At 70.5% G+C, this 230,686-nt stretch carries 202 protein-coding genes, 1 tRNA gene, 3 pseudogenes and 1 riboswitch (2 of these 207 only partly in view); of the genes and pseudogenes, 107 read left to right on the top strand and 99 right to left on the bottom strand.

Annotated elements, in window-relative coordinates; genetic code table 11:
• Nucleotides 1-499: the 3' portion of a hypothetical protein gene (locus E7742_RS16200; protein ID WP_137799870.1), read on the top strand. The gene continues 113 nt to the left of window position 1, outside the view; the window shows 499 of its 612 coding nt (coding positions 114-612); its start codon lies off the left edge, out of view; its stop codon occupies nt 497-499.
• A gap of 272 nt (nt 500-771) precedes the next feature.
• On the opposite strand, the gene E7742_RS16195 is transcribed toward E7742_RS16200, so the two are convergent.
• From E7742_RS16195 to E7742_RS16180, 4 genes are all read right to left on the bottom strand, one after another.
• Entirely contained in the window at nt 772-1,731 is a 960-nt protein-coding gene (locus tag E7742_RS16195) for a cation diffusion facilitator family transporter (protein WP_137799869.1), read from the bottom strand.
• A 129-nt stretch (nt 1,732-1,860) separates the two neighbouring features.
• Nucleotides 1,861-3,309, bottom strand: a complete 1,449-nt coding sequence (locus E7742_RS16190) for an aldehyde dehydrogenase (protein WP_137799868.1) — start codon at nt 3,307-3,309, stop codon at nt 1,861-1,863.
• Between the two features lie 86 nt (nt 3,310-3,395).
• Nucleotides 3,396-4,280, bottom strand: a complete 885-nt coding sequence (locus E7742_RS16185; RefSeq protein ID WP_137799867.1) for an ROK family protein — start codon at nt 4,278-4,280, stop codon at nt 3,396-3,398.
• A gap of 45 nt (nt 4,281-4,325) precedes the next feature.
• Nucleotides 4,326-5,129 carry a class I SAM-dependent methyltransferase gene (locus E7742_RS16180; protein ID WP_254699032.1) on the bottom strand — a complete coding sequence of 268 codons (804 nt, stop codon included), beginning with the start codon at nt 5,127-5,129 and terminating at the stop codon, nt 4,326-4,328.
• A gap of 132 nt (nt 5,130-5,261) precedes the next feature.
• On the opposite strand from E7742_RS16180, the gene E7742_RS16175 reads away from it, so the two are divergent.
• Nucleotides 5,262-6,500, top strand: coding sequence for a glycosyltransferase family 4 protein (locus tag E7742_RS16175; protein WP_137799866.1), 1,239 nt, complete (start codon nt 5,262-5,264; stop codon nt 6,498-6,500).
• Here the strand turns inward: E7742_RS16175 and E7742_RS16170 are convergent.
• The gene (locus E7742_RS16170; RefSeq protein ID WP_137799865.1) at nt 6,417-8,192 is read right to left on the bottom strand and encodes a hypothetical protein; all 1,776 of its coding nucleotides are present in this window, start codon (nt 8,190-8,192) and stop codon (nt 6,417-6,419) included. The two genes, E7742_RS16175 and E7742_RS16170, sit on opposite strands and share 84 nt — an antisense overlap.
• Before the next feature lie 32 nt (nt 8,193-8,224).
• Between E7742_RS16170 and E7742_RS16165 the strand changes: the two genes are divergently transcribed.
• Genes E7742_RS16165 through E7742_RS16150 form a run of 4 tightly spaced genes read left to right on the top strand, consistent with a single transcriptional unit; the run spans nt 8,225 to nt 11,334 of the window.
• On the top strand, nt 8,225-9,433 hold the full coding sequence (locus E7742_RS16165; RefSeq protein ID WP_137799864.1) for a polysaccharide biosynthesis protein: 1,209 nt from the start codon (nt 8,225-8,227) through the stop codon (nt 9,431-9,433).
• A gap of 45 nt (nt 9,434-9,478) precedes the next feature.
• Nucleotides 9,479-9,940: a DUF2243 domain-containing protein gene (locus E7742_RS16160; protein ID WP_254699031.1), complete on the top strand. Its 462-nt coding sequence runs from the start codon at nt 9,479-9,481 to the stop codon at nt 9,938-9,940.
• 8 nt (nt 9,941-9,948) lie between these two features.
• Nucleotides 9,949-10,791, top strand: a complete 843-nt coding sequence (locus E7742_RS16155) for a cytochrome c oxidase assembly protein (protein ID WP_137799863.1) — start codon at nt 9,949-9,951, stop codon at nt 10,789-10,791.
• Between the two features lie 9 nt (nt 10,792-10,800).
• A complete protein-coding gene (locus E7742_RS16150; RefSeq protein WP_137799862.1) occupies nt 10,801-11,334 on the top strand; it encodes a hypothetical protein in 534 nt (177 codons plus the stop codon).
• Between the two features lie 90 nt (nt 11,335-11,424).
• Here the strand turns inward: E7742_RS16150 and E7742_RS16145 are convergent, their stop codons facing one another.
• On the bottom strand, nt 11,425-12,315 hold the full coding sequence (locus tag E7742_RS16145) for a manganese catalase family protein (protein ID WP_137799861.1): 891 nt from the start codon (nt 12,313-12,315) through the stop codon (nt 11,425-11,427).
• 129 nt (nt 12,316-12,444) lie between these two features.
• Between E7742_RS16145 and E7742_RS16140 the strand changes: the two genes are divergently transcribed.
• Entirely contained in the window at nt 12,445-12,900 is a 456-nt protein-coding gene (locus E7742_RS16140; RefSeq protein ID WP_254699030.1) for a DUF1360 domain-containing protein, read from the top strand.
• Nucleotides 12,901-13,001: 101 nt separating this feature from the next.
• Here the strand turns inward: E7742_RS16140 and E7742_RS16135 are convergent, their stop codons facing one another.
• Nucleotides 13,002-14,141, bottom strand: a complete 1,140-nt coding sequence (locus tag E7742_RS16135; protein WP_137799859.1) for a DUF3068 domain-containing protein — start codon at nt 14,139-14,141, stop codon at nt 13,002-13,004.
• Nucleotides 14,142-14,288: 147 nt separating this feature from the next.
• Here E7742_RS16135 and E7742_RS16130 point away from each other — a divergent pair.
• Nucleotides 14,289-15,335, top strand: a pseudogene (locus E7742_RS16130) (acyltransferase family protein); the annotation flags it as partial.
• A 23-nt stretch (nt 15,336-15,358) separates the two neighbouring features.
• Here E7742_RS16130 and E7742_RS16125 read toward each other — a convergent pair.
• From E7742_RS16125 to E7742_RS16110, 4 genes are all read right to left on the bottom strand, one after another.
• Nucleotides 15,359-19,639 carry a DUF3367 domain-containing protein gene (locus E7742_RS16125; protein WP_217497556.1) on the bottom strand — a complete coding sequence of 1,427 codons (4,281 nt, stop codon included), beginning with the start codon at nt 19,637-19,639 and terminating at the stop codon, nt 15,359-15,361.
• Between the two features lie 82 nt (nt 19,640-19,721).
• On the bottom strand, nt 19,722-19,895 hold the full coding sequence (locus tag E7742_RS16120) for a DUF2613 domain-containing protein (protein WP_137799858.1): 174 nt from the start codon (nt 19,893-19,895) through the stop codon (nt 19,722-19,724).
• A 37-nt stretch (nt 19,896-19,932) separates the two neighbouring features.
• The gene (locus E7742_RS16115) at nt 19,933-21,072 is read right to left on the bottom strand and encodes an isochorismate synthase (protein WP_137799857.1); all 1,140 of its coding nucleotides are present in this window, start codon (nt 21,070-21,072) and stop codon (nt 19,933-19,935) included.
• Between the two features lie 57 nt (nt 21,073-21,129).
• Nucleotides 21,130-21,597: a universal stress protein gene (locus E7742_RS16110; protein ID WP_137799856.1), complete on the bottom strand. Its 468-nt coding sequence runs from the start codon at nt 21,595-21,597 to the stop codon at nt 21,130-21,132.
• A gap of 129 nt (nt 21,598-21,726) precedes the next feature.
• Here E7742_RS16110 and E7742_RS16105 point away from each other — a divergent pair, with 129 nt between their 5' ends.
• Nucleotides 21,727-22,908 carry a glycoside hydrolase family 3 N-terminal domain-containing protein gene (locus E7742_RS16105; protein ID WP_137799855.1) on the top strand — a complete coding sequence of 394 codons (1,182 nt, stop codon included), beginning with the start codon at nt 21,727-21,729 and terminating at the stop codon, nt 22,906-22,908.
• Nucleotides 22,909-22,994: 86 nt separating this feature from the next.
• Nucleotides 22,995-23,588: a TetR/AcrR family transcriptional regulator gene (locus tag E7742_RS16100; RefSeq protein ID WP_137799854.1), complete on the top strand. Its 594-nt coding sequence runs from the start codon at nt 22,995-22,997 to the stop codon at nt 23,586-23,588.
• Nucleotides 23,589-23,713: 125 nt separating this feature from the next.
• Here the strand turns inward: E7742_RS16100 and E7742_RS23285 are convergent, their stop codons facing one another.
• The 3 genes from E7742_RS23285 to E7742_RS16090 form a co-directional block, all read right to left on the bottom strand.
• The gene (locus tag E7742_RS23285) at nt 23,714-23,869 is read right to left on the bottom strand and encodes a DUF6131 family protein (RefSeq protein ID WP_175420511.1); all 156 of its coding nucleotides are present in this window, start codon (nt 23,867-23,869) and stop codon (nt 23,714-23,716) included.
• 74 nt (nt 23,870-23,943) lie between these two features.
• Nucleotides 23,944-24,243 carry a WhiB family transcriptional regulator gene (locus E7742_RS16095; RefSeq protein ID WP_137799853.1) on the bottom strand — a complete coding sequence of 100 codons (300 nt, stop codon included), beginning with the start codon at nt 24,241-24,243 and terminating at the stop codon, nt 23,944-23,946.
• 69 nt (nt 24,244-24,312) lie between these two features.
• Complete coding sequence (locus tag E7742_RS16090; RefSeq protein ID WP_137799852.1) at nt 24,313-24,606, bottom strand: hypothetical protein; 294 nt, start codon at nt 24,604-24,606, stop codon at nt 24,313-24,315.
• Nucleotides 24,607-24,885: 279 nt separating this feature from the next.
• Between E7742_RS16090 and E7742_RS16085 the strand changes: the two genes are divergently transcribed.
• Nucleotides 24,886-25,260 carry a hypothetical protein gene (locus E7742_RS16085; RefSeq protein ID WP_137799851.1) on the top strand — a complete coding sequence of 125 codons (375 nt, stop codon included), beginning with the start codon at nt 24,886-24,888 and terminating at the stop codon, nt 25,258-25,260.
• A 188-nt stretch (nt 25,261-25,448) separates the two neighbouring features.
• The gene (locus E7742_RS16080; RefSeq protein WP_368076925.1) at nt 25,449-25,772 is read left to right on the top strand and encodes a helix-turn-helix transcriptional regulator; all 324 of its coding nucleotides are present in this window, start codon (nt 25,449-25,451) and stop codon (nt 25,770-25,772) included.
• Nucleotides 25,773-25,849: 77 nt separating this feature from the next.
• Here the strand turns inward: E7742_RS16080 and E7742_RS16075 are convergent, their stop codons facing one another.
• A complete protein-coding gene (locus E7742_RS16075; RefSeq protein ID WP_137799849.1) occupies nt 25,850-26,722 on the bottom strand; it encodes a MaoC/PaaZ C-terminal domain-containing protein in 873 nt (290 codons plus the stop codon).
• Nucleotides 26,722-28,068 (bottom strand): 3-oxoacyl-ACP reductase, encoded by a 1,347-nt coding sequence (locus tag E7742_RS16070; protein WP_137799848.1) that lies wholly within the window; start codon nt 28,066-28,068, stop codon nt 26,722-26,724. The genes E7742_RS16075 and E7742_RS16070 overlap by 1 nt, the downstream gene beginning before the upstream one ends.
• Before the next feature lie 252 nt (nt 28,069-28,320).
• Here E7742_RS16070 and E7742_RS16065 point away from each other — a divergent pair, with 252 nt between their 5' ends.
• Both E7742_RS16065 and E7742_RS16060 read left to right on the top strand, forming a co-directional pair.
• Complete coding sequence (locus tag E7742_RS16065; RefSeq protein ID WP_441346924.1) at nt 28,321-29,577, top strand: acetyl-CoA C-acetyltransferase; 1,257 nt, start codon at nt 28,321-28,323, stop codon at nt 29,575-29,577.
• A gap of 231 nt (nt 29,578-29,808) precedes the next feature.
• Complete coding sequence (locus E7742_RS16060; protein WP_137799846.1) at nt 29,809-31,776, top strand: VanW family protein; 1,968 nt, start codon at nt 29,809-29,811, stop codon at nt 31,774-31,776.
• Between the two features lie 110 nt (nt 31,777-31,886).
• Here E7742_RS16060 and E7742_RS16055 read toward each other — a convergent pair whose 3' ends face one another.
• The 8 genes from E7742_RS16055 to E7742_RS16020 form a co-directional block, all read right to left on the bottom strand.
• Nucleotides 31,887-33,779 carry a YhgE/Pip domain-containing protein gene (locus tag E7742_RS16055; protein ID WP_137799845.1) on the bottom strand — a complete coding sequence of 631 codons (1,893 nt, stop codon included), beginning with the start codon at nt 33,777-33,779 and terminating at the stop codon, nt 31,887-31,889.
• 3 nt (nt 33,780-33,782) lie between these two features.
• Nucleotides 33,783-34,487, bottom strand: a complete 705-nt coding sequence (locus E7742_RS16050) for a hypothetical protein (protein WP_137801254.1) — start codon at nt 34,485-34,487, stop codon at nt 33,783-33,785.
• Between the two features lie 131 nt (nt 34,488-34,618).
• Nucleotides 34,619-35,827: an oxygenase MpaB family protein gene (locus E7742_RS16045; RefSeq protein ID WP_137799844.1), complete on the bottom strand. Its 1,209-nt coding sequence runs from the start codon at nt 35,825-35,827 to the stop codon at nt 34,619-34,621.
• A gap of 126 nt (nt 35,828-35,953) precedes the next feature.
• The gene (locus E7742_RS16040; RefSeq protein ID WP_137799843.1) at nt 35,954-37,789 is read right to left on the bottom strand and encodes an acyl-CoA dehydrogenase; all 1,836 of its coding nucleotides are present in this window, start codon (nt 37,787-37,789) and stop codon (nt 35,954-35,956) included.
• Nucleotides 37,790-37,893: 104 nt separating this feature from the next.
• The gene (locus E7742_RS16035; protein WP_137799842.1) at nt 37,894-38,511 is read right to left on the bottom strand and encodes a class I SAM-dependent methyltransferase; all 618 of its coding nucleotides are present in this window, start codon (nt 38,509-38,511) and stop codon (nt 37,894-37,896) included.
• A 159-nt stretch (nt 38,512-38,670) separates the two neighbouring features.
• Complete coding sequence (locus E7742_RS16030) at nt 38,671-39,105, bottom strand: nuclear transport factor 2 family protein (RefSeq protein ID WP_137799841.1); 435 nt, start codon at nt 39,103-39,105, stop codon at nt 38,671-38,673.
• A 59-nt stretch (nt 39,106-39,164) separates the two neighbouring features.
• Nucleotides 39,165-40,613, bottom strand: coding sequence for a hypothetical protein (locus E7742_RS16025; RefSeq protein WP_137799840.1), 1,449 nt, complete (start codon nt 40,611-40,613; stop codon nt 39,165-39,167).
• A gap of 51 nt (nt 40,614-40,664) precedes the next feature.
• Complete coding sequence (locus E7742_RS16020; RefSeq protein ID WP_137799839.1) at nt 40,665-41,792, bottom strand: DUF4185 domain-containing protein; 1,128 nt, start codon at nt 41,790-41,792, stop codon at nt 40,665-40,667.
• A gap of 326 nt (nt 41,793-42,118) precedes the next feature.
• On the opposite strand from E7742_RS16020, the gene E7742_RS16015 reads away from it, so the two are divergent.
• The gene (locus E7742_RS16015) at nt 42,119-43,132 is read left to right on the top strand and encodes a beta-ketoacyl-ACP synthase III (protein WP_137799838.1); all 1,014 of its coding nucleotides are present in this window, start codon (nt 42,119-42,121) and stop codon (nt 43,130-43,132) included.
• Between the two features lie 67 nt (nt 43,133-43,199).
• Here the strand turns inward: E7742_RS16015 and E7742_RS16010 are convergent, their stop codons facing one another.
• Nucleotides 43,200-44,144, bottom strand: a complete 945-nt coding sequence (locus E7742_RS16010) for an aldo/keto reductase (RefSeq protein WP_137799837.1) — start codon at nt 44,142-44,144, stop codon at nt 43,200-43,202.
• Nucleotides 44,145-44,321: 177 nt separating this feature from the next.
• On the opposite strand from E7742_RS16010, the gene E7742_RS16005 reads away from it, so the two are divergent.
• A complete protein-coding gene (locus E7742_RS16005; RefSeq protein WP_254699029.1) occupies nt 44,322-45,077 on the top strand; it encodes an HNH endonuclease family protein in 756 nt (251 codons plus the stop codon).
• A 35-nt stretch (nt 45,078-45,112) separates the two neighbouring features.
• A complete protein-coding gene (locus E7742_RS16000) occupies nt 45,113-45,337 on the top strand; it encodes a hypothetical protein (RefSeq protein WP_137799836.1) in 225 nt (74 codons plus the stop codon).
• A gap of 19 nt (nt 45,338-45,356) precedes the next feature.
• Here the strand turns inward: E7742_RS16000 and E7742_RS15995 are convergent, their stop codons facing one another.
• On the bottom strand, nt 45,357-45,569 hold the full coding sequence (locus E7742_RS15995; protein ID WP_137799835.1) for a hypothetical protein: 213 nt from the start codon (nt 45,567-45,569) through the stop codon (nt 45,357-45,359).
• Between the two features lie 114 nt (nt 45,570-45,683).
• Nucleotides 45,684-45,845 (bottom strand): hypothetical protein, encoded by a 162-nt coding sequence (locus E7742_RS23280; RefSeq protein ID WP_175420510.1) that lies wholly within the window; start codon nt 45,843-45,845, stop codon nt 45,684-45,686.
• A gap of 1,472 nt (nt 45,846-47,317) precedes the next feature.
• On the opposite strand from E7742_RS23280, the gene E7742_RS15990 reads away from it, so the two are divergent.
• The gene (locus tag E7742_RS15990; protein WP_137799834.1) at nt 47,318-47,629 is read left to right on the top strand and encodes a hypothetical protein; all 312 of its coding nucleotides are present in this window, start codon (nt 47,318-47,320) and stop codon (nt 47,627-47,629) included.
• Here the strand turns inward: E7742_RS15990 and E7742_RS23275 are convergent.
• From E7742_RS23275 to E7742_RS23780, 10 genes are all read right to left on the bottom strand, one after another.
• Nucleotides 47,605-47,751 carry a hypothetical protein gene (locus E7742_RS23275; protein ID WP_175420509.1) on the bottom strand — a complete coding sequence of 49 codons (147 nt, stop codon included), beginning with the start codon at nt 47,749-47,751 and terminating at the stop codon, nt 47,605-47,607. The two genes, E7742_RS15990 and E7742_RS23275, sit on opposite strands and share 25 nt — an antisense overlap.
• A gap of 137 nt (nt 47,752-47,888) precedes the next feature.
• Nucleotides 47,889-48,017, bottom strand: coding sequence for a hypothetical protein (locus E7742_RS23655; protein WP_302660014.1), 129 nt, complete (start codon nt 48,015-48,017; stop codon nt 47,889-47,891).
• Between the two features lie 109 nt (nt 48,018-48,126).
• Nucleotides 48,127-48,303 carry a hypothetical protein gene (locus tag E7742_RS23270; RefSeq protein ID WP_175420508.1) on the bottom strand — a complete coding sequence of 59 codons (177 nt, stop codon included), beginning with the start codon at nt 48,301-48,303 and terminating at the stop codon, nt 48,127-48,129.
• 57 nt (nt 48,304-48,360) lie between these two features.
• On the bottom strand, nt 48,361-48,663 hold the full coding sequence (locus E7742_RS15985) for a hypothetical protein (RefSeq protein ID WP_137799833.1): 303 nt from the start codon (nt 48,661-48,663) through the stop codon (nt 48,361-48,363).
• A gap of 154 nt (nt 48,664-48,817) precedes the next feature.
• Complete coding sequence (locus E7742_RS15980) at nt 48,818-49,636, bottom strand: ABC transporter permease (RefSeq protein WP_137799832.1); 819 nt, start codon at nt 49,634-49,636, stop codon at nt 48,818-48,820.
• Nucleotides 49,633-50,802 carry an ABC transporter substrate-binding protein gene (locus E7742_RS15975; protein ID WP_175420507.1) on the bottom strand — a complete coding sequence of 390 codons (1,170 nt, stop codon included), beginning with the start codon at nt 50,800-50,802 and terminating at the stop codon, nt 49,633-49,635. Before E7742_RS15975 ends, E7742_RS15980 begins: the two co-directional genes overlap by 4 nt.
• Nucleotides 50,799-51,542, bottom strand: coding sequence for an ABC transporter ATP-binding protein (locus E7742_RS15970; RefSeq protein WP_137799830.1), 744 nt, complete (start codon nt 51,540-51,542; stop codon nt 50,799-50,801). The genes E7742_RS15975 and E7742_RS15970 overlap by 4 nt, the downstream gene beginning before the upstream one ends.
• Complete coding sequence (locus tag E7742_RS15965) at nt 51,518-52,567, bottom strand: acyl-CoA dehydrogenase family protein (RefSeq protein WP_137799829.1); 1,050 nt, start codon at nt 52,565-52,567, stop codon at nt 51,518-51,520. The genes E7742_RS15970 and E7742_RS15965 overlap by 25 nt, the downstream gene beginning before the upstream one ends.
• A gap of 7 nt (nt 52,568-52,574) precedes the next feature.
• On the bottom strand, nt 52,575-53,114 hold the full coding sequence (locus E7742_RS15960) for a DUF4242 domain-containing protein (RefSeq protein ID WP_137799828.1): 540 nt from the start codon (nt 53,112-53,114) through the stop codon (nt 52,575-52,577).
• A gap of 149 nt (nt 53,115-53,263) precedes the next feature.
• A complete protein-coding gene (locus E7742_RS23780) occupies nt 53,264-53,368 on the bottom strand; it encodes a putative leader peptide (protein WP_368076924.1) in 105 nt (34 codons plus the stop codon).
• A gap of 61 nt (nt 53,369-53,429) precedes the next feature.
• Here E7742_RS23780 and E7742_RS15955 point away from each other — a divergent pair, with 61 nt between their 5' ends.
• Nucleotides 53,430-54,032: a TetR/AcrR family transcriptional regulator gene (locus tag E7742_RS15955; RefSeq protein ID WP_137799827.1), complete on the top strand. Its 603-nt coding sequence runs from the start codon at nt 53,430-53,432 to the stop codon at nt 54,030-54,032.
• A gap of 652 nt (nt 54,033-54,684) precedes the next feature.
• Here E7742_RS15955 and E7742_RS23650 read toward each other — a convergent pair.
• Both E7742_RS23650 and E7742_RS15945 read right to left on the bottom strand, forming a co-directional pair.
• The gene (locus E7742_RS23650) at nt 54,685-54,810 is read right to left on the bottom strand and encodes a hypothetical protein (RefSeq protein WP_302660013.1); all 126 of its coding nucleotides are present in this window, start codon (nt 54,808-54,810) and stop codon (nt 54,685-54,687) included.
• A 608-nt stretch (nt 54,811-55,418) separates the two neighbouring features.
• Nucleotides 55,419-55,492 (bottom strand) — tRNA-Gly (locus tag E7742_RS15945).
• A gap of 168 nt (nt 55,493-55,660) precedes the next feature.
• On the opposite strand from E7742_RS15945, the gene dcd reads away from it, so the two are divergent.
• The 8 genes and pseudogenes from dcd to E7742_RS23645 all read left to right on the top strand — a co-directional run bounded on the left by dcd (nt 55,661) and on the right by E7742_RS23645 (nt 63,703).
• Complete coding sequence (gene dcd, locus E7742_RS15940; RefSeq protein WP_137799826.1) at nt 55,661-56,248, top strand: dCTP deaminase; 588 nt, start codon at nt 55,661-55,663, stop codon at nt 56,246-56,248.
• An 823-nt stretch (nt 56,249-57,071) separates the two neighbouring features.
• Nucleotides 57,072-58,538, top strand: coding sequence for a sugar transferase (locus E7742_RS15935; protein WP_137801252.1), 1,467 nt, complete (start codon nt 57,072-57,074; stop codon nt 58,536-58,538).
• Nucleotides 58,421-59,038, top strand: a pseudogene (locus E7742_RS23775) (glycosyltransferase); the annotation flags it as partial. The gene E7742_RS15935 and the pseudogene E7742_RS23775, both read left to right, overlap by 118 nt.
• A gap of 63 nt (nt 59,039-59,101) precedes the next feature.
• Entirely contained in the window at nt 59,102-59,659 is a 558-nt protein-coding gene (locus tag E7742_RS23265; protein ID WP_175420506.1) for a glycosyltransferase, read from the top strand.
• Between the two features lie 131 nt (nt 59,660-59,790).
• Nucleotides 59,791-60,687 (top strand): glycosyltransferase family 4 protein, encoded by an 897-nt coding sequence (locus tag E7742_RS15925; RefSeq protein ID WP_368076969.1) that lies wholly within the window; start codon nt 59,791-59,793, stop codon nt 60,685-60,687.
• The gene (locus E7742_RS15920) at nt 60,684-61,733 is read left to right on the top strand and encodes a polysaccharide pyruvyl transferase family protein (RefSeq protein ID WP_137799824.1); all 1,050 of its coding nucleotides are present in this window, start codon (nt 60,684-60,686) and stop codon (nt 61,731-61,733) included. The genes E7742_RS15925 and E7742_RS15920 overlap by 4 nt, the downstream gene beginning before the upstream one ends.
• Before the next feature lie 171 nt (nt 61,734-61,904).
• Nucleotides 61,905-63,086 carry a hypothetical protein gene (locus E7742_RS15915; RefSeq protein ID WP_137799823.1) on the top strand — a complete coding sequence of 394 codons (1,182 nt, stop codon included), beginning with the start codon at nt 61,905-61,907 and terminating at the stop codon, nt 63,084-63,086.
• 107 nt (nt 63,087-63,193) lie between these two features.
• Nucleotides 63,194-63,703 (top strand): CatB-related O-acetyltransferase, encoded by a 510-nt coding sequence (locus E7742_RS23645; protein ID WP_302660012.1) that lies wholly within the window; start codon nt 63,194-63,196, stop codon nt 63,701-63,703.
• Between the two features lie 109 nt (nt 63,704-63,812).
• On the opposite strand, the gene E7742_RS15905 is transcribed toward E7742_RS23645, so the two are convergent.
• Nucleotides 63,813-64,085 (bottom strand): hypothetical protein, encoded by a 273-nt coding sequence (locus E7742_RS15905; protein ID WP_137799821.1) that lies wholly within the window; start codon nt 64,083-64,085, stop codon nt 63,813-63,815.
• A 930-nt stretch (nt 64,086-65,015) separates the two neighbouring features.
• On the opposite strand from E7742_RS15905, the gene E7742_RS15900 reads away from it, so the two are divergent.
• The 4 genes from E7742_RS15900 to rfbA all read left to right on the top strand — a co-directional run bounded on the left by E7742_RS15900 (nt 65,016) and on the right by rfbA (nt 68,537).
• Complete coding sequence (locus E7742_RS15900; protein ID WP_137799820.1) at nt 65,016-65,924, top strand: glycosyltransferase; 909 nt, start codon at nt 65,016-65,018, stop codon at nt 65,922-65,924.
• A 79-nt stretch (nt 65,925-66,003) separates the two neighbouring features.
• Entirely contained in the window at nt 66,004-66,999 is a 996-nt protein-coding gene (gene rfbB, locus E7742_RS15895; protein ID WP_137799819.1) for a dTDP-glucose 4,6-dehydratase, read from the top strand.
• Nucleotides 67,000-67,001: 2 nt separating this feature from the next.
• The gene (locus E7742_RS15890; protein ID WP_137801250.1) at nt 67,002-67,625 is read left to right on the top strand and encodes a dTDP-4-dehydrorhamnose 3,5-epimerase family protein; all 624 of its coding nucleotides are present in this window, start codon (nt 67,002-67,004) and stop codon (nt 67,623-67,625) included.
• A gap of 33 nt (nt 67,626-67,658) precedes the next feature.
• A complete protein-coding gene (gene rfbA / locus E7742_RS15885; RefSeq protein ID WP_137799818.1) occupies nt 67,659-68,537 on the top strand; it encodes a glucose-1-phosphate thymidylyltransferase RfbA in 879 nt (292 codons plus the stop codon).
• A gap of 109 nt (nt 68,538-68,646) precedes the next feature.
• On the opposite strand, the gene E7742_RS15880 is transcribed toward rfbA, so the two are convergent.
• The gene (locus E7742_RS15880; protein WP_137799817.1) at nt 68,647-70,554 is read right to left on the bottom strand and encodes a DUF4012 domain-containing protein; all 1,908 of its coding nucleotides are present in this window, start codon (nt 70,552-70,554) and stop codon (nt 68,647-68,649) included.
• A 156-nt stretch (nt 70,555-70,710) separates the two neighbouring features.
• On the opposite strand from E7742_RS15880, the gene E7742_RS15875 reads away from it, so the two are divergent.
• Nucleotides 70,711-89,493, top strand: a complete 18,783-nt coding sequence (locus E7742_RS15875) for a non-ribosomal peptide synthetase (RefSeq protein ID WP_137799816.1) — start codon at nt 70,711-70,713, stop codon at nt 89,491-89,493.
• 55 nt (nt 89,494-89,548) lie between these two features.
• Nucleotides 89,549-91,009, top strand: a complete 1,461-nt coding sequence (locus tag E7742_RS15870) for a polysaccharide biosynthesis tyrosine autokinase (protein ID WP_137799815.1) — start codon at nt 89,549-89,551, stop codon at nt 91,007-91,009.
• Nucleotides 91,010-91,125: 116 nt separating this feature from the next.
• Here E7742_RS15870 and E7742_RS15865 read toward each other — a convergent pair whose 3' ends face one another.
• Nucleotides 91,126-91,650 carry an arsenate reductase/protein-tyrosine-phosphatase family protein gene (locus E7742_RS15865; protein WP_137799814.1) on the bottom strand — a complete coding sequence of 175 codons (525 nt, stop codon included), beginning with the start codon at nt 91,648-91,650 and terminating at the stop codon, nt 91,126-91,128.
• Nucleotides 91,651-91,746: 96 nt separating this feature from the next.
• On the opposite strand from E7742_RS15865, the gene E7742_RS15860 reads away from it, so the two are divergent.
• Nucleotides 91,747-92,709 (top strand): hypothetical protein, encoded by a 963-nt coding sequence (locus E7742_RS15860; protein ID WP_137799813.1) that lies wholly within the window; start codon nt 91,747-91,749, stop codon nt 92,707-92,709.
• Between the two features lie 4 nt (nt 92,710-92,713).
• On the opposite strand, the gene E7742_RS15855 is transcribed toward E7742_RS15860, so the two are convergent.
• The 4 genes from E7742_RS15855 to E7742_RS15845 form a co-directional block, all read right to left on the bottom strand.
• Nucleotides 92,714-94,003, bottom strand: coding sequence for a YibE/F family protein (locus E7742_RS15855; protein ID WP_137799812.1), 1,290 nt, complete (start codon nt 94,001-94,003; stop codon nt 92,714-92,716).
• A gap of 269 nt (nt 94,004-94,272) precedes the next feature.
• Nucleotides 94,273-95,535, bottom strand: a complete 1,263-nt coding sequence (locus E7742_RS15850; RefSeq protein ID WP_137799811.1) for a pyridoxal phosphate-dependent aminotransferase — start codon at nt 95,533-95,535, stop codon at nt 94,273-94,275.
• Between the two features lie 132 nt (nt 95,536-95,667).
• Nucleotides 95,668-95,844, bottom strand: coding sequence for a hypothetical protein (locus tag E7742_RS23260; protein WP_175420505.1), 177 nt, complete (start codon nt 95,842-95,844; stop codon nt 95,668-95,670).
• Between the two features lie 142 nt (nt 95,845-95,986).
• The gene (locus E7742_RS15845) at nt 95,987-96,397 is read right to left on the bottom strand and encodes a TIGR03668 family PPOX class F420-dependent oxidoreductase (protein ID WP_137799810.1); all 411 of its coding nucleotides are present in this window, start codon (nt 96,395-96,397) and stop codon (nt 95,987-95,989) included.
• 38 nt (nt 96,398-96,435) lie between these two features.
• On the opposite strand from E7742_RS15845, the gene E7742_RS15840 reads away from it, so the two are divergent.
• Complete coding sequence (locus E7742_RS15840) at nt 96,436-98,400, top strand: prolyl oligopeptidase family serine peptidase (RefSeq protein WP_137799809.1); 1,965 nt, start codon at nt 96,436-96,438, stop codon at nt 98,398-98,400.
• Nucleotides 98,401-98,488: 88 nt separating this feature from the next.
• On the opposite strand, the gene E7742_RS15835 is transcribed toward E7742_RS15840, so the two are convergent.
• Together E7742_RS15835 and E7742_RS15830 are read right to left on the bottom strand one after the other, a co-directional pair.
• On the bottom strand, nt 98,489-99,430 hold the full coding sequence (locus tag E7742_RS15835) for a hypothetical protein (protein ID WP_137799808.1): 942 nt from the start codon (nt 99,428-99,430) through the stop codon (nt 98,489-98,491).
• Nucleotides 99,431-99,676: 246 nt separating this feature from the next.
• A complete protein-coding gene (locus tag E7742_RS15830; protein WP_137799807.1) occupies nt 99,677-102,970 on the bottom strand; it encodes a (Fe-S)-binding protein in 3,294 nt (1,097 codons plus the stop codon).
• A gap of 499 nt (nt 102,971-103,469) precedes the next feature.
• On the opposite strand from E7742_RS15830, the gene E7742_RS15825 reads away from it, so the two are divergent.
• On the top strand, nt 103,470-104,147 hold the full coding sequence (locus tag E7742_RS15825; RefSeq protein ID WP_137799806.1) for a hypothetical protein: 678 nt from the start codon (nt 103,470-103,472) through the stop codon (nt 104,145-104,147).
• A 71-nt stretch (nt 104,148-104,218) separates the two neighbouring features.
• Here E7742_RS15825 and E7742_RS15820 read toward each other — a convergent pair whose 3' ends face one another.
• The 4 genes from E7742_RS15820 to E7742_RS15805 form a co-directional block, all read right to left on the bottom strand.
• Complete coding sequence (locus tag E7742_RS15820; RefSeq protein ID WP_137799805.1) at nt 104,219-105,553, bottom strand: S1 family peptidase; 1,335 nt, start codon at nt 105,551-105,553, stop codon at nt 104,219-104,221.
• A gap of 153 nt (nt 105,554-105,706) precedes the next feature.
• The gene (locus E7742_RS15815) at nt 105,707-107,095 is read right to left on the bottom strand and encodes a S1 family peptidase (protein WP_137799804.1); all 1,389 of its coding nucleotides are present in this window, start codon (nt 107,093-107,095) and stop codon (nt 105,707-105,709) included.
• Nucleotides 107,096-107,208: 113 nt separating this feature from the next.
• Nucleotides 107,209-109,737: a LuxR C-terminal-related transcriptional regulator gene (locus E7742_RS15810; protein ID WP_137799803.1), complete on the bottom strand. Its 2,529-nt coding sequence runs from the start codon at nt 109,735-109,737 to the stop codon at nt 107,209-107,211.
• Nucleotides 109,738-109,739: 2 nt separating this feature from the next.
• Nucleotides 109,740-111,530, bottom strand: coding sequence for an Hsp70 family protein (locus E7742_RS15805; RefSeq protein ID WP_137799802.1), 1,791 nt, complete (start codon nt 111,528-111,530; stop codon nt 109,740-109,742).
• Between the two features lie 286 nt (nt 111,531-111,816).
• Between E7742_RS15805 and E7742_RS23640 the strand changes: the two genes are divergently transcribed.
• The 3 genes from E7742_RS23640 (at nt 111,817) to E7742_RS15790 (ending at nt 117,805) form a co-directional block, all read left to right on the top strand.
• Nucleotides 111,817-114,360: an IniB N-terminal domain-containing protein gene (locus E7742_RS23640; protein ID WP_137799801.1), complete on the top strand. Its 2,544-nt coding sequence runs from the start codon at nt 111,817-111,819 to the stop codon at nt 114,358-114,360.
• A 149-nt stretch (nt 114,361-114,509) separates the two neighbouring features.
• Entirely contained in the window at nt 114,510-116,330 is a 1,821-nt protein-coding gene (locus E7742_RS15795) for a dynamin family protein (protein ID WP_137799800.1), read from the top strand.
• Nucleotides 116,327-117,805: a dynamin family protein gene (locus tag E7742_RS15790; RefSeq protein WP_137799799.1), complete on the top strand. Its 1,479-nt coding sequence runs from the start codon at nt 116,327-116,329 to the stop codon at nt 117,803-117,805. The genes E7742_RS15795 and E7742_RS15790 overlap by 4 nt, the downstream gene beginning before the upstream one ends.
• A 15-nt stretch (nt 117,806-117,820) precedes the next feature.
• Here the strand turns inward: E7742_RS15790 and E7742_RS15785 are convergent, their stop codons facing one another.
• Entirely contained in the window at nt 117,821-119,590 is a 1,770-nt protein-coding gene (locus tag E7742_RS15785) for a penicillin-binding transpeptidase domain-containing protein (RefSeq protein ID WP_137799798.1), read from the bottom strand.
• 123 nt (nt 119,591-119,713) lie between these two features.
• On the opposite strand from E7742_RS15785, the gene E7742_RS15780 reads away from it, so the two are divergent.
• From E7742_RS15780 to E7742_RS15770, 3 genes are all read left to right on the top strand, one after another.
• A complete protein-coding gene (locus tag E7742_RS15780) occupies nt 119,714-120,610 on the top strand; it encodes a LysR family transcriptional regulator (RefSeq protein ID WP_137799797.1) in 897 nt (298 codons plus the stop codon).
• Nucleotides 120,607-121,488 (top strand): serine hydrolase, encoded by an 882-nt coding sequence (locus E7742_RS15775; RefSeq protein WP_137799796.1) that lies wholly within the window; start codon nt 120,607-120,609, stop codon nt 121,486-121,488. The genes E7742_RS15780 and E7742_RS15775 overlap by 4 nt, the downstream gene beginning before the upstream one ends.
• A gap of 170 nt (nt 121,489-121,658) precedes the next feature.
• Nucleotides 121,659-121,907 carry a modification methylase HgiDII gene (locus tag E7742_RS15770; protein WP_137799795.1) on the top strand — a complete coding sequence of 83 codons (249 nt, stop codon included), beginning with the start codon at nt 121,659-121,661 and terminating at the stop codon, nt 121,905-121,907.
• A 19-nt stretch (nt 121,908-121,926) separates the two neighbouring features.
• Here E7742_RS15770 and E7742_RS15765 read toward each other — a convergent pair whose 3' ends face one another.
• Both E7742_RS15765 and E7742_RS15760 read right to left on the bottom strand, forming a co-directional pair.
• Nucleotides 121,927-123,345: a phytoene desaturase family protein gene (locus E7742_RS15765; RefSeq protein ID WP_137799794.1), complete on the bottom strand. Its 1,419-nt coding sequence runs from the start codon at nt 123,343-123,345 to the stop codon at nt 121,927-121,929.
• Nucleotides 123,342-123,953, bottom strand: a complete 612-nt coding sequence (locus E7742_RS15760; protein ID WP_254699028.1) for a hypothetical protein — start codon at nt 123,951-123,953, stop codon at nt 123,342-123,344. The genes E7742_RS15765 and E7742_RS15760 overlap by 4 nt, the downstream gene beginning before the upstream one ends.
• Nucleotides 123,954-124,205: 252 nt before the next feature.
• Here E7742_RS15760 and dnaK point away from each other — a divergent pair, with 252 nt between their 5' ends.
• The 4 genes from dnaK to E7742_RS15740 are packed head-to-tail and all read left to right on the top strand — an operon-like array spanning nt 124,206 to nt 128,263.
• Nucleotides 124,206-126,047, top strand: coding sequence for a molecular chaperone DnaK (gene dnaK, locus E7742_RS15755; protein ID WP_137799793.1), 1,842 nt, complete (start codon nt 124,206-124,208; stop codon nt 126,045-126,047).
• Nucleotides 126,044-126,622 carry a nucleotide exchange factor GrpE gene (grpE, locus tag E7742_RS15750; protein WP_137799792.1) on the top strand — a complete coding sequence of 193 codons (579 nt, stop codon included), beginning with the start codon at nt 126,044-126,046 and terminating at the stop codon, nt 126,620-126,622. Before dnaK ends, grpE begins: the two co-directional genes overlap by 4 nt.
• A 34-nt stretch (nt 126,623-126,656) precedes the next feature.
• Nucleotides 126,657-127,823, top strand: coding sequence for a molecular chaperone DnaJ (gene dnaJ / locus E7742_RS15745; protein WP_137799791.1), 1,167 nt, complete (start codon nt 126,657-126,659; stop codon nt 127,821-127,823).
• Between the two features lie 32 nt (nt 127,824-127,855).
• Entirely contained in the window at nt 127,856-128,263 is a 408-nt protein-coding gene (locus E7742_RS15740; protein ID WP_137799790.1) for a heat shock protein transcriptional repressor HspR, read from the top strand.
• A gap of 73 nt (nt 128,264-128,336) precedes the next feature.
• On the opposite strand, the gene E7742_RS15735 is transcribed toward E7742_RS15740, so the two are convergent.
• Nucleotides 128,337-129,200 (bottom strand): endonuclease domain-containing protein, encoded by an 864-nt coding sequence (locus tag E7742_RS15735; RefSeq protein ID WP_137799789.1) that lies wholly within the window; start codon nt 129,198-129,200, stop codon nt 128,337-128,339.
• A 440-nt stretch (nt 129,201-129,640) separates the two neighbouring features.
• On the opposite strand from E7742_RS15735, the gene E7742_RS15730 reads away from it, so the two are divergent.
• The 4 genes from E7742_RS15730 to E7742_RS15715 are packed head-to-tail and all read left to right on the top strand — an operon-like array spanning nt 129,641 to nt 134,301.
• Nucleotides 129,641-130,855, top strand: a complete 1,215-nt coding sequence (locus E7742_RS15730; RefSeq protein WP_137799788.1) for an ABC transporter substrate-binding protein — start codon at nt 129,641-129,643, stop codon at nt 130,853-130,855.
• Between the two features lie 43 nt (nt 130,856-130,898).
• Nucleotides 130,899-131,756 carry a branched-chain amino acid ABC transporter permease gene (locus tag E7742_RS15725; RefSeq protein ID WP_137799787.1) on the top strand — a complete coding sequence of 286 codons (858 nt, stop codon included), beginning with the start codon at nt 130,899-130,901 and terminating at the stop codon, nt 131,754-131,756.
• A gap of 2 nt (nt 131,757-131,758) precedes the next feature.
• The gene (locus E7742_RS15720; RefSeq protein WP_137799786.1) at nt 131,759-133,582 is read left to right on the top strand and encodes a branched-chain amino acid ABC transporter ATP-binding protein/permease; all 1,824 of its coding nucleotides are present in this window, start codon (nt 131,759-131,761) and stop codon (nt 133,580-133,582) included.
• Nucleotides 133,582-134,301: an ABC transporter ATP-binding protein gene (locus tag E7742_RS15715; protein ID WP_137799785.1), complete on the top strand. Its 720-nt coding sequence runs from the start codon at nt 133,582-133,584 to the stop codon at nt 134,299-134,301. Before E7742_RS15720 ends, E7742_RS15715 begins: the two co-directional genes overlap by 1 nt.
• 86 nt (nt 134,302-134,387) lie before the next feature.
• Here E7742_RS15715 and E7742_RS15710 read toward each other — a convergent pair whose 3' ends face one another.
• On the bottom strand, nt 134,388-135,260 hold the full coding sequence (locus E7742_RS15710; RefSeq protein ID WP_137799784.1) for a TIGR03619 family F420-dependent LLM class oxidoreductase: 873 nt from the start codon (nt 135,258-135,260) through the stop codon (nt 134,388-134,390).
• A 69-nt stretch (nt 135,261-135,329) separates the two neighbouring features.
• On the bottom strand, nt 135,330-135,584 hold the full coding sequence (locus E7742_RS15705) for a hypothetical protein (RefSeq protein WP_137799783.1): 255 nt from the start codon (nt 135,582-135,584) through the stop codon (nt 135,330-135,332).
• 151 nt (nt 135,585-135,735) lie between these two features.
• On the opposite strand from E7742_RS15705, the gene E7742_RS15700 reads away from it, so the two are divergent.
• On the top strand, nt 135,736-136,440 hold the full coding sequence (locus E7742_RS15700) for a PadR family transcriptional regulator (RefSeq protein ID WP_137799782.1): 705 nt from the start codon (nt 135,736-135,738) through the stop codon (nt 136,438-136,440).
• A gap of 48 nt (nt 136,441-136,488) precedes the next feature.
• Here the strand turns inward: E7742_RS15700 and E7742_RS23635 are convergent, their stop codons facing one another.
• The 5 genes from E7742_RS23635 to E7742_RS15680 form a co-directional block, all read right to left on the bottom strand.
• On the bottom strand, nt 136,489-136,623 hold the full coding sequence (locus tag E7742_RS23635; RefSeq protein ID WP_302660011.1) for a hypothetical protein: 135 nt from the start codon (nt 136,621-136,623) through the stop codon (nt 136,489-136,491).
• 11 nt (nt 136,624-136,634) lie between these two features.
• Nucleotides 136,635-137,423: an IclR family transcriptional regulator gene (locus tag E7742_RS15695; RefSeq protein WP_137799781.1), complete on the bottom strand. Its 789-nt coding sequence runs from the start codon at nt 137,421-137,423 to the stop codon at nt 136,635-136,637.
• 265 nt (nt 137,424-137,688) lie between these two features.
• Nucleotides 137,689-138,621: a biphenyl-2,3-diol 1,2-dioxygenase gene (gene bphC, locus E7742_RS15690; RefSeq protein WP_137799780.1), complete on the bottom strand. Its 933-nt coding sequence runs from the start codon at nt 138,619-138,621 to the stop codon at nt 137,689-137,691.
• Nucleotides 138,622-138,663: 42 nt separating this feature from the next.
• Nucleotides 138,664-139,845, bottom strand: coding sequence for an acyl-CoA dehydrogenase family protein (locus E7742_RS15685; RefSeq protein WP_137799779.1), 1,182 nt, complete (start codon nt 139,843-139,845; stop codon nt 138,664-138,666).
• Nucleotides 139,846-139,887: 42 nt separating this feature from the next.
• Nucleotides 139,888-141,060, bottom strand: a complete 1,173-nt coding sequence (locus tag E7742_RS15680; protein WP_137799778.1) for a Rieske 2Fe-2S domain-containing protein — start codon at nt 141,058-141,060, stop codon at nt 139,888-139,890.
• A 292-nt stretch (nt 141,061-141,352) separates the two neighbouring features.
• Between E7742_RS15680 and E7742_RS15675 the strand changes: the two genes are divergently transcribed.
• From E7742_RS15675 to E7742_RS15660, 4 genes are all read left to right on the top strand, one after another.
• Complete coding sequence (locus tag E7742_RS15675; RefSeq protein ID WP_137801248.1) at nt 141,353-142,153, top strand: mycofactocin-coupled SDR family oxidoreductase; 801 nt, start codon at nt 141,353-141,355, stop codon at nt 142,151-142,153.
• A complete protein-coding gene (locus E7742_RS15670) occupies nt 142,153-142,986 on the top strand; it encodes a mycofactocin-coupled SDR family oxidoreductase (protein ID WP_137799777.1) in 834 nt (277 codons plus the stop codon). Before E7742_RS15675 ends, E7742_RS15670 begins: the two co-directional genes overlap by 1 nt.
• Nucleotides 142,987-143,014: 28 nt before the next feature.
• Nucleotides 143,015-143,839 carry an SDR family NAD(P)-dependent oxidoreductase gene (locus tag E7742_RS15665; protein ID WP_137799776.1) on the top strand — a complete coding sequence of 275 codons (825 nt, stop codon included), beginning with the start codon at nt 143,015-143,017 and terminating at the stop codon, nt 143,837-143,839.
• 147 nt (nt 143,840-143,986) lie between these two features.
• Nucleotides 143,987-145,564 carry an AMP-binding protein gene (locus E7742_RS15660; RefSeq protein WP_137799775.1) on the top strand — a complete coding sequence of 526 codons (1,578 nt, stop codon included), beginning with the start codon at nt 143,987-143,989 and terminating at the stop codon, nt 145,562-145,564.
• Between the two features lie 24 nt (nt 145,565-145,588).
• Here E7742_RS15660 and E7742_RS15655 read toward each other — a convergent pair whose 3' ends face one another.
• The 4 genes from E7742_RS15655 to E7742_RS15640 all read right to left on the bottom strand — a co-directional run bounded on the left by E7742_RS15655 (nt 145,589) and on the right by E7742_RS15640 (nt 148,955).
• Nucleotides 145,589-146,344, bottom strand: coding sequence for an FAD-binding oxidoreductase (locus tag E7742_RS15655; RefSeq protein ID WP_137799774.1), 756 nt, complete (start codon nt 146,342-146,344; stop codon nt 145,589-145,591).
• Between the two features lie 44 nt (nt 146,345-146,388).
• Nucleotides 146,389-146,838, bottom strand: a complete 450-nt coding sequence (locus tag E7742_RS15650; RefSeq protein ID WP_137799773.1) for a hypothetical protein — start codon at nt 146,836-146,838, stop codon at nt 146,389-146,391.
• Between the two features lie 4 nt (nt 146,839-146,842).
• Nucleotides 146,843-147,700, bottom strand: coding sequence for an NmrA/HSCARG family protein (locus E7742_RS15645; RefSeq protein ID WP_137799772.1), 858 nt, complete (start codon nt 147,698-147,700; stop codon nt 146,843-146,845).
• A gap of 91 nt (nt 147,701-147,791) precedes the next feature.
• Entirely contained in the window at nt 147,792-148,955 is a 1,164-nt protein-coding gene (locus tag E7742_RS15640) for an FAD-binding oxidoreductase (protein ID WP_137799771.1), read from the bottom strand.
• Between the two features lie 269 nt (nt 148,956-149,224).
• Here E7742_RS15640 and clpB point away from each other — a divergent pair, with 269 nt between their 5' ends.
• On the top strand, nt 149,225-151,777 hold the full coding sequence (gene clpB / locus E7742_RS15635) for an ATP-dependent chaperone ClpB (protein ID WP_137799770.1): 2,553 nt from the start codon (nt 149,225-149,227) through the stop codon (nt 151,775-151,777).
• Nucleotides 151,778-151,848: 71 nt separating this feature from the next.
• Here clpB and E7742_RS15630 read toward each other — a convergent pair whose 3' ends face one another.
• Nucleotides 151,849-152,793, bottom strand: coding sequence for an esterase/lipase family protein (locus E7742_RS15630; protein WP_137799769.1), 945 nt, complete (start codon nt 152,791-152,793; stop codon nt 151,849-151,851).
• 144 nt (nt 152,794-152,937) lie between these two features.
• Here E7742_RS15630 and E7742_RS23255 point away from each other — a divergent pair, with 144 nt between their 5' ends.
• Both E7742_RS23255 and E7742_RS15625 read left to right on the top strand, forming a co-directional pair.
• A complete protein-coding gene (locus E7742_RS23255) occupies nt 152,938-153,081 on the top strand; it encodes a hypothetical protein (protein WP_175420504.1) in 144 nt (47 codons plus the stop codon).
• Between the two features lie 102 nt (nt 153,082-153,183).
• Nucleotides 153,184-153,579, top strand: a complete 396-nt coding sequence (locus E7742_RS15625) for a DUF1801 domain-containing protein (RefSeq protein WP_137799768.1) — start codon at nt 153,184-153,186, stop codon at nt 153,577-153,579.
• Between the two features lie 58 nt (nt 153,580-153,637).
• On the opposite strand, the gene E7742_RS15620 is transcribed toward E7742_RS15625, so the two are convergent.
• Nucleotides 153,638-155,263 carry a flavin-containing monooxygenase gene (locus E7742_RS15620; protein WP_137799767.1) on the bottom strand — a complete coding sequence of 542 codons (1,626 nt, stop codon included), beginning with the start codon at nt 155,261-155,263 and terminating at the stop codon, nt 153,638-153,640.
• 266 nt (nt 155,264-155,529) lie between these two features.
• Between E7742_RS15620 and E7742_RS15615 the strand changes: the two genes are divergently transcribed.
• The 5 genes from E7742_RS15615 to pyrE all read left to right on the top strand — a co-directional run bounded on the left by E7742_RS15615 (nt 155,530) and on the right by pyrE (nt 158,904).
• The gene (locus tag E7742_RS15615) at nt 155,530-155,907 is read left to right on the top strand and encodes an RNA-binding S4 domain-containing protein (RefSeq protein ID WP_302660010.1); all 378 of its coding nucleotides are present in this window, start codon (nt 155,530-155,532) and stop codon (nt 155,905-155,907) included.
• A 117-nt stretch (nt 155,908-156,024) separates the two neighbouring features.
• Nucleotides 156,025-156,879: a DUF5666 domain-containing protein gene (locus E7742_RS15610; RefSeq protein WP_137799766.1), complete on the top strand. Its 855-nt coding sequence runs from the start codon at nt 156,025-156,027 to the stop codon at nt 156,877-156,879.
• Nucleotides 156,880-156,941: 62 nt separating this feature from the next.
• Entirely contained in the window at nt 156,942-157,637 is a 696-nt protein-coding gene (locus E7742_RS15605) for a hypothetical protein (protein ID WP_137801246.1), read from the top strand.
• Between the two features lie 155 nt (nt 157,638-157,792).
• Nucleotides 157,793-158,287, top strand: a complete 495-nt coding sequence (locus E7742_RS15600; RefSeq protein WP_254699027.1) for a LemA family protein — start codon at nt 157,793-157,795, stop codon at nt 158,285-158,287.
• Nucleotides 158,288-158,370: 83 nt separating this feature from the next.
• On the top strand, nt 158,371-158,904 hold the full coding sequence (pyrE, locus tag E7742_RS15595) for an orotate phosphoribosyltransferase (RefSeq protein WP_137799765.1): 534 nt from the start codon (nt 158,371-158,373) through the stop codon (nt 158,902-158,904).
• Nucleotides 158,905-158,990: 86 nt separating this feature from the next.
• Here pyrE and E7742_RS15590 read toward each other — a convergent pair whose 3' ends face one another.
• Nucleotides 158,991-159,506: a hypothetical protein gene (locus tag E7742_RS15590; protein ID WP_137799764.1), complete on the bottom strand. Its 516-nt coding sequence runs from the start codon at nt 159,504-159,506 to the stop codon at nt 158,991-158,993.
• Nucleotides 159,507-159,660: 154 nt separating this feature from the next.
• On the opposite strand from E7742_RS15590, the gene galT reads away from it, so the two are divergent.
• The 4 genes from galT to E7742_RS15570 all read left to right on the top strand — a co-directional run bounded on the left by galT (nt 159,661) and on the right by E7742_RS15570 (nt 163,887).
• Nucleotides 159,661-160,776, top strand: coding sequence for a galactose-1-phosphate uridylyltransferase (galT, locus tag E7742_RS15585; protein ID WP_175420503.1), 1,116 nt, complete (start codon nt 159,661-159,663; stop codon nt 160,774-160,776).
• Nucleotides 160,773-161,957 (top strand): galactokinase, encoded by a 1,185-nt coding sequence (gene galK, locus E7742_RS15580; RefSeq protein ID WP_137799763.1) that lies wholly within the window; start codon nt 160,773-160,775, stop codon nt 161,955-161,957. Before galT ends, galK begins: the two co-directional genes overlap by 4 nt.
• A 137-nt stretch (nt 161,958-162,094) precedes the next feature.
• The gene (locus tag E7742_RS15575) at nt 162,095-163,213 is read left to right on the top strand and encodes a PucR family transcriptional regulator (RefSeq protein WP_175420629.1); all 1,119 of its coding nucleotides are present in this window, start codon (nt 162,095-162,097) and stop codon (nt 163,211-163,213) included.
• Between the two features lie 119 nt (nt 163,214-163,332).
• A complete protein-coding gene (locus E7742_RS15570; RefSeq protein WP_137799761.1) occupies nt 163,333-163,887 on the top strand; it encodes a nuclear transport factor 2 family protein in 555 nt (184 codons plus the stop codon).
• A 100-nt stretch (nt 163,888-163,987) separates the two neighbouring features.
• Here E7742_RS15570 and E7742_RS15565 read toward each other — a convergent pair whose 3' ends face one another.
• Together E7742_RS15565 and E7742_RS15560 are read right to left on the bottom strand one after the other, a co-directional pair.
• Nucleotides 163,988-165,235: an MFS transporter gene (locus tag E7742_RS15565; RefSeq protein ID WP_137799760.1), complete on the bottom strand. Its 1,248-nt coding sequence runs from the start codon at nt 165,233-165,235 to the stop codon at nt 163,988-163,990.
• A 28-nt stretch (nt 165,236-165,263) separates the two neighbouring features.
• The gene (locus tag E7742_RS15560; protein ID WP_137799759.1) at nt 165,264-165,710 is read right to left on the bottom strand and encodes a MarR family winged helix-turn-helix transcriptional regulator; all 447 of its coding nucleotides are present in this window, start codon (nt 165,708-165,710) and stop codon (nt 165,264-165,266) included.
• 158 nt (nt 165,711-165,868) lie between these two features.
• Here E7742_RS15560 and E7742_RS15555 point away from each other — a divergent pair, with 158 nt between their 5' ends.
• Nucleotides 165,869-166,591, top strand: coding sequence for a lysoplasmalogenase family protein (locus E7742_RS15555; protein ID WP_137799758.1), 723 nt, complete (start codon nt 165,869-165,871; stop codon nt 166,589-166,591).
• A gap of 13 nt (nt 166,592-166,604) precedes the next feature.
• On the opposite strand, the gene E7742_RS15550 is transcribed toward E7742_RS15555, so the two are convergent.
• Nucleotides 166,605-167,051: a hypothetical protein gene (locus E7742_RS15550; protein WP_137799757.1), complete on the bottom strand. Its 447-nt coding sequence runs from the start codon at nt 167,049-167,051 to the stop codon at nt 166,605-166,607.
• A gap of 54 nt (nt 167,052-167,105) precedes the next feature.
• Between E7742_RS15550 and E7742_RS15545 the strand changes: the two genes are divergently transcribed.
• From E7742_RS15545 to E7742_RS15535, 3 genes are all read left to right on the top strand, one after another.
• The gene (locus E7742_RS15545) at nt 167,106-167,903 is read left to right on the top strand and encodes an SDR family oxidoreductase (protein WP_137799756.1); all 798 of its coding nucleotides are present in this window, start codon (nt 167,106-167,108) and stop codon (nt 167,901-167,903) included.
• Between the two features lie 83 nt (nt 167,904-167,986).
• On the top strand, nt 167,987-168,667 hold the full coding sequence (locus E7742_RS15540) for a TrmH family RNA methyltransferase (RefSeq protein WP_137801243.1): 681 nt from the start codon (nt 167,987-167,989) through the stop codon (nt 168,665-168,667).
• A 67-nt stretch (nt 168,668-168,734) separates the two neighbouring features.
• Complete coding sequence (locus E7742_RS15535; RefSeq protein ID WP_137799755.1) at nt 168,735-169,856, top strand: glycoside hydrolase family 76 protein; 1,122 nt, start codon at nt 168,735-168,737, stop codon at nt 169,854-169,856.
• Nucleotides 169,857-169,862: 6 nt separating this feature from the next.
• Here E7742_RS15535 and E7742_RS15530 read toward each other — a convergent pair whose 3' ends face one another.
• Both E7742_RS15530 and E7742_RS15525 read right to left on the bottom strand, forming a co-directional pair.
• Nucleotides 169,863-170,525 (bottom strand): DedA family protein, encoded by a 663-nt coding sequence (locus E7742_RS15530; RefSeq protein WP_137801242.1) that lies wholly within the window; start codon nt 170,523-170,525, stop codon nt 169,863-169,865.
• Between the two features lie 2 nt (nt 170,526-170,527).
• Nucleotides 170,528-171,301, bottom strand: a complete 774-nt coding sequence (locus E7742_RS15525) for a VTT domain-containing protein (RefSeq protein ID WP_441346857.1) — start codon at nt 171,299-171,301, stop codon at nt 170,528-170,530.
• A gap of 172 nt (nt 171,302-171,473) precedes the next feature.
• Here E7742_RS15525 and fbaA point away from each other — a divergent pair, with 172 nt between their 5' ends.
• Nucleotides 171,474-172,511 (top strand): class II fructose-bisphosphate aldolase, encoded by a 1,038-nt coding sequence (gene fbaA / locus E7742_RS15520; RefSeq protein ID WP_137799753.1) that lies wholly within the window; start codon nt 171,474-171,476, stop codon nt 172,509-172,511.
• 125 nt (nt 172,512-172,636) lie between these two features.
• Here the strand turns inward: fbaA and E7742_RS15515 are convergent, their stop codons facing one another.
• On the bottom strand, nt 172,637-173,173 hold the full coding sequence (locus E7742_RS15515) for an Rv0361 family membrane protein (protein ID WP_137799752.1): 537 nt from the start codon (nt 173,171-173,173) through the stop codon (nt 172,637-172,639).
• Nucleotides 173,174-173,253: 80 nt separating this feature from the next.
• Here E7742_RS15515 and E7742_RS15510 point away from each other — a divergent pair, with 80 nt between their 5' ends.
• From E7742_RS15510 to E7742_RS15500, 3 genes are all read left to right on the top strand, one after another.
• Nucleotides 173,254-173,670, top strand: a complete 417-nt coding sequence (locus E7742_RS15510; RefSeq protein WP_137799751.1) for a DUF3151 domain-containing protein — start codon at nt 173,254-173,256, stop codon at nt 173,668-173,670.
• Between the two features lie 37 nt (nt 173,671-173,707).
• Nucleotides 173,708-174,802, top strand: coding sequence for an FUSC family protein (locus E7742_RS15505; protein ID WP_137799750.1), 1,095 nt, complete (start codon nt 173,708-173,710; stop codon nt 174,800-174,802).
• A 61-nt stretch (nt 174,803-174,863) separates the two neighbouring features.
• Nucleotides 174,864-175,787 (top strand): cation diffusion facilitator family transporter, encoded by a 924-nt coding sequence (locus tag E7742_RS15500; RefSeq protein ID WP_137799749.1) that lies wholly within the window; start codon nt 174,864-174,866, stop codon nt 175,785-175,787.
• 16 nt (nt 175,788-175,803) lie between these two features.
• Here E7742_RS15500 and E7742_RS15495 read toward each other — a convergent pair whose 3' ends face one another.
• Entirely contained in the window at nt 175,804-176,727 is a 924-nt protein-coding gene (locus E7742_RS15495; protein WP_137799748.1) for an SDR family oxidoreductase, read from the bottom strand.
• Nucleotides 176,724-177,188, bottom strand: a complete 465-nt coding sequence (locus tag E7742_RS15490; RefSeq protein WP_137799747.1) for a pyridoxamine 5'-phosphate oxidase family protein — start codon at nt 177,186-177,188, stop codon at nt 176,724-176,726. The genes E7742_RS15495 and E7742_RS15490 overlap by 4 nt, the downstream gene beginning before the upstream one ends.
• Before the next feature lie 61 nt (nt 177,189-177,249).
• On the opposite strand from E7742_RS15490, the gene E7742_RS15485 reads away from it, so the two are divergent.
• From E7742_RS15485 to E7742_RS15475, 3 genes are all read left to right on the top strand, one after another.
• Complete coding sequence (locus E7742_RS15485; protein WP_137799746.1) at nt 177,250-178,206, top strand: helix-turn-helix transcriptional regulator; 957 nt, start codon at nt 177,250-177,252, stop codon at nt 178,204-178,206.
• A 51-nt stretch (nt 178,207-178,257) separates the two neighbouring features.
• Complete coding sequence (locus E7742_RS15480; protein ID WP_137799745.1) at nt 178,258-179,172, top strand: aminotransferase class IV; 915 nt, start codon at nt 178,258-178,260, stop codon at nt 179,170-179,172.
• 123 nt (nt 179,173-179,295) lie between these two features.
• Nucleotides 179,296-179,577, top strand: coding sequence for a chorismate mutase (locus tag E7742_RS15475; RefSeq protein ID WP_254699334.1), 282 nt, complete (start codon nt 179,296-179,298; stop codon nt 179,575-179,577).
• Between the two features lie 93 nt (nt 179,578-179,670).
• Here E7742_RS15475 and E7742_RS15470 read toward each other — a convergent pair whose 3' ends face one another.
• Both E7742_RS15470 and E7742_RS15465 read right to left on the bottom strand, forming a co-directional pair.
• Entirely contained in the window at nt 179,671-180,456 is a 786-nt protein-coding gene (locus E7742_RS15470; RefSeq protein WP_137799743.1) for a site-2 protease family protein, read from the bottom strand.
• Between the two features lie 26 nt (nt 180,457-180,482).
• On the bottom strand, nt 180,483-181,157 hold the full coding sequence (locus E7742_RS15465; protein WP_137799742.1) for a hypothetical protein: 675 nt from the start codon (nt 181,155-181,157) through the stop codon (nt 180,483-180,485).
• A 312-nt stretch (nt 181,158-181,469) separates the two neighbouring features.
• Here E7742_RS15465 and E7742_RS15460 point away from each other — a divergent pair, with 312 nt between their 5' ends.
• The 3 genes from E7742_RS15460 (at nt 181,470) to E7742_RS15450 (ending at nt 184,135) form a co-directional block, all read left to right on the top strand.
• Nucleotides 181,470-182,759: an adenylosuccinate synthase gene (locus tag E7742_RS15460; RefSeq protein ID WP_137799741.1), complete on the top strand. Its 1,290-nt coding sequence runs from the start codon at nt 181,470-181,472 to the stop codon at nt 182,757-182,759.
• 108 nt (nt 182,760-182,867) lie between these two features.
• Nucleotides 182,868-183,482: a CG0192-related protein gene (locus tag E7742_RS15455; RefSeq protein ID WP_137799740.1), complete on the top strand. Its 615-nt coding sequence runs from the start codon at nt 182,868-182,870 to the stop codon at nt 183,480-183,482.
• A 122-nt stretch (nt 183,483-183,604) separates the two neighbouring features.
• Nucleotides 183,605-184,135 carry a GbsR/MarR family transcriptional regulator gene (locus tag E7742_RS15450; RefSeq protein ID WP_137799739.1) on the top strand — a complete coding sequence of 177 codons (531 nt, stop codon included), beginning with the start codon at nt 183,605-183,607 and terminating at the stop codon, nt 184,133-184,135.
• Here the strand turns inward: E7742_RS15450 and E7742_RS15445 are convergent, their stop codons facing one another.
• The 3 genes from E7742_RS15445 to E7742_RS15435 all read right to left on the bottom strand — a co-directional run bounded on the left by E7742_RS15445 (nt 184,136) and on the right by E7742_RS15435 (nt 188,746).
• A complete protein-coding gene (locus E7742_RS15445) occupies nt 184,136-185,176 on the bottom strand; it encodes an iron-siderophore ABC transporter substrate-binding protein (RefSeq protein WP_137799738.1) in 1,041 nt (346 codons plus the stop codon).
• Between the two features lie 540 nt (nt 185,177-185,716).
• Nucleotides 185,717-187,237 (bottom strand): amidohydrolase family protein, encoded by a 1,521-nt coding sequence (locus E7742_RS15440; RefSeq protein WP_137799737.1) that lies wholly within the window; start codon nt 187,235-187,237, stop codon nt 185,717-185,719.
• Between the two features lie 33 nt (nt 187,238-187,270).
• Entirely contained in the window at nt 187,271-188,746 is a 1,476-nt protein-coding gene (locus E7742_RS15435) for a purine-cytosine permease family protein (protein WP_254699026.1), read from the bottom strand.
• Nucleotides 188,747-188,888: 142 nt separating this feature from the next.
• On the opposite strand from E7742_RS15435, the gene E7742_RS15430 reads away from it, so the two are divergent.
• Nucleotides 188,889-190,418, top strand: a complete 1,530-nt coding sequence (locus tag E7742_RS15430; protein ID WP_137799735.1) for a PucR family transcriptional regulator ligand-binding domain-containing protein — start codon at nt 188,889-188,891, stop codon at nt 190,416-190,418.
• A gap of 5 nt (nt 190,419-190,423) precedes the next feature.
• Here E7742_RS15430 and E7742_RS15425 read toward each other — a convergent pair whose 3' ends face one another.
• The 4 genes from E7742_RS15425 to E7742_RS15410 all read right to left on the bottom strand — a co-directional run bounded on the left by E7742_RS15425 (nt 190,424) and on the right by E7742_RS15410 (nt 193,809).
• Nucleotides 190,424-191,056, bottom strand: a complete 633-nt coding sequence (locus tag E7742_RS15425) for an MBL fold metallo-hydrolase (RefSeq protein WP_137799734.1) — start codon at nt 191,054-191,056, stop codon at nt 190,424-190,426.
• A complete protein-coding gene (locus E7742_RS15420; RefSeq protein WP_137799733.1) occupies nt 191,053-192,141 on the bottom strand; it encodes an S-(hydroxymethyl)mycothiol dehydrogenase in 1,089 nt (362 codons plus the stop codon). The genes E7742_RS15425 and E7742_RS15420 overlap by 4 nt, the downstream gene beginning before the upstream one ends.
• Nucleotides 192,142-192,275: 134 nt before the next feature.
• A complete protein-coding gene (locus E7742_RS15415; protein ID WP_137799732.1) occupies nt 192,276-193,541 on the bottom strand; it encodes a LuxR C-terminal-related transcriptional regulator in 1,266 nt (421 codons plus the stop codon).
• 46 nt (nt 193,542-193,587) lie between these two features.
• A complete protein-coding gene (locus tag E7742_RS15410; protein ID WP_175420501.1) occupies nt 193,588-193,809 on the bottom strand; it encodes a hypothetical protein in 222 nt (73 codons plus the stop codon).
• 63 nt (nt 193,810-193,872) lie between these two features.
• Between E7742_RS15410 and yczR the strand changes: the two genes are divergently transcribed.
• On the top strand, nt 193,873-195,336 hold the full coding sequence (gene yczR, locus E7742_RS15405; RefSeq protein ID WP_137799731.1) for a MocR-like transcription factor YczR: 1,464 nt from the start codon (nt 193,873-193,875) through the stop codon (nt 195,334-195,336).
• 114 nt (nt 195,337-195,450) lie between these two features.
• On the opposite strand, the gene E7742_RS15400 is transcribed toward yczR, so the two are convergent.
• Entirely contained in the window at nt 195,451-196,551 is a 1,101-nt protein-coding gene (locus E7742_RS15400) for a CaiB/BaiF CoA transferase family protein (protein ID WP_137799730.1), read from the bottom strand.
• Nucleotides 196,552-196,689: 138 nt separating this feature from the next.
• Here E7742_RS15400 and E7742_RS15395 point away from each other — a divergent pair, with 138 nt between their 5' ends.
• A complete protein-coding gene (locus E7742_RS15395; protein WP_137799729.1) occupies nt 196,690-197,067 on the top strand; it encodes a VOC family protein in 378 nt (125 codons plus the stop codon).
• Nucleotides 197,068-197,071: 4 nt separating this feature from the next.
• Complete coding sequence (locus tag E7742_RS15390; RefSeq protein ID WP_137799728.1) at nt 197,072-197,788, top strand: alpha/beta fold hydrolase; 717 nt, start codon at nt 197,072-197,074, stop codon at nt 197,786-197,788.
• Here E7742_RS15390 and E7742_RS15385 read toward each other — a convergent pair.
• Nucleotides 197,785-198,210, bottom strand: a complete 426-nt coding sequence (locus tag E7742_RS15385; protein WP_137799727.1) for a hypothetical protein — start codon at nt 198,208-198,210, stop codon at nt 197,785-197,787. The two genes, E7742_RS15390 and E7742_RS15385, sit on opposite strands and share 4 nt — an antisense overlap.
• 41 nt (nt 198,211-198,251) lie before the next feature.
• Here E7742_RS15385 and purT point away from each other — a divergent pair, with 41 nt between their 5' ends.
• Nucleotides 198,252-199,466: a formate-dependent phosphoribosylglycinamide formyltransferase gene (purT, locus tag E7742_RS15380; RefSeq protein ID WP_137799726.1), complete on the top strand. Its 1,215-nt coding sequence runs from the start codon at nt 198,252-198,254 to the stop codon at nt 199,464-199,466.
• A gap of 1 nt (nt 199,467) precedes the next feature.
• Nucleotides 199,468-199,950 (top strand): DUF456 domain-containing protein, encoded by a 483-nt coding sequence (locus E7742_RS15375; RefSeq protein ID WP_137799725.1) that lies wholly within the window; start codon nt 199,468-199,470, stop codon nt 199,948-199,950.
• A gap of 4 nt (nt 199,951-199,954) precedes the next feature.
• On the opposite strand, the gene E7742_RS15370 is transcribed toward E7742_RS15375, so the two are convergent.
• Together E7742_RS15370 and E7742_RS15365 are read right to left on the bottom strand one after the other, a co-directional pair.
• Entirely contained in the window at nt 199,955-200,698 is a 744-nt protein-coding gene (locus E7742_RS15370; protein ID WP_137799724.1) for an amidohydrolase family protein, read from the bottom strand.
• Between the two features lie 86 nt (nt 200,699-200,784).
• Entirely contained in the window at nt 200,785-202,149 is a 1,365-nt protein-coding gene (locus tag E7742_RS15365; RefSeq protein WP_137799723.1) for an FAD-dependent oxidoreductase, read from the bottom strand.
• Nucleotides 202,150-202,449: 300 nt separating this feature from the next.
• Between E7742_RS15365 and E7742_RS15360 the strand changes: the two genes are divergently transcribed.
• The 5 genes and pseudogenes from E7742_RS15360 to E7742_RS15340 all read left to right on the top strand — a co-directional run bounded on the left by E7742_RS15360 (nt 202,450) and on the right by E7742_RS15340 (nt 206,782).
• On the top strand, nt 202,450-202,872 hold the full coding sequence (locus tag E7742_RS15360) for an Rv0361 family membrane protein (protein WP_137799722.1): 423 nt from the start codon (nt 202,450-202,452) through the stop codon (nt 202,870-202,872).
• A gap of 98 nt (nt 202,873-202,970) precedes the next feature.
• Nucleotides 202,971-203,405, top strand: coding sequence for a rhodanese-like domain-containing protein (locus tag E7742_RS15355; RefSeq protein WP_137799721.1), 435 nt, complete (start codon nt 202,971-202,973; stop codon nt 203,403-203,405).
• Nucleotides 203,402-204,637, top strand: a complete 1,236-nt coding sequence (locus E7742_RS15350) for an O-succinylhomoserine sulfhydrylase (RefSeq protein ID WP_137799720.1) — start codon at nt 203,402-203,404, stop codon at nt 204,635-204,637. Before E7742_RS15355 ends, E7742_RS15350 begins: the two co-directional genes overlap by 4 nt.
• An 85-nt stretch (nt 204,638-204,722) precedes the next feature.
• Nucleotides 204,723-205,544, top strand: a pseudogene (locus E7742_RS15345) (MBL fold metallo-hydrolase); the annotation flags it as partial.
• Between the two features lie 95 nt (nt 205,545-205,639).
• Nucleotides 205,640-206,782 carry a serine hydrolase domain-containing protein gene (locus tag E7742_RS15340; protein ID WP_254699025.1) on the top strand — a complete coding sequence of 381 codons (1,143 nt, stop codon included), beginning with the start codon at nt 205,640-205,642 and terminating at the stop codon, nt 206,780-206,782.
• Nucleotides 206,783-206,793: 11 nt separating this feature from the next.
• Here E7742_RS15340 and E7742_RS15335 read toward each other — a convergent pair whose 3' ends face one another.
• Together E7742_RS15335 and E7742_RS15330 are read right to left on the bottom strand one after the other, a co-directional pair.
• Nucleotides 206,794-207,552, bottom strand: a complete 759-nt coding sequence (locus E7742_RS15335) for an HAD-IIA family hydrolase (RefSeq protein WP_137801241.1) — start codon at nt 207,550-207,552, stop codon at nt 206,794-206,796.
• Between the two features lie 54 nt (nt 207,553-207,606).
• Nucleotides 207,607-208,605 carry an alpha/beta hydrolase gene (locus tag E7742_RS15330; RefSeq protein ID WP_137799717.1) on the bottom strand — a complete coding sequence of 333 codons (999 nt, stop codon included), beginning with the start codon at nt 208,603-208,605 and terminating at the stop codon, nt 207,607-207,609.
• 250 nt (nt 208,606-208,855) lie between these two features.
• Between E7742_RS15330 and fgd the strand changes: the two genes are divergently transcribed.
• From fgd to ctaD, 5 genes are all read left to right on the top strand, one after another.
• Entirely contained in the window at nt 208,856-209,869 is a 1,014-nt protein-coding gene (gene fgd, locus E7742_RS15325; protein ID WP_137799716.1) for a glucose-6-phosphate dehydrogenase (coenzyme-F420), read from the top strand.
• Nucleotides 209,870-209,917: 48 nt separating this feature from the next.
• Nucleotides 209,918-210,520: a suppressor of fused domain protein gene (locus E7742_RS15320; RefSeq protein WP_137799715.1), complete on the top strand. Its 603-nt coding sequence runs from the start codon at nt 209,918-209,920 to the stop codon at nt 210,518-210,520.
• A gap of 63 nt (nt 210,521-210,583) precedes the next feature.
• A complete protein-coding gene (gene pta / locus E7742_RS15315; RefSeq protein WP_137799714.1) occupies nt 210,584-212,665 on the top strand; it encodes a phosphate acetyltransferase in 2,082 nt (693 codons plus the stop codon).
• Complete coding sequence (locus tag E7742_RS15310; protein ID WP_137799713.1) at nt 212,662-213,852, top strand: acetate/propionate family kinase; 1,191 nt, start codon at nt 212,662-212,664, stop codon at nt 213,850-213,852. Before pta ends, E7742_RS15310 begins: the two co-directional genes overlap by 4 nt.
• Nucleotides 213,853-213,937: 85 nt before the next feature.
• Nucleotides 213,938-215,686, top strand: coding sequence for an aa3-type cytochrome oxidase subunit I (gene ctaD / locus E7742_RS15305; RefSeq protein WP_137799712.1), 1,749 nt, complete (start codon nt 213,938-213,940; stop codon nt 215,684-215,686).
• 42 nt (nt 215,687-215,728) lie between these two features.
• Here ctaD and E7742_RS15300 read toward each other — a convergent pair whose 3' ends face one another.
• The 3 genes from E7742_RS15300 to E7742_RS15290 are packed head-to-tail and all read right to left on the bottom strand — an operon-like array spanning nt 215,729 to nt 220,341.
• On the bottom strand, nt 215,729-217,954 hold the full coding sequence (locus E7742_RS15300; protein ID WP_254699024.1) for a serine/threonine-protein kinase: 2,226 nt from the start codon (nt 217,952-217,954) through the stop codon (nt 215,729-215,731).
• Between the two features lie 39 nt (nt 217,955-217,993).
• On the bottom strand, nt 217,994-218,932 hold the full coding sequence (locus E7742_RS15295) for a glutamate ABC transporter substrate-binding protein (protein ID WP_137801239.1): 939 nt from the start codon (nt 218,930-218,932) through the stop codon (nt 217,994-217,996).
• A 41-nt stretch (nt 218,933-218,973) separates the two neighbouring features.
• Nucleotides 218,974-220,341 (bottom strand): hypothetical protein, encoded by a 1,368-nt coding sequence (locus tag E7742_RS15290; protein WP_254699023.1) that lies wholly within the window; start codon nt 220,339-220,341, stop codon nt 218,974-218,976.
• A gap of 165 nt (nt 220,342-220,506) precedes the next feature.
• On the opposite strand from E7742_RS15290, the gene E7742_RS15285 reads away from it, so the two are divergent.
• The gene (locus E7742_RS15285; RefSeq protein ID WP_137799711.1) at nt 220,507-221,346 is read left to right on the top strand and encodes an NUDIX hydrolase; all 840 of its coding nucleotides are present in this window, start codon (nt 220,507-220,509) and stop codon (nt 221,344-221,346) included.
• A 13-nt stretch (nt 221,347-221,359) separates the two neighbouring features.
• On the opposite strand, the gene E7742_RS15280 is transcribed toward E7742_RS15285, so the two are convergent.
• Complete coding sequence (locus tag E7742_RS15280) at nt 221,360-221,770, bottom strand: pyridoxamine 5'-phosphate oxidase family protein (RefSeq protein ID WP_137801238.1); 411 nt, start codon at nt 221,768-221,770, stop codon at nt 221,360-221,362.
• A 128-nt stretch (nt 221,771-221,898) separates the two neighbouring features.
• Nucleotides 221,899-223,290: an MFS transporter gene (locus tag E7742_RS15275; RefSeq protein ID WP_137799710.1), complete on the bottom strand. Its 1,392-nt coding sequence runs from the start codon at nt 223,288-223,290 to the stop codon at nt 221,899-221,901.
• A gap of 57 nt (nt 223,291-223,347) precedes the next feature.
• On the opposite strand from E7742_RS15275, the gene E7742_RS15270 reads away from it, so the two are divergent.
• The 3 genes from E7742_RS15270 (at nt 223,348) to E7742_RS15260 (ending at nt 225,725) form a co-directional block, all read left to right on the top strand.
• Nucleotides 223,348-223,860 carry a winged helix-turn-helix transcriptional regulator gene (locus E7742_RS15270; protein WP_137799709.1) on the top strand — a complete coding sequence of 171 codons (513 nt, stop codon included), beginning with the start codon at nt 223,348-223,350 and terminating at the stop codon, nt 223,858-223,860.
• 174 nt (nt 223,861-224,034) lie between these two features.
• A complete protein-coding gene (locus tag E7742_RS15265) occupies nt 224,035-225,309 on the top strand; it encodes a glycosyltransferase 87 family protein (protein ID WP_254699022.1) in 1,275 nt (424 codons plus the stop codon).
• Complete coding sequence (locus E7742_RS15260) at nt 225,306-225,725, top strand: hypothetical protein (protein WP_137799708.1); 420 nt, start codon at nt 225,306-225,308, stop codon at nt 225,723-225,725. Before E7742_RS15265 ends, E7742_RS15260 begins: the two co-directional genes overlap by 4 nt.
• Before the next feature lie 7 nt (nt 225,726-225,732).
• Here E7742_RS15260 and thiE read toward each other — a convergent pair whose 3' ends face one another.
• Nucleotides 225,733-226,425 carry a thiamine phosphate synthase gene (gene thiE / locus E7742_RS15255; RefSeq protein ID WP_137799707.1) on the bottom strand — a complete coding sequence of 231 codons (693 nt, stop codon included), beginning with the start codon at nt 226,423-226,425 and terminating at the stop codon, nt 225,733-225,735.
• A 26-nt stretch (nt 226,426-226,451) separates the two neighbouring features.
• Nucleotides 226,452-226,563, top strand: a riboswitch (TPP riboswitch).
• Here thiE and thiO point away from each other — a divergent pair.
• The 6 genes from thiO to E7742_RS15225 all read left to right on the top strand — a co-directional run.
• Nucleotides 226,561-227,628: a glycine oxidase ThiO gene (thiO, locus tag E7742_RS15250; RefSeq protein ID WP_137799706.1), complete on the top strand. Its 1,068-nt coding sequence runs from the start codon at nt 226,561-226,563 to the stop codon at nt 227,626-227,628. Its footprint overlaps the riboswitch before it by 3 nt.
• 11 nt (nt 227,629-227,639) lie before the next feature.
• Entirely contained in the window at nt 227,640-227,849 is a 210-nt protein-coding gene (gene thiS, locus E7742_RS15245; protein ID WP_137799705.1) for a sulfur carrier protein ThiS, read from the top strand.
• Between the two features lies 1 nt (nt 227,850).
• Nucleotides 227,851-228,600: a thiazole synthase gene (locus tag E7742_RS15240; RefSeq protein WP_302660008.1), complete on the top strand. Its 750-nt coding sequence runs from the start codon at nt 227,851-227,853 to the stop codon at nt 228,598-228,600.
• Between the two features lie 158 nt (nt 228,601-228,758).
• On the top strand, nt 228,759-229,298 hold the full coding sequence (locus E7742_RS15235; protein ID WP_137799703.1) for a pentapeptide repeat-containing protein: 540 nt from the start codon (nt 228,759-228,761) through the stop codon (nt 229,296-229,298).
• 110 nt (nt 229,299-229,408) lie between these two features.
• The gene (locus tag E7742_RS15230) at nt 229,409-230,377 is read left to right on the top strand and encodes an ABC transporter ATP-binding protein (RefSeq protein ID WP_137799702.1); all 969 of its coding nucleotides are present in this window, start codon (nt 229,409-229,411) and stop codon (nt 230,375-230,377) included.
• Nucleotides 230,374-230,686, top strand: partial view of an ABC transporter permease gene (locus tag E7742_RS15225; protein WP_137799701.1) — the 5' end (the start) only. Its footprint extends 440 nt past the window's final position; only the first 313 of its 753 coding nucleotides appear in the window; the start codon lies at nt 230,374-230,376; the stop codon falls past the right edge of the window. The genes E7742_RS15230 and E7742_RS15225 overlap by 4 nt, the downstream gene beginning before the upstream one ends.

The raw sequence follows: 230,686 nt of genomic DNA, 5'->3' as shown, positions 1-230,686 counted from the left end.
GACGCTCGAGACCACGCAGGGCGATTTCGGCGGGAAGAACCTCGAGCTGAAGCTCACCAACCCGAAGAAGGCCGAGGGGTTTTTCAGTGAGTCCATGTGCACCTCGGCGCTGCTCGACGGGCAGCAGGGGCTCGACGCGTTCGTCGCGTTCAACGCCAAGGACTACGGCAAGCTCATCTCGATCATGGCGTCGCCCGGGCTGCGGGTCGGCCCGGCGGCCGGCAACAACTTCACGCGCCCCGGACCGAACAGCGACACCAGGACCGTCCAGGTGAACGAGGGTGTCTACATCTTCCTCGGCACCTGCGGCGGCTGGGAGTCGGTGCTGGACCCGAGCAACGTCGGGGTGTCGATGCAGCTGGTGATCGTCCCGGACGGCATCGGTAGCGTGTCCCCGGCGCTGGCGTTCGGCAGCACCGCGCTCGACGCCGGCGTCGACCTGGCGAGTCTGCTGCCCATGCTCGGATCGCTCGCCGGTGCGGCCGGCGGGGGAAGCTGACGCGGCCCACACCGTGAACCCCTGAAGGGACCGTTCGTGCGCCGCCGGCGTATGAACGGTCCCTTCAGCTGTCACCGGTACTCACCTGCAGACAGCGGCGTTGGGGGTGACGCTCACGGCGATCGCCGTCCTTGATGTCGGTGTCCGCGGTCGGAGTCGGTCTGTCGATGATCGCCTGACCGTGGGCCTGGGCGTTGTCACGCTCTGCTCCTCTGCCCTGCGGGCGCGAGGACTGACAAGACCGGCGCACCAGCTATCGCGCTGTCGACTCCTCACGCGGCGAGACTGGGCTCCTCGGACGTCGACAGCGTCAGCACCGTCTTCCGGACGGCGGGCGTCTGCCCGGTGATCCGGTCCTCGAGGTCGCGCAGGGTGTGCGCGACGCGGGACTCGGCGTAGTCGCCCACCAGATCGACGCTCGCCACCAGGTACACCTGGTGCGGGCCCAGGAACTCCAGGCGCAGGTACGTGACCCGCTCGATCTCGTCGTAGGTCAGCAGCTTCGCGATCGTCTGCGAGCGCAGCTCGGGGGTGCCGGGTTCGCCGACGAGGAACCGGCGGTTGCGGTCGAGCAGGATGATCGCGATGACGCCGAGCAGGACGCCGACCGCGATGGAGCCGATCGCGTCGGGCACCGGGGAGCCGGTGAGCTGGTGCGCGAGCACGCCCCCGAACGCGATGACCAGACCGATCAACGCCGCGGCGTCCTCGGCGAACACGGCCCGGACCGTCGGATCGGACGTGAGCAGCGCGTGTTCGAGGACGTCGCGGTGCACGGCGTTCGCCTCCCCGCGCAGTTGCCGGAACGCCTGCCGGAACGAGATGGCCTCGAGCACGAACGCGATGCCGAGCACCGTGTACGCCACCCCGAAGTCGCTGGCCGGCTGCGGGTGCGCCAACTCCTGGATGCCGTGCGTGATCGACACCCCGGCGCCCACCGCGAACAGCCCCAGCGCCGCGAACAGCGACCAGATGTAGGCCTCGCGACCGAACCCGAGCGGATGGTCGCGGTCGGGTTCCTTGCGGGAACGGCGGTCCGCGACCAGCAGCAGGATCTCGTTGCCGGTGTCGGCCCACGAGTGTGTCGCCTCCGCGACCATCGACGCCGACCCGGTGACCACCGCGGCCACCGACTTCGCCAGAGCGATCAGGGCATTCGCCACGAAGGCCACGACGACGGTGAGCGTGCTCTCGCCGCCGGCCTCCGCGCGAGGGGTCGCAGACGTCGCCATCGCCTCAGGCTAGGCCCGCGCGGCGACACCTGCCCGACAACGCCGACCCGCCTACGTCGGGCGCGGCCCCACGCTCGGGGACCGCGCCCGACGGCGAGCGGTGACGACTAGCCGGTGTAGCGGTGACGACTATCCGGTGTAACCGGGCGGCATCAGCACGGACTTGAGCTCGCAGTACGCCTCGAGGCCCTCGGGGCCGCTCTCCCGTCCGATGCCGGAGTTCTTGTAGCCGCCGAACGGCGAGCCCGGATCGAACGCGTACCAGTTGATCGCGTAGGTGCCGGTGCGGATCCGCTTGGCGATCTCGAGCCCCTTGTCGATGTCGGTGGTGTACACCGAACCGGCGAGCCCGTAGTCGGAGTCGTTGGCGATCTTGACGGCGTCGTCGACGGTGTCGTATGGAATCACCGACAGCACCGGGCCGAAGATTTCCTCACGGGCGATCGTCATCGAGTTGTCGACGTCGGCGAAGATGGTCGGCTCGACGAACCAGCCCTTGTCCAGGCCGGCCGGGGTGCCGCCGCCGAGCACCAGCCGGGCGCCCTCGGCCTTGCCCTTCTCGATGTAACCGAGGACCTTGTCTCGCTGCTTCTCGGTGATCATGGGACCGAGCTGGGCGGCCGGATCGTCGGGCAGCCCGACCGGCATGTAGCCGGCGGCCTGGACCATGGCTTCGAGGATCTCGTCGTAGCGCGAGCGCGGCGCCAGGATGCGGGTCTGGCCCACGCACGCCTGGCCGGAGTTCATCAGGCCCGACATCACCAGCATCGGCATGGTGGCCGCGACGTCCATGTCCTCGAGCAGGATCGCCGCGGACTTGCCGCCGAGCTCGAGCGAGCAGCGCTTGAGCTGCTCGGCCGCGATGGCACCGATCTTGCGGCCCACGGCGGTGCTGCCGGTGAAGGTGACCTTGTCGACGTCGGGGTGCGACACCAGGTACTCGCCGGTCTCGGCGCCGCCCGGCACGATCGACAGCACGCCCTCGGGCAGCCCGGCCTCGGCGAAGATGTCGGCGAGCATGTTTGCGCTCAGCGGGGTCTCCGGCGCCGGCTTGAGCACCACGGTGCAGCCCGCCAGCAGGGCCGGTGCCAGCTTGTTCACGGCGAGGAACAGCGGCACGTTCCAGGCGACGACGGCGCCGACGACGCCGACCGGCTCGCGGTAGACCCGGGTCTGCCCGAACGCCCCGGTGCGCGTCTCCTCCCACGCGAACTCGCTCGCCAGGCCCGCGTAGTAGTTGAGCGTCGCGAGCGACATGATCTTCTGCATCGTCTCGACACCCGACGCGGGGGCCCCCATCTCGTCCGAGATGGTGGAGATCAGCTCGGCGCTGCGCTCCTCGATGAGCTTGGCGACCTTGGCGAGGATTTCCGCGCGCTGAGCGGGGGCGGTCTCGGCCCAGGCGCCGGTCTCGAGGGCCGCGCGCGCCGCGGCGACGGCGGCGTCGATGTCCGCCGGCGCGGCGACGGGGACACTGCCGACGCGCTCCTCGGTCGCGGGGGAGAACACCTCCAACCGCTGATCGGTGGCCGGCGTCACCCAACGTCCGCCGATGAAGAGTTTGTCGTAGTCGGTCATCAGTTCATCCTTGCTGTCGTGGAGTGCCCTGGGTCACACTAGAACACGTTACAGCCAGTGGGAATAGCCCAGGCGCGATCGAGCCGTCAGAGTTCGTCGGTGGCGAGCAGTCCGGCGCCGGTGAGCGTGCCGAGCACGCCCAGTTCCGCCGGGGTCAGCCGCAGTTCCCGCAGGTACGCCAGCCGTGCGTGCTCGCGGGCCGCCGCGGTCATCGGCTCCCACAACGGGGGGCCGGCCTGCGCGAAGCCGCCGCCGACCACCACGAGGTCGACGTCGAGCAGGGCGGCCGCCGACGCGAACGCCCGCCCGAGCGCCGTCCCGGCCCGCTGCAGCGCGGCGACCGCGACGGGTTCCCCGAGTGCGGCGTCCACGGCCAGGTCGGCGCCCGTGGCCCCGGTCCAGCCCTCGGCGCGCGCCCAGCGCAGTGTCGCCGGCCCGCTCGCGACGGTCTCGAGACAGCCGACCGCACCGCAGCCGCAGCGGCCGTCGCCGCCCACGAAGACGTGCCCGATGTGCCCGGCGTTGCCGGTACGGCCGCCCATGATGCGGCCGCCGTGGATCAGTCCGCCGCCGACGCCGGTGGAGACCACGACCCCGAGCAGGTCGTCGGCGCCGCGGCCCGCGCCCCGGCGGTGTTCGGCCAGTGCGGCCGCCGCCCCGTCCAGCGCGAGGCGGACGGTGGCGGCGGGGAACAGCGCACGGGCCGCGTCGACGATCGGAAAACCGGTCCGCCACTCCGGGACGTTGACGGGTGCGGCGGTGCCGGCAACGGTGTCGACCGGTCCGGCCGACGCGATCCCGACCGCCGTCACCGGCCCGTCGCCCGCGACCTCGCGCAGCAGCGCCGCGCACGCGTCCCACACCCCGGACTCGGGCGTCGGGACGGTCGTCGGATCCTGCGGACGGCCGTCCGGGCCGACGGGCGCTGCCGCGATCTTGGTACCGCCGACGTCGAGCGCGAGTGCGGGCATGGTTCGACACTAGGCCGTCGACGCGTGCGCACACCCGCGAGCGGGTCAGTGCTTGCGCACCACCAGCACGAGGTTGCTGACCAGCACCTCGCGCAGCACCGGGATCCGCACCATCCACCACGCCCACCGCGGGTGGTAGCGCGGGAACGCGGCCAGGACCTCGCCGCCGGTCTGCGTCGCCGCCCAGCGCAGCCCGTCGCGCGCGCCGATGTCGAACAGCGAGACCCCGAACCGGTTCTTCGGTTCCTTGCCCTGGGTGCGCGCGTACCGGCGGGCCGCGTACTCGCCGCCCAGGTAGTGCCACGGCCCGGTCTCGTGCCCACCGAACGGCCCCCACCACAGCGTGTACGAGAGCACCGTCAGCCCACCGGGTTTCGTCACCCGCAGCATCTCGTCGGCCATCACCCACGGCTGCGCGACGTGTTCGGCGACGTTCGACGAGAAGCACACGTCCACGGCGCCGGTGCGGATGGGCAGCGCCAGCCCGGAGCCGCGGATCGAGTCGCCCACGGTCAGGCCGGCCGCGTGCATCTCCGACGGATCGGGTTCCACGGGCACGTACCGGGCGCCCGCGCGGCCGAACGCGTCGGCGAAGTAGCCGGGTCCGCCGCCGACGTCGAGCACGGTGGTGCCGGCCAGGTCCCGGTCGGTGAGCCCACGGTGCAGGTCCCCGATCAGCTCGACCGAGTCACGGGCCAGCGCGCCGTAGAACAGGTCGGGGTCGGTCTGCTCGTACCGGAAGTCGCTGAGCAGTCCGACGGAGCGTTTCAGGGTCGCGCGGCGGGCGAAGTGCCGGGTGACCCGCGGTGTGCGGGTGGGCAGGAGACGGCGGATGCGGGCGGCGATCACGGGAGGAACCTTAGCGATGGGACATATCGCGGCCCGGTTCGCCGGTTTCCGTTACTTGACGGTAGGGCCCGCTGCGTCCAGCCGATAAGGTGTGTCGCAGGCGACCGTCCGAGCCGGTGAGGGGGCACGCACGTGCGAGAGGTTCTCCTGCTGTGCTGGCGCGACACGGGACATCCCCAGGGCGGCGGCAGCGAGCGGTACCTCGAGGAGGTCGGGGCCGGGCTCGCCCGCCGCGGCATCAAGGTCACCCTCCGGACCGCCAGGTACCCGGGCGCGGCGCGTGAGGAGATCGTGGACGGCGTCCGGATCAGCCGCGGCGGCGGCCGGCTCACGGTGTACCCCCGCGCCCTCGGCGCGATCGTCGCCGGGCGGCTGGGTCTCGGCCCGCTCGCCGGTCTGCGGCCCGACGCCGTCGTCGACACCCAGAACGGCATCCCGTTCTTCTCGCGGACCGTGGCCGGGGCACCGGTGACGGTGCTGGTCCACCACTGTCACCGCGAGCAGTGGCCGGTCGCCGGCCGGCTCATGGGCCGGGTCGGGTGGTGGATCGAATCGTGGCTGTCGCCGCGCGTGCACCGCGACAGCCAGTACCTGACGGTGTCGCTGCCGTCGGCCGACGAGCTGCACGACCTCGGCGTCGAACGCGACCGGATCGCCGTCGTCCGCAACGGCGCCGACGCCGTTCCGCTCGGGGTCGCGCCCGGCAGCGACCGCACCCGCACCGCCCATCCGAGCGTGTGCGTGCTGTCGCGGCTGGTGCCGCACAAGCAGATCGAGGACGCGCTGGCGGCGGTCGCGCAGCTGCGCCGCACCATCCCGGAGCTGCACCTCGACGTCGTCGGCGGCGGCTGGTGGGAGCCGAACCTGCGCGAGCGAGCCGCCGCGCTCGGCATCGGAGACGCGGTCACCTTCCACGGCCACGTCCCGGAGAGCCGCAAGCACGAGCTGCTGGCCCGGTCGTGGGTGCACGTGATGCCGTCCCGCAAGGAGGGGTGGGGCCTCGCGGTGATCGAGGCCGCGCAGCACGGCGTCCCCACGGTCGGCTACCGCAGCTCCAAGGGCCTGACCGACTCGATCATCGACGGCGTCACGGGCCTGCTGGTCGGCGGCGACTCCGACGACGCCTCGGCCGACCGGGCGGTGGCGGTGCCGGCGCTCGCGTCCGCCGTCGAGACGCTGCTGCTCGACGCCGACCTGCGCGCCGACCTCGGCCGTAAGGCGCGGCTGCGGGCCCACGAGTTCTCGTGGGAGCAGACCGCGGCCGGGGTGCACGCGGTGCTCGCGTCGTCAGCTGCGGGACGGCACGTGGCGGGGCTCATCGCCGGTGTCGGCGCCGCGCCGGTGACGGCGCCGGGCCTGCAGGACGCCTAGCCCGCCGGCGACCAGTAGCGCGGCCCAGACCAGGTGCGCGGCGAGGGCCTCGCCCCGGCCCTCCCGCATGTCCGGGGGAATGTCGCCCGGCACCCGGTACAGCGCCAGCTCGTCGTCCGCGAACACCGGCTCGAGCCGGTCCAGGGTGCGCTGCGAGTCGCCGCGGGGGCCGGGGGTGGTGCGCTCGACCAGGACCCAGCGGACGTGTTCGGCGGCGAGCTCGCCCGGTCCGGCGCCCGCGAGCAGCAGCTGTTCGACGCGGGCGGCGCGGGCGCCCTCGCCCGCGACGGTCGCCGCCTGCCCCACCACCAACTGCCCGGTCTGCAGCACGTCCCGCGGGAGCATCCGCGGCGCCGGGTCGAGGACGGGCGCGTCGCCGCTGTAGGGGAACTTGCGGAACATCCCGGCCGGCAGCGCCGCGACGTCCCCCGCCTCCTTCGACAGCTCCAGCTGGTGCGCGACTCGCTGCCACCCCGCCGGGTAGTGCACCGGTCTCAGGGCGCCGCCGACGCCCCACACCAGGTCGGGCAGCGCCAGCACGACGGCCGCGATCGCGGCGACCGGCACCGCGTTCGGCAGCGCCACGCGCGCCGACAGTGCCCGTGCCCCGGCCGCCGCGGCGAGCGCGTAGAACGGGGCGGCGAGCGCCACCCACTTCTGGCTGTCGCGCAGCAGCCCGGCGCCGGGCACGTGGACCACGGCCCACTCGCCGACCGTCAGACCCCACCCCGTCGCACCCAGCGCGGGCAGCAGCACCGCGAGAGCGGTGAGGATCGCCAGCGCGGCGATCAGCGGGTGCCGGCGTCGGCGCCGGAGTGCGGGCAGCCCGCACGCGACGACGGCGAGCAGCACCGCGGTGCCGACGAGTGCCCACAGCGTCGTCCGCGATCCGGGAACCGCCGTCGAGTTCCAGACCCCGCCCAGGCCGGCGAGGCTGCCGATGGTTCCGAGTCCCGGTTCCGCGCGGGCCGCGAACGCCGCGACCCCCGCGGGATCCGACGTCCCGCCGCCCCCGGACAGCACCGTCGCCGTCAGCCACGGTGCCGAGGTGAGCAGGAACAGCACGAGGAGGCGGCTCGCCGCCCGTGCGCAGCTCCGGTGGTCCCAGCTACGGGAAGGACACACGAGCAGCGCAGCGGCCAGGACCACCGCCAGGATCGCACCGGTCGGGGTCAGTCCCGCGGCCGCGAGGCACAGCGTCAGCGCCCACCATCCGCCGCCGCGCCCGCGCCGGACCGCGACCGCCGCGCACACCACCCAGGGCAGAGCCGCGTACCCGCTCAGCAGACTCCAGTGCCCCTGCAGCAGCCGTTCGCCGACGTACGGGTTCCACAGCAGCACCGTCGCCGCCACCAGCTGCGGGCCGAGCCCGACACCGGGCAGCAGCACCGCGACCATGCGGGCCGCGCCCCACCCGGCCGACCACAGCGCCGCGAACAGGATCAGCTCGACCGCCACCCCGCCGTCGACGACCGTGCTCGCGGCCGCGATCAGCCAGTCCTGCGGGACCGCGCGGGCCGCCGCGTCGGTCAGTCCCAACGCCGAGTCGGTGACGTACGAGCGGGGAGTGCTCACCGCGTCGCGGAGCAGCAGATAGCCGGGCCCGAGCACCGGTCCGAGGATCAGCGCCGTCAGCGCCAGGCTGTACAGCGACGGCACGGCACGCACGAGAAACCGGTGCCGTGACGTCATGAGCGGCACTGTACGTGGTGCATCATGAGCCCATGGCCCGCCAATCGCTCACCGGCTCCACCGTCGCCGGGATGACGATGGTGACGGTCGGCTCGATGACGGCGAACATCGCCGCCTACCTGCTGGCGTTGCTCGCGGCCCGATGGCTCGGGCCCACCGGGTACGGCGAGTTCGCGAGCCTGTCGGCTGCCCAGTTGGTCCTGGCGGTGCCGGCGCTGGCGTTGCAGACCGTCGTGGCGCGGGAGGTGGTGCACGGCAAGCCCGCGGCGATGCTGCGCGCGCTGGGTCACCGGTGCGCCGCGATCGTCGGCGTCGTCGCGCTCGCGCTGGTCCCGATCCTGTCGTGGGCGCTGGACACGAGCCTGGCCGCGACGGCGTCGGCGCTGGTTGCGGCTCCGCTGCTGGTGCTGCTCGGCACCGAGCAGGGGCTGCTGCAGGGCTCCGGGCGGTTCGCGGAACTGAGCGTCGTGCTCGGCGGCGCCGGGATCGCGCGCGTGGTCCCGGCCGTCGCGGTGCTCGCCGTCGGCGGCGGGCCGGGCCCGGCCCTGCTCGCGGGCGCCGCGGGCACCGGCGTCATGGCGTTCGCCGCGCACCTGATCGTGCGGCGACGACCGGGTACCGACGAGCGGGACGACGCGACGACGGTGGGGGTCGCCGCGGTGCTGCGGGCCTCGCAGGTCCAGCTCGCGCTCATCGCGCTCACGTCGCTGGACCTGGTGATCGCCCGGATGGTGCTCGACTCCCACGACGCCGGCCTGTACGCGGCCGGTGCCGTCGCGACCAAGGCCGCGTTCTGGCTGCCGCAGGCGATCGGCGTCGTGCTGTACCCGCGGATGGCGAACCCGGAGCACTCGACGGCGGCCGTCCGGTCCGCGCTGGGCGTGCTGGTCGCGCTGGGCGCGGTGCTCGTGGCAGGCGCGGCGGTGGCGGCCCCGCTGGCTCCGCTGCTGTTCGGTTCCGACTACACGCCGGTCGAGGGCATCCTGTGGATGTTCGCGTGGAACGGCGCCGCACTGGCGGTGCTGCAGGGCGCACTGTTGTCGGCGATCGCGGGGGAGCGCACCCAGCTGGCGATCGTCGCGTGGCTCGGTCTCGCGCTCGAGGCGGTGCTGTTCTTCACCGTCGCCGACTCGGTGCGCCAGTTCGTCACCGTCGCGATGTGCGTGGCCACCGCGACGGCCGCCGTCGCCGCGCTGCTGGCGGTGCGCAGCGCGCGGCCCGGCGGGGTGGTCGCGGCCTAGCCGGGCCCGAGTTTCTCGACGCGTCCGGTCGGGTATCCGGGGCACGTGCCCACCGGATCGCTGCGAGTTCGCCGCTCGGTACTCGGCGGTCTGATGATCGGGGTGGGGCTGATGGCGGGAATCGACGAGATCGTCTTCCACCAGCTGCTGGACTGGCACCACTTCTTCGACCGGTCCACCCCCACGGTCGGGCTGGTGTCCGACGGGCTGCTGCACACCGCGGAACTGTTGCTGCTCGTCGGCGGTTTCGCGCTGGTGTTCGACGTGTGCCGGGAACAGTCGTTCGCGCGCCGCGAGTTCTGGGCCGCCGTGCTGCTGGGCCTGGGCGCCTTCCAGCTCTTCGACGGGGTGGTCGACCACAAGATCCTGCGAACCCACCAGATCCGCTACCACGTGGAGCTGCTGCCGTACGACCTGGTGTGGAACGCCGCCGGCGTACTGCTGCTCGCGGCGGGTGGCCTGTTGCTGTGGCGGGCGGCGCGGATCCGGCAGCGGCAGACCGGATAGCGGCCGGTATGCACGACCATTCCGCGGCATCGGGCAGTGTCCTCGGGCCCGCCGCCGTCGTCGTGGCGGTGACGGCACTCGTCGCCGCCGCGGCGTACGTGCTGGCCGCTCGCCGGTTGCGCCGCCGTGGGGACGGCTGGTCGTGGTGGCCGCAGCTGTCGTGGCTGGCCGGCCTCACCGCAGCAGTCGTCGCGGTGGCGTACCCGCTGCCCGGCGCGATGTTCACCGCCCACATGGGCACGCACCTGCTGCTCGGGATGGTCGCGCCGCTGCTGCTGGTGCTGGCCCGGCCGGTCACGCTCCTCCTGCGGGCGGCGCGGCCCGGGCGGGCGCGGCGCACGGTGGTCGCGGTGGCGCACTCGCGTGCCGCGGGCGTGCTGGTCCACCCGCCGGTGGCCGCCGTACTCGACGTCGGGGGCCTGTGGCTGCTGTACCGGACGCCGCTGTTCGCGGAGATGACGAACCGTCCGTGGCTGGCGCTGGCGGTGCACGTCCACGTCTTCGCCGCCGGCGTGCTCTACAGCTTCGCGCTCTGCCAACTCGACCCGGTCCGCCGCCGGTACGGCTTCGGTCTGCGCGCGGCGACGCTGTTGGTGGCGGGCAGCGCGCACGCGGTACTCGCGAAGAGCCTGTACGTCTACCCGCCACCCGGGACGACGTTCGCCGATACCGACCTCCAGCACGGCGCGGTGCTCATGTACTACGGCGGTGACGCCGTGGAGGTGGCGCTCGCGGTGGTGTTGGCCGCCCAGTGGTATGTCCGCGTCGGCCGCGATCGTCGGCGCGCCCACCGGCGGTCCGCGCTCGCGACTTCGGACGGCCGGGTGTTTGGCCGCGGCCGCGTCGGGTAAGTCCCCGTCATGTTGCGAAACGCGTTGTGGGAAGGGCTGGTAGCCGGGATTGCCGGGGTGGCCGTGATGACCGTCGCCGAGAAGCTCGAGCAGTCGATCACGGGAAGGCCCAATTCGTATGTGCCGGCACGGGTGCTCGAACGGTTGACGGGGATGCCCGATGCCGAACCCGAATCCCGCTGGCGCAATTGGGCGATGCACTACGGGCAGGGAGCACTACTGGGTGTGCTGCGGTCGGTGATGGCCGAGGTGGGTCTGCGGGGGCCGGTCGCGTCGGCCAAGTTCACGGTGGTGCGGCTGACCAACGACCAGATTCTCGAGAACGCCACCGGTGTGGGCGCGCCGCCGCAGACGTGGCCGCGTAAGGAGTTGGTCGTCGACGTGCTGCACAAGGCGGTGTACGCGTTCGCGACCGGCGTGGTGGCCGACCGGCTGGCGGGCCGGCGCGGGCCCGGTCCCGGCGGGCGGCACGCCGAGCTGCGACCCGGGCGCCAGGCCGACGTGGGACCGCTGCCGCGCAGCGAGGCGTACGCGCGCGGCTGACCCGATCGGCGAAACCCCTTCTGCCGGAATTCAAGTCGAGACGCCGACGCGGTCCCCGGCCGCCGCGAGCCGGGGACCGCGCGGTTCCGTCTAGTCGGTGCCCACGTGCTGTTCGTGCGTGTACGGCTTGGTGCCGTCGACGGCGGGGCTGCCCTGCGGGTTGTCCTCCACCCCGCGGTTGACCCGCTGCTCGCTGCCGAGCCACTCGCTCGTCGGGTTCTCCACGTACTTCCACTCGGTGCCCTCCGGCCACGGGCCCTGACCCTCGTTCCACGGGCCGCGCACCGACTCGCCGTCGGACATGTTGAACGCGACGTTCTGGAAGCGGTCGTCACCCGCGAGCTGGCCCGGCGGGAAGTTGACGGGCAGTGCGTTGAGGGCGGCGGTGAACTGCTGGTAGTGCGCCACCTCGCGGGTCATCAGGAACGTCAACGTGTCCTGGACACCCGGGTCGTCGGTGAACTGCTTGAGGTACTCGTACACGATCTTGGCGCGCGACTCCGCCGCCAGGTTGCTGCGCAGATCCACGGTGGGATCGCCGTTGGCGTTGACGAACGTGCCCGACCACGGCACGCCGGCGGAGTTCGTCAGGTCCGGTCCGCCGCCGCGCAGGGTGAGGAACGTGGGGTTGACGGCCACCTGGTGGATGAGCTCGTCCCGGCCGTCCGGGCTGCCGACCACCGGCATCCAGTCGCAGTGCTCGTTCGCCTGCTTCAGATCGTCGTTCAGACCGTCCAGCAGCATGGTGATCATCGACCCGACCATCTCGAGGTGGCTGAACTCCTCGGTGGCGATGTCCATGAACAGGTCGTACAGCTGCGGGTTCTTGCGGCGCAGCACGAAGGCCTGACTGAAGTACTGCATCGCGGCCTTCAGCTCACCGTTGGCGCCGCCGAACTGCTCCAGCAACATCGTCGCAAAGCGCGGGTCCGGCTTCTCTACCCGTACTTCGAACTGGAGTTCCTTGTTGTGGATGAACATTGCGCTCCTGTCGTCGAGGGGTGCTGACCGTCGGTTCCTACCCTCGGTGGCCGGTCGGTAACCCTGGAGCGGACCACGCATGGTTCGCCGAGCCGTCCGAGGGGTATGCGTCGGTCCATGGTGAAAGACATGGAGGCGTCGCACGCCGGGCATCTGTCGACGTTGGCGCTGTACGGGCTCTCGGTCGCGGCCACGGTCGGGGTGGCCGCCGTGACGAAGCGTCCGCTGCCCGGCCGGATGCGGGTGCGGGATCTGGTGGTGAGCGCCGCGGCGGCGCAGAAGCTCTCGCGCACCGTGACCAAGAGTTCGGTGACGCGGCCGCTGCGCGCCCCGTTCGCCGAGCCGGTGGACGGTGGCGGGCCCGGCGAGGTCGCCGACCGGCCCGTGGGGAAGGGCCTGCGCTCGAGTATCGGAGAGCTGCTCACCTGCCCGTTCTGTCTCGACGTGTGGGTGATCTCCGGACTCACCGCGGGGCGGGTGTTCGCGCCGGCGGCCACCGGGGTGGTGACGGATGCGCTCGCGACGCTGGCGGGCGCGGACTTCCTGCAACTCGCCTACGCACGGGCGCAGCAGGCGGCGGAGTGAGCCGTCGCCGCCTGGCGCGCCGATGTCGCGACAAGCGCGCGAAACGCGGAAGCCCCCGCGCGGTGATCCGCGCGGGGGCTTCCTGGTCGATCGGGTGCCGGCTACTGCTGGCGCGGCGGTTCGGTGAAACCGCCCTGGTCGCGGCTCATGTCGACCGTGGGGAACTCTTCGGTCTGGTCCGTGCCCCAGTCGTTGCTGCCGGATCCGGCGGGCGGGGTGGTGGTGCCGTCGGCGGCGGCGCCGCGGCGGCCGCGACCCCCGCGGATACCGAGGATGATGCCGGCGATCAGGGCGATCGCGCCGACGATGCCGGCGATGATCGGCAGCGTGCGGCCGAACAGCGACAGCTTGTCCTGCCCGTCCTTGGCCTGGCCGATCTGGTACTCGATGGTGTTCTCGTCGAACGGCAGGGTCGCCTTGAGGACGGTCACCTCGGGCTTGGCCTTGTCGCGGGCATAGAACTGGTACAGCTTCTCCTGGCCCTTGACGACGACGCCGGTGATCGGGTCGACCCACACGTCGCGCTCGTTCTGGTACCAGCGGGTCATGGTGACGGGCTGGTCGTCACCGGGCACACCCCACGTCTTGGCGGGCAGCGTCAGCTTGTTGGTCGGCTCGGGAACCACCTTCGACAGATCGGTCGGCTCGATCGTCTGGTTGTAGTGGTAGACCTTCATGCCGTTGATCTCGGTCTCTTCGACGAAGTTGATGTCCTGGCTCTTGCGGACGTTCAGGTCGAAGTAGGGGTAGCTCTTCTTCTCGGCGTCGAACGGCCACTTGTACTGCAGGCCCGTGTGGTGGACCTCCTCGGCCGGCTTGTCCGCCGACGTCTGGATGGTGCCCACCGGCGGTTCGACCGGCATGGAGCTGACGCGGTCGGCAGTGACGCGGTCCACGGTCGCGGTCAGCAGGCCGGTGTCGCCCTGTTTGTCGGTGCGGATCAGCGTCTGGCCGGCCTGGATCGAGATGACGTCCGCGTCCGACGGCTGCTCGGTGATGACGTAGCGCTGCGCGACGATCGGGACGTTGGTGTTGACCTCCGCCTTGCCGGCGAGCAGGGCCTTGGAGTCCAGCACGTCGCCGGTGCCCGGCGCGACCGTGGTCACCTCGAGGTCGAGCGGGGTCTTCTTCAGCTTGTCCACGGTGTACGCGGGAACGAGAATCGCGACGGCCAGCAGGAAGGTCCCGAGGCCTACCAGGACGCACGCAAGTATCCGGCTCGGGCCTGAGCGCTCGGCCATGCTGTCTCCTAACTCAATGTCTCGAATCGACACCACGTGAGCCCAGACACTAACAGTCCCGGTGTCCTATTTGCGTCAGCGCACCACAATCCGTCGGGTTCGGGCGGCCCTTCCGGTCGCATCGGGGTCGGGGCACACTGAACGGCGATGAACAGCACGCACCTGCGCGACGCAGCCCCGGTCGGCAACCCCCGCGCCTTCGTGCCCGCGCTCGAGGGGATGCGTGGGTTCGCCGCGTTCGGCGTGCTCGTCACCCACGTGGCGTTCCAGACCGCGGCGACGGGTGATCCGGTGATCGGCCGGATCTGGGGTCGCTTCGACATGGCGGTGGCCGTCTTCTTCGCGTTGTCGGGGTTCCTGCTGTGGCGGCCGCACGCTGCGGCCGCCCGCGGGTCGGGCGCCGCGCCGACGGTCTTGCGGTACTGGCTCAACCGCGCCGCCCGCATCCTGCCCGCGTACTGGGTGCTGGTGGTGCTGGTGCTGGCGTTCCTGCCCGCGGCCGGCGGCGGCTGGAAGGTGTGGACGGCGAACCTGGCCTTGGTCCAGGTGTTCGTGCCGCTCACGCTCACCGAGGGGCTGACGCAGATGTGGTCGCTGTCGGTGGAGGTGGCGTTCTATCTGGTGCTGCCGCTGCTGGCGCTGGCGCTGGTGCGGCTGCGGGGGTCGGCGGCCCGGTTCCGGGTGCCGGTGCTGCTGGCGTTGGCGGTGGCGAGCCTGTCGTGGGCGTTCCTGCCGGTCCCGGCGCCGGACGGCATCCACCACGACAACTGGCTGCCCGGGTACGTCCCGTGGTTCGCGGCCGGCATGCTGCTGGCCGAGCTGGCGATGGTGGGCGGGACGTGGGTGCACCGGCTGGCGGAGCACCGGGTGGTGATGGCGACCGTCGCGGTGGTGGCGTTCGGGCTGTCGACGACGTGGCTGGCCGGCCCGGAGGGGCTGGTCCGCGCCGCGCCGTGGCAGTACGCCACCAAGATCGCCCTCGGCGCAGTGATGAGCTTCGCGCTGCTGGCGCCGCTGGTGCTGGCCGGGCACCGGCACCGCATCCTCGCGAGCCCGGTGGCGCTGGCGGTGGGCCGGTGGTCGTACGGGCTGTTCATCTGGCATCTCGCGGTGCTGACCATCGTGTTCCCGATGTTCGGCCTCAACCCGTTCGGCGGCCACTTCTGGTTCGTGCTGGCGGTCACGACGGTACTGAGCGTCGCGGTGGCGTCGGCCAGCTACGCCCTGGTCGAGGAGCCCGCCCGCCGCGCGGTCAAGCGCTGGGAGAAGCGCCGCCACATTGGGGAGCGGCGCAGCGGCAGCGCGGCCAGCCCCACGCAGACCACGCCGATCAGCGCGAACAGCTGAATCAGCAGCGAATGCCCCACGTAGCCGTCGGCGGCCCGCCACGGCCCCGTCGACAGCAGCACCGACGCGATCACCAGTGAGACGCCGGCGGTCCCGACGAGGAAGCGGGCCGCGAAAGCCTCTCCACGCCACCACGACAACCCCACCGCCGCGGCCCCGGCCAGCACGGTGACGGCCGTGCCCACCGGCCCGGCGACCACCGTCGCGACAGCGACCACGCCGACGGCGGCGGCCACCACGCTGTGCCATGGGCGCGGCGGTACCGCCTTCGGCTCCGACGCTCCGGCAGCGCTGCGGCGCCGCACGAACGCCAGCAGCGCCAGCGGGATCAACAGCAGCAGCCCGAACGCGATCCCGGCCCGGTACCAGCGATCCGACGGGAACTCGAGCGTGACGGTGCCGCTGGTCCCGGCCGGCACGATCCAGCCCTGCTGCCAGCCGCCCACGACGATCGGTTGCAGCTCGGTGCCGTCCGGGGCGGTCGCCGTCCAGCCCACGTTGGTGCTCTCCGGGACCACCAGCAGCTGGTCGGCGCCCGTCGCGGCGACGTCGAGTTCGCGCACGTTCTCGGTCCAGCGGCCGATCCCGGGAGACGCGACGGCGGGCGGTGACGGCGGCGGGGCCGCGTCCAGTTGCAGCCTGTCGACGGTGAACGCGGCGCCCGGTGCGACCACCACGTCCTGCCGGCCCTGCGGGAGCGGCACCGGGCCGGGCGTGCACGCGGTCGCGGTCACCGGCTGCCCGGTCGCCAACTGCCGCGCGGTCGCCGTCACCGACATCGGCACCGTGGTCCCGTCCACAGTCAGTGTCGGGCCGGCGTCACAGCCCACGGTGACGGGCCGCTCGGACGGGGTGGTCGCGGTGCCGGGCACCGGCTCGCCGTCCGCGCCGAGGGCCACCACCTCGGCCAGGCCCGCGGGCTGCAGCTGCAGGAACCCGAGCCCGGTGCGGTCGAGGACGCGGTCCCACCGCACCAGCGACAGCGTGATCGTGTCGGTGACGTGCGGTTCGAGCGCGACGGACTGCGGAGCGTCGTCGTCGGCGTCGAGATCGCGGGTCTGCGGGCCGGTGCCCAGGTCGACGGCGACGCGGGTGGGGGCGGCCGGCAGATTGCCGGGACTCGCGGTGAGCTGCAGTCCCGCGACGAGCGTGGGCCGTGGCAGCCGGATCGTCAGCGTCGGCAGCCCGCCCTTGCCCTGCGCGGTCTCGGCGGACGCCGTCCACGACGTCGCGACGTCCCCGTCGACGGCGGCGGCCGCGGTGCCCCGCAGCTCCACGCCGTCGGCCCCGCCGGTCGCGGTGACCGCCGCGGGGTCGGTGACCAGCGCGTCGAGTGCGGCACCGGGCCGCGGCCGCAGCGTCAGCGTGGGGGTGACCGTGGTGGCGTCCGGGACCGTCAGCGTCCGGGTGAAGGTGCCCGGCTCCTCGGGCGGCAGGATCAGCGCGCTGCTGCAGTGCACGCGGTCGGGGCCGTCGGCGCACCCGGCCCGCCCGGGCAGTTCCTGGCCCAGATCCCAGCCGCGGACCTGCGCGCCCTGCGGCGGCGCGGGCAGCACGGTGCGGTGGACGATCGGGACCGGGACCGGGCTGCCGGACGCGTAGTCGTCGAGCGAGAGCTCGCTGATCCCGAACTGGTAGCCCGGTGAGCCGTCCTCGGTGTGGGTGGCGAGGATCCGCAGCCACGGCGTGGTGCCCGACGGCAGTGACACGTCGACCGGCTCGCCGGGCTTGTCGATCCGCACCGACGTCGACCCGTTGGGCGTCTCGATCCGCAGCCACTTCACGGGCGGGCCGAACGCGGCGGGGCTGGTGGTCACGTGCAGCATGCCGCGGGTCAGCGGCTGGTCCAGGTCGACGCGCAGCCACTGTCCGCGCGCGCTCTCGAGCCCGTTGCTCAGCCACGCGGTGGCGGGGTCGCCGTCGACGGTCGCGGCCGGACCGCTGCCCGGGGCGGTGCCGCCCAGCTGTGTGGCGTCGGCGGCGGAGCTGGACACGCTGAGCGACGCGCCCGACCATTCGCCCTGCACCAGCGGCGCACCGGGCACCGGGTAGTCGGGTACCGCGTTGTAGGTGCGGCGCGGGTCGTCGGGGCTGCGCAGCGCGGAGCTGTGGTTGTCGACCTGGCCGAAGTCGGTCTCCCGGTCGGTGGGGGTGTCGGTGACGGTCACGGTGCCGACGTCGCGTCCGGCCCGGGCGGCGTCGGTGGCCAGCAGCGCCGGTCCGGTGACGGTGCCGTCCGCGGCCAGCCGCAGCAGCGATTCGGGGCCGCCCTGGACCACCGGGACCGCGTCGAGGTCGACGGCGTACGGCCCGGCCGGCGGGGTGGGGCCGCTCGGCGAGCTCACCCGGTAGATCTCGATCGCCGGGTAGGCGGGCCGCAGGTCGCCGTCCTCGACGACGTCGTCGTCGGTAGGCGGTGCGACGTCCGCGCCGAACTGCGCGACCTTGTCGAGGCCGGGGGAGCCGTCGACGGTCTGGTGCACCACCAGCGGGCGCGCCGATCGGGACGTCTCGGGATCGAGGTCGTTGCGGACCACGACGTAGCGGATGCCCTGCCCGAGCAGTGCGTCGGCCAGGCCGGGCGACGGGCGACCGTCGGCGATGAGCCGCTGCACCGAGTCCAGCGCCCGGATCGCGCCGGGCGGCACCAGCGGGACGGCGTCGCGCACCGCCCACGGGGTGGTGGCCAGCGCCTGCAGCGGCTCGTCGCGGGTCAGCCCCCAGACCTGCGCGCCGAACGGGGCGCCGGGCACCACGAGGGCGCGTTCGGCGTCGGCGCCCGAGCCCGACCCGGCGGCGTGGTCGCCCAGCCACTGCGCCGCGTCGTGCCAGTACGACGGCACCTCGTCGTACGCGCCGCGCGGGGCCAGCCGGCCCGACCACGCGAGCGACGTGGTGAGCGTGAGCGCCACCAGCAGCAGGCTGGTGACCGCGACCAGCGGCTGCCGTTCGGGGTGCGCGAACGCGCTCCGCCAGCGGCGCAGCGGCACCGACCCGGGCAACGGCACCTGCGCGAGCAGGTGCGCGAGCCCCAGCACCAGCGGCAGCCGGACCAGCGGCTCGAGCTTGTGCACGTTGCGCAGCGGCGCGCCGGTGCCGTCGAGGAACATCCGGACCTGTTCGGCGATCGGGGACCCCAGGTCGCCGACGTAGCCGGCGCCCAGTCCGGCGATGCCGACCAGCAGGATCAGCGTCAGCCGCCCCTTGGCGGGCATGCGCCGCATGCACAGTCCGGCCAGGCCCGCGGCCGCGATCAGGCCGGTCGCGACCACCGCGACGGGCTGGGTGACCAGCACGGCGCCGGCGACGCGTTCGGGGGAGACGAACGGCGTCCAACTGTCGGTGCCGCGCAGCACCTCCGTCAGCGACGTCCACTGCGTCGTCACGCCCGCCGATTCGATGTAGTCCAGGAACGGGGGGCTCACCCGGCCGAGCAGCAGCAGCGGGACGATCCACCACACGGTCGCCAGCAGCAGGCACGGGATCCACCAGGCGGTGAACACCCACCAGCGGCGGTTGGGCCGGTGCGCGATCCACCACAGGCCCGCGACCAGGCAGGCGGCGGCGGTCGCGACGGCGTTGACGGCGCCCATGAGCGCGACCGCGAGCGCCGACTGGGCGGCCAGCGCCCGTGCGCTCCTCCGGTAGCCGGTCCCACCGGACAGGCGCGCGGGCGACGACGTCGCCACGATCACCGGCAGCAGCACCCACGGTGCCAGCATCATCGGCAGCGACTCCGACGAGATGGAGCCGATCGTGGTGAGCACCCGCGGCGACAGCGCGAACGCGACGGCCGCGATGATCCGGGAGCTGCGGCTGCCGATGCCGAGGGCCTCGGCGACGCGGATGACGCCCCAGAATCCGGCGACGATCAGCAGCGCCCACCACACGCGCTGCGTGATCCACGGCGGGACGTGCAGGAACTGGCCCAGCGCGAAGAATGCGCCGTGCGGGAAGAAGTAGCCGTAGGCCTGGTTCTGCACCTGGCCGAGCGGGGCGATGCTGCTCCACTGGTGGGCAGCGCGGGAGAGGAACCCGATGGGGTTCTCGGTGAGGTCGTACTTGGTGTCGGCGACGGTGCGGCCCGGCGACTGCAGCAGGCACAGCACCAGCGCGACCAGCCCCGCGCCGATCAGCCAGCGGCGCGACAGGGGTGCGGTCGAGGGTTCGCCGGACGCCCCCTCACCGGCGGAGCCGCCGGGAGAGGTGCGGGAACGCGCGGTTGAAGCGGGCTCAGCGGCTGCCGTACTCAACCTGGTTCAGGATCGAGGAGGGAGCGTTTCCGGACCGGTCGACGTCGGGAAGTGTGTTGTCCTGCGCGGCCGCGGTGACGCCGAGGACGGCTCCGGCGCCGACGACCGCACCGATCACAGCGCTGGCAACGCCGGGGACAAGGAACTTCGCCATCTCGGATCTCCCATGGTCGAGCCGCCGGTACGCGGTGCTACTCGTGCGTACGTGATATCCGGGTCAAGGTATCACCTGCGGGGTCGGCGGCGTGGGCGTCCACGCCGAGCGCCCCGAGCAGCGTGCCCAGTTTGGTGGTGGTCTCGTCCAGTTCCTCGGCGGGGTCGGAGGCCGACACGATGCCGCCGCCCGCCCATGCGATCGCACCGGTGCCGGCCGCGTCGATCTCGGCGCACCGGATCGCGACCACCCAGTCACCGTCGCCGCGCGCGTCGCACCAGCCGACCGCGCCGCCGTAGAAGCGTCGGTCCCCCTCGAGCTCGCGGATGGTCGCGAGCGCCCGGTCGGTCGGCGTGCCGCACACGGCCGGGGTGGGATGCACCCGCGTCGCCAGTTCGAGGGAGCTGACGGCCGCATCCCGCAGTCGGCCGCGGATGGGCGACGCCAGGTGCCACAGTTCGCCGGTGCGGGTCAGTTCGGGCGACGACGGGACCTCGAGGTCGGTGCACAGCGGCGCCAGCACGCCGCGGATCCAGTCGACGACGAACGCGTGCTCGGCGAGGTTCTTCGACGACGCCAGCAGGCGCTCGCCCTCGGCGCGGTCGGCGTCCGGATCGGTTCGGCGCGGCGCCGACCCGGCCAGCGGACGGCACGTGACGACGTCGCCGCGGCGGCTCAGCAGGATTTCCGGGCTGGCCCCGACGAGCGTGTGCCCGGCGTAGTCCGGACCGGCCGGGGAGAGGTCGACGGCGAACCCGTTGGCGCTCTCGTGCCGGACCACCATCCGCGCGGCCAGCGCCTCGGGGGAGATCGGGGCGTCGGCGACCAGGTGCACGGCGCGCGCCGCGACCACCTTCCGGACGTCCCCGCGCCGCAGCCGCCCGACCAGTTCCCGCACCCGCTCGACATGTGCTGCGGCACTGGGAATCTCGCGGTCGACGCGAACGGTCGGGAGCGCGGCGACGGTGGCCGGCCGCCACGGTCCGGGGGTCCACGACACCGTCTCGGGGGCGGTGAGCGCGGTCGGCGCCGCGGGGTCGAACGGCAACGCGCCCACGATCAGCTCGTGGCGGCCGTCCGCAAGCGCGCGGTCGGCGCCCGCCGCGGTGTCGAATCGGTCCCGGGTCCCGGTGGTGCGGAGTGTCCGATCGGGGCGCGAGAGCAGGAAGCCGTCCATGGTGCAGCCGACGATAGTCGCGGTGGCCGGTCCGGCGGCCGCGAGGTGGGCGCCCGGCTACTGACCGGGCGGAACGATCAACACCGGCCGGTGACTGTGCCGCAGCACGTGGTCGGCGACGCTGCTCTGCAGCAGCGAACGCAGGCCCGTGGTGCCGCGGGTGCCGGTGACGATGATGTCGGCGTCCAGCTCGTCGGCGCACTCGACGATGGTGGCCCAGATGGCGGTCGACGTCTCGCAGCACCGGCCCTCGGCGTTGAGGCCGGCGACCAGCGCGAGGTCGACACCCTCGGCATTGGTGTTCTTGGCGTCGGTGAGCGCGATGTCCTCGGACTTCTCGTCCGGGACCCACTCGGGCTGCATCACTCCGGAGAGCCCGGACATGCGTGCCGCCTGCCGCACCATCGGCTCCCACGCGGTGACGACCATCGCGCGGTTCGCGGCCAGGAACCGGCCGGCGTACTCGATCGCTCGTTTGGCGTTGTCGGAGCCGTCGTAGGCGATGAGCATGAGATCTGCAGGCACTTCGACCTCCTGAATCCGGGCCGACCGGCGATGCGGTCCGCGGCTTCCGTTCTTCGAGATTACCCTGCCATTACCTCGGGCGCGCGGCTGGAAAAACAGCGCGATCGGATGTCCGCTACGGTCGAAATCATGCGGATTCGACATGTGCTCGCCGTCGCGCTGTGCGCCGGGTTGGCGGCCGGATGCTCGTCCGGCTCCGACACCGAGACCGCGACGAGTGCGCAGTCCACCTCCCCGTCGACCACCCGGTCGGCCACCGAGACGTCGAGCGCGCCCCGGGCGCCGTCGCCGTTCGGGTCGGCGGTGTGCGGTCCGGCGTTCCTGTCCTCGCTCAGCGGGCGGCAGAAGTTGGCGCAGCTGCTCACCGTCGGCGTGACCGGGACTGCGGACGCCCGCGCCGTCGTGGAGTCCGAGCAGATCGGCGGCATCTTCATCGGCAGCTGGACGGACGAGGCGATGCTGGCCAACCGCGAGGTGGTCCAGGTCGCGGACGCGAGTTCGGTACCGCTCATGGTCACCATCGACGAGGAGGGCGGCCGGGTCTCCCGCATCGACGAGCTGTTCGGCCCGGATCCGTCCGCCCGCGAGGTGGCCCGCACCAAGACGCCCGAGCAGACCTACCAGATGGCGCTCGACCGGGGCCGTCGACTGAACGAGCTGGGCATCACCGTCAACTTCGCGCCCGACGTCGACGTCAGCAGCCAGCCGGACGACGCGGTGATCGGCGACCGCTCGTGGTCCGACGACCCGCAGGTGGTCACCGAGTACGCGGACGCGTACGCGCGCGGCATGCGCGACGCCGGCATCCTGCCGGTGCTCAAGCACTTCCCGGGTCACGGGTCGGCGTCCGGCGACTCGCACACCGGGGCGGTGACGACGCCGCCGCTGGACCAGTTGCAGAAGTCGGATCTGGTGCCGTACCGGGAACTGGTCGACACCGGGGTCGGCGTCATGCTCGGACACCTGAGCGTGCCGGGGCTGACGAAGGACGGGCTGCCGGCGAGCCTGAGCCCGGAGCCGGTCGCGCTGCTGCGCGAGGGCACCGGCTACGGCGCGCCGCCGTTCACCGGGCCGATCTTCACCGACGACCTGAGCGGGATGAAGGCGATCACCGACCGGTTCGACATCGCGGAGGCGGTGGAGCAGGCGCTGGCCTCCGGGGTCACGGTGGCGCTGTGGCTCACCACCGACGACGTGCCGCGGGTGCTCGATCATCTCGAGGAGGCGGTCGCGTCCGGCCGGCTGCCCGCGGATCAGGTCGACCGGTCGGTGCTGACGGCGGCGCGGGCCAAGGGCGCGGTCACGTGCTGAGTGCCCGGGTGCGCGACAATGTGGCGGAACGCTGATCTTCTTACTATCGAGTAAGATGACGAGTCTTACCTGTGGTTGGAGGAAAAATGGCGGGTGGCACGAAGCGGCTGCCGCGGGCCGTGCGTGAGCAGCAGATGCTCGACGCGGCGATCGAGGTGTTCTCCGACAACGGGTTCCACGACGCCTCGATGGACGCGATCGCCGCGCGGGCCGCCATCTCCAAGCCGATGCTCTATCTCTACTACGGGTCCAAGGACGAACTGTTCGCCGCCTGCATTCACCGCGAGGGGCTGCGATTCGTCGAGGCCATCTCCCCGGCCGGCGATCCCACGCTGCCGCCGCGCGAACAGTTGCGCAGCGCGCTCACCGGGTTCCTCGGTTTCGTCGACGAGAACCGCAGGTCGTGGATGGTGTTGTACCGGCAGGCCATCGGCCAGCAGGCGTTCGCGTCGCAGGTGAGCAGCAGCCGGGACCGGCTGATCGAACTCACCGCCAAACTGCTCGAGTCCAGCACCAAGGAGCCGGAGGGCAGGGATTTCTCGATCATGGCGGTCGCGCTCGTCGGCGCTGGCGAGGCCGTCGCCGACCGGGTCGCGGGTGGGGAGATCGCCGTCGAGGCCGCCGTCGAACTGCTCGACGAGCTCGCCTGGCGCGGCTTGGCGGGCGGCAAGAAGAAGTAGGACGGGCACGTCGCCCGAGCACACACCTCGGCGCGCCCACCTGCGCCGGCACGCACACAGACGAGGAGGGTGGGACGGCCTCGGCCGTCCCACCCTCCTCGTCTTACGTCGCGCTCAGGACGCGATCAGTACCAGTGTTTGCGGCCGCCCACCGCACGCCCGGCAGCGCCCATGAGGAGCAGGATCGCGCCGACGACGAGTGCGATGATGCCGAGCGTCCACAGGATCGGGATCTTGATCAGCAGACCGATGACGAGCAGGATGATTCCCAGCGTGATCATGTTGCACTCCTTGTCATTTCGAGGTCGGCTTTCGTGGGCCGACCGGTCTCGGTAGGGGAGAGTGGGGCTTTTCGTTACGCCGCGCGGCTCTTACGAACGCGGCGACCGCGGAGCATGATGGCGCGCTCGGACTCGCCGACCCCGCCCCAGACACCGAACGGCTCCGGGACACTCAGCGAGTGCTCGAGGCACATGTCCTTGACCGGGCACGACGCGCAGATCGCCTTGGCGCGGCGCTCGCGCATCATGCGGGCGTTACCGCGCTCGCCGGTGGGCGGGAAGAAGACCGCTTCGTTCATTCCCTGGCAGCGACCGTGCTGCTGCCATTCCCAGGTGTCGGCCAGCGGGGCGAGGTTCGGTCGGTTGGCGGTCATCGAATGCTCCTCGTGGAAAAAGTGGGGACGGTCGGTCTGGTGGGGCCGGTCACGGCACCCGGCGACGGGTCAGGCGGCGTCGAGTTCTGCGTCAGCCATCCGGGTTTCCGGGTAGCCGGCGAACATCTGGTCGAGCCGGCTCTTCAGTTCCTCGGTGCTGAGCGACCATGTGGCCGATGTGCGGCCTGCGGCGGCCGAACGGTGCGCGATCACCTGGGGCAATCCTTTCTTCTCTGGCACGGCCACCCGCAGTCGGCGAGTGATCCACCGCTCGAGCTTTGGAAGACCGGGTGCTGTGGGGGAATCGGGCGGCACCGTCACCGGTTGGCCTGATTCCTCCGTCTCACTCTTCTTCGCTTGCATCTGGAAGCTTTGACTTCTGAACCGTACTACAAAATCTATGCCCACGGAAGCAGATAAGTTGAAATCGTGTCGCCAGTAGATCTTCTCTGCAGGTGGGAGGGGATTTGTCCGCGACACCCGGATCTCCACGCACCGGCGTGCCTCTGCTCCGGCGGCCGATGACGGACGCGTAACGTTTCGCGCGGGAACGCAGCCTCGGACGCCCCGGACTGGGGGCGGGCGCAGGCCGTCCCGCTGCCGCAAACCGTGCGGCGGCCACTCCGACAGAGGTGACCACCAGTGCCACGTACGCGCGAACACACCGACCACTACGCGGACGCCCTCACGGCGCTCGCGACGGCGACGCACCGTCCCGCCAACGTGGTGAACACGGGGTCGGGATACGCCATCCGGGTGGACTTCGAATACAACCGCTACCTGCTGGCCACGAACCACGTGGTCGAGGGGCTGTCCGGGTACGACGACACGTCGGACCGCTGGATGGTGCGCTTCTTCCAGGCCTCCGAGGCGGCCGAACCGGAGTTGCTGGTGACGACCGAGCACCAGTGGCTGGTGGACGCGTTCGATCTCGCGCTGGTCGAACTGGGTCGCAGCGGCAGGCGGATCGTGGCGGATCTCGAGCTCGGAGAGCTCGGTTCGGCAAGCGAGATGTAGGAGTTTCCCGTGCTGTGGTTCGCCAAGGCAGGGAATCTACGTCTGCCGCCACACATTCGGTATGGGGTCGGTGCTACGGTGGGTCATCGGCACCTGCCAATGGACGTCGCCCCGAATGTGAGGCGCGAGGCGCGAACTGCCGACGAAGATTTCCCCGCGACCGCCCTCGACGCGATATGAAGGCCACGATGACGCAACAGTCTCCGCCCCGCTCCACTCGCGGAGTCTATGGAATCTCGGTCACCTCCGAGCTGACCGGAATCGGTCCGCAGACCCTCCGCCTGTACGAGCGTCGTGGCTTGATCGCGCCCTCCCGCACCGGCGGCGGCACTCGCCGCTACAGCGAGGAGGACATCTACCGGCTGAACCGGGTCTCCGAACTGGTGGAGGCCGGCGTCAACCTCACCGGCATCCGGCAGATCCTCGATCTGGAGGCGGCCAACACCGAACTGCGCGCCGAGAACGTCCGGCTGCAGCAGGAGGTGGCGGCGCTCGAGACCACCGAGGGCTGATTCTCACCGGCCGTAGCGACCCGAAGGGCCTCCCGGGGCGCGCATCCGCGCCCCCCGGGAGGCCCTCGTCGTTGTCGCTAGCGCACCGTCGCGGTGAGGTGCGGGTAGCCCTTCTTCGGATGCTTGAGCGCCAGGTCCCAGCCGTCCGGCGTCCGGTCGGCGTACAGGTTCACCGCGGCCGGCAGCACGATCGGCTTGCCGAAGCGGACGGCGTAGGTGACCGCGGCGGGGATCCGGCCCTCGAGCGGCGCCAGCGCCGCCGCGGCACTCCACATGCCGTGCGCGATGGTGCCGGGGAAACCGAACGCCTTCGCCCCGAGCGACGAGACGTGGATCGGGTTGCGATCGCCCGACACCGCCGCGTACCGGCCGATGATCTTCTGGTCCACCCGCAGTGTGCGGGTCGGGGGCGGCGGCACCTCGTCCCGGCGTTCGGCCTTGGGTTCCTTCGGTGCCCCCGTCGGGTGCATCTTCAGGAACGTGCTGACCTGCCGCCACACCAGCTCGCGGCCCACCGAGACCTCACTGACCAGGTCCACCTGCGTGCCCTTGGCGTGCGGGCGCAGATTCTCGGCGTGGACCTGCAGATCCAGCGGTTCGCTCACCGAGATGGGGCGCCGCTGCTCGATGACGTTCTCGGTGTGCACCGAACCGATTGCCGGAAAAGGGAACTCGCGGGCGGTGAGCAGACGCATCACCGTCGGGAACACCAGCGTGAACGGGTACGTGATCGGCAGGGTGTCGCCGAACCGCAGCCCGCACACGTTCGCGTAGGCGGCCAGGTTGTCGTGGTCGACCCGCAGACCCGACAGCGCAAGCGTCTCCGCCGGAAGGCTGCGTCGGCCGGACGGCTTGACGAACGGCAGCGCGCCCCACGCGGCCCGCGCGTAGTTGTCGAGCGTGCCCGGCTGCTCGTGGAGCTGCACCAGGGTGCTCTTGCGGCCCGACATCACGCACCCAGCAGGGACTGGCCGCACACCCGGACGACCTGGCCGGTGACGGCGTTGGAGGCGGGGTTCGCGAAGTACGCCACGGTCTCGGCGACGTCCACGGTCTGCCCGCCCTGCAGCAGCGAGCTCATCCGGCGGCCGGCCTCGCGGGTGGCGAACGGGATGGCCGCGGTCATCGCGGTCTCGATGAAGCCCGGCGCGACGGCGTTGATGGTGATCTTCTTCTCCGCCAGCACCGGCGCGGTGGCCTGGACCAAGCCGATGACGCCGGCCTTGGAGGTGCCGTAGTTGGTCTGGCCGCGGTTGCCGGCGATGCCCGCGATGGACGACACGTCGATCACGCGGCCGCCCTCGCGCAGCACACCCTTGGCGACCAGGGCCTCGGTGATCTTCTGCGGGGCCAGCAGATTGACGCCCAGAACGGTGTTCCAGCGGGCCTCGTCCATGTTGGCGAGCGTCTTGTCGCGGGTGATGCCGGCGTTGTGGACGATGATGTCGGCGCCGCCGTGCCGCTCGGTGAGGTGTTCGGCGAGCTTGTCGGCCGCGTCGGCGGCGGTGACGTCGAGTGCGAGCGACGTGCCGCCGACCTTGTTCGCGGTCTCCGAGAGCGCCTGCCCGGCGGCCGGGATGTCGGCGCACACGACGTGTGCGCCGTCGCGGGCGAGCACCTCGGCGATGGTGGCGCCGATGCCGCGGGCGGCGCCGGTGACGACCGCGACCTTGCCCTCGAGCGGGCGCTCCCAGCTGGCGGGGGCCTCGGAGTCGTCGGCGCCCACCCGGATGACCTGGCCGTCGACGAACGCGGACTTGGCCGAGAGCAGGAAGCGCAGCGTCGACTCGAGCCCGGACAGTCCTGTCGCGGCGTCGGGGGAGACGTACACCAGCTGCGCCGTCGAGCCGCGCTTGATCTCCTTGCCCACGCTGCGGGTGAAGCCCTCGAGCGCGCGCTGCGCGATCTGCTCGTCCACACCGGACGCGAGTTCGGGGGTGGTGCCGAGCACGACGACGCGCGCGCAGGAGGCGAGGTTGCGGATGACGGGCTGGAAGAACTCGAACAGCTGCACCAGCTCGGTGACCTGGCCGATGCCGGTCGCGTCGAACACCAGCGCGCCGTACCGCTCGTCGTGCGGCTGAGCGGCCGGGTAGTCCGACAACAGTTCGCGGACCGGCTCCACCAGCCGGCCCTTGCCGCCGATCAGGACCGGGCCGGCGAGCGGCGGCTGACCGGGCTCGTAGCGGCGCAGCTTCTCCGGCTGCGGCAGTCCGGCCTGCTTGGCGATGAATGCGCCCGGCGCGGACGAGAGGAACTGGGAGTAGAGGTCGGGAGCGCCCTTGCTGGCTGCCACGGTCCACCTTCCTTTGGCGTTGTGTGTGTGCCCGGTGCGTGTTGCCCGGTATGTGTTGCGCTGTCGCTGATCGGGTATCCGCTGTTCCAGGTGCGGTATCGACATTGAACTTACTCTGGAGTAAGTTCAATGTCGAGTGTGTAGCATCCCCGCCACTTATATGGAGACGACGTGACCAGCACAGCCAGCAACAGCAGTCAGCAGTCGGCAGCGACGCCCCGGTCCGGTGGCCGGCAGCTCCGCCCCGTCGCCATCGTCGGCGGCAACCGCATCCCGTTCGCCCGCTCGGACCGCGCGTATGCGCGCGCGTCCAACCAGGACATGTTCACCGCGACGCTCGACGGGCTGGTCAGCCGCTACGGACTGCAGGGCGAGCGGCTCGGGCTGGTGGTCGGTGGCGCGGTGCTCAAGCACAGCCGCGACTTCAACCTCATGCGCGAGTGCGTGCTCGGCAGCGCGCTCAGCCCCTACACCCCGGCGTACGACCTGCAGCAGGCGTGCGGCACCGGCCTGCAGTCGATCATCGCGGTGGGTGACGCGATCGCGGCCGGCCGCATCGAGGCGGGTGTCGGCGGCGGTGTGGACACCACGTCCGACGCTCCGATCGGCGTGAACAACGAGCTGCGCGAGTTCCTGCTGTCGATGAACCGCGCGCGCTCCACCGCGGACCGCGTCAAGCTGCTGGGGCAGGTGCGCCCGTCGATGCTGGGCATCGAGATCCCGCGCAACGGCGAGCCGCGGACGGGGCTGTCGATGGGTGAGCACGCGGCCATCACCGCCAAGGAGTTCGGGGTGCGCCGCGAGGACCAGGACGCGCTGGCCGCCGCGAGCCACCAGAACATGGCGGCCGCGTACGACCGGGGGTTCTTCGACGATCTGGTGACGCCGTTCCTGGGCCTGACCCGCGACGACAACATGCGTCCGGACTCGTCGGTCGAGAAGCTGGCCAAGCTGAAGCCGGTGTTCGGCACCAAGCTCGGCGACGCCACCATGACCGCCGGCAACTCCACCCCGCTCACCGACGGCGCGTCCGCGGTGCTGCTGGCGAGCGACGAGTGGGCCGCCGAGCGGAACCTGCCGGTGCTCGCGCACCTGGTGGACTCCGAGACCGCGGCCGTCGACTACATCCACGGCGGCGACGGGCTGCTCATGGCGCCCACGTACGCGGTGCCGCGGCTGCTGGCCCGCAACGGTCTCACTCTGCAGGACTTCGATTTCTACGAGATCCACGAGGCTTTCGCCTCCGTGGTGCTGGCGACGCTGCAGGCGTGGGAGTCCGACGAGTACTGCAAGGAACGGCTGGGCCTCGACGGTGCGCTCGGCAGCATCGACCGGTCCAAGCTCAACGTCAACGGATCGTCGCTGGCGGCCGGGCACCCGTTCGCGGCCACCGGCGGCCGCATCGTGGCCTCGCTCGCGAAGATGCTGGCCGAGAAGGGCTCGGGTCGCGGTCTGATCTCCATCTGCGCGGCCGGTGGCCAGGGCGTCACCGCGATCGTCGAGGTCTGATCGAGACGGTGGTGTAACGCCCCCGACGGAGACCCGATATCCCAGTCGGCCCCGTGTTGTTGCCTGACCCCCGACCTGGTAACGACACGGGGCCGCTCTGTATCCGGCGGCGGTTCGCCCCGGCGATCGGGAATCCCGAGTGGTCGTTTCGGCGGCCCCTACTACGCTGAACGCGTACATGTACGCAACGCAACGGCCCCGCACGGTGTCGATTCGGCAGGAGCCCACTTCATGAGCGACGAGCGCGACGGCGCCCAGGACCCGGAAAACCGCACGGACGGTCCCGAGCCGGACGAGAATCCGACCGAGATCATGCCCGCGGTGCCGGCCCAGCCCGCCGCCGAGTCCGAGCCCGCCGGGCCGTCCGGACCGGACGAGTCTGCCGCGTCCGCCGCTCCCGCGGACACTCCGCCGACCGACACCGCGGTCGCCGACCCCGCCGGCAGCGACGAGGCGCCGGCGTCGAACCGTCGCTGGGTCAAGTACGCGGCCGTGGTCGCCGGGGTGATCGCGCTCGGTGCCATCGCGTACGCGGTCGACTGGGTGGTCTCCGCCGATCGGGTGCCCCGCGGCGTCACGGTCGCCGGCGTCGCGATCGGCGGCGAGAGCACGTCGGCCGCCGAGCAGACGCTGCGCGCCCAGCTGGGGCCGCGGGCCGACCGCGCCGTCCCGGTGCGCGCCGGCACCACCGACAGCGAGGTCGTCCCGGCGCAGGCCGGTGTCGGCATCGACTGGTCGGCCACTGTGGCGCGCGCCGGTGCGCAGCCGATCAACCCGGTCACGCGGTTGACGTCGCTGTTCACCAGTCGGGAGATCGGTGTGGTCTCCACGGTGGACGACGCCGCGCTCACCCAGGCGATGGTCGGCGTGCAGCAGCAGACCGACCGGGCCCCGCGCGAGGGCAACGTCGTGTTCGAAGGCGCCCAGGTGGTGCCGGTGGCGCCGCTGGCCGGCCAGAACCTCCAGGTGGACGCGGCCAAGGACACGTTCGCCGACGACTGGGCGTTCGGCACCACCGTCGAGCTGCCCGTCGACGTCGTCGACGTGTCGGTCACGCAGGCCGGTGTGGACGCCGCGTTGCGCGACGTCGCGACGCCGGCCGTGGCGGCGGACGTCGTGGTGACCGGCAAGGACGGGGCCACGGCGACACTGCCGCGCGACCAGGTCGGCACGGTGCTCGCGTTCACCCCGGACGGTGACGGCGGGCTCGCGCCGCAGTACAACGTCGAGGCCGCGACGGGGATCCTGGCGCCGCAGCTCGCGGGCACCGAGATCAAGCCGAAGGACGCGGAGATCTCGCTGGCCGGCGGTAGCCCCAAGGTGGTGCCGTCGGTGACGGGCGAGATGGTGCAGTGGCCCAAGACGCTCGAACCGCTACCGGCACTGCTGACGGCGCCCGCCCCGCGCGCCACCCCCGCGGTGTACGAGCCGGCGCAGCCCGCGCTCACCACCGAAGGCGCCGAGGCGCTGGGCATCCGCGAGGTGATCGGTGAATACACCACCGGCGGCTTCGAGTACGCGTCCGGCGTCAACATCCGCCTCGCCGCGAGCGAGATCAACGGCGCCATCGTCAAGCCCGGAGAGACGTTCTCGCTCAACGGTTACACGGGCCCGCGCGGGTACGCGCAGGGCTACATCGACTCGGGCATCATCAACAACGGCCGGCCCGACAAGGCCGTCGGCGGCGGCATCAGCCAGCTCGCGACCACCCTCTACAACGCGTCGTACTTCGCGGGCATGGAGGACGTGGACCACACCGAGCACAGCTACTACATCTCCCGGTATCCCGCGGCGCGCGAGGCGACGGTGTACGAGGGCGCGATCGACCTGAAGTTCCGGAATCCGGCCAAGACCGGCGTGATGATCCAGACCATCGGCACCGGCTCGAACATCACCGTGCGGATCTGGGGCACCAAGACCGTCGACGTCGAGTCGGTGACAGGCAACCGGACCAACCAGACCTCGCCGGACACGATCACGCTGCCCGCCGGCCCGCACTGCGTCGCATCCAGCGGTGCACCGGGATTCACCGTGAGCGACACCCGGATCATCACCGACGCCAACACCGGCGCCGAGATCTCCCGCAACACCCGGACCGTCCGCTACGACCCGGTGCCGGTCGTCAAGTGCGTGTCCAACGAGCCGGCGCCCGAACCCTCCGAGGACAGCGCCCCGTCCGAGGCCTCTCCGGGCCGGTAGTTCTACAGTTCTACAGCTGAAGGGACCCTTCGGACGCTCCCAGCGCACGAAGGGTCCCTTCGGCTTCCGGCAGGGGGAACACTCAGGGGAACACCTAGGGCCCCGGAGGGTCACACCTCGATCGGCGGGTGCAACCGCATCAGCGTCCAGGCCCGGTCCCGGCGCACCGCGAGGGCGCTGGCGCCCAGCGACGCGAGCAGCAGCCCCAGCAGCACCGCGATCGACACCCACAGCCGCGAGTCGATGCCGCCGACGGTGAGCTGGCGCAGCCCGTTGACGGCGTACGTCATGGGGTCGAAGGGGTGCAGGATCTGGAACGGTTTGGCGGTGGTCTCCACGGGATAGATGCCGCCCGCCGACACCAGCTGCAGCATGAGGAACGCGAGCGTGACGACGCGGCCCACCGCGGGCCCGAAGATGGCGTTGAACGCCTGGATCAGCGCCATGTAGGTCAGCCCCACCAGGCCCAGGAACGCGATGGTGCCCACCACGTACACCGGCACCAGCCCCACCCCGAAGTGCACCACCAGGTACATCACCAGCACCTGGGAGATCGCGATCAGCGCGGCCGGCCAGTACGACGCCAGCACCACCCGTAGCGCGCCCAGGCCTGTCGAGATGGGCCGGGTCTGGATGGGCCGCAGCAACATCCAGGTGATGATGCCGCCGACGAAGAGGGCGAGCGGCAGGAAGAACGGCGCGAATCCGGTGCCGAAGGTCTTGGCGCGGTTGTCGTGGTGCTGGTCCAGCTCCACCGGCGCCGACAGCGTCTGCGCGACGGCGGTGCGCTGCTGGTCGTCCCACTGCGGCACCTGCTCGCTGCCCTCCTTCAGCTGCGACGCCAGTTCCCCGGAGCCGTCCTTGAGTTGGGTGGTGCCGTCCGCGAGCTGCCCGGCGCCCTGCGCCAGCGTCTCGCCGCCGGTGGACAGCTGGGTGAGCCCGTCGTCGAGGGCGCGGGCCCCGGACGCGGCCTGCTGGCCGCCGCTCTGCAGCTGGGTCAGTCCGTCGCGCAGCTGCCCGGCGCCGCCGACGGCCTGCGACATCCCGGCCCGGTAGGGGCTCGACGGGTCGCCCAGCTGGAACGCGAGTTGCTGTGCGCCGTCGCGGAGTTGGTCGAGCTGGGCGCGGGTGCCGGCGTCGAGGACGGGCCCGAGGGCGCCGGTGACGCGGTCGACCAGCTGGTTCACACCGGCGCTCAATTGTCCTGCGCCGTCACCCAGCTGGGTGGTGGCCCCGGACAGCTGGTCCAGCCCGCCGGCGAGCGCGGACGCGCCCCCGGTGGCGGTGTCGATGCCGGCGGACAGCTGCGCGGTGCCGTCGGCCAGTGCGGTCGAGCCCGCCTTGGCGGTGCCCAGTCCGTCTGCGAGCGTGCGCGATCCGGTCGCCAGCTGCTGCGCGCCGGCGTCGGCGGTCTGCGTGCCGGTGGCCAGCTGCTGCGCGCCGTCGGCGGCGCGGCGGAGTCCGGCACCGGCGTCGCCGAGGCCGACGAGCACCTTGTCGACGGACTGTTCCCCGATCTGCGCGCTCACCGCGTTGAGGATCTGCTGGGCCGCGTTCTGCCCGATCACGGTGCCCAGGTAGTTGTTGGCGTCGTTGAACGTGAAGATGAGCCGGGCCTTCTCCGGGTCCGGTCCGGTGGGGGAGGCCACCGACCGGCTGAAGTCGCCGGGCAGCGTCACCGAGAAGTAGTAGCGCCCGTCCGCGACACCGGTGGACGCCTCGTACGCGGTCACCTGGTGGAACTCGAGTTCGCCGGAGTCCACCAGCCCCTGCGTCACCTGGTCGCCGGCGTTGAGGGGTTGGCCGTCGACGACGGTGCCCTGGTCCCTGTTGACGAGCGCGACGGGGATCTTGCCGGCCTGGCTGAACGGATCCCAGAACGCCCACAGGTACAGCGCACCGTAGAGCAGTGGCATGAGCACGATCGTCACCAGCGCGACACGCGGCATGAGACCGCGGGAGAACCGTTTGAGTTCGGTGCCGAGCGACATCCCTGCGAGCATGGGTTACTCCTCGCCTTCCGGTGCGATGTCCGAGAGCGGGTGGAATTCGTGGGCGGGCGAGCCGGGCGGCAGCGGGTTGACGGCGGACGCGATCACCGTCTGCCGCGCCCCCAGCATCGCCAGGTGCTCCACCAGGCGGGCCCGATCGTCCTCGGCGCGTACCTGTTCCAGGTCGTCGATGAGCAGCAGCGGCGGCACCCGGGTGTTGGCGACCGCGATCCGCAGCAGCAGGTTGTCGAGTTCGCCCAGGTCGCTGACGTAGTCGGTGAGCGCGGGCAGCGGACGGTTGCCGAACACCGGACCGCACACCTGCTCGAGCTCCCGCTGACCGGCCCGGCGGATCAACCGGTACCACGTTGCGTCCCAACGGATCTGCTCGGTGATGAGATCACGCACCGTCACCGACTCGGAGATGTTGTCGATGCCCTCGAAACCCGCGATCGCCGACACGGCGCGGATCCCGCCCGGTTTGCTGCGGCCCAGCACCCGCAGCGTGCCGGACGACGGTTTCATCCGCCCGCTCAGCGTCAACAGCAGTGAGGTGCGGCCGGATCCGGCGAAGCCCTGGATCACCGCCAGCCCGCCGAACGGGATGTGCAGGTCCACCGGACCGAACACCGGTCCCAGCGAGCCGCTGCGCGTGAGCCGCTCCGCGCGGACGGCGAGGACCGGGCCGGTGGGCTCGGAGTACTCGGTGTGTTCGTCCATGCTGGTCACAGCGGCTCACCAACCTCGTTTCGGCGTCGGAATCGACATCGACCAGCCAAACACAACCGAGTGGTCTGCGCCGGGTATGGCGCGAATCGGTGCACACCCGTCCCGATCCCCGTCCGGGCGGGTCAGTCCGGCAGCGCCACCACGTCCGGGATCTCGCCGTCGAGGATGCGCCGGGCGGCGTCACGCAGCTGGCGCTCCCCCAGCCGCTGCAGCCACCGCCGGCCCGCCGGGACGCGGCCGAGCACGTGGTGTTTGGCGACGTTGACGACGAAACGGCCGGCCGGGTACCAGGGTGGGCGCACCGGCACCCGCAGCGCCCGCACCCCGGCCGGGCCCAGCAGCGTGGTGGCCAGCGACAGGCCGCGCTCGTACTCGTAGCGGCGGCGCAGCCGCTGGAACCGCGGGTAGGGGGTGCGCAGCGGCAGGTCCACCAGCGACGCGGCCAGCGCGTAGCTGTGCTCGTCGGCGGCGGGGGCGGACGCGCCGATCTGGTACATCATCCGCAGCCCGGCGCGTTCGACGAACGGCAGCCAGTGCGGGTCGACGCCCATCAGCCAGCCGACGTAGCACCACAGGTGCAGGACGGCGTCGGCCTCGCGGCGGGTGTAGCGGACCCCGAGGACGCGCGTGTGCAGCAGGAACGTGATGGAGAACAGCCCCAGGGTGCCGGCCTGGTCGAACTGGTTGACCGGGAGCCCGCGCGCGGCGCTGTCCCAGCCGGCCTCGTGCTCGTGGTGGTAGTCGACGAACGCGTGCATCAGCCGCACGTGCACCGACAGCGTGAAGCCGGGCCCGAAGCGGTCCAGTCCGCCGTCGGCGACGCAGCCGTTCCACCACGTGCCGGTCTCGGCGATGCGGCGGCGGGTGCGCTCCCCGGTCAGCCGGCCCGACGACGTCAGCACCGGCAGCGGCCCGGAGTTGTTGTAACCGCCCAGCAGCGAACCGTAGGCCAGCACGTCGCCCACGTCCTTCCCGACGCGGCGCAGCGTCCGCGCCCCCAGCGCGATCTTGTCGCGGTCCACCCAGTGGGGGGTGTCCTCGAGCAGCGCGAAGTACTCGCGCAGCGGCGCCGGGGCGTCGGGCACCGCGTCGACGCCCTCGGCGAGCGCCCGCCGGAACTGGGCGAGGGTCACGGTCCGGTCCCGGCGGATGGCGCGGACCAGCGCGGCGCTGGGCTCGTCACGGGTGAGCAGCGCGCGGCGCAGCGCGTCGGCCTCCCGCGGGGTCGCGTCCGGGGACGGCCACGCGAACGGCCGGAGTGGGGCGGTCACCCGCGCGGAGCGGGCACGGTCGCGCATGTAGCGGCTGGGACCCTCGGTGATGGTGGTCACAGCCCCAGCGTGCATCTGACAACCGGTGTTGTCAATCGTTGGCGGGGCCGGGAACGGCGAGGCCCCCGCCGGTGGATACCGGCGGGGGCCTGCGAACGGCACTGCGGGAGTGCGGGAGTCAGCCGATCAGAACGCGGCCTCGTCCATCTCCATGATGTCGTTGTCGAGGTGCGACAGGATGTTGCGGGTCGCGGTCAGCTCGGGCAGCACGTTCTTGGCGAAGAACGACGCGGTCGCGATCTTGCCCTCGTAGAACGGCTTGTCCTTGTCGGACGCACCCTCGTCGAGCGCCTTCAGCGCGATCTCGGACTGGCGCAGTAGCTGCCAGCCGATGAGCAGGTCGCCCACCGACATCAGGAAGCGGACCGAGCCCAGGCCCACCTTGTACAGCTCGGTGGGCTGCTCCTGCGCACCCATGAGGTGCCCGGTGAGCGTGGCGGCCATCGCCTGGACGTCCTCGAGCGCGGTCGACAGCAGCGCGCGCTCGGTCTTGAGGCGGCCGTTGCCGGCCTCGCTGTCGATGAACTTCTTGACCTCGCCGGCCACGTGGGCCAGCGCGACGCCGCGGTCACGGGCGATCTTGCGGAAGAAGAAGTCCTGCGCCTGGATGGCGGTGGTGCCCTCGTACAGCGAGTCGATCTTCGAGTCGCGGATGTACTGCTCGATCGGGTAGTCCTGCAGAAAGCCCGAGCCGCCGAGGGTCTGCAGGCTCTCGGTCAGGTACTGGTACGCCCGCTCGGAGCCCACACCCTTGACGATCGGCAGCAGCAGGTCGTTGACGCGGTGCGCCAGCTGCTCGTCGGCGCCCGAGACCAGCTGCGCCATCTCCGGCTCCTGGTGCGCGGCGGTGAAGAGGTACACCGCGCGCAGGCCCTCCGAGTACGCCTTCTGCAGCGCCAGGCTGCGGCGCACGTCCGGGTGGTGGGTGATGGTGACGCGCGGAGCGGTCTTGTCGGTCATCTGCGTCAGGTCGGAGCCCTGCACGCGCTCCTTGGCGTAGTCGAGCGCGTTGAGGTAGCCGGTCGACAGCGTCGAGATGGCCTTGGTGCCGACCATCATGCGGGCGTGCTCGATGACGTCGAACATCTGCGCGATGCCGTTGTGGACCTCGCCGACCAGCCAGCCGACGGCCGGGGTGCCGTGGCCGCCGAAGGTGAGCTCACACGTCGCCGACGCCTTGAGGCCCATCTTGTGCTCGACGTTGGTGACGAAGACGCCGTTGCGCTCGCCCATCTCGTTCTTCTCGAAGTCGAAGTGGAACTTGGGGACGAAGAACAGCGACAGGCCCTTGGTGCCCGGGCCGGCGCCCTCGGGGCGGGCCAGGACCAGGTGGAAGATGTTCTCGAACAGATCGTCCGAGGTGGCGGACGTGATGAAGCGCTTGACGCCCTCGATGTGCCAGGTGCCGTCGTCCTGCTTGATCGCCTTGGTGCGGCCCGCGCCCACGTCGGAGCCGGCGTCCGGCTCGGTCAGCACCATGGTGGCGCCCCAGCCGCGCTCGACCAGCGTGGCCGCCCACTGCTTCTGCTCCTCGGTGCCGTTCTTGAAGAGCACGTCCGCGAACGACGGGCCGGCGGCGTACATGAACGCGGCCGGCTGCGAGCCGAGCAGCATCTCCGCGATGGCCCACACCACCGCGCGGGGCACCGGAACACCGCCGACCTCTTCGCTCAGGCCCATGCGGTACCACTCGGCGTCCCACATCGCCTTGAACGACTTCTTGAAGGACTCCGGCAGCGTCGCCTCGTGGGTCTCGGGGTCGAACACCGGCGGGTTGCGGTCGGCGTCTGCGAAGGCCTCACCGAGCGGGCCCTCGGCCAGACGTGCGACCTCGGACAGCATGTCCTTGACGGTGTCGGCGTCGAGGTCACCCCACACGCCCTCACTCAACGGCTTGTCCAGACCGAGTACCTCGAACAGGTTGAACTCGAGGTCGCGGACGTTGCTCTTGTAGTGGCCCATGTTCTCTCCCTGAAGTGCACTTCGTTGGTGCGGTCTGTCTTTCCGTCGAGTACCGCCCAAGTAGCTACTCGTCGGTAACTTATTCGATGTTACTCGCGATTAAGTTAGCTGCCAAGAGCAGGTCTGCGAGCGACCAACAATGCGTCGATCGCGGTCCGGCCGTCGACGTCGCGATGGCGCCGTTCGGCCACCGTCACGTCGAGGCGGCCGGCGATGTCGGCCACCAGATCGTCTGGCGTGTAAAGGATTTCGGGATCGGGGGGGCCACCCACGCCTTCGGTGAGGTTGAGCGAGTCGTGACCCAGGATCATGAGGATTCCCTCGGGTTTCAACGAGTCGATGATGCGACTCACAAGGGCGCGCCGCTCGGCCGGCGGCAGGTGCACGAAGATCATCAGCACCAGGTCGTGGCCCGACGGGTCGGTCGGTTCGGCGGGGGCGGTGATGTCGTCGACGACGTAGTCCAGGCGCTCGCGCACCCGTCGCGGCGCCTGGGCCGCGATCTGCCGGGCCTTCTCGATCGCCACGGGGGAGAAGTCGACGCCGGTGGTGCGCCACCCGCGCGTCGCGAGCCACAGCGCGTGCCGGCCCTCGCCGCACGCCAGGTCCAGCGCGCGCCCCGGTGGCAGCGACGTCGCGAACTCCACGACCACCGGATTCGGCGGCGCACCCCACACCATCTCCGCCTGCGCATACCGCGCGTCCCAGTCGCGTGCATCCATGCCTACGACCGTATAGCGGCGGCGGCATTCCCTCCCGGCACGCGAACCGGTCGTTCGTTCCGCGGCGCGCCCCGGGAAGGGTCCGTCGCCGTAATGGAACCGTCGCTCAGCCGACGGTATTAGAACTGTCGGCTCAGCCGCTGTAGTGGAACTGTCGGCTCAGCCGACGGTGATCCGGCGGTGCGCCAGCTTCCAGCGCCCGTCCTCGTAGCGGTGGGTGTCGTCGTAGCGGCCGACGCCGGCCAGCTTCGGCTGCGTCGTGGTGTCGCGGAAGAACAGCCAGTACGCCGTCGACGACGCCTCGGTCTCCGAGTCCAGCGACACCGCCACCGTGGTGATGACGTGCCGGCTCGCGGTGCCCGGACCCTGGATGCCGCCTGCGCGACGTTCGCGCACACCCTCCTCGATCACCGCGATGCCGCGACGCTGCTGCGCGGCCATGCCGGTCACCGGGTTGGGCTGCGACTCCCAGACGGCGTCGGCGGTGAAGTGCTCGAGATACTCCTCGACCGTGCCGTCGTCGGCCAGCTGGGCGATGCGGGACAGCAGGTCCTGAATCTCGCCACGCGGGTCGGTGCTCGTCTGCTGCGCCACGTCGTCTCCTCGCTGATGCAAACCAATCATTTGCTCGGGACGTTAGTGGTTCGGTGTCGTCAGTTCCAGGCGGTGTGCCAGTAGGCGGCATTCTGCGACGTCTGTCGGACGACGGCGTCGGGTGCGGGGGCCGCCGGCCAGATCGTCACGCGGTATCGGTCGGGCCCGTCGCCGCTGTCCGTCTCGTGCCCGGCGTCGATGCCGGCGGCGCAGTACCGGACGCGGTAGGTCCCGGCCGGCAGCGGGATCCGGTCGCCCACCACGTCGCCGCCCCACTCCTGTACTTCCAGGCCGTCCGAGCCGACGACGGTCAGCGGTGCCTCGACAATCTCCTCCCACGACGCGTCCACGGGCGGCTCGTCGGCGACGGCCTCGACGGTCAGCGCGACGGTTCCGGTGTGCAGGCCCGTCACGAACCAGGCGACACCCGGCTCGGCTGTGCCGCACAAACCGTTGCGCTGCCCGACGAACCCGTCGGCCATGTCCTCGCTCGAGGTGCCGGGTTCGGCGAGGTAGAACTGGCCGTACGCGACGTTGATCCGGTCGTCGAACGCGACCAGCGCACCCTGTCCACCGGTCGGATCGGGGCCGGGATGCGCCTTTGCCGGCGTCGATGGCTCCTGGTGCGGAATCAATTCCTTGACCCGGCTCAGTTCCTCGTCGGTGAGCTCGTGCCCGCTGCGCAGGCACCACTTCCATCCGCGGTCCTCCCAGCGGACCTCGTGCGGGTAGCCGCCGTAGTCGAGTTCCTGGGGCGCCTTGGCGGCGGCCGGCCAGCGCGTCAGCTGCGCCCCACCGTTCACGGCGAGGTCCATCGTGAGCGTTCCGGTGTCGGGGTCGCCGCCGGACAGGTCCACCCGAAACCCGGTGGGCCAGTAGGTCGGTGCGGGCAGGCCCCGTTCCGCGATCCGCTGCAGCTGCTCCCGCCGCAGCAGCCACTCGTCGGGGCGCTCGGTGTACGGGCCGGTCCACGCGAATGTCTCGTCCGGGATCTGCGGGTCGAGTTCGAAGTCCAGCAGCTCCAGCCGCATCGAGCCCTCGGCGAGTTCCAGTGCGACCACCACGCCGGTCGCGTCGTCGAACGTCACGTCGATCGTGTTGCCCAGGCGTGGGTCCCGGATCCGGACCTGCCACGCGTCGCGGCCACGCACGGAGACGGCTCGCGGGGCACCATCGGGTTCCACCGGAGGTTCGCCGGTCTGGCCGATCTCCCACATCCGGAACGCCTCGGTGAGCTGGGACGGATGCCCGCCGCCCCACATCGTGTACGAGTTGTCGGGCTGCCGTTCCATCCCGCCGTCCGGCGTCCGGTGGAACTGTCCGGCCGGACCGTAGACGATGCACGGGGTCCCGTCCCGTTCGGTGCGCCAGCATCCCGGCGGCGCGTACCAGAAGCGTTCGGTGAACTCGCTGCCGCCGACCGTCGCCCGCATGGTGCCGGTGATGCGCCGTCCGGCCGAGGCGTAGTTGCGGCCGCGCAGGTCGTGCCAGGTGGGGTCGTCGCTCATCTCGTCGACCCTACCGAGCGGACCGCCCGGTTTGCCTGATCGACCGCTGACTCACCCCAGCGACGTGTGCATCAGCAGCACGTTGTAGTTGGAGTGCACGGTGGTGAGGAAGTACAGGTCCGGCCCGGACGACCACGGGTGCATGTAGGCGCCGTACATGGTGGGCAGCTCGTTGCCGTCGACGAGGACCTCGGGCGGGCTCCACGGGCCCGCCGGGTTCGACGCCCGGCGCATGACGACGGAGTTGCGGTTGTCGGTGGTGAGCATCAGGTACTGGCCCAGGTAGTCGTTGTACTGCACCGAGATCTCGCCGACGCCGCCGAACGTGACGGGCGCCGCGACGTCGGGGTTCTCGCGCACCCACTTGCCGCCGTCCCAGTACTCGTAGGCGCGCAGGTCGCGCATCTGCGGTTCGCGGACGCGGGCGAGGTAGACCAGTCCGCCGCGGCCGGGCGGGGTGCCGTACTGGTAGACGTAGCCGCCGCTCTTGACGAAGGCGCCCATCTGGAAGTTGAGGTTGCCGCCGACGGGCGGGCGCCGGGTCTCGGTGGCCTCGATCCAGTTTTCGCCGTTGTCGGTGGAGAACACCAGGCTCGAGTAGTTGGTGTCCCAGCGGCCCGGATCGCCCCAGCTCTTCACCGACATCATGCTCATGTACTGCATGCCGTCCGCGGCGACGCCGGCGGTGGGGATGCGGCTGATCTCGACGAACGGGATCTTGGGGCTGGGGACGAGTTCCTTGGACTGCCCGACGATGTCGCGGGGCGTGCTGTCGAACGTCATGCCGTCGCCGAGGTTGCGGTCGCCGCTGCGGAACAGGACGTTGCTGCGCCACGACCACAGGCTGCCCACCAGCAGGTTGGGCAGGCCCAGTCCGGCGGTGTCGCCGAACGCGGTGAGGACCTGGCCGTTGCCGTTGTCCCACATGATGCCCAGGTCGGTGCCCAGCACGTTGGCGTCCTGGGTGCGGTTGGCGCTCAGCAGCCCGGTGGCCTGCGCGACGGCCTGGCTGCGGCCGTGCAGCACCGGGACCCCGTGGGTGCCGTTGAGGACGGGAATGGGATTGACGGAATTCGGGTCCGCAGTGGCCGGGGACGAAAGGGCGAATACGGACGCCGACGCGCATATCACGCCTGCTATTGCGGACTGAACTCGCTGTCGTTTCACGAAGGGTCCCATCGGCGGTGGAATGCGGGCTTCACCTGGTGTGATGCCCCGAAAGCGCTGACGCCTCGCGGGCTTGTCGAGGCGCGTCATACGCTATCCAGCGCGGCCGCGTTTATCGGCCGAATCTCGGGCATTTACAAGATCGTCATATTCGATTCCGGGAATTGTCCGGAAATGGTCGACGCGGCGATTCGTCGGCGATGTCCGAAAGGTCCGCACCCCCGCGCGGCAGGGCGCTGAAGTGCGCCTCAGTACCGTGTCGTCTCGGACGGGGGCCGCGCGGGCTCCCTCGCGGGACGCAGAGGTGTCCCGCTTTTCGGCTGTAGGAAGGACCGAACATGGTTGCGCAGATCTCGAACTCCACCGAGGTCAGGCAGTCCGCCATTCTCGGGTTGGGGGTGTACCGCCCGGAGCGGGTGGTGAGCAACGACGAGATCTGCCAGACGATCGACTCCACCGACGAGTGGATCCAGTCGCGCTCGGGCATCAAGAACCGCCGGTTCGCGGGCGACGAGGAGACGGTGCTGGCGATGGCGATCGCCTCGGGCCGCAAGGCGCTCGAGGCCAGCGGGCTCTCCGGCGAGCAGATCGGCGCGGTCGTCGTCGCCAGCTCCACCTACCCGCTGCAGACCCCGCAGTGCGCGGCCGTGGTCGCCGACGCGCTCGGCACGGGCGGCTCGGCGGCGTTCGACGTCACGGCCGGCTGCGCGGGCTTCTGCTACGCGCTGTCCGTCGCATCCGACATGGTCCGCCTCGGCACCGAGGACCACGTGCTGGTCATCGGGGTGGAGCGGATGAGCGACAGCACCGAGCCCACCGACCGCAGCGTGCGGTTCATCTTCGGCGACGGCGCCGGCGCGGTCGTCGTCGGACCCAGCGACACCGCGGGCATCGGCCCGGTGGTGTGGGGGTCGGACGGCTCGCAGGCGCAGGCGATCCGGCAGGAGCCGGACTGGCTGGCGTTCGCCAACGACCCCACCCAGCGGCCGTGGATCAAGATGGAGGGCACCACGGTCTTCCGCTGGGCCGCGTTCGAGATGGGCAAGATCGCCGTGCAGGCCGCCGAGCGGGCCGGCGTGGCGCTCGAGGACCTGGGCGCGTTCATCCCGCACCAGGCCAACGGCCGCATCAACGAGGTGATCGCGCGGCAGATCAATCTGCCGGAGTCGGTGCCGGTGTCCGACGACATCGCCGAGACCGGCAACACCTCGGCGGCGTCCATCCCGCTGGCCATGGAGGAGGTGCTGCGCACGGGCAAGGCGCAGCCGGGTGAGCTGGCGCTGCTGGTCGGCTTCGGCGCCGGCCTCTCGTACGCCGGTCAGGTCGTGACGCTGCCGCCGCTCGCGAACTGACACCCCACCCCGGACGGCGGACGGGCCCGCTCGCAGTGCGCGAGCGGGCCCGTCGGCGTCCGGTCGGTCAGTTGTTCGCCAGGAAGGTGTCGATCATCGCGAGCTCGTCCTCGTCGAGGGGGCGCCGCAGGTGGCTGACGTTGCGGGCCACCTGCGCCGGCGACGCGGAGCCGATGAGCACCGACGCGATCTGCGGGCGGGCGTCGAGCCAGGCCAGCGCCAGTTCGGAGAGCTGCCGGTCGAGCTTGCTCGCCAGCGTGAGCAGGTTCTCGACGCGGGAGAGCGCCTCGTCGGTGGCGGTGGCGGCGAAGTAGTCGGACTTGTCGAAGCGCGACCCGGCGGGGAACGCGCTGCCCTTGCGGTACTTGCCGGTGAGCAGGCCGGCCGCGAGCGGGTAGTAGGGGATCACCGCCAATTCGTGCTCCTCGCAGGCCGGGACGATGTCGGCTTCCACCTTGCGCTCGAGCAGGTTCCACTCGATCTGCGCGGCGACGAAGCGGGGCAGCCCGCGCTCGCGGGCGGTGTCGACGGCGGCCGCGATCTGCTGCGCCGAGCTGTTGGAGCACGCGATGTGCCGCACCTTGCCGGCCTGCACCAGCTCGTCCAGGGCGCCCAGGGTGTCCGCGATCGGGACGTCCGGGTCGGGCATGTGCTGGTAGTAGAGGTCGATGTGGTCGACGCCCAGGCGGCGCAGGCTGGCCTCGCACGCGCGGCGGACGTAGTCGGGGGCGGAGCCGCGGTCGGTCTCGCTCATCGGGCCGCCGAACTTGGTGGCGATGACGGCGTCGTCGCGGCGGCCGGCCAGGGCGGCGCCCAGGATCTTCTCGGACTCGCCGGTGGAGTAGATGTCCGCCGTGTCGAAGAACGTGATCCCGTGCTCCAGTGCGGCGTCGACGACGGCGCGGGACTGTGCCGCGTCGAGTCGTGAACCGAAGTTGTTGCAGCCCAGGGAGACCGTCGAGACGGACAGATCGGTTCCGGGGAGGGTGACGTACTGCATGGTGGGGGACATCGAACTCCTGACGCTGGCACTCGAGGGGGCGGACGGCCTGCCCGAGTTCGGACTGTACGCCCGCAGGGGCCACGCTGCCGAGGCCCAATTCCGGTGTGTGGTAACAGTCGGCAAACGGATTTCGCCCACCCGATAGGATTCCTCGCTGCGAACGTATGTGCGAGAGATGAGGGTTCGGTGCGACGGTTTCTGGCCGTGTTGGGGTCGGTGTGTCTGGCAGTGATCATGGCGGTCGGGTATGTCCTGATCGACAAGTGGACGGCTCCGGACGGTGGGGGTTCCGGCGGGGCGCCCAGCCCGACGCTGCCGGCGGGGGAGCTGACCGGGCTGCTCGCGCAGGTGGTGGTGGCGCCCGAGCTGCCGATGACCGGCTACAGCCGCGAGGAGTTCCCGCACTGGGACCTCAACACCCCCGAGCACGGCTTCGGTGCCGACTTCGCCCAGTACGCCCGCTGCACCACCCGGGACGTGATGATGCTGCGCGACGCCGTCGGCCCCGTGCAGCTGGATCCGAAAAGCTGTGAGCTGACGGTCGGCTCGGGCGGCGGCTGGCAGGACGAGTACGGCTTCATCGACCGCAAGACCGGGGCGCTCAAGCCGTACAAGTTCATGACGGAGTCGTCGGCGGTGGACGCCGAGCACATCGTCGCGTTGGCCGAGGCCTGGCGGTCGGGCGCCGCGAAGCTGGACGAGAACACCCGCCGCAACATCGCCAACGACGCTGTCAACCTGGTGGCCGCGGACCCGTCGGCCAACCGGTCCAAGGGTGACCAGGACGCCGCGAACTACCTGCCGCCCGGGAAGTTCCGGTGCGCGTACGTCGGTCGATACCTTCAGGTGAAGGTAAAGTACGGGCTGTCCGTCGACTCCGCCGAGCAGGCCGCTCTGCGGACCGCCGTCGACGACTGTGTCCGCGAAGGAGGCTCGGGATAAACGACATCGTCGCGCTCCCCGTCGAGGCCGCCGTCATGACCGCAGAGGAAGGGACGGTGTCGGGGTCGCTCGAGATCACGCTCGACGACGACGGCCACGGCCTGGTCCGCTACCGGGACACCGAGAGCTGGTTGACCATCGGCAATCTCGACGACGACCCGCCCCGCGTGTGGGCGACGGTCGCCGAGCTGGCCGACGCCATCGAGGTCGACGCCGGCGCCCGCGACGTGGCCGGCAACGTGATCCCGTTCGAGGCCTGAGCTTTCGGGGGCCGAGGTGCTAGAAGTTCGGCTCCACGGCCGTGGCCACCGGGCTGTGCGACGTGACGGCGGCGTCCTTGGACTCCTCCGCCCGCTTGCCGATGGCGATGTAGAGGACCACGGCCACGATCAGCGCGGCCACCATGAAGCACCAGAAGGCGATGTTCCAGCGGGCCTGGCTCGCGCTGGTCTGCTGACGAGTCTTGACGAGTCGTCGGTTTCGTTTCCCCACGAAGCGAGATCATGCCCAATTCGGTTGAGCGCCGCGACTTCTGGAGTGATCTTGATCGGTAAGGAAACTTAGGTCCCGAACCGGACACTGGGGGGCAGCGACGAGGGCCCGCCCCTACCGCGCGTTCCCCGAGTCGGCACCGATCATCACCACGTCGGCGGTCACCTCTGCCGTCACGAAGCGTTCGGCGTCCGCCGGCACGTAGCGGGACACGTAGCTGTGGTCGAGATGTTCAGCTCGATACTCAGTCGCCTCGTAGAGGGCCGCGGCAGTCACGAGGGCGACAGCGAAGACTCCCCAGAATGCGACCTCTCGGCGGTGCTGAGCCCAGAGGGCCTGTCGTCGATGTACCGGCTTGCGGTGCCGCTTGCCCATGCCCACCCTCGTGTTCAACCGTGCCGCCGGCGCTCTTTCGCGCCGCCGATGTTCGATCGATTGATCTCTGCGATGGCGGTGTGCGTTACCGAGCAGCCCGACCCGCGTGCCACCTCACCCGCCGTCGACACCGGTCACTGATGGGCGGCCCTACACATGGGCGGTGCCGCTGCCTGGGGTCTGAAGCAGCGGCACCTCGCCGAGGAGTGTTCGTCCGCGGACTCGACTCCGGCGACCGAGATGTACCCAGTTTCATTCGGGCGAAACCCCGCAGGGGACCGTGAACGCGCCTACTTGAAATGACCGCCATGCCTCTGCGAAGAGAACTTGCCGCACGCTAGGCGGACGCGTTGGGAGCACTCGCCGCGGCCACACACCGGACGGCGGTATTGGCCGACGCCCACGGCGACTGGGTGATCGACGCGTTCGACGACGCCACTCTGCCCTGCGGAAATCGGCGCACTGGATTCCCAGCGACATGCAGCGCGGTGCACTGGGTTAGTCGGTGTGAAGACGGCGCTCGGTCCCGTCGGGGGTGGACCGAGCGCCGCGGATCTGACGTTAGAGACCGGGCCCGGTTCCCACCCGGGAAATCGGGACTTTGTGCCCAGCGTCACGCGGCGGGAGGTCCTTCCGGCCAGGCTGCGTGTCCGGGAGAAATCTCGCCTACGACGGCGAGCGCCCCGGGCGGGGCGGGATCGGGCTTCGAATGCTCCACGCGTTGCTCGATGGCCCAGTAGAGGACCACGGCCAGAACCACCGCGCAGGCCATGAACCCCCAGAACGCGACGTTCAGGATGGTTCGGGTCCGACTTGGCCTCGGTCGAATCCGGTCGCTTCCCTGTCGATGTCGTCTCCCCATGGGCGCACATCATGCCGGAAGCTCCGACCTGCGTAAATAGTTTTTGTACCGACTGGTTTGTTCTGTGTCGGTGGGTGCAGATTTGTGTGTCACCCACTTCGGAGATTCTCTACCGTGCTGAGAAAACATCGCCGACAGTCCCGCCTGTAGTCGTGCGCCGCGATGGCCGACCGAGTGCCCGGATATCCGGCCGACCCACCAGGACGATCCGTCGCCTATATCGCTTTCGGCGCGGGGCGCGTACCGTGAACCCAGCAGTCAGTTTGGCTGCCAAACGAACAGGGCGGACCAAGGACTCGCCTTACCGGCGTTGGGCCCTGTTCATCGAGATCAGGCAGGTGTTTCGTCCTGTGGGCTCAGCCTTCAACCCGAGAGTAGCGAAAGCTTCGTAATTCTCGGCGTCCCCAAGGAGCGCCCTGTGCGCGTATCGATTCACAATCCCGACCACGGCCATTTCGCTGACGCCGCCACGACTTTGGCGCTCCTCACCGATCGTCCTACGCACCTGATCGTGCATGGTCTACTCCGCGCGGTCCGCGCCGAGTATCCGCGCCGGCGGTACATGCTCGCCACCTACAACGCGCCCGGCTGGCCCAGCGACTCGTGGCTCGTGCAGTTCTGCTCGAGCACGGCCGGCGAGGAGTGGACGCTGGCCGAGTCGTGCCACGTCTGGCTGGTCGACGCGTTCGACGCGACCTGCGCGCAGATGGAGAGCCTGAACCTGGCAGCCACCGCCGCCGAGGCCGCCGCTGTAGTCGTAGATCCGCCGGCGGCCGCGATCGGCACCACGGAAACCGCTCAGTCCGGCTTGTCGTCTTCGTAATCGTCAGCGGGGGGCCGCCGGAACTCGCGCTCGTCGGCGATCCGGATCGCCCGACCGATGACCAATGCGAGGACGACGGACAGCACGATCCAGCCGACGGTCAGCCAGACGATCCAGTGCACACCGCCAACTACAGCGCCTCGGCTCGGCTGCCGTAACCGGTAGGCCCGAATGACACCCGAATCTTCATCCGCCCGTGCCGCCCACGAAAAACGCCCCTCAGCCGAAACAGCTGAGGGGCGTTCTGCAGGCGAAGGGGTCAGCGGAGACCGGCGACCGCACCCACCAGGGCCAGGATCGTACCCAGCCCGCCGATCAGGGAGCCCACGCCGCTGACCACCGGCTGAATCTGCTCGATGAGTGCGAGATCGGCTTCGGACGAACCCATTGCTTCTCCTCTGTTCGTGCTTCCCCGACGCATTCGACACAGTCGAAGGCCGTGCCACTGCCAGGTGCTGCGGCACGGGCGAGGTTAGTGCATGTCGGGCATGACGGCCTCATCGGCGATGGTCATGCCGCTGCGGCGCGTCCTCGGCGTCGAGGGTGGTGGTGTCCCAGTCGAGGGTCGAGCCGAGCTCCTCGCGGTCGGCCCGCCGGATGCCGCGGCCGATGAGCACGGCTGCGCCGAGCGCGAGCACGAGCCACACGCTCAGCGCAGTCCACAGCCAAGCCATGCCTCTGTTTCTAGCATCGGCACCTGTGAAACGTTGAAGTATGCGCTGAGAACTATCTCACGCGAGCGACAGAGGTTCCGTAACGGGACGAAAGCGGTCGCGGGCCTGGTGCACGGTCAGCACCGTGATGCCCAGGGCGCGGACCTGGGCCAGCAGCGCGGCGTCGGCCGGGGTGCAGATGCCGTCCAGGGCGTCCTCGTCCACCACCGCGCAGTCGACGGTGCCTTCCAGGGTGTCGGCTCGGCCGTGGCCCAGCGCGAGCGCCAGTTCGCGGACCTCGTCCAACGTGGCGGAGTTTCCGACGAATACGACATCGCCCTTGATCGAGGTAGCGGCCTGATCTCCGAGTGCGTGGCTCATGTGACTCCTTTGGCGACTTGTGGAAGCGCGGTGCCGGCTGGGGGCAACTGGTGTGTGCCCAACGGGAGACGTGCTCGCCGTTAGCGAGGCTCTCGAATCGTATGCCGGTATGCGGCTGCGCGCTCGTCGGGAGCGCACTGCACCGGTTAAGTGGTCAGTCGACCGGCACGGTTTCCGGTGCCGCCGGGGCGCCCTGTGGACGTCGGCGCCGCCGGGTGGTGAGCAGCCGCTGGGCGGCCGAATCGAGCAGGTAGCCCAGGACGCCGATCACCAGAATCACCGCCATCACCTGGTCGTATGCCAACTGGTCGCGGGCGTTGAGGATCTGGTAGCCCAGCCCGGACCGCACCCCCAGCATCTCCGCCGGCACCAGCACCACCCAGGCGATGCCCAGCGCCACCCGCAGCCCGGTCTGCAGGTGCCCGCGGATCGCGGGCAGCACCACGGTGGTGAGCCGCTCACGCCGGGTGGCTCCCATGGATCGGGCCACCAGCAGGTAGCCGGGTTCGATCGCGTGCACACCCGCCGCGGTGTTGATCACGATGGGCCAGACGGCGGCGGCCGCGATGAGGAAGAAGACCGGGCGGTGTCCGATTCCGAACAGCGCCACCGCGATCGGTGCCCAGGACAGCGGCGAGATCATCCGCAGGAACTGGGTCACGGGCCGGACGGCGCGGTCGATGGTGGGGTTCAGCCCGATCACCAGCCCCAGCGGTATGCCGATCACCGCGGCGATCAGCAGCCCGACGAGCAGCCGCCACATGCTCGCGGCCAGGTCGGGGAGCAGCACCCCGCGCTCGAACAGCTCCACCAGTGCCGGGACCACCTCCTGCGGCGCGAAGTCGCGGATCAGGGAGCCGGCACCGGCGACGATCGTGGTGGCGAACCACCACAGCGCCACCGCGATCGCGATCGCGACCACCGGTGGCCACCACGCCGTCTCGCGGGTACGGGGGGAGGGGCGGCTGCTCACGTCGGTTCCACTTCCTCGGTACGGGTCAGGTCGGCGGGCAGCCCGAACGCGGTCGGGCCCCCGCCCCGGCTCAGGGACTGCCGGACGAATCGGTCGTCCACCAGGTCGGTGTGGACGGTGGCGGGGTCGAGGCGGGACAGGAACCGGCGGTCCCCGTCCACCTCGGTGTCCTGCATCGCCTCCACCAGCGCGCGGGTGAAGCTCGGGAAGGGGAACGGCTGGAACCCGATCCGCTGCGGCTGCCAGTCGTGGTGGGTGATCGGGTAGGTGTCGGCCGGATAGGTCAGAGCCTTGGTGATCGCCGGGAGTGGCTGCGGCAGATAGTTGCCCGCCTTGAGCATCTCCGCGGCCTGCTTGCGGTCCGTCGAGATGCGCAGCTGCGCGGCGGTCACCGCGTCGGTGAGTTGTTGCACGCCGGTCGGATTGCGGTCGACGACGTCCTCGTGGACCAGCAGCGCGCAGCACGCGTGGTCGCGCCACACGTCGCCGAGGAACCGGTGGATCCGGCCCACGCCCTTGATCTCTGCCGCGGCGTTGAACGGGTCGGCCACGGTGTAGCCGCCGATGGCACCGTTCGCCAGCGCCGGCAACATGTCCGACGGGCTCATCACCACCAACCCGACGGTGCCGGCCGCCTTCGACGGCGCGGAACGCACCACCGCGCGAAGGCCGTTCGCCCGCAGCATCTTCTGCAGCACGATGTTGTGGATGGACCACCAGAACGGGATGGCCACCTGGCGGCCGGCCAACTGCCCCAGGTCGGTGACGTCCGGGGCGACGGTGAGCGCGGAGCCGTTGGTGTGGTTCCAGCCCAGGATCCGGGCCGCGCCGCCCAACGAGTAGCGCAGCTGCACGGCCATCGGCATCAGCAGGTGCACCACGTCCACGTGCCGGCTCATGAACGCCTCGGCCAGGCTCGACCAGCTGCGGAACATCACCGGCTGCGCGGTGGTCACCGGGGTGCCCGCGTACAGCCCGGCCCGGTGCGCGACCAGCAGCGGTGCGGCGTCGGTGATCGGCAGGTAGCCCACCCGCAGCTGCCCGCTGGTGTTGGCGCGGCTGGTGCCGGCGGTGCGGGCCAGGTCGGCGATCCCGGCGAGGCCGCCGGCGGCTGCCAAGCCCACTGCGCCGCGCAGCAGGGTGCGCCGGTCGACGAGTCCGCTCACGGCCCGGGAGTCCCGACGAGTGCGGTGGTGCGGTAGGCGGCCAGGATGTCGGCGCGCAGGGCGTCGTCGGCGGTGCGGCCCGCGCAGTCCCATTCGCGTTGCACGGTGCCGCCGTCGCCGATGAGCACGATGCGGTGTCCCAGCACGATGGCCTCGTCGATGTCGTGGGTGACGAGCACGGTGGTGCAGCCCAGTTCCTCGGCGACGCCGGCGAGCCAGTGCTGCAGGTCGCCGCGGATGGCGGGGTCGAGGGCACTGAACGGCTCGTCCAGCAGCAGCAGCTGCGGCCGGATCGAGACGGCCCGGATCACCGAGACCCGTTGCGCCTGCCCGCCGGAAAGCTCGTCGGGGTACGCGTCGGCCACCTCGGCCAGGCCGAACCGGTCGAGCAGCCCGTCCGCGTACGCGGGATCGAAGACGTCCCGGTTGGCGGCGAACCGGTCGCCCAGGCGGACGTTCTCGCGGACGGTGAGCCACGGCAGCAGCAGCGGCTTCTGGAAGACGACGCCGGTGCGGGGCCGGGCGTCACCGGTCACGCCGTCCCACGTGATGGTGCCCGCATCCAGCTGATCGAGCCCCGCCACGATGCGCAGCAGTGTCGACTTGCCGCTGCCGCTGGCGCCCACGATGGCGAGCATCTGGCCGCGGTCGATGTCGAGGTCCACGCCGGCCAGCACCGGCCGGTGGCGGCTGCCGAAGCTCTTGTAGCCCTTGTTTATCGAGACTGCGCGAGTTCCCACCGCAGTTGTCCTTCCGACGGGGACTGGATGGGCAGGAACGCGGCCTCGCGGAACCGACGGTTGGTCGGGTGTTTGGCGGCGTAGCCGGCGCCGCCGCGGAGCGTGGCCTCGAGCCGGGTCGCGGCGACCGCGACGTGCGAGCCGTCCAGGCGCAGTTGGATCAGCTCCCGTACCGGCACGTCGTCGATGCGGGAGGCGAAGTGGTGCAACCGGGTGCGCAGCGACGTGTACTCGGCGTCCAGGGCGGCGTACTCGTCGGCGAACTGCTCGCCCAGCCCGGTGAGCAGCTGTGCGGCCTCGGCCAGTGACGCGCTGGCGATGCCGCTGCAGAAGGAGGTCTGCAGCGCCAGGAACGTGGGGCGGATGTCCCGGCAGAAGGTGAGCAGGTCGGCGCTCACCAGGCGTTCCTCGGGGACGAACACCCGCTCGAGGACCAGCGAGGTGGAGGAGGTCGCCTCCAGCGCCAGCAGATCCGGGGCCGGGTTGATGCGGACCCCCGACGAGTCCGCATCGATCACCGCGACGAACGTGGTCCCGTCCTCGCAGCGGGCCGGCAGCACGATCACCGAGTCCTCGAACACGTTGGAGGCCCAGCGGATCGGGCCGGTGATCTCGATGCCGCCGTCCACCGGGGTGGCGATCAGCGGGACGTCGCCCAGCCCGGCCGCCTGCCGCAGCCCGGCGGCCATCGCGGTGACGCCGATCGTCGCGCCGGTCGCGAGGCGGTCCCGGAACGCGGCGCGGACGCTCTCCGGGCCGCGGTCCACGTATTCGAGGCACATCCGGTGCGCCCACACCGCGAAGCCGGCGCTGAGGCTCTCGGCGGAGACGTCCTCGATGACCGCGACCATGTTCAGGAGCGGATCCGCCCCGCACCCGAGGTCGAGCAGCCCCAGTGAGCCCAGCCGGGCCACGTCCTCGCGGGTGTCGGTCTCGCCGCGGTCGAGTCGGGCGGCGCGGTCGCGCACGAACGCGCGGGCCTTCTCCCGCTCAGCGGATTTGGTGGCGTGAATGGTCGCGGTCATCGGGGTTCTACCGTTCGGTGTCGAGCTCGTGCAGGCGGCTGACGGGGGTGCTGACGATGTCGCGGGCGCGCCGGACGGCGTCCTCGTCGGGAGCGTTGTAGAAGCACAGGCACTTGGCGGTGTCCTCGCGCACGTAGGTGCGCAGGAAGCTGACCTCGGGGATGTTCGCGTAAAGCGGCGACTTCTCCTTCTTGCGGGTCAGGTAGGTGTCCATGTCGATCTCGGCCGGGATGTCCCACTCCACCAGGTAGCCGGCCTCCGGGCGCGCGGCCTTGATCTCCTCGATGTCGGCGCCGACGATCCGAACCTGGTGCGGCCCATCGAGTTCGGCGGCCTGCAGGGAATCGGCCTGAAGGTCGGGTGCGGCGCAGCCGTCGAACTCCGTGATCGCGAAGACGCGCTCGCCGCCCTTGGTCACCTGGGTCTCGATCAGCTCGCCGCCCGCGGCCGTGGTCGCCGCGTCGATCTCCTTGATGAGCTGCTCGAGCTGGTCGCGACGCTCGGCGGCGGGCGCGATTTCGTACAGGTACAGAGCCTTCGAGGACATGGGGGAACCTTCCGGTGGTGGTGATGGATACCGTCGCACGCCCACACCGACGACGCCGGGTGAGGCAATTCGGGGGTGGGAGGTGCGGGAAGCGGGCGCTCGAGGCATGCCGAGGGCCGGGGTCGCGGGACGGATCCGGTGGCTGTCGATCAGCGCATCGTGAGACGACAACACGCAGCGCCGGCAACCCGCACCAAATCCAGGTGCAGGCGGCGGGTCAGAAAGCTGCGGGTCACGGGCCGCAGTTTAGACATAGACAGAACTGTCTGTCCACTCACTGCGTGGCCGCGCTCGTTCGCTCGCTAATCTGTCCCGGTGCCGCACTACCGCCCACTCTCGAACTCGCCCCGCAGCGCCGCCGGCTCCCCTGCGGAGCGGCTGCTCGCCACCGCGACCGAACTGTTCGCCGCCAACGGAATCCGGGCGGTGGGGATCGACCGGATCCTCGCGGAATCCGGCGTCGCGAAGGCCAGCCTGTACTCGTCGTTCGGGTCCAAGGATGCGCTGGTGCGGGCCTACCTCGAGGGCCTGGACCTGCGTGACCGGGCGCGCTGGCAGGACGCTGTGACGGCCGTCGCCGATCCGCTCGAGCGGGTGTATGCCTTCTTCGACCTCGCAGCCGCGTCGGCGCCGGTCCGCAATTTCCGGGGCTGCCAGTACCTCAATGCGGCGACGGAGTTTCCCGCCGGCGGGGAGTCGATGCTGGCGCCGGTCCGCGAGCACCGAGAGTGGGTGCGCGACCGGATCGCGGAGAATGTGGCGGCCGCAGGCTGCGCTCGTCCGGACCATCTGGCCGCGCACATTCAATTGGTCTACGACGGTGCCCTCGCGGGATCGAAATTCACGCACTCGGAAGAACCGATCCACCGGGGACGAGAAATGGCCGCCGGTCTAATCGCGGGCGCACTCCGGTCCTAGGAATTCGCTCTTCCGCGCGACAAGACCAGTAAGTTGGTTTATCGTCACTTTCGCCGCCCCGCAACAAGTCTGGGCGGAACTCGGACTTGCCGCGCGTCTCGGCGGAAGTCCATGGGGAGTCGGGGAGAGAACATGGGCTCGTTCGCAGCAAGGCTGGCACTGACCAGGAAGACCGAATTGATTGCCGCCCGCGCCGCAACGTTACTCGGCGGCGGGGGGCGCTTCTGACTCTGCTCGGCGCGGCGGCCGCTCTCGGTTGAGCCGGGCCGCCACCTTCCACACACTCGTGCCGGGCGCCTCGTGCCGGCCGTGGTGACGCAATGTACGCACAGCCAGCGCAACGGCTGCGACTGACAGAAGGTCCGACACTGTGAGCCCGTGGTTTGCCGTGACGCTCCATAGGATCTGCCCTTCCAGCGGGCCGTTGGCGAACAGCCACGTCACCGCCAGCGCCGTCAGGCACACGGCAGCCGGCGGGCTGGGCCGCGCGAGGCACCACGCACCCACGACGAGAAGCAGATTCATCGTCAGGACGGGATAGAAGAGGTCGACCACTGTGCCCTTATACACCACGTCGGCCGGGTGTACGAGGTAGAGGCGTACACCCGGCCGACGTGGGTTCTTCTTCGGCGCGCGAGCGCCTGAGCGGTATTTAGACGCCGCCGCCGAACACGGCGCTGCCGAAGTCGATCAGGTTGCGGAACGACTCGAGGATGCCAGCGCCGAGAGCGTCGAAGCTCATGACGGGGATGCGGATGATGTCGAGGAGCGAGCCCATGGATTTACCTCCGAAGTAGGGGAGCGCCGTGCGTTCGCTACGTCAGGGGCGAACGCCGGGGCGGCGCAGGTGAGTTGCTGGTTAGTTGGCGCTGCTGCCGAAGAGTCCGCCGACGAAGTTGAGCAGCGTGCCGATCGTGTCCGCCGCAAGATCGATCGACGTCACGTACTCGGTGATGTAATCGAACGAGCCCATGGGGCCTCCTTTGTGATCCGTGACGACGCGATTGCGTCGCCGTTGAGCGGACGACGCCTTCTACGCCCCCGCGCCTCACGAAGTTGAACTCGTGATTGGGCGGACGTTACCAGAACAACCGGTCGTGTTGAATGTGTTGCGGGTGAAGGAGGTCCGAAGTCCCGCGGCGCGCGGGGGCACCTTCGCCCGAACGCAGGTACCTGCACTGCCGCTACGGGAATGGTCTTGGTGGCTCGAAGCGCACTTGCGGCGTCACGCCGTCTCGAGGCGAACAGCGGTTTGACCGGGCGAGACTCGGCTGGCTGCGGGCGGACGCGTCCGGAGAGGCTTGTCCACTTGTGATTCGACGATCGGGCGTCGAAGACCGGGGGCGGGGGCGGCGGCTCGGCGTGGCGGTTGCGCGCAGAGGGATGTGGAGCCGATGACGGGAATCGAACCCGCGTATTCAGCTTGGGAAGCTGATGTTCTACCATTGAACTACATCGGCATGCAGGGCTTTTGCTTCGACTTTCAAATTTGGGGTCGGAGCGGCCTTGCAAGCGGCAACTCTAGCAGAAGCCCTCCGGGCTGATTGACGGCGCACCGATCTGTGCCGAAGATCCATGATCTACGAGGGTTGCGCCCGTCGTATCGGGCGCCCCGGTAGCCTCTTCGTGTGCTGCTCTCAGACCGTGACATCCGTGCCGAGGTTTCCTCCGGACGCCTGGGCATCGACCCGTTCGAGCCGGAGATGGTCCAACCCTCGAGTGTGGATGTGCGGCTCGATGGCCTTTTCCGCGTCTTCGACAACACCAAGTACACGCATATCGACCCTGCCCTGCAGCAGGACGAACTGACGTCACTGGTCGAGCCAGCGCCGGGCGAGCCGTTCGTGTTGCATCCAGGAGAATTCGTCCTCGGGTCCACGCTCGAGATCTGCAGTTTGCCGGAGGATTTGGCGGGCCGCCTGGAAGGTAAGTCGAGTCTTGGTCGGTTGGGCCTGCTGACGCACTCGACGGCCGGGTTCATCGACCCCGGCTTCAGCGGCCACATCACGCTCGAGCTGTCCAATGTCGCGAACCTGCCGATCACGCTGTGGCCTGGCATGAAGATCGGCCAACTGTGCTTGTTGAAGCTCAGCAGCGCAGCCCAGAACCCCTACGGGAGTACGGCGGTCGGGTCCAAGTATCAGGGGCAGCGCGGACCGACTCCCTCCCGTGCGTATCTCAACTTCCCCAAGCATCCGGGCGGCATTGCCGGCTGACCGTTCGTTCGCGCTGGTCGGCCGCTCATCCATCGATCCCACTGCTGACAGTTGATTGTTCGAGCGCTGCCGGCGCCGACGAGCCCGCCATCCTGCCGTGCTCAGCCGCGATGGTGTGTTTTTTGTCACAGCAATGGAGCCGTTGCGTGTTCAGAATAGCGGCGGTGGCCAACGCGACGAGCAGGCTAGGTCCTCGCCGTATGGTCAGATAGACAGGGACTTTAGGCTCGATTCGGACAGCTGGAAAAGCTCGAAGTTTCCGAGTGACCCATCGAAAAGACGGTTAGACGCCATCGCGGTTGATTGTCTTCGCAGGTCGCTTCGGTTACTGGCCAGTAACCGCGGGGCAGGTGGCTGACAGGCGCGGTTTTGCTCGCCGCCCACCCTCCAAGAACCTCGTGAAACCTGGACGTTCGTCCAATGTTGGGGCAGGCATGCTCAGCAACCCACTCGCCCGTGGTCACCCACTTTTCTGTACGAGTCGAGAGTGTCGCCTACCCGTGCTAAAACGATTGCTGCAGCGGACAGAACGGGCCTTTTGTTCTGGAGGTGCACCCTGGCAAGCGGCGGACAAAAGAGCAGACCCTGAGGTCCCGTTCGGGTCAAGTGTCCAGTATCGTTGGCCGGTCGACCGAACGCTCAATGCGACGGTCGGAACGGGGTGGACGTATCGGGGGTGCCTTCGGGGGGCAACTCCATAGTGATCGACCCGTCGGGGGTCATAGCAAGTCTGTGCACGGTCGGTGGAGGTGGAGGAGTGACGGCAACGCATTCCCTGGAAACAGGAGCGGGGGACGGATTCGAGGCTGAGGCGCAGCTTCGAATGATGGGCCTCGCTGAATCGCAACATAGTTCACGCAGCGTGTGGCAGCGCCGCTACATGGCTGGCTTGTGGCTCTCTGACGCGGCGGTCGTGGGCCTCGCTGTTGGGGTAGCCCAGATCGCCCGGTTCGGAACTGAGACCCGGGAGGTCACGACAGCAGCCTTCTCTGGCCTCAGCTACACCGCTGCTTCGGTCGCAATGGCCTTGTTGTGGCTGTCGATGCTGACGATTCACAGGACGCGCTCGGCCCGCGTAATCGGCGGTGGGGCGGAGGAGTACCGCCGCATAGCGGTCGCTACGTTGCAGTTGTTCGGCCTGGTTGCGATCGTCAGCATGCTGTTCCACCTCGAGATCGCACGTGGCTACCTGGCGATCGCGTTCCCGGTCGGATTGTTCGGCTTGTCGCTGTCGCGGTGGATCGCGCGAAAGGTTGTGAGTCGCCAGCGAGCTGTCGGAAAGTGCAGCACATCGGTTCTCGTCGTGGGCAGCAGGCAGTCGGTACTCACGATGACAAGGAATTTCAGTCGGGATGCCGGGTCCGGGTACCGCGTTGTGGGAGTGTGTCTCCCTGGCCACGGGTTTAGAGACGACGACAACATGGTGGTCGACGGTCGAGCGATCCCGGTTCTCGGCGACGAGTACTCGGTAGTCCATGCGCTAAGGCAGTGCGGAGCCGACACGGTCGTTGTAACTGCCACCGAACACCTGGGACACGAAGGTATTCGGAGTCTGGTGTGGGAACTCGAACCGCATGACGTCGACCTGGTGGTCGCACCCGGGGTAGTTGATGTGGCCGGGCCCCGTCTCGAGATGCGACCGGTGGCGGGCTTCCCCCTGATTCACGTCGAGAAGCCGCGTTACCACGGTGCCAAGCGTTTCGGAAAATCTGCGTTCGATCTTTGCTTCTCGCTGATCGCGTTGGCAGCCGTCTCGCCGGTGATGGTCGCGATCGCGATCGCAGTGAAGGCAACGAGCAAGGGCCCTGTGCTCTACAAGTCTGAGCGGATCGGTCTCGATGGCAAGCCCTTCCAGATGCTGAAGTTCCGCACCATGGTGGACGGCGCCGACAAACAAGTCGAAGCACTGTTCGGGAACAATGAGGGCGCCGGCGTGCTCTTCAAGATGAAACACGACCCGCGGGTCACGCCCGTAGGGCGCATTCTCCGAAAGTTCAGCTTGGACGAGCTACCCCAGTTCCTGAACGTTTTGCGTCGTGAAATGAGCGTCGTGGGCCCTCGGCCCCCGCTCCGCCGCGAGGTCGAGGCGTATGACGGTGAGGTACGTCGTCGGCTTCTCGTCAAGCCGGGGCTTACGGGCCTATGGCAGGTGAGCGGCCGCAGCGATTTGTCGTGGGACGAGACCGTCCGTCTGGACCTTTCGTACGTAGAGAACTGGTCAATGACCCAAGATCTCTTGATAGTCGGAAAGACAATCCGTGCTGTTACGGCGGGCAGCGGCGCATACTAACTCCTTTGTTTACCTGCTCCACGAAAATTGAGGAGTTGACTAACCAGTTGAAGAAGTCATCGCCCGATCGCACGGTCGACGTACTCCACATATCGGAAGCTTATGGAGGGGGAGTTCAGTCTGCCATCGATACCTACATTCGCCACTCTGAGGGTCTACGGCACCAGCTTCTCGTAAGGGGAAGGGCTGAACACGATAGTGGCGACGAACCCGACGTTGAAACGGTTCATGTCGATGGGAGTATGCTCAACTTTTACGTTCAGGCTGCTAAGCGCATCCGGAGAGAGAATCCGAAGGTCGTACACTTTCATTCCAGCTATGCTGGCTTGCTAAGGGCCCTGCCGAAGATTCGGTCCACGGTCGTCTACTCCCCTCATTGCTTTGCTTTTTACCGCAGTGAGTTTCCGAATCTCCTAAGGTCGATATTTGTCGGGGCAGAGTACTTATTAGCGCAACGCCGGCAAACCATCGCCGCTGTTAGCCCGCACGAGATTGCGGTTGCACACCGTTTTTCACGGCGCCGCGGATCCACGTCGGTCAGGTACTTACCGAACATCAGTTCCGTGATCCCGCGCGTGGGTGGGAAGCCTGTCGATGAAAGCTGTCGTAACCAGATTCCGACACTTGTCTGCGTCGGCAGGATATCCCGTCAAAAGGACCCGCAGTTTCTGGCCCAGGCACTTCAGAATGTCGGTTCGCCGGTTCGTTGTATCTGGGTCGGAGATGGAGAAGCGCAGTTGCGGCAGGTCCTAGAAGACGCTGGGGTTTACGTCACCGGATGGGTTACGAGCCGAGAGGCGCATGACCATATTTCGAGCGCTGACCTGTTCGTACATTCTGCCGAATGGGAGGGCGCGCCGATGACATTGGTAGATGCCGCAGCACTCGGCGTGCCGATCCTGGTGCGAGGGATTCCGCACCTTGACGGGCTCGGGTTCGCCAAGGGAGGGACTACCCCGCGCGAGCTAGGTTCGTCTATTCAGCGCTTCTTCTCAGAACCGGACTATCGAACGCAGGTCTCAGGCCAGGCGATTGAATCACTAAGCGTGCATTCATCCGGGGCGCAGCGCAGGGCGTTGGCGGCGCTTTACCAAGAAACTAAGGAAATCAGGTCAGAGTGAGAGTCTTGATGCCGGGAAGAATCCTGGAGCGGCACGTTGGGGGCAATACTACCTACGCGCGGAATATCGCGGCCGGACTCGTAGAACGCGGGCACACGGTAGATACTATCCCGTACGGGATGAACCCGCTAATAACAGCAGCACACGAGACCTGCGCTGCAATTCGTGAAGGTTCGTCCGACCAGCTGATTCACTACGTTGCCGACACCGGTCCGCTTGTTGCGACCCGAGGCCCATCGGTCGTGACAATTCACGGCGTGGCTAGTAGGTGGGCAAGTGGGATTCGAAATTCTCGGCAAGAATGGGTGTGGAGAAAAAGGGTGGAGCGCGCCGCTCGGTCCACGGACCTCGTAATCACGGTTTCAAAATCCAGCGCTAACGATATTGCCAGTGTATTTGAGATCGATCCTCATCGTATCCGTACCATTCCCCACGGTATCGACTTTGAGAAGTTCTCTGCTGCAATTTCCTTGTCGGCCGAGGTCCAAGCCCGGGTCCCAGAAAGATTCATTCTGTACGTCGGAAATATCGAGCCCCGCAAGAATGTGTCAGAGTTGGTCCGAGCCATGAGCGAGAAGACGGTTAAGGCCCTTGGGATACCGCTTGTAATCGCCGGTAAGCCCGCATGGAACTATGCAGAATCTATGCAGCTAATAGAGCAGGCCGATAACGTGATATATCTGGGGTTCGTTTCGGACCAGGACCGAACTGCGCTTATGCAGAGTGCGAGCCTCTTCGTATTTCCTAGTCGCTACGAGGGTTTCGGGTTTCCCGTACTAGAAGCGCTCGCAACCGGTACCCGCGTCCTGACGTCCACGCGGGGCGCATTGGCCGAGGTAGCCGGACCGTCGACCATTTTGGAGTCATTGACGCCAGAATCGATCGCGGCAGGGATTGTGAGGGTCCTTACGGGCGGAGGGCAGACACCGGCCGAGATCCAGATCCGCAAGGACTGGGCACGCAGTTTCGATTGGAGCACGAGCGTCGAAGCTCACATCGAAGCGTATCGAGAGGTTTTGGCGCAGTGAAGGTTCTGATATTGCATGGATACAGCTCTCTCAACGCCGGAGATGGGCTGCTTGTTGAGCACACCATCGACATGCTCAGAGAAGCGTTCGATGATACTGCGGAGATCTCGCTAGTAGCGTCCCGTCCGGAGACATTCGCGGACCTTCCGCTGCGGATCTACAACTCCGCGCCCGGGATCAGAGGCTACTCAAAGAGCTATCTGCGGCTGTTGCGTAGGATGGCGGAATTTGACCTGATTGTCGGGGTCGGCGGCGGCTACCTACGTGCCGGCCGACCTGTAGAACTCGCGAAGACCCTGATTGTTCACGGCCCCCAGTTGATTGCCGCGAGCCTATCCGATGCTCCGACGGTTTACCTTCCGCAGAGCATTGGGCCAGCAAGATACGGCAGCCGCAGAGCTGCGGCCGCGCTGCTGGGACGCATTAATACGGTATACGGCCGAGACGACCGTACCATCTCCGAGTTCCAGGGTGTCGGGATATCAAGAGCCCCGGATCTGGCGCTGCTCGCCCCCGAACATCCTCAATTCGCGCGAGGTCTTCCAGATCCGGTACCCGTCCTTTCGGTGCGTGCCCTAAACGGAGCTGTACCCCCTTTGGTAGCGGAGCTCGCGGAATACCTGGGCGAATTCGATGGGTATATCCAGAGTGCTGTCGGGGGGAACGACGACACCGAGGCTATGACGAGGCTGGGCCCGGGGAAGATTATCCCGCGTGACGAGCTATTGAACCCTACTCAGCCGCGGGTTGTTGTTGCCGTACGGCTGCATGCTGCGTTGATGGCTATGCAAGCTGGGCACTATGTCATTCACTTGGCCTATGAGCGTAAAGGGTTTGGGGCGTTTCAGGACCTCGACCTGAGCGACTTCGTTCACAACGTGAACAAGTTTGAGCCCGAGCGGGTCATGCAGCAGATATCTGCGCTCTCGTCGGATAACCACGCCAGAGCCGATTACGAGCGGCGGGTGCTTGCAGCCCGCTCTGATGCGAAGGTCGAGCGCCAGCGAATTGTTGAAAGTCTGCGGTCCGCTGCACGAGCGGGTTAGGAAAGCTGGGCCATACTTCACCCGGCCACTAAACCTCCCAACAGCGACGGCCAGAAGATTCGAGGCGATGTGTAAATGGGTAGCCATAGTCTTCCCGCGACGAGTGCCCCCAATGGGGGTCTAGCAGTCCGCCTGCTAAAGGGCGGCCTACCTGGCATCGCTGCGAGCGCGGTGAATTCATTCGTCCCGCTACTCGGAAGTCTGTTTGTTTCCACCAGCGAGTACGCAGTGTGGGCGTTGGGCGCGACGCTGGCGACGATTTTCGTTGTGTTCGATTTCGGCTCGCCAAGTCTCGCGACTAAACTAGCGAGCACGGAAGAGCTCACCCGGGCTGTGTCTGTCCGATTGTTTTTGGTCTCGATGTCGCCTCCTCTCGTGCTCGGACTTGTCTCGGTCCTCGTTTGGCCCCTCTACAGCCAACACGCCGGGCTTGCGCAGATTCCGATGACGCAAGTGGTGCTCATGTTTGCGATGGTCGCCGTCGGATGCGCCCTCCGGGGAATTGGGCTTGTTTACGCTGGTAGCGCACTTGGCGCTGGCAGATTTACGCGACGCGGGATCATTCTCGTTGGAGGTGCCGGCGTCCAAGTTTTAGCGACGGTACTCTCGCTTTTGAGCGGCCTTGGTATCAACTCGCTGGGCGTAGGAATTTTGTGCTCCGGAATTTGCCAGGCGGCGTTAGGGCTCCTGGCTGAGTACCGCTGTCTCAGTCGGGTAAGTACCGGAAAGTTCAGCGCCGGTGAAATTAATCGGCTCATGATCTTGTTCCTTCGCGCTAAGGGCGCCGTAACGCTTCTAGGGCTCGGGATTACTCAACTCGATCGATGGGCAGTTGGGTTGATCGGTAGTCCTACACTGCTGGCGCAATACGACATAGCAACGCGGATCCTGGTTATGCCGAAGGTTGCACTCGTAGCGCTCGCGGTGGGGCTCATCGCCGAAGGTAGCCGTTCTTCAACTCGCTCTGCAGCGTTGTCGATACTGGATCGCTCCGAAAAATTGCTTTCGATCGCGGCGTTTGCGATGCTTGTGCCCGCTATCGCCTTTGCGATGTTTATGCAGTCGCATATCGAAACGGCCATGAGTATTGTCGTCCTGACAGGGCTTGTCGCGCTTGCTCATCTGGCCAACTCTTTCACCATCCCGTCGGTATTCCTCCTAACAGGGCTCGGTCGACCCGACTTGGAGTTGCGATACCTCGTGCCGCTGAGCGTATCTACGATTGCGGTCTACTTCATCGCGATCGCGTCGCACAATGGCACCTTCTTCGTGTATGGGTGGTGTGGCGCAATGACGGTGTTCTCTCTGTACTTTGTTTTGAAGCGTAAAAAATTCATCAGAGAGGTGGTTTGATGTTTTCCCGCGTTATTGGGGCTCTGAGCCCGAGGCGTGCGCGCGAAGCCGAATTTAACAGGCTCGTCGACTCCGGTCGGGCGCATTTGGGGCGACACACCTATGCGGTGCCGAAGCTCGTGACGTTCGATTACGATGACACCTCCCTCTCGATTGGAAATTTTACTTCAATTGGTGGAAACGTGACCGTTATACTTGGCGGGAACCATCGCCTCGATCGTGCTACCACTTTTCCTCTTCGTCAGAAATTGGGGTTGGATGGTGCTGGCTCGGACGGCTACCCGTGGTCCAAGGGCACAATCGAGATCGGGTCGGACGTATGGATCGGCTACGGTGCGACCATCCTTTCTGGTGTCACCATCGGGGATGGATCCGTGGTGGCCGCCGGCAGCGTCGTTTCTCGCAGCGTGGCGCCGTATACAGTCGTCGCGGGCAGTCCTGCGAAACCTGTACGGATGAGAATGGAAGTAGACTTGATTGATCGCTTTCTCGCGGTCGCATGGTGGGATTGGCCTGACTCGGAGATTATGGAGCTGGCGGGACCGCTGTCGGATCTCCCGCCTGCAGAAGCTATTGATATTCTCGAAGAGCACGCACGTCTGCGGTCGGCTCGATGAAGAGTGCTCGCTCCGGGACGCGGTCCTTGTTTGACGCCGTCGTGATAGTGTGCGCCGTTTCTGCGTTGGTTATACCCGTCGATTTTGTAAACCTGACCCCATTTTGGCGTCAAGTCAGCACCGTAACGTTGGTTATCGGGGCGATCGCTTCACTTTTTACTGTCGTTAAACGCCGGTCGCGCGCCGCCAATGCATCGCTCCTTGTGGTGGCGCTGTTGATATTTTTCAACCAGTTCGTCGCATACAACCCGATCGGATTTGTTACGATACTCGGTCCTTTCGTCATTGGCTTGGCGGCTAGCTTTTCCATCAGAAGGCCGCTGGAGGCGATGGTTGGCGCCGGCGCCGTAAACGCATTGCTGCTTGTATATGAGTGGGTCAACCGTCGACATGTTGTAAGTTACTTCTTCGGGCTTCCCTTTCAAGAGTTCTTAGGCGGCGGTGAATTCCGAGCACGCGGTCTCGCGGGGCAGCCGGTCCCCGCTGCGATGATTGCCGTGGTGCTATGTTTCGGCGCTCTCGCGTACCAGGGAGCCGGTCGGCGAGTGGTAATGCTCAAATGGATAGCAGTAGTTTCCGCCCTGGCTGCGCTCGCCGCAACGGGAACGCGGTCAGCGCTACTTCTCGCTGTTGCGGGAATTGTTCTACTCGTATTCTTGAGGTTTACGCGAAAGCACGCAAGAGTTTCGACCACAGTGGCGATCGCTGCGCCCATTGGAGGTATGGCACTTCTGCTTTGCTTACCGTACCTGCTTCGTATCGTTTCTGGTTGGCGCGTCGCAGACTTCCGAACGCTCGCAGGCTCGGCCTCGGTAGACAACCGAGAATACGCGTCGGAGGTATTCAGAGTGTGGGCTGATGCGTGCAATGGGTCGTGCGTTGTATTTGGTTCAGGAGCGCGAAACCTTCTTCAGACCCTGAGTTCAGGACTCGGGCTGTCGGGATTTTCGACGGTAGACAATATTTTTCTTAGCTTCTTGTGGGACTTCGGTCTCTTGGGGGTACTCGCGCTTCTATCCGTGACGATTTTCGCAATTGGACGTTTAAGGCATCCTTCGAGCGGGGCGGCTGTTTCGGGGGCGCTAATTGTGATTCTGTCGTTGGTGTCTGGTTTGTCGTATGACTCACTGTATATTCGCTCAGCGTTGGTAGTCTTCGGGTTTGGAGTGGGTCTGATGGCGGCCGCGAAGAGAATCGACTCCGAACCGCGCGTGTTGTCTAGTGTTTCGAAATCAGTTGCGCCCGGGCCGCGAGTTCTCAACGAATTGTCGCCCACGGCGCGTGCGGTCAACGATCGGAAGAGTGGAGTGTAATGCGAATTCCTGGCAAGTCCATCGATGTCGTTGTGGTTTGCTTCAATTCGGATGTGACGTTGCTGCGTGCGTGCTTGGACAGTGTGCGCAAGAGTTACGCGGATTCCGGCATCCGTGGTCGAATTGTCTTAGTGGATAATGGCAGTGATGAACGCGTTGGTGATTCGGAGGTTGCTGAGGGGTGCTTGATAAGGAGAGTTGAACAGAACCTCGGGTTCGGATCGGCTGCAAACTTGGGTGTCGAAATGTCGGAGGCAGACGCGGTTCTGATTTTGAATCCGGATGCCGCGATCGAACCGGATGGTTTCTCTCATATGTTGCGACTTATCGGCGGGCATCCGAACGCAATCTTCAGTGGCTGGCTTGAGAAGGGTGCAGACGTCCAGGTTGATGCGTTTATGGATTGGAGGTTTTCCACTTCGCGCATGATCAGGCGCCGGAGGGTCGCAGAAAGGTTGCGCCAGTACGCCAACGAGGATCTTGTACCCGTCGATAAGGTGTGCGGGGGTGCACTGTTCGCCGATAGGTCGGTTCTGCTCGGCTTGGGCCCATTTGACCCCCGCTTTTTCCTATATGGAGAGGATGCTGATCTGTCGCTGAGAGCGAAGAAGGCGGGCCTCGAACTGTTGGCGGCGCCCCCCGTGGTCGTGTCCCATGTAGGAGCGGCCTCGCAAGCGCGGTACGGCGAACTTGTTGAACGCGCGCGCGCAGACGCTGCTATCAGGCTGGGGGCATACTACTGCGGGCGCGTAACCAGTCTCTTTCAGCGTTTTGAGCTAGCCATGGTGACGCTTCTAGGACTACTGGTCGGTGGGCGTTCGTCTAGTTCGGCGACGGCCCGGCTGGCTCGGTTACGGGAGATTCGTAGGTGGGGTTTCGCCGCGGACCGGCCGCGCTTTGAGCCCTGAACCCCAGGGACTGAATTTGGGACCATCCGCGCGGTAAACGTGGGCGTGGAGAGGCGATTCACAGAGAAATGGAACGAAATTGCGAATTTTGGTGACCGGTGGTGCGGGTTTTATCGGGTCGAACTTTGTGCGTGCAGCGGTGCGAGAGCGACCAGACTCCCGTGTTACTGTGCTCGACGCCTTAACCTACGCGGGGTCGCGGGATTCGCTGCGGGGCATTGATGACAAGATCGAGTTTGTTGAGGGTGATATCGCCGACAGCGCCCTCGTTGATTCGTTAGTTTCCGGCTGTGACGCGGTGGTCCACTTCGCCGCCGAGTCGCACAACGACAACTCGCTCATAGACCCCTGGCCATTTGTGCGGACGAACATTATTGGTACGTACACTTTGCTGCAGGCGATTCGTGAGCATGGTGTTCGCTATCATCACGTCTCTACGGACGAGGTATATGGAGACTTGGAACTTGATGATCCCACCAAGTTTACCGAGCACACTGCTTACAACCCGTCGAGCCCGTACTCCTCTACGAAGGCCGCGTCCGACATGCTTGTCCGCGCGTGGGTCCGTTCCTACGGAATCCGCGCCACGCTTTCCAACTGCTCGAACAACTACGGGCCGTACCAGCATGTTGAAAAGTTCATTCCCCGTCAGATCACCAATGTCCTGACGGGTGTTCGACCCAAGCTCTACGGTGCTGGGCTGAACGTGCGGGACTGGATCCACGTGGATGACCACAACGCTGCCGTGTGGAAGATTCTCGAGGAGGGGCAGACTGGGCGGACCTACCTCATCGGCGCCGACGGTGAACTCGACAATCTGACCGTGGTCCGCACCATCCTCGAGCTGATGGGTCATGATCCCGACGATTTCGACCACGTCAAGGATCGTGCAGGACACGATCTCCGGTACGCCATCGATGCGTCCACGCTCCGCGATGAGCTCGGCTGGTCACCGCGCTACAACGACTTTCGAGAGGGCCTCCAGGCGACGATCGACTGGTATCGAGACAATCGCGCCTGGTGGGAGAAAAACAAGGATGCTGTCGAAATGCGCTATGAAACACAGGGGGCGTGACTGTGGAGTTTCGTGAGCTCAAGGTCGCCGGTGCTTGGGAAATCACCCCGAAGCAGTTCGGCGACGAGCGCGGGGTCTTCCTGGAGTGGTTCAAAGAACCGACTTTCACCGACGCCGTGGGGCATCCGCTGGACCTACGGCAGGCGAACTGCTCGGTCTCGGCCGCCGGTGTGCTGCGTGGCATTCATTTCGCTGATGTTCCACCCGGACAAGCAAAGTACGTGACATGTCCGTCCGGTGCAGTTCTCGACGTCGTGGTCGATGTCCGAGTCGGATCTCCTACGTTCGGTGAATGGGACAGCGTGTTACTGGACGACGTGGACCGAAGGGCCATCTACCTGTCCGAGGGTCTCGGCCACGCGTTCCTTTCCTTGGAGGACCACTCGACTGTCATGTATCTCTGCTCCACCGGGTACGCGCCTGAGCGTGAGCACGGGATCAACCCACTGGACCCCGCCATCGGGATCGAGTGGCCGAATGTGTCACGCAGCGGAGGGCCGCTCGAGTTCGTGCTTTCGGAGAAGGATCGCGACGCCCCCACTCTCGCCGAGGCCGGCGCAAGCCGCCTGCTGCCTACCTACGACGATGTCAAGGAGTATCTCGATGGACTCGGCAACCGCGCCTGACCGGAATCGGCCCGTAATGAAAGCGAACCAGTCGTGAAAGGCATCATCCTCGCCGGCGGATCAGGCACTCGGCTGCACCCCATCACGCTGGGGACCAGTAAGCAGCTGACTCCGGTCTACGACAAGCCGATGATCTACTACCCGCTGAGCACCCTGATGCTGGCGGGTGTCCGGGACATCCTCCTGATCACTACGCCGCACGACGCCGACCAATTCCAGCGTCTGCTCGGTGACGGGTCCCAGTTCGGGATCAACCTGACGTACACGGTTCAGGCGGAGCCGAATGGCCTCGCGCAGGCGTTTGTGCTCGGGGCTGACCACGTGGGCTCGGACTCTGCCGCACTGGTGCTCGGAGACAACATCTTCTACGGCCCTGGACTCGGCCACCAACTCGGCCGGTTCGATCATCTCGATGGCGGCTCCGTCTTCGCCTACTGGGTGGCGGACCCCTCGGCGTACGGAGTGGTGGAGTTCGACGACCGTGGCCGCGCCCTTTCGCTCGAGGAGAAGCCCGCCACGCCGAAGTCGAATTACGCCGTCCCCGGGTTGTATTTCTACGACAACGACGTCATCGAGATCGCCCGCACGCTGCGGCCATCCGATCGAGGGGAGTACGAGATCACCGATGTGAATCGTGCCTACCTCGATCAAGGGAGACTCAACGTCGAGGTACTGCCTCGTGGTACCGCCTGGCTCGATACGGGCACGTTCGATTCGCTTCTCGACGCGTCAAACTATGTACGTACCATCGAGGAGCGGCAGGGACTCAAGATTGGGGCGCCCGAGGAAGTTGCGTGGCGGAAGGGATTCATCACCGACGATGCGCTGCAGACTCGCGCAGAGCAGCTCATGAAGTCCGGGTATGGCCGATACCTTTTTGGACTTCTCGACCGCGGACGCGATGTGCCGTAGGAGGCTCCCCGTAGTCAGTTGAATTCGACATCGCCTCAGATGTGACCCGGTGGGTTCCGGCGATATAGGTACCCACCGGGCTCTCAGTGTTCAGGAGCTAATCTGTTCGTCAGTCAGCTGGCCCGCACGCTGGCACCTCGACGCGGACGTTCGCGGAATCGACTAGCGCCTGCACCGGCATTCGCGGCTCACCTGCGACGGTGGGTTCAGTCAGCTCGTACTTCACCTCGATGGTTTGTTCCCGTCGTATCTGGGTCTGGATGTCGAACACCGGGTGCCCGCGCTCCGCGCCGGTGAAGGCGAAGGCCGGCTTGCCGTCGACGGTCACCTTGTCCAGCTTGGCGCCCTGGGTGGCCACCAGCGACAGGTTCGTGAGGTTCGTTCCCATGGGTGCGCCCATCGGGTTGTCGAACATGCCCGCAACGTATTTCGTATAGTCGCCCGCCGGCAGTGCGTTGGTCAGGCGGACGGTCACCGTGGACCTACGGGTGTCGCCCGCACAGCTTTCGGCGGTGTAGTCGATCTCGCGCTGCAGGTAGTAGTCCAGCTTGTTGCCGCCCAGATTGTTCACCACTACGCCGGCGTAGGGAGCGGGATCGTCCGGCACGGTGTGGCCCAGCACCGTCCCCTCGATCACCTGCTGCTCCGCGGGATTGGCGCTCCACACCGCAATGCGCCGCTCGCTGGCCGCCCGGCCCAGCGCCTCCAGCAATGCCTTCGGGTTGGAGATCTTGCCGGTCATTCGTTCGATCACCTTGCCGGCGATGGCCTGCAGGTACGCCTTTCGGGCCTTGTCGTCGTTCGCGAACCGCGCGTAGGCGGTGGACTCGGTCAGTTCCACCACGTTGTCGGCGGTGATCTTTTCGCCGTCGGGCATCGTCACCGGCCCCACTACCGCCAGGATGTAGCTGAGCGCAACCGGGTCGGTGGCGATGACGCCGTCCACCTGCTCACCCGATTCCTGTGCCCACAGCGAGCGCCAGATCTGCGCCGCGTACGGGAAGTGCGAGCTGACGTTGCTGTTGCGGAAATCAGTGGTCGGGCGGCTGATTCCGTACGTCTTCTCGAAATCCGGACCCAGGTCGATTGGCTTCTTGTCCTTGACCGGCAGCTCCCGGTTGCTGGCCAGGTCGTCCACGCGGACGGTGCCGTCCACGGCGCGAAACTCACCGAAGCCGCCCAGCAGGCCGCCGGTGCCGCGGGCCTCCGCGTTGGTCTGGAATCCGACGAAGTAGCTGCGCGGGCCGTCGGCGCCCATCATCGGCGGCACGATCTGCGACGCGGTGGACACGTTGCCTAGCAACCGGGACAGGTCCGCGGTCTGCTCCTGTAGCTGAGTGCGGGCGTCGTCGATGACACCGAGGAAGGTGCTGTCGACGCCGCCGGCGCGGTCCGCGAGCGCGGCTGCCGCACCGGCGGACTCGGCCAGCGCAGGGGAGGCCTGCCGCAGCGGTTCCAGGTCGATCCGGCCACCGTCGCGGATGAGGCGATCCGGCGAGACCACCGAGCCCGCCTGCACGGCCGGGCCCAGCACGTCGTCGGTGAGTCCGCGCACCACATCGGTGATCTGGCGGGTGGTGTCGAAAGGCCCGCCCAGCCCCGGCACCGCGGCGGCCACTCGCCAACTGATCGACTCCGTCGAGTTCTGCGCCCGCTCCGCATACTTCGCCGCATCACTCGCCGACAGCGTCGCCTGATCCGAGTTACCGGCCAGTAGCGAATCTTTCGTGGTCATCGCGAAGTCCCGCGCCCGCTCGAGATTCGCCTTCACCTGCATCGCCTCGTAGGCCATGTAGCCGCCCCACGCGGCGACCGCCACCACAGCGCACGACACGCCGATCACGATGCGGCGACGCTTCTTTCGGGTGACGGCAGGCTGGACGGTGCGCCGGCGCCGGGTGCGAACACGCGTGGTTCCGGCGTCCTCGGTGGTAGCGGAGCCGTCGGAATCGAGATGGGCCACGAGGCGAATCCCCCTTTTGTCGTGGTGGGTTCTACACCGTAACCGGAATCTCATTTGGGCGAACGCCCAAGTGGTGAGTTCTGCCCGTGCGCAGTAAGTTGTGAGAGCCCGGATCCGGACCAATAGGATCGTAGAGGCTCCGCGTCGCGCACGGGAGCAACCGGGTTGGTCAGTACGGTTTTTCGTGGGAGAAAAGGGGGGCTTCCAACGGTGCGCCCCTTCTCGCTGTCCCCGGCACAACGGGCGCTGCTGCTGGCACAGCAACTCACCCCCGACGTGCCGCTGATGGTGGCGCTGTACGTGGAATTGCGCGGCCCCGTCGACCGCGCCCTGCTGCTGTCCGCGTGCGACCGCGCGGCTCGCGAACTCGAGTCCACCGTCGTGGTTCTCGTCGAGGAGGACGGGGAGACCCGTCAGGTGGCGGTGCCCGACATCGACGACGCCCCCCGGTTCCTCGACCTCGGGGACGAGACCGACCCGGAATCCGCCGCGGCACGGTGGATGACCGAGCAGCACACCCGTCCGCTGGACCCCACCCGGGACCGCCTCGCCGGCATCACGCTGGTCCGGCTGTCCGACGACCGCCACTACCTGTACTGCTATGCACACCACCTGGTGATCGACGGGTACGGCGCGATGGTGCTGGTGCAGCGGATGGCCGAGACCTACACGGCCTGGCAGCGCGGCACCGAGCTCGCGCCGTCGCGCGCCGTCCCGCTGCACGAGCTGGCCGCGCAGGACGACCGCTACACCGGCAGCAACCGCGAAGCGCTCGACCGCGCGCACTGGCAGCCGCGCCTGGCCGCGCTGCCGGCCGCGATCTCGCTGGCCGATCGCCCCGGACCGCTGGCGGTCCCGTCCCGCCGCGTCGCGCGGACACTCGACCCCGCCACCGAGGCCGACGTCCCCGTCGTCACCGCCGCCTTCGCCGCCTACCTCGCCCGCGCGGCCGGGGTCCGCGAGGTGAGCCTGAGCCTGCCCGTGGCCGCCCGCACCACCGCGGCCGCGCGCCGCACGTCGGGCACGCTGTCGAACGTGGTACCGCTGGTGGTGCGCGTGCACCCCGACGACACCGTCGACGCGTTGATCGAACGGGTGCAGGTGGAGCTCACCGGCGCCCTGCGCCACCAGCGCTACCGCTACCACGCCATGCTGGCCGACCTGCCGGACGGCGACGGACGCGGCAGCGTCGGCGGCGTCTTCGGCCCCGTCGTCAACGTCATGTCCTTCGCCCGCGAGCTGCACTTCGGCGACGTCGTCGGCGAGATGACGGTGCTGTCCACCGGCCCGGTCGACGACCTCTCGCTCACCGTCTATCCGGGCTCGGCGGGCGGTGCGCTGCGGATCGATTTCGAGGCCAACCCCACCCGGTACACCGACGATTCGCTGCGCCGGCACCACCACCGGTTCGTCGAGTACCTCACCGCGTTCGCCGCCGACCGCGGCCGGCGCGTCGAGGACCTGCCGTTCGGCGCCGCGGACGAGCTGGACGGGCTGGTCCCGGCCGTCGGCGCGGAGGCCCCGCACGGCCCCACGCTGCTGCCCGACGTGCTGACTCGGCACGCGTCGTCGCCGGGCGTCGCGCTGCGCTGCGGCGACGTCGACCTCACGTATGCCGAACTCGACGCCCGGTCGTCGGCGCTGGCGCGGCGGCTGATCGCACTGGGCTGCGGCCCCGAGGACGGCGTCGCGGTGCTGCTGCCCCGCTCGGCCGACTCCGTGCTGGCGCTGTGGGCGGTGGCCAAGACCGGCGCGGCCTACGTGCCCATCGACCCGGCGCTGCCGAGTCACCGCCTGGCGCAACACCTGCACGGCTCGTCGGTCGCGATCGTCGACCCCGCCGCCGACGTGGCGCTGCCGGCGCACCTCCCGCGCCTCGACACCGGCCACGACGGCTGGTCCACCGCGCCGGTCACCGACGCCGACCGGGTGCGGCCGCTGCGCCCCGACCACCCGGCCTGGATCGTGCACACCTCCGGGTCCACCGGCCGCCCCAAGGGCGTCATGGTGGGCCACCGCGGTCTGGCCGCGCTGGTCGCGACGCTGCGGTCCCGGTACGCGGCCACCGCCGACGCGCGGGTGATCCAGCTGGCCGCACCGATCTTCGACGCGGCCCTGCAGGAAGTGCTGCTGGCCGCCGACGCCGGCGCGACGCTGGTGGTCGCCGCCCCGGACGTCGTCTCCGGCGACGCGCTCGCGGACCTGCTGGCTGTCGAGGCGATCACCCACTTCGTCGCCGCCCCCGCGGTACTCGCGGTCACCGCGCCCGACGAGCTGTCCGCGCTCACCATGCTCGACTCGGGCGGCGACGTGCTGCCCGCCCCGGTCGCGGCGCGCTGGGCGCCCGGCCGCACCCTGATCAACGCCTACGGGCCCACCGAGACCACCATCCTCGCGACGGTCAGCGCGCCGGTGGACCCCGCCGCGCTGGACGGGGTCGCGGCGGTCCCGATCGGCCGGCCCGTCGACGGCGCGGCAGTGGTGGTGCTCGATCACCGACTGCGCCCGGTCCCGCCCGGCTCGGTGGGCGAGCTGTACGTGGCCGGCCCCGCGCTCGCACGCGGCTACGCGGGCCGCCCGGCGCTCACCGCGGAACGGTTCGTCGCGTCCACGGTGGGGCCCGGCCGGATGTACCGCACCGGCGACCTGGTGCGCTGGGGCTTCGACGGCCAGCTCGAATTCGTCGGCCGCGCCGACCGGCAGGTGCAGCTGCGCGGCGTGCGCATCGAGCTCGACGACATCGAATACGCGCTCACCGAACACCCGGGAATCGACTCGGCCGCAGTGACACTCGTCGGCGACCGGCTGATCGCGCACGTGCAGGGCGACGTGCCCACCGCCGGGGCGGTGCGGGACTGGCTCGCCACCCGGCTGCCGCACCACATGATCCCGGACACCGTGGTGGTGCTCGACGCGCTGCCGCTGAAGCCGTCCGGCAAGATCGACCGTCGCGCACTGGCGACGCTGCCCGCGCCCGACGACGCCGCCGGTCGCGCCCCGCACGGCCCCGTCGAACTGCTGGTCGCCGACGCCGTCCGCGCCGTGCTGGACATCGACCACGTGGACGCGTCGTCGGACTTCTTCGCGCTCGGCGGCAACTCGCTGAGCGCCACCCAGCTGGTGGCCCGCATCTCCGCGGGCCTAGGGCGGCAGGTCCCGGTGCGGGACGTGTTCATGCAGCGCACCGTCGCCGGGATCGCGGCCGCCGCCACCGCCCGCGGCACCCGCCCGGCCCTTACCCGCACGGGTACCGACGACACTCCACTCGCGCCCCCGCAGCAGCGGCTGTGGCTGCACCACCGCGCCCACGGCGCCAGCTCCGCCTACCACGTGCCCTTCGCGGTCGACCTCCACGGCGAGCTGTCGGTGCCGGCCCTCGGCGCCGTCCTGCGCGACGTCGTGGACCGGCACGCCGCGCTGCGCACCGCGATCCGCGACGACGGCGACGGCCCCCGCCAGGTGGTGCGGCCCGTCACCGACGTGGTCCCGGAACTGGCTGTGGTGCAGATCGATTCGGACGGCGACGCGGAGCGGGACGCGGCCGCGTTCGCGGCCGCCCCGTTCGACCTCGAATCCGGGCAGCTGATCCGCTTCCGGCTGCAGCGGCGCGCCGCGGACCACCACGTGCTGGTGGTGGTGGCGCACCACATCGCGATGGACGGGCTGTCGTTCCAGCCGCTGCTGCGCGACCTCACCGCCGCCTACCTCGCCCGCTGCGACGGGGCGCCGCCCGCGTGGGAGTCGCTGCCGCTGCAGTACACCGACTATGCGCGCTGGCAGCATGCGGTGCTGCGCTCGCCGGTCTCCGATACCGGCGGCGCCACCGTCCTCGACCGCGAGATCGCCTACTGGAGCGCGAACCTCGCGGGCGTCGCCGACGTCCCGGCGCTGCCCACCGACCGTCCCCGCACCGGCGCCGCCGGGGTCCCGGACCGGGTGCCGTTCCACGTGGATCCGGCCGTCCGGGAGACCCTCGACCGGGTGGCGAACGACCTGGACGCCACCACGTTCATGGTGCTGCACGCGGCCGTCGCGGTGGTGGTCGCCGCCGTCACCGGCCGGCCCGACACCGTCGTCGGCGCCGCCACCTCGGGGCGCACCGACCCGGCGCTGGACGCTCTGGTCGGCATGTTCGTCGGCACCGTCGCGTTGCGCGCCACCGCCGCACCCGAGCGCACCTTCGGCGACCTGGTCGCGGCCGTGCGCGGCATCGACGTGGAGGCGTTCGCGCGCGCCGAGACCCCGTTCGAGCAGGTGCTGGACGCGGTGGGGCTGGACGCGTCGCCGCTGCAGCTGATGCTCGGCTACGAGAGCTTCACCGACCCCGACGTGCAGCTGCCCGGCCTGGTGCTCACCGGCCGGGAACTGCCCGTCACGCAGGCACGGTTCCCGCTCGAGCTCACCGTGCGGGAGGTGCCGGGCGCCGGGCTGGCCGGACACCTGACGTACGACACCGCGCTGTTCGACCGCGACACCGTCGCCGGCTGGCGGGCGCTGCTGCACCACGTCCTGGCCACCGCGGCAGCCGACCCCACCGTCCGGATCGCGGACCTGGTGGCCGCGGCCGCACCGGCGCGCACCGGCCGCGACGCCGACATCGCGACGCTGCCCGAGCTCGCCGCCCGGCCGTGGCGGGTCGCCGATGCCCACGGCCGCACCGTCGACATCCGCCCCCGCGTCGCGACGCTGCCCGAGCTCGCCGCCCGGCCGTGGCGGGTCGCCGATGCCCACGGCCGCACCGTCGACATCCGCCCCCGCGTCGCGGCGCTGGCCGCCCGCCTCGCCGCCCACGGCATCGGCCCCGAAACGTTCGTCGGCGTGGCGGTGCCGCGGTCGGTCGAGTCCGTCGCCGCCGCGCTGGCCGTCGCGTACGCGGGCGCGGCGTTCGTCCCCGTCGACCCGGGCCAGCCCACCGCCCGGCTGCACACGATCCTCGCCGACGCCGGCGTGCGGCACGTGATCGCCGCCGCCGACGTTCCGCTGCCGCCGCACGTGCTGCGAATCGACCCGAACAGCGCCCCGGACACCGAGCCGGGAACCGAACCGGCTGCGCCGCCGCGACTTCCGCACCCCGACAACGCCGCCTACGCGGTGTTCACGTCCGGGTCCACGGGCGTCCCCAAGGGCGTCGTGGTCCCGCACCGCGGCCTCGCCCCGGTCGCGGCCACCCTGCAGCGCAGCTTCGGCATCGACGCCGACGCGCGGGTGCTGCACGCCGCATCGCCCGCGTTCGACGGCTCGCTGCTCGAGTACCTGATGGTGCTGGGCGCCGGCGCCACCCTGGTGGTCGCGCCGCCCGACACGTTCGGCGACGACCTCGCGGAACTGATTCGCGCGCAGTCGATCACGCACTGGTTCTCCACTCCCGCGGTCCCGGCCCAGTTCGACCCCGCCGGCTTCCCGGCGCTGCGGGTGCTCGGCCTGGGCGGCGAGGCGTGGCCGGCGGACCTGGCGACCCGGTGGGGTGCGCCCGAGACCGGGCGCACCGCGCTCAACCTGTACGGCCCCACCGAATCCACCGTCGTGGCCACCGTCAGTCGGCCGCTCGGCGGGTCCGGCGTCCCGCCCATCGGTGACCCGGTGGACGGCACCACCGCCGCCGTCCTCGACGCCGCGCTGCGCCCAGTGGCGGACGGCGTGGTGGGCGAGTTGTATTTGGCCGGACCGGGACTCGCGCGCGGCTACCTCGGCCGGCCCGGTCACACCGCGGAGCGTTTCGTGGCGTCGGTCCTCGGGCCCGGCCGGATGTACCGCACCGGCGACCTGGTGCGCCGCCGCGGCGACGGGCAGCTCGAGTTCGTCGCTCGCGCCGACCAGCAGGTTCAGATCCGCGGCTTCCGCGTCGAACCCGGCGAGGTGGAGACGGTGCTGGCCGCGCATCCCGCGGTGACCACCGCCGTCGTCGTCGCGGACGGCGACGAGCTGGCCGCCTACGTGCACGGCTCGGCGGACCTCGACCCCGACGACGTGCGGCGCCACGCCGCCGACCGGCTGCCCCGCTACATGGTCCCGGCCACCGTCACGGTGCTCGAGACGGTGCCGCTCAGCTCGACCGGCAAGGTGGACCGGGCCGCGCTGCCGGCCCCGGCCCGCCCGGTGCCCGACGGTGCCGCGCTCCGCGGACCGCTGGAGAGCCTGATCGGCCGCATCGCCGCCGATCTGCTCGACCTGCCGTCCGTGGGACCGAGCACCGACTTCTTCGCGTTCGGCGGCAACTCGCTGCTGGCTGCGCGTTTCGCGTCCCGGCTGCGGGCCGCGCTGGGCCGGCGCGTCGACGTGCGCGACGTGTTCGAGCACCCCACCGTCGCGGCCCTGGCGGCGGTCCTCGACGGCCGCGCCGAGGACGTGGGCATCCCGCTGGTCGCGACCGGCGCGACCGGCCCCGCGCCGCTGTCGCCCGCGCAGCAGCGCATGTGGCTGCTGGGCCGCACCCAGCCGTCCGGCGCCGACAACATCGCGTTCGCCGTCGACCTCGACGGCCCCCTGGACGTCGCCGCGCTGCAGGCCGCCGTCGTCGACGTGCTGGAGCGGCACACCGTGCTGCGCACCGTCTTTCCCGAGACCGCGGACGGGCCCGTGCAGGTGGTGCTCCCGGCGGCCGCCGACCTCGCCCCGCAGGAGCTGCCCGCCGACCGGAGCGCCGCCGAGCACGCGCTGGCATCCGAGCCGTTCGACCTCACCGCCCAGCCACCGGTCCGGCTGCGGCTGTATCAGCGCGCCGACCGCGCGCACACCCTCGTCGTGGTCGCGCACCACATCGCCGTCGACGGGCTGTCGATCACCCCGCTGGCCCGCGACCTGGACGTCGCCTACCGGGCCCGCACCGCCGGGCAGGCACCGGAGTGGGACGCGCCGGTGGTCCCGTTCACCGACTACGCCCGCTGGCACCGCGCGGTGCTCGGCGACCCGGACGAGCCCGGCAGCCGCGCGCACCGCGACCTCGCGCACTGGCGGTCGACCCTCGCCGGAGCCGCGTCCACCCCGGCCCTGCCCACCGACCGGCCGCGCACCGCCACCACCGAGCCGGCGCCGGCGGACGCGGCCACGTTCTCCATCTCGGCGGACCTGCACCTGGCCGTGGAAAAGGTGGCGCAGGAATACGATTCGACGCCGTTCATGGTGCTGCACGCGGCGCTGGCGGTGCTGCTGGCCAAGCTGTCGGGCACCGACGACGTGAGCGTCGGCACCCCGGTGTCCGGGCGCGGGCACCAGGACATCGACAACGCCGTGGGCATGTTCGTCGGCACCGTGGTGCTGCGGACCGCGGTCCGCGACCGGTGGACGTTCGCCGAGCTGCTGTCGCACGTGCGCCGCACCGACCTGTCCGCGTTCAGCCACGCCGACCTGCCGTTCGACGCGGTGGTCGCCGGGCTCGCCGGCTCCCGCGCGCTCGCCCACCACCCGCTTTTCCAGGTGATGTTCTCGTACGACGACGTCGCGCCCACCGCGCTGGCGTTCGGCGACATGCAGGCCCGCGGCCGCGAGATCGACACCGGCCGCAGCCGCTTCGACCTCGAGGTCGCCGTCCGTGACCGGGAGCCGGGCAGCCACGCCGCCGGCTTCGACGGCCGCTTCACGTACTCGCGCAGCCTGTTCGACCGGCAGACCGTCGACCGGTGGACGCGGTGGTTCGTGCGGATCCTCGAACTCGTCACCGACGACCCCACGCTCGACGTCGGCTGTATCGATCCCGTGGAGGCCGCCACGTCGGCCGCGGTGACGTCTCCCGAGCCGGCCGCGGCCCACGTGCCGTCACTGCCGGCGCAGGTCGACCGGCACGTGCACGAGCGGCCCGACGCCGTGGCCGTCGTCGCGGGGGAGCAGCGCCTCACCTACGCCGAGCTGGGCGCCCGCTCCCGCGCGCTCGCCGCCGTCCTGGCCGAGCGCGGCGTGGGCGCCGAGGACGTGGTCGCGATCGCGCTGCCGCGGTCGGCGGACCTGGTGGCGGCGATGCTCGCCGTCGTCCGCACCGGCGCCGCGTACCTGCCGCTCGACGTCACCCAGCCGGCCGACCGCCTCACCGCGCTGCTCGACGAGGCCCGCCCGGTGTGCGTCGTGTGCCGCGACGGGTTCACCGCCCCGGTCCCGACGGTCCCGATCGACGCCCTGCCAGCCGCCGGCGACGCGGTCCCGGACGCCGCCGTGCACCCCGCGCAGGCCGCCTACGTGATCTACACCAGCGGCTCCACCGGCGCCCCCAAGGGCGTGGTGGTGACGCACGCGAATCTCAGCGCGCTGCTGGCGAACACGCGCGAGAGCTTCGACTTCGGGGCCGACGACGCGTGGACGATGTTCCACTCGCCGGCGTTCGACTTCTCGGTGTGGGAGATCTGGGGACCGCTCACCACGGGCGGCCGGATCGTGGTGGTGGAGCACACCGAGGCCCGCAGCCCCGCCGACTTCCGCGCCCTGCTCGTCCGCGAGCGTGTCACCGTGCTCAACCAGACGCCCACCGCGTTCGGGCAGCTGGCCGACGTGGACGGCGAGCCCGCCGACCTCGCGGTGCGCGCGTTGATCTTCGGCGGCGAGGCGCTCGACGCCACCCGGGTGCGGGGTTGGCTGGACCGGCATCCGCAGGTGACGGCCGTCAACATGTACGGCATCACCGAGACCACCGTGCACCTCACTCGCGCGGACGTCGCGTCGAACGCGGACGGCGGCAACGACATCGGCGTCCCGCTGCCCGGTGTGCGGCTGTACCTGCTCGATCGGGCGCTGCGCCCGGTGCTGCCCGGCGTGGTGGGCGAGATCTACGTCGGCGGCACCCAGGTGGCGCGCGGCTACCGCGGCCGACCGGACCTCACCGCGCAGCGGTTCGTCGCGGCCCCCAACGGGGACATCGTCTACCGCACCGGCGACCGGGCGCGGCTGCGGGGCGACGGCAGCCTCGAGTACCGCGGCCGCTCCGACGACCAGCTGCAGCTGCGCGGGCACCGCATCGAGCCCGGCGAGGTGCGCACCGCGCTCACCCGGCAACCCGGCATCGCGGCCGCCGCCGTGCTGGGCCGCGACGACCGGCTGGTGGCATACGTCGTGCGCGAACCCGGCTCGACCGCAGTCGATCCCACCCGGCTGATCCGCGACCTGCGCCGCGTGCTGCCCGACTACCTGGTGCCCGCCGTCGTCGTCGAGGTGCCGCAGCTGCCGCGAACCGCCAACGGCAAGCTCGACGTGGCGGCGCTGCCCGCCGCCGCACCCGCCGACCGGCGCACCGGCGCCCCGCGCGGGCCACTGGACGACGTGGTGGCCGACGCCTACCGGGAACTGCTGGGGATCCGCGGCATCGGCTCGGACGACGACTTCTTCGACCTGGGCGGCAACTCGCTGCTCGCGACGCAGCTGGCGGGCCGGATCTCCGCGCTCACCGGCGCCGACGTCAGCGTCCGCGACGTGTTCGAATCCGCCGTCGTCGAGGACCTGGCCCGAGTGGTCGAGGAACGCATCGGCGGGCCGCGCCCCAGCCGCCCACTACCGGCGTCCGACGGTGCCCGCGAGCGGGGCCCGCTCTCGCCCGCCCAGCGGCGGCTGTGGTTCCTGTACCGATTCGCGCCCGAGGAGAGCACCCACAACCTGCCGTTCGTGGTGCGGCTGCGCGGCGACATCGACGTCGCGGCCCTCGAAGCCGCGCTGGGTGACGTGCTGGCCCGGCACCGGACGCTGCGCACCGTCTACCCGTCCGACGAGTCCGGACCCGTCCAGGTCGTCGGCCCGGTGCCGGAGCTGGACCTGACACCGATCGCGGTGCCCGCGACCGCGCTGGACGACTACGTGCGCGCGTTCGCCGAGACGCCGTTCGTGCTCGAGACCGAGCCGCCGGTGCGGGTGCGCCTGTACCGAACCGGTGCCCGCACCCACGCGCTGGTGCTGGTGGTGCACCACATCGCGGCCGACGAATGGTCCCTCACGCCGATGGTGCGCGACACCGCGGACGCGTACCGGTCCCGGCTGGCCGGCCGGGCGCCGCAGTGGGACGCGCTGCCCGTGCAGTACGTGGACTACGCGGCGTGGCAGACCGACGGGGCCGAGGACGACCTGCAGGCGTGGGTCGACACCCTGGACGGGCTGCCCGAACAGTCGACGCTCCCGCACGACCACCCGCGTCCGGCGACCGGCACCGGCCACGCCGACACGGTGCGGATTCGGCTGGACGCCAGCCAGATCGGCGCCGTCCGCGAGGCCGCCCGCCGGGGCCGGGCGACGACGTTCATGGTGCTGCACGCGGTGCTGGCCGCCGTGCTGTCCCGGCACAACGGCTCCGACGACATCCCGATCGGCACCGTCGTCGCGGGCCGCGGCGACCCGCGCCTCGACGACGTGGTCGGCATGTTCGCCTCCACGCTGGTGCTGCGCACCCGGGTGGCACCGGACGCGACGTTCGCCGACCTGCTGGCCCACGTGCGCGAGCAGGACCTGGCCGCGTACACACACGCCCGGACCCCGTTCGAGACCATCGTCGAGCGCCTCGCCCCGGTACGCGACGCGTCGCACCACCCGCTGTTCCAGGTGGCGCTGTCGATGCGCCGCCCCACCCTGCCGCCGCTCGAGCTGCCGGGCCTCGAGGTGTCCGCGGCCGCGGCCCCGCTGGACGCGATGCCGTTCGACCTGCAACTGACCGTCACCGAGACCGGCGACGCCGTCGACCTCGAATTCGCCTACCGCAGTGAGCTGTACGAGGCGGCGACCGTCACCGCGTTCGCGTCCCGCTTCGCGCGGTTCCTCGACGCGGCCGTGCAGCACCCGGACACCGAGGTGGGCCGGATCGACCTGCTGACCTCCGCCGAGCACCGGGCGCTGGTGCCGGCCCGCGGCGCGGCGTCCACCCCGGCGGCGCTGTGGTCGCTGCTGGCCGCCGGCGCCCGGCTCGGCGGTGACGGCCCCGCCGTCACCGCGGGCCCGGACACCCTCGGCTATCCCGAACTGGTGGCGCGGGCGGAGGCGCTGGCCACCACGCTGCGCGCGCACGGCGCGGTGCCCGGCACCACGGTGGCGTGCGCGCTGCCCCGCTCCCTGCACTCGGTGGTCGCGATGTGGGCCATCGCCCGCACCGGCGCCGCACCGGTGATGCTCGATCCCGCCCACCCGGCGCCGCGGTTGGACGGGATGCTCGCCGCGTCCGGTGCGGTGCTCGGGGTGAGCAGCGCCGAGCGCCTCGGCGACCTGCCGCCGCGCACCCGCTGGATCGACGTCGAGTCCGGCGCAGAGTCCGTCGATCTCCCGGAACCGGTGGTGCGGGACGATCACCCCGCGTACGTCGTCTTCACGTCCGGCACCACCGGCGTCCCCAAGGGCATCGTGCTCACCGCCCGCGGACTGGGCGCGCTGGCGCAGGACCTGCGCGAGGTGTTCGCCGCCGCACCCGCCTCCCGGATGCTCGCGCTCGCCTCACCCGGCTTCGACGCCGCGCTGCTCGAGCTGCTGGTCGCGGCCGGCGCCGGCGGATGCCTCGTGGTGGCCCCCGAGAACACCTACGGCGGTGAGGAACTGGCCGGCTTCCTCGAACGCGAACGGATCACCCACGCGTGCATGACGCCGTCGGCGCTGGCGACCGTCCCGGCCCGCCCGCTGCCGGATCTCGCGGCACTGATGCTCGGCGGCGAGCGCGTGGCGCCCGAACTGGTAGAGCGCTGGGCGCCCGGCCGCCGGCTCTACAACGGCTACGGACCGGCCGAGTCGACGGTGTTCGCCACCTACTCGCAGCCGCTGCGCCCGGGCCGGCCCGCGACCATCGGCGGCCCCGCCCGCGGCATCGAGGTCCGCGTCCTGGACGCCCGCCTGCACCCGGTGCCCACCGGCGTGACCGGCGAGCTGTACCTGGCCGGCGACCGGATCGCCGCCGGCTATGTCGGCGAACCCGCCCGCACCGCCGAACGGTTCGTCGCCGGACCGGACGGCAACCGTTGGTACCGCACCGGCGACCTCGCCCGATGGCTCGACGCGGACGAGGGCCGTGTGCTGGAGTTCCAGGGCCGCAACGACACCCAGGTCAAGGTCCGCGGCATCCGCATCGAACCGGGGGAGATCGACGCCGTACTGGCGCGGCGCCCCGACGTCGACCGCGCGGTGACGGTGGTCCGCACCGGCGCGTCCGGGGCGGCGGTGCTGGCGTCGTACGTGGTGCCCGCGGCCGGCGTCGCCGCGCTCGACACCGCGGACCTGCGGCGTGCACTCACCGAGCGGCTGCCGTCGTACATGGTGCCGTCGGCGATCACGGCGGTGCCCGCGCTGCCGCTGACCCCCAACGGCAAGATCGACACCCGCGCCCTGCCCGCCCCGGACGCCGGGGTCCGCGCCCGGCCCGTCACCGGCACCGAGGAACTGGTCGCGGACGTGTTCGCGGCGGTGCTCGGGCACGACGTGGGCCGCACCGACGACTTCTTCGCCACCGGCGGTGACTCGCTGCTCGCCACCACGCTGGTGGCCCGGCTGCGCGAGCGCACCGGCGTGGACGTGCCGCTGCGCCTGCTGTTCGCCGAGCCCACCGTCGCCGGGCTGGCCGCCGCGCTGGCCGACGGCGACCCGGCCGCCCGCGGCCGCGGCCCGGTGGCCGGGACCCGGCCCGCCCGGATCCCGCTCAGCCGGGCCCAGAACCGGCTGTGGGCGCTGCGCCGCACCGGGTCCGGCGACTCCTACCGGCTGCACGCGCAGGTGGAGCTGACCGGACCGCTCGACGTGGACGCGCTGCACGCCGCCGTCGCTGACGTCGTCGCCCGCCACGACGTGCTGCGCAGCCGCGTCGAGACGGACGCGGACGGCCCGTACGTGGTGATCGACGCGGACCGCTCGGACGCCTTTGTCACGCAGGTGCATTCGCCGGCCCCGGACCGGCACGTGCTGGACGTGTCGATCGACCACCTGGTGGCCGACGGCGGATCGGTGGGCGTGCTGGTGCACGACCTCGCCGTCGCCTACGCCGCCCGCGCCGCGGGGGCGGCACCGCAGTGGCCGCCGCTGCCGCTGCAGTACCCGGACTTCGCGGTGTGGGACCACACCCGCGACGTGCCGGCCGACGCGCTCGCGCACTGGCGGCGCGAACTGGCCGACGTCGATGCGGCGGTGCTGCCCACCGACCGGGACGCGGCGCCCGGGGCCGCCGCGACCGTCGAGTTCACGATCGCCCCCGACACCGCGCGGGCGTTGGCCGAGGTCGCGCACACACACCGCGCCACCGAGTTCATGGCCGCGCACGCGGTGCTGGCGGCGCTGCTGGCCCGGCTGAGCGCGCACGACGACGTCACGATCGCCACCGTGGTCTCCGGCCGCCGCTTCCCCGACCTCGAGCCGCTGGTGGGGCTGTTCCTCGACACGCTGGTGCTGCGGGCCCGGGTGGAGCCGGACATGCCGCTGTCCGGGCTGCTGGCGCAGGTCCGGGACTTCGACGTCGCGGCGTTCGACCACGCGAGCGTGCCGGTGGAGCAGATCCTGCCGCTGGTCGGCGGCCGGATGCCGCAGGTGGCGTTGGCGTTCCAGGACTTCACGCCGCCCGTGCTCCGGGCCGGCGAGCTCGAGGTGCGGGCCCGGGAGATCGATGACACCACCGCGCGATTCGACCTGCAGGTGACGCTGTCGCGGGCCGCGGACGGCGGGCTGGACGGCGTGCTCAGCTACGACACCGCCCGTTTCGACGCCGCCACCGCGGCCGGGCTGAGCGAGCAGTTCGCCGCCGCACTGGGTGCCGTCGCCACCGACCCGCAGCTGTCGGTGCAGGAGCTGCCGCTGGCCGTCGCCACCGTGCGCGGCTTCGAGACGGACACGGCGCCGCGGCCCCTGCCGGAACTGCTGCGCGCCACCGCGGCCGCGCACCCCGACCGGGTAGCGGTGATCGACGGCGCGGCGCAGCTCACGTACCGCGAACTGGACGCACAGTCGGACGCGCTGGCGGCCCAGCTGATCCGCGACCACGGCTACGGCACCGACGACGTCGTCGCCCTCGCTCCGGCCCGCTCGCTGGACCGGATCCGGATGCTGTGGGCGGTCACCAAGACCGGTGCGGCGTTCGGGGCTCGCACCGTCCGCGCCGCGGCCGCGGGAACGGCGCGCACCGGGCCGGTCGACGCGCTGGCGTACGTGATCACCACGTCCGGATCCACCGGCACCCCCAAGACCGTCGCCGTCACGCACCGCGGGCTCGCGGCGCTGGCGGCCGAGGCGCGCCGCCGCTACCGCGTCGCGGCCGGTGACCGGGTGCTGCACGGCTACGACCCGGCGTTCGACGCGGCCGTGCTCGAGATCCTGCTGGCGCACACCAGCGGCGCCGCGCTCGTCGTCGCGCCACCGGACGTGTTCGCCGGCCCGCGGCTGCACACGCTGCTGCGCGAGCACGCCGTCACGCATTTCCTGTCCACCCCGGCGGTACTGGCGACCGTCGACCACACCGGTCTGGACGCGCTGCGCGTGGTGGCCAGCGGCGGCGAGGCGCTCGCCCCGCAGGTGGCCGACCGCTGGCGCCGGGGCCGGCTGATGATCGACGCGTACGGGCCCACCGAGGCCACCGTCGTCGCCACCGTCACCGAGGTCGACGGCCGCCCCGGGCTGGGAGACCCGATCCCCGGCAACACCGTTCGCGTGCTCGACGACCGGCTGCGCCCGGTCCCGGTCGGCGGCGTCGGCGAGCTGTACCTGTCCGGGGTGGGGCTGGCCCGCGGCTACCTCGGTGCCCCCGCGCTCACGGCAGCGAGCTTCGTCGCCGCACCGGACGGTGCACGCATGTACCGAACCGGCGACCGGGTGCGGGTCCACGCCGACGGCCGACTGCTGTTCCTGGGGCGCACCGACCGGCAGGTGAAGGTGCGCGGCGTGCGCGTCGAACCCGGCCACGTCGAGGCCGTGCTGGCCCGCCGCCCCGGCGTCGAGCAGGCCGCGGTGATCGTGTGGCACGGCACGCTGGTCGCGTTCGTCACCGGCACCGAGGTGGACGTCCCGGCGCTGCTGGCCACCGTCGCCGCCGAACTGCCGGCCGCGGCCGTCCCCGCCCGGGTGGTGGTGCTGGGCGCCCTCCCCACCACCGCCAACGGCAAGATCGACGCCGACGCGCTCGCGGTGCTCGCCGCCGACTCCGCGCCCCGCACCGCGCGCACACTGACCGCCCGCGAACAGCAGGTGGCCGACGTCGTGGGCGACGTCCTCGGCTTCGCCGTCGACATCGACGCGAGCTTCCTCGCCGCCGGTGGCCACTCACTCGCGGCGGTCGAGGTCGCGGCCCGGCTGAGCGCGGCGCTGGCGCGGGACATCGCGCCCCGCACGGTGTTCGAGGCGCCCACCCTCGCCGCACTCGCGGCCGCCACCACGCCCGCGGCGTCGTCCGAGGTGGCGCTGGCGCCGAGCACCGACACGGTCGCGCCCATCGCCCCGGCGCAGCGACGGCTGTGGCTGCTGCACCAGGCCGACCCCACCCACACCGCGTACTCGATGCCGATCGTGCTGCGCCTCACCGGCGACGTCGACGGCCCCGCGCTCACCGCGGCGTTCCGGGACGTCGTGACCCGGCACGAGGCGCTGCGCACCATCTACCCGGACGCGGACACCCAGCGCGTCGTCCCCGCCGCCGACGTCGACTTCGAGCTGGACACGGCCGGCGGCGACGCGTTCGACGGCCGGATCGCCGCCCTGCTCGTCCGGCCGCTCGAGCTGACGACCCGTCCGCCCGTGCGGGGCGGGCTGTTCCGCGCCGACGACGGCGGATGGGTCCTCGTGGTGGTCGCCCACCACATCGCGTTCGACGGCGCCTCCGTCGCGCCGCTGCTGGCCGACCTGGCCGTGGCGTACGCGGCCCGCACCGCCGGGACGGCGCCGCGCTGGGAACCCCTTGCGCTGCAGTACCGGGACTTCGCTCGGTGGCAGGTGGCGCGCCTGGGCGATCCGGCCGACCCGAACAGCCTCGGCGGCCGGCAGCTGGCCTTCTGGCAGCGCGCGCTCGCGGGTCTGCCGGAGGCACCGCTGCCGCTGCCCACCGACCGCCCCCGCCCGGCCCGCCCGTCGCATCGCGGCGACGCCGTGGACACCGCGCTCCCGGCCGCCACGCATGCGGCGCTGGCCGCGTTCGCCCGCGCACACGACGTCACGGTGTTCATGGTGCTGCACGCCGCGCTCGCGGCGTTGCTGGCGCGGTACTCCGGGCGCAACGACATCGCGGTCGGCACCGTGGCCGCCGGCCGCCCCGACCCGCGGCTGCAGTCCATCGTCGGCATGTTCGTCGGCACTCTCGTGCTGCGGGTCGGGGTGGACACCACCGAGCCGTTCACCGGACTGCTCCGCCGGGCGCGCGCCACCCAACTGGACGCCTTCGCCCATGCGGACGTCCCGTTCGACGACGTCGTCGCGCACGTCGCCCCCACCCGCGACCCGGCGTTCCACCCGCTGTTCCAGGTGCTGCTGGCCCACTCGGCGGGCGCGGCCCCCGTGCCGGCGCTGCCCGGCATCCGGATCGACGAGGGCTCGGCCGCCGACCCGGCGGCGCAGTTCGACCTCGCCTTCGACGTCCGGGAAGAACTGGGCAACAACGGGATCGGCGTGCGGCTCGTGTACGCCACCGACCTGTTCGACCGCGCGACGGCCGCCCAACTGCTGGGGGACTGGTCGGCGCTGCTGGACGCCGTCGTCGCCGATCCGGCGGCCGCGGTGGGCGACCTCCCGCTGGCGGCGCCCGCCCCGGAGCCGGCACCGGCCCCGGCGCCGCGGACCCTGGCGACGATCCTGGCCGACACCGTCGCCGCCCACCCCGACCGCGTCGCGCTGCGCGCCGGCAGCGACCAGTGGACGTATGCCGAGCTCGACGCGGTCGCCGCGGAGCGGGCCGACCGGCTGCGCGTATCCGGGATCGGGCCCGGCGACGTGGTGCCGGTGGACGCGGTCCGCGGGCCCGACTGGGTGATCGACGTGTGGGCCGTGACACGCACCGGCGCGGCCTGGGTGCCGGTGGACCCCAAGCTGCCCGACGAGCGGAAGACGCTGCTGGCCAATCTGTCCGAGACCGCCGTCGCACGCCCGCTCGCCGCGTCCGGCGCGGTGGACGAGCTGGCGTACGTGCTGTTCACGTCGGGCAGCACCGGCCTGCCCAAGGGGGTCGAGGTGACCCACCGGGGCCTGGAGGCGCTGGTGGATCTGCAGCGCCGACGGCTCGGCATCACCGCCGAGTCCCGCGTGCTGCAGGCCGCGTCCCCGACGTTCGACGCCGCGGTGTTCGAGATGCTGGCCGCGCACGCGCACGGCGGGACGCTGGTGTGCGCGCCCGAGTACGCCTACGCCGGAGACGATCTGGCGTCGCTGCTGAACGAGCACGCGATCACCCACGTCAACCTCACGCCCACCGTGCTGGGCACGCTGGACCCGGCCGCGCTGCCCGGACCGCTCACCGTGGTGGCCGCCGGCGAGGTGCTGCCGGTGCCGCTGGCCCGCGCGTGGGCGGATCATCACCTGCACAACGGCTACGGGCCCACCGAGGTCACGGTGGGCGCCACCTGCAGCGGTCCGCTGTCGGCCGGGGACGTCACCATCGGCGTCCCGCTGGCGGGCGTAGGCACCGCCGTGCTCGACGCCCGGCTGCACCCGGTCCCGGTCGGGGTGGTGGGCGAGTTGTACCTGGTCGGCAGCGGACTGGCGCGCGGCTACCGGGGCCAGCCCGCCCTCACCGCGGCCCGGTTCGTGGCCGGGCCCGGCGGCGCACGGTTGTACCGGACCGGCGACCTCGTCCGGCGCCGCCGGGACGGTGCGCTCGAGTACGTCGGCCGCAGCGACGACCAGGTGCAGATCCACGGGGTCCGGGTGGAGCCCGGCGAGATCGACGCCGTGTTCGGCGCCGAACCCGAGGTGCGGGCGTCGGTCACCGTCGCCCGCCGCGGCGGGGACGCCGAGCCCGTGCTGGTGACCTACGTGCAGCCCGCCCCGGGCCGCGATCCGGACCCGGCCCGGCTGCGCGAACGCGCGGCCCGGCTGCTGCCCCGACACCTGGTGCCGGCGGCGGTGCAGGTGGTCGACTCGTTGCCGCGCACCGAATCCGGGAAGATCGACCGGGCCGCGCTGCCCGAGCCGGCCGTCGACGACGGGTCGGTGCAGGGCACGCCGCCGCGGACCGCGCTGGAGCGGCAGATCGCCGCCGTCGTCGCCGAGGTGACGGGACACGCGGACGTGCCCCGCGAGGCCGGCTTCTTCGAACTCGGCGGGACGTCCATGGGCGCGGTCCGGGTGGCCGCCCGGCTGCGCGAGGAACTGGGCCGCGACGTGGCACTCGAATGGTTGTTCACCGAGCCGACCGTCGCCGGGCTCGCGCGCCGCATCGAACGCGGCGACGACGCGGCCGACCCGCTCGCGACGCTGATCCGGCTGAACCGGCCCGCGGCCCCCGCGGGGCCGCCGCTGTTCTGCATCCACCCCGTCAGCGGACTCGCCTGGGGCTACGCCGGTCTCGCCGAACATCTGGGTGACCGGCCGCTCTACGGTCTGCAGGCGACGGGCGGTGCGCCCACCGGCACGATCACCGATCTGGCGCGCGAATACGTCGCGCAGATCCGCGCCGTGCAGCCGGACGGGCCGTACCACTTGCTCGGATGGTCGCTGGGCGGCAACGTCGCCCACGAGATGGCCGTCCAGCTGGAGGCCGCGGGCACCGATGTCGCGAGCCTGGTGCTGCTCGATTCTCATCCCTCGGACCTGGTCCCGGCGGGAACCGGTGCGGCGTGGGACGATCATGCGGACGAGCGACTCGATTCCGACCTCGGCGCTCTCGCATCGAGCGAGATCCGGCGGGTTCTGGAAATCGGGGAGAAGCTCGAAGCCGCTGCCTCGGTGCATCGGCCGGGGACTCATCGAGGAGATGCACTGGTGTTCATTGCGGCGCACGAGGACGAGGTGCGCCGTCGAAACGTGTCCGGGTGGTCGCGGATCGTCTCGGGTCGAGTCACGACGATCGAGGTTCCGTGCCGACACTCGGACATGATCGAACCGGATGCGCTCGCGCGGATCGCTAGTGTTCTCGTCGATTCGACGGGTGAAATTGTATGACGTGCAGACGCTCGAAAAGTGTTGGAAGCGCTGAAAGCAAGTAAGGACGGGGTTAATGGAAGTACAGGACTATCTGCGGATCTTGCAGCAGCGGTGGAGAATCATCGCGCTCGCAACGGTCGTCGGGGTGCTCGGCGCATTGGTCGCATCGCTCTTGTCGACCCCGATGTACCAGGCGTCCACGCGGTTGTTCGTGTCGACCTCCTCGGCCGCCTCGGTCAACGAGGTGTACCAGGGCAACCTCTTCTCGCAGCAGCGCGTCGCGTCGTACACCAAGCTGTTGACCGGGACCACGCTGGCGGAACGAACGATCAACCGGTTGGGGCTGACCGACGTCAGCGCCGCGGACATCGCCGCCAAGGTCAAGGCCACGTCGGCGCCGGACACCGTGCTCATCGACGCCAGCGTCGAGGACTCGTCACCGGAGCGGGCGCGTGACATCGTCAACGCGCTGTCGGACGAGTTCGTGCTCATGGCGGCGGAGCTCGAGACCTTCGACCCCAACCGTCCGCCGACCGCGCGCGTGGTCGTCGAACAGCACGCTTCCACCCCGTCCTCGCCGGTGAGCCCCAAGACCAAGCGCAACCTCGCGCTCGGTTTCGCGGTGGGCCTGCTCGCCGGGCTCGGCCTCGCCGTGCTGCGCGACCGCCTCGACAACACCATCAAGAGCCGCCAGGTGCTCGACGAGCTGGTCGGTGTCGGTGTCGTCGGCATGGTGCCGTTCGACAAGGAGCGGGAGCAGAAGGCGGCCATCGCCTTCCAGGACGGCTACTCGGGCAGCGCCGAGGCGTTCCGCGAGCTGCGCACCAACCTGCAGTTCCTCGAGGTCGACAACCCGCCGCGCGTCATCGCGGTCACCAGTTCGCTTCCCGCCGAGGGCAAGACCACGACGGCCATCAACCTGTCGCTGGCACTCGCGGAGGCCGGCTACACGGTCGCGCTCGTCGAGGGCGACCTGCGCCGTCCGCGCATCTCCCGGTACCTCGGGCTGGTCGACTCGGTCGGTGTGAGCACCGTGCTCTCCGGGCAGGCCGACCTCGACGACGTCCTGCAGGCCACGTCGTTCCCGAACCTGACCGTGCTGGCCGCGGGCACCATCCCGCCCAACCCGAGCGAGCTGCTGGGGTCGAGCCACGCGACCGATCTGTTCACGGATCTCAAGGCGCGGTTCGACTTCGTGGTCGTCGACGCGTCGCCGCTGCTGCCGGTCACCGACGCCGCCGTCATCGCCGCGAAGGTGGACGGCGCCCTGGTCGCCGTCCGGTACGGCAAGACCAAGCGTGAGCAGGTGGCGCGCGCGGTCGGCAACCTGCACAGCGCAGGCGCCACGGTGCTGGGCACCATCCTGACGATGACCCCGATCAAGGGTGAGGGCGCGTACGAGTACAAGTACTACTACGACTCGGACGCCCCGGCACCCAAGTCGGGCAGCACGCCCGTCGTCTCGTCGCCCGACCCGCGCGCCGACAACGCGTCGGGACCGGGACAGAACCGCCGCAGCGAAACGGTTCGCTGACCCGGCAACGGTTTTCGGCCACCGGCCGCACCGGCGAGCACACGCTCGCGGTGCGGCCGGTGGCCTTTTTCGTCGACTCTTCCTCGGCCTCCGCCGAGGGGTGTGGCCCCCGGGGATCAGGCGCGGTACAGGCCGTCCAGGACCGACACGAGCGCGTCGGCGATCTGCTCGCCCACCTGCTCGAACACCACCACGTCGCGACCGATCGGGTCGCGGATGTCGATGCCGGCCTCGGGGAGATCACCCGCGGTGGCGCGGGCCGCATCCAGCTCGGCCACCGACCGCGCGCCCCCGGTCGTCACCAGGTGGGCCGCCTCGAGCAGCGTGAACGTCCGGCGCAGCTGCCGCGGCGCCATCCGCAGCACCTTGTCGCGGTGCTTCTGCGTCATGGTGAGAATCAGATCGGCCTTGCCCGCGATCACGGGCGTCAGCTGGCGGCCGGCGAATCCGTCCGGAGTCCCGCCGAGGGAGGAAAGCACCTTGGCGGCAAGCGGTTCCATCGGCGACCCGATCATGGCTCGGGTGCCGGCGCTGGTGGCGGTGAGCTCGTCCACCCCGTTGTCCGCCGCCCACGCGGCGGCGAGTCTCTCCGCCGTGGGAGAACGACAGATATTACCGGTACAGACGAACACCAGATTCATGGATCGAGTGTAGGTGGGCCTGTATAGACTCGGCACGTTCAAGCACGCGCTCGGGCGGGATCGACGGCCGGGTGAGTACCCGACCGAAGGCGGCTCATGAATGGCGTTCTGGGAGTGTCCGCCGGTGCGGGCTTCGTACGCCTGGTGTGGGCGCACGGAACCGGGTCGGTCGGTTCGCCGGGAGATCGTCAGTCCATCGTCGTCGACGCGCGAGGTTCCGAGGAGCTGACCGCGGAGGCCGTGGGTGTCGCGGTGGCGGCGGCCGAGGAGTCGGGTACCGCTGTGAGCGTGGGCATCGCGTACGGCGACGAGGCGCAGGCGGCGGCGCTGGACGCGGCGCTGCGCCGGCAGGGCGTCGCCCACTTCACGCTGATCCCCGAACTCGACGCCGTGCTGGCCGCGCTGCCGCACGACCCGCGGCTGGCCGGCGCCCGCACCGTCGCGATCTACGACCTGGGCAGCTCCGGACTCACCGTGAGCGTGGTGGACCGGTCGTCCGGCACGGTCCTCGCGTCCGAGCGCAGCACCGCGGTGCGCGGTGACCGGCTCGTCCGGGTGCCACGTGAAACACCCGGCGGCCTTCACGGCGCCGACGCGGCGATCGCCGAGTCGGCGGAGCTGGTGGGGGAGTTGGTGGAGCAGTCCGGTGCGGTGCCCCAGGCGGTGGTCCTGGTCGGCGGCGGCGCCCACGCGCCCGAGGTGCGCGCGGTGCTGCAGCAGCACTCGGCGGTGCCGGTCCTGGTGGCGCCGGATCCGGCGTTCACCGCGGCCGTCGGGGCCGCGGAGCTGGCGCAGCCCCCGCGCGCCGGACGGCCGGTACCGGCGTCGGTGTCCCAGCGGCGGCTCCGCAGCGCCGGGTTGGCCGCCGCGACGCTGGTGCTGCTGGCGCTCATCGGCATCGTGAGCGGCTTCGGCAGAACATTTTTCGGGTCGGAGGCGGGCGCGGCCACCGAGACGCCCGGCAGCACTCTCACGACGCTCGTGCCTCCGCCGTCCCACCTCGCGCCGCCGCTCGGCGAGCCGTCCGCCGTCACGGAGCCCGACCGGCCTCGGCTCTGACGGGTCAGCGGGCGTGCCGGCCGCCGCGTCGGCGCGGCGCGGTGGGGACGGTGGACGGGGGCCGGGCCAGCATCGCGGCGATGCCGGTCGTGAGCGGCACCGACAGCGCCAGCGCGATGCCACCCACCGACGACCGGGCGATCTCGATCGCGACGGCGTCGCCGGTCAGCACGTCGCCGAGCGGGCTCCCGGCGACGCTGAAGAGCAGCAGCAGCGGCAGCGCGCCACCGGCGTACGCGAGCACCAGCGTGTACACGGTGCTGGCGATGTGGTCCCGGCCCACCCGCATCGCCGACGCGAAGATGGTGCGCCGCGAGGCGGATCCGTCCATGGCGGCGATCTCGAACGCGGCGGACGCCTGCGTGATGGTGACGTCGTTGAGCACACCGAGCGAGCCGATGATGAACCCGGCGAGCAACAACCCGGTGATGCTGACGTGCTCGACGTACGCCTGCACGTCGGTGTTCTGTTCCTCCGACAACCCGGTCAGGTGCGTCATCCCGATCGCGACGCTCGACAGCACGGCGGCCACGAGCATCGACGCCAGCGTGCCCAGCAGCGCGGCGCTGGTGCGCAGGTTCACCCCGTGCGCCAGGTACAGCACCGCGAAGAGGATCGCCGCGCCCGAGACCAACGCGACCGGCAGCGCCGGTTTGCCGTCGAGCAGCGCGGGCAGCGTGAACACGATCAGCACACCGAACGTGATACCCAGCCCCAGCAACGCCCGCAGCCCGCGCCACCGGGCCACCGCGACGACCGCGATCACGAACGCCGCGACGACGAGGACCAGCGGGAACCCGCGCGAGTAGTCGTTGAACGCGTAGAACGGGGTGCCCGACGAATCCGTCTGTCGGACAAGCCGGATGTGCTCACCGAGGTTCAGTTGCGGCTGCCCGGGACCGGGCACGATCTCGAGCAACGTCCGGGTGCCCGCATTGGGGCCGGACTCGATGGTGACCAGGCTGCGCCGGCAATCGATGCCGCCCGAACTCGTCGGCGGCGGCGCCGGATCGCCGGAGAACGCCCGTCCCGCAGACGGACTGCCGCACGCGGAGATGTCCTGCGCGACGATCGTCCCGGCCTCGGTGGTGACCGCGCCGCCGCCGGCGTTCTGGAACGGCAGCGGAACGTCGACGTGTTGTTTGCCGGGCCAGAGGATCACCACACCGGCGAGGACCACGATCGCGACGGCCGCGAGCAGACCCACGACTACGCGGACCGCGACGGGGCCGAGGGGGACAGGGCCGCCGAAATGGCCGTGGCCGTGGCCATGTCCGGGAGAGGGGCTCTGCACCGCATCAGGCTAGCGGGAGACGTCGGTAAGCTCGGTGGCGGGGAGCAGGGGGGGTCGTCCCCGCCACCGGAACCTCGTCGCCCAGGGGGGGGAGGGGCAGGACGAGGCGCTTACGGACACCTGACGGTGTCAAACGGTCAATCTACCGACAGGGGCGGCATCTCGCAGTATTGGGGTCGGGTTCCCGTGTCGTGTCACGGTTAACAGCCCGCGGCGCAGTGGATCCCGCCCGGAACGTGTCCGAACGGGATCCGTCGCAGCGATCGCTGCTACTGCTTGTACGACGACAGGAAGTTGCCGAACCGCTCGATCGCGACCGCGAGATCACGCGCCCACGGCAGCGTGACGATGCGCAGGTGGTCGTGGTCGGGCCAGTTGAAGCCGGTGCCCTGGACCATGAGGATCTTCTCCTGCAACAACAGGTCCTGGACCAGCTTCTCGTCGTCGTGGATCTCGTAGATGTTCGGGTCCAGCCGGGGGAACGCGTACAGCGCGCCGCGCGGCTTGACGCACGAGACACCGGGAATCATGTTGAGGCGTTCCCACGCGACGTCACGCTGTTCCAGCAGACGCCCGCCCGGCAGCACCAGGTCCTCGATGCTCTGGTGCCCACCGAGCGCCACCTGGATGGCGTGCTGGCCGGGGACGTTCGGGCACAGTCGGGTCGACGCGAGCAGGTCGAGACCCTCGAGGAAGCCGGCGGCGTGATCCTTGGGACCGGTGATCGCGACCCAGCCGGAGCGGTAGCCGGCGACGCGGTACGCCTTCGACAGCCCGTTGAACGTCAGGCACAGCAGATCGGGTGCCAGCGTCGCCAGCGAGACGTGCTTGGCGTCGTCGTACAGGATCTTGTCGTAGATCTCGTCGGCCAGCAGCAGCAGCTGGTGCTTGCGCGCGAGTTCGACGAGCTGGGTGAGCACCTCGGCGGAGTAGACGGCGCCCGTCGGGTTGTTCGGGTTGATGACCAGCAGCGCCTTGGTCCGGTCCGTGATCTTGGATTCGATGTCCGCGATGTCCGGGTTCCAGTCGTTCTGCTCGTCGCACAGGTAGTGCACCGGCGTGCCGCCCGACAGGCTCGTCATGGCGGTCCACAGCGGGTAGTCCGGCGCCGGGATGAGGACCTCGTCGCCGTCGTCGAGCAGCGCCTGCATGGTCATCGTGATGAGCTCGGAGACGCCGTTGCCGAGGTAGATGTCGTCGACGTCGAGCTCGGGGAAGCCGGGCACCAGCTCGTACCGGGTGACGATGGCCCGCCGCGCCGACAGGATGCCCTTGGACTCGGAGTACCCCTGCGCGTACGGCAGGGCGGCGATCATGTCGCGCATGATCACGTCCGGTGCCTCGAACCCGAACGGGGCGGGGTTACCGATGTTGAGCTTGAGGATCCGATGCCCCTCGGCCTCCAGGCGTGCCGCGTGCGCGTGCACCGGCCCCCGGATCTCGTACAGCACGTTCTGCAGTTTGGTGGACTGCTCCAAGGTGCGCTGCGGACGACGTGGACGGGGGGAATCTGGAGTGCTCACGCCCCCCATGATTCCACTCGAACGCAAACGGATATCGGACGGTGCGGCCGCGGCGGCGTCTGCGCCCCCCGAGCAGCACCCGGCGGCGGCGAGCGCGGACCCGGCGTCCGGGTCGCGGTGGGATACGGAGCCGACACCGGGCTAGAGGCAGATCGGGTACACGAGCGACCCGAGGGGGATGACGAGGCAGAGCCCGATCGATCCCTGCCCCTGCGCGGGGGTGGCGGTCTCCGCGGCCGAGGCCGTGGGTGCACCGACGGCGCCGAGTGAGAGTGTGACGGCCGCCGCGGCGACGGTTCCGGCGATTCTGCGCTTCATGAGGGGAGCCCTCCCTTCGAACGGCGCGATACGCACACTTCTCATGGTCACGACATAAGCCCTGTGCCACAAGGCCACCGAACGAACAGTTGAATCACGACGTCGGACAACCGCCGCATTCCGCGCGTACGGGGCGCGGTTTCTACGACGCCGACCACTCCCGTACTCGACGTTGCCGCACCGCGATCACCGGCCCGGCCGGCCGCATCGACCGGTACTGCGCGTACTTGGCGACCAGCGCGTCGATCGCGCGCTCGGCCTCGGCCGCGCCGACCGCCAGCACCTCCGCGGTCCCGTCCACGCGCACCCACCACAGCCGGGTCCAGTCGTCGTCGTAGTGGTCCACCAGCAGGCTCACCCGGCCCGTCGCCGCCACGTTCGCGAGTCGGCGCAGCTGCCGGGTGCTCTTGGGTTTGTCGTCCACCGCCGTGTAGAGCGCGTCGCCCACCACCGCGAAGACCACCGGGACCAGGTGCGGCGTCCCGTCCGCCGACACCGTCGCCAGCCGCGCGACCGGGGCGTCGGCGAAACGCGGGGGCACGGACGCGGACATGGACTGCACACTACGACGGCCTCGATAGGGTTGTCGGCATGACGACGCCTGCTCCGACCGTCACTCCGTACGGGTCGTGGATCTCGCCGATCACCGCCGCCGACCTCGCCGCGAGCGGCCACCCCGTCGAGGGCGGCGTGTTCGTGGGCGACGGGGTGTGGTGGTCGGAGCAACGACCCGTCGAGGGCGGCCGCTCGGCCGTCCGGCGGCTGGGACCGGACGGCGAGCCGGTGGACGTCCTGCCGCCGCCGTGGAACGCGCGCACCCGCGTCCACGAGTACGGCGGCGGCGCGTGGGCGGTGACGCCGGACGCCGTGCTGGTCTTCGCCGAGTTCACCGACCAGCGGCTGTACCGGTTCGACCCGCACGTCGACGCCGCGCCCGTCCCGATCACCCCGGCCCCGCCCACCGCGGCCGCGCACCGCTACGGCGACCTCACGATCGTCGGCGACGAGGTGTGGTGCGTGCGCGAACGGCACGACGACGGGGTCATCGTCCGCGACATCTGCGCGGTACCCGTCGACGGCCGTGCGGACGACGACCCGTCGGCACTGCGTTCGATCGTCGGCGGCTCGATCGTCGGGACCTCGGACTTCCTGGCCTACCCGCGGGTGTCGCCGGACGGTGCCCGCGTCGCGTGGATCGCGTGGAATCATCCGCAGATGCCCTGGGACGGAACCGAACTGCGGGTCCTCGACCTCGCGTCGGGTGCGGTGGACGTCCTGCTGGGCGGCCCCGAGGAGTCGGTGCTCCAGCCCGAGTGGGAGGACGCGTCCACGCTGCGCGTCGTGAGCGACCGCAGCGGCTGGTGGAACCTCTACCGCGTGACCGTCGACGGCGGCGACCTGCAGCCGCTGTGCCCCACCGGCGCCGACTTCGGGGCGCCGCTGTGGCAGCTCGGGGCGCGCTGGCACGTCGGACTCGACGACGGCGCCGTGCTGACCGCCCGCACCGTCGGCACCGACACCCTCGCGGTGCTCGACCCTGGCACCGGCGCGCTGCGCGATCTCGAGCTGGACGGCATCTCCTCGGTGGGCATCTGCGACGTCGACGGCAACCGAATCCTGTTGCGCTGCGGGGGCTCCCGGATCGCGTCCGGGCTGCGCATCCTCGACCTCGACTCGGGGGCGCTCACCGACGTCCGGCTGTCGGTCGACACGCTGCCCGACGTCGAGTATCTGCCCGAGGCGCGCGCCCTCACCTTCGACGGGCCCGAGCGGGAGGTCCACGCGATCGTCTACCCGCCCCGCAACCCCGACCACGTCGCGCCCGACGGGGAGCTGCCGCCGTACGTCGCGTTCGTGCACGGCGGGCCCACCGCGCACGTCGCGCCCGCGGTGCACCTCGTCTACGCGTACTTCACCAGTCGCGGGATCGGCGTCGTCGACGTCAACTACGGCGGCTCGAGCGGATACGGCCGCGAATACCGCAACCGGCTGCGCGGTCAGTGGGGGGTGGTCGACGTCGAGGACACCGTCGCCGCCGTTCGCGGTCTCGCCGACGCCGGCCTGGCCGACCCCCGACGGCTCGCGATCGAGGGCGGATCGGCCGGCGGGTGGACGGTGCTGTCGGCGCTGACCACGTCGGACGTGTTCGCGTGCGGCGTCTCCTACTACGGCGTCGCCGAACTGGTCGAATTCGTCAAGGAGACACACGATTTCGAATCCCGGTACATCGACGGGCTGATCGGTCCGCTGCCCGAGGCCGCCGAGCTGTACGAGCGGCGGGCGCCCGTGAACAACGTCGACGGACTGTCGTGCCCGGTGCTGCTGCTGCAGGGCCTGTCCGATCCGATCGTCCCGCCGTCGCAGGCCGAACGCTTCCGCGCGGCCCTCGTCCGCAAGCAACTCCCGCACGCCTACCTCGCATACGCCGGCGAGTCCCACGGCTTCCGGCGCGTCGAGACCATCGTTAACGCCCGCGAGGCCGAGCTGTCCTTCTACGGCCAGGTCCTCGGCTTCGACACCCCCGGCATCCCGCGCCTGGAGCTGTGGCGGCCGTAGGCGGTGGGGTTGTCGCGCGGGTTGTGTCGGTGTCGCAGGGTGATTCCGTACTGACAACCCGTGCGACACCGGGCGAACCCCTGCGACATCACGGACAGGGCGTGCGTTCGACTCGTCCGGTCGGCCGAGCGCGCGACCGGTCGAAGGCGGCCAGAAGGCGACCGACGACGACGGCAGGGGTGTCGAGTTCGTCCCACACCCAGCGCACCACTTCCCAGCCGGCGCTGCGAATAGCGTCCTCGCGCAGCTTCTCCGCCCAGACGACCTCCTCCGGTACGTGTCCGTCCGGGGCGAGGCGACCGTACTTGGCGCGCCCGTCGAACTCGCCGACGACGCCGTGCTCGGCGAACAGGAAGTCGACACGGCCCAGAAGCTTGCCGTCGTCGGCGTAGAGGTTCGGCTGGCAGTCCGGCACCGGGAGCTGCTCACGAATCATCAGTACCCGGCTGCGGGATTCGCCGACGGATTCGCTTCTGCCGTCGAGCAGGCGGAGTACCCCGGCCACGCGGCGCCGTGCCGTGCGCGGGTCCGTCGCTGCCAGGTCGCCGGACGAGCACAGCCCGGAGTGGAGTGCGTGATCGCCCGCGACCACCGCCTGCTCGAACGGCAGCGTCCGGGCCAGGTCGACGACCGTCCGAGCCGCTGACGTCACCCGCAGCCCGTCCACGGTCGTCGACTCCTGCGGGTGTAGCGACGTGCAGTGCAGGTGGCGGACCGGGGTGCGGTGGCCGCCGGACTGTCGGTTGCGGGTGAGGTGGACGGCGGCCAGCGGGGTGCGCCAGAGGTCGATGTCGTGCACGATTGCCGCCGACTGGTGGCTCAGTACGGCCTCCTCCGAGGCTGCACGGAGAGTCGCCGTCGCGCGTGCCCGGTGCCGTTCGCGTACGCCCAGGTCGGCGAACCTGTCCGTGGACATGTAGGCGCCGCGTCGCAGCCGGTGCCACGAACCGTTGCGGCACAGGAACTGCAGCTGCCAGTCGGAAGCGCCCCGCTGCAGTGCGTCGGCGCGGCGGACGATGTGCGGGTCCATGGCCGTCATCCTCACCGACGCCCGCGCCGGTTCAGCCGTGCTCCCCAGCGCTTTCGGTGGAGCTGTGGACGACGGGTGGGCTGGGGACGACGCGCACTGCCGCAGGGCTACTGCGACGGTCGCAGGGCTTGTCCGTACGGAGAACCCCTGCGACGGTTGCACAACCCCTGCGACAACCGGACGAGGGGAACGTACACACGACAGCGCCCCCACCGCGGACGGTGGGGGCGCTGAGGGGTGGAGCTACTACTTCTTGCGGCCCGGGGCCTTGGCGCCGGCCTTGAAGCCCAGTGCACCGGGCTTGGCCTGCGGCGGCGCCGGGGTGGACGCCTCCTGCTCGGACGCCGGAGCCTCGGCCTGCGTGGCCTCGGACGCCGGAGCCTCGGCGGGTGCTGCGGCCTCGGCGGGCTGCTCGACCTGCTCGGGCTCCGCGGGCTGCTCGGGCTCCGCGGGCTTCTCCGGCTCGGGGGCCGAAGGCGCCGCGGGAGCAGCGGCGGCCCGAGCGGCCTTGCGGGCACCCGGAGCCTTGGCGCCGGACTTGAACCCGAGACCGCCGGGCTTGGCCTGCGGTGCCGGCTTCGTCGCCGGAGCCTCGGTAGCCGGGGCCGGAGCCTCAGCAGCCGGTGCCTCAGCAGCCGGTGCCGAAGCCTTAGCCGCGGGAGCCTCAGCCGCCGGAGCAGCAGCCTTCGCGCCCGGTGCCTTGGCGGCGCCCTTCATCTGCAGGTCCTTGCCGCCGGGGGCCTTGGCCCCGCCCTTCATGGCCAGTCCACCGGGCTTGGCGGCGGGTGTCGCGGGTGCCTCGGCGGCGGGAGCCGCGGGAGCCTCGGTGGCTTCGGCCGACGCCTCGGCCGGAGCAGCCGCCGGAGCGGCAGCCTTCGCGCCCGGTGCCTTGGCGGCGCCCTTCATCTGCAGGCCCTTGCCGCCGGGGGCCTTGGCGCCACCCTTCATGCCCAGTCCGCCCGGCTTGGCGGCGGGCGTCGCGGGTGCCTCGGCAGCGGGAGCCGCAGGAGCCTCGGCCGACGCATCAGCCGCAGCCTTGGCGCCCGGTGCCTTGGCGGCGCCCTTCATCTGCAGACCCTTGCCACCCGGAGCCTTGGCTCCCGGCGCCTTCGCGCCCGGCGCCTTGGCAAGGCCCTTCATCTGCAGGCCCTTGCCGGCGGGGGCCGTCTGGGCGGACGGGGTGGCGGCTGCCTCCTCGACCTCCTCGACGCGCTCGGCTTCCTTGACCTCGGCGACGGCCTCGGCGGCCGCCGGAGCGGCTGCGGCCGGAACCTTCTCGCGGCGCTCGACCTTGATGTTCGCGGTCAGCTTCTCCGGCTCCAGCCGCGTGACGGAGTCGAGCATCAGCTGCGCGACGTCGACGACCTGGACGCCCTCGCCCTGGCCCTGCTCCTGGCGTGCGGTGACACCGTCGTTGAGCATGACGCGGCAGAACGGGCAGCCCGTCGCGATCTTCTGCGCGGACGCGCCGTTGCCCTCGCCGAGCGTGCCGAGGGCCTCGTCGACGCGGTCGATGTTGACGCGCTTGCCGAGCTGCTCCTCCATCCACATGCGGGCGCCACCGGCACCACAGCACATGGACCGCTCGCCGTGACGGGGCATCTCGTTGAGCTTCACGCCCGACGCCTCCATCAGCTCACGCGGGGCGTCGTACACCTTGTTGTGGCGACCCAGGTAGCACGGGTCGTGGTAGGTGACGTCCTCGTTGAGCTTGGCCACCGGGACCAGCTTCTTGGCGCGGACCAGGCGGTTGAGCAGCTGCGTGTGGTGGACGACCTCGTAGACGCCGCCGACCTGCGGGTACTCGTTGCCGAGCGCGTTGAAGCAGTGCGCACACGTGACGACGATCTTGCGCTTGCTCTCCGGGGTGCCGTCGAACACCGCGTTCAGGGTCTCGATGTTCTGCATCGCCAGCTGCTGGAACAGGAACTCGTTGCCCGCGCGGCGAGCCGAGTCGCCGGTGCAGGTCTCCTCGGCACCGAGGACCATGAACTTGACGCCGGCGGTCGCGAGCAGCTCGGCGACGGCCTTGGTGGTCTTCTTCGCGCGGTCCTCGTAGGCGCCGGCGCAGCCGACCCAGAACAGGTACTCGTAGTCCTCGAAGGAGTCCGCGTCCTGGCCGTAGACCGGGATCTCGAAGTCCATCTCGTTGATCCAGTTGAGACGGTCCTTGGCGTTCTGGCCCCAGGGGTTGCCCTTGTTCTCGAGGTTCTTGAACAGACCCGCGAGCTCGGACGGGAACTCCGACTCGATCAGCACCTGGTAGCGGCGCATGTCGATGATGTGGTCGACGTGCTCGATGTCGACCGGGCACTGCTCGACGCACGCACCACACGTGGTGCACGACCACAGGGTCTCGGGGTCGATGATGCCGCCCAGTTCGCCTTCGATCGACTCGCCGACGAGCGGGCGCTCGGCCTCGGCGCGTGCGGCTTCCGGAATCTTCGCGAGTGCGGCCTCGTCGGCGTTGCCCTCGGCGTCGACCAGGCCGACCTCGTCGCCGCCCATGTCCTTGCGGCCACCGGCCAGCAGGTACGGGGCCTTGGCGTAGCCGTGGTCGCGCAGCGACATGATGAGCAGCTTGGGCGACAGCGGCTTGCCGGTGTTCCACGCGGGGCACTGCGACTGGCAGCGACCGCACTCGGTGCAGGTGGTGAAGTCCAGCCAGCCCTTCCACGAAAAGTCCTCGATCCGGCCGGCGCCGAGCGTGTCGGTGTCGGGGTCGACGTTCTCCATGTCGAGCGCGCGGCCCTTGGACATCATCGGCTTGGCGGCACCGAGGGCGACGCCGCCGTCGTCCTCACGCTTGAAGTAGATGTTCGGGAACGCCGAGAAGCGGTGCCAGGCGACGCCCCACGTGATGTTGCGGCCGACGACGTAGAGCCAGATCATGCCCGACATCAGCTTGACGAACGCGAAGATCGAGACCATCACGGCGCTGGCGGGCAGCAGCTTGGCGACCTGCATGGTGAAGAAGTCGGTGGCCGCGTTGGAGTGGCCGGTCATCGCGATCCGGCCGGCCTTCACCAGGATCATGCCCAGGCCCTCGAGCAGGACGACGACCTCGACGAAGTACGCCGGCGTGAACTTGGAGCCCGCGAAACGCGACAGCCGCTCGGGGATGCGCGGGTGGTTGAGCTGACGGATCACGATCAGCGTCAGGATGCCGACCACCGTGCCGATGCCGAGGATCTCGTCCCACAGGTGCCACACCCAGGTGTTGCCGAACAGCGGCCAGTGGAACGTCGGATCGAAGGTCTGGCCGTACGCCTCGAACCACAGCGCTGCGCCGCCGAGGAAGCCGATCATGACGAGCCAGTGCGCCCAACCGACGGTGCGGAACTTCTGCATCCGGGTGTGCGCGATGAACTCGACGATCATCTGCTTGAAGCGCGGGAAGAACGGGCGCCAGCGGTCGGGCGCGGACTGCCCGATCTGCACGGTCTTCGCCATCCGCCAGGCCCCACTGAGGAACGAGGCCCAACAGACGAGGCTCAGCAGTGCGCCGACGGTGCCCAACGTAATCGTCAGGGCATTCATGTCGAAGCCTTTCGTTTCGGGGCAGCACTCGTGCCGCCTGGGGTCAGCCCAGAGATCGTAACCGCTCCCATGTTACCCGCCGGTAACTTGGGGTCGCTACCTGTCGGTAACATAGCGCGTAGCGCGGTTTCCTGCATCTTTACCCCCGACGGTAGTCACCGGAAGGCGTCCGCGCTGGGCTCGCGAGGCGGGCTGGACCTCGCGACCCGGGCGCTATTCAGTTAACGGTATGTGGTGCCGTTGTGACTGGTGTCGCGTAGGTTGACCTAACTCGCCGACGCCGCGCCGAAACGCCCACCCGCCCGGGCCTCCGGTAATGCGAATTGTGTCCATTCATTCGGCAATGGAATTGTGCACCGCTACGTTATGCTTCGCCCGGAATTGGGTGTTCGACCGCCTCGTCCGCGCAGGTGGGAACGCATTACTGCTTCCGTGATCGGAAGATCGAATTCGGTCGGGGGGCCAACTGTCGGCAGTCACAGATGGGAATGACCGTCCTATGAAGCTGAGAAGAATTGCTGCGACGTCCGTGCTCGTGACTGCCGCGCTGGGGGTCGGGACCGGCACCTCGTACGCCGCTCCGGCACCCGCCCCGAACCCGATCGGGTACCAGGCGCACGTCGAGGACCGCTCGGTCGTCACGCTCCTCGACGCCGGGGGATTCCACCTCACCTCCGACGGCAGGTTCGTCGAGATCACCGACGACGCCGGGACCGTGCTGCAGACGTTGCCGCTGACGTACCGCCTCGGCGACCGCGAGTTCTCGATCGCGCCGCTGGTCGACGGTCGGAAGCTGACGCTGACGCCGGAGATCGCGCCGGCCCGGGCGGTGGCGGCCGACGTCGCCGAGCCGATCGATCCCGCGAACCTCGCCGCGCTGGGGGAGAACCTCAAGGTGTTCGAGAAGCTCAGCGAGGGCGTCAGCGAAGCCGTCACGACGGGCAGTCTGGTGGGCACGCTCGTCGGCGCGGTCGTGGGATGCGCGATCGGCGGCACCCCGCTGGCGCTGACCGGGGTCGCCATCCCGCAGGCGGTGCTCTTGTGCCTCGGTGGCGCCGCCGCGGCCGCACCGGTCGGCGGCATGATCGGCACCATCGTCGCCGGGGTGCCGGTGCTCGCCTACAACGGCTGGCAGGTGTACCAGACGCTCAACGCGGCGCCGCCCGCTGCCGGCTGACGTCTTCAGGATTCAACGCATCGGGCCCGTCCCCCTTCGTGGGGAACGGGCCCGATTGCTGTCGGTGGCGGCTACGACGTCCGGATGCGCAGTCCCGGGTTCTGGCCCAGGATCGCGTTGATCGGCGTCGCGAACAGCTCCGGCGCCTCGCCCATCGCCGACGTGGCGAAGTTGGCGATCTCGCACATGCCGTAGTCGCCGACGTTCGACGCACTGGAGATGCCGAGCGCGAGGGTGCCGGTGACGATGGGGCCGCCGCTGTCACCCTGCAGGGCGCACAGGTTGGTGGCGAAGCCGTCGTTGATCACGCGCTGTCCCACCGGGACGGTCTGATGCACCGCGGTGACGACGCCGCAGTTGAAGCCCGAGGTGTTGCCGGCCTTGCAGACCGGTGCGCCGACGACGGGGTCCGCGGTCCCGGTGATCGCCACGGGGGCGGCGTTGGGGACCCGGACGCCGTTGTTGGCGAACCGCTGGGCGGTCCCGGCGGCGGGCCGGATGATCGAGTAGTCGGAGCCGTCCAGGCTGGTCCGCTCGAACGTGCCGATCATCGGACCGGACAGGTCGCCCACCGCGGCGTACGCCTGCGAGGCGTGTTCGGTGCCGGCGAAGGTGCGGTTGGGATCGCAGTGTCCGGCGCTGATGTTGACGGGCGCGCCGCCGCCGTCGATCGCATTGAAGCCGAGCGAGCACTTGAGGCCCATGCCGCCGCCGTTTGCGACGTACGGGTCGCCGCCCAGGAAGGCGTCGGCGGCGTACTGCGCGGTCGCCTGACCGGGCGCGGCCGGCTGCAGCGACGCGAGCGCGGGACCGAGCGCGACGCGGGCGGCCTCCCGCAGCTCCGGCGGCAGCAGGTCGAGGACGTCACCGGCCGTGTCGTCGGCGCGGAGCACGACGTCGTTGTTGGCGATGTCGACCGTGACGCCGCGGACGAACTTCGCGATCTCCGGCGGCAGGGTGCCGATCCAGTCGCTCAGCGCCGAGCGGGTGGACTCCAGCTGGCTCTGACTCCGCTCGACGTCCTTGGCGGTGAACCCGGCCTGCTCGACGGCGGCCCGGGCGTCACCGCGACCGGCGTGGGCCAGGCCGACGACCGGCGCACCGGACGGATCGATCCACGCGCCGGCGAACGCGTCCGGGAACTGGATGCGCGCGATCTCGGCGAACTCGGCGAGCTTCTGCGCCAGCGCCGAACGCTGTAGGTACTGGTCCGGCGTGAGCTGCAGGTCGCGCTGCAGCGCGTCGATCAGCTCGATGGGCAGGTGCGCCGCCTGATCGGAGACACCCGATTCGGCGACAGCGGGTGATTCGGCGGGTTGGGCCTGCGCGACTGCGGTCGCGGGACCGAGGAGCAGAAGCGCGGCGGAACCGAACACCGCGGCACGACGTGCGAGCGAGCTTCGCATGAGGGCCTTTCTATTGTCCGCCCTGCGGCCCTGGACCCCGAGGCACGCAGAGAAAGGCACCCGGCATGGTGCGGGTGCCCGAGTCGCGTTCGACTATATGGGGTCACCACCGCTCGTGCCCACCCGAAATGGGTAATTCGGGGGACGGATTCGTCAGTTCGCGGCGGCGGTGCGCACGGTCAGGCCCGCACCGATGCCGCCCCCGGACGTCGCGTCGGCGGCAGCCAGGACGTCCCGGATCGGCGTGCCGAGGTTGGACGTTCCACCGTCGAACGCGAGCACCGCGTTGGCCTCGGCGCACGTGGCGGCGTAGCTGCTGTTGGAGCCGCTGGTGATTCCCAGTGCGAGCGTGCCGGTCACGATGGCGCCGCCGCTGTCACCCGCGAGAGTGCAAGCGGTACCGGAGAATCCGCGCACCGTGCGGCTGGTGCCGTCGAGCATTTCCAGCGACGCCTCGACCCGGTCGGCCGAGACGACACCGCACGTGAACGCCGAGGTCTGGCCGGACTTACAGATCGGTGCGCCGACGACGGGGACCGCGGTGCCGGTGACGGTGAGCGTGCTGCCGCCGGCGCCGCGGATCACCGGGCGGTCCAGTCCGGCGCGGGTGCCGGCATCGTCGAGACGGATCAGCGAGTAGTCGAGGGCGTGCGATCCGCCGACCTCCGAGCGGGCGAAGCTGCCGATCCGCTGGCTGGCCGCGACGTTCGCGCGGTCCGGCAGGTACACACCGGCGCCCGAACCGGGTGCGGGATCGCAATGTCCGGCGCTGATGTTGACGGCGTTGCCGCCGCGGTCGACACCGCTGAAGCCGAAGGAGCACACCCCGACCTCGCCCTCCCCGGCCGCCGAGATCGGTCCCGGCGTCGTCACGTACGTGTCGCCGCCCATGGGGGAGCGCTCGACGGGGACCGGGCCGCCCAGCGACTGGAGCTGGACCTTGACGTTCGCGAGGTGCGTCGGCAGGTCGATGGCCCGGCCGATCGGGCTGTTCACGATGTCGACGACGATCTGGTTGTTCAGGACGTCGACGGTGGCATTGCCGATCTGCGAGGCGACCTGGCGCGGCAGGTCCGACACCCACTGGTTGAAGTCGGCGAGCGCCCGGTCGAGTCCGTCGGCGGAGACCGGGGCCAGCTGCGTGCGGTAGCCGTCGCGCGTGGCCGTCTGCGCGGCCTCGGTGGTGGTGACGGCCACGACGGGATGACCGTCGAGACCCATCCACGCGCCGGCGAACGCATCGGGGTGTTCGTTGCGGAAGTCCGCTGCGTACGAGTCGAGTTCCTGCGCCCGCGCCGCGCGGTCGAGGTATTCCTGCGGGCTGATGCGCAGATCTCGGGTGATGGCCTCGACCAGATCCGCGGGCAGCTCGTCGGCGGAGAGCTGCGTGACCGAGGTGCGGGCGCTGTCGCCGCTGTCGGACGGCTCGGCGTGCGCCGACGCGGTGAACGGCACGGCGAGCAGGACCACCGAGGATCCGAGGACGGCGGCGCGGCGGGCAATCGACTGCACGGCGGCGCGCTGCGCCAGCGAGGTACGCATGGAGTTCCTTAATGGTCTTCGGGATCAGCCACCAACAATAGGTCACGAACCGGCCGACACGCCCGAGAACTTCGTCCCGGCCTCACGGGGCCGAAGGTTCGACCGTGCCGGCCTCACGAGGCCGAAGGTTCGACCGTCCCGTAGCCGAGGGCCCGCAGCATCGAGAGCAACTCCGATCGCGAGTTGGCCCCGAGTCGCCGTCGGATGCGGGCCACGTGGTGCTCGACGGTCTTGGGCGCGATGTACAGACGGGCGCCGATCTCCCGGTGCGTGTGCCCGAGCAGCAGCAGCCGCGCGACGTCGGCCTCCCGGTCGGTGAGCGTGCCGACAGTGGGTTCGGGCGCGGCCACCACGTCGGCCCCGGGTGCCGGCGCACCGGTCGTCCCGCGCAACGACCGCGCCACCTGCAGGAGTGTCGTGGCACCGCGCGTGTCCGAGACCCGAAGTGCCGCTTCACCGGCCAGTCGAGCGCCGTCCCACGGCAGCCCGATCCGTTCGAGCGTGCGTGCCGCGGATTCCACCTCGGCCGCGTCGGCTTCCTCGCGCAGGACCCGCAACCACACCCGTCCGGCGGTGGCGAGCCCGGCGGAGTAGGCGCTCACCTCGGCGGCGGCCGCGAGGGCCCGCGCGTGCGGCAGCAGTTGAGACGGGTTGTCGCCGAGGATCGCGGCCTGCACGCCGTACCAGTGCAGCGACGCCCCCCACAGGGCGGGTTCGCCCAGGCGGGACAACAGGTCCTGGGCCTGCTCCACCAGGTGCGCGATCCGCCCGCTCTCGCCCACCCGGACGGCCGCCAGCCACAGCTCGCCCAGCGGCAGCAGGCTCAGCAGATCTGCCGAGTACCCCGCCACCACGGGCCGTGCGGCGGCCCATTCCCGTTGCAGCGCACCGACATCGCCGTTGCGACGCGCGAGCCCCACGCGCAGCGCGTGCACGAACAGCGCTTCGCGGCCGGGGAGCGTGCGGTCGGTGGGCAGTGCGTCGACGAGCGCGGCGGCGGCTGCGAGGTCGCCCCCGACCATCGCGGTCCACGCCGACAGCACGAGATGCCGGGTCCGCGCGACGCTCGACGGCGGGTCGGACTCGAGCGCGCGCCGCAGGACGGAATCGGCATGGGCCAGTTCACCGGAATGCAAGCACAGCAGGGCGGTCACGGCGGTGGCGGTGTCCGGTAGCAGGCGGGTGTGGACGCTGGTGTTCAGCAGCGACATCGCCCGGGTCAGCGAGTTCATCGCCAGCGCACCCGCACCCGTCACCGACTGCCGGAGCCCCTCGGCCAGCAGTGCGACCCCGGCCGCCCCGGACGTCGGCGGCCCGGGACGTCCGCCGGCCGCCGATGCCCCGGCCGCGTCGGGACGTCCGGCCGCGAGCAGGACGGTGCTCGCGATCGCCGCGTCGGTGCCCACCCGGTCCGGACCGAGCCACTCGTACAGGTCGGCGCTGCGCGCGACGGCGCCTCGGCACGCCGCGACGGACGCCGAGATACGCACGGCAGCAACCAGTTCGGCGCCGTCCAGGGCGTCGGCGCGGTCGAGTGCGGCGTCGGCCAGGGCTTCGGCGGTGTCCAGGTCGCCGCTCAGCGCGCTCACCTCGGCCCGGCGCAGTGCCAGGCTGCGGGCATCGGCGCCGGCCCGGACCGCGGCGGCGAGCAGCGCCGCGGCGCGCGCCGGCTCGGCGGAGTCGGCGCAGCCGCACAGGAACCGGGCCAGGCGGGGATCGTCGAGGCCGGCGTCGGCGAACGCCAACGCGGTGGGCGCGTCGAGCGTCGCGGCGTCGAGTCGCGCGGTGAGCAACCGGGACTGGAGTTCGCGCAGGCGCGTCACGCCGATGGTGGCGCCGACCAGTGCCCGCACTGCCGGCGCCGCGGCGTCCGCGCGGGAGACGAAGGCGCTCGCGCGGACCCGGTCGGCCAGGTCCCGGGATGCGTCCGGCGGGAGATCCAGGACCGCGGAGAGGTCGACGGTGTCGAGTCCGAAACCGTGGGCGCACAGCGCAAGTGCGGACAGCATGTCGGCGTCGAGGTGGCGCAGGGCGGACTGCAGGTACGACGTCACGGCGGAGCGCACCGCCGCGTCGTCCGCGCCCGCGACCTCCGCGGCGTCCAGACCGGCGTCGACCGCGGCGAGCAGTCCTGCACTCGAGTCGTGGAGGGTGCGCGTGAGGCCGGGCGTCAGCGCGATACCGCGGCGGCGCGCGCGGGCGACCACGTCTGCCGGGGCGAGCGGACGCAGGTCGATCACCGTGCCGTGGGCGTGCATCGTGCTGATCAGGTCGGTCAGCGGCGTGCGGTGGGGCCGCGGTTCGGTGGCCACCACCACGGTGCGCCGGGACTGCCGCACCAGGGCGCACACGGTGGCCAGGGCGTCGTCGGCCAGCGTGTGGGCGGCGCCGAGGACCAGTGGGTCGTCGCCCGCCGCGCCGTCGAGCGTCGACACCACCCGACGACCGTCGGCGCTCAGCGTGTTCCGGGCGGCAGCGAGCAGCAGCGACTTGCCACTGCCGGAGTTGCCCCGGACCAGGATGCACGCCGGCCCGGGCGACGCGAGCGCGTCGAGAAGGTCGCGGGCCCCGGGGACACCCGCGAGGCCGGGTGCGGGGTCGTCGCCCGGCTCGGCCGGCCGCCCCGCCCGTGCGGTCTGCATGGTTACTGTCCGATCAGCAGCCCGGTGACGGGATCGACGACGGCTCCGACGACGTTGCCGACGCCGGTGCCGATGCCGGTCACGACACCGCCGAGGCCCTGGCCGATTCCCGTGGCCACCTGGCCCATTCCCGCACCGACCTCGCTCGGGGACGGCCCGTTGTAGACCGGCGCCGAGGGTCCACCACCGGACGGCGGGTAGACCGGCGGCGGTGTTCCGCCTCCCGGCTCGGTGCCGGAGGGGGTGGCGGGCGGCGCGGCGGGTGCGGGCGCGGGAGCGCCGGGGGCGCCGTCGGACGTCGGCGCGCCGGGGGTGGCCGGGGTTCCGGCGGCACCCGCGGCGGGGGCGCCGCCCTCGGCACCGGCGACAGCGGGCGCCTGGGTACCGGTGCCGGTGCCGGTGCCGGTGCGCCCGACGGTGACCGCGTCCGCGGTGCCCGGCTCCGTCACCGGACGGTCCCCGCCGGTGGTGGGTGCGGTGGTCGAGGTGGAGGTGCCGATGTCGGGCGAACTCGATTGCGCGGGAGGCGCCGACGAGGTCCCGAGCGCCAGTCCGCCCGCGGTGAGCACCGCCAGCGCGGCGGCCGCGGACGCCACCACCGCGACCCGCCGCCGCATGCTCGAGCCGTCGCGGGTGGTGTGGCGCCGCGTCGGGAACGCCGGGACGACCGGTGCGGCCGCGGCGCGCGGCAGCTCGACGGTCTCGGCGGTGGCGACTGCGGCCGGGGCGGCCGCCGCGGCGGGGACGTCGGCCGCGAGACGGGCGGCGCCGAGGGCCGCGGTCCGGGCCGGCTCGGGCGCCGCGACGACGGTGAGGCCCAGTTCGGACGAGACCAGTTCGGCGACGAGCGGGATCGCACCGCCACCGCCGGCGAGCAGTACGGCGGTGACGTCGGAACTCTCGATCTCGGCCGCGCGCAACGCTTCCCGAACCAGTTCGAGGGACTTCGTCAGCGGTTCCCGGATCAGGTCCTCGAGCTCCGAGCGTACGAGCCGCACGTCGGTCCCGAGGCCCGGGAGCGCTACCGCGAGTGTCGTCTCGGTGTCGGTCGACAGGGCTTCCTTGGCGTCGGTGCAGCGCCGGCGCAGGTCGAGCAGCGCGGCCGTCGTCGCGGCGTCGAACGGGTCGAGGTCGGCCGTCCGCCCGGCCAGGCCGTCGAGGACGAGGCGGGTCACCAGGTGGTCGATGCTGTCGCCGGCGAAGTCCTCGGAGTGGAGCGGGCGCCCGATGACCGACGGTGCGGCGCCGGTCCGGACCACCGTGACGTCCAGCCCGGAGCCGCCGAGGTCGTAGACCACCACGACGCCGTCGCCCTGCGGCCCGCGGGCGGACTCGAGCCAGCGCACGCAGGCCAGGGCCTCGGGCACCAGCCGTGCGTCCGGCACGCCCGCGCGGTCCAGCGCGGATTCGAGTGCGGAGACGGTGTACGCGCTCCACGCAGTGGGGTGGGTGACGACGACGGCGTCCGCGGAGGCGGTGTCGTCGCCCTCGTCGTGCACGGTGGCGATCAACCCGGTCACGGTCGCGGCGAACAGGTCTTCCCCGCGGTGCACGCGGCCGCTGTCGTCGAGCAGGCCCACCGGGTCTCCGACTCGTTCGACGTACCCGGTCACCCGCGTCCCGGTGGGGGAGACATCCAGCCCGGCCAGCACCGGCGCCCCGTCGGTCGGCACGGACAACGCGGTGGGCCGCGAGTGGACCGCGGCCGTCTCGTCGGTCGCCGATGCATGATCGGGGGCGACGGCGATGACCGAATTGGTGGTTCCGACAGCAATTCCGAGCCCGGCGGCCATTCGCCTCTCCATCCGTTCGGGGCGGGTTGCACAGCCGCCGTTGGTATGGCGATTGTCGGCCACCGGCGGGCGTTCGTTACGGAAACCTCACGCGAGCGATGCAGATTCGGGGACGATCCCCTAATCGGGCGCGATCCCCTATACGGGGACCCGCGCATCCCCGGCCCGCCGGCGGGGGGATCTGCCCCGTTCCCCCGCGACGCCCGGATTCGTAGCGTGGAGATCGATCTCGCCGCAGGGTTCTCGCACCGCGGCAGCCCCGCCTCCGACCATCAGGAGTGTTCTCATGGCCAGCAACGCAGTTCTCGACTTCATCCTCCGGCTCCTCCGCGACGAGGACGCCGCCGCCGCCTACTGCGCCAACCCGCAGGGGGCCCTGACCGCGGCCGGCCTGTCCGACGTGTGCGTGGCCGACATCGCCGCGGTGGCCCCGATGGTGGCCGAATCCGGCCTGTTCGGCGGCGCCGCGGGCGATCTGAGCGCCATCCTCGCCGCGGGCACCGGAGCGGCGGGCTCGATCGGCGCCACTGCCGGTGGCGGACTGGGCGGCGGCCTGGGCGCGGGCCTCGGGCTGGGCGGCGGCGCCGGCCTCGGCGCGGGAGCCGGCCTGGGCGTCGGTGCCGCGGTGGGCGGTGGCCTCGCCGGTGGGATCGGCGGCGGTCTCGGTGGTGGCTTCGACTTCGGCGGCGACCTCGCGGCCGGGCTGAACGCCGCGCTCGCCGCGGGCGGTGCCATCGGCGCCCAGCTCGGTGCCGCCATCGGCGCGGCGATCGAGGCGGCGGCCGGGCTCGGCGGCAGCCTCGACCTCGGCGGTCTGACGGACGTTGCCGGTTCGGTGGACCTGGGCGGCGCGCTGGCCGCGGCGCTGGGCGGTGCGCTCGACATCGACGGCTCGCTCGTCACGGATCTCGGTGCGGCGCTGGGTGCGGCGTTCGAGGGCATCGGCGGCATCGACCTGGACGGGCTGCTGTCCGTCGACGGCGCGCTGACGGCCGCGCTCGAGAACGCGTTCGCGATCGGTGGCGATTTGGGTGGTCAGCTCGGCACCACGCTGGGTGCGATGTTCGACGCGGCGATCGGAGCGGGCGCCGACCTCGGGGCATCGCTCTCGGGCGCGCTGGAGTCGGCCCTCGCATCGGCGCTGTCCCTCGCGGGCGGCCTCGACGGCGACGTCCTCGCCGGCGTGGGTGCGGACCTGAGCGGTCTGCTCGAATCGGCGCTCTCGCTGGGCGGCTCCATCGGCGCCGACCTCGGTGCCGCTCTGGGCGGCGCCCTCGAACTCGGCGGGGCGTTCGACCTCGCGCAGCTGGTGGACATCGACGCCGCGCTCGACCTCGGCGCGCAGCTGGGGACCGCCATCGGCGGGTCGCTGGGCGTCGACGGGGACCTGGCCGCGCAGCTCGGTGCCGCCCTGGGCGCGGCGCTCGACGGCGCCGGCAGCCTCGATCTGACGGGCCTGCTGGAGGCGGGCGGTGGCCTGACGGCGGCCCTCGAGAGCGCCTTCGCGGTCGGCGGCGACCTCGGTGCCTCGCTCGGCGCGGCGTTCGGCAGTGCCCTCGAGGGCGCGGTCGCGGCGGCGGGTGACCTGGGCGGCTCCCTGGAGTCGGTGCTCGGCGGCGCGCTCGGGGTCGGCGGCGACCTCGGGGCGGCGCTCACCGGCGCTCTCGAGTCCGCCCTGACCGTCGGCGCCGACCTGGCCGCCCAGCTGGGCGGCTCCGTCGGGGCGGACCTCACCGCCGCACTCAGCGGAGCGCTGGAGACTGCCCTCGCGAGTGGCGGCGCTGTCGGCGCCGAGCTCGGGGCCGCCCTCGGCGCTGCCCTGGACGGCGGGCTCGGTGGCAGCCTCGACCTCGATGCCCTGGTGAACGCCGGCGGCGATCTCGGCGCCGCCATCAGCGGTGCGCTCGGCAGCGCGCTCGACGTGGACGGTGCGCTGACGACGTCGCTCGCCGCGGCACTCGACAGCGCGCTCGCGCTCGGCGGCAACATCGAGGTGGGCGCCGGCGCGGATCTCGGTGGCCTGCTCGAGGGCGCCTTCGGTGTGGGCGGTTCGGCCGGTGCGGATCTCGGCGCCGCGCTCGGTGGCGTGCTGGGCGGCGGACTCGAGTCCGGGACCGCGCTCGATCTCGGAGCCCTGCTCGGCGGCGACGCCGGGTTCGGGGCGGAGCTGGGTGGCGCGCTCAGCGGCCTGCTGGGCACCGGCAGCACGGCGGGCGGCGACCTCGGTGCGGCTCTCGACGCGGCGCTCGGCGCCGGCGGTGGACTTGGTGCGGTGGGCGACGCCGCCGGGGAGCTCGGTGGCCAATTGGGTGGCCAGGTCGGTGGCGAGCTGGGTGGCCAGCTCGGCGCCGGCCTCGGCTCCACCGGCGACCTGGGCGCCGGCCTGGGCGTGGACCTGGGCGCGGGTCTGAGCGGCGCGTTCGACGGCATGGTCGACGCCGCGACGTCCGCGGTGGCGGACGTGTCCAGCGGCCTCGACGCCGGTCTGGCAGGCGGCCTCGGTTCCACCGGCGCCGTGGACGGCGGCGTCGGCGCGGAGCTCGGGGGCGGATTCGCGGGCGGCCTCGACGCCGGTTTCACCGGCGCCGGCGACATCGCGGCCGACCTCACGAGCGGGTTCGACGCCGCGCTGCAGGGCGCGGTGGACACCGCCGCGCAGCTGTCCGGCGGCGCGAACGCCTGGTCCACCATCGACACCGACGCGTTCGGCTCCGCACAGTCGGACGCCGGACTGTTCGGCGGCGCGGTCGCCGACCTCGGGGACCAGCTCGGTGCCGTCGTCGATCCGGCGCCCGTCCACCTGGACCTCGGCCACGACCCGCTGCCGTGACGTCCACACCGGGCATGTAACGAACGGGGCCCCGCACGCGCTAATGCGAGCGGGGCCCCGGTTCGTCTCCGACGGAGCGGTGGATCAGTCAGTGCCGGCATCGGTGATGCGGGTGCAGGTCGGAACGAAGAAGCGGGGCAGCGGAACTCATGAACGACGCGATGACGAGCCTGCTCGATCGGACGGTGGAGATCGCCTCCTCGACCGGGCGACACGATCTGGTGCAGCGCCTGGGGCTGGTCCGGACCCGGGTGGTCGACCCACGCTTCCGGGTCGTGGTGGTGGGACAGCTCAAGCAGGGCAAGAGCCAGTTCGTCAATTCCCTGCTCAACCTCTCGGTGTGTTCGGTGGGTGACGACGAGACCACGGCGGTGCCGACCGTGGTGCAGAACGCCGCGGACGCGTTCGCCGAGTTGGTCCTCGCCGAGCCCGGCAGCGAACCCCGCCGGGTGCCGGTGCCGCTCGACCGACTCGACACGGTGCACCCCAAGATGCCGCTGGCGGAGGGCCGCGAGGTACTGCGACTGGAAGTGAACGTCCCCAGTCCGCTGCTGGCCGACGGCCTCGTCTTCGTCGACACCCCGGGAGTGGGCGGACACGGAAACCCGCACGCCGCCGCCACCCTGGGCCTGCTGCCGGCGGCCGACGCCGTCCTGGTGCTGTCCGACGCCAGCCAGGAGTTCACCGAACCCGAACTCACGTTCCTGCGGCAGGTCACCGGCCTGTGCCCGGCCACGGCGTGCCTGGTCACCAAGACCGATCTGTACCCGCACTGGCGCCGGATCGTCGACGTCGACCGCGAGCACCTCACGCGCGCCGGACTCGACGTCCCGCTGCTGCCGATCTCGTCGCTCCTGCGCTCGCACGCGATGCGCCTCGACGACCGCTCGCTGCACGAGGAATCCGGCTTCGACGCGCTGTACGCGTTCCTGCGCACCCGCGTCGTCGAGCACGCCGAGGGCGGGCTGCGCCGGACGGTTTCCCTCGACGTCCACTCCGTCGTCGAACACCTGCAGCTCGCGCTCGCGAGCGAGCTGGCGGCGCTACGCGACCCGGAGAAGGGCGCGGCGGCCGTCGCGGAACTGCAGCGCGCCAAGGCCGCCACCGAGGAACTGCAGAAGAAGACCGCCCGCTGGCAGCAGACACTCGCGGACGGGATCGCCGACCTGGCGTCGGACATCGACCACGACCTGCGGGACCGGCTGCGGCAGGTCACCCGGGAGGCCGAGCGCGCGGTCGACGAGGGCGACCCGGGCAAGGAGTGGACCGAGCTGGGGGAGTGGCTCGAGCAGCAGATCGCGCAGTCGGTGGGCGACAACTTCGTGTGGGCTCACGAGCGGGCGCTGTGGCTCGCCGAGGTGGTGGCCGAGCACTTCGCCGACGCGGGCGCGGTGGAACTGCCGCAGCTGGACGTCGCGGACACCGACGGGTTGCTCGAGCCGGTCGCCGAGTTGTCCGATCTCGAGTCCGGGCGCATCGGCATCACCCAGAAGGTGCTGGTGGGCATGCGCGGGTCGTACGGCGGCGTGCTCATGTTCGGTCTGGTGACCACGCTGATGGGCATGGCGCTGGTCAATCCCATCTCGGTCGGTGCGGGATTCCTGTTGGGCACCAAGGCGTATCGCGACGACCGCGACGCGCGGGTGGTCAAGCGCCGGGCCGACGCGAAGGTCGCGATCCGGCGCTTCACCGACGACGTCAGCTTCCAGGTGGGCAAGGAGTCCAAGGACCGGCTGCGGATCGTCCAGCGCCTGCTGCGCGACCACTTCACCGCCATCGCCGAGCAGACACTGCGGTCGCTCGCCGATTCGCTGCGCGCCGCACAGGAGGCGGCCACCGTCGCCTCCGCCGAACGCAGCCGTCGCGCCGCCGAGGTCGAGCGGCAGCTGGCGGCCCTGACCGAACTGAAACAGCGCGCCGCGCAGCTGTTCCCGGTCGAGGACGCCGAGTCCCGGGCGGCCACCGCATGACGACGTCCCTCGATCGCGCCCGGGCCCTCGTCGCGGCGGCGCGCGACGCCTACCCGGCGGACGCGGTGGCGCGGGCCCAGCTCGCCGAGTGCGCGGCCCGACTCGAGCAGCCGCTGCGGATCGCGCTGGCCGGGTCGCTCAAGGCCGGCAAGTCCACGCTGCTCAACGCGTTCGTCGGGCAGGACATCGCCCCCACCGACGCGACCGAGTGCACGCGGGTGGTGACGTGGTACCGCAGCGGGCACACCCCCACGGTCACCGCCCGGTACGACGGCGACGCGTCGGCCGCGGTCACCGTGCAGCGCCGGGCCGGCCGGCTCACCTTCGACCTCGGGGAACTGACGGCCGACCGGGTGGACCGCCTCGACGTCGAGTGGCCGGCGAGCGCGCTCACGCACACGACGATCATCGACACGCCGGGCACGTCGTCGCTGTCGAAGGACGTCTCCGCGCGCACCCTCGAGATGCTCACGCCCGAGAACGCGGTGTCCGGCGCGGACGCGGTCGTGTACCTGCTGCGCAGCCTCAGCGCGTCCGACGTCCAGTTCCTCGGCCGGATCGGCGCGCACGTGGGCGGCGAGTCCGGGCCGCTCGGCGTCGTCGGCGTGGTCTCGCGGGCCGACGAGGTGGGGGCCGGCCGGGCCGACGCGATGATGTCCGCGAAGGACATGGCGGCGCGGTTCGCGTCGGAGCTGGAACTGACCGGGCTGTGCCAGGCCGTGGTGCCCGTCGCCGGGCTGCTGGCGCTGGGCGCCCGGACGCTGCGGCAGAGCGAGTTCGCGGCGTTCGAGGCCCTCGCCGCGGTACCGCCGGACGACCTGCAGTTGGCGATGCTCTCGGCCGACCGGTTCGCCCGCGAGGACGCGGCGCTGCCGGTGGACGCGGCGATGCGCCGGCAGCTGGCCGACCGGTTCGGGCTCTTCGGAATTCGACTGGCGGTCATGCTGATCCGGTTGGGTGTCACGGATTCCCCGACGCTCGCGGCGGAGTTGGTGGCGCGCAGCGGACTCGACGAACTGCGTCAGGTCATCGACGTCCAGTTCGGCCAGCGCGCGGACCAGCTCAAGACGCACTCGGCGCTCGTCGCGCTCGAACGCGTCCTCGAGACCCGTCCCGGGCCGGGGACCGCGGCCGTGCTGGCCGACGTCCGGCGCCTGCTCGCCGACGTCCACGGCTTCCAGGAATTGCGGATGCTCGGCCGCCTCCGCGGCACGGAGACCGGGCTGGGCGCCGACGATCTGACCGAGTTGCAGCGCCTGCTGGGCGGATTCGGGATCGGCGCCGCGCAACGCCTCGGCGTCGACCCGGACATCGCACCCGACGCCGGGCGCGCCCTCGCACTCGACGCGGTCCGCAAGTGGCGCGAGCGCGCCGCGCACCCGCTGGTGGACCAGTTCACCGCCCGCGCCTGCCGGGTGGCCGCCCGCAGCGCCGAGGGTGTGCTCGCGGAACTGGACGGCGCGCTGCAGCCCTGAGCCGTCCGGATCAGGTCAGTCGTCGAGCGGGCGCAGGAAGTGCCCGGCGATGTCGAGCGCCGGCCCCGAGCTCTCGCCCGAGACGACCAGCACCGCGAACGCCACGTTGCCGCGGATGCCGACGAACCAGCCGTGCGAGTGCGTGCCGTCGCCGAACTCGGCCGTCCCCGTCTTGCCGATGAGACCGGAGACGTCGGACAGGCTGGTGGCGGTGCCGCTGCGCACGGCCTCGGCCATCATCGCCTTCAGGTCGCGCACGTGGGCCGCGTCGAGCGGGTCCGGCGTGTGGTCGGCGGTGGCGGGCTCGCCGCCGATCAGCTGCGGGACGGGGGCGCGGCCCGCCGCGATCGCCGCGGCCACCACCGCCATCCCGAACGGCGTGGCCAGGTCCTGCCCCTGACCGATGGCCGCCTCGACCCGCTCGGCCGGGGTGTCGGCGGACGGCACCGAGCCCGTGACGGTGGTGAGCCCGGGCGTCACGTAATCCACGCCCAGCCCGAACTCGCGGGCCTGCTCCCGCAGCGCGTCGGCGGGCAACCCCACCGCGAGCCGGCCCATCGTGGTGTTGCACGAATGCGCGAACGCGGTGTGCAGCGGCACCCGGCCCAGGTCGAACTCGTTCTCGTTGGGGATCCGGCGGCCCTCGATGTCGGCGGTGCCGGGGCAGTCAACGACGGAGTCGGCGTCCACGTCGCCGCTGCGCAGCGCCGCCATGGTGGTGACCGTCTTGAACGTCGAGCCGGGCGGGTACAGGCCGGTGAGCGCGATGGGACCGGACTTGTCGGCGGCCGCGTTCTGCGCCACCGCGAGCACCTGACCGGTGCCGGGGTCGAGTGCCACCAGCGCGCTGGCACGCGGTTCGGTGTCCACGGCCCGCTGCGCGAGGTGTTGGATGCGCGGATCCAGCGTGGTGCGCATCGCCGTGCCGCTGGGCGGGTCGCCGCCCGCGAGGCTGCCGGTGACGCTGCCGTCCGGGTCCACGGCCTGCACGCTCCAGCCCGCCGATTCCCGCTGCCGCGACTCCCACGTCTCCCGCAGTCCCGCGACCACCGGTGACGTCATCTCCCGATCGACGGTCAACAGCTGCATCCGGTCCGCCACCCGAACGCCGCGCAGCGTCTCGAGCTGGGCGCGGATCGGCGCCGCGTCCTCCTCGCGCAGGCTCACCAGGTTCACCCACCCGGCCGCCGGATCCGGTTCCGGCAACGTGAAGCCGGGCACCACCCGCCCGAGCAGCGTCGTGACCGCCGTCCGTGCCGCCGCGTCGGCCGCGAGGACCTTCGGGTCGCCGTCGACGACGGTCACGGTGCGGGGCTCCATGAGCGCCATGCCGTTGGCGTCGAGCACCGCGCGGGTGTCGGCGATGGTCGTGTACTGCAGGGCCTGCTCGCCGCGCAACCGCTCGTTGACGACGGCGGACGACCACGCGACACGGCGGTTGCCGCCGACACTGTCCAGGCCGACCGAGGTGGAGTAGTCCCACTCCCGCCCGCCGCCGAAGTCCCACGTCGACCGGTACGTGAACAGTGCGTCGCTCGCCGATTCGACAGTGAACGAGCCGTGCGCGCCGTCGCCGAGCCCGTCGAACGTGCGCCGCAGGACGTCGGCGGCCCGCGCCGGGGCGTCGGTGAGGGCGGCGGCCCGGTCGACGTCCCGCGCCGCGAGCGCCTCGGTGAACTGTCGCGCCACCGTCTCACCGGAGTCCGGGCCGAAGACCCCGCACGAGGTCAGCGCGATCGTCCCGGCGACGGCCAGCACCGCGCTCCTCCACCTCACCGGCGTCATCCTCACTCCGTTCTCTCGACCGACGTACGAGAGGCAGCGAAGCACCCGGCAGGCGAGCCAGTCCAATATCCTATGCTCGTCGGTGCGAGACGAAATGGATATGAAGGCAGGTGAGGCGAGGTAGTGAACCTTCTGCTGCACCTGGAATTCTTCATCGCGGTGGCCGAGGAACAACACTTCGGCCGCGCCGCCGCCCGGCTCGGCATGACCCAGCCGCCGCTGAGTCAGGGCGTCAAGAAGCTCGAACGCGAACTCGGGGTGACGCTCTTTCACCGGGGCGCCAAGGGTGTCCGGCTCACCGCGGCCGGGCAGTCGCTGCTTCCCGACGCCGTCGACCTGGTGGCCCGGGCCCGGCGGTTCACCGAGTCGGCGCGCCGCCGCGGCACCGCGGAACGGACCCTGCGGTTGGGCGTGATGCCCAAGGTGCCCACCGCGCTGGTCGCCGACCTCGTCGCGACCGTGCGGGCGGCGACGCCGTCGGGCCGGGTGGAGGTGACGATCGCGCCCAGCGTGGAGCTGATCGACCAACTCGGCTCCGGCGCCGTGGACGTCGGGGTGGTGGAGCATCCGGCGCTGGTGGAACCGCTGGTCGGCGGCGACGTGGTGGCGCTGCCGCTCACGCTGCTGGTGCCGGCGACGCACCCGGCGGCCGGGCACGATCCGTGCGAGCTCTCCCGGCTCGGGGGACTGCGCCTGGCGTCGCCGCCGCGGGCGGACGGTCCGGCGGCGTACGACCTGCAGGGCGACGTGTTCGCGCGCCTGGGCATGGACCTCGACGTGGTGCACGCCCCCGACGACCGATGGGCCCTCGCTTCGGTGGCCGCGGGGCACGCGTTCGCGCTCACCGCCGACCCGGAGCTGACCGCGCCGGGAGTGCGCCGCGTGCGCCCGGACACCGAGTCGTTGCGGCTGCGGCTGCGGTGTCTGCGCGCGGCCGCCGGGGACGTCCCCGACGACGTCCTGGACGCCGCCGCGGCGTGCATCGCCCGTTTCGCCGCGACCCCCGGAGGTCCGCGATGACGGGCCGGTTCGCCGAGTTGTTCGCCGACGCCGGAGTGCGCGGGTGGGTGCACGCCGTGCCGGTCCGGGGCGCCGCCGCCGAGACCGGGCTGGACGCGGACGCTCCCGTCGTCATGGCGTCGGTCTACAAGCTGCCGGTGCTGGTGACGTTCTGTCGCATGGTGGACTCCGGAGACCTCGATCCGCGCGAACAGGTGACGCTCGAACCCGAGGGGCGCACGCCGGGCCCCACCGGGATCTCGCAGTTCCTCGACCCGGTGCGGTTGTCGTGGCGGGACGCGGTGCGGTCGATGATGACGCTGTCGGACAACGCCGCGGCCGACGAGGTCCTGCGCCGGATCGGGGTGGATCGGGTGAACGAGACGATGCAGACCCTCGGATTGCACTCGACCCGCGTCCTGGGGGGCACCGCGCAGATCCTGCAGCGGCTCGTCGACGACACCGAGACGCGCTCTCCGGCAGAGGCGTTCGCCGCGCTCGGGGACAACGACACGATCGTCCGGCCCGCCGGATACGACCCGGTTCTGTCGAGCGCCACCACCGCGCGGGACATGACGACGCTGCTGTCCGCCCTGTGGCGCGGTGCGTGCGCGTCGGCCGAACAGTCGGCGTTCATGCGCGCGGTGACGGCGAGTCAGGTGTCGACGGCGCGACTGCGCTCGGGCTTCCCGTTCGCCGATGTCACGGTGGCGGGCAAGACCGGCACCCTCGGCGCGGTCCGTAACGAGGTGGGGGTGATCGAGTTTCCCGACGGCGACGCGTTCGCGGTCGCGGTGTTCACCCGCGCGGCGCGCGCGGATCCGCTGCTCCCCAAGGCCGACGCCGTGATCGGGCAGGCGGCGCGCGTGGCCGTCGCGGAGCTGCGCCGGCGCGGGTGACGTCCGGCGGCCCGACACCGAAACATGTTCATGCACAGGTTCGTCCACATGTGTGGATCGAGGCGGTGGACGCACCGATTGGGCGGCAAGTCCTCTCGGGTGTCCGTGACCGGCGGGATGGGTGACGTCCGGGCATAGTGGGTACTACGAATCGAGGAGGTGAGACATCGATGACAGATCGCCAACTCTTGAGTGATGTGACCGCGAAGATCGATGCGATGATCGGACGCCGCACCAACGGCCTGCAGGACGAGGTGCCGCCCGGAGCGTCGGCGCAGGACGAGTCGCGCGACGGCGAACACGGTCAGCTGGGCCATGACTTCCGGCTCGCGACAAAGTATTTGACTGCGCTCGACATCGGACAACCCGGACTGATCGACCGCGACGAGTTCGACCGGCTGATCCGGGATTACCAGTAACGCACGCCCCTGACGTCGGTCAGGTGCGTGCGAGATGCCGCAGCGCGGAGCGTGCTGCGTTGTGCCCGCCCATGCCGTGTACGCCGCCACCGGGCGGCGTCGACGCCGAACAGATGTAGACGCCGGGAATCCCGGTGGCGTACGGATCGACCGCCAGGCGCGGCCGGGCGAGCAACTGCCAGGGGCCGTTGGCCCCGGACGCGATGTCACCGCCCACGTAGTTGGGGTTGTAGACCGGCATCTCGGCCGCGGAGCGACTGAAGCTGCCGACGATCCGCTCCCGCGTGCGCGGGGCGAACCGTTCGATCTGCCGGAGGATGGCCTCGGTCGCGTCGCCGGTGTACCCGTGCGGCACGTGCGCGTAGGTCCACACCGGGTGGATGTCGCCCACCGACCGGGTCGGGTCGGCCAGGTACTGCTGGCCGATCAACACGAACGGTCGTTCGGGCATGCGCCCGCGGTGCAGGTCCCGCTCCGCGGCGGCGATCTCCGCGAGGGTGCCGCCCAGATGGACCGAACCGGCGCGCCGGCACGCGTCGTCGCGCCACGGGATCCCGCCCTCGACGGCGAGGTCGAGCTTGAAGGCCGCGGGCCCGAACCGGTACCGCCGGTAGGCGCGAGCGACCCGTGCCGGGAGCCGATCGCCCGCCAGGGCGGCGACCCCCGCGGGGGAGAGGTCGAGCATCGTGACGTCGGTGCGCGGCAGTTCGCCGAGGGAGCGGACGCGGCGGCCGGTCTCGATGCGTCCTCCGTGAGCGACCAGCAGCGACGCCAGGGCGTCGGTGATCGCGCGGGAGCCGCCGCGCGGGACCGGCCAGCCGTAGCGGTGGCCCGCGGCCAGCATCAGCAGGCCCACCGCCGACGTCGTCGGCCGGGTCAGCGGGTGGTAGGCGTGCGCGGCGACCCCGCCGAACAGCGCCTGCGCCTGCTGAGTCCGCCAGCGCCGCGCGGTCAGCGTCGCGGGCAGCAGCGCTCGGAGACCGAAGCGGGCGAGGGAGACCGGATGCGTGGGCACGTGGGTCATGGGCCGCAGCACCTCGGCGGTGATCGCGTCGACGTGTTCGGCCAGCGGAGCGAACAGCCGCCGCCACGCCGCACCGTCCGGCCCGAGCCGCTCCGCCGTCCGACCCAGCGAGCGGCTGTAGACCCCGGCCACGGCGTCATCGAGAGGGTGCGCAAGATCGATCTCGGCGCGGCGCCACTCGAGTCCGTGGGCGCCCAGGTCGAGCGACCGGAAGAAGGGGGAGGCGACACCCAGCGGGTGCGTCGCCGAACACTCGTCGTGCAGCAGTCCCGGCCGGATGCGTTCGGTGGTCCGGGTGCCGCCGCCGATCGTGTCGGCCGCCTCGTACACGGTGACCGTGACGCCGCGGAGTGCGAGCGTCACGGCCGCCGCCAGCCCGTTGGGACCGGAGCCGACGACGACCGCGTCCGTCATCGGCCGCCCCGGCGGTGCAGCCACGACGAGGCCGACGGGGTGAACAGCAGACCGGTGCCCACGACGATCAGCACCGCCTGCAGCAACGGCGCCCACGCGGGCACCCCGAACGCGAGGTGGCCGGCGTCGGACAGCACGGACCACGACGTCACCGCGGCCACCACGGTGAGGACGGCGACCACGGTGAGCCAGACGCGGCCACGGGTGTTGCGGCCCGAGCGGAGTCGGACGATGCCGAGCACCCCGGCCAGCACCAGCAGCAGGCCGACACCGCCCACGCCCAGCACCGTCAGGCCCGCCACCTGGTCGACGGTGGCGGGGTCCGCCGTCGGATCGTCGGCGGCGAGGCCCGCTCCGAGCGCGTCGACGATGGCGTCGTAGTTCGCGGCGAGCGCCGCCGCCAGCACGGCGAACGCGGCGAAGGACGCGCCCCACACCGTGACCGCGGCCGGGAGTGCCCGCGGGGCGGGGCCCGGGTCGTCGAGAGGGGCACGCAGGGGCGTGACCGCGACGTCGGGCCGGGGCGGACGAGGCCGTTGGCGACCGGCGGCCGGACCTGCGGCGGGGTCGAGCGTCACGGAGTCGTCGTGCTCACCGGTGGCTGTCACGGGGAAATCGTAGCCAGCGCGCCCACCGGAGCGGGAGATTCTCGGACGGCTCACCGGCGCGGGAACAATCTCGGCGCGCGGCCCGTTGAGCCAATCGAGAACCTGAGTGAATCAGGCTCAAGTTTGAAATTGACACCGATCCGGGTCGGATGCAAACTTGAGTCGAACGCGCTCACCCAGGTTCGTCGAATCCTGGTAGAGAACGAAAACTGCAGCTCACGAAGCTGCAAAGAAGGAAAGTGAGGGATCACTATGGCTCGTGCGGTCGGAATCGACCTCGGGACCACCAACTCGGTCGTGTCGGTACTCGAAGGCGGCGAGCCCGTAGTGGTCGCCAACTCCGAGGGCTCGCGCACCACCCCGTCGATCGTCGCCTTCGCCAAGAACGGTGAAGTGCTCGTCGGTCAGCCCGCCAAGAACCAGGCGGTCACCAACGTCGACCGCACCATCCGCTCGGTCAAGCGCCACATCGGTACCGACTGGACCGTGGAGATCGACGACAAGAAGTACACGCCGCAGGAGATCAGCGCCCGCACGCTGATGAAGCTCAAGCGTGACGCCGAGGCGTACCTGGGTGAGGAGATCACCGACGCCGTCATCACCGTCCCCGCGTACTTCGAGGACTCGCAGCGTCAGGCCACCAAGGAAGCCGGCCAGATCGCGGGCCTCAACGTCCTGCGCATCGTCAACGAGCCCACCGCGGCAGCGCTCGCGTACGGCCTCGACAAGGGCGAGAAGGAACAGACCATCCTGGTCTTCGACCTCGGTGGCGGCACCTTCGACGTGTCCCTGCTCGAGATCGGCGACGGTGTCGTCGAGGTGCGTGCCACCTCCGGTGACAACCACCTCGGTGGCGACGACTGGGACGAGCGCGTCGTGTCGTGGCTCGTCGACAAGTTCAAGGCGCAGAACGGCATCGACCTGACCAAGGACAAGATGGCCCTGCAGCGTCTGCGTGAGGCCGCGGAGAAGGCGAAGATCGAGCTGTCCAGCTCGCAGAGCACCTCCATCAACCTCCCGTACATCACGGTCGACGCCGACAAGAACCCGCTGTTCCTCGACGAGCAGCTGTCGCGCAGCGAGTTCCAGAAGATCACCTCCGATCTCCTCGACCGCACCCGCGCCCCGTTCCAGCAGGTCGTCAAGGATGCCGGCATCGCCGTCAAGGACATCGACCACGTCGTGCTCGTCGGTGGCTCCACCCGTATGCCCGCCGTCTCGGACCTGGTGCGTGAGCTGACCGGTGGCCGTGAGCCCAACAAGGGCGTCAACCCGGACGAGGTCGTGGCCGTCGGTGCCGCGCTGCAGGCCGGCGTCCTCAAGGGTGAGGTCAAGGACGTCCTGCTGCTCGACGTCACCCCGCTGTCCCTCGGTATCGAGACCAAGGGTGGCGTGATGACCAAGCTCATCGAGCGCAACACCACGATCCCGACCAAGCGCAGCGAGACCTTCACCACCGCCGACGACAACCAGCCGTCGGTGCAGATCCAGGTGTTCCAGGGTGAGCGCGAGATCGCGTCGCACAACAAGCTGCTCGGCTCGTTCGAGCTGTCGGGCATCCCGCCGGCCCCGCGCGGCGTGCCGCAGATCGAGGTCACCTTCGACATCGACGCCAACGGCATCGTCCACGTCACCGCGAAGGACAAGGGCACCGGCAAGGAGAACACGATCAAGATCCAGGACGGCTCCGGCCTGTCCAAGGAAGAGATCGATCGCATGGTCAAGGACGCCGAGGCGCACGCCGAGGAGGACAAGGCCCGCCGCGAGGAGGCCGAGGTCCGCAACCAGGCCGACTCGCTGGTGCACCAGACCGAGAAGTTCATCAAGGACAACGAGGACAAGGTCCCGGCCGACGTCAAGGAGAAGGTCGAGTCCGCGATCACCGAGGTCAAGACGGCCCTGGCCGGCACCGACCTGGCGGCCGTCAAGTCCGCGGTCGAGAAGCTCTCGACCGAGTCGCAGGCGCTGGGCCAGGCGATCTACGAGTCGCAGGCCGCCGACGGCGCCGCCGCCGGTGACGACGCCGGCGCGTCCGACCCGAACGTCGTCGACGCCGAGGTCGTCGACGAGCCGACCGATCAGGACAAGAAGTGACCGCCGAGAACCCCGACCGGGATCCCGTGATCACCGACGGCAAGGTCGTCGATCCGTTCGACACCGACGACACCGCTTCGGTCGCCTCCGAGGAGGCGGCCGAGGCCGGTGCGGCCGAGGGAGACGAGCTGGCCAAGGTCGCGGCCGAGCGGGACCAGTTCGAGACCGAACTGGGCTACGCGAAGGCCGAGATCGCCAACATCCGCCGCAACTCGCTGTCCCGCATCGATCGGGCAGTCGAGGACGAGCGGGCGGCCGTGGTCGGCAAGTTCCTCGACCTCGTCGACGATCTCGACCGGGCCCGCGCCCACGGGGATCTCGAGTCCGGGCCGATGAAGGCGTTGTCGGACAAGCTGTCCGGAATTCTCGACGGACTCGGCCTCGCCGCGTTCGGCGAGGAGGGCGAGCCGTTCTCCGCCGATCTGCACGAGGCCGTGCAGATGGAGGGCGACGGCGACCGTCCCGTGCTCGGCGCGGTGCTCCGCAAGGGATACCGCCTCGGCGACCGGGTCCTCCGGACGGCGATGGTGACCGTCACGCACGGTGAGTCCGCAGCCGACGCGGCTGCCGAGTAACACAACAGGAAACGATGAAAGGAGGAGGCGCCCAGTGAGCCAACGGGAGTGGATCGAGAAGGACTTCTACAAGGAACTGGGCGTCTCCTCCGATGCGTCCGCCGACGAGATCAAGAAGGCGTACCGCAAGCTGGCCCGGGATCTGCATCCCGACGCCAACCCCGGTGACACCAAGGCCGAGGACCGGTTCAAGGCGGTCAGCGAGGCGCACGCCGTGCTGTCCGATCCGGCCAAGCGCAAGGAGTACGACGAGGCCCGCCGCCTGTTCGCGAGCGGCGGCTTCGGCCCCGGCGCCGGATACAGCGGCGGCGCCGGTGGTTTCAGCGGCGGCTTCGACATCGGCGACATCTTCGGTGGCGGCGCCGGCGGGGAGGGCGGTCTCGGGGACCTCTTCGGCGGCCTGTTCAACCGCGGCGGCGGCCGCACCACGACCGCGAGCTCGCGTCCGCGGCGCGGCAGCGACGTCGAGACCGAGACCACGCTCGAGTTCCGTGAGGCCGCGCAGGGGGTCACCGTCCCGCTGCGGCTGACCAGCCCGTCGCCGTGCACCACGTGTCACGGCAGCGGCGCCAAGCCCGGCACCAGCCCGCGAGTGTGCCCGCGCTGCAACGGAACCGGCATCGTCAGCCGCAACCAGGGCGCGTTCGGCTTCAGTGAGCCGTGCGACGACTGCCGCGGCACCGGCTCCATCATCGACGACCCGTGCCCGGACTGCCACGGCAACGGCGTCACCAACCGCACCCGGACCATCACCGTGCGGGTGCCGTCCGGCGTCAGCGACGGCACCCGGATCCGGCTGGCCGGTCAGGGCGAGGCCGGGCTGCGGGGTGCACCGTCGGGCGACCTGTACGTCACCGTGCACGTGCGTCCCGACAAGGTCTTCGGGCGCAACGGGGACGACCTCACGGTCGTGGTCCCGGTGAGCTACGGCGAACTGGCGCTGGGTACGACGCTGTCGGTTCCGACGCTGGACGGGCGTGTGGGCGTGAAGATCCCGGCCGGTACCGCGAACGGACGAGTTCTCAGGGTGCGTGGGCGCGGCGTGCCCAAGCGCGACGGCGGTGCCGGGGATCTGCTCGTGACCGTCGAGGTCGCGGTTCCGCAGAAGCTCGACGACCCGGCGCGAGAGGCCCTCCAGGCGTACCTGGAGGCGGAGAAGGCCAGCGGATTCGATCCGCGGGCAGGATGGGCCGGGGCCTGACGGTCCCCAACCGATCGAACGGGTGAACCAGCATGAGCGACAAGGTGCGTAACCAGTCGGAGTCCACGCCGGACCCCGACGCGCGGGTGTTCGTGATCTCGGTGGCCGCCGAACTCGCCGGCATGCATGCGCAGACGCTGCGCAACTACGACCGGCTCGGCCTGGTGACTCCGCACCGCACGACCGGGGGCGGACGCCGGTACTCGCCGCGCGACGTGGCGCTGCTGCGCGAGGTGCAGCGGCTCTCGCAGGACGAGGGCGTCAACCTCGCCGGCATCAAGCGCATCATCGAACTGACCAACCAGGTGGAGGCGCTGCAGAACCGGGTGAACGAGCTGGCCGCGGAGATCGCGAAGGTTCACGCCAGCTACCGCCGCGACCTGGTGCCCATTCCGCGCAGCAACGCGATCGTCGTGTGGAAGCCGCGCAGCGAGCGCTGACCTCCCACTCCTGAACGGGAATTCACGGCACGTTTTCTCCCCGAAAGCGTGCCGTGAATTCCCGTTCGGCGTTTCACACCGGTGCGCCGGCGGCCCGCAGCACCCGCGTGATCTGCGCGATCAGGGTCTGCCGGCCGTAGAGCAGCTGTCGGGCCTTGACTCGGATCACCCGCCACCCCGCGGCCTCGAGCGCGTTCCACCGTTCGACGTCACGGTTGCGCTGTTCGGGTTCGAAGTGGTGGTCGCCGTCGTACTCCACGACGACGCGCCACCGCTCCCACACCATGTCGACCCGGCCGACGAAGCGGCCCGCGTCGCGGATGGTCACCTGGGTGTCGGGGCGCGGCAGCCCGGCGCGGACGAGCGCGAGCCGGGTCCGGGTCTCCCACGGCGACTCCGCGCCCTCGTCGGAGTCATCGATCACGTTGCGTAGCTGCACGATTCCCCGCTCCCCGGGGTGTTGCGCGGTGAACGCGACGAGCTCGTCCCGGGTGATCCGTGTCGCGTGGTAGAGCGCGTCGACGGACTCGACTGCGGGATCGTGGTCGAGGCGGCGTCCCAGATCGAACGCGGTGCGCAGCGGTGTCGTCAGCCGCACACCGGACCGCGTGGTCACCTCGTCGGCCGGGACGTCGTCGCGCCAGAGCGTGATCCCGGGCGGAGGACGCAGATGTGCGGTGGACGCGAGCACACCGGGCGCGGCGCCGTCGATCCACCGGGCGCCCCACAGCGCGGCGGCCGACGCCCCGGCCAGGACTCCGCGGCCGCCGCACCAGTGCCACGCGGCGAGGGCGCGGGTGCGGGCGTCGACCTCGACATCGCGGTGCACGTAGGTGTCCGGGTAGAGGCGGACGTAGTGGCGCCGGAGCCCGCGTCGGCTCACCAGCCCCCGGTCCAGCGCCGCGGCGCCGCGGAACGGTACGAGAAGTGCAGTCATGTCCCGCACGCTCGCCCGGCGGTCCGACGTTCATTGCCCGCTCCCACCCCGCCCGAGCGGTCCTGTGGAAATCCCCGCCCCTGTGGACAACCCGCCCCCGCCCAAGCCCTGAACGGGAATTCATGGCACGGTTCGATCGCGGAACCGTGCCGTGAATTCCCGTTCAGGGTTTCGAGGGAGGCGCGGGCGGGGCGGAGTGTAGCGCCACCGGAGATTCTTCGGTGACTTTCCCGTCTCGTGGTAGTTCCGTTTGACGTTATCTGCGTCACACTCATAAGCTCCCGGCTCGAGCAAACGTTCGGTCCCGAACGGGGGCTCGTCGGGTTGTGTTCGGCGGGTGAAGCGCGGCAAAGCGCTTCCCTCCCGGGCCTTCTCGTGTCCGACGGAACCAAGCGAGCGCTTGGTTCGGTGTGTCTTACGGGTGTCCTAGGAGGACAGTCATGGGAAATCGGCGTCCAGTTCTCGTTGCGGCCGTCGCCGCGTCGGTGCTGACTCTCGCGGCGTGTGGTTCCGCCGACTCGGGCGAGTCCGGCGGGGCGGACCAGCCCTACCGGGTGCTCGTCACGGGCGGCATCAGTGCGCAGGGTGTGCTCGCCGCGAATGCGCAGACGTCGATCCTGGCCACCAAGGCCGGTGTCGAGGTGCAGAACCAGGCCGGCGGCATCGGCGGCCGCCAGATCGAGCTGACGGTCGTCGACGACGCCGGCGACGCCACGGTCGCGGTGACCAAGGTGCGCGAGGCCATCAACAAGCAGAAGCCGGACCTGGTCCTCAACTCCGGGCCCTCGTCGATCGGTGCCGCGGTGCTGCCGATCCTCAAGCAGAACGACATCCTCTCGTTCAACGTCGCGCCCACCCCGGATTCGACGGATCCGTCGAAGTTCCCGCTCAACTTCGACCTCGCGCCCGGTGCCGCCGACAACGCGCGCGGCATCGCCGGCCACGCGAAGGAGAAGGGCTACGACGACATCGGCGTCATCCACGGCAGCACCGCGTACGGCGAGCTGTTCGGCAAGGAGATGACGGCGGCGCTGGAGAAGTCGGGTCTGAAGCAGGTCGGCAACGAGGAGTACGAGGCGACCGCACTCGACATGACCGCGCAGTTGCAGTCGCTCAAGAACGCCGGCGCCAAGGCTCTCGCGCTGGACGCCTACGGTGCGCCGCTGGGCTACGTCCTGCAGAGCATGCAGAGGCTGGGCTGGGACGTGCCGCTGATCGGCAACACGTCGGTGTCGAGCACCAGCCTCGTCGCCAACGAGCCGCCGAACGGCGTGCTGGGTACGCCCGAGACGAAGAACCTCGTCACGCAGGTCTTCACGAGCACCGTCTACGACCCGAACAACGAGGCCGTCAACCAGATGGTCGACACCATGGCGTCGCTGGGCACCATCTCGTCGACGCTGATCATCGCCGACAACTACGACGCGTTCCCGCTGGTGGCCGCCGCCGCCGAGAAGGCCGGCACCACCACCGACGCCGAGAAGCTGGCCGAGGCCCTGGAAACCGAAGAGGTGCAGAAGAACGCGAAGACGGCCTTCCTGTCGCGCTACAACTTCACCGCCGAGAACCACGGCCCCAACCCCACCCAGGACGAGATGAAGTTCATCGCGCCCACCAAGGTCGTCAACGGCCAGTTCGGTAACGCGCAGGCATGAGCGCGGTGATCGTCGTTGCATCGGCGCGAGGGAGGTGCCGGCTGTGACCATGCTGTGGTCGGGGCTCGCCCTCGGCGCTGTCTACGTGCTCGTCGCGATCGGCTACAACATCGTGTTCGTCTCGTCCAACACGTTCAACTTCGCGCAGGCACAGTTGATGATGGTCGGCACGTTCGTGGCCTACACCGGTCTGGTGACGCTGGAGTTGCCCGTGCTGGTGGTCGCCGTCATGGCGACCGTGACGGTGATGATCCTCGCGGCCGTCGAGGAGATGGTCGCGATCCGGCCGGTGGCCGACCACCAGAACCAACTCGTCACCACGTTGGGCGCGGCGACGCTGCTCAACGGGGCGACGCAGTTGATCTGGGGCAGTGAGCCGCTCGCGGTTCCGTTCTTCGGCTCCAACGACCCCATCACCATCCTCGGGGGTCGCACCTATCCGGTGGAGATCGCGCTGCTGGTGCTCTCGATCGTGCTGGTGATCGGGCTCGGACAGCTCAGCAAGCGGACCATGACCGGTCTCGCGCTGATGGGCGTTTCCGAGGACCGGGAGGCGGCGATGCTCCGGGGGGTGAACGTGCGCCGGATCGCGATGGGCGCGTTCGCCTTCTCCGGCGCGCTCGCCGGTGTCCTGGGCCTGTTCGTGGGGCCCAAGACGTTCGCGGTCGCGACGCTCGGCGCCGCGTTGGCGCTCAAGGGCTTCGTGGCGCTGGCCATCGGCGGGTTCGGTTCGCTGCCGGGCGCGCTCATCGGTGGTCTCACCGTCGGACTGGTCGAATCGTTCACCGCGCTGTGGGCGGGTAGCCAGTACAGCAACATCGCGGTGTTCGTGGTGCTGATCGTCATCCTCATGGTCAAGCCCGCCGGACTGTTCGGCACGGTGAAGGAACGGGTGGTGTAGCCATGCAGATCTGGCGAACTCTGCGCGCGATCCCCAGTTGGATCTTCGCGCTCGTGTTCGGGGCGGTGGTGTTCTTCGCGCCGATGCTCGGCCTGGACGCCACCAACACCCGGCAGCTGCAGTTGGCGTGCATCCTGGCGCTCGTCGTCAGCGGCCTCAACCTCAGCCTCGGGTACGCGGGTGAACTGGCGCTGGGCCAGGCCGCGATGTACGCGGCCGGTGCCTACACGGCCGGCCTGCTCTCCCAGGCCGGGCACACCGAGATCCTGTTGCAGTTGGTCGCGGCCGGTGCGGTCGCGCTGGTCGTGGGCATCGTCACCGGCATTCCCGGTCTGCGGCTGGGAAGTTGGTCGTTGGCGATGACGTCGTTCTTCCTGATCCTGCTGGTGCCGGACATCCTGGCGATCTTCGGCGGCAACACCGGCGGCCGCAACGGCCTGTCGGGCATGGAACCGCCGACGCTGCTGGGGCAGGACGTCGACAAGGACATCTACTACGTCGTCGTCGGCGTGGCGATCCTGTGGTTCGTGGTGATGCGCAACCTCGTGGTCTCGCGGCACGGCATCGCGTTCCGCACGCTCAAGCAGTCGCCGGTGCTGGCGCAGTCCCAGGGCGTGTCGGTGTACCGGATGAAGTTGCTGGGCTACGCGATCGGCGCGCTGCCCGCGGGCCTCGCGGGCGCCCTGTTCGCGAACACCGACCTGTACATCTCCCCGGAGACGTTCGGGTTCACGTTCGCGACCGCGGTGCTGGCGGCGTCGATCCTGGGTGGTTCCGCCAGCGTGTACGGCGCCGTGATCGGTGCGGCCATCATGCAGTTCGGCCCCAACCAGTCGACGGCGTTCCAGGAGTACTCGCTGCTGTTCTACGGCGGGTTCCTCATCCTCGGTGGCGTCCTGCTCTCCGGTGGGCTCACCAAGGTCTTCCGGAACCTGGCGGCCCGCCTGGACCGCAAGGCCGGCATCGGTGTGGTGGAGCGGCCCGCGCCGCGCGACCCGAACGAGGTGCCCGTCGTGGCGCCCATCGCCGGTGCCCCGCTCGAGGTCGACGGCATCTCGAAGGCGTTCGGCGGCAACCAGGCGCTGAAGGCGGCGACGTTGCGCGCGGAGGCCGGACAGGTCACCGCGCTGATCGGGCCCAACGGGTCCGGCAAGACGACCCTGCTGAACATGGTGTGCGGCTTCTACACCGCCGACGCCGGACGCATCGTCATCGGCGACACCGAGGTCCAGACGTTCTCGTCGCACCGGGTGGCGCGCGAGGGCGTGGCCCGCACGTTCCAGACGCCGAACATCCCCGAGAACGTCACCGTGCTCGAGGCCGTCGCGTCGGGCCGGTACATGACCGACCGGGCCTCGATGCTGTCGGCGATCCTGCGGCTGCCGGGCTTCCGCCGGGTCGCCCGGGCCGACGTCGCCGAGGCAGAGCGGGTGCTCGAGCTCGTCGGCATGTCGCACCTGCGCAACGAAGTGGCGACGTCGTTGCCGCTGGGCATGCGGCGCATGCTCGAGGTGGCACGCGCCGTGATCGCCGAACCGCGTGTGCTGCTGCTCGACGAGATCGCGTCGGGCATGGACGAGGACGAACTGGTGCGGCTGTCGGTGCTCATCCGGGCACTGCGCGACGCCGGAGCCACGGTCCTGTTGGTGGAGCACAATTTCCGTCTGGTGCTCTCGCTCGCCGACACCATCGTCGTGCTGGCGCAGGGCGAGGTCATCGCCGCGGGTCCGCCTGCGGAGATCGAGCACCACCCGCGGGTGCTCAGCGAATACCTCGGCGTCGATCCCGACGGCGGCGCGGCGGCCGAGCTGGAGAGGGCGAAGTGATGGAACCGGTTCTGAGCGTGAAGAATCTGCAGTCCGGTTATGGTGACCTGCGGGTGGTGTGGGACGTCTCGTTCGACGTCTTCCCGGGCCGGGTCACCGCGCTGCTGGGGCGCAACGGTGCCGGCAAGACCAGCACGCTGCGCGCGATCTCCGGGCTGAACAAGGTGCACGGGGGCACCATCGAGATGAACGGGCAGGACATCTCCGGTGTCGCCGCCCACCAGCGGGTGCGCCGCGGAATGGCCTACGTGCAGGAGGGCAAGCGGGTCTTCCACAAGCAGACCGTCGAGCAGAACCTGCTGCTCGGCGGCTACACCCGCAGGATGCGGCGCAGTGCGCTCGGCCCCGACGTCGAGCGCATCTACGAGATGTTCCCGATCCTCGGGGAGAAGCGGAAGCTGCTGGCGGGGTCGATGTCCGGGGGCCAGCAGCAGATGCTGGCGATCGGTGCGGCACTGATGTCGAACCCGGCGCTGCTGCTGCTCGACGAGCCGTCCGGCGGCCTGGCCCCGGTCATCGTCAACGAGGTGATGGAGCGGGTGCAGCTGCTCAAGGAGACCGGGCTGGCCGTCCTCCTCGTCGAGCAGGCCGTCGAGGCCGCGATGAGCGTGGCCGACCACGTGACCGTTCTCGACATCGGGAAGGTCGTGATGGATTCGCCGGCGTCGGAGATCGACGACATCGCGGTGCTGCGGGACGCGTACTTCGGCCGCGTCTGAACGCCGCTCCCAACCCTGAACGGGAATTCACGGCACGCTTCGCTCGCGAAACCGTGCCGTGAATTCCCGTTCAGGGGTTCCGACGGTCAGGAGTGGATGGCGTCGTCCGCGAACCGGCGGACGGCGTCGAGACGGGCCCGCGGATCCGACGGGTCGACGTCGTAGAGCCGCCACGGGGTGACGCGGCACCGGGTGACGCCGATGTCCGCCAGCGCGCGGTAGCCGGCGATGTCGGAGACGTCGGTGGGGGAGGCGTCCACCTCGAAAGGCTCGTCGGCGCGCCCGAATTCGGCGCGCAGCTCGGTGAGCCGGCCGATCGCGTCCTTCAGCTGCGCGGAGCCGGTGTTCACGGAGATCCAGCCGTCGGCGAACCGGGCGGCGCGGCGCAACCCGGGCTCGCTGTGGCCGCCGACGTAGATCGGGACCGGCCGGTCCGGCGCCGGGCTGATCATCAACCGGTCGAAGTCGTAGTGCTTGCCGTGGAACTCGACCCACTGCGGGCCGTCGCCGGCGCAGACGGCCTTGACGATGCGGATGGCCTCGTCGGTACGGGCGCCGCGGGTGCGCATCTCGGTGCCGGTGAAGCGGAACTCCTCGGGGATCCAGGACAGTCCGACGCCGATCGCGACGCGGTTGTCCGACATCACCGCCATGGTCGCGACCTGCTTGGCGGTGAGCAGCGGATCGCGCAACGGCAGCTTGAGGACGTTGGTGCAGAAGCGCAGGCGCTCCGTCACGGCGGCCATCGCGGCCATCGCGATGAACGGATCCGGCATCGCCGTCTCCGGCGACCACATCCGCTTGCCGTCCGGCGAGTACGGGTAGTCCGCCGACACCGTCTCGGGATAGAACACCGAGTCCGGCATGGCCAGCATGTCGAATCCCACCTCGTCGGCCACGCGCGCGAGGTCCATCAGCTCACGGGGCGCGATCATCGCGCCCGACAGTGCCCACTCCATCGCTCGACCGTATCGGCGAATTCTGTTGTCGGGGAGCGCAGTCCCGGCGATCGGGACCGCGCCCCGGGGTCACTCCAGTCGGCCGGGCACCGGGTAGCTGCGCAGCGACAGGCCGATCTGGCCCGAGACGATGAGGTCGTCGATCGTCTCCTGCAGCTTGTGGCACGTGGGTACCCACGCGCGCCCGTCCTGGTCGGTGCGCGTCTTCGCGAACTCGGGGCAGACGCTGTCGGCGTCGTCGAGCCACTGGATGCTGGTGTGCGCATCGCTGTACTTCTCGACGAGGACTCGGTTGCTGCAGCTGTTGCAGCGGACGCTCTCCATGATCGGACCTCCCTGGATTCCATGGGTGACGGTAGTCACTTCGGGTGCTTCGTGCGCGTTCCCTCCCACGCAGCGGGAGGGGACGTCCCGGTGAGCGGGCGGTTCCGACCGGCCGGTAACCGCCGTCTACCTGGGCTGTTAGTCTGCGAACATGCCCGAGATCGAGCCCACCGCCGACGCTCCCGACGACGGCTACCCGCCGTTACCCGCGACCAGTTGGGCCGTGTTGGGGATGCTCACGCTCGGTGAGGGGCTCACCGGATACGACCTGAAGAAGTGGGCGGACTGGAGCATCGGCTTCTTCTACTGGAGCCCGTCCATCAGCCAGATCTACGCCGAACTCAAGAAGCTCGAGACGGCCGGTCTGGTCGAGTCGGAGATGGTGTCGGAGCCGGGCGAGCGGGGCCGGCGGGTGTACCGCATCACCGGCCGCGGCACCCGGGCGGTGCGGAACTGGTCGCGGGACGCGCCGGTGGAGCAGCCGGTGCTCAAGCACGGCCTCATGTTGCGGCTGTGGATGGGGCACCTCAACGAGCCGGACCAGCTCAAGGAGCTCGTCCGGTCGCACATCGAGAACATGGAGTCGATGCGGGAGCGGGCCAAGCTGCACGGCGACCACGCCACCCGCGAACCGTCGTGGGCCTTCTCGAAGATGAGCCTGCTGTGGGCCGAGCGCTACTTCCAGGCGGAGATCGACCTCGCCCGGCAGATTCTGGACGACATCGACGAGGCCGCCGAGACGTTCGCCGACGTTCGGGCGAGGGACGAGCTGGGCAATCCGGTTCCGGAGGTGGCCGGCTCCTGGCGTGATGTCGAGGATTTCGTCGAGGGCCTCGAGCGACGCCGGCGGAGCTGACCGCCTGACGCCGCTCGGGGCCCGGACCTCACCCGGACCGGTCGTAGGTCACCGGCACCCGCCGCCGGGGACCGCGGACTGGTCCTCCTGCAACGGCTTTCGCGCATCCTGCGTCGCGGACCGCGCCGCGAGCGTCGTGAATCCGTGGAACAACTCGTCGTACCGGCGGTGCGTGGTGGGCACGCCGTCGGCGGTCAGGCGTACTGCAGGCGCGGGCGGGACGCCGCGGTGGGCATGCTCTCGAGCCGATTGCGGTGGGCGATGGGGGCGGCGCCGGTGCGTCCGGTGAGCGACTGCAGGATCGCGTTCGCCGCCATGCGGACCGGCGACGCGTGCCGGTGGTCGAACTTGAGGTGGCTGGTGGGGCCGCAGATGGACAGCGCGGCCAGCACGCCGCCGACGGGGCCGATCGGCACCGCGATGATGCCGATCCCGCCGGAGATCTGACTGACCTCGTAGGCCACGCCCATCTCGCGGACCTTGTGCAGCTCGGGGGTGAACTCGGCGAGGCTGTCGGCGCAGCCGGGGGTGTAGGCCAGCAATGCCTTGCCGATCGCGGAGTTACGCGCCGGGTAGCGGCTGCCGACCCGGGTGGGCAGTTCGGCGGCGAGCCGTCCGCCGATCTTGTCGAGGTAGAGCACGTCGGATCCGTCGAGCACCCCGAGGTGGACGACGTAACCGGTGACGCGGTGCAGCTCCTGCAGGATCGGCGCGGCCGCGCCGTGCAGGCGGTTCTGGTGGACCGCGATGGAGCCGAGCTCCATCAGCCGGGTGCCCAGCTCGTAGTCGCGGCCGTCGCGGCGCAACCACCGCATCTCGACGAGGCGTTCGAGCATCCGATGTGCCGACGACCGCGGTAGCCCGGTCCGCTTGACGACCTGGGCCAGCGTCAGGCGGCCGGGGCCGTCGAACGTGTCCAGGACGAGAGAAATGCGTTCGAGAATTGCGGTCGGGGTGGAGTCTGCAGTCGCTGGTGCGGTCATCGATGTCTCCCTCACTTCTTCGAGCATCGCGGTGAGACCCATCTGACGTGGGTATTTCGATTAGAAATAATGACACAGCTTCGTGAATTTGTGAAGTAGGTCACCAAGATCGAGATACACCGAAAGGGGGAACCCGGTGTCCCTGCTGGGACGGGGGTTCCCCCTGACGGGAGCGATGTGCGGTTGTGGTGCGGGTTCTGCACGCCGCGAGCGGCGCTTCTGCACGGCCGCGAGCGGCTCTTCTACACGGCCGCGAGCGGCTCTTCTACATGGCCGCGAGCGGCTCGCTGCCGGACCAGTCGTGGCCCCAGTAGCTGTCGGCGGTGATCTCCTCGGACGTGTAGTACGCCTCGTCCACCAGGTGGCCGTCGGTGCCGAACTCGACGTCCCAGCCACCGGGGGCGCGGACGTAGAAGGACACCATCTTGTCGTTGGTGTGGCGGCCCAGCGTCGACGACACCGAGAAGCCGTCCTTCACGACGCGGTCGAGTGCCTGTCCGACGGCGTCGAGCGTGTCGACCTCGACCATGATGTGCACCAGGCCGGGCGCACCGCCGTGCGGGGCCGGGCACAGCGCCAGGCTGTGGTGCCGCTGGTTGACGCCGAGGAAGCGCACCCGCAGCGGACCGAACTCCGGCGGCGCCGGGATCCGGAAGGCGCCGCGCGGCAGGAAGCCGAGCACGTCGGTGTAGAAGTCGAACGTGCCGTTGGGGTCCATCGTCGGCAGCACGACGTGCCCCAGACCCTGTGCTCCGGTGACAAACTTGGCGCCGAACGGGGTGACGACGGGGCTGTGGTCGAGGACCGCGCCGTGGAAGACCTCGAGCGTCGTGCCGGCGGGATCCTGGAAGGTCACGACCTCCTCGACGCGGCGGGCGTCCGCCTCCTCCAGCGACAGCGGCTTGACCGGGATCCCGGCCCGTTCGACGGCCTCGGTGACCCGGACCAGAGCGGCGTGGTCACGGACCTCCCAGCCGACGGTGACGACCTCGTCGGTCTCACCGGGGACGACGACGATGCGGGCCGCCCGCTCGTCCATGCGCAGGTACAGCGCGTCGGGGTCCGGGCCGGAGCCCTCCGCGAAACCGAGCACGTCGAACGCGAAGGTGCGCCAGCGGTCCATGTCGTTGGTCTGGACCTTCACGTAGCCCAGAGCGCGGATGTCGGTGCCGAAGCCGCCGACATTGGGGTTCGTCATGGTGTGTCTCCGTTGTGGATTCGAAGGTGAGGGATCCGGGGATCAGATCATCGAGCGGAGCGGGCCCTGCGGGTCCACGCCCAGGCTGCTGAGCGTCGCGGCGTGGTACACGGTGCCGGGGACGTGGATCGCGTGGTGCAGACCGGCGTGCGCGTCGCGCCAGAAGCGCTGCATGGGCTTGTCCATGCGCAGCGCGTTGCCGCCGCAGCGGGCGTAGACCTGGTCGATCGCGGTGACGGCCTGCCACGCCGCGTTCACCTGGGTCTCGCGGCCGAGGGCGCGCTGCTCGAACGTCGGGGTCTTGCCGGCGTCGACCAGGTCCCACATGCGGTCGACGTTGGCCAGCAGCGAGTCCCGCGCCGCACGCAGCTTCGCGGTGGCCTCGCCGACCGCGAACATCGTGTACGGGTCGTCCTTGACCGCGGTGCCCTGCGGGTTGATCCGCTCGCGCTGGTACTCGTTGGCGTGGTGCAGCACGCCCTCGCAGATGCCGATGGTGGCCGACGTGATGCCGAGCGGGAACATGTTGGACCACGGCATCAGGTACAGCGTCTCGGTGCGGCCGTACTTGCGGACCGCGGTGCCGTCGATGACCTCGTCGCAGTCCATGACGCGGTAGTCGGGCACGAACGCGTCCTTGACGACGACGTCCTTGGAGCCGGTGCCGCGCAGGCCCACGACGTCCCACGAGTCGTCGATGATCTCGTAGTCCGAGCGCGGGATGATCACGTGCAGCATCCGCGGCGGCATCTCCATGCTGCCGTCCGGGTTGCACGCGAAGGCGCCGAGGAACGCCCAGTCGCAGTGGTCGGTCCCGGAGGAGAACGACCACTTGCCGGAGAACTTGTAACCGCCGTCGACCGGCACGCACATGCCGCCCGGCATGTACGGCGACGCGAGCCACGTGTCCTGGTCCTGACCCCAGACCTCCTGCTGGACGCGGGGGTCGGCGAACGCGAGCTGCCACGGGTGCACGCCCACGATGCCGTGGACCCAGCCCGCCGACGGGTTGAGCGACGCCATCCGCATGACGGTCTCCGCGAACTCGCGCGGGTGGACCTCGAGGCCGCCGTGCTCCTTGGGCTGGAGCATACGGATGGAGCCGGCCTCCTTCATGCGCTTGGCGGTCGCGTCGGCGACCTTGCCGATCCGCTCGGCCTCGATGCCTTCGACGAAGATGTCGTCGGCGGCGGCCTCGATGCGGGCCAGGACTTCGTAGCTCATGGTGAATTTCCTTCTGGTGGATGTGGTTCTGCGCGGCGGGGACTAGGACGCCGTGGCGGAACCCTCGGCCTGCTTCGCGATGTTCTCCGCGACCTCCTTCTGCCAGCTCGCGACCGCCCGGGTGGTGTCGATCTCGAACTCGAAGCGCTTGGTCATGTCCTCGGTGACGTCCTCGACGTCGACGTAGAACTGCTGGTACCAGCGGCGCAGCTGGTACACCGGGCCGTCCTCCTCGGACAGCAGCGGGTTGTCGATGGGCGCCTTGTTCTTCCAGATCTCGACGTCCTGCTCGAAGCCCAGCTGCACGCCCTCGGCGAACTGCGCGGCCATGCCCTCGGACTCCTCGTCGGACAGGCCCGGCAGCTTCTTGACGATCGCGCCGTACTGCAGCACGAACTCGTTGTTGCTCACCGGGTAGTGGCAGTTGATGAGGACCGTCTCGATGGTCTGGCCGTTGGCGTCCGACTCGAGCCAGTCGATCATGTACGACGGGCCGAAGTACGAGGCCTCCGAACGGAGCTCGGCGTTGGGGTCGTCGTAGTTGGTGCCGGAGATGACGTCCTCACGTCCGGTCGAGTGCATGTACTGCGTGGCGATGTGGCCCTCGAAGACGTTCTTGAAGTACCGCGGGAACGAGTAGTGGATGTAGAAGAAGTGCGCCATGTCGACGACGTTGTCGACGATCTCGCGGCAGTGCGAGCCCTTGATGCGCAGGGTCTTCCAGCTCCAGTCCGTCCACTCGTCGGAGCCGTAGCCCGCGATCTCCGGGATGGTGACCTCGGCCGGCGGCGGGTTGCCCTGCGGGTCGTTCCACACGTAGAGCTGGCCGTTGCGCTCGAGCGTCGTCCAGGCGCGGGTCTTGGCGATCGGCGGCACACGGCGGGCGTAGGGAATGTCGGTGCACTTGCCCTTGCCGTTCCAGCGCCAGTCGTGGAACGGACACGCGATGGAGTCGCCCTTGATCTCGCCCTGGCTCAGGTCACCGCCCATGTGCCGGCAGTAGGCGTCGAGGACGTTGAGTTCGCCCTTGCTGTCGGCGAAGACGACGAGCTTGGTGCCGAAGGCCTCGATGGAGTGCGGCTTGCCGTCCTTGAAGTCGCGGAGGAGACCGAGGCAGTGCCAGCCGCGCGCGAAGCGGGTGGGGGCTGCCGCGGCTTCGATCTCGCGGACCTCGACGTCGTCGTCCGAGTTGACCGTTGCGGTGTCGATTGACATGAATTCCTCCGTGCCGTCAGGGGTGGGGGAGCTGTGATGCGCCTCATAGAACTCGGCGGCGTGTCGCGTGTGAAGGGTGCTTCCCGCTGGATGGAACGTGCCGAATTCGTGGTATAGCACCACTTCAGCGCGCTGCCGGGCGGCCGGCCCGAGTGCGGATGCGGCGGGCCGGGCCGCGCCTCCCACCACGCGGGAGGAGCCCTCCCGGCGCCGCGCCGCCGCTGGCTAGCGTCGCGGCACGGCGAAAGGAACTGATCATGACGTGGACGACGGCGGTGACCCCGTGACGCGGATGGCCGGCAAGGTAGTGCTCATCACGGGTGCCGGCCGGGGGCTGGGACGCGCGTGCGCGGTGCGGCTGGCGGAGGAGGGCGCCGACGTCGTCGCGCTGGACCTGCCGGGCGAGGCCACCGAGACCGAGCTGGCCGAGACCGCTCGCCTGGTGCGGGAAACGGGGCGCCGGATCGTGACCGGCGCCGCCGACGTCCGCGACTTCGACGCCGTGGCCGCGGCGGTGCGCGCCGGGGTGTCCGAACTGGGGCCGCTGCACGCCGTCGTCGCGAACGCGGGCGTGAGCGACAATCCGGGACCGTCGTGGGAGATCGACGACGCGGTCTGGAACCGGTCGATCGACGTCAACCTCACCGGGACGTGGCACACCGTCAAGGCCGGTGTCGCGGAACTGGACCCGGCCGGCGGGTCGGTGATCATCGTGAGCTCCACGGCCGCGATCAAGGCGGTGCCGGGCGCGTCGCACTACTCGGCCGCCAAGCACGCGGTCACCGGTCTGGCGAAGACGCTCGCCAACGAACTGGGCGGACGATCGATCCGCGTCAACACGATCCACCCGGGTGCGGTCGCGACCGCGATGACGCTCAACCCCGCGACGTTCGCGCGGCTGCGGCCCGACCTCGACGAACCCACCGTCGACGACGTCGCGGAGGTGATGTCGGCTCGGATGTTGCTGCCCGTGCCGTGGGTGGAGTCGATCGACGTGAGCAACGCGGTGCTGTTCCTGGCCTCCGACGAATCCCGGTACGTCACCGGCCTGCAGATGGTCGTCGACGCCGGTCAGACCCAGAAGGTGGCGTGATGAGCGGGCGTCTCGACGGGAAGGTCGCGCTGATCACCGGCGCGGCACGAGGAATGGGCCGCGCGCAGGCGGTGCGATTCGCGCAGGAGGGTGCCGACATCATCGCCGTCGACGTGTGCGCGCCGGTGGAACACGCGACCACCCCGGGGGCGTCGCCCGAGGACCTGGCAGAGACCGTGCGACTGGTGGAGTCGCTGGGCCGCAAGATCTGCGCGTTCGAGGTGGACGTGCGCGACCAGCCGGCGCTGGACGCCGCGGTGGCGCAGGGCGTCGAGGCGCTCGGCCGGCTCGACACCGTCTGCGCGACGGCCGGAATCAGCTCGTCGGGTCCGGCCGTGGAGATGGACGCCGACCGCTGGCAGACCATGCTCGACGTCAACCTCACCGGCGTGTGGCGCACGTGCAAGGCCGCGATCCCGCACCTGGTCGACGGCGGCCGCGGCGGCTCGATCGTGCTGGTCAGCTCCATCGCCGGCCTGCGCGGGCTGGTGAGCGTCGGGCACTACACCGCCGCCAAGCACGGCGTCGTCGGGCTGATGAAGTCGCTCGCGAACGAGCTGGCCCCGCACCGGGTGCGGGTCAACACGATCCACCCCGCCAACACCCGCACACCGATGATCGAGAACCCGGCCACCATGCGGACGTTCTGTCCGGGCGTCGAGAACCCGACGCAAGAACAGTTCGAGGCGGGTCTGCAGTCGATGCACCTGCTGCCGGTCGCGATGATCGAGCCCGAGGACATCGCGAACGCCAGCCTGTTCCTCGCCTCCGACGAGTCCCGTTACATCACCGGCGTGACGTTGCCGGTCGACGCCGGCCACTGTGTGAAGTAGGAACTGTGTGAAGTAGGAGGAGACGCCGATGAGGCTCGAGGATCTGCGGGGACGCACCGCGGTCGTGACCGGCGCCGGCAGCGGGATCGGGGAGAGCGCCGCCCGGCGGGCCGCCGCACTCGGCATGAACGTCGTGCTCGCGGACATCTCCGCCGACCGTCTGGACGCGGTGGCGGCGGACCTGCACGCCGACGGGCACGCCGCGCTGGCGGTGCCCACCGACGTTCGCGACCCGGCCGCCGTCGACGCGCTCGCCGACGCCGCGTACGCCGAGTTCGGCTCGGTGACGGTGCTGCTCAACAACGCCGGCCTCGAGTCGCTCGGTTTCACGTGGGAGATCCCGTCCGACGAGTGGCGGCGCGTGATCGACGTCAACCTGCTGGGGGTCTTCCACGGCATCCGGTCGTTCGTCCCGCGGATGGGCGCCGACCCGCGGCCGTCGCACATCGTGAACACGTGCTCGGTGGGCGGCATCGCGATCACCCCGCGGATGACGGCCTACGCCGCGTCCAAGCACGGCGTGCAGGCGCTCACCGAATGCCTGTACCTCGAGTGCGCCGAGGTCCATCCGCAGATCGCGGTGTCGGTGTTCAGTCCGGGCCAGGTGGCCACCCGCATCTTCGAGGACGCGCCCGACCACGACGCGAGCGCCGCCGACGCCGGGTTCTGGCGCGAACAGATCCGGGAGGGCATGACGCCCGACACCGCCGCGAAGCTGCTGTTCGACGGCATCGCGTCCGACGACTTCTGGATCCTCACCCACCCCGAGTCGTTCGAACGCCTCGCTGCCAAGCGCGCCCGGGTGCTGAGCGAGCAGCTGCGCCCGGACGCCCTCTTCGACGGCCGGAACTGACCGCGCGGGACGGCGGCCGCCTGTAACAGGTTCCAGTTTCGGGGAAACCCGGTTATCGTGTCGGTGACCCGGACCACAGTGGCCGACCCGGCGCGAGAGGCGCGCGCAGCGTGCCCGCCGCGTCCCGTGCACGCAGAAGGAACCCACATGAGCGACGCGTTCGACGACCTGCTCCACCGTCCCCGCTTCCTGGCGGACCTGCTGATCACCGCGCTCGAACGCAATGCGAACCGCGAGGCGCTCTACCTCGGTGACGTCGTGCTCACGGGTGGTCAGATGCGCGACCAGATCAGCTGTTTCGGGCAGGCGCTCGAGTCGCTGGGGGTCGGCAAGGGATCGACCGTCGCGATGCTGTCGAAGAACCGCCCCGAGGTCCTCATCAGCGTCGGCTCGCAGATGATCCTGGGGTGCCGCAACACCGCGCTCGCACCGATGGGCTCGCTCGACGACCACAGCTACATCCTCGGCGACGCCGAGATCGAGACGCTGATCTTCGACCCCACCGCGTTCGACGGGCGCGCTGCCGATCTGAAGGCCGCCGTACCGACGCTGAAGAACCTGTTCTCGCTCGGTCCGTCCGACGTGGGCACCGACATCCTGGCGCTCGCGAAGACGTTCTCGCCGCAGCCGCTGGTGGCCGCCGACGTCGACGGCGACGACCCGTCGAGCATGGTCTACACCGGCGGCACCACCGGCAAGCCCAAGGGCGTGGTCAACACGTTCCGCTCCGGGGTGACGCTGCCGCAGATCCAGATGGCCGAGTGGCAGTTCCCCGACGAGATGCGGTTCCTGGCGTGCACCCCGCTCTCGCACGCCGGCATGGCGTTCTTCGTGCCGACGCTGCTGCGCGGCGGCTCGCTGGTGGTGCTGCCGGCGTTCGAGCCCGGCGCCGTGCTCGAGGCGATCGAGAAGTACCGGATCACCTCGACCATGCTGGTGCCCACCATGATCTACATGCTGCTCGACCATCCCGACCTCGAGACGCGCGACGTGTCGAGCCTGCAGACACTGTTCTACGGCGCCGCCGCGATGTCGCCGTCGCGGTTGCAGGAGGGCATCGCCAAGCTGGGTCCGGTGTTCTTCCAGTACTTCGGGCAGAGCGAGTGCGGTATGACGATCACCGTGATGCGCAAGGAGGAGCACGACCCCGAGAACGTCGAGCGGCTGGCGTCGTGCGGGCGCCCGGTGCCGTGGCTGGACGTGCGCCTGCTCGACGACGACCTGAACGAGGTGGGACAGGGCGAGCTCGGCGAGATCTGTGTCCGCGGGCCGCTGGTGATGAAGGAGTACTGGCGCAAGCCGCAGGAGACCGCGGAGGCGCTGCGCGGCGGCTGGCTGCACACCGGCGACATCGCCCGCGCCGACGCCGACGGCTTTCTCTACATCGTCGACCGCAAGAAGGACATGATCGTCACCGGCGGCTTCAACGTGTTCCCCCGTGAGATCGAGGACGTCATCTCCGGGCATCCCGCGGTGGCGTCGGTCGCGGTCGTCGGTGTGCCCGACGAGAAGTGGGGCGAGGCGGTCAAGGCGTGCGTCGTGCTGCGCGGCGGCCAGAGCGTCGAGGCGGCGGAGCTGATCGACCGGGTCCGGGCCGCGAAGGGTTCGGTGCACGCACCCAAGTCCGTCGACTTCGTCGACTCGCTACCGCTCACCCCCATCGGCAAGCTCGACAAGAAGGCCCTGCGGGCGCAGTTCTGGGAGGGCGCGACCCGCTCGGTGTGACCGGCTCGCCGTCCGCGCCGACTCTCACACCGGGTCGGTGCGGATGGACTCGGCCGGGGTTCCGGTGGCGATCAGGCGCTCTCGCGTCGACTGCACCATCGCCGGCGATCCGCACACCAGCACCTGGTGGTCGACGAACGCGCCGTGCTCGGGGACGACCTGGGCCAGCGTGCCCTCGAGCAGGTCGTCCTCGTGGAAGTCGATGGGCCCGACCTGCGCGACGATGCGGTCGTACCACTCGTCGGAGTCGGCCGGTCCGGTGATGTCCTCGACGACGGGCACCGTGGTGAGCCACGGCAACTGCTGGGTGAGGACCCACAGCATGTCCGACGCATAGAGGTCCTGGACCGTGCGCCCGCCGACGAAGAGGTAGACCTGCGGGGGGTTCGGCACCTGCGTCAGGTCCAGGATGATCGAGCGCAGCGGCGCCAGGCCGGTGCCGCCGGCGACCATCACCACCGTCGGTCCGTTCTCGTCGACCGCGAGTTCGCCTCGGGGCGAGGAGATCTGCCACCGGTCGCCGGGGGTGGTGTTCTCGACGATGTGCCGGCTCACCCACCCGCCCGGCACGGTCCGGACGTGGAACTCGAGTTTGCCGTCGAGCGACGGCGGCAGCGCGGGCGAGAGTCGCCGCGGCAGGTTCGGGAACTGCGGGACGGTGACGTCGACGTACTGCCCGGCGCGGAACGGGACCGGCTCGCCGATGAGGCGGACCACCGCGAGATCCTTGCGCAGGCGGTGATGTTCGACGACGGTCGCGGTCCAGGTCTGCTGCTCCATACCGCCATTGTTCCCGGTCCGCTCCACCGCGCTCGGCGGGTGGGTCACGCGGCGTCGACGCGGCGGTTGTGCCGGGCCTGGGCCGCCGTCATCGCGAGCACCAGCACGGCGCCGAGCGCGAGCGGCAGCACCACGCCGGTCGTGGCGCCGCCGACGGCGCGGCCGAAGACTCCCGCCCCGTACACCGTCACGGGCACTCCGGTGCCCGACAGGTAATCCCATCGCCGGGGCCGGACCGGCGGTCGACCCAGCCACGGCACGCGCCGTCCGCGGTTCTCCCGCAGCGTCCGGACAACTCCCGCCGCGGCGAGTCCGGCGCCGACGCATGTCAGCAGGGCGCTGACGACTGCGAGCCCGGTGGACGGCGGGGCGAGGATGAGCGCGAGCATCGCGGCGATCAGGCCCGCGAACCAGACGACGAAGGTCACGACCGATCCGGGCGGGGGCTCGCTCGCGTCGACGCCGAGCGGGCGCGTCGGGGGCGTTCCGGTCACGTCGTCAGGACGCCGTCGTCCCGAAGGTGTCCGCGGCCCAGTCGGTGAACGGCGTCCACGGCACCTCGGGGAAGTCGGCGTGCAGCCGCGCCACGTCCACCTGGTAGCCCGGGCCGCCCAGGAACTGCCACATCGCGTGCATGTCGGGGTTGTCGACGGCGTCCAGCGGGGTCTGCTCGTGCCGAACGGGGGAGCCGAGCGCATCCGTGAGGGCGGCGGCCATCGCCGCGGGAGTGGGTGCGTCGCTGGCCAATTCGATCCGTCGGTCCGCGAAGCGCTCCGGGGAGAGCAGAACCAGTGCCGCGAACGCGCCGAGATCGCGGCGATCGAGCTGCTGCAGGGGGCGGTCCGGCGGCAGCGGCAGATCCAGCACGCCGTCGGTGCGGATCCGGTCGGCGCCGCCGAGTGCGTTGTCGTAGAAATACGTGGGGCCGAGGACGGTGTGCGGTACCGAGCCGGCCGCCAACTCCGCCTCGATGACGGCCTTGCTCTGGAAGTGCGGAACGCCGCTGTCGGTGTCGGCGCCGGCGACGGAACTGAACACCAGGTGCGGTACGTCGGCCTCCTCGGCGGCCGCCGCGATGGTGCGGCCCTGCGCGATCTCCTCGTCGATGCCGCCCTCGAACGGAGTCGTCATCGCGAAGACGGCCGTGACGTCCCGCATCGCCGCCACCAGCGAGTCGCGGGAATCGAGGGATCCGGTCACGACGTCGGCGCCGGCCGCGGCCAGGGCGCGGGCGCCGGACGACGCCGGGTTGCGCACCAGGGCGCGCAGCGGGGCCCCGCGCTCGAGCAGCGCCGTGCTCACCGCGCGGCCCTGGCCACCGGTGGCGGCCAGAACGAGAATCGGGTGCTCGGGCATAAGTTCTCCTCCGGCCGGACGCGGCATGCTGTCGCTGCGAGCGTACCGGGGGCGCGGGTCCACCCGCGCCCTCCTCGGCGGGTGGCCCGGGTCAGCGCAGGGGGTCGTGCGAGATCGCCTCGACCGGGGTGCCCGCGCGCTGCAACGCGTAGGCCGTGGTCTTGACCATCGCCGGCGACCCGCAGATCTGCACCTGCCGGTCGGCCCACGAACCGAACCGGCTCACCACCGACCCGATCGGGCCGCGCAGCCGCTGGTGCAGTCCGTGCGGCGGTTCGAGCACGGGATACGGGTGCCACCAAGGGTTCTCGTCCTCCTCGGTGACCGGGACCACCGTGAGCCACGGGTTGCTCAGCGACAGGTGCCACAGCGTCTCGATGTCGTACAGGTCGCACGGGTACGCGCCACCGACGAACAGGTGCACGCGGGGATTGATGCCGCGGTGCGCCATGTCCATGACCTGGGCGCGCAGCGGTGCCAGCCCCGTGCCGCCGGCGATCATCAGCACGTCCTTGCCGCTGTCGAGGTCCACGTGCAGGCCACCGAGCGGCGAACTGATCCGCCAGCGGTCACCGACCGCGGTCTCGTTGACCATCGGCGGACTCACCCACCCGCCCGAGACCCGGCGCACGTGGAACTCGAGCTGACCGAACGGGTTGGTGGGAATCGCGGGCGAGAGGTACCGCCACATCTGCGGCCGCTGCGGGATCTGCACGCTCACGTACTGGCCGGCGGCGTACGGGATGGGGGAGTCGCACTCGAGGCGGATGACCGCGAGATCGCGCAGCACCCGTTCGTGGCTGACGACCGTCGCCTCCCACACGGCGGGGAAGTCGTCGGCATCCGCGGCGTCCGACATCGTCGTGGTGATCAACGCGACCAGCTCCCGCCAGGCGGCGTCGGCCTCCGGGCTCCACGGCTCGTCGGAGTCGGCGTCGCGGATCGCGTCGAGCACCGCGTTGCCGGCCGCCGCGTAGTGCTCGCGCTCCACTCCGTACTTGCGGTGGTCGCGGCCCAGTTGCGCGAGGAAGGGTAGCAGCCGGTCGACGTCGTCGAGCCCGCGCACGATGAACTCGAGCGCGGCGACGAACCGGCTGCGCTGGCCGTCCATGCCGGCCGGGAACAGTGAGCGGCACTGCGGCAGGCGGCCGAAGAAGTGGGTGTAGAAGGTGCGGGCGAAGCGGTCGCGGTGCTCGGGGGAGGCGGTGACGGCAGCGAAATGTGAGCGGATGAGCCTGACCTCGGCCGTGTCCACGTCGTCCTCCCTCGCGTGTTCTCGTGGCCCGCTCGCGGGATACCGACCGGTGCCGGTAACCAGTGTGCACCGCGCCCCCGACTGCGCTGCTCAGGGGGCGTCCGAGTGCTGCGCCGCGGTACGACGTGCAATCGACGCGCCGATGGACGAGAATTCGAAGTTGAGCGGAACAGACTCAAGGTTTCGTACGTTGAGGAGGACGACAGACCGGTCGAGACCCCTCGCACCGGCACAATGATCTTGTTCGTTCGTCGCAAGGAAGGTGACCAGTGGACTCGTTCTCTCCTACCACCAAGACCCAGGCCGCACTGACGGCTGCGCTGCAGTCGGCGTCGGCGGCGGGTAACCCCGACATCCGTCCTGCCCACCTGCTGGTCGCCCTGCTGGACCAGACCGACGGCATCGCCGCGCCGCTGCTCAAGGCGGTCGGGGTCGATCCCACGGTGGTGCGGCGCGAGGCGCAGGACATCGTCGACCGGCTGCCGCGCGCCACCGGAGCCACCACGCAGCCGCAGCTCGGCCGGGAGGCGCTCGCCGCGATCACCGCCGCCCAGCGTCTGGCCACCGAACTCGACGACGAGTACGTCTCCACCGAGCACGTGGTCGTGGGCCTCGCGTCGGAGGACTCCGACGTCGCCAAGCTGCTCGTCGGGCACGGTGCCACCCCCGAGGCGCTGCGGGACGCGTTCACCGCCGTCCGCGGCAGCGCCCGCGTCACCAGCCCGGACCCGGAGGGCACGTACCAGGCGCTCGAGAAGTACTCGACCGACCTCACCGCCCGCGCCCGCGAGGGCAAGCTGGACCCGGTGATCGGCCGCGACACCGAGATCCGGCGCGTGGTGCAGGTACTGAGCCGGCGCACCAAGAACAACCCGGTGCTCATCGGTGAGCCCGGCGTCGGCAAGACCGCGATCGTCGAGGGGCTCGCGCAGCGCATCGTCGCCGGCGACGTCCCGGAGTCGTTGCGCGGCAAGACCGTCATCGCCCTCGACCTCGGTTCCATGGTGGCCGGCGCGAAGTACCGCGGCGAGTTCGAGGAGCGGCTCAAGGCGGTGCTCGACGACATCAAGAACTCGGCCGGGCAGGTCATCACGTTCATCGACGAGCTGCACACCATCGTCGGTGCCGGCGCGACCGGCGAGTCGGCGATGGACGCGGGCAACATGATCAAGCCGATGCTCGCGCGCGGTGAGCTGCGGCTGGTGGGCGCGACCACGCTCGACGAGTACCGCAAGTACATCGAGAAGGACGCGGCGCTCGAACGGCGCTTCCAGCAGGTGCTCGTCGGCGAGCCGTCGGTCGAGGACACCGTCGGCATCCTGCGCGGGCTCAAGGAGCGTTACGAGGTGCACCACGGTGTGCGCATCACCGACTCCGCGTTGGTGGCCGCCGCGACGCTGTCGGACCGCTACATCACCTCCCGCTTCCTGCCCGACAAGGCGATCGACCTCGTCGACGAGGCCGCGTCCCGGCTGCGCATGGAGATCGACTCGCGACCGGTCGAGATCGACGAGGTCGAACGTACCGTCCGCCGGCTCGAGATCGAGGAGATGGCGCTCACCAAGGAGACGGACGCCGCGTCGAAGGAGCGGCTCGAGAAGCTGCGCGAGGAGCTCGCCGACGACCGCGAGAAGTTGCGGCAGCTCACCGCCCGGTGGCAGAACGAGAAGAGCGCCATCGATTCGGTGCGCGAGGTCAAGGAGCAGCTCGAGGCGCTGCGCGGCGAGGAGGAGCGCGCCGAACGCGACGGTGACCTGGGCAAGGTCGCCGAGCTGCGCTACGGCCGGATCCCTCAGCTGGAGAAGCAGCTCGAGGCCGCGTCCGCCGCGTCGGAAGGCGCCTCGGACGGGTCCGTCATGCTCAAGGAGGAGGTCGGTCCCGACGACGTCGCGGACGTCGTCTCCGCGTGGACCGGCATCCCGGCCGGTCGCATGATGGAGGGCGAGACCGCCAAGCTGCTGCGGATGGAGACCGAACTCGGCAAGCGCGTGGTCGGGCAGGCGGAGGCCGTGCAGGCGGTCTCGGACGCGGTGCGCCGCGCCCGGGCCGGCGTCGCCGACCCCAACCGGCCCACCGGCTCGTTCCTGTTCCTCGGCCCCACCGGTGTCGGCAAGACCGAGCTCGCGAAGGCGTTGGCGGACTTCCTGTTCGACGACGAGCGGGCGATGGTCCGGATCGACATGTCGGAGTACAGCGAGAAGCACTCGGTGGCGCGCCTCGTCGGTGCCCCTCCCGGCTACGTCGGCTACGAGTCGGGCGGACAGCTCACCGAGGCGGTGCGACGCCGGCCGTACACCGTGGTGCTGTTCGACGAGGTCGAGAAGGCGCACCCGGACGTGTTCGACATCCTGCTGCAGGTGCTCGACGACGGCCGTCTCACCGACGGCCAGGGTCGCACGGTCGACTTCCGCAACACCATCCTGATCCTCACCTCCAACCTCGGTGCGGGTGGCGATCGGGAGCACGTGATGGCGGCGGTGCGGTCGGCGTTCAAGCCGGAGTTCGTCAACCGGCTCGACGACGTCGTCATCTTCGACCCGCTGTCGGAGGAGCAGCTGCAGTCGATCGTCGACATCCAGCTCGACCAGCTGGCGACGCGGCTGGCGGCCCGTCGGCTCACGCTGGAGGTGTCGGACTCGGCGCGGTTCTGGCTCGCGGTCCGCGGCTACGACCCGCAGTACGGCGCCCGGCCGCTGCGTCGCCTCATCCAGCAGGCGATCGGCGACCAGCTGGCCAAGCTGCTGCTCGCGGGCACCGTCCGCGACGGCGACACGGTGCCGGTGACCGTCTCCGAGGACGGCGACCGGCTGGTGCTGGGCTAGTTTCCGCTGCGCGCCCGTGCGCCTGTGCGGTAGTACCCGCTACCGAACAGGCGCACGGACCGCAGGTGGCCTCAGCCGGTGAACGGGGGCACGAAGAAGCACGGGACCGGCCGCGGATGCGCGGGGTCGAGCGCGTTGAGCACATACGTGGCGGCGATGGGGTCGGCGGCGATGCCCGCGTGCTCCGCGTAGTCCAGCGAACAGCCGTCCTGCACCACGATGTTGGTGGCGTTCGGTGCCTCCACGAACCCCGACGTGTACGGCACGACCGCCTCGTCGTAGCGGGTCATGATGTTCGTGTACGTCACCTGCGGGACGTACGGCCCGCCCTCGTTCATGGCGTGCATGAAGTCGCTGCCGGCGATCATCTGGAAGCACGACCCGCACACCTGCGCCGCCGTCCGTGCCTGCGCCTGGTCCAGTCCGGCCTGCCGGGCGAGCTGCTGCAGCCCCGCGGCGCCGAGGGTGTCGATGCCCTTCCACAGCGGCGCCAACGACACGTACTTGTCGACCTTGTCGGCGCCGCCCAGGAACTTGACGTAGTAGCTCGGCATCAGCGTGCCCTGCGAATGCCCGACGACGTTCACCTTCGACGCGCCCGTCGCCGCGAGCACGCGGTCGACGAAGTCACCGAACTGTCGTGCACTCTGCTCGATGGGCAGCACCCCGCCGATCGCGCTCACGGGCCACGGCGCCCCGGGAACACCGCCGTACGTCAGCGCGAACACGCAGTACCCCTCGTTCGCGAGCAGCGGTGCGTACTTGCCCCAATTGGTCTGCTGCCCACCGGCGGTGCCGTGTACCAGGATCACCGGTTCGGGATGCTCGGCCGTCGGCCGGCACCCGAAGTCGTTGGAGCCCGGCAGCGATCCGGCCGGATTCGTCAATTCCGGTGCGATGCCGGAGAAGAACCCGTCCGGTACCGGCAGCGGCGGCGTGGGAGCGGCCGCGGCGGTGGCGCCGGCCCCGAGCGTGGCAGCCGCCGCCAATGCGAGTCCCGCGAGCAACTTTCGCACGTGTGTACCCCCTGATGTGCGGTGTCGAACGTGCGGGGAACGTAGCACGGTCGGCACCGGCTCCCGCGCGGAATCGACGTTGAAACATTCGGGTCCGGGGAACCGACACAACGGGTGCACACGACCACGGCGGAGGGTGGAGCGATGGGTTCGGCCACAGATCTGATGTCCTGGCTCGCGGAGGGGTACCTCGCGGGCGATCCGATTCGCTACCCGCTCTACGTGGGTTCGATGTTCCTCACGATGCCGCTGCAGCTGATCGGCGTCATCCTGGGACATCCCTTCTGACGCAGTACGGTTGGCGCGTTCGTGGTGCGCTCGTCGACCCGGTCACCGATACTCGGGTGCGACGGGGTGTTTCCGGCGAGCGGGAGAAGGGCGATCGACGTCATGGCGAACGACAAAGCGGGCGGTGACGGCGGGCTCGCGCCGTCCGCCCTGATCGACCGGCGCATCGACGAGCTGGGCGACTGGCGCGGTGAGAAGCTGGCCCGGATCCGGGAGCTGGTCAAGCGGGCCGACCCGGACATCGTCGAGGAATGGAAGTGGCGCGGGGTCCCCACGTGGACGCACGCCGGAATGGTCTGCACGGGAGAGACGTACAAGCAGATCGTGAAGGTGACGTTCGCCAGGGGTGCGTCGCTGGACGACCCGTCGGGGTTGTTCAACTCGAGTCTCGAGGGGAACACGCGGCGCGCCATCGACTTCCACGAGAACGACCCCGTCGACGACGCCGCGTTCACGGACCTCGTTCGCGCGGCGGTGGAACTCAATCTCGCCCAGTGACGCGGACGGCCGCGGCCCGGCACCCCCGTAGGGTGCCCGGCCACGGCCGTCGACGCTCTCACCCCTCGATGATCGCGAACCCCTTGTAACCGGATTCGGCCACCTCGGTGATGATCTCGCGGTAGGCGGAGAAGCCGCCGAGGAACGGCATGAACACGCGGGGCCGACCCGGGATGTTGGCGCCGAGGTACCACGAGTTCGCGGTGTTCAGCAGCGACGCCTCCGCGCGGGTGCGGCATTCCTCCACCCAGTCCGCGACGGCCTCGGGCGTGCCCTCGATGCCGGCGGCGCCGCGGGCGTCGACGTACGCGATGGCGTCGGCGACCCAGTCGACGTGAAGTTCGGAGTGCAGCACCATGTTCGCCAGCACGGACGGGCTGCCCGGGCCGGTGAGGTTGAAGAAGTTGGGGAACCCGTCGATGCCGAGACCGAGGTAGGTCTCCGGCCCGGCCGCCCACTTGTCCTTCAGGGTGCGGCCGCCGCGTCCGACGATCTCGAGCTTCTCGAGCGAGCCGGTCATGGCGTCGAAGCCGGTGGCGAGGACGATCGCGTCCAGGTCGTAGTGCGCGGCGGTGGTGTTGATGCCGGTGGCGTCCATGCCGACGATCGGGGCGGCCTTGAGGTCGACGAGTTCGACGTTGTCGCGGTTGTAGGTCTGGTAGTAGCCGCTGTCGGTGACGATGCGCTTGGCGCCGATTGCGTGATCCTTCGGGATCAGCAGCTCGGCGACCGCCGGGTCGTCGATGACCGCCCGGACCTTCTCCTCCCAGAAGCGGCGGGCGGTGTCGTTCGCCGCCGGGTCGCTCAGCTGGTCGGGGAACGCCTTGGAGTAGAGGACGCCGCCGAGCTTCCACCGCTCCTCGTAGACGGCGCGCCGCTCCTCCTCGGACACCTCGAGCGCCGACTTGGGGTGCGCGCGGTGCGGGGAACCGCCGCCCGACTCCCACGACAACCGGCGCCGCTCGGCGTAGTCGGCCTTCTGCGCGGCACGGGCGGCGTCGTCGAGCGGGGTGTTGCCGGCCGGCACGCTGTAGTTGGCGGAGCGCTGGAACACGTACAGCTTCTCGGCCTGCTCGGCGATGATCGGAATGGACTGGATGCCCGACGAGCCGGTGCCGATGACGCCGACCCGCTTGCCGGTGAAGTCGACGCCCTCGTGCGGCCAACGGGCGGTGTGGAAGACATCGCCGGCGAAGCTGTCGAGGCCGTCGAAATCGGGGGTGTTGGCGTTCGACAGCGGCCCGGCGGCCACGACGACGAAGCGGGCCGAGACGACGTCGCCGCGGTCGGTGCGCACCGTCCAGCGCAGCGTGTCCTCGTCGAGGGTCGCAGAGGTCACGCGGGTGTCGAACTGGATGTCGCGGCGCAGATCGAACCGGTCGGTGACGTGGTTGATGTAGGCGAGGATCTCGGGCTGGGTGGCGTACTTCTCGCTCCAGTTCCACTCCTGCTCGAGTTCGGGGGAGAACGAGTACGAGTAGTCGACGGACTCCACGTCGCAGCGGGCGCCGGGGTAACGGTTCCAGTACCAGACTCCACCCACCCCGGACGCGGCCTCGAAGGCGCGCACCGTCAGGCCCTGCCGGCGGAACCGGTGCACCGCGTACACGCCGGCGATGCCCGCGCCCACCACCACGACGTCGTACGCGGCGGTGTTGTCGGGGGCCGAATCCTGTCCGTTCACGAGAAGTTCCTTCCACGAGCGTGAGTCGACCGAGTCCCGAAGCGGATCCGGACCTCACGGTTCCTGCGATGAATTCACGCTATGGCGGGCCGAACCACCGGGGCAGCGGACCATCCCGCCCAGCGGGTCGTTTCCGCGGAACAGGGACCTTCGGCGGGCCCGGAAACCACCGTCTTGCAGGGGAGACGCTCCCGGCGACCGCGCCGACGGGGCTCCCACCACGAGGGACGAATCGGGGGTGCCGACGGCTGGGTACCCTGGCGGGCGTGACCACCTCGACCGCAGCGAGCGTTCGCGTCGACAGCTGGATGTGGGCGGTGCGCCTGTTCAAGACCCGCTCGCAGTCCGCCGCCGCGTGCCGGTCCGGGCACGTGCGGGTCAACGGCGCCCCCGCGAAGGCGTCGGTACAGGTCGGTCCCGGCGACGAGGTGCGGGTGCGCGTCGCCGGTCACGACCGGATCGTCGTGGTGGTGCGTCCCATCGCCAAACGCGTCGGCGCCCCGGTGGCGGCCCAGTGCCTGGTGGACAACAGCCCGCCGCCGCCGTCGCCGGAACTGGTCGCGTCGATCCCGCGGCGCGATCGCGGTGCCGGCCGCCCCACCAAGCGCGAACGGCGCGAGATGGAGAAGTTCCGCGGCGTGTAGAGGCGGCGGCGCGAGGTTCAGACGGATCTCAGAGTTGCGCTCTACGCTGTGGTGTCGGCTGGTAGCAGCCGCAGCGATCCCGGCGACATCGTCCGACGAAATGGGAGCAGGCCCGCCATGACGAACCCCGACGACCCGCGCACCCCGCAGGAGCGCGCGTACGACCCTGCCGAGCAGCAGCCGTCGGACGAGACCGTCCAGTGGGCCCGCCCGTCGGACGGCCCCACCCAGCAGTTGGGCCCGGTGGGGACCCCGCCCCCGGACCAGCCGACCGAGCAGTACTACACCGCCGACCCGTACCAGGCGTACGGCGGGCAGACCCCCGCGCCCACGCAGGCGTACCCGACGTACGACCCGCGCTTCGATCCGCAGGCGACCCCACCGAACCCGACGCAGGCGTACCCGACGTACGCCGGTGGCTATCCGCCGCCCGGACAGCCGCCGACCGGGCAGGACCCCGCCTTCGGTGCCGCCCCGGGGCCGGGGCCGGGCCGCAAGGTCGGTCTGTGGGTGGCCGTCGGCGCCGGTGTCGTGCTGCTGGCGCTGGGTCTGATCGTCGGGCTCGCGCTCAACGGGAACGATTCGGACACCCCGACCGCGTCCGCGCCGACCCCGAGCCGGCTGGCCCCGTTGCCGCCGACGAACTCGCCGGCACCGGGTCGCACGGCTCCGGACACGACGTCGCCGCTGGACAACGCGCCGGGGGGCGTGGGCGACCTGATCGGCAAGGCCGGAACCGCAATGGGCACCATCACGGCCAACGACGGCGGCACGCTGACCCTCGACGGCCTCGGCGGCTCGCCGATCACCGTGCGCACCACGCCCGACACCTCGCTGATCTCGCTCACCGCACGCACCATCGCCGACCTGAAGCCGGGCGAGTCCGTGCTGGTGCAGGGCGACAAGGTGGAGAACGGGACGGTCACCGCAAAGCTGATCATCGGGACGACGCTTCCCGATTTCGGTAACTGACTCGCGGCACCGGATGCCCGGATCGGGCCCGGGAGTGGCTAGGCTGAGCCCCGATGACGGCTATGTGGTTCGGATTGGCAGTGATAGCGCTCGCGGGTGCTGTCGCGCTGCTCTATGTCGATCGCACGCGACGCGACCAGACGGGACGCGTCCGGCAGATCTGGGCGAAGGCGCAGGGGTACACGTACAACAGCTCCGACGAGCATCTGCCGTCGCTGTGGCATCGTGCCGCCCTGTCCAAGCAGGAGTACCTCGGCGCGATCGACGTCGTGCGCGGGGTGCGGCGCGGTGACGAGTTCGTGCTCTTCGACCTCGAGGACACCGCGACGATCGTCGCGGTGCACCGGGGTGTGGGCTCGGACGTCGACATCGACCTGCGTCTGAAGTCGACGCCGCCGCCGCGCGACACCGACCTCAACCTGCTGGGTGCGATCGGTCCCCGCGTCGTGTTCGCGACCGATCTCGAGATCGCCCGCCGCGTGTGCGACCAGCGCATGGTGACCTTCACCGAGTCGGTCCCGCCGCAGCTGCAGATGTTGTGGAGCGAGGGGGAGTGGACCCTCGGTTCGCTGCCCATCGGCAGCTCCGGGCGCGACTGGGACGCCGCCATCGAGACGGTCGCCCGGCTGTCGGGCATGCTGCGCGTGCTGCCCCCGGCCACCGCGCCGCGGGCCATGGAACCGGGCGCGCACGATCCGGGCCGCCCGGTCGCCCCGGAACCCCACGACGAATTCCACGAGGCCGGCTCCGCGCAGTAGGCCCTCGCAGCCCCCCACCGTGGTCCTCGGCGCGCGACGCCGATCGCGGCTGGGTACATTCCGCAGCTGTGGTTGTTGTGTCGGGAGTTGTTGTTGTTCTTGTTGTGACTGGTGTGGTCTGGTTGGCGGTATGTCACCGCAGACTGCACCAGCAGGTGTCGAGTCTCGCGACCGCGCTGCGGCTCGTGCACGCGGAGCTCGATCGCCGTTACCAGTACGTGCCGGCGCTGGTGCTCGCCGCCGCCGAGACCGTCGGCAGCGACCTGGTCGCGCCGGTGACCGGTGCGCGGACGCTCGCCATGCGGATCCGCGAGGAGGAGCTCGACCTGCGGCGTCAGGCCGGCGCCGAGAAGGCACTGTCCGCCGCGCTGCAGGCGGTGCTGCAGTCCGGCCGCCGCTATCCGCAGCTCGCGCACGACTGGGCGTTCGTCCGGCCGGCCCACGAACTCGAGCACATCGAGACGCGGCTCGCGGGCGCCGTCCGCGTCTACAACGACCAGGCCCGGCGTCTCAATAGCGCGCTGACCGCGTTCCCCACTCGCGTCCTGGCCGCCCGCGCCGGGATCGCGGAGGCGCAGGCGTTCGAGGCGACGATCCTCGAGGTGCACACGTCCGAGCCGGGCGACGGCGTGGTGGCCGCGGCGGCGTGAGGGTCGCGGACGCTGTGAGCAGGCCAGCTCGCTAGGCTCGTCGGGACGGATAGTTGTCTGACTGGGTGATGGGAGAGCGGCCGATGACGGATCGCGACGAGCTCGCGGCGCTGGTGCGCGAGCTGGCGGTGGTGCACGGAAAGGTGACCTTGTCCTCGGGCAAGGAAGCCGACTACTACGTGGACCTGCGCCGCGCGACGCTGCACCATCGGGCCGGACCGCTGATCGGCAAGCTGCTGCGCGAGAAGGTCGCCGACTGGGACTTCGACGCCGTCGGCGGTCTCACGATGGGCGCCGACCCGGTGGCCATGGCCGTGATGCACGCCGAGGGGCGCCCCATCGACGCGTTCGTCGTCCGCAAGGCCGCCAAGGCGCACGGCATGCAGCGCCAGATCGAGGGCCCCGACGTGGTCGGCAAGCGTGTGCTGGTCGTCGAGGACACCACCACCACCGGCAACTCGCCGCTCACCGCCGTCAAGGCGCTGCGGGACGCCGGAGCCGTCGTCGTCGGTGTCGCCACCGTCGTCGACCGCGCCACCGGTGCCGACGCCGTCATCGCCGCCGAGGGGCTCGAGTACCGCTCGCTCCTGGGGCTCGAGGACCTCGGCCTGAGCTGAGCGGGGTTCTACCCGGCTTTCAGCTGAAGGGACCGTTCATGCGCTGCGAGCGTATGAACGGTCCCTTCAGCTGTTGTGGTGTCCGGTCAGGGGACGAGGAAGTAGGTCTGCACGGGCCACGAGATCTGCGGGCGCAGCTCGTTGAACCACGGGCTGAACCACGTCGCCCCGATGGTGGCGGCGGCCGGTCCGGAGCCGGTGTGGATGTCGGTGCGGACGGTCTGGCCGGGCGCCTCGCCGGCCAGGAGGTCGATCTCCTTGACCTGACCGGTCGGCAGGCCGAACGCGTCGAGGTTCCACCGGAGAGTGACCTTCACCCTGCACGTCGGGTTCGCCGCCCAACCGGGTCCGATGCCGTGCATGCCGCGCGGCGTCAGCGCGACGGTCGCCACGCCCGGTCGCGCCGGGTCGGTTTCGACCGCGGTGTCGATGATCCCGTTGCAGAAGTCGTTCTGCCCGAGCGTCGGCATGATCGGGCCGAACGGGGAAGTGGTGATCCCGGGTGCGGGCGCGGCGCTCGCGGTGGTGGCAAACCCCGTGACGGCAGCGGTCGCGACGGCCGCGGCACCGAACGCGCGCACGGCAAAGCTACGAAGCTTCATGTGAATCCCCCGTTGTTCGTATGTGTTTCGTTCCCCCGGCCGTCCGTGACTCCCCGTCACGGCGAAACGGCCGCCAGCATGTTCACACAGAACACGCATCCACGCCAAACCGGACGGGCGGCGGTGGACCGTCCGAGTCGCCTATCGTGGTCCGATGCCGATCCGGAAGACACGGGCACGCCTGTCCGATGGGCGCGAGCTGATCTACTTCGACGACACCGAACCGTTCGTGAGCGGGAGAGCGACCCGCGAGCTGCACGACGGCCGGGGCCTCGTGCCGGTCCGGGCCGCGTCGACCATGCGTTACGACGTCCTGACGGGGGAGTGGGTGACGCTCGCCGCGCACCGGATGAACCGCACCTTCCTGCCCTCGACCGACGAGTGCCCGCTGTGCCCCACGCGGCCGGGGCGCCCCGCGACCGAGATCCCGGCCGACGACTACGACGTCGCCGTGTTCGAGAACCGCTTCCCGTCCCTGGGATCGGTCCCGGCGGACGTTCCGGGAATCGTTGACGGCGAAGAACTCCGGCCGCAGCGGTCCGCCGACGGCCGCTGCGAGGTGGTGTGCTTCACCAGCGATCACGACCGCGGTTTCGCGCAGCTGCCCGTCTCCCGGGTGCGGACCGTGCTCGAGGCGTTCCGGGATCGTACGCAGGAGTTGTCGGCGTTGCCGTCGGTTGTGCAGGTGTACTGCTTCGAGAACCGCGGCGAGGAGATCGGGGTGACGTTGTCGCACCCGCACGGCCAGATCTACGCCTACCCGACGCTCCCGCCGCGCACCGCCGCGCTGTTGCGGCAGGCGGATCGGCACCGAAAGCGCACGGGCCGTTCGCTTCTGCGCGACGTCCTGGGCGCCGAACGCCGGGCCGGCACCCGCGTCGTCGTCGCGGGCGAGCACTGGACCGCGTACGTGCCCGCGGCGGCGCGGTGGCCCGTCGAGCTGCACGTGGCCCCGCACCGCGACCTCGCCGACCTCACCGAACTCGACGCCGCCGAACTGGACGAACTGTCGCACCTGTACCTGGACGTGCTCGGACGGTTGGATCGCTTCTTCGACGGCGTCGCGAAGCTGCCGTACGTCGCGGGCTGGCACCAGGCGCCGGTCGGGGCCGGCCGCGAGCTGGGACGGTTGTATCTGGAGGTGTTCTCGCTGATGCGCGCGCCGCACCGGATGAAGTACCTCGCGGGCTCCGAGTCCGGGATGGGCGCGTGGATCAGCGACACGACACCCGAGACGATCGCCGCCCGGTTCCGGGAGGTCGCGCCGTGACCGTCCGCCGGTTCGAAGCCTGCTCCGACGCCGAGCTCGCTGCCGTGGCAGCCGATTCGTTCCGCCGCGAGTTCGGTGACGAGCCCGACGGCGTGTGGGCGGCACCGGGCCGGGTCAACCTGATCGGTGAGCACGTCGATTACGCGGGCGGGCTGTGCCTGCCGATCGCGTTGCCGCACAGCACCGCGGTCGCTGTGGCGCGCCGCACGGACGGGCTCATCCGCGTGCGGTCCGCCGCGGGGCCGCCGTGGGACGGCCGACTCGACGACGTCGGACCGGGACGTCCGGACGGCTGGGCGTCGTACCCGGCCGGCGTGGTGTGGGCGTTGCACGAGAGCGGCCTGCTCGCAGCCGATTTCGGAGGCGTGGACGCCGCGTTCGTGTCGACGGTCCCGATCGGGGCAGGGTTGTCGAGTTCGGCGGCACTCGAGTGCTCGCTCGCGCTCGCACTGGCTCCCGACGCCGACCGGGCGGCGATCGCGACGGCCTGCGTGCGGGCCGAGAACGAGGTGGCGGGTGCCCCCACCGGCGGCATGGACCAGGCGGCAGCGCTGCAGTCGTCGGAAGGGTCCGCGCTGCTGCTCGATTCGGCGTCGGGCGCGGTCTCGCACGTGCCCTTCGACCCGCGTGCGCACGGCCTGGAATTGCTGGTCATCGACACCCGCACTCCACACCGACTGGTCGACGGGTGGTACGCGCAGCGCCGGGCCGCGGTGGCGGCGGCGGCGCGACGGCTCGGGGTCGCCTCGCTGCGCGTCCCGGCCGACCGCGGCCGGGACGGCACGGGCGCGGTGCGGTCTCTCGGGGACGACGTCCTGCGTCGCCGCGCTTCGCATGTGATCAGCGAGATCGCCCGGGTCCGGCTCGCGGTGACGGCGCTGGAGTCCGCCGACTTCGCCGAGTTCGGGCGGCTGCTGTCGGCGTCGCACCGCTCGCTCGCGCGCGACTTCGAGGTGTCCTGCCCCGAACTGGACAGCGCCGTCGAATCCGCGCTCATCGCGGGCGCGCTGGGGGCACGCATGACCGGCGGCGGATTCGGCGGCTCGGCCATCGCGCTGCTCCCGACCGACAAGGTCGACGACGCGATCGCCACGGCCCGCCGCCGGGCCGCGCAGCGCCGGCTGCCCGACCCGGCCTTCGCCGTCGTCGCCGCGTCGGCCCCCGCCCGCCGCCTCCTCTGACCGACCGGCCCCCGCGGGGAGAGTTCCCACGAATCGGGAAATACGGGTCCCTTCCGGCCGGCGCTGCGCCATCCTCGCTGAGAGACCCTCGCAGGGAGACGACGAACGGAGCCACGGTGAACCAGGAACGTGTGCGGATGTCGGAGCTGGGGTCCGACTCGGTGTCCGTGCTGCGGATCATCGCCTGTTTCGACGAGCTCGGGGAGTCGGCAGCCAACGCGGACACCGTGGTTCGGGCCGCGGCCCTGCTGGCGGAGTGCCCGGTCGGTGCCGCCTGGGCGTCCGGCACCGTGATCGGATACGACGCGCTCGGCGACCCGCACGGCGACCTGCACCCGGCGCAGCCGTCACCGCAGGACCCCACGGTGTGGTTGCAGCGCGACGGTGCCGAACGCCCACTCGACTCCGTGCTCCTGGACCGGCTGCGTCACACGCTGCGGGTCGCCGCCGCCAGGTCGGCGACGGCGGACGAGTTGCGGATGGGCGATCCCGGGCTGCTCGAGGTGGTGCTGTCGGACAAGGAGCGCCGCGAGGACCGGGTGCGGGCGGTGAGCCTGCTCGGGCTGGACCCGGCCCGCGAACTCCGGGTGCTGGCGGTGTCGTCGGGAGCGAGTGCGGCTACGGTGGAGGTGATCTCGCAGACGTGTGCCGGACGGCTGGTCCGGTCGCTCGACGTCGGGCAGTTGACCGCGATACTGCTGCAGGACAACGCGGACAGTCGCGGCCTCGCCGACGATCTGCACGCCGCGATCGTGGGCGCGTACCCCACGCCCGCGCCCGACCGGGGTCCCTGGGTGGGAATCGGTGAGCGGATGAGCGTGTACGCGGCGCCCACGTCGTGGAAGCAGGCACGCCGGGCGCTGCGGTTCGCGTCGTCCACGGGTTACGGGCGGCGCGCGGTCGCGTACGGACGGCTCGGCTCGCTCGACCTGCTCGCCGAGTTGCCCCTCGAACGTCTGCTCAACGACCGGGACGTCGCGCGGATCAACGCGATCGCGGCGTCCGCGGGCGGTGCGCAGGAGGTGGCGACGCTCGAGGCGTTCTGCGTGTTCGGGTCGCTGCGCCGGACGGCCGCCGAACTGCACGTGCACCACAGCACGGTCGCGGCCCGCCTGGCGCACCTCGGAGCGGAGATGGGCTGGGACCTCGAGGACTCGATGGATCGATTCATGGCGACGCTGGTGCTGATGATCCGCCGGATGGCGTTGTCGTCGACGGAGCTGGCCGCGTCGGAGGTGTTCGGGCCGGGCTTCTGAGCCGATCCGACGCCCGTCGGGCGCAGCGCTCCGATCGGCCGACGCCCGTCGGGTGACCGGTCGACGTGTCGTGGGTCACGATCGGTGCCAACTTCGTTTCATCGGAAAGGAATTCGCAAATGGCCGTCGATCCGAACCGGACCTGGGAGCTGCTCGAACAGCGCCTCGCCACCACCACCGACGCCCGGCACCGTGTGGTGCTGGGCGCCGTCATCGAGCACATGAAGGCCGAGTCCGTCCCCGACCTGGACGGCCTCATGGCCACGCTCGGCCCCACGCCGGACTACCACTTCTGGAACAGCGGCCAGGACGTCGGACCCAAGGGCACCGACGGCGTGCGGGCCTACTACACGGCGTTCGTCGAGTCGAAGTCGAACATCCTCGAATACGAGCTCGACCGCCTCGTCGTCGACGACCACTGCCTGGTCACCGAGGGGTTCCTCAAGCAGATCTACCCGGGCGCGTACGCCGCGCAGATCGGCATCCCGGTCGACGACGAGTCGGCCGACTACCTCATCGTGTTCCGGCAGCTCATCCTCTGGCCGGTCGACGAGAACGGGAAGATCGAGGGCGAGGACTCGTACCACTCCGGGCCGTCGAGCATCACCAAGCTGTCGTTCGACGAGCTGCCGCAGGCGTACATCGACCTGGTCCACACTCCGGCCGCCACCTGACCCCGACACGCGTTGTGCGCACTTGTCGCGCCCGGGAGACCGGGATTCCCGCGACAAGTGCGCACAACGCGAAGGGGGAGAGGGGAGTGGAGGCAGGGGCTCAGTCCGCGTCGCCGACGGTGACGGCGGTGGCCTCGTCGACGCTGTGCGGCTCCGGGTCGTGGTCGTCGACGTGGGCCAGCACCTTGCGTCCGCTGGCGAGCACCAGGATGCCGAGGACGGTGAGCGCGGCGCCCAGCCAGAACGGGGCGTGCATGTTGTGCTCACCCAGCTTGCCGGCGACGTACGGGGCCGCGGCACCGCCGACGAAGCGCACGAAGCTGTAGGCCGCGGACGCCGTCGAGCGCTCGACCGGCGCCGAGATCATGACGGTCTCGGTGATCAGCGTGTTGTTGACGCCCAGGAACAGCCCGGCCAGGACGACGCACACCACCAGCACCGGCTTGGTGTCGGTGAACAGGGCCATCGCCCCGAGGTCGAGCGCGAACAACGCGAGCGACGCCATCATCATCGGCAGGGTGCCGAAGCGGCGCTGCAGCCGCGGCGCCAGGAACACCGACGCGATCGCCAGCATGACGCCCCAGCCGAAGAAGATGAACCCGATCGAGTACGTGCCCATGTCGAGCGGGAACGGGGTGTACGCGAGCAGCGTGAAGAAACCGTAGTTGTAGAGCAGCGCGGTGATCGCGACGGTCAGCAGTCCGCGGTGGCGCAGCGCCAGGAACGGTGCCGCCAACGACGTGCGGTGCTGCGGCTTGGGCGCCTTGGGCAGCATCACCATGATGAAGATGAACGCGATCGCCATGAGGGTCGCGACCCCGAAGAACGGGGCTCGCCAGCTGATGTTGCCGAGCACGCCGCCGACCAGCGGGCCGACCGCGATGCCGATGCCCAGCGCCGCCTCGTAGAGGATGATCGCCTGCGCGACACCGCCGCTCGCGGCGCCGACGATGGCGGCCAGCGCGGTCGCGATGAAGAGCGCGTTGCCCAGGCCCCAGCCGGCGCGGAAGCCGACGATCTGATCGATGGTGCTCGACGTGCCTGCCGCGGCGGCGAACACCACGATGATCGCCAGACCCCACAGCAGCGTCTTCTTGGCGCCGATCCGGCTCGAGATCATGCCGGTGAACAGCATCGCGACGCCCGTGACCAGCATGTAGCTGGTGAACAGCAGCGACACCTGCGACGGTGTCGCGTCGAGCTGCTCGGCGATCGGCTTGAGGATGGGGTCCACGAGGCCGATGCCCATGAACGCGATGACGCTGGCGAAGGCGACGGCCCACACCGCTTTCGGTTGCTGCAGGATGCCGGGCTTGGTGCTCGCGGCGGGGGCGGTCGTGGTGCTCACGTATCCCTCCCTGGAGGTGTCGTGGTGGTCAGTTGTCGGTGGCGGCGGTGCGGATGATCGCCCGGAGTTCGCCGAGCCCCTCCGCCAGCCGCGCCAGCTGTTCCGGCGCCAGGTGGGCGAAGTGCGGCGTCAACACGTCGGCGAGGCTCCGCCGGCTCTCGGCGAGCCACTCGCGGCCCGCGTCGGTGATGGCGACGAGGACGGCGCGCGAGTCGTCGGGGTCCGGTTGCCGCTGGACGAAGCCTTCCTGTCCCAGCTTCTGGAGCAGGGCCGTCGCCGACGGCTGCGACGAGCTGTCGAGCCGGGCGAACGTGCTCACCCGGAGGGCTCCCTGCTCCTCGAGCAGCGACAGCGCCCGCATCCACGATCGGGGTCGGTCGTCGGTGGCGAGCGTCGACGCCAGTCGAGTGAAGCGGTGGGCGTTGCTCACCAGGTCGACGAGAAGGTCGCGGAACTCGGGGTCGGTCGAACTCATACTCAATAATTACATAAGCTAACTATGTATGTAAACCCCCGCGTGAGGCGCGCTTTTCGTGACCGGGCGGTCCGTCCGGGCGCGCCGAGTGCGCAAAACGCGGGAGCGCGGGGACGGCGACGGTACCGTCGTGCCGAAATCGGACACGAGGAGCAGTCATGGCGTTCGCGAGCAACAAGAAGTGGGGACTCGAGCACGCGGTGTTCGCGGGCGCGACCGCGGCCACGGTCTACGGCGCGGTCACCGGCCGCGAGCGCGTGCAGCAGATCGCCAAGCCGGTCATCGCGCCCGCGCTCGCCGCCCGGGTGCTCCGGCGCCGCGACGACCTCGACACCGCCGACACCGCGCTACTGGTCGCGGGGCTGGCGGCCGCCACGGTCGGGGACGTGTTCATGATCGATCCCGACGTCGACTCCCGCCTGCGCCGCGGCGCCACGTCGTTCGGGGTGATGCAGACCGCCTACGCGTCCGTACTGCTGCGACGCGGCGCGCGCCCCGGACTCGCCGCCGCGCTGCCGCGGCTGGGCGCGTGGCTGGGGGCGTCCGGACTGCTGCGCGGGCAGGCCCCGACGGTCGCGAGAACCCTCACCGGCTACGGCGCGCTGCTCGGCACCACCGCCACGCTCGCGGCCGACCCGGCGCTCGCACCCGGCGCCGCGGACGTCGCCGGCCTGCCCGTCCCCAATTGCCGCGACCGCCGCAGCTGGCTCGGACTCGGGGGCCTTCTCTTCACCGGATCCGACGGGTTGATCGTCGTGCGCAAGCTGTTCCTGCGCGGGACGAAGTCACGCGCCGCCGCGGAGGGCGCCGTACTCGCGTCCTACGCCGCGGCGCAGCTGCTGCTGGTGGAGGGGATGCTCGCTGCCGCCCGCAGGCGCTGACCGACCGAATGTGCTAGGTGCAGATCAGGATTCGGTCGCGTTTGCGGGGGTCGACGCGGATGGAGATGGTCTCGCCGACGGCGAATCGCGAACGGTTCTCGGGCAGCACCTCGTAGAGCACCCGGCCCGTGTACGACTGCGAACCCGGGACGGTCAGGTCGAGATCGAGTTCGGTGAGTTCGCCGTTGTCGACCGTGCGCCGGATCCGCTGCGCGTGCCGGATCCGGGCCCAGCCCTCGATGCCGTGCTTCGCGAGTCGGCGTTCGGCGCGGGTGGGCCGGTCCGCCCACATCATGCCGAGCCCGAGCGCGGATCCGTACGCCGCCAACAGGCCGCCGATCTGATAGGGGATCGTGTTCTCGGGCGTGCGTTCGATCAATCGGCCCAGCCAGATCGCGAGCACGATCAGATAGCCGACGGTGACGAAACAGACGGTGCGGACGATGCGTGGGTGATTCATGGCTTTCTTCCCGGGACGCCCCCAGCCTAGTCGCCGAGCACCTAGCCTGACGGCATGCCTTCTGCCTCCTCTCGACCGACCGTGTTCATCAGTGGTGCGGCCGCCGGAATCGGCCGCGCGACCGCGTCGACGTTCGCCCGCCACGGCTACTACGTGGGCGCCTACGACATCGAGGAGTCCGGATTGGAGTCGCTGCGGGAGGAGGTCCTCGCGCAGGGCGGAAGGATCCGCACCGGCACCCTCGACGTCACCGATCTCGGTGAGTGGCGGACCCGGCTGGCGGAGTTCACTGCCAGCGCCGCCCGGCTCGACGTCCTGGTCAACAACGCCGGCGTGCTCTCGGCCGGGCCCTTCGAGGACATTGCGCCCGAGGCGCACCGCCGCATGCTCGACGTCAACGTGGGCGGCACGATCAACGGTCTGCTCGCCGCCTTCCCGTACCTGAAGGAGACGGCGGGCGCCCAGGTGGTGAACCTGGCGTCGGCGTCCGCGATCTACGGTCAGCCCGAACTCGCGACGTACGGGGCCACCAAGTTCGCGGTCCGCGGCCTCACGGAGGCACTCGAACTCGAGTGGCGCGCCCACGACATCCGCGTCGTCGACATCTGGCCGCTGTTCGTGCGCACCGGGATGATCCGGGGCATGGCCACCGGCAGCACCCGCTCGCTGGGAGTCCGTCTCTCGACCCAGCAGGTCGCGGACGCCATCCTGGCCGCCACCGCCGACCGCGGCCGCAGGCTGCCCAAGGTGCACTACCCGGTGGGACTGCAGGCGCGGGTACTGACCGCGGCGTCGCAGATCACCCCGGCGGTGCTCTCCCGGCAGCTGAACAAGCTGCTCAGCCGCATCTGACCGGCCGACGGGGGCGGCTAGAGTTCGTGGTTGGCCCACCCCCCCGATCCGAACGAGACGTTTTGAGCACCCGAGACCCCGAGATGCACACTGCCGCCGTCGACGACACCGACGCGCCCGGACCGACCGAGTGGGGGGAGCACCCGTACGGCGTCGGGCCGTGGGCCGCGGAGCACGGGCTGCCGCTGCCCGACGACCCGCGGTACGACCGGCAGCTGTTGGCCGAGGGCGATCGCCGCAACGTCGTCGACGCCTACCGGTACTGGACCCGGGAGGCGATCGTCGCCGACATCGACCGCCGCCGGCACCCGCTGCACGTGGCGATCGAGAACTTCGCCCACGACTCCAACATCGGCACCGTCGTGCGCACCGCGAACGCGTTCGCGGCGGCCGCGGTGCACATCGTCGGCCGGCGACGGTGGAATCGGCGCGGTGCCATGGTCACCGACCGGTACCAGCATCTGATCCACCACGCCGACCTCGACGAGCTGGCGGCGTTCGCGCGCGAGCGCGGGCTCACCGTCGTCGCGGTCGACAACACGCCCGGCTCGGTGCCGCTCGAGACCGTCGAGCTGCCGCGGGACTGCCTGCTGCTGTTCGGTCAGGAGGGACCCGGCGTCACCGAGCAGGGGCACGCCGTCGCGTCGATGACGGTGTCGATCGCGCAGTTCGGCTCCACCCGCAGCATCAATGCCGGGGTCGCCGCGGGCATCGCGATGCATGCCTGGGTCCGGCAACACGCGGATCTCGGTCGCGCCTGGTAGCGCAGCGGCTCGCGCGTCCGCGCGTCCGGTAGCCAAAAGCGCCGATGCTTAGGCAAGATCGGTAACCATGCAGCGCGAATGGTCTGCCCGGGCAGATGCCGCCGAGGAAGCGGTGCTCGCTCGGCACATTCGTCGTGTGTGGGGGATGCCGGGGACCGCGCTCGCCGTGGTCGCGTGGCCGGCGGTGCGGCGGGAACGCGTGTTCGTGAACTGGCACTACTGGTGGCAGGCGAACCTCATCAACTGCACCGTCGACGCGGCCGAACGCAATCCCACCGCACGTCGGCGCCGTCGTCTCGCGAGACTCGTTCGTGGGCATCGCTTTCGGAACCTGTCCGGGTGGACCAACAGCTACTACGACGACATGGCGTGGCTCGGGCTCGCGCTCGAGCGGGCCCAGCGCATGCAGCTCATCGACAACCGCAAGGCGCTGTCGGTGCTCGAACGGCAACTGTTCGAGGCGTGGTCCCCGGAGGCGGGCGGTGGCATCCCGTGGCGCAAGCACTCCGACTTCTTCAACGCGCCCGCGAACGGGCCCGCCGGACTCGTCCTCGCCCGCGCCGGCCGCCTGTGGCGCGCGCAGGCGATGGCGGACTGGATCGACGACACGCTGCGGGATCCCGAGACCGGGCTGATCTTCGACGGCATCCGCAGCGACGGCACCCTCGAACGGAACATCTACTCGTACTGCCAGGGCACGGTGCTGAGCCTCGAGACCGAACTGGCCGTGCGCATGGGCGCGCCGCGACACCGGCTGCGGGTGCATCGACTCGTCGGCGCCGTCGAGGAGCGGCTCGCCAAGGGCGGCGTCATCCGCGGCGGTGGAGGCGGGGACGGCGGCCTCTTCAACGGGCTGCTGGCCCGCTACCTGGCGCTGGTGGCGCTGATGCTGCCCGGGAACGCACCCGACGACGTCCGCGCGCGGCGGCTCGCCGCGCAGATGGTGCTGGCGTCCGCGGAGGCGGCGTGGGAGAACCGGCTGCAGGTCGAGGAGCTGCCGCTGTTCGGCAAGGACTGGAGCCTGCCCGCCCAGCTGCCCGGACTCGGCTCGGGGATCGCGACGTACTCGGGCGGCTCGGTGCACCCGTCGGAGATCGCCGAGCGCGACCTGTCCGTGCAGCTGAGCGGATGGCTGCTGATGGAGTCGGCGTACCTGGTGTCGGCCGCGGGGTACCCGAAACGGCGGTGAGCGCCGTCAGTCGTGGACCTCGTCGACGACGACGTCCTCCGCCGGCCTGGCCATCTCCCGGCGGTAACCCCACACGCCGGCCGCGGTCCCGACCGCCAGCAGCGTGACCAGCACACCGAGCACCACCGGCATCAACCACGGCACGCGTTCGAGCAGCGAACCACAGTAGAAGCCGACGAGCAGCAGCACGGGCGCCCAGACGACGGCACCGATGCTGCTCGCGATCGTGTACCGGCGCCGGTCCATGTTCGCGGCCCCGGCCACCATCGGGCACAGCGTCCGCACCCACGGGATCCACCGCGCGATCAGAACAGCCCAGAATCCGTGCCGATCGAGCAGCACGTTCACCTTGTGCAGGTTGGCCGCGTTGACGTACCGGCCGTTGCGACGGGCCACGAGGTGGTGTCCGCTGCGACGGCCGATCGCGTAACCCACCTGGTTCCCGGCGATCGCGGCGCTCATCGCCCCGGCCGACAACGCCCACGTGTGCTGCGCGCCGGCGTCGTGGGTCGCGAGCACGATGCCCGCGGTCACCAGCAGTGAGTCACCGGGCAGGAACAGTCCGACGATGAGCGCGCATTCGAGGAAGACGAACATGAGAACGATGATCCAGACCAGTACGGGACCGGCCGATTCGAGCGGACCGAAGGTGTCGGCCGCGACGGTCACCGTCAAGCGGTCGGGTCGTTCGGGGTCGTGACGGGCGCGGTGTCCTGTCCGCGGGCGTCCCCGGCCGCGGTGGGATCGGCGGCGACCGTGTTGCCGGACTTGCGGGACCCGAAGTAGCGCTTGCCGACCTCGACGATGATCGGGACGACCGAGATCAGGACGATCGCGATGAAGATGTAGTCGATGTTGTCGGCGATGAACTGGATCTGGCCCAGGAAGTAACCGAGCAGCGTGACCCCGGCGCCCCACACCACGCCACCGACGATGTTGTACGTGATGAACGTCGAGTACTTCATCTTGGACGCGCCCGCCACCAGGGGTGCGTAGGTACGCACGATCGGGACGAACCGCGCCAGGAAGATCGTGACGGGGCCGTGCTTCTCGAAGAACGCGTGCGCCTCGACGATGTAGCTCTTCTTGAAGATCTTCGCGTCGTCGGACTTGAAGAGCGCCGAACCACCCTTGGCGCCGATGACGTAGCCGACCTGGTCACCGAGGACCGCGGCGATGGGGATGGTCACCATCAGCACCCACAGCGGGGCGAACGGCTCCACCTCGGCCGACTTCGAGGCCGCGATGAGGCCCGCGGTGAACAGCAGGGAATCGCCGGGCAGGAGCGGGAACAGCAGACCCGACTCGATGAAGACGACCAGCAGGAGCCCGATCAGCATCCACGTGCCGAACGAGTTCAGCAGGTTGACCGGATCGAGAAATCCCGGCAGCAATGCCAGATTTGAGGTCACGGACTCCGAAGCTGCCAGCACATTCACGCGCACCAGACTACCGGCGGCCGCTGAGAGCCCGCTGAGTCGACGTGGCCCGGCGAGCCGACACGGACCGGGCACCAGGGGAGGCGGCGACGCGTCCGGGTTGCCATACTGCATAGACAACCGGCGCGCCGGCACAGTCGGCCGCGCCCCGAAACCCGTCACATGGAGGACAGCCGCCGTGCCTATCGCAACTCCCGAGGTCTACGCCGAGATGCTCGGTCGGGCCAAGGAGCACTCCTTCGCCTTCCCCGCCATCAACTGCACCTCGTCCGAGACCATCAACGCCGCGATCAAGGGCTTCGCGGACGCCGGCAGCGACGGCATCATCCAGTTCTCGACCGGCGGTGCGGAGTTCGGTTCGGGTCTGGGCGTCAAGGACATGGTGACCGGTGCGGTCGCGCTCGCGGAGTTCGCGCACGTCGTCGCCGCCAAGTACGACGTGACGATCGCGCTGCACACCGACCACTGCCCCAAGGACAAGCTGGACACCTTCGTCCGTCCGCTGCTCGCGATCTCGCAGGAGCGCGTGAACAACGGCCAGAACCCGCTGTTCCAGTCGCACATGTGGGACGGCTCGGCCGTGCCGATCGACGAGAACCTCGAGATCGCGCAGGAGCTGCTGAAGCTGTCGAAGGCCGCGAACATCATCCTCGAGGTCGAGATCGGCGTCGTCGGCGGCGAGGAGGACGGCGTCGAGGCCGAGATCAACGACAAGCTGTACACCTCGCGCGAGGACTTCGAGAAGACCGTCGACGCGCTCGGCGTGGGCGAGAACGGCAAGTACCTGCTGGCCGCGACGTTCGGCAACGTGCACGGCGTCTACAAGCCGGGCAACGTCGTCCTCAAGCCCGAGGTGCTGGCCGAGGGCCAGGCCGCGGCCATCGCCAAGCTGGGTCTGCCGTCCGGCTCCAAGCCGTTCGACTTCGTCTTCCACGGCGGCTCGGGCTCGCTGAAGTCGGAGATCGAGGACTCGCTGCGCTACGGCGTCGTGAAGATGAACGTCGACACCGACACCCAGTACGCGTTCTCGCGTCCCATCGTCGGCCACATGTTCTCCAACTACGACGGCGTCCTGAAGGTCGACGGCGAGGTCGGCAACAAGAAGGTCTACGACCCGCGCAGCTACCTGAAGAAGGCCGAGGCCGGCATGACCACCCGCGTCATCGAGGCCTGCAACGACCTCAAGTCCGCGGGCCGCTCGGTGTCCGCCGGCTAGTCGTCGGACCCAGCGCTTCGCGTTGTGCGCACTTGCCGCGCGTGCCCCGTCCCGGGGCCCGCGGTGAGTGCGCACAACGCGTTTCGGGATGGATCGCGTCGGGGTTTCGAGAGATCACCGGGTTGTCACTGGGGGTTGCAGACCTTCCACGCGCTGTCGACGCGCGTGAGATCGAACGTGCGCGGCGAGACGTCGGACGGATTGGCCGCGGTGTGCGCGGTCACCTGCGCGATCGCGGAGTCGCCCGTGATCTGGACGGAGTCGATGCTCGTGACCACCGGCACGCTGCCCCCGGCGACGGCGTCGCGGTGCACCTCGGCGAACTCGGCGGCCGGGATGCCGCGATAGAAGTCGGCCAGGGCGCCGCACGTGGACATCTGCAGGGCGGCGAGGTCGCCTGCCCCGAGCGCGTCGACGAACGTGTCGACGGCGTCGCGCACCTCCGACTCGGGCCCGCCGCCCACGCCGCCGCGGGCCACCACGAACCCGGTGACGCCGAGCGCGGCCAGGACCCCGACGACCGCGAGGGTGACGGCAACGATCCAGCCGCGACGGGCGCCGGTGCGTCCTTTCCGCGCGGGCGCCGGCCCGGCGGGCGCAATGCGCTGCGGCCCGGCGGCGGGCGCGGCGGGGCGGGTCTGGAAGTCGTCGGTGTCGGGCACGTGACGCCTCTCGGTGCGGGATCGGGATCAACTGCTGGGCAGCCTAACGGCCGACACGTGGGGCGGGCACAATGGACGCCATGACGTCTTTCGGTGATCTTCTCGGCCCGCAGCCCACCCTGCTCCCCGGTGACGACGACGCGGAGTCGGCTCTGCTCAATCACGAGGACCCGGCGAAGGTCGCCGCCGACCATCCCACGGCGTCGATCGCGTGGGCCTACCTCGCGGAGGCCGCGTTCGAGGCGGGGCAGACCATCACGGCGTACGCCTACGCCCGCACCGGGTACCACCGCGGCCTGGACCAGCTCCGCCGCAACGGCTGGAAGGGCTTCGGCCCGGTGCCCTACAGCCACGAGCCCAACCGCGGCTTCCTGCGCTGCGTCGCCGTCCTCGCCCGCGCCGCGCAGGCGATCGGCGAGAACGACGAGTACGCGCGCTGCCTGGATCTGCTCGAGGACTGCGACCCGCGCGCCGCCGAAGCACTTGGCCTCGGCTAGCCGCTTCGTTCCACGCCCGGCAGCGGGCCGAGACCAGGTGGTGGCGGGGTTCCGCCGCCTGAAGGTCTCGGCGCTGCCGGTGCTGCAGTGTGGGTTGGCGGCCGGCCTCGCATGGTTCGTCGCGACGGCGGTCGTCGGCCACACCCGCCCGTTCTTCGCGCCCATCGCGGCCGTGGTCTCACTGGGACTCTCGCTCGGTGCCCGGCTGCGCCGCTCGGTGGAGCTGGTCTGCGGCGTGACCGTCGGCATCGGGATCGGCGATCTGATCATCTCGGTGATCGGCAGCGGGGCGTGGCAGATCACGTTGGTCGTCACGCTGGCGATGGGGACCGCGGTCCTGATCGGCTTCGGTCCCATCTTCTCGATGCAGGCCGGCACGTCCGCGGTGCTGGTCGCGACGCTGCTACCGCCCGGTGACGCGGCCGGTTTCGAGCGCATGGTCGATGCGCTCACCGGTGGGATCGTCGGCGTCCTGGTGGTCGCGGTGGTGCCGACTCACCCCGTCCGGCGCGCCCGACGCGACGCCGCCGGAATCCTCGCGACCGCGGCCGACGTGCTGCAACTGGTGGCCGACGGGCTGATCGCAAACGATCCGAAACCGATCGAGAAGGCGCTGCGCAAGGCTCGCGAGACGCAGCCGGCGATCGATTCCCTCCGCTCCAACCTCTCGGGCGGCAAGGAGATCAGTCGCATCTCGCCGCTGTACTGGGGCACCCGGACGCGACTGGCCCGGTTGACCGCCACCGCCGATCCGATCGACAACGCGATGCGCAACATCCGGGTGCTCTCGCGACGGTCGCTGTCGCTGGTCCGGGACGACGAGATCCTCGACCCGCGCCTGGTGGACGAGATCGAGAAGCTCTCGCACGCCCTGGACGTCCTGCGGCAGATGATCCTGTCCGAGCCGGGAGAACAGCCGGACCAGGCCGAGGCCGCCCGCGTGCTGCGGACGGTGTCGTCGGCGCTCAAACCCGAACTCGTGGAGAACTCGGGTCTGTCCGCGACCGTCGTGTTCGCGCAGATCCGCTCGCTGTTGGTGGACCTGCTACAGGTGGCCGGGCTCGGCCGGATCTCCGCGATCGCAACGCTGCCACCCACCGTGCCCAAGCCCGCGTACCGCCCCGACATGTGAGCCCCTTCTATATATGCGAATGTGTGCATATGATGGGCGCTGATCTACGAGGAGGGTGGTCATGGGAGCCGGTCACGGGCACAGTCACGGGAATGTCGCCGGCAGCGGCGCCGGGCCGTCGGGGGCGCGCATTCGCAAGATGGTGATCGCGCTCGCGATCCTGGTCGGGTTCCTCGCGCTCGAGGCGGCCGTGGCGGTGGCGATCGGATCACTCGCGCTGCTCGCCGACGCCGGGCACATGCTCACCGACGTGGTCGGCATGTCGATGGGCCTGGCCGCGCTGCTGCTCGCCAAGCAGGGTTCCAAGGCGGCCGCCCGCACGTTCGGGTGGCACCGCGCCGAGGTCCTCACCGCGATGGCCAACGCGGTACTGCTGCTCGGTGTCGCCGCCTTCGTCATGTACGAGGCGATCGGCCGCATCGGGGACGCTCCGGAGATTCCCGGGATCCCGCTCATGGCCACCGCGGTGGCCGGGCTCGCCGCCAACGTCGTGGTGATGCTGATGCTGCGGGGCGACGCCAAGGACTCCATCGCGGTCCGCGGCGCGTACCTCGAGGTGCTCGCCGACGCCGTCGGCAGCGTCGGCGTGCTGCTCGCGGGTGCCGCGCTGGTGTTGTTCGACTGGACGTACGCCGACGTCGTGGTGGGCGTGCTGATCTCGCTGTGGGTGGTGCCGCGGGCACTCAAGCTCGCCGGCTCGGCACTACGGATCCTCACCCAGGCGTCCCCCGCGAACGTCGACGTGGACGCCGTCCGCACCGATCTGCTCGCGGTGCCCGAGGTCTCCGACGTCCACGACCTGCACGTGTGGACGCTCACCACCGGGATGGACGTCGCGACGGTGCACCTGACCACCGAGTCGGACTCGCAGCGGGTGCTGGCCGCGGCCAAGACCGTGCTGGACGCGCACGGTCTCGGCCACGCCACCGTCCAGGTGGAGTCGTGCGCCGAGGGTTCGCGGTGCCGGGAGGACCTCACGTGGTGACGCGAACCCCGCGCCCTCAGCGGTAGCCGTCGGTGTTCGCCGGCAGGTCCCGGTCCTGCACCTCGACCAGGTACCGCCAGCAGTCGGGGCGGGAACCGTCGACGTCGGTGAACCCGTAGCGCTGCGCCAGTTGCCCGCTCGAGACCACCCCGCCGCTGAACTCGCCGACGTTCGGGTCCGCGGCCAGCGCGGTCACCGCCCGGCCGACGAACGTCGGAGTCTCGGAGATCGCGAAGTGCGGCACCTGCTCGAGGGCGTCACGCCAGTTGTCCTCGGTGACGCCGAAGGCGTCGAGCATGTTCTCCGACCGCAGCCAGCCCGGGGTCACCGCGACCGCCGCGCCGCCGTGCGGTGCCATCTCGTACGCCAGTGCGGTGGTCATGCGTTGCACCGCCGCCTTGACGAGGTCGTAGAAGAACCCGACCTGGTGCCGGTAGGCGACGTTGTACTCGGCGGTGCCGTCGGTCATCTCGACGACCAGACCGCCCGGCCGGCGGATCAGCAGTGGCAGCGCGAAGTGGCTGGTGATCACGTGGGTGTCGATCCCCATCCGCAGCATCCGCAGGCCGCCGTCCAGATCGTGCTCCCACAGCGCGGTCCCGAACTGGGCGTAGCGGTCGCCGCCGAAGATGTCGTTGACCAGGATGTCGAGGCGACCGTGCTCGCCGTCGATGCGCTCGACCAGGGCACGCACCTGGTCGGGGTCGAGGTGGTCGACGCGCAGTGCGGCACCGTCGCCGCCGACGGCCGCGATGAGCTCGCCGGTCTCCTCGATGGTCTCGGGCCGGTCGATCTCGGAGCGGCCGTCCACCCGGCTGCTGCGCCCGGTCGCGTAGACGACAGCTCCCGCCCGCGCGAGCTCGACGGCGATCGCCCGGCCCGCGCCGCGCGTCGCCCCCGCGACCAGCGCGACCTTCCCGGACAGGGCCGGCGCGGTCACCGGCTGACCCGGGTGACGTCGGCGCCCGGCCGCCACAGATCGACGTGCAGCCGATCGTCCGCCACCGTCGTCAGCACCACCTCGTCGATGCTCAGCTCGAAGATGTGGGCGTCGGCGCCGGGGTTCTCCGGGTACGAGTCCAGGATCGCCTGCTTCTCGCCGCCCTGCAGCTCGCGGGCCCGGCCGGAGATCTTGGCGTCGCCGCCCTCCATGGAATGGTGACCGGGATTGGTGTGCAGCGCGTACCGCGGGTCGCGCTGCAGATCCCGTGCCTTGCGGGCGCCGGGCATCGACCCCAGCACGAGCAGTCCCCGGAAGATCTCGACCTCGGTGCCGCTCACGCGGGGCGAACCGTCCGCCCGCAGGGTCGCGAGCACGTGATGCCGGTGGGCGGTCAGTCGCGCACGGACGGCGTCGGCCAGCGGCGGGGCGGACGCGGAGAACTCCTGCCAAGTTGTCATGCACCGAGTCTGCGCGCCGGTCACTGACATCTACTGTCAGTGATTTTCGTAGGCTGTGCCGGTGCGCTCCAGTCGACTGCTCGACCTCATGCTGCGGTTGCAGGGCGGCCCCGGCTGCACCGCCGCACGCCTGGCCGACGAACTCGGCGTGTCCGTCCGGACGGTGTACCGGGACGTCGCGGCGCTGCAGGCGGCCGGCGTGCCGCTCTACACCGAGAGTGGGCCGGGCGGCGGTATCCGGTTGCTCGACGGGTGGCAGTCCAAGCTTTCGGGCATGACGGGGGCGGAGACGTCGGCGCTGATGCTGCTGGGCATCCCGGGGCTCGCCGACGACCTCGGACTGGCCGACGTCACCGCGCGTGCCGAGGCGAAACTGCTGGGGGCGCTGCCGCTTCCGTTGCGGGCCGGGGCGTTGCTGTGGCGCGAACGTCTGCATGTGGACGCCCCCGGCTGGTTTTCCCGGTCGCAGCATCCGGGCGAGCTGGCGGCGGTCGCGACGGCGGTGCTCGAGGGCCGACGCCTGACGATCGGCTACCGCAAGGGCGCACGGAGCGTGACGCGCACACTCGATCCGCTCGGCCTGGTCGCAAAGGCCGGCGTCTGGTATCTCGTTGCGCGCCATCGGGATCGGACGCTGTCGTACCGGGTGTCGCGGATCGCTTCGGCGCGGGTACTGGGCGAACCGGCCCGGCGACCGGAGGCGTTCGACCTGGCCGGGTGGTGGGCCGAGTCGACGGCCGCGTTCGACCGGGCGCTGCTGCGCTTTCCGTGCCGCGTGCGGTTGTCGCCGTACGCGTGGCGGCGTCTGCCGTCGGTGGTGGGGGAGGAGGCGGCGAAGGTGCCGCCGTCGGCACCCGACGGTGACGGGTGGGTGACGGTGGAACTGCGGCTCGAGGCCGAGGAGGTGGCGCTCGACCAGTTCCTCGCGTTCGGGCCGGGGATCGAGGTACTCGAACCGCCGTCGCTGCGGTCCGCGCTGCGGGAGGCGGCGCGGCGCACCGCCCGACTCAACGACTGAGGGCCGCGAAATTCGCTGTCCGGGCTCGGCGGGCTTCTCTACGATCGCGCCATGGCCGATCCGCATCCGCACGTCTACTACCGTGATCGACTCGTCCCCGCGCGGGAGGCGACGCTGGGCGTCGCGACCTCCGCGGTCCTGTACGGGCTCAGCGTGTACACGGTCTTCCCGGTGCACGTCGACGGCCAGGTCCGGACCGCGTTCCGGCTCGCGGATCACTATCGGCGACTGGTCGAGTCGTGCCGGATCATCGGCATCGACCGGTTCGACGACGAGTGGACCTTCGACCGGTTCGTCACGGCCGCATCCGAACTCGTCGCCGCCAACGCGCCGACGTCGGACGTCTACGTGCGCGCCACCGTCCACGTCGACGAGTCGATTCCGGGCACCCGGGTGCGGGGTCTGCGCACCGCGGTCTCGATGTTCGCGTACGACGCGGTCCCGATCGTCCCGCAGGACGGCATGCGGCTGAAGACGAGCACGTGGCGCCGCATCCCCGACTTCGCGATCCCGTCCCGGGCCAAGGTCAACGGGGCGTACGTCAACTCGGTTCTGGCCAAGCAGGACGCGATCGACGCGGGCTACGACGACGCGATCTTCCTCGACGGGGCCGGGCACGTGTGCGAGCTGAGCGCGGCCAACATCTTCCTGGTCCGTGGCGGCGCGTTGATCACCCCGGACGTCTCGTGCGACATCCTCGACGGCATCAACCGGCGCACGCTGCTCACCCTCGCAGCGGAGGACGGCATACCGGTCGTGGAGCGGACGGTCGATCTCACGGAGCTCTACATCGCCGACGAGGTGTTCGTGACCGGGACGTCGGCGGGGGTGGCGCCGGTCGTCGAGGTGGACGGACGGGTCGTCGGCGACGGTCGACAGGGTCCGGTCTGCGAGGCACTGCGCAAGCGCCACGCGTCGGCGTTGCGCTCGGACGAGCTGCACGGGTGGGTCACCGCCCTGGCCTGACGCCGTCCCGGGGCGCGTTCCGCCCGCCCCGGGCCGGGCGCGAGATCGGGTAGTGAACTACCTACACCCCTACGTGGCCGCCTACCTAGCGTGGGTGACATGACCAGCGCACAGGTATCGGACATGCCGACGGACCGTGGGGCCGACCGTCAACCGGCCGTCGACATCGAGCAACTCCGTGGGGAGATCGACCGTCTGGACGAACAGATCCTGGCGGCGATCCAGCGGCGCACCGAGCTCTCCCGCCTGATCGGTGAGGTGCGGATGCTCGGCGGCGGCACTCGATTGGTGCACACCCGAGAGATGAGCGTGCTGTCGCGTTTCGACGATCTGGGGCCCGAGGGGCACACGCTTGCGTTGTTGCTGCTCAGGCTCGGGCGGGGGCGCTTGGGTCATGTCATGTGACCGGTCGGCCCCGGTCGGACGGTGACGTTCCGATCGGGGCCGGCGCGGCCACGCCTCGCGGCGCCGCGCGCCGGCGCGCGAACAGTATCTGCGTCAGCGCCAGAACTGCATCAGGTAGTTGCCGTACGCCGCGTACACGTCGGGGATCCCGGACAGCCCGAAGATCCAGTAGATCGTGTCGAAGAACGCGGAGTTGATCTGCGGCACGAACAGCAGCGCGACCAACAGCAGCAGCCCGTACGGCTTGAACTTGTCGAGCGCCGCCCGCGTGTCCGGCTGCAGGTGCGGTTCGAGCGCGCCGTAGCCGTCCAGCCCCGGCACCGGGAGCAGGTTCAGGATCGTCGCCATCACCTGCAGAAACGCCAGGAAGCTCAGTCCGTACCAGAACACCCGGTGGTCACCGACGCCGTTCTCAGGCCCGAACACCTGGATCACTGCCAACAGCACCACCGCGGTGACGGCGTTGACGGCCGGCCCGGCCAACGCGACGCGGGTGCGGGTGCGCGGCGACATCGCCCACGTGTCGAGGTACACCGCACCTCCCGGCAGCCCGATGCCGCCGAGCGCGAGGAACAGCACCGGCAACCCGATCGACAGCAGCGGCTGGGTGTACTTGCGCGGATCGAGGGTGAGGTAGCCGCGGAGCACGACGTCGTGGTCGCCGTTTCGCCACGCGACGAACGCGTGGGCGAACTCGTGCAGGCACAGCGTCACGACCCAGCCGGCCACCACCAGGACGAACACCCCGATGCGGCCCGAGGAGGCGTCGTCGGCGGCACGCCAGGCGACCACGCCGCCCGCGACGGCGATCGCGACGATGCCGAGGAAGACCGGGCTCGGACGGACACGCGCGGCCCGGGTTCGGGAGTCGGGGTACATGCCCCCAGTATCCAGACGAAGTGGACTCAGGAGCCGTAAACGAGCAGCCAGTCCTCGTGGTGGCGGTAGAACGTGGAGCGCTTGAGTGCGCGCGGGGTCCGGACGCCGTCCCGCGTGACCACCGCCGACGGGGACCCGAGCTGGACGGCGCGACCCGTCAGCCACCGGTGGCCACCGAACCATCGGCGCTTGTCGACGGTCGACCGCAGTCCGGGAGCCTCCGGGATCGGCACGATCCGCATGCCCGGCACGGTTCCGGAGAACAGTCGCTCGTCGTCCACGTACGCCTCGCCGGTCAGTTCCCCCGCGTGTTCGGATCCGTAGATCCGCGCCTCACCGACAAGGGCGATGCCGGCGTCGTCGCGGACGAGCGGCAGGGCACGGGCAGCACCCGACACCGCGATCGACGCTGCCTTCGAACCGGTCCGCAGCCCGTACGCGTGAGTCGCGTCGGTCCGGTCCTCGGGGACGTACGCGAGTTCGATGTGCAGCCGCTCGGTACGCATCAGCCGGGTGAGCGCGGCCGCGAGCGCGGCGTCCTCGCCGACGACGATCAGTCGCGGCTTCTCCACCGTCTCGAGTTTCGCGAACGCCTCGTCGAAGTCGTCCTTCTCCGGGACCGCGGGGGCGTTGAAGACGTCGAGTGAGCGCAGCGCCAGCGGTAACGGCGCATCGCCGCACTTGAGCACTACCGGGGTCATGAAACTCCTTGCCGATATCCGACGCTGCCGAAATCCGACGCTCCGATGTGGACGCCTCTCACGCCATGCCACGCCACGGCAGCGGCGACATGGACCTGTCGTCGCTCGCAAGGGCATTTCGATGTCTACCCGAATCCGGGTGGGCGTCGCAAACGATCGGCGCCCCGCGATGTCCGTTTCGGGCGGGTTCGGAGGACGCGACGGCCGCCGGACCGGTGGGCTCGGCTAGACTGTGCCTCCGGCCACTGCCTACACCACGGCAGGAACCATGCAGTCGGATACGACTGCACGTCGACCGTAGGAGACAGGGAAATGCCGGCAATCGTCCTCATCGGTGCCCAGTGGGGCGACGAGGGTAAGGGCAAAGCTACCGATCTACTGGGCGGAAGCCTGCAGTGGGTGGTGCGATACCAAGGCGGCAACAATGCCGGGCATACCGTGGTCCTGCCCAACGGCGACAAGTTCGCGCTGCATCTGATCCCGTCGGGCATCCTCACCCCGGGCGTCACCAACGTGATCGGCAACGGCGTCGTGGTGGATCCGGGCGTACTGCTGGAGGAACTGGCCGGGCTCGAGGAGCGTGACGTCGACACCAGCGGGCTGCTGATCAGCGCCGATGCGCACCTGATCATGCCGTACCACGTGGCCATCGACAAGGTCACCGAGCGCTTCCTCGGCGCCAAGAAGATCGGCACCACGGGCCGCGGCATCGGCCCCTGCTACCAGGACAAGATCGCGCGTGTCGGTGTCCGCGTGGCCGACGTGCTGGACGAGAAGATCCTCACCCAGAAGGTCGAGGCCGCCCTGGAGTTCAAGAACCAGGTGCTCGTGAAGATCTACAACCGCAAGGCCCTCGACCCGCAGCAGGTGGTCGACGAGGTCCTCACCCAGGCCGCGGGTTTCAAGCACCGGATCGCCGACACGCGTCTGCAGCTCAATCAGGCGCTCGAGCGCGGCGAGACCGTGCTGCTCGAGGGGTCGCAGGGCACGCTGCTCGACGTCGATCACGGCACCTACCCGTACGTGACGTCGTCGAACCCGACGTCCGGCGGCGCCGCGGTGGGCTCCGGTATCGGCCCCACCCGCATCACCACGGTGCTCGGCATCCTCAAGGCGTACACCACCCGCGTCGGCTCGGGCCCGTTCCCGACCGAGCTGTTCGACAACCACGGCGAGTACCTGGCCAAGCAGGGCGGCGAGGTGGGTGTCACCACCGGTCGCGCACGCCGCACCGGCTGGTTCGACGCCGTCATCGCCCGGTACGCCACCCGCGTCAACGGCATCACCGACTACTTCCTCACCAAGCTCGACGTGCTGTCGAGCCTGGACACCATCCCGATCTGTGTCGGCTACGAGGTGGACGGCGAGCGCGTCGACGAGATGCCGATGACGCAGACCGACGTGCACCACGCCAAGCCGATCTACGAGGAGATGCCGGGCTGGTGGGAGGACATCTCGCACTGCCGCACCTTCGAGGAGTTGCCGGTCAACGCACAGAACTACGTGCTGCGGCTCGAGGAGCTCTCGGGTGCACGGATCTCGTGCATCGGCGTCGGCCCCGGCCGCGACGAGACCATCGTCCGGCACGACATCCTGGCCTGACCCGCTTCGACCGTTCCGACCGAATGTCACATGCGTCCAGTTCGACTGAACGCATGTGACATTCGGCGTTCCGGGGTGCTGAGGTGCACGCCGGTTACCATCGGGGGCATGGCCCTCCTCTACGCGGCACAGCTGTCCCCCACCAAGCCGGAACTGATCGCGGCGTGGCTGCCCTCGGCGTCGTACTTCGCCGGTGAGACGGCGACCGTCACCCCGGTGGGCGCGTACCGGTTCGACGACCCGGACGGCGAGGTCGGCATCGAGATCCACCTGGTGCGCGACGACGCCGACGGTGCGGTGTACCAGGTGCCGCTGACGTATCGGTCCGCCGCGCTGCCCGGTGCACGGCTGGTCGGGGAGATGGAGCACTCGGTGCTCGGGCACCGCTACGTGCACGACGCGACCACCGATCCCGTCTACGTGCGGCAGCTGCTGGCCGCCGTGTACGAGGGCGGGCGTGAGGCCGAACAGTTCGTCCACGTCGACGGGGGGACGCCGAAGCGGGTGGAGAACACCGCGCACGCCTGGGGGACCGGTGTGGCCGGTGCCGCGGTGCCGGCCGTCGCCGACGTACAGGTGACCGCCGACGGTGCGGACACGGTCGTCGAGGCGGGTGGGGTCACCGTCGTCGTCCATCATCGGCCGGCGGACGCGGACCCGTCCGGGGCCGCCCTGCTCGGCGAATGGGACGGCGGCCGCGGCATTCTCGCGACGGTGCGCTGACACTCGTCCGGGTATCCCTCCCGCGCGCCGTCCTCGGACCGGCGGGACGTCGCAGCCGCTTCGATGGTCGGCATAATGAACGTCGGCAAAAGTTGTTCGAGAGACGGGATGTCGAGGCGCGCATGGGCGAGGGCACCAGCACCGACGGCGGCGGCCCCGCGACAGGTGCCGAGTTCTCGGCCTGGTTCGTCGAGCGGTTCGCCGACTACTGGCAGTCGGCCGGGGCCTCGCGCATCGAGGGCCGCATCGCCGGGTATCTGCTGATCGACGAGTCGACCGGAGTGACCGCCGAGGAACTGGCGACCCGGCTCGGTGCCAGTCGCGGCTCGGTGTCCACCTACGTGCGGCGCCTGATCGACCGCGGCTTCGTCAAGTTGATCCGTAAACCACGAGACCGAACTCATTACTACGCAATGGATTCGGACGTGTGGGGTGGATTTCTCGAGAACGAGCACACGTACCTGGAGAATCAGCGGCGCCTGGCCGTCGCGGCGCTCGCGCACACCGACCCGGAGGGGCCGGCCTACGAGCGCGTGCTGAACATGCGGGATTACATGGGCTGGATCATCGACAACCGGATGCTGCGCAGCGAGTGGAACCGCTTCAAGGCGCAGCGCGATGCGCAGGCACCCGGTCGCGACGAGTCCGAGTGATCACGCCCCGGGCGTGCCGAGCTTGCCGACGGCCTCGTCGATCATCGGAACATAGCGTTCGATCGACCACGGCACGGTCAGCGGATTGATGATCGACGAGCCGGTGACGAACGGCTGATCCTCGGGCGCCACAACCGATCCGCGGGAGACGGCCGGGATCTGGCGGTACACCGGCTGGGCCTCGACGTCGGCGCGGTTGGCGTCGTCGGAGTAGAAGGTGAACAGCAGATCGGAATCCTTCAGCAGGTGTGCGTTCTCGAGGCCGATCACGGCCGAGTCGGTCCCCTCGGTCTCCGTCAGGGTGTTCACGACCGGGTCGACTCGCAGTCCCAGGCCCCGCACCATGGCGACGCGCTGCTCGTCGGGGAAGAACACGCCGAGCGTGCCCGGGCCGGTGTTGTAGACGTACGAGAACGAGACGTCCGCGTACTCGGGATGTGCGGCGGCGGCGTCGTCGAACCGGGACTTGATCTTCGCGATCTGGGCGTCCGCCTCGGCGGGCTCGCCCATCGCCGCACCGATCACCCTCATCTGGTCCTCCCACGTGACGGTCCACGGCTTCTCCGCATAGGCCACGGTGGGAGCGAAGGCGCTCAGGGCGTCGTACTGCTGCTGGGTGATGCCCGACCACGGCGCCAGGATCAGGTCCGGGTCCAGTGCGGCGATCGCCTCGATGTCGATCTCGTCGCCACCGGTGAACTGGACGGGCAGGTCGGCGCCCTGCTCGGTCACCGCCTCGTGGATCCACGGCAGGTAGCCGGTGTCGTCACTGCCCCACCGGTATTCCTCGATCCCCACCGGCACGGTGCCCAGCGCGATCGCGGTCTCCGCCGAACCCTGGCCCAGCGTGACGATGCGTTCGGGCTTCTCGGTGATCACCGCCGTCCCCAGAGCGTGCTCGATGGTGACGGTCTCGAAGTCCGTGTCGCCGGCCGTGCTCGCCGGCTCGCTCGAGCTACAGCCCACCAGGACGAGAGCGGCGGCTGTGAGGCCGGACAACAGGGCGGACCGGGGGAGGGTCCGCGGTCGGGCGAATCTCATGGAGCAGCCTTTCGACACGTCGACGATGCGAGGTGAGCATAGGCTTACCTTTTCTGAAATTTCAACTCAAATGAAAGTTCTGGCCGCAGCGAGGCGACGGGATCACGACGGAAGCGTCAATCTGTGGTTGACGAAACTGTCTCTGTGGCCCACGGTGGTGCGTCCGCCGCCGAATGGCGACGGGCGGCAACGCGCTCACCTGCGGCTACCGAGAAATCTGAAAGTTTTTGTGATCGAGGGGTTTAGGCGTCCCGCTCCCACGGGTACAAGATCAAATGTGCCCCTCCCGAGGGGGTACGGAAGAGAAACACCCAACAGATTGGAGAAAACATGTCGTCCGAACTCGATGGTTTCCTCGGCATCATCAACAAGCTGCTGGCGTTCCTCGGATCGTCGGGTGAAGAGCAGACTCCGCCCACGGAGCCGACGCCGTAATCGGGCGTCGCGCACGAGAAGGCCGGGTCTCCGCCTCGCGGAGGCCCGGCCTCGGCGCTTCTCGCAGGTAGCCGATCGGAACGGTGTCTAGTCGAGCCAGGCGGTCTAGACGAGCCAGGCGCGTTCGTCCCCGCTGAAGCGGTTGATCGCGGCCGGTGTGCCCGTTGCCCGGTGATACATCGCCGTGAAAGCATCCGTGAAAACCCGGTTTTCGGTGTCCAGGCGGTCCTGCCAGGCCTTGATCTCGCTCAGCCGCTCGTCCAGTTCGGCGCGGACGGCCCGCTCGTCGACCGTGGTGACCTCACCGCCGTCCACGACGATGCGGCCGGCCACGATCACGGTCTCGATCGAGGAGCCGTTCTCCGAGTAGACCAGTTGGTGATCCAGCTTCTGGCGGGGCGTGAACGCCATCGTCGCCAGATCGTAGATCACCAGGTCGGCGGCCCTGCCGACCTCGAGCGCGCCGACGGTCTCCTGCAGCATCGCGGTACGGGCCCCGTCGACCGTCCCGGCCCGCAGCACCTCCTCCACCCGTGGCCACGCCGTGAAATCGGGTGTGGTGACCTTGTGCAGCAGCGCGGCGGTCTTGACGACGTCGAGCATGCGCGGGGAGTCGCTGCTCGAACAGCCGTCGGTGCCCAGGCCGAGGTTGACGCCGGCGTCGCGAAGTCTGCGCCAGGCCGCGATGCCGGAGCCGAGCTTGAGGTTCGAGATCGGATTGTGCGAGATGGACGTCCCGGCGTCGGCAACCATCGCCATGTCGTCCTCGGTCAACCAGATACCGTGCGCCAGCGTCGTGTTGGGGGACAGCGCGCCGATCTCGTGCATGTACGAGACCAGTGACTGCCCGTACAGTTCGGCGCCGGTGACCAGTTGCGTCTTGGTTTCGAGCACGTGGATGTGGCATTCCGCGTCGTACTCGCGGGCCAGTTGCGTGGCTCCCACGAGCACGTCCGCACCGCACCGCTGCGGTGCGGACGGCGCGACCATGTACCGCAGCCGACCGTCACCGCGTCCGTGGTACTGCTCGAAGGCCTTTCGGCTGAAGTCGAGATATTCCTCGGCGGTGGGTACCGGTTGCGATCGCACCTGTGCGACGATCGCTTCGGGCAGGTACTCGGACGCGAACGGCAGCGTGTCGAGAAACGGCTTGCCGACCACGTGCCCGGAGATGTTGGCCCGGATGCCGATCCGCTCGTAGGCGTCGAAGACTGCCGACAACTGTGCCCAGTCCTGACGCGGGTTCTCGAGCACGTCGTCGACCACGGTGGTCACGCCCGCCTTGAGCGACTCGATCGCGAACAGTGTGCTGCGCAGGCGGACGAGATCCGGCTCGACGTAGCTGTCCCCGAGGATCGGGTAGCACTGCGCCATCCACAGTTCCAGTGGCAGGTTGTCGTACCGCCCCTTGTAGAACATCTCCCAGGAATGTGTGTGCGCGTTGACGAAACCCGGTGCGACCAGCCGGTCCTGCCCGTCGATCACACGATCGCCGTCGCGGGGCTGCAGATCGGCCCCGATCGCAGATATCGCCCCGTCCTCGATGCGGAGGCTGCGCACCACGGGCTCGGAGCCGGTGACGGGGTCCATGGTGATGACGTGTGCGTTGCGGATGAAGATTCCCATGTGACTTCCTGGTTCGGAGGGGCGGGGGTGGGGTCAGGCGAGGGGAGCCACCGGCGCCGGCGCGTCCTCGGGCAACGACGGCGACCCGGCGATCACCCGGCGGGAGGTCCACTGCCGATGCGACTTCCGTGCGAGCAGGTAGTAGGTGAGCCCGGCCGCGGCGCTGCCGGCGAGCCACGACACGTCGAGGCCGCCGAGCGCGCGGGAACCGAAGCCCTGCAGCGCCGGCACCGTGCCCTGCAGGAACATCCAGGTGCAGACCACGCCGACCGCGAACGCGATCAGCGCTCTGGCGTTGACGTCGGGAAGGCGCGGCGAGCCGACCGGGTCGAAGAGGTGATCGAACCGTCGGGTGCGGCGCTCGAGGATGTAGTAGTGCACCAGCATGATCGCGCCCCACGTGGCGACCCAGCCGACGACGCCGACCAGCCACGCGTCCAGGGTCTTCGCGGCGTCCTCCTGGTAGACGAAGAACACGGCGGCGGCCAGCGCCAGGACGCCGACGACGAGGTTGAGCTTGCGGCGGCCGACCCTGATGTCGAGTGCCTGCGCGGCGACGCTGAAGCTGTACACGTTCAGTACGTTCGTGGCGATGGGGCCGTGCAGGACCAGCAACAGCACCGGAATCGCCAGCGTGCCGTAGTTCTCGACGATCAGCTGTCCGGGGTCCACCGATCCGTTCCTGGTCGCGAGCGTGGCGCCCAGGACGCCGAGCCACACGACGGGGATGAACTGACCCAGGGCGCTGGCCAGGTACAGCTTTCTGCGCGGCACGCCGGTGCTCACGAAACGGGAGTAGTCGGCGGCGTACGTCAGCCAGGTCAGTCCCCAGCCGATCCCGATCGCGGTCATGACGCCCGACATCGCGACGATCCGCTCGGTGCCACCGAGGGTGACTTCGTCCGGACCGGCGTAGCTCCAGTCGATGTCGAAGCGGAACCAGGCGACGACGGACATCAGCACGAGGACCACCACGGTGGGCGGGACCGTCCAGCGTTCGAAGGCCGAGATCGCGCGGTAGCCGGCCATCGAGATGCCGACCTGGATCGCCATGATTCCGAAGGCGACGCCGATCTTCCACCCGATGTTCGACGCGTCGGGGTCCACCCAGCCGAGTTCGCCGAAGAGCGCCATCACCAGGTCGAGCACGATCCAGGTGTTGACCGCGCACCAGCCGACGACGACCAGCGCCTGGATCGCCGACGGCAGGTAGTTGCCGCGGCGGCCGAAGACCGAGCGCCCCAGGAGCATGCCGGTGGTGCCGGTGCGCTGGCCCAGCAGGACGAACAGCCCGAAGACGGCCATGCCGACGAGGTTGCCCAGCACCAGTACCAGCAGGGTGTCGGCGAGCCCCAGCCCCATGCTGATCCCCAGTGCTCCCAGGACCCAGTTGATGGGGGCGATGTTCGCGCCGGCCCAGATCCAGAACTGACCGGACAGGCGGGTCGTGCGTTCGCCTTCGGGTATCGGTTGCAACGACTCCTCGACGTCGTGGGTGGTAGCACTCACGGTGGACTCCCTCGATGACGACGTCCGGGATTCCCGGACGTTCAGGCCTTTTCGGTTACGGCCACGAGCCTGCGCGTCGACTGTTTCGTCGGACGTTACGGAATGTAAGTCGCACGTAACACGCGGTGGACAAAATGTCGCCATGAATCTTCGAGGGGCGTTGGACGACGTCTACATGCTCGCGGCCCGGCCCGTGCCGGTCGCGGCGGCCGGCGCCGTCGACCGCAACCTGCGGTGGGTGCACGCCAGCGAGCAGCTGGACATCGCGCCGCTGCTGCGCGGCGGCGAGCTGATCCTCATGGAGGGCGTCAACCTGGTCGGTCGCACGGACACCGAGCTGCGGGACTACGTCGACGCGCTCGCCGCGGCCGGGGTGGCCGGTCTGGCCGTCGAACGGACGGACCGGCTCCCGGCGATTCCGGCGCCGCTGGTCGAGCACGCCGAACGCGTCGGCTTCCCGGTCCTGCAGCTGCGGCACCGCGTCCCGTTCGTGCAGATCTGCGAGAGCGTCAACAGCCAGCTGGCCGACTCGACGCTGCGCCGGCTGCAGATCGCCGACCGGATGTCGCGGGTGCTGTCCGCGTCGATCGAGGAGCAGCCGGCCGTGGACGCGATCCTCGCGGCACTGAGCCGGGAGACGTGTTCGACGGTGACGCTGACGACCCCGGCGGGAGAGGTGATCGGCCGGGCCGGGCCGGCGGCCCCGCCCGACACCGACGCCGTGTTCGACGCGTCCGTGGCGTTCGGCGGAACGGTCGTCGCCACCCTGACGCTGGCGCCGGCGCGGGACGCCGACATCTATCTGATCACCGCGGGACTCGAACGCGCACCGGAGATCCTGGCCATCGCGCTGCTCAGCACGCGGCCCCCGACGACCGAGGAGAGGCTGCAGACCCGCTACTTCTCGCTGCTCACCACCGTCGGGCATCCACCGTCGGACCTGGCGGTGCAGCTCGACGCGATCGCCGCACGGCTGGGGCTGCGCACGACCGCCGCGTACCTGACACTGCTGATCGAGTACGACGACGAGATCTCGACCGGGGCGATGGAGCATCTGGTCGACGCCTCGTGCTGCCGGCACCTGGGTCAGCAGGTGGGGCGGGAGTACCTGGCGGTACTCGAGTTCGACCGCTGGTCGACGATGGAAACAGCACGCGCACAACTGTTCTCGAGGCTGGTTCACGTTCGGGCTCGCACGGTGGTGGTCGGGCCGGGCGCGCGCGGCCGTCACGAGATCCGGCGATGCCTGACGGAGGCCCGGACCACGCGCACCCTGCACTGCGGGCCCGGCGCCGGGGTGGTCCTCGACGCCCGGGACTTCGCCGTCGCCCGGCTGCTCAGCGGCCTCTCGGACACCGGTGCCGTCACGACGTTCGTCGACGACCAGATCGGCGAGTTGCTGCGACGGGACCGGGAGCGCCGCGGCGAGCTGTTCGAGACGCTGCTCGCGTACGTCACCAACTGGGGGAGCAAGACGGCGACGGCCCGGACGCTCGGGATCCAGCGCCAGACGCTGTACCAGCGGCTGGATCGGTTGTTCGCCGCGATCGGACCGCTACCGGCGGGATCGGCCCGCATCCCGGGAGTGATGACCGCGGTGTTTATCGAGCACGCCGCGCGGCAACGGCGCGGCGCCCCGCCGTCGTCTCGGCGGGGCGCCGCAGCGCGCTGACCCGGTCAATGGCCGCGCGCGATCCACTCCTCGAGGTGCGGTGCCTCGGTGCCCAGTGCGGTGTCGTCACCGTGGCCGGTGTGGACCCGGGTCTGCGCGGGCAACGCGAACAGCTTGTCGCGGATCGACCCGATGATCGTCGGGAAGTCCGAGAACGAGCGTCCGGTGGCGCCCGGACCACCCGAGAAGAGCGTGTCGCCGGAGAACAGTTCCCCGGCCTCGGGCAGGTACAGGCACGTGGACCCGGGGGAGTGGCCCGGCGTGTGGATGGCCTGGATGTCGGTGCCCGCCACCGAGATCCGCTGGCCGTCCTCGAGTGCTCCGTGGCGCACGCCCGGATGGGTCATCTGCCACAGCCCGTCGTCGGCCGGGTTCAACAGGATCGGCGCGTCGAGCTTCTCGGCGAGCTCCGGCGCGACGGTGACGTGGTCGTTGTGGCCGTGCGTGCACACGATCGCCACCACCTTGCGGCCACCGACGGCATCGATGATCGGCTGCGCCGTGTGCGCCGCGTCGATCACCACCACCTCGTCGTCGTCCCCGACGAGCCAGATGTTGTTGTCGACATCCCAACTGCCGCCGTCGAGTTCGAACGTGCCCGACGTGACGACGCGGTCGACCCTGAGGACCCCGCTCACAGGACCACCACCGAACGCAGCACCTCGCCGCGGTGCATGGTCTCGAACGCCTGCTCCACGTCCTCGAGCTTGATCCGCTCGGTCACGAACTTCTCGAGTGGCAGCCGGCCCTGCTGGTACAGGTCGACGAGCATCGGGAAGTCGCGCTCGGGCAGGCAGTCGCCGTACCACGACGACTTGAGCGACCCGCCGCGGGAGAAGAAGTCGACCAGCGGCATCTCGAGCGTCATGTCCGGGGTGGGGACGCCCACGAGGACGACGGTGCCGGCCAGGTCGCGGGCGTAGAACGCCTGCTTCCACGTCTCCGGGCGGCCCACGGCGTCGACCACGACGTCGGTGCCGAAGCCGTCGGTGAGGTCCTGGATCGCCTCGACCACGTCGTCGACCTTCGATGCGTCGATGGTGTGGGTGGCGCCGAGCTCGACAGCCCACTCGAGCTTCTTGGGATCCCGGTCGATCGCGATGATCTTGTTCGCCCCGGCGAGGCGCGAGCCCATGATGGCGGCGTCACCGACGCCACCGCAGCCGATGACCGCGACCGAGTCGCCGCGGGTGACGTTGCCGGTGTTCATCGCGGCACCCATGCCCGCCATGACGCCGCAGCCGAGCAGCCCGACGACGGCCGGATCGGCGGAGGGGTCCACCTTGGTGCACTGGCCGGCCGCGACCAACGTCTTGTCCGCGAACGCGCCGATGCCCAGGGCCGGGGTCAGCTCGGTGCCGTCCTCGAGGGTCATCTTCTGCTTCGCGTTGTGGGTGTCGAAGCAGTACTGGGGGCGACCACGCTTGCAGGCGCGACACTTTCCGCACACCGCGCGCCAGTTGAGGACCACGAAGTCGCCCACCTCGACGGTGTCGACACCCTCGCCGACGGCCTCGACGACGCCCGCGGCCTCGTGGCCGAGGAGGAAGGGGAACTCGTCGTTGATGCCGCCGTCACGGTAGGTCAGGTCGGTGTGGCACACGCCGCACGCCGCGATCGCGACGACGGCCTCGCCGGGGCCGGGATCGGGGATGTTGACGGTCACCAGTTCGACGGGGGCGTCCTTCGAGCGGGCGATGACGCCCCGTACCTGCTGCGGCATGGTTTCTCCACTCCAATTTGGTCGACGTGAACGCGCGGGCGCACACCGGGTGAGATGCGCGTCCGCCTACGAGGCTAGTCACCGCCGGCCGATGCCGGGACTGGTCGACCGGGGAGGTGGACCTGGCCGAACGGTCAGGGGACGGGGCGGACGCCCGCCTCCCCACCGAGGGCGGCGGCCTCGGCACGGGTCGCGACGTCGAGCTTGCGTAGTACCCCCGCCACGTGGAATTTCACGGTGCTCTCGCTGACGCCGAGGCGTTCGGCGATGGTGCGGTTCCGGCGGCCCGCGACCAGGTGGCCGAGGACCTCGAGCTCGCGCCGGCCGAGGTCGGCGAGCGCATGGTGGGACGGCGGTGTGGTGGAGGGCGGTTGCAGCGGGAGCGACGCGACCACGCGCGAGCCCCAGCCGGATGTCGACTCCGTGGTCAGCGTACCGTCGAGCGTCTCGACCCGGGGCCGCAGCTCACGCTCGAGCTCACCGACGTCGGCCAGCCCCCGCCCGTCGTCGCGCACGTCCACCACCAGCTCGGTGTCCGAGCAGCTCCACCCCACCCGGATGCGGGTGACCTCGTCCTGCCCCGACAGTGACAGCACCGCGCCGCGGACCAGCGCTCGGGCACCGTGGGCCACCTCGCCCGGGACGGCGCGGCCGTCGACCGCCGGCTCCACCAGGTCCAGTTCGAGGTCGCGGTGGCGCAGCAGCCCGCGCAGTTCGCCCCGCAGGCGGGCGAACGCGGTGACCACCGATTCCTCGGCGAACTCGCGGTGCGAGTCGACGGTGGTGCGCAGCCGGATCAGTGCGGCCGACGCCGTCTCACCGGCGGCGGACCGGGCGCGGTCGTCGTCGAGATCGTGCGAGCGCAGCGTCGCCAGCAAGGTCTCGAGGGTGGTGGCGTGCACCTCGGTGAGCTCGGCGATGGTGCGCGCCCGTTCCGCCGACGCGGCGCGGGACTCCGCCAGGTACGCCGGACTGGCGCCCTGGACCTGCAACTGGATGGCGGTGGCGACGATGCCGAACATCGCCCGGACGGTGTCGAGCACCGCCGGCCGCGGCGGCCGCCCCGCCGGGACGAGCACCAGCAGCGTGTCGGTGCGGTCGAGGATCGCGTACACCTCCCGCAGGCGCCCGGCGACGGCGGCGCGACCGCAGAAGATCTGTCCGTGCGCGAGATCGGCACGCAGGGAATCGAGTTCGGCGATCGTCACCCGGTCGACGATGTCCGGGTCCCCGGCGACCTTTCGGGGCCGGCCGGTGCACTCGCGCGTGAAGATCACCAGCGCGGTGTGCGGCACGGTGTCGGCCAGCAGCGCCGAGAACCGGCGTCCGATGTCGGACAAGCGGCCGACCAGGACGTCGCGCAGACCGTCCAGCAGCGCGTCGGGCCCCGTGTCGTTCACGCGGTCACGATACCGGCCGCGGTTCGACTCGCACAGTTCGGAGCGGTCAGTCCAGTACCGTAGTACTGGCCTGGCCGGGGATCGGTGCGCCGCCCGACGCGTCCACCGCGTCGTCCGGTCGCTCGGGCTCGTCCAGGATTCCGGCCAAAGGCGCTGCAGGACGGAACTGTTCGAGCCGAAAGAGCCGTCGAGGCCGGTCCGGTGGGAGGTAGTAATAGACGAAGCCGGCCAGTAGGGCCATGCAGATCAGGGTCACGACGGTGCTCATGACGGTCAGTCTGTCGGGCAAGTGGCCTTGATATAAATGGCCAGAACTCGAATACTGGACCGCATGATGATGCATGCGGTCGGTGCGCGGTCGGTCTCGCGGGATCTCGGTGGGTGGCGCGACGACGCCGGACGCCGGCCCGCGTACCGCGCCCTCGCCGACGGGATCCGGTTGCTCGTGCACGACGGCCGCATCCCGCTCGGTGCCGCGCTGCCGGGCGAGCGGGAACTCGCCGGCGAGCTGCAGGTGAGCCGGACGACCGTCACCACCGCCTACTCGGTACTGCGTGAGGAGGGTTTCCTGTCCAGCCGACAGGGCTCGCGGAGCACCGTGACGATGCCGGCGGCTCCGCCCCGCGCGCCGGCCGTCGGGAGTGCCCGTCGGCCCGAGGCCGGCGACGTCGTGGATCTGAGCTACGCGGCCATGGTCGCCCCCGTTCTCGAGGTGCAGGAGGCGTACAGCGCTGCGCTGCAAGCACTTCCCCCCTTCCTCGACACGCACGGGATGGAGCCGCACGGGATCGCGGTGCTACGCGAGGCCATCGCGGCCCGCTACTGCGCGCGGGGTCTCGAGACGACGCCGGCGCAGATCATGGTCACCTCGGGTGCGCAGCACGCGTTCCGGCTGCTCCTCGGGGTGCTCACGGCGCCGGGGGAGCGGGTCCTCGTCGACCATCCGACGTATCCCAACGCGTTGGCGGCGGTCCGGCGGGTGGGTGGGCGTCCGGTTCCCGTGCCGGTGCGTCCGGAGGGCGGTGCGTCGCGGGCGTGGGATCTGGGCGGCATCCGCAGTGCCGCGCGCCAGACCGCGGCCGGGATGGCTTATCTGATCCCGGATTTCCACAACCCGACCGGGCTGTGCCTCGACGACGCCGGCCGCGCCGAGCTGGCCCGGATCGCGCGCGAGACCCGGATGACGCTGGTGGTCGACGAGACGATGGTCGACGTCTGGCTCGACGCGCCGCCGCCGGCGCCGGTCGCGGCGCACGGGCGGGGTCTGTCGGAGGTGGTGACGATCGGGTCGGTGTCCAAGTCCCACTGGGGTGGCCTGCGGGTGGGATGGATTCGCGCCGAACCGGAACTGATCGGCCGGCTGGTCGGATCCCGGTCCGCGTCGGACCTCGGTACGCCGGTCATGGACCAGCTCGCCGCGGTGCACCTGCTCGACGCGGGCGACGGCCCGGTCGAGGCGCGGCGCGAGATCCTGCGTGCCCAGCGGGCCGTCCTGCTCGACGAGCTGGCCGCCCGGCTGCCCGACTGGGTGCCCACGGTCGGGACCGGCGGTATGTCGCTCTGGCTACGGATGCCCGCACCGGTGTCGACCGCGCTCGCGGCGACCGCCCCCAGTCACGGGGTCGTGCTGGCGGCGGGCCCGCGCTTCGGCGTGGAGGGCGCGTTCGAGCGCTACATCCGGCTGCCCTACGCGCGGCCGGCCGACGAGCTCCGGCGCGCGGTGGCGGGCGTGGCCGCGGCGTACGACGCGCTCGGGGTCACGGTCGACCCGGCCGAGCCGGCGCTGGTCGTCTAGGCCGCTGGGCGGCCGGTGCGCCTTTTCGGTAGTGACAGCTACCGAAAAGGCGCCCGGGCGCGGAGCGCCTTTCGCCAGGGCCGCGGAGCGCCTGTCGCCGGAGCCGTGAAGCGCCTATCGCCAGAGAGTATCGACGTCGGTGGCCGAGCGGGCCGGCGGCTGCGGGGTGGCCGACGGCGTACGCGAGAAGCGCGGCGCGGGGGCGTGCTGCGGCACGCCCTCGATCTCGATGACGGCGCCGCGCGCCGCGACGTGCGGATCCTGCGGGGCTTCCGCGAACGTGAGCACCGGGGTGGTGCAGGCGTCCGTGCCGTCGAAGACCTTGGTCCACTCGTCGCGGGTCCTGCTCAGGAAGCGGTCGGTGAGGATCTGCCGCAGCTCGGGCCAGCGGGCGGCGTCGTGCTGGCCGGGCAGCTGCGCCGGGTCCAGATCGAGGCCCTTCAGCAGTTCCGCGTAGAACTGCGGCTCGATGGCGCCGACCGCCATGTACTTGCCGTCGGACGTCTCGTACGTGTCGTAGTACGGCGCACCGCCGTCGAGCATGTTGACGCCGCGCTCGTCCGACCAGATGCCGCTGCGGCGGAAGTTCCAGATGATGTGCGACAGCGCCAGCGTGCCGTCGACCATCGCGGCGTCGATGACCTGACCCCGGCCCGACGTCTGCCGTTCCACCAGCGCGGCCAGGATGCCGAGCAGCAGGAACATCGAGCCGCCGCCGAAGTCGCCCACCATGTTCAGCGGCGGCACCGGGCGCTCGCCCTTGCGGCCGATCGCGTGCAGCACACCCGTGAGGGAGATGTAGTTGATGTCGTGGCCCGCCGAGTGCGCGAGCGGGCCGTCCTGGCCCCAGCCGGTCATGCGGCCGTAGACCAGCCGCGGGCAGCGGTCGAGGGCGACGTCGGGTCCGAGCCCCATCCGCTCCATGACGCCGGGGCGGAAGCCCTCGATGAGGACGTCGGCGCGGCCGAGCAGTTCGAGGACCTTCTCGACGTCGGCGGGGTTCTTCAGGTCCGCCTCGACGACGCGACGGTTGCGCGCGGTCTGGTCGCCCACCTGCCCCTCGGCCGGGAGCTGGCCGGCACGCTGGATCCGCACCACGTCGGCCCCCAGATCGGCGAGCAGCGTCGCCGCGTGCGGGCCCGGTCCGATGCCGGCGAACTCGACGACGCGGATGCCCGCGAGCGGGCCCGTCCGGTCGGCTCCTGCGGTAGTCACGTGATTCCTCCTGGTGATGGTCGACCCTGCCGTTCCTGTGACGGTAACCCGTGGGAACCCCTGCCTGTGGTCCGGGTCACGACGGCATGTCCGGTCGGTACTTGTGGGCGGTGTCCGTGGTGGCGCACAGTTGAGGACATGGCCTTCCCCGGAGCACTCGTCGCGTTCGTGGCCAGCACGGACCTGGACGTGTCGTCGATGTTCTATGTCGACACCCTGGGGCTGACCGTCCTCGAGCGGACCCCGTTCGCGCTGGTCGTCGACGGCGGCGGCACCGAACTGCGGATCACGCTGGTGCAGTCGCGGGTCGAGACGGGGTACACGGTGCTCGGGTGGCGCACACCGGATCTGTCGGCCGCCGTGGACGATCTCCGCAGCCGGGGCGTCGAGTTCCTGCGCTACCAGGGGATGGACCAGGACGAGCACGCCGGCTGGACCGCGCCCGACGGCACCCGCGTCGCGTGGTTCCACGATCCGCACGGCAACGTGCTCTCGATCCACCAGCCGTCGAGCTGATCCGGTGGCATTCGTCGAGGCCGCCGGTGCGCGGCTGCACTACGAGGAGCGCGGCGACGGGGAGCCGCTGGTGTTGCTGCACGGCAACGGCGAGGACCTCGGGTACTTCGCGGCCCAGACGGCGGACTTCGCCGCGCGGTACCGGGTGATCGCCCTCGACACCCGTGCGCACGGCCGGTCCACCCGCGGCGACGGACCCCTCGACTTCGCCCGACTGGCCGACGACGTGTGCGCGGTGCTCGACGCCGTCGGTGCCCCGAGCGCGCACGTCCTCGGCTACAGCGACGGCGGGAACACCGCACTGACCCTGGCGCTGCGGCGGCCGGAACGGGTGCGTTCGCTGATCGTCAACGGCGCCAACCTGGATCCGCGCGGACTGGGCCGGCGGTTCCGGGTGCCGGTCACCGCGGCCTGGCTGCTGGCGGCCCCGGCCGCCCGGCTGTCGCAGCGGCTGGCCCGCCGCCGGGAACTGCTCGAGCTGATGGTCCGGCACCCGCACATCCCGGCCGCGGACCTGTCCGCGATCGCCGTCCCGACGCTGGTGATCGTCGGCGAGCGCGACCCGATCCCGCGCCGGCACACCGAACTGATCGCCCGCTCGATTCCCGGCGCCGAGCTCGTGATCGTGCCGGACGCCGGACATCCGTGTGCCGCGGAGCGGCCGGACGTCTTCGACGCGGTCGTGCTGGACTTCCTGGCGCGTGCCGAGGCCCGCAGCTAGACCAGCTGCCCGGCCACGAACCCGGCGAGCAGCACCGCGAACGCCCCGATCTCACCGACCGTCAGTGCGATCATCGACACACGCAGGGCCGCGTCGGGGCGCGCGAACTGGTTGGTGGTGTCCCGCCGGGCCCCGTGCACGATGTAGCTGCCGATGGCCGCGACGAAGAAGAACACGAGGATTCCGGCGCACGTCGCATTCACCGCGCCGGCCCAGTCGCTCAGTTCGACGAACACCGAAACGAGCAGCGTCGCAAAGGCGTACATCAGCGCCGACCGGTGGGCGATGTCGACGTAGGGGTGGGCGAGGTGGTCCGGCGACGTGCGCATGCCGTGGTACTTCCACGCCCCGAGGACCAGTGCGAGCAGGAAGATCAGCCCGGCGGCGAGCAGCGTCAGGCGAGTGTCGAGACCCAGCGTCATCGCGACAGTATGCCCAGTGCCGACCGCCTATAGTCCGAGCCATGCCCCTCGAGATTCCCGCTGACGTCCCCGCCCGCATCGGTACCCCGCTGAGCCCGAGCGCCACCCGTGTGATGCTGCTCGGCTCGGGCGAGCTGGGCAAGGAAGTGATCATCGCGCTGCAGCGGCTGGGTGTCGAGGTGATCGCCGTCGACCGTTACGCCGACGCGCCCGGACACCAGGTGGCGCACCGCGCCCACACCATCGACATGGGCGACCGCGAACAGCTGCTGCGGCTGGTCGAGGACGAGCGCCCGCACTTCGTGGTGCCCGAGATCGAGGCCATCGCGACCGAGGCGCTCGCCGAGGTCGAGGAGCGGGGTCTGGCCGTCGTCATCCCCACCGCGCGCGCCACGCAGCTGACGATGAACCGGGAGGGGATCCGGCGGCTCGCGGCCGAGGACCTGGGCCTGCCGACGTCGCCGTACGCGTTCGCCGACTCCCTGGGCGAGGTCCGTGCGGCCGCCGAGCGGATCGGGTTCCCGTGCGTGATCAAGCCGGTGATGTCGTCGTCCGGCAAGGGTCAGTCCGTGGCCCGCAGCGCCGACGACCTCGAAACCTCATGGGACTACGCGCTTTCCGGTGGCCGCGTGAACAAAGGGCGCGTGATCGTGGAGGGCTTCGTCGACTTCGACTACGAGATCACCCAGCTCACCGTGCGCGCGGTGGACGGCACGCACTTCTGCGAACCGATCGGGCACCTGCAGGACGCCGGCGACTACATCGAGTCGTGGCAGCCGCAGGCGATGACCCCGGCCGCGCTCGCCGCCGCGCGCGAGGTCGCGGAGAAGGTCACCACCGCGCTCGGCGGCCGCGGCATCTTCGGCGTCGAACTGTTCGTCAAGGGCGACGACGTGTACTTCTCCGAGGTGAGCCCCCGCCCGCACGACACCGGGCTGGTGACGCTGCGCTCGCAGCGGCTCTCGGAGTTCGAACTGCACGCCCGCGCGATCCTCGGCCTGCCGGTCGACACCACGCTCGCCGCACCCGGCGCGTCGGCGGTGATCTACGGCGGCACCGAGGCCGTCGGCGTCGCGTTCGAGGGTGTCGCCGACGCGCTGGCGGTGCCGGAGACCGATCTGCGGCTGTTCGGCAAGCCGGAGGCGTTCGCCCGGCGCCGGATGGGCGTCGCGGTGTCGACCGGCCCCGACGTCGAGACCGCCCGCGAGCGTGCCCGCGAGGCCGCCGCGCGGGTGCGCGTCGTCGTACCGGAGTGACGTGAGCACCGGAGTCGAGGTTCTCCTCGGCCTGGTGATGCTGGTCGGGCTGGTCGGCATCGTCGTGCCGGTTCTGCCGGGCACGCTGCTGATCCTGGCCGCGCTACTGGTGTGGGCGATCCTGGATGCCAGCCCCGCCGGGTGGGTGGTGTTCGCGGTCGCGACGCTGCTGCTGGTCGCGGCCGGCGTGGTCAAGTACGCGTGGCCGGGGCGGCGGATGCGCGACGCCGGGGTTCCGGGCCGCTCGGTGGTGTTCGGCGGACTGCTGGGGATCGTCGGATTCTTTGTGGTCCCGGTCGTCGGACTGCTGCTCGGTTTCCTGCTCGGGACCTACCTCGCCGAGGCGGCCCGCCGGCGCACCCACCGGGACGCGTGGGCCTCGACCGTGCACGCCACCAAGGCCGTCGGTCTGTCGATCCTCGTCGAACTGTTCGGGGCGCTGCTCGCGGTGGCGCTGTGGCTGGGCGCGGCGGTGGCGCTCTGACGGCTCAGGCCGGGCAGCGGTACCACTCGCGGGCGTTGCCGCCGAGTACCGCGTCCAGGTCGTCGCCGACGGCGTCGGCGATGATGTCCACGTCGGCGGCCTCGAAGGCGCGTCGGGCCCGGCTGCCGGGCAGGTCGGTGCCGAACATCAGCGCCTTCGGGTTGACCGCGTGGATCTGCCGGATGACGCTGCCGACGTCGTCGATGGAGGTGCGCCCGAACCCGGTCGCCTTCACCTTGGCGCCGCGGTCGACGAGGTTGAGCAGGTAGCGCAGCCCGCGCGTCGACATCCCCAGGTGGTCGATGCTGACGGCCGGCAGCTTCGCGAACACCGGCTCGAGCGAGAGCAGCAGCGTCGCGTCCACGTAGAACTCGGCGTGCCAGCCCACCAGGTCGTACGCGCGCAGCGCCTGCGTCGTGAGGATCTGTACGTCGGTGGCGCTGCGCCGCAGATTGAACCGGATCCCGCGCACCCCGGCCCGGTCCAGTTCGACGATGTCGTCGTCGGTCGCGTCGGGGTCCAGGTGGGTGACGCCCACCCAGCCCTCGCCGAGCTCGCGCAGCGCCGCGAGCAGTTGCGGGCGGCCCAGGGTGCCCTGGTACGACGCGGTCACCACCGCCCCGCCGTCCACCCCGAACCCCGCCATCCGGGCGCGGTAGTCGTCGATCGTGAACGGATCGGGCAGGTAGCCGTTGTTCTCCACCAGCGGGAACCGCGGGTCGATGATGTGCACGTGCGCGTCAAACACCTGTTCATCATGCCCCGCGAAGAGCTGAAGGGTCCCTTCGTACGCTGACAGCGCACGAAGGGACCCTTCAGCTGGGGCCCGGAAAGTCAGGCCTTGTGCGGCTCGCTGGCGCGGAGCATGTCCTCGCGCTCGACGACCTTGACGCGCTCGCGGCCCTCGGGCTCGCCGAGGGAACGCTCGTGGGCGTCGAGGCGGTACCAGCCCTGCCACGTGGTGTAGGGGACGCCCTTGCCCTCGAGGAACTCGATGATCGCGTCCTCGCCCGGCTCCGTGGCCCCCGCGAAGTTCGGGGCGTCCTCGAGCAGGCACGCGATGGTCTCGTTGGCGTCGCCCTTGGTGTGGCCGATGAGGCCGACGGGGCCGCGCTTGATCCAGCCGGTGACGTACGTGGCGTCGATGTGCTTGCCGTCCTCGCCGATGACCCGTCCGGCCTCGTTGGGAACGGTGCCGGCCTGGTCGTCGAACGGGATCGACGGGATGTTCTGCGACAGGTAGCCGACCGCGCGGTAGACGGCCTGCACGTCCCAGTCGTTGAACTTGCCGGTGCCGCGGACGTTGCCGGTGCCGTCGAGCTCGGTGCGCTCGGTGCGCAACCCCACGACCTTGCCGTCCTTGCCGAGCACCTCGTGCGGTGACTCGAAGAAGTGCAGGAACAGCTTGTGCGGGCGGTCGCCCTGGTCGCGGATGGCCCAGTCCTGGATCGTGTTGGCGACCATGTCGACCTGCTTGGAGGCGCGGCGCGCGGCCTCGGAGCCCTCGTCGTAGTCGATGTCCTCGGGGTCGACGATGACCTCGATGGTCGGGGAGTGGTCGAGCTCGCGCAGCTCGAGCGGCGTGAACTTGGCCTGCGCGGGACCGCGGCGACCGAACACGTGGACCTCGACGGCCTTGTTGTTCTTCAGGCCCTCGTACACGTTTGCGGGGATCTCGGTGGGCAGCAGCTCGTCGCCGGTCTTGGCGAGCACGCGCGCGATGTCGAGCGCGACGTTGCCGACGCCCAGGACGGCGACCTTCTCGGCGTCGAGCGGCCACGTGCGCGGCACGTCGGGGTGCCCGTCGTACCAGGACACGAAGTCCGCGGCGCCGTACGAGCCGTCCAGGTCGATGCCCGGGATGTTCAGCGCGCGGTCGGCGTTGGCGCCGGTCGAGAAGATGACGGCGTCGTAGAAGCGCCGCAGGTCCTCGAGAGTGATGTCGGCGCCGTAGTCGATGTTGCCGAGCAGACGCACCGAGTCCTTGTCCAGGACCTTGTGCAGCGCGGTGATGATGCCCTTGATCCGCGGGTGGTCGGGGGCGACGCCGTATCGGATGAGGCCGAACGGTGCCGGCATCCGCTCGAACAGGTCGATGCTCACCTCGGTGTCGGACTTCATGAGCGCATCGGCGGCGTAGATACCGGCGGGGCCGGCGCCGACGATGGCCACGCGCAGTGGACGAGTCTGGTCAGTCATCTGAGGCGAACTACCTTTTCGATTGGACGGACGTGCATTGCAAGGACGACAGCGTGCGGGTTCCAGCTTAAACTGAGCCCTACCTAACTCGCCGTCGCACGGTGGAGGCGGCGGGTCCTGCGGACTCGGCGTCTCCTGCCTTCATGCTAGAACCCGCGGGAGGCGGACACTCCATGCTCCGTGGGTGAGGTGACGCGGGGTACCACGCTCGAGTTTGGGTGGTCACAAGTGCCGTTTGTGGCCGGGTTCGTTCGGGACCCCGGTGGTGACGGCCGGGGCGGGCACGGGAAAATCCCAGGTATGACCGACCAGCACGAGCCGCCCGAGGATCCCTCGCGGACCACGGCGAAGCCCTTCATCCTCGCCGTGTCAATAGTCGCGATCGTGATGATCGGAATTGTCGTCTCGTCGTGGCTCTCCCCGGCGGACGAGAACCGTTCTGAGGCCGACCAGCTCAACGCCTCGGCGTCCGATTTCGTCCGCGCGAGCAACAACGACGACGCCGGAGCGGTGGACCGGATGGTGTGCGACGGCTTCGCCGAGGACCGCTCGCCGCTGGCCGGACGCGAGGGCGAAGTGACCGTCGTGTCGCTCACGAACGAGCAGGTCAAGGGTGACGAGGCCACCGCCGACGTGCGGATCGACGCGAAGGACGGCAAGGGTGAGGCGACGGCGACGTGGCGCTTCGTGCGGGGCGACGACCGCTGGCTCGTCTGCGACTGACGCGGGGACACGCGCCCGGACGCGCCCGGGCGCGAGGTTCTCGGATTCTCCGGCATCCGCGTGGTACGCCCCGTTCGGTGCTGTGAAAAGCTGGTGCGGTGAGCTACGCAGGTGACATAACGCCGCAGCAAGCCTGGGAGCTGCTGCGCGAGCATCCGGAAGCCGTGCTCGTGGATGTGCGGACCGACGCGGAATGGCGATACGTCGGGGTGCCCGACACGTCGTCCATCGACCGCCGGACCGTGCTCATCGAATGGGTGAGCTACCCCACGGGTGCGCGCAACGAGTCCTTCGTCGACCAGCTCGTCGAGGCCGGCATCGTCGGCGGTGCCGAGGATGACGAGGCGTCGCGGCCGGTGATCTTCCTGTGTCGTTCCGGCGTGCGCTCGATCGCTGCGGCCGACGCCGCGACCGCCGCCGGCATCGGCCCCGCCTACAACGTGCTCGACGGATTCGAGGGCGGACTGGGCGCCGACGGTCGCCGCGGCACCTCCGGCTGGCGGGCCGCGGGCCTGCCCTGGACGCAGTCGTGAGCGCCATCCCGCAGGGCGGGTCCTTCCGTAAGCAGCTTCCCGACTCGGTTCGTCCGGCGACGCTGGGCGTCCGCGGCGGCACGCTACGCTCCGGTTTCGAGGAGACGTCGGAGGCGATCTACCTCAACTCCGGATTCGTGTACGAGTCCGCCGAGGCCGCCGAACAGGCGTTCACCGGCGAGGTCGACCACTTCGTCTACTCCCGCTACGGCAACCCCACCGTGAAGATGTTCGAGGAGCGGCTGCGCCTGCTCGACGGCGCCGAGGGCTGCTACGCCACCGCGTCGGGCATGTCCGCGGTGTTCACCGCGCTCGCTGCGCTGCTCGGCCAGGGCGACCGGCTGGTCGCGGCCCGCAGCCTGTTCGGCTCGTGCTTCGTGGTGTGCAACGAGATCCTGCCGCGCTGGGGCGTCGAGACCGTGTTCGTCGACGGCGAGGACCTCGACCAGTGGGAGCAGGCGCTGTCGGTGCCGACCACGGCCGTGTTCTTCGAGACCCCGTCCAACCCCATGCAGACCCTCGTCGACGTCCGCAGGGTGTCGGAGATGGCGCACGCCGCCGGCGCCAAGGTGGTGCTCGACAACGTCTTCGCCACCCCGCTGCTGCAGCGCAGCCTGGACCTGGGCGCCGACGTCATCGTGTACTCGGGCACCAAGCACATCGACGGGCAGGGCCGCGTCCTCGGCGGTGCGATCCTGGGCCCGCAGGACTACATCGACGGCCCGGTGCAGCAGCTGATCCGGCACACCGGCCCGGCGCTGAGCCCGTTCAACGCGCACACCCTCCTCAAGGGCCTCGAGACGATGCCGCTGCGTGTGGGCCACTCGGTGGACAGCGCGCTGCGGATCGCGCAGTTCCTCGAGTCCGAGGCGTCGGTGCGCTGGGTCAAGTACCCGTTCCTCGAGTCGCATCCGCAGTACGAGCTGGCGACGTCGCAGATGAGCGGCGGCGGCACGGTCGTCACGTTCGAACTGGGAACTCCGCCGGGAGGCGGAGAGGACGCTGCCAAGAAGCGCGCGTTCGAACTGCTGAACAAGCTTCGCATCGTGGACATCTCGAACAATCTCGGTGACTCCAAGTCGCTCATCACCCATCCGGCCACCACCACGCACCGCGCGATGGGACCGGAGGGGCGCGCGGCGATCGGGCTGTCCGACGGCGTCGTGCGACTGTCGGTGGGACTCGAGGATCCCGAGGACCTGCTCGAGGATCTGGCGCAGGCGCTGCGCTGACGATTGTGTGGCCGAATGTCACATGCGTTCAGTCGAACTGAACGTATGTGACATTCGGCCGGGCGCGCACGGGAGGGGACGGGTCATCGAGGTAGTCCTGCTGGGCACCGGCAGTGCCGACGGCTGGCCCAATCCTTTCTGCACATGCGCGTCGTGCCGCACCGCCGCCGCGCGCGGCGAGGTCCGCGGGCAGACGGCGGCGTTGGTGGACGACGTGCTGCTGCTCGACTGCGGCCCCGAGGTCCCGCGCGCCGCGGTCCGTGCCGGGCGCCCGCTCGACCGGGTCCGGTACATCCTGTTCACCCATGCGCACCCCGATCACGTCGGTCCGGCCGCGCTGCTGTACCGGTCCTGGGTGCAGGGCGACCGGCCGCTCGACGTGCTGGGCCCGCCCGAGGCCCTCGACCAGTGCCGTGACTGGGTGGCGCCCGACGCCCCGGTGCGGTTCGTCCCGGTCGCCCCGGGTGACCGAATCGCGTTGGACGACTACACCGTCCGGGTGCTGGAGGCCGCGCACACCGCGGTCCGCGACGGCGACAGCGTGCTGTACGACGTCGCCGCGGCCGACGGCGGCCGTCTGCTGTGGGCCACCGACACCGGTCCGCTGCCGCCGCGCACCCTCGCCGACGTCCGCGGCGCACGGTACGACGCGGTGTTCCTCGAGGAGACGTTCGGCGCCCGCACCGATCTCGGTGCCGGACACCACGACCTGACGACGTTCCCGCGGACCCTGGCGGCGCTGCGCGAGGCCGACGCCGTCGTCGCCGGCACCGACGTGGTCGCCGTGCACCTGAGTCACTACAACCCGCCGACGTCCGAACTGTCGGAGCACCTGGCGCCGTGGGGTGCCCGCGTCGTCGACGACGGCACGGTGGTGCGGGCCGCGGCACCGCCGTCGCGGTCGCTCCCGGCGTCGGCGCCCGTCGGGGTCGCGCCCGCCCGCCGCGCGGAATAGCCTGGCATCGGGGGCCGCTGCGGGGGGACACCCGATTCGAGGTGTTCATGACATCTGTACAGGGTCAGTGTGATTCGGCGTTCGCCGGCGTGCGCGAGGTGTTCGAGGACAGCTTCGCCGACGGACAGAACCTGGGTGCGGCCGTCGCGGTGTTCGCGGACGGGCGGCCGGTGGTGGATCTGTGGGGCGGTGTCGCCGATCGGCGCACCGGCCGGGCGTGGGCGTGGGACACCCCGTGCGTGGTGTTCTCGTGCACCAAGGCGGTGACGTCGGCCGCCGCGCTGCTGCTCGCCGAGCGTGGGTACGTGACCCTCGACGCCCCCGTCGCCGAATGGTGGCCCGAGTTCGCGCGGCGCGACAAGGGCGGCGTCACCGTCGAGCACATCCTCACCCACCGGGCCGGTCTGCCGGCGTTCGACGGACCGGTCTCGGTGGCGGAGGCCGGCGATCCCGTCGCGATGGCCGAGCGACTGGCGGCGCAGGCGCCCGAATGGGAGCCGGGTACGGCGCACGGCTACCACGCGCTCACGTTCGGCTGGCTGATCGGGGAACTGGTGCGCCGGCACACCGGGATGACCGTGGGGCAGTTCGCGCGCGCCGAGTTCGGCAGCGATCTGTGGATCGGTGCGCCGGTCGGCACGATCGCGCGGGCGGCGCGGGTGAGCGCCCCGCGGCGCGGCGAGCCGTCGTCCCCGCTCACCGACGTCGCGACCCGCACGCGGATCGGGGACGCGTACTCCGCGCCCGGCTCGTTGCTGTTCCGGGCGACGTCCAATCCTCCTGCCTCCTACAACGATCCCGCACTGCTCGGGGGTGGGTGGCCGGCGGCGGGCATGGTGACGACGGCCCGCGGGCTGGCCCGCTTCTACCGCGACCTGGTCTTCGGGGTGACGTTGACGCCCGAGACGCTGCACTACGCGCTGCGCGAGCAGGTCCGGGGGCGGGACCGGGTGCTGCTCACCGACACCGCGTACGCGCTCGGGTTCATGCTGCCCGCACAGAGTTTCGAGCTGCCCGATCCGGCCCAGGCCGCCGCGTTCGGACATCCGGGGGCGGGCGGCGCGGTCGGGTTCGGCGATCCCGGGCACGGGATCACGTTCGCGTTCGTCCCCAACCTCAAGCGGGACTGGTTCGACGGTGACCGTCGCGCGCACCGGTTGATCGAGGCCGTGTACGCGGCCGTGGCGTGAACCGGGCCGGATCAGAAGGGATTGGCGGTCCGCCCCACCAGGTCGGCCACCGACTCGAGCACCAGCGTCGGCCGGTACGGGAAGGTCTCGACGCTCTCCCGAGTGGAGATGCCGCTGAGGACGAGGATCGTCTGCAGGCCGGCCTCGAGGCCCGACACGACGTCGGTGTCCATCCGGTCGCCGATCATCAGCGTGTGCTCGGAGTGCGCCCCGATCGCGCGCAGCGCGGACCGCATCATCAACGGGTTCGGTTTGCCCACGTAGTACGGCTCGCGGCCGGTGGCCCGGGAGATGAGCGCGGCGACCGACCCGGTCGCGGGCAGCGAGCCCTCGCGGGAGGGGCCCGTGGCGTCGGGGTTGGTCGCGATGAACCGGGCACCGCGCTCGACCAGCCGGATCGCCGTGGTGATCGCCTCGAACGAATACGTGCGCGTCTCACCGAGCACGACGTAGTCGGGGTCGTTGTCGGTGAGCACGTAGCCGATCTCGTGCAGCGCGGTGGTGAGACCGGATTCGCCCACCACGTAGGCACTTCCGTGCGGCCGCTGGTTGCTCAGGAAGGTCGCCGTCGCCAGCGCCGACGTCCAGATCGAGCTCTCGGGGATGTCGAGCCCGCTGCGCAGCAGCCGCGCCCGCAGGTCCCGCGGTGTCCGGATCGAGTTGTTCGTCAGCACGATGAACGGGGTGCCGGCCTCCTGCAGCTCGGTGAGGAACGCGTCGGCGCCCGGGATGATGTGTTGCTCGTGGACCAGGACGCCGTCCATGTCCATGAGGTAGGTCCAGCCGGTCTCCGGTCGCGTCGTCGTCACCGGTCCAGTATCGCCTCATGCGCCGATCGACGGCCCGATCACCGCCCAGGAGTCCCGCATCTCGGCCTCGAACAGGCCCCACGTGTGGCTGCCGACGTCGCGGTAGACGACGGTCGCGGGGATCCCCAGCGAACGCAGACGGGCGTCCATCACCGCGGTGCACCGCGCCGTGATCGACTCCAGCGCCCCGCCCACGAGGCCCTGCGGGATGGCGAGCAACGGATCCAGACGGTCGACGGCCCCCGGCACCCCGGAAGCGGCGGACAGGAACAACGCCTTGCCGCGCAATCGTTCCGCCTGCACCACCGGGTCGTGCTCGATCCATGCCGGGCCGCCGCCGGCGCCCCACATGTTGTTGACGTTGCCGCCACCGCGCAGCTCCACCATCGATCGGACCATCGCCTGCCCGTTGACGTCGCTCGTGCCCGCGCACCCGCTGTACGAGCCGACCGCGCGGTAGACGTCGGGCGCCTGGACGGCCAGGTCGAGCACCGGACCGGCGGCCATCGACACGCCGCCGATCGCGTTGACCCCGGTGGTGCCGAACGCACGATCGATCACCGGCGGGAGTTCCCGGGTGAGGAACGTCTGCCACTTGTTGCGGCCCAGCACCGGGTCGTCGGCCATCCAGTCGGTGTACATCGAGTACTTGCCGCCCACGGGCAGCACGACGTTGACGTGCTTGTCGGCGAAGAACTGCGTGGCCTCGGTGTTGTTGAACCACGAGATCCCGTCCTCACCGCCGCCGATGCCGGTGAGCAGGTAGAACGTGGGCGCCGGCCCGCCCCCGACGGGGTGGATGACGTCGCTGGGCACGACCCGGTCCATGGACGGCGAGTACACCAGCACCCGGGTCACCCGATCGCTCACCTGAACCGTGCCGGCCACGTACGCGGCGCCGGAGGGGGCGGCCTGCGCGCCGAGCGCTCCGCCCAGCATCGTCATCACGAGCAGGCCGACCAGCCCGAGCACGTGGAGGATCCGGCGTCCGGACGTTGCTCTCGAGCTTCTCATCGCGCACCTTCCGCCGATTCCACGTCAATTGCCCTCGGGCTGAACGGAGTTCGGCTCAGCATATCCGCGGGGCGGCGCCGGGGGAGCGGTTCGTCGGCCGGTGGCCGCAGCGGGGGCCGAATTCGTCCGGTGCGTCCCGGAGGGCGCGTACGCCGGGCGGGAGCGTAACCGGTCCGGCCGCGTTCCCCGGCCGGCGACCCGCGCGGGGCATACTCGGAACCGGACGCATTGGCAGACGATCGGAGAACCGGTGGTACAGGGATTGAAGTTGGGTTTGAAGGCCTCGGCGGAGCAGTTCGGACCGCGCGACCTCGTCGAGCTGGGCGTGATGGCCGAGGAACACGGTCTCGACAGCGTCACCGTCAGCGACCACTTCCAGCCCTGGCGGCACAAGGGCGGTCACGCGCCGTTCTCGATCGCCTGGATGACCGCGGTCGGCGAGCGCACGCAGCGGCTGCAGCTGGGCACCTCGGTGATGACGCCGACCTTCCGCTACAACCCGGCGGTCGTGGCGCAGGCCTTCGCCACCATGGGCTGCCTCTACCCCGGACGCGTGATGCTCGGTGTCGGCACCGGCGAGGCGCTCAACGAGATCGCCACCGGCTACAAGGGCGACTGGCCCGAGTTCAAGGAGCGGTTCGCGCGCCTGCGCGAGTCGGTGCAGCTGATGCGTGACCTGTGGACCGGCGACCGCGTCGACTTCGAGGGCGAGTACTACACCACCAAGGGCGCCTCCATCTACGACGTGCCCGAGGGCGGCATCCCGGTGTACGTCGCGGCCGGCGGCCCCGTCGTCGCGCGCTACGCGGGCCGCGCGGGGGACGGCTTCATCTGCACCTCCGGCAAGGGCATGGACCTGTACACCGAGAAGCTGATTCCCGCGGTGAAGGAGGGTGCCGAGAAGGCGGCTCGCAACTTCGCGGACATCGACCGCATGATCGAGATCAAGATCTCGTACGACACCGACCCCGACGCCGCGCTCGAGAACACCCGGTTCTGGGCCCCGCTGTCGCTCACCGCGGAGCAGAAGCACAGCATCGACGACCCGATCGAGATGGAGGCCGCCGCCGACGCGCTGCCCATCGAGCAGGTCGCCAAGCGGTGGATCGTCGCCTCCGACCCCGACGAGGCCGTCGCGATGATCAAGCCCTACCTCGACGCAGGCCTCAACCACCTCGTGTTCCACGCCCCCGGACACGACCAGAAGCGGTTCCTCGACCTCTTCGAGCGCGATCTCGCGCCGCGCCTGCGCGCACTGGCCTGACCCCGGTCGGCGCCGGCGGACGCCGGGTCGGCATCTAGGCTCGGTCCCATGGAAGCCAGCGAGGAAGTCCGGGCCGCGGCACGCCGAATCGGCGACGTCTTCGGCGTGCCGCCACAGGTGCTGCGGTTCCGGGCCGCGGTCGACGCGGACGACGACGGCGCGGAGCCGGACGAGGTGTCGATCGCGGTCGGTGACGGCTGCCCCGGCCCGGGCTACGCGTCGTACGCGACGCTGGACATGGTCCGGTACCCCACCAACGTCACCACCGAGGACGGCCGCCCGATCCGCACCGAGCTGATCACCGTCGGCCGTGCCGACTACCGGCTGCTCTCCGACGTCCTCGCGCAGTGCGCGTTCCAGGTCGCCGCCGGCTCGCTGCACGTCACCCCGAACACCATCGTTCCCAACGCCGTTCACGCCGCCGATCCCGGCCGATCCACCCGGCACGTGCTGCTGGTCGTGCCGTTCATCTGGGCCACGCTCGAGATCCTGGTGGACCGCGAGGACGAGGTGACCACCTGGCTGCAGGCGGTGCCGATCACCGACGCGGAGCTGCAGTTCGCCTCGCGCGCCGGCACCGAGGAACTGTTCCGCCGGCTCGAGGCGGCGGGCGCCGACGTCTCCGACATCGACCGCCCGTCGGTGGTCTGACCCCGTTCCGCGGCGGGAGCTCGTGCCCGCCGCATATGCGCGATTCTCACTAGGCTGTCGCTCATGGTTGACTCGGGCTCGGTGTCGAGCGTGTACATCGCGTCGCCGGAAGGCGACACCGGAAAGTCGACGGTGGCGCTGGGCGTCCTGCAGATGCTGTGCGCGTCCACCGCGCGGGTGGGCGTCTTCCGTCCCATCGCCCGCGCGGCCCACGAGACCGACCACATCCTCGAACTCCTGATCGACCACACCACGGCCGAACTGAGCTACGAACAGTGCCTGGGCGTGACGTACGAGCAGGTACACGCCGACCCGGACGGCGCGATGAGCGACATCGTCTCGCGCTACCACGACGTGGCCGCCGAGTGCGATGCCGTGGTGATCGTCGGCAGCGACTACACCGACGTCGCGAGCCCCAGCGAGCTCGGCTACAACGCGCGCATCGCCGCCAACCTGGAGGCGCCCGTCCTGCTCACGCTGCGCGGTCAGCACCGCAGCCCCGACGAGGTGCGCCAGCTGGCGCAGTTGTGCACGGTGGAACTGGCCGCGCAGCACGCACACCTGGTGGCGATCGTCGCGAACCGGTGCGCGCCGGAACTGCTCGACGAGTACGCGTCGGCGCTCGAACCGCTGGGCGTGCCGGCGTGGAGTCTGCCGGAGATCCCGCTGCTGGTGGCGCCGACGATGGCGGAGTTGCTCGGCGCCGTCGACGGCCGGCTCTACAGCGGGGACACCGCGCTGCTGCAGCGGGAGGCGCTGAAGGTGATGGTGGGCGGGATGACCGCCGAACACATCCTCGAGCGGCTCGTCGAGGGAACGGTGGTGATCGTTCCGGGCGACCGCTCGGACGTCCTGCTGGCGATGGTGAACGCGCATGACGCGCAGGGTTTTCCGTCACTGGCCGGCATCATCATGAACGGCGGCATCGCGCCGCATCCCGCGGTCGCCAAGCTGATGGCCGGGCTCAATCCGCGGTTGCCGATCCTCACCACCGAGATGGGTACGTTCGACACCGCGCACACCGCCGCCCAGACCCGAGGGCGCGTCGCGGTGGGCTCGTTGCGCAAGGTCGACACCGCGCTGGGCCTGATGGAGCACCGGGTGGACGCCCCGACGTTGCTCGACCGTCTGCGCCTGCGGATTCCGGCCGTCACCACACCCCAGATGTTCGAGTACCAGTTGATCGACCGCGCCCGGGCGGACCGCAAGCACATCGTGCTGCCGGAGGGCGAGGACGACCGCATCCTGCGCGCCGCCGGGCGCCTGCTGCGCCGCCGGGTGGTCGATCTGACGATCCTCGGCGACGAGGCGAAGGTGCGGGCCCGCGCGGCCGAGCTGGGGGTGGACCTGTCGACGGCCGCCGTCCTCGATCCCCGCCGGTCCGAGTACATGGAGGCGTTCGCGACCGAATACGCGACGCTGCGGGCGCACAAGGGGATGACGGTCGACCGCGCCCGCGAGATCATGACCGACATCTCGTACTTCGGAACCATGATGGTGCACAAGGGCATCGCCGACGGCATGGTCTCCGGCGCCGCGCACACCACCGCGCACACCATCCGTCCGTCGCTCGAGATCATCAGGACGCAGCCGGGGGTGTCGACGGTGTCGAGCATCTTCCTGATGTGTCTGTCGGACCGGGTGCTCGCCTACGGGGACTGCGCGGTGGTGCCCGATCCCACCGCCGAGCAGCTCGCCGACATCGCGATCTCGTCGGCCGAGACGGCGGCCCGGTTCGGGATCGATCCGCGGGTCGCGATGCTCTCGTACTCCACCGGCGACTCCGGCTCGGGCGCCGACGTGGACAAGGTTCGTACCGCGACCGCGCTGGTGCGCGACAGACGCCCGGATCTGTTGGTGGAGGGGCCCATCCAGTACGACGCCGCCGTCGAACCCACGGTCGCGAGCGCGAAGCTGCCGGACTCGGAGGTGGCCGGCCGCGCCACGGTGTTCGTGTTTCCGGACCTCAACACCGGCAACAACACCTACAAGGCCGTGCAGCGCAGCGCCGGCGCGGTCGCGGTCGGACCCGTGCTCCAAGGGCTCAACAAGCCGGTGAACGACCTCTCGCGCGGCGCGCTGGTCCAGGACATCGTCAACACCGTCGCGATCACCGCGATCCAGGCGCAGGAGGATCTGTCGTGACCGAACCCGTCGTGCTGGTGATCAACTCCGGATCGTCGTCGATCAAGTTCCAGCTGGTGCACCCGGTCCGCGGCGAGGCGGTGGGCGCGGGGCTGGTGGAACGGATCGGCGAGCGCGCCGGCCGCATCCTGTACCGCTTCCCCGGCGGGGAGATCGATCGCGAGATGCACATCCCCGACCACACCGCCGGGCTGCACGCCGCGGAGGACGTGATCGCCGAAACCGGTCCGCCGCTGCGGGAGCGGGGCATCGCGGCGGTGGGACACCGGGTGGTGCACGGCGGCGCGGTGTTCCACGAACCGGTCCGCGTCGACGACACCGTGCTGAAGGAGCTGCGCCGGCTCTCGACACTGGCCCCGCTGCACAATCCCCCCAACGTGCTGGGCATCGAGGTGGCGATGGCGCAGCTGCCGGACGTTCCACACGTCGCGGTGTTCGACACCGCCTTCTTCCACACGCTGCCCGAGGCGGCAGCGACGTACGCGATCGACGCCGAGGTGGCGCGCGCGAACAAGGTGCGCCGCTACGGGTTCCACGGAACCTCGCACGAGTACGTCAGCGGCAGGGCGGCGCGCTTCCTGGGCCGGGAGAGCGCCGACGTCGACCAGATCGTGCTGCACCTGGGCAACGGCGCGTCGGCGTCGGCCGTCCGCGGCGGCCGGGCGGTCGACACGTCGATGGGCATGACGCCGCTCGAGGGGCTGGTGATGGGCACCCGAAGTGGCGACCTCGACCCCGGCATCATCCTCTACCTCAACCGCAACGCCGGAATGAACGTCGACCAGATCGACGACCTGCTCAACCGCCGCTCCGGGCTCAAGGGGCTGTGCGGGGAGAACGACTTCCGGGCCCTGCTGAAGCTCGTCGCGGACGGCGATCCCGCCGCGCGACTGGCCTACGACGTGTACGTGCACCGGCTGCGTCGGTACATCGGCGCGTACCTGGTGGAGCTCGGTGGCGTCGACGTCATCACGTTCACGGGCGGTGTCGGTGAACACAACGCCGACGTCCGCCGCGATTCGCTTGCCGGACTGGCGCGTCTCGGTATCGTGGTCGACGAGGACCGCAACACCGCCCCCGGGAGCGGTGAACGCCGGATCAGTGCCGACGAGTCCGCGGTCGAGGTACTGGTGATCCCCACCGACGAGGAGCTCGCCATCGCACGGAAGGCGATCGCGCTGGCCTAGATTCCCGGAATCGAGGACGGACGGCGCAGCCGACGGGACTTTGGACCCTCGCCGCGCAGCGCTCGGACGTCCGACGATTGCGGTCATGGTTGCCAACCCCGAGATCGACCTCGCTCCACCACGAACGCTGACGGCGTCGCGGCCGGCTCCGGCCGGGCGCGGGCGCAAGGGTTCGTTCATCTACAAGATGATCACGACCACCGATCCCAAGGTGCTCGGGATCATGTATCTCGTCACGTCGTTCGCGTTCTTCCTCATCGGTGGCCTCATGGCACTGTTGATCCGCAGCGAGCTGGCGATCCCGGGGCTGCAGTTCCTCTCGAACGAGCAGTACAACCAGCTGTTCACGATGCACGGCACGATCATGCTGCTGCTGTACGCGACCCCGGTCGTGTTCGGCTTCGCGAACTACATCGTCCCGCTGCAGATCGGCGCGCCGGACGTGAGCTTCCCGCGCCTGAACGCGCTGAGCTACTGGATGTACCTCTTCGGCGGTCTCATCGCGACGGCCGGCTTCATCACCCCCGGTGGTGCCGCCGACTTCGGTTGGACCGCGTACGCCCCGCTCACCAGCGCACTGCACTCCCCGGGTCTCGGCGCCGACCTGTGGATCATCGGTCTCGCTCTGGGCGGTGTCGGCACGATCCTCGGTGGCGTCAACTTCATCACCACCATCGTGTGCCTGCGGGCGCCGGGCATGACCATGTTCCGGATGCCGATCTTCACCTGGAACATCCTGATCACGTCGCTGCTGATCCTGCTGGTGTTCCCGCTGCTGGCCGCCGCGCTCATCGGACTGTGGGTCGACCGGCACCTGGGCGCGCACCTGTTCGACCCCGCCACCGGCGGAGTCATGTTGTGGCAGCACCTGTTCTGGTTCTTCGGTCACCCCGAGGTGTATGTCATCGCGCTGCCGTTCTTCGGCATCGTCTCGGAAATCTTCCCGGTCTTCTCGCGTAAGCCGATCTTCGGCTACAGCGGCCTGGTGTACGCCACCATGGGCATCGCCGCGCTGTCGATCGCGGTGTGGGCGCACCACATGTATGCGACGGGTGCCGTTCTGCTGCCGTTCTTCTCGTTCATGACGTTCCTCATCGCCGTGCCGACCGGGGTGAAGTTCTTCAACTGGATCGGCACCATGTGGCGCGGCCAGCTCACCTTCGAGGCCCCGATGCTGTTCGCGGTCGGCTTCCTCGTCACGTTCCTCTTCGGTGGCCTCTCCGGCGTGCTGCTCGCCAGCCCGCCGCTCGACTTCCACGTCACCGACACGTATTTCGTGATCGCGCACTTCCACTACGTGCTGTTCGGCACCATCGTGTTCGCCACCTACGCGGGTATCTACTTCTGGTTCCCGAAGATGACCGGCCGCATGATGGACGAGCGCCTGGCCCGGTGGCACTTCTGGACCACCATCGTCGGTTTCCACGCCACGTTCCTCGTCCAGCACTGGCTGGGCGCCGAGGGCATGCCGCGCCGCTACGCGGACTACCTGCCGACCGACGGCTTCACCACGCTGAACATGATCTCCACGGTGGGCTCGTTCGTGCTGGGCGCCTCGACGCTGCCGTTCCTGTGGAACGTCTTCAAGAGCTACCGCTACGGGCAGGTCGTGACGGTGGACGACCCGTGGGGCTACGGCAACTCGCTCGAGTGGGCCACCAGCTGCCCGCCGCCGCGGCACAACTTCACCGAGCTGCCCCGGATCCGTTCGGAGCGGCCGGCGTTCGAGCTGCACTACCCGCACATGGTGGAGCGGATGCGGGAAGAGGCCCACGTGGGTCTCGGGCACCGCAAGGACAGGGACGCGGTACCGAAGCTGGAGACGACGGTCTGACATCGAACGGTGCGTCCTCGCCGCGGCGAGGACGCACCGCACCTAGAACAGGCTGCGAGGACGCACCGCGTTGGCCAGGTCGACGAGCGTGTAGCGATGGTTGGCGGTGGGCGCGCTGCGTGCCATCGCCCGGAGCGCGGACTCGGTCCCCGCCCGCAGGCCGCGCTGGGTGAACGGCACACCCAGCAGCGGCTCGTCGGCGGTTTCGGGACGGTGCCCCGAGAGCAGCCATTGCAGCGCCGTGCCCAGCACCACGGTCCGCATCTGGGGTGCGCGGACTTCGGTGCGCGGCAGGGTCTCCACCCGGCGCGCCGCCTCCCGGAGCGTCGACTCCTCGATGTTGCCGATGGGCCGCACCGACAGCGAGATGAGAACCGCCGTCATCCGGGCGGTGTGGTAGTTGCGGGAACCGGGTGTCACCTCGTCGAGGGCGGCGACGGCGCCCTGGACGTCGCCGTCGGCGGCCAGCCGTCGGGCCAGGCCGAAGGCGGCACTGACGATGTTGCGGTCCATCCGCCACACGGTTCGGTAGTGGTCGAGCGCCGCCCGCCGCCAGCGGTCCACGTCCGGGTCGGTGCCGTGCTCGAGAAGCAACTCGGCCGTCGCCGCGAGCGCCAGTTTGGGCGAGACCTCGCCCGGCAGCGCCGAGCACACGACGTCGAAAGCCGCGTAGGCGGACGGAAGTTCGTTCGCGACCAGCGCGGCGATCCCGCGGTACCAGTCGACGCGCCAATCGTACGGATACACCGCCGACAGCGGTCGCAACAGTTGCCGGGCCCGCACGGCGTCGCCGAGATCGAGGTAGGCGCGGGCCTCGGCCAGGGACAGCTCCACCGAGCCGGGGAGGTCGCGGTCCGGATCGTCCCGGACCCGGTCGAGCACATCGAGCGTCAGCTGGGGATCGCTCTGCGCGGCGGCGTTGACCAGTGGCGCGCCCGGGTCCTCGGGATCGACCAACGGCAGTGACAGCGCCTGGGCCACCCGCTGCGGATTGAGGGTGCGATCGCGCTCGACGCCGTCGGCGAAGACGTCCGTCTGCTCGACGTACTCGTCGGCACCGAACACCGCGCGCTGGCGGGTGAACTTCGCCGAGAGGGTGGGATGTTCCTCGCCCGTCTGCCGCGAGACGATCTCGCGCAGTACCCCGCTGAGCTGTCCCGACATCTCGGCCGCGGAGCGGAAGCGGCGGCCCGGGTCGGGGTCGATGGCGCGCAGCAACAGGCGACGGTACGAATCGAACTCGGCGAGCAACGGTGCCTGCTCGGGAGTGGGCAGCCCGTCCGCGTAATGCCCGTCCTCGGTGGGCAGGTTCAGCGTCAGCGCCGCGAGGGTTCTGCCGACGGTGTAGATGTCGGAGGCGACCGTGGGTCCGGTGTCGACGATCTCGGGGGCCTGGAATCCCGGGGTGCCGTACAGGTAGCCGTAGCCTTCGATCGGAGAGACCGCGCCGAGGTCGATGAGCTTGAGTTGTTCGTCGGTCACCATGATGTTCTCGGGTTTGAGATCGTTGTACGCCAGACCGATCGAATGCAGGTAGTCGAGCGCCGGCAGGATCTCGAGGATGTACGCGATGGCCTGCTCCACCGGCATCCGCTCCGGACGCCGGTAGGTTCGGAGGATCTCGCGCAGCGAACTGCCGCCGACGTACTCCATCACCAGGTAGCCGGCCGCGACCGCACCCTCCGACCGGTACTCGACGAAATTGAAGATCTTCACGATGCTCGGGTGCTCCACCTCGGCGAGGACCTGCCGCTCGGCGTCCGCGACCGCGCGGGCCTCGGCGTCCCCGAGTTGCAGCAGTCCCTTGAGGACCACCCACCGGTTGTCGACGTTGCGGTCGATCGCCAGGTAGATCCAGCCGAGGCCACCGTGTGCGATGCAGCCCTGCACCTCGTACTGGCCGGCGATCACCATGCCGGGCGAGAGCAGCGGGGTGAAGTCGAACCGCACGCCGCAGTGCGGACAGACGCCCGACGTCGCGCCGGGGCCGTCCTCGGTCGCGCGGCCGACGGGTTTGCCGCAGTTCCAGCAGAAGCGTTTGCGCTCGGGCACGTGCGGATCGGTGAGGATGACGGACTCGGGTTCGCGGCGGGGAACCGGGGGCACCTCGACGAGACCGCCGCCGAGTAGGCGGCGGGTTCGGGAGCGTTGGGTGCGGGCACGACGACCCGTGCTGGGCATGACCTCCTGCGCGGCGGTCGCGACCGGTTCGTCGTCGGGCGCGGCCGCCTGGGTGCGTGCGATGTCGCCCGTATCGTGCTGCTGCACTTCCCGTTCCGTCACCCGTCCTCCGCTCTGGTGTGCGCGTCAGTCCCGGTACGTTGCCGGCGGCGGTCCTGGTGAGGGGCCCAGGACCGAGAGCCATCGTTCGTAGATCATCTCCCACGTTCCGTCCCGGCGGATCCGTTCGAGAGTGCCGTTGACGAACCGTTCCAGATCGTCGTTGCCCTGACGGAGACCGAGGCCGTACAACTCGTCGCCCATGCTCGGGCCCACGATGCGCACGTACGGGTCCTGGGCCACCATGCCGGCGAGCAGCGTGTCGTCGGTGCTGATGGCCTCGACCTGACGCTGCTGCAGCATCACCAGGCAGTCCGACCACATCGGCGCCGTGACGACGGCGGCGTCCGGCTGCTGGCGCAGCAGGCGATCCAGCGACGTCGTCGCCTCGCCCACGCACACCCGCCGCCCCGCCAGGTCGGCGATCGAGGTGATCGGGGAACCGGCCATCACCAGGATCTTCTGTCGGGCGGCGTAGTACACCGAGGAGAAGTCGATCCGGGTGCGCCGGTCGCACGTGATCGCCATCGTCTTGGCGACCAAATCCACCTGGGAGTTCTGCAGGGCTCGCTCACGCTCGGCGTAGGGGAGCACCCGGAACTCGATGGCGTCGGGGTCGCCGAGCAGGTCGCGGGCCACCTCGCGGGCGATGTCGACGTCGAAGCCCTCGATCCGGCCCGTGGCGGGATCGCGGAAGCTCAACAGGTTGCTGCCGGTGTCGAGGCCGACGACCAGCCGCCCGCGGGCGCGGATCGCGTCGAGGGTGGGGCCCGACGGCTCCTCCCCCGGGGGGAAGGGACGCAGACTGGCCGTAGGGTCACCGCAGTCCACCGGTGGCGGCGGCGCCGGGGAGTTCAGCAGCGTGGCGTCGGCCGGGAGCGGCGGATCGCTGTAGGTGTCCGACGGTGGCACCGTGTACGGCTCCGGGGGCGCCGAACACCCCGCGGCCGCCGCACCCGTTGCCATCACGCCCGCCGCCACCGCCGCCACGAGCCACCGGCGCGCGGTCACTGGTACTCCCGCAGGCGCGGCCACAGCCCGAGCGGCACCCCGACCGCCGCGATCACGGTGATGACCACGGCGCCGGGCCCCAGCGCCGACAGCACCTTGGAGGCGTGTGAGACGTCGTCGCGCAGCTCGGTCCGCGCGCTGTCGGCGCCCGCGGACAGGGCGCCGTCGACGGCGTCGAACTGCGTGGCCGACGAGGTCGGATCGGACTCGATGGTCGTCATGGCGGCGGACATCCAGTCACCGACCGCCAGCTGGTCGGCCATCGTTCGGTGCGACGCGGTCCATGCGTCCAGCGACTGCGAGGCGCGCGCGACCTCCTCCGCCCCGATCGACGACGAGTACCCGCGCAGCAGCCCGCGCAGCTGGTCGGTGTCGTCGGCGAACCTGCCGGCGTGATCGGCCTTCTCCTCGCGGCGGACGAGTTGCAGGATCTCCTGCGTACGCGCCTGCTGCGCGAGGATCCGCGCCGAGGCGAACGTCGACAGCGGATCCGACCCCTGCCGGATGGCCCGGTGTGCGGCCGTCGCCGAGACGACCCCGGCCACCAGCATCCACACCAGCAGCAGCGCCATGGCGGCCGTCGTGAACAGCAGCCCCACGTTGAACGTGCGCCGGGTCCGTCTGGCCATGACGACCTGGGTGACGGCCAGGCCCACCAGCAGGACGATCAGCAGGCCGATCGCGAACCACGGGGGCCGTCCGAAATCCGACTGCGGGGCCACCGAGGCGGCGGCACGTTCGGTGTGCAGCTCCTGCGCCGCCGGCAGGATGTCGCGCTGCATCACCGACGACGCCTCGGCCAGGTACGCACCGCCGACCGGATTGCCGAGCCGGTTGTTGGTGCGCGCGGTCTCCACGAGGCCGGTGTAGACCGGCAACTCGGTCGCGATCGCGGTCAACAGGCGACGGCCCTCGTCGTCACCGGGCAACCCGTCGGAGGTGGCGACCAGCTGGGCCGACGCGGTCCCGATCGCCTGCGTGTACCGGTCGCGTGCCTCGGCCGGTTCGACGCCGCCGGACAGGAACGCCGTAGCGGCGGCGGCGTCGGCCACCGACAACGACGCGTACAGGTCCTGCGACGAGCGGGCCAGCGGCTCGGTGGTGAACAGGAAGGTGTCGATGTCCTGCTTGCGCTCGGTCGCCATCATCGATGCGAGCAGGCCGGCGGCGAGCGTGCCCAGCAGCAGAGCCACGCCGACGGCGAGCAGCCGCGCCGGCGTCGACCGCAGCAAATCTCGCGTGGACATCTGGCGCGCACCGATCCACGCGGCGCCGTGCGGCGTCGTGTCCGTTCGCGTTCCGTCGGGATCGGTCGTCTCGTCGTGCGCCGCCAGGGCCCGTCGGATCGCGGTTGTGTCCGGCACTACCACGGAAACCACCTCGGTTCGCCGTCTGTCCGGTTCGCGGCCTCGGTACTGCCGAGCATATAAGCCGCACCGGCAGGTTGTTCCGCCGATTTCGGATGTTGCGGGGAATACTGTGGGGACAGGCGAGCGGCTCGCCGGACAGGGGCAGGTGAGAGGTACTCCATGCGCGGTGACGGAGACGGGTGGTCGACGACCCCGGACGGGGTGCGGCACTGGGGTCGGCACGGTGCGGCCGGTCTGCTGCTGCGCGCTCCGCTGCCGGACGGGTCGGCTGCGGTCCTGCTGCAGCACCGGGCGGCCTGGAGCCACCAGGGCGGCACCTGGGCGCTGCCCGGGGGCGCCCGCGACAGTCACGAGACGACCGTCCACGCGGCGGTGCGCGAGGCGCAGGAGGAGACCGGTATCGACGTCGACGCGGTCCAGGTCCGGGCCGAGCGGGTCACGTCGAGCGTCGCCGGCGGCTGGACCTACACCACGGTGGTCGCGGACGCCGAGAAGATCCTGGCGCTGGTTCCCAACGGGGAGAGCACCGAGCTGCGCTGGGTGCCCGAGGCCGACGTGGCGCACATGCCGTTGCATCCGGGGTTCGCGGCGGCGTGGCCGGGGCTGCGCACCACCGAGGTGCGGGTGCTGCTGGACACTGCCAACGTGCTGGGCTCACGCCCGACCGGTTGGTGGCGGGACCGGGCGGGCGCGACGACCGAGTTGCTGGACCGGCTGGCCCAGGTGCTGCCGCGCACCATCGAACTGCCCGACGGCGGCTTCGGCTGGCTCCCACGAGTCGAGGCCGTGCTCGAGGGCCGCGCCCGGGACGCCGGCCACCGCGACGCGCGGGTGCCCGTGCACGCGGCGGACGGCAGCGGCGACGACGAGTTGGCCCGGTTGGCGGCGCACGCCGGGGCGCTCACCGCCGTCGTGACCGCCGATCGTGGACTGCGCGGCCGTCTCCCGGACTCGGTGCTGGCGCTGTCGCCGTCCACCGTCCTCGGGTGGCTGGACTGACGAACCCTGTCAGTCAGCCCCGGTCGAGCACGAAGCGGCGACCGTGGATCTGGGTGGGCCGGATCTCGACGAAGGTGAACTTCTCGGTCGGTACCCACGACCGCAGGTCCAGCTCCTCGGCGGCGTTGATCTCGTCGAAGCGCACGAGTGTGCGGGCGAGCCCGCGCACCACGACGCTCCACGCCGCGGTCGCGTCCGCGTGGTCCACCTGGAACGTCGTGAGCGGGCGGAGGGTGAGCTCGGTCAGCTTGTCGCCCTCCGCGGTGCGGAAGAAGAGCCGGCCGTCGTGCACGACGTAGTTGACCGGGTAGATGTCGGGGCGGTCGCCCGCGACGACGACGAGCCGGCCCAGGCTCTCGGTGGCCAGCAGGTCCATCGCCTCCTGCTCGGTGAGTTCGGTGACGGGTGCGGTCCGGTCCGGCATGGCTCCTCCGATCATCGGGAGTTCTCACCTCGACTCTGCACCCTCCGGCATCGGCGTGCCAGAAGTCCGCGGTGTGAGTTGCGCGTCACCGCTCCGGCGGCGCCGGTGCCGGGGCGGTGACGCGGGGTTCACGACGAGAGTGCTTGTGCACGAGCGGGTTGCAGCATCGCCGACCGCCGCCCGGGGCGCACCGACATGCCCGGGGCGGTGAGCGCGCCGACGGCGGCGAGGGCCGCGACCGTCCACCATGCCGCGGTCGCGCCGGACGCGGCGAGCACGGCGACCAGAACCGCGATCCCCAGAACACTGCCCAGCTGGCGGGCGGTGTTGACGACCGCGCTCCCGGTGGCCCCCAGTTCGGGCGGCAGGGTCGCGGTGGCCGTGGCCAGGATCGTCGGCAGGGCCAGTCCGACGCCGGCGCCGCCGATGAGCCACCCGGGCAGCATCCCGGTCGCGTAGTCGGGAGCGGCGTCGACGGTCGCGAGCACGAGCACGACGCCTGCACCCCACAGCGCACTGCCCGCCGCCGCGACGGTGCCGGGGGACAGGCGCCGGCTGAGAAGTTGGCCGATCACCGCGAACACGGGCACCAGCATCGGGCCGGGGGCGATCGCGAGCCCGGTGCGCAGCGCCGAGTACCCCCACTGGTTCTGCATCCACAGGATGTTCGCCAGCAGTCCCGCGGCGAACGAGGCGCTGAACGCGATCGCGGTGACGTTGGACCAGACGAACGGCCGCACCCGCAGCAGCGCGGGGTCCAGCAGTGGGCTGTCGTGGCGGACGACCCGTCGTGCCGACCACGCGAGGGCGGCCACGCCCAGCACCGCGGCCGCGAGCGTGCCGGCGTGCGTCCAACCCCAGTCGGAGCCCTGCACCAGGGCGAGCGCGACCGCCCCGACCCCGAGGGCGAGCACCGCCGCGCCCAGCCAGTCGACGCGGACGGGTTGCCGATCACGGGATTCCGGGACCGTGCGCGCTGCCGTCCAGATCAACAGCATTCCCACGGGGACGTTGACGAGGAAGATCCACCGCCACGACGCCGCCACCAGTACCCCGCCCAGCACGGGCCCCAGCGCGGCCGCGGCGGCACCGGTCGCGGCCCACAGCCGGACGCCCAGCGCCCGGCGTTCGGCCGGCAACGCGGCCAGCACCAGCCCCAGGCTGGCGGGAGTGAGGATCGCGGCACCGGCCGCTTGAGCGAGCCGGAACGCGACCAGGATCCACAACGACGGGGCCAGCGCGCACGCGGTACTGGCGACGGTGAACAACGCCAGGCCTACGAGGAACGCCCGCCGCCGACCGACCCGATCGGCCCACCGTCCCGCGGGGACCAGCAGCGCCGCGTAGACCACCGCGTACCCGCTCAGTATCCAACTCAGCTGTGCGAGAGGCGTTCCCGCGTAGTCGGCTGCAATGTCGTCGAGGGCGACGTTGACCACGAAGAGATCGAGATTGGCGACGAAGGGTGCGCCGGAGAGGACGGCGAGCAGAACGCCGACCCGCTGACTTTGCTTTTGCATAGCCAGGAGTGTGGACTCTGGCTATGGATTTGGCAAGTCAGCGCGTACGCTGGGTACATGCAGGCGGCACGACTGGACGGCTTCCTCGCCGATCGGACCGCGTGGCGCGCCACGCAGTGCTCGATCGCGAAAGCCATGGATGTGGTGGGCACCCGCTCGGCGATACTCATCCTTCGCGAGGCGTTCTACGGCACAACGCGTTTCGACGACTTCGCCGAACGCGTCGGTATCACCGAGGCGGTCGCGGCGGCGCGGCTGCGGGAACTGACGGCCGAGGGGGTGTTCGAGAAGCGCCCGTACAAGGAGCCGGGACAGCGCACCCGCTTCGAGTACGTGCTCACCGACAAGGGGCGGGATCTGTTGCCGGCGGTGCTCGCGTTGATGCAGTGGGGCGACAAGTACCTGCAGGGCGAGCGGGGTGGGCCGCTCGACCTCGCGGACGACGCGACGGGCGAGCCCGTTCACGTCGAGGTCCGCAACGAGTCCGGGCGCGTGATCGCCCTCGACGAACTGCGGGTGGTCGCCAACTTCACCGAGGAGCAGGGGCGGCGGAGCACGCGCCGGGACTGAGCACCGGACGCCGGTGCGGCGCGGGTAACGCCGCCTCAGGCGCGCGCGAAGTCGTGAGCGGGGAAGTCTCGGAGGGCGGGTACCCGGGCGGATCGTCCGGCATCCCTTTGCTTAGGCTTTGTACGTAGTCCGGTTCATTCGGGGTGAACCGGGCGAATCGCTCAGGGGGCTGGATTGCTGCACACCGAACCGGTGGACGAACCGGCGGTCCCTCGCCGAACGGCGGGGCACGTCGTCGTCCTCGCGCTCTGGGCCGCGGTGTCGGTCGTGCTGGTCTTCACGACCGTGCGCCCCTGGATGCCCGAGATCGGACTGTTCGCCGGCGGCGCCGACCTCGACGTCTACCGCGACGGCGCCCGCCACGTCATGGAGGACCTGCCGCTCTACACCGAGCCGGTGATCCACGGACTCCTCTACACCTACACGCCGTTCTCGACGTTGGCGTTCATCCCGTTCGGCCTGCTGCCCGGCGGCTACGACAAGTACATCTGGATGGCGACCAACCTGCTGCTGCTGGTCGGCATCGTCGCGCTGTGCCGGAAGATGCTCGGCGAGCGCATGTCTGCGCGGGTCGTGGCCACGTCGGCGTTGACGGCAGTGGCGTGCACGTTCCTCGAACCGGTCCGCACCACCCTGTTCTACGGGCAGATCAATCTGGTGCTCATGGCGCTGGTGCTGTGGGACGCCTCCCGCGGCGACCGCAGCCGGCTGCGCGGGGTCGGGGTCGGCCTCGCCGCCGGCATCAAGCTCACCCCCGCATACTTCGTGCTGTACTACCTGGCGTTGCGCCGCTGGCGCGCCGCGATCGTCGCCGCGGTGACGTTCGTCGCGACGGTGGCCGGCAGTTGGCTGGTGCTGCCGAGCGATTCACGGCAGTACTGGACCGAGACCTTCTTCGAGTCCACTCGCATCGCCCCGGACACCCACCCCTCCAACCAGTCGCTCCGCGGCGTCGTCGCGCACATCACCGAGCGCCCGGCGCCCGTCGTGCTGTGGTTGGTGCTCGCGCTCGCGGTGGTGGCGGTGAGCATGTGGATCGCCGTGCGGCTGCACACCCAGGGGGAGCGGTTGCTCGCGGTCACGGTCGCCGGGCTGAGCGCCGCGGTGGTGTCGCCGTTCTCGTGGAGCCATCACTGGGTGTGGTTCGTGCCGCTGCTCGTGTACATCGCCCACCGCGCCGCGACGCGCCCGCGCTGGTGGCTCGCGGCGCTGGTCGTGTACCTCGGTGCCGGGGCCTGGCCCTACCGGTGGGACGAGGAAGTGGTCGTGGTGGGGCTGTTCCTGTTCCCGCCGGACTGGGCGGTGACGGACGTGCTCGTCAACATCTACCCGTTGCTCTACGTGGGCGTGCTCGTCGGCGCCGGCGTCCTCGCGTTCCGTGGTGACACACCGGTCGGTCGGCACCCCGCGACGCCGTCCCCGGGCCGGCCTGCCACCATTCCGACATGAAGATTCGACACCTCGTCGCCGTCGCGGCGGCGCCACTGATCCTCGTCGCCGGGTGCGGCGACAGCGACGAGTCCACCGCGTCGGCCCCGGCGAACGGGCAGGCGACCGCGGACGGCTCGACCGCGCAGGACGCCGCGGTCTCGGTGATGTGCGCCCAGGTGACGGCGTTCCTCGACTCGTCGCAGCAGCAGGCCGAGTCGGCCGGCCAACCGTTCGACCGGCAGGCGAAGGGCGACGAGTTCCTCGAGACGCTGAAGGCGAACGGCGGCCCCGTGGTGGCGGCCTACAACCAGCAGGCCGAGGCGGCGGGACAGCCGCCGCTCGACCCGGCGACCGCGACGTGGGAGGACGTGCCTGCCGAGGCCCGCGACCTGATCGAGCAGTCCGTACAGGCCGGAGTCTCCGGGAACTGCTGAGCCGGGCTCAGCCGCGCAGGGCGTCCGACAGCGCCCGCGCGGCGGCCTCCGGATCGTCGGCGGCCGTGATGGCACGGACCACCACGATGCGGGTCGCGCCGGCGCCGAGAACCTCGGGAAGCCGTTGCTGGTCGACGCCGCCGATCGCGAACCACGGACGCAGCGGTGCAGCCTCCGCGGTGCTGCGCACCAGCTCCAGTCCCGATGCCGCTCGGCCGGGCTTGGTGGGCGTGGCCCACACCGGGCCGGTGCAGAAGTAGTCGACGTCCTCCTCGATCGCGGCCAGGCTGGCCTGCGCCCGGTTGCTCGTCGAGCGGCCGATCACGACGTCCGGGCCGACGATCCGCCGCGCGTAGTGCACCGGGAGATCGTTCTGCCCGAGATGCAGGACGTCGGCGCCAGCCGCCAGCGCGACGTCGGCCCGGTCGTTGACGGCGAGCAGCGCGCCATGACGCCGGGCCGCGGCCCCGATCACCGCGAGCGCCGCGAGCTCCTCCTTCACCTCCATCGGACCGAATTCGCGCTCACCGGCCGATCCCTTGTCGCGGAGTTGCACGATGTCGACGCCACCGGCGAGAGCGGCCTCGACGAAGTGCGCCAGGTCACCCTTCTCGCGGCGGGCGTCGGTGCAGAGGTAGAGACGCGCATCGGCGAGTCGTTCGCGGGGCGTCGGGTGCTTGACGGACTGGGAGGCATGCACACCCCGAACGGTAGTCTCTAGTGCGGACGAATCAACACGGGAGTCCCGAGGGATACGGGGCTGAGAGGGGGCCTGCCGGCCCCGACCGTCATACCTGACCCGGATCATGCCGGCGCAGGGAGTGAGGTGGAGTGAATGACCCGATCGGTATCCGTGGTCGGCGGCGGGGTGATCGGCCTGTCGATCGCGTGGCGCGCCGCGCAGCGCGGCTGGGCGGTGACGCTGTACGACCCGGCGCCCGGCAGCGGGGCGTCGTGGGTCGCGGGCGGCATGCTGGCGCCGCTGTCGGAGGGCTGGCCCGGTGAGGAGAGGGCGCTCGCCCTGGGGGCGGCGTCGCTGCAGCGGTGGCCCGACTTCGGCACCGAGCTCGAGCGACTCGCGGACCTGACGCTGTTCACCTCCGACGACTCGCTCACCGTCGCGCTCGACGCCGCCGACGCCGCCGATCTGCACACGATCGCCGACTGGGTGGCCGAGCAGGGCCACGAGCTGCGCATCCTGAACCGGTCGCAGATCCGCGAACTCGAACCGGCGCTGGGACGCGGGATCCGGCTGGCGCTGCAGGCACCCACCGAACTGGCCGTCGACAACCGGCTGCTGGTGCGTGCGCTGCGGACCGCGGCGATCGCGGCCGGGGTCGAACTGGTCGAGCGCACCGTGACCGATCTCGACGAGCTCACCACCGACCAGGTGGTGCTGGCGGCGGGCTCGCACTCGCCCCGGCTGTGGCCCGACCTGCCGGTGCGTCCGGTCAAGGGCGAGATCCTGCGGCTGCGGGCCCGGCCGGGCGTGACGCCCGCGCCCCGGCGCACCATCCGCGGCAGTGTGCACGGACGGCCGTCGTACCTGGTGCCGCGCGCCGACGGGATCGTGGTGGGCGCAACGCAGTACGAGTCCGGCCACGACACGCAGGTGACGGTGGCCGGCGTGCGGGACCTGATCGCCGATGCCGAGGCATTGATGCCGGCGATCGGGGAGTACGAGCTGTACGAGGCAAGAGCCGGTCTGCGCCCGATGAGTCCGGACAACCTGCCGATCATCGGTCGCGTCTCCGACCGGGTGATCCTCGCGACCGGGCACGGCCGCAACGGGATCCTGATGACGCCCGTGACGGCGGACGCGGCGGTCGCGATTCTCGACGACAACCCCTTGGCGGAGGCGGAAAGCGCCGCTGCCGAAAGATTTTCACCCGCGAAGGCATGAGTGAGGTTTGGATGAGTGAATTGATCGGCGTCACCGTCAACGGTGAGGACCGGGAATTCGACGGCCCGCTGACGGTGACGGAGCTGCTCGAGCGGATGGACCTGCCGCAGCGCGGTATCGCCGTCGCGGTGGGCGGGGCGGTGTTCCCGCGCGGCCGGTGGACCGAGCCGGTGGGTCGCGGCTGGGAGATCGAGATCCTCACGGCGGTGCAGGGTGGCTGACATGGGGAAGCTGACGATCGCCGACCGCACCTTCGGCTCGCGCCTGATCATGGGCACCGGCGGCGCCGCGAACCTCGCGGTGCTCGAGGAGGCGCTCGTGGCGTCGGGCACCGAACTGACCACCGTCGCGATGCGCCGTGTCGATGCCGCCGGCGGCACCGGGGTGCTGGACCTGCTGCGCCGGCTCGACATCGCGCCGCTGCCGAACACCGCCGGTTGCCGGGGCGCCGCCGAAGCCGTGCTCACCGCGCAGCTCGCGCGGGAGGCGCTCGAGACCGACTGGGTCAAGCTCGAGGTGATCGCCGACGAGCGCACACTGTTGCCCGACGCGATCGAATTGGTCAGCGCTGCAGAGCAGTTGGTGGACGACGGTTTCACGGTGCTGCCCTACACCACGGACGACCCGGTGCTCGCGAAGCGGCTCGAGGACGTCGGCTGTGCCGCCGTGATGCCGCTGGGCTCGCCGATCGGGACGGGCCTGGGAATTTCCAACCCGCACCACATCGAGATGATCGTCGACGCCGCGAACGTCCCGGTGATCCTCGACGCCGGCATCGGCACCGCGAGCGACGCGACGCTCGCGATGGAGTTGGGTTGCGACGCCGTGCTGCTGGCGACCGCCGTCACCCGCGCGAAGGACCCGGCGCTCATGGCGTCGGCGATGCGCGGCGCGGTCACCGCCGGCTACGAGGCCCGGCACGCCGGGCGGATCCCCAAGCGGTTCTGGGCGCAGGCGTCGTCGCCCATGTGAGTGCCGCTCGGTGAGTGTTTCGGCCGGAGCGTCCCTTTCGGGGAAAGGCGCTCCGGCCGACGCGGATCACGGAATGATCGACATCCCTGGCCGACGCCGAAATCAGGCTAGGCTCGGGAAAACTTGCTCCGTTGGTTCGAGTGCCTGGAGGGCATGCCATGACGACGCTGAGTACCGATCTCCTCGACCTGCTGCGCTCGGATGTGGTGGCGTGGAACGCCCGCCGCGACGAACTGACCTACGTCCCCGATCTGCACGGCCTCGATCTGTCCGGTGCCGATCTCGCCGGGGCCAACCTCACCGGAGCCAACCTGGCCGGCACGGACCTGTCCGGGGCCGACCTGACGGCGGCCGAACTCGGCGGCGCCGACCTGACGGGCGCGGACCTGTCCGGCGCGGTCGCCGCCGACGCCGACTTCACCGAGGCGTACCTGACGCACGCGAAGCTCACCGGCGCGGTCCTGACGCTGTCGTTCCTGACCTCCACGTACCTCGCCCACGCCGACCTGGCCGGAGCCGACCTGTCGGGCGCGTACATGACCGGCGCGCATCTCGAGGACGCCGACCTGACCGGCGCGCGGCTGACGGGGGCGTACCTCGCGCACGCGGACCTCACCGGCGCGGTGTTCTCGACCGCGGACGTCAGCGGGGCGGATCTGACCGACGTCACCATGCCGGACGGGGCGCTCCGGGCCTGACTGGGGGTGATCCCCCAGCCGCCTCCGGGTACGTGTCATCCCGGAGTATGACGCGCGCATAGACCCCGGACCGATGCGCCGGTGGGGGCGTTTCGGGCAGAGTGGTGCCCATGATTGAAGTGAGGGGACTGACGAAGACCTACGGGTCGACGAGAGCGGTGGACGATCTCACGTTCTCCGTGAAGCCGGGGATAGTCACCGGCTTCCTCGGCCCGAACGGCGCCGGCAAGTCGACGACCATGCGGATGATCCTCGGCCTCGACAAGCCCACATCGGGTACCGCACTGATCGAGGGGGTGCCGTACAGCCGGCTCGAGCGGCCGCTGCGCACCGTGGGCGCGCTGCTCGACGCCAAGTGGGTGCACCCCAACCGGTCCGCGAAGGCGCACCTGCAGTGGATGGCGGCGGCCAACTCCTTGCCGCAGTCGCGCGTCGACGAGGTGCTGGCGCTGGTCGGCCTCACCGAGGTGGCCGGCAAGAAGGCCGGCGGGTTCTCGCTCGGTATGTCGCAGCGGCTCGGTCTGGCCGGCGCATTGCTGGGCGACCCGAAGGTCCTGCTCTTCGACGAGCCGGTCAACGGCCTCGACCCGGAGGGCATCGTCTGGATCCGCAAGTTCATGCAGAGCCTGGCCGCCGAGGGCCGCACGGTGCTGGTCTCGAGCCACCTGCTGTCGGAGATGTCGCTGACCGCCGAGCACCTCATCGTGATCGGCCGCGGTCGTCTCATCGCCGACACGAGCGTCAAGGACTTCGTCGACCGCGCGTCGGATTCGTCGGTGCGGGTGCGCAGCCCGCAGCTCGACGCGTTGCGCGGGGTGCTCACAGCACAGGGCTTCGCCGTCCGCGACGAGGCCGGCGCCGATCACCAGCCGGCGCTGCTGGTTTCGGGCGCCCGCACCGACGACGTCGGCGCGCTCGCCGGTGCAAACGGCATCGTGCTGCACGAGCTGGCGTCGCAGCGCGGTTCGCTCGAGGACGCGTTCATGAAGCTCACCGGCGACGACGTGCAGTACCACGCGCAGGTCGCCACCCGGCCGGCCGGTGTGCCGCAGCAGAACATGGGAGGTGCGCTCCGATGAGCGTGTTGAATGCAGAGCGCATCAAGCTCACGTCCACCAAGTCGCCGATGTGGTGCAGCCTCATCGCGGTCGTCGTCAGCGTCGGCTTCGCGGCCATCATGGGCGCGGCGTACAAGTCGCTGGTCTCGTCGGGCGACTACTCGATGGGCGACTTCACGGTCGCCTACACCCAGGCCGGCGCGGCCCAGTTCGGTGCCATGCTGGTGATGATCATGTCGGCGCTGGCAGTGACCACGGAGTACCGGTTCGGCGTCATCCGCACCACGTTCCAGGCGATCCCCAATCGGTCGCGGGTGATCGGCGGCAAGG

This window comes from Rhodococcus sp. SGAir0479 (genome assembly GCF_005484805.1).
GTDB lineage: Bacteria > Actinomycetota > Actinomycetes > Mycobacteriales > Mycobacteriaceae > Prescottella.
This window is presented reverse-complemented; position numbering and strand designations above follow the sequence as displayed.

Excerpts from the sequence above, each read along its gene's own strand:
- E7742_RS16195 (WP_137799869.1), bottom strand. The coding sequence starts at position 1,731 with ATGGCGACGTCTGCGACCCCTCGCGCGGAGGCCGGCGGCGAGAGCACG.
- E7742_RS16190 (WP_137799868.1), bottom strand. The coding sequence starts at position 3,309 with ATGACCGACTACGACAAACTCTTCATCGGCGGACGTTGGGTGACGCCG.
- E7742_RS16185 (WP_137799867.1), bottom strand. The coding sequence starts at position 4,280 with ATGCCCGCACTCGCGCTCGACGTCGGCGGTACCAAGATCGCGGCAGCG.
- E7742_RS16170 (WP_137799865.1), bottom strand. The coding sequence starts at position 8,192 with ATGACGTCACGGCACCGGTTTCTCGTGCGTGCCGTGCCGTCGCTGTAC.
- E7742_RS16165 (WP_137799864.1), top strand. The coding sequence starts at position 8,225 with ATGGCCCGCCAATCGCTCACCGGCTCCACCGTCGCCGGGATGACGATG.
- E7742_RS16155 (WP_137799863.1), top strand. The coding sequence starts at position 9,949 with ATGCACGACCATTCCGCGGCATCGGGCAGTGTCCTCGGGCCCGCCGCC.
- E7742_RS16150 (WP_137799862.1), top strand. The coding sequence starts at position 10,801 with ATGTTGCGAAACGCGTTGTGGGAAGGGCTGGTAGCCGGGATTGCCGGG.
- E7742_RS16145 (WP_137799861.1), bottom strand. The coding sequence starts at position 12,315 with ATGTTCATCCACAACAAGGAACTCCAGTTCGAAGTACGGGTAGAGAAG.
- E7742_RS16140 (WP_254699030.1), top strand. The coding sequence starts at position 12,445 with ATGGAGGCGTCGCACGCCGGGCATCTGTCGACGTTGGCGCTGTACGGG.
- E7742_RS16135 (WP_137799859.1), bottom strand. The coding sequence starts at position 14,141 with ATGGCCGAGCGCTCAGGCCCGAGCCGGATACTTGCGTGCGTCCTGGTA.
- E7742_RS16120 (WP_137799858.1), bottom strand. The coding sequence starts at position 19,895 with ATGGCGAAGTTCCTTGTCCCCGGCGTTGCCAGCGCTGTGATCGGTGCG.
- E7742_RS16115 (WP_137799857.1), bottom strand. The coding sequence starts at position 21,072 with ATGGACGGCTTCCTGCTCTCGCGCCCCGATCGGACACTCCGCACCACC.
- E7742_RS16105 (WP_137799855.1), top strand. The coding sequence starts at position 21,727 with ATGCGGATTCGACATGTGCTCGCCGTCGCGCTGTGCGCCGGGTTGGCG.
- E7742_RS16100 (WP_137799854.1), top strand. The coding sequence starts at position 22,995 with ATGGCGGGTGGCACGAAGCGGCTGCCGCGGGCCGTGCGTGAGCAGCAG.
- E7742_RS23285 (WP_175420511.1), bottom strand. The coding sequence starts at position 23,869 with ATGATCACGCTGGGAATCATCCTGCTCGTCATCGGTCTGCTGATCAAG.
- E7742_RS16095 (WP_137799853.1), bottom strand. The coding sequence starts at position 24,243 with ATGACCGCCAACCGACCGAACCTCGCCCCGCTGGCCGACACCTGGGAA.
- E7742_RS16090 (WP_137799852.1), bottom strand. The coding sequence starts at position 24,606 with ATGCAAGCGAAGAAGAGTGAGACGGAGGAATCAGGCCAACCGGTGACG.
- E7742_RS16080 (WP_368076925.1), top strand. The coding sequence starts at position 25,449 with ATGACGCAACAGTCTCCGCCCCGCTCCACTCGCGGAGTCTATGGAATC.
- E7742_RS16075 (WP_137799849.1), bottom strand. The coding sequence starts at position 26,722 with ATGTCGGGCCGCAAGAGCACCCTGGTGCAGCTCCACGAGCAGCCGGGC.
- E7742_RS16060 (WP_137799846.1), top strand. The coding sequence starts at position 29,809 with ATGAGCGACGAGCGCGACGGCGCCCAGGACCCGGAAAACCGCACGGAC.
- E7742_RS16055 (WP_137799845.1), bottom strand. The coding sequence starts at position 33,779 with ATGCTCGCAGGGATGTCGCTCGGCACCGAACTCAAACGGTTCTCCCGC.
- E7742_RS16050 (WP_137801254.1), bottom strand. The coding sequence starts at position 34,487 with ATGGACGAACACACCGAGTACTCCGAGCCCACCGGCCCGGTCCTCGCC.
- E7742_RS16040 (WP_137799843.1), bottom strand. The coding sequence starts at position 37,789 with ATGGGCCACTACAAGAGCAACGTCCGCGACCTCGAGTTCAACCTGTTC.
- E7742_RS16035 (WP_137799842.1), bottom strand. The coding sequence starts at position 38,511 with ATGGATGCACGCGACTGGGACGCGCGGTATGCGCAGGCGGAGATGGTG.
- E7742_RS16025 (WP_137799840.1), bottom strand. The coding sequence starts at position 40,613 with ATGAGCGACGACCCCACCTGGCACGACCTGCGCGGCCGCAACTACGCC.
- E7742_RS16020 (WP_137799839.1), bottom strand. The coding sequence starts at position 41,792 with ATGGGACCCTTCGTGAAACGACAGCGAGTTCAGTCCGCAATAGCAGGC.
- E7742_RS16015 (WP_137799838.1), top strand. The coding sequence starts at position 42,119 with ATGGTTGCGCAGATCTCGAACTCCACCGAGGTCAGGCAGTCCGCCATT.
- E7742_RS16010 (WP_137799837.1), bottom strand. The coding sequence starts at position 44,144 with ATGTCCCCCACCATGCAGTACGTCACCCTCCCCGGAACCGATCTGTCC.
- E7742_RS16000 (WP_137799836.1), top strand. The coding sequence starts at position 45,113 with ATGACCGCAGAGGAAGGGACGGTGTCGGGGTCGCTCGAGATCACGCTC.
- E7742_RS23655 (WP_302660014.1), bottom strand. The coding sequence starts at position 48,017 with ATGGGTTCGTCCGAAGCCGATCTCGCACTCATCGAGCAGATTCAGCCG.
- E7742_RS23270 (WP_175420508.1), bottom strand. The coding sequence starts at position 48,303 with ATGGCTTGGCTGTGGACTGCGCTGAGCGTGTGGCTCGTGCTCGCGCTC.
- E7742_RS15985 (WP_137799833.1), bottom strand. The coding sequence starts at position 48,663 with ATGAGCCACGCACTCGGAGATCAGGCCGCTACCTCGATCAAGGGCGAT.
- E7742_RS15965 (WP_137799829.1), bottom strand. The coding sequence starts at position 52,567 with ATGACCGCGACCATTCACGCCACCAAATCCGCTGAGCGGGAGAAGGCC.
- E7742_RS15960 (WP_137799828.1), bottom strand. The coding sequence starts at position 53,114 with ATGTCCTCGAAGGCTCTGTACCTGTACGAAATCGCGCCCGCCGCCGAG.
- E7742_RS23780 (WP_368076924.1), bottom strand. The coding sequence starts at position 53,368 with ATGTCTAAACTGCGGCCCGTGACCCGCAGCTTTCTGACCCGCCGCCTG.
- E7742_RS23650 (WP_302660013.1), bottom strand. The coding sequence starts at position 54,810 with ATGGGCTCGCTCCTCGACATCATCCGCATCCCCGTCATGAGCTTCGAC.
- E7742_RS15935 (WP_137801252.1), top strand. The coding sequence starts at position 57,072 with ATGATGGGCCTCGCTGAATCGCAACATAGTTCACGCAGCGTGTGGCAG.
- E7742_RS15900 (WP_137799820.1), top strand. The coding sequence starts at position 65,016 with ATGCGAATTCCTGGCAAGTCCATCGATGTCGTTGTGGTTTGCTTCAAT.
- E7742_RS15880 (WP_137799817.1), bottom strand. The coding sequence starts at position 70,554 with ATGAGATTCCGGTTACGGTGTAGAACCCACCACGACAAAAGGGGGATT.
- E7742_RS15870 (WP_137799815.1), top strand. The coding sequence starts at position 89,549 with ATGGAAGTACAGGACTATCTGCGGATCTTGCAGCAGCGGTGGAGAATC.
- E7742_RS15865 (WP_137799814.1), bottom strand. The coding sequence starts at position 91,650 with ATGAATCTGGTGTTCGTCTGTACCGGTAATATCTGTCGTTCTCCCACG.
- E7742_RS15860 (WP_137799813.1), top strand. The coding sequence starts at position 91,747 with ATGAATGGCGTTCTGGGAGTGTCCGCCGGTGCGGGCTTCGTACGCCTG.
- E7742_RS15850 (WP_137799811.1), bottom strand. The coding sequence starts at position 95,535 with ATGGGGGGCGTGAGCACTCCAGATTCCCCCCGTCCACGTCGTCCGCAG.
- E7742_RS23260 (WP_175420505.1), bottom strand. The coding sequence starts at position 95,844 with ATGAAGCGCAGAATCGCCGGAACCGTCGCCGCGGCGGCCGTCACACTC.
- E7742_RS15845 (WP_137799810.1), bottom strand. The coding sequence starts at position 96,397 with ATGTCCGCGTCCGTGCCCCCGCGTTTCGCCGACGCCCCGGTCGCGCGG.
- E7742_RS15840 (WP_137799809.1), top strand. The coding sequence starts at position 96,436 with ATGACGACGCCTGCTCCGACCGTCACTCCGTACGGGTCGTGGATCTCG.
- E7742_RS15835 (WP_137799808.1), bottom strand. The coding sequence starts at position 99,430 with ATGGACCCGCACATCGTCCGCCGCGCCGACGCACTGCAGCGGGGCGCT.
- E7742_RS15830 (WP_137799807.1), bottom strand. The coding sequence starts at position 102,970 with ATGAATGCCCTGACGATTACGTTGGGCACCGTCGGCGCACTGCTGAGC.
- E7742_RS15825 (WP_137799806.1), top strand. The coding sequence starts at position 103,470 with ATGAAGCTGAGAAGAATTGCTGCGACGTCCGTGCTCGTGACTGCCGCG.
- E7742_RS15820 (WP_137799805.1), bottom strand. The coding sequence starts at position 105,553 with ATGCGAAGCTCGCTCGCACGTCGTGCCGCGGTGTTCGGTTCCGCCGCG.
- E7742_RS15815 (WP_137799804.1), bottom strand. The coding sequence starts at position 107,095 with ATGCGTACCTCGCTGGCGCAGCGCGCCGCCGTGCAGTCGATTGCCCGC.
- E7742_RS15810 (WP_137799803.1), bottom strand. The coding sequence starts at position 109,737 with ATGCAGACCGCACGGGCGGGGCGGCCGGCCGAGCCGGGCGACGACCCC.
- E7742_RS15805 (WP_137799802.1), bottom strand. The coding sequence starts at position 111,530 with ATGGCCGCCGGGCTCGGAATTGCTGTCGGAACCACCAATTCGGTCATC.
- E7742_RS23640 (WP_137799801.1), top strand. The coding sequence starts at position 111,817 with ATGGCCAGCAACGCAGTTCTCGACTTCATCCTCCGGCTCCTCCGCGAC.
- E7742_RS15795 (WP_137799800.1), top strand. The coding sequence starts at position 114,510 with ATGAACGACGCGATGACGAGCCTGCTCGATCGGACGGTGGAGATCGCC.
- E7742_RS15790 (WP_137799799.1), top strand. The coding sequence starts at position 116,327 with ATGACGACGTCCCTCGATCGCGCCCGGGCCCTCGTCGCGGCGGCGCGC.
- E7742_RS15785 (WP_137799798.1), bottom strand. The coding sequence starts at position 119,590 with ATGACGCCGGTGAGGTGGAGGAGCGCGGTGCTGGCCGTCGCCGGGACG.
- E7742_RS15775 (WP_137799796.1), top strand. The coding sequence starts at position 120,607 with ATGACGGGCCGGTTCGCCGAGTTGTTCGCCGACGCCGGAGTGCGCGGG.
- E7742_RS15770 (WP_137799795.1), top strand. The coding sequence starts at position 121,659 with ATGACAGATCGCCAACTCTTGAGTGATGTGACCGCGAAGATCGATGCG.
- E7742_RS15765 (WP_137799794.1), bottom strand. The coding sequence starts at position 123,345 with ATGACGGACGCGGTCGTCGTCGGCTCCGGTCCCAACGGGCTGGCGGCG.
- dnaK (WP_137799793.1), top strand. The coding sequence starts at position 124,206 with ATGGCTCGTGCGGTCGGAATCGACCTCGGGACCACCAACTCGGTCGTG.
- E7742_RS15740 (WP_137799790.1), top strand. The coding sequence starts at position 127,856 with ATGAGCGACAAGGTGCGTAACCAGTCGGAGTCCACGCCGGACCCCGAC.
- E7742_RS15735 (WP_137799789.1), bottom strand. The coding sequence starts at position 129,200 with ATGACTGCACTTCTCGTACCGTTCCGCGGCGCCGCGGCGCTGGACCGG.
- E7742_RS15730 (WP_137799788.1), top strand. The coding sequence starts at position 129,641 with ATGGGAAATCGGCGTCCAGTTCTCGTTGCGGCCGTCGCCGCGTCGGTG.
- E7742_RS15720 (WP_137799786.1), top strand. The coding sequence starts at position 131,759 with ATGCAGATCTGGCGAACTCTGCGCGCGATCCCCAGTTGGATCTTCGCG.
- E7742_RS15715 (WP_137799785.1), top strand. The coding sequence starts at position 133,582 with ATGGAACCGGTTCTGAGCGTGAAGAATCTGCAGTCCGGTTATGGTGAC.
- E7742_RS15710 (WP_137799784.1), bottom strand. The coding sequence starts at position 135,260 with ATGGAGTGGGCACTGTCGGGCGCGATGATCGCGCCCCGTGAGCTGATG.
- E7742_RS15705 (WP_137799783.1), bottom strand. The coding sequence starts at position 135,584 with ATGGAGAGCGTCCGCTGCAACAGCTGCAGCAACCGAGTCCTCGTCGAG.
- E7742_RS15700 (WP_137799782.1), top strand. The coding sequence starts at position 135,736 with ATGCCCGAGATCGAGCCCACCGCCGACGCTCCCGACGACGGCTACCCG.
- E7742_RS15695 (WP_137799781.1), bottom strand. The coding sequence starts at position 137,423 with ATGACCGCACCAGCGACTGCAGACTCCACCCCGACCGCAATTCTCGAA.
- bphC (WP_137799780.1), bottom strand. The coding sequence starts at position 138,621 with ATGACGAACCCCAATGTCGGCGGCTTCGGCACCGACATCCGCGCTCTG.
- E7742_RS15685 (WP_137799779.1), bottom strand. The coding sequence starts at position 139,845 with ATGAGCTACGAAGTCCTGGCCCGCATCGAGGCCGCCGCCGACGACATC.
- E7742_RS15680 (WP_137799778.1), bottom strand. The coding sequence starts at position 141,060 with ATGTCAATCGACACCGCAACGGTCAACTCGGACGACGACGTCGAGGTC.
- E7742_RS15675 (WP_137801248.1), top strand. The coding sequence starts at position 141,353 with ATGGCCGGCAAGGTAGTGCTCATCACGGGTGCCGGCCGGGGGCTGGGA.
- E7742_RS15670 (WP_137799777.1), top strand. The coding sequence starts at position 142,153 with ATGAGCGGGCGTCTCGACGGGAAGGTCGCGCTGATCACCGGCGCGGCA.
- E7742_RS15665 (WP_137799776.1), top strand. The coding sequence starts at position 143,015 with ATGAGGCTCGAGGATCTGCGGGGACGCACCGCGGTCGTGACCGGCGCC.
- E7742_RS15660 (WP_137799775.1), top strand. The coding sequence starts at position 143,987 with ATGAGCGACGCGTTCGACGACCTGCTCCACCGTCCCCGCTTCCTGGCG.
- E7742_RS15655 (WP_137799774.1), bottom strand. The coding sequence starts at position 146,344 with ATGGAGCAGCAGACCTGGACCGCGACCGTCGTCGAACATCACCGCCTG.
- E7742_RS15645 (WP_137799772.1), bottom strand. The coding sequence starts at position 147,700 with ATGCCCGAGCACCCGATTCTCGTTCTGGCCGCCACCGGTGGCCAGGGC.
- E7742_RS23255 (WP_175420504.1), top strand. The coding sequence starts at position 152,938 with ATGGGTTCGGCCACAGATCTGATGTCCTGGCTCGCGGAGGGGTACCTC.
- E7742_RS15625 (WP_137799768.1), top strand. The coding sequence starts at position 153,184 with ATGGCGAACGACAAAGCGGGCGGTGACGGCGGGCTCGCGCCGTCCGCC.
- E7742_RS15610 (WP_137799766.1), top strand. The coding sequence starts at position 156,025 with ATGACGAACCCCGACGACCCGCGCACCCCGCAGGAGCGCGCGTACGAC.
- E7742_RS15605 (WP_137801246.1), top strand. The coding sequence starts at position 156,942 with ATGTGGTTCGGATTGGCAGTGATAGCGCTCGCGGGTGCTGTCGCGCTG.
- pyrE (WP_137799765.1), top strand. The coding sequence starts at position 158,371 with ATGACGGATCGCGACGAGCTCGCGGCGCTGGTGCGCGAGCTGGCGGTG.
- E7742_RS15590 (WP_137799764.1), bottom strand. The coding sequence starts at position 159,506 with ATGAAGCTTCGTAGCTTTGCCGTGCGCGCGTTCGGTGCCGCGGCCGTC.
- galT (WP_175420503.1), top strand. The coding sequence starts at position 159,661 with ATGCCGATCCGGAAGACACGGGCACGCCTGTCCGATGGGCGCGAGCTG.
- E7742_RS15575 (WP_175420629.1), top strand. The coding sequence starts at position 162,095 with ATGTCGGAGCTGGGGTCCGACTCGGTGTCCGTGCTGCGGATCATCGCC.
- E7742_RS15570 (WP_137799761.1), top strand. The coding sequence starts at position 163,333 with ATGGCCGTCGATCCGAACCGGACCTGGGAGCTGCTCGAACAGCGCCTC.
- E7742_RS15560 (WP_137799759.1), bottom strand. The coding sequence starts at position 165,710 with ATGAGTTCGACCGACCCCGAGTTCCGCGACCTTCTCGTCGACCTGGTG.
- E7742_RS15555 (WP_137799758.1), top strand. The coding sequence starts at position 165,869 with ATGGCGTTCGCGAGCAACAAGAAGTGGGGACTCGAGCACGCGGTGTTC.
- E7742_RS15550 (WP_137799757.1), bottom strand. The coding sequence starts at position 167,051 with ATGAATCACCCACGCATCGTCCGCACCGTCTGTTTCGTCACCGTCGGC.
- E7742_RS15545 (WP_137799756.1), top strand. The coding sequence starts at position 167,106 with ATGCCTTCTGCCTCCTCTCGACCGACCGTGTTCATCAGTGGTGCGGCC.
- E7742_RS15540 (WP_137801243.1), top strand. The coding sequence starts at position 167,987 with ATGCACACTGCCGCCGTCGACGACACCGACGCGCCCGGACCGACCGAG.
- E7742_RS15535 (WP_137799755.1), top strand. The coding sequence starts at position 168,735 with ATGCAGCGCGAATGGTCTGCCCGGGCAGATGCCGCCGAGGAAGCGGTG.
- E7742_RS15510 (WP_137799751.1), top strand. The coding sequence starts at position 173,254 with ATGACGTCTTTCGGTGATCTTCTCGGCCCGCAGCCCACCCTGCTCCCC.
- E7742_RS15500 (WP_137799749.1), top strand. The coding sequence starts at position 174,864 with ATGGGAGCCGGTCACGGGCACAGTCACGGGAATGTCGCCGGCAGCGGC.
- E7742_RS15490 (WP_137799747.1), bottom strand. The coding sequence starts at position 177,188 with ATGACAACTTGGCAGGAGTTCTCCGCGTCCGCCCCGCCGCTGGCCGAC.
- E7742_RS15480 (WP_137799745.1), top strand. The coding sequence starts at position 178,258 with ATGGCCGATCCGCATCCGCACGTCTACTACCGTGATCGACTCGTCCCC.
- E7742_RS15475 (WP_254699334.1), top strand. The coding sequence starts at position 179,296 with ATGCCGACGGACCGTGGGGCCGACCGTCAACCGGCCGTCGACATCGAG.
- E7742_RS15470 (WP_137799743.1), bottom strand. The coding sequence starts at position 180,456 with ATGTACCCCGACTCCCGAACCCGGGCCGCGCGTGTCCGTCCGAGCCCG.
- E7742_RS15465 (WP_137799742.1), bottom strand. The coding sequence starts at position 181,157 with ATGACCCCGGTAGTGCTCAAGTGCGGCGATGCGCCGTTACCGCTGGCG.
- E7742_RS15460 (WP_137799741.1), top strand. The coding sequence starts at position 181,470 with ATGCCGGCAATCGTCCTCATCGGTGCCCAGTGGGGCGACGAGGGTAAG.
- E7742_RS15455 (WP_137799740.1), top strand. The coding sequence starts at position 182,868 with ATGGCCCTCCTCTACGCGGCACAGCTGTCCCCCACCAAGCCGGAACTG.
- E7742_RS15450 (WP_137799739.1), top strand. The coding sequence starts at position 183,605 with ATGGGCGAGGGCACCAGCACCGACGGCGGCGGCCCCGCGACAGGTGCC.
- E7742_RS15445 (WP_137799738.1), bottom strand. The coding sequence starts at position 185,176 with ATGAGATTCGCCCGACCGCGGACCCTCCCCCGGTCCGCCCTGTTGTCC.
- E7742_RS15440 (WP_137799737.1), bottom strand. The coding sequence starts at position 187,237 with ATGGGAATCTTCATCCGCAACGCACACGTCATCACCATGGACCCCGTC.
- E7742_RS15430 (WP_137799735.1), top strand. The coding sequence starts at position 188,889 with ATGAATCTTCGAGGGGCGTTGGACGACGTCTACATGCTCGCGGCCCGG.
- E7742_RS15420 (WP_137799733.1), bottom strand. The coding sequence starts at position 192,141 with ATGCCGCAGCAGGTACGGGGCGTCATCGCCCGCTCGAAGGACGCCCCC.
- E7742_RS15410 (WP_175420501.1), bottom strand. The coding sequence starts at position 193,809 with ATGAGCACCGTCGTGACCCTGATCTGCATGGCCCTACTGGCCGGCTTC.
- yczR (WP_137799731.1), top strand. The coding sequence starts at position 193,873 with ATGATGATGCATGCGGTCGGTGCGCGGTCGGTCTCGCGGGATCTCGGT.
- E7742_RS15395 (WP_137799729.1), top strand. The coding sequence starts at position 196,690 with ATGGCCTTCCCCGGAGCACTCGTCGCGTTCGTGGCCAGCACGGACCTG.
- E7742_RS15385 (WP_137799727.1), bottom strand. The coding sequence starts at position 198,210 with ATGACGCTGGGTCTCGACACTCGCCTGACGCTGCTCGCCGCCGGGCTG.
- purT (WP_137799726.1), top strand. The coding sequence starts at position 198,252 with ATGCCCCTCGAGATTCCCGCTGACGTCCCCGCCCGCATCGGTACCCCG.
- E7742_RS15365 (WP_137799723.1), bottom strand. The coding sequence starts at position 202,149 with ATGACTGACCAGACTCGTCCACTGCGCGTGGCCATCGTCGGCGCCGGC.
- E7742_RS15360 (WP_137799722.1), top strand. The coding sequence starts at position 202,450 with ATGACCGACCAGCACGAGCCGCCCGAGGATCCCTCGCGGACCACGGCG.
- E7742_RS15340 (WP_254699025.1), top strand. The coding sequence starts at position 205,640 with ATGACATCTGTACAGGGTCAGTGTGATTCGGCGTTCGCCGGCGTGCGC.
- E7742_RS15335 (WP_137801241.1), bottom strand. The coding sequence starts at position 207,552 with ATGGACATGGACGGCGTCCTGGTCCACGAGCAACACATCATCCCGGGC.
- E7742_RS15330 (WP_137799717.1), bottom strand. The coding sequence starts at position 208,605 with ATGAGAAGCTCGAGAGCAACGTCCGGACGCCGGATCCTCCACGTGCTC.
- E7742_RS15320 (WP_137799715.1), top strand. The coding sequence starts at position 209,918 with ATGGAAGCCAGCGAGGAAGTCCGGGCCGCGGCACGCCGAATCGGCGAC.
- pta (WP_137799714.1), top strand. The coding sequence starts at position 210,584 with ATGGTTGACTCGGGCTCGGTGTCGAGCGTGTACATCGCGTCGCCGGAA.
- ctaD (WP_137799712.1), top strand. The coding sequence starts at position 213,938 with ATGGTTGCCAACCCCGAGATCGACCTCGCTCCACCACGAACGCTGACG.
- E7742_RS15295 (WP_137801239.1), bottom strand. The coding sequence starts at position 218,932 with ATGGCAACGGGTGCGGCGGCCGCGGGGTGTTCGGCGCCCCCGGAGCCG.
- E7742_RS15285 (WP_137799711.1), top strand. The coding sequence starts at position 220,507 with ATGCGCGGTGACGGAGACGGGTGGTCGACGACCCCGGACGGGGTGCGG.
- E7742_RS15280 (WP_137801238.1), bottom strand. The coding sequence starts at position 221,770 with ATGCCGGACCGGACCGCACCCGTCACCGAACTCACCGAGCAGGAGGCG.
- E7742_RS15275 (WP_137799710.1), bottom strand. The coding sequence starts at position 223,290 with ATGCAAAAGCAAAGTCAGCGGGTCGGCGTTCTGCTCGCCGTCCTCTCC.
- E7742_RS15270 (WP_137799709.1), top strand. The coding sequence starts at position 223,348 with ATGCAGGCGGCACGACTGGACGGCTTCCTCGCCGATCGGACCGCGTGG.
- E7742_RS15260 (WP_137799708.1), top strand. The coding sequence starts at position 225,306 with ATGAAGATTCGACACCTCGTCGCCGTCGCGGCGGCGCCACTGATCCTC.
- thiO (WP_137799706.1), top strand. The coding sequence starts at position 226,561 with ATGACCCGATCGGTATCCGTGGTCGGCGGCGGGGTGATCGGCCTGTCG.
- thiS (WP_137799705.1), top strand. The coding sequence starts at position 227,640 with ATGAGTGAATTGATCGGCGTCACCGTCAACGGTGAGGACCGGGAATTC.
- E7742_RS15240 (WP_302660008.1), top strand. The coding sequence starts at position 227,851 with ATGGGGAAGCTGACGATCGCCGACCGCACCTTCGGCTCGCGCCTGATC.
- E7742_RS15235 (WP_137799703.1), top strand. The coding sequence starts at position 228,759 with ATGACGACGCTGAGTACCGATCTCCTCGACCTGCTGCGCTCGGATGTG.
- E7742_RS15230 (WP_137799702.1), top strand. The coding sequence starts at position 229,409 with ATGATTGAAGTGAGGGGACTGACGAAGACCTACGGGTCGACGAGAGCG.